Annotated in this window: 189 protein-coding genes, 7 tRNA genes, 3 rRNA genes, 1 pseudogene and 1 riboswitch (2 of these 201 cut by a window edge); of the genes and pseudogenes, 118 read left to right on the forward strand and 82 right to left on the reverse strand. The window is 71.2% G+C overall.

Features of this window, described 5'->3' with window-relative positions; all coding sequences use genetic code 11:
- A protein-coding gene (gene purQ, locus OG965_RS22205) for a phosphoribosylformylglycinamidine synthase subunit PurQ (protein WP_371653828.1) crosses the window boundary here: on the forward strand, positions 1-503 show its 3' portion. The gene continues 178 nt to the left of window position 1, outside the view; 503 of the gene's 681 nt are visible here — the last part of the coding sequence; its start codon lies off the left edge, out of view; the stop codon is at positions 501-503.
- Positions 503-2752 carry a phosphoribosylformylglycinamidine synthase subunit PurL gene (gene purL, locus OG965_RS22210; RefSeq protein ID WP_371653829.1) on the forward strand — a complete coding sequence of 750 codons (2250 nt, stop codon included), beginning with the start codon at positions 503-505 and terminating at the stop codon, positions 2750-2752. The genes purQ and purL overlap by 1 nt, the downstream gene beginning before the upstream one ends.
- Before the next feature lie 131 nt (positions 2753-2883).
- Here the strand turns inward: purL and OG965_RS22215 are convergent, their stop codons facing one another.
- The gene (locus tag OG965_RS22215; RefSeq protein WP_371657022.1) at positions 2884-4338 is read right to left on the reverse strand and encodes an MFS transporter; all 1455 of its coding nucleotides are present in this window, start codon (positions 4336-4338) and stop codon (positions 2884-2886) included.
- A 208-nt stretch (positions 4339-4546) separates the two neighbouring features.
- Between OG965_RS22215 and OG965_RS22220 the strand changes: the two genes are divergently transcribed.
- The 4 genes from OG965_RS22220 to purM all read left to right on the forward strand — a co-directional run bounded on the left by OG965_RS22220 (position 4547) and on the right by purM (position 9045).
- Positions 4547-5209 carry a TetR/AcrR family transcriptional regulator gene (locus OG965_RS22220; RefSeq protein WP_371653830.1) on the forward strand — a complete coding sequence of 221 codons (663 nt, stop codon included), beginning with the start codon at positions 4547-4549 and terminating at the stop codon, positions 5207-5209.
- A gap of 163 nt (positions 5210-5372) precedes the next feature.
- Entirely contained in the window at positions 5373-6164 is a 792-nt protein-coding gene (locus OG965_RS22225; protein ID WP_371653831.1) for a sterol carrier family protein, read from the forward strand.
- 241 nt (positions 6165-6405) lie between these two features.
- Positions 6406-7932, forward strand: coding sequence for an amidophosphoribosyltransferase (gene purF / locus OG965_RS22230; RefSeq protein ID WP_371653832.1), 1527 nt, complete (start codon positions 6406-6408; stop codon positions 7930-7932).
- A 45-nt stretch (positions 7933-7977) separates the two neighbouring features.
- A complete protein-coding gene (gene purM / locus OG965_RS22235) occupies positions 7978-9045 on the forward strand; it encodes a phosphoribosylformylglycinamidine cyclo-ligase (RefSeq protein WP_371653833.1) in 1068 nt (355 codons plus the stop codon).
- Positions 9046-9161: 116 nt separating this feature from the next.
- On the opposite strand, the gene OG965_RS22240 is transcribed toward purM, so the two are convergent.
- Together OG965_RS22240 and OG965_RS22245 are read right to left on the reverse strand one after the other, a co-directional pair.
- Positions 9162-9425, reverse strand: coding sequence for a DUF3073 domain-containing protein (locus OG965_RS22240; protein ID WP_344371164.1), 264 nt, complete (start codon positions 9423-9425; stop codon positions 9162-9164).
- Between the two features lie 281 nt (positions 9426-9706).
- Positions 9707-10810, reverse strand: a complete 1104-nt coding sequence (locus OG965_RS22245; RefSeq protein WP_371653834.1) for a Leu/Phe/Val dehydrogenase — start codon at positions 10808-10810, stop codon at positions 9707-9709.
- Between the two features lie 176 nt (positions 10811-10986).
- Between OG965_RS22245 and OG965_RS22250 the strand changes: the two genes are divergently transcribed.
- Both OG965_RS22250 and bldC read left to right on the forward strand, forming a co-directional pair.
- Positions 10987-11829, forward strand: a complete 843-nt coding sequence (locus OG965_RS22250; protein WP_371653835.1) for a hypothetical protein — start codon at positions 10987-10989, stop codon at positions 11827-11829.
- A 542-nt stretch (positions 11830-12371) separates the two neighbouring features.
- Entirely contained in the window at positions 12372-12578 is a 207-nt protein-coding gene (gene bldC / locus OG965_RS22255; RefSeq protein WP_003949541.1) for a developmental transcriptional regulator BldC, read from the forward strand.
- A 361-nt stretch (positions 12579-12939) separates the two neighbouring features.
- Here bldC and OG965_RS22260 read toward each other — a convergent pair whose 3' ends face one another.
- The 3 genes from OG965_RS22260 to hrpA all read right to left on the reverse strand — a co-directional run bounded on the left by OG965_RS22260 (position 12940) and on the right by hrpA (position 17413).
- Positions 12940-13200, reverse strand: coding sequence for a DUF6274 family protein (locus OG965_RS22260; protein ID WP_371653836.1), 261 nt, complete (start codon positions 13198-13200; stop codon positions 12940-12942).
- A gap of 124 nt (positions 13201-13324) precedes the next feature.
- Positions 13325-13399: transfer RNA gene (locus OG965_RS22265), tRNA-Asp, on the reverse strand.
- Between the two features lie 93 nt (positions 13400-13492).
- Positions 13493-17413 (reverse strand): ATP-dependent RNA helicase HrpA, encoded by a 3921-nt coding sequence (gene hrpA / locus OG965_RS22270; protein WP_371653837.1) that lies wholly within the window; start codon positions 17411-17413, stop codon positions 13493-13495.
- Between the two features lie 82 nt (positions 17414-17495).
- Between hrpA and OG965_RS22275 the strand changes: the two genes are divergently transcribed.
- Genes OG965_RS22275 through OG965_RS22285 form a run of 3 tightly spaced genes read left to right on the forward strand, consistent with a single transcriptional unit; the run spans position 17496 to position 19526 of the window.
- Positions 17496-17858, forward strand: coding sequence for a hypothetical protein (locus OG965_RS22275; protein ID WP_371653838.1), 363 nt, complete (start codon positions 17496-17498; stop codon positions 17856-17858).
- Between the two features lie 55 nt (positions 17859-17913).
- A complete protein-coding gene (locus tag OG965_RS22280) occupies positions 17914-18696 on the forward strand; it encodes a DsbA family protein (protein WP_371653839.1) in 783 nt (260 codons plus the stop codon).
- Positions 18693-19526: a cytochrome c biogenesis CcdA family protein gene (locus tag OG965_RS22285; RefSeq protein ID WP_371653840.1), complete on the forward strand. Its 834-nt coding sequence runs from the start codon at positions 18693-18695 to the stop codon at positions 19524-19526. The genes OG965_RS22280 and OG965_RS22285 overlap by 4 nt, the downstream gene beginning before the upstream one ends.
- 44 nt (positions 19527-19570) lie before the next feature.
- Here the strand turns inward: OG965_RS22285 and OG965_RS22290 are convergent.
- The 3 genes from OG965_RS22290 to OG965_RS22300 form a co-directional block, all read right to left on the reverse strand.
- Positions 19571-19644, reverse strand: a tRNA-Phe gene (locus OG965_RS22290).
- Positions 19645-19668: 24 nt separating this feature from the next.
- Positions 19669-19743, reverse strand: a tRNA-Asp gene (locus tag OG965_RS22295).
- A 39-nt stretch (positions 19744-19782) separates the two neighbouring features.
- Positions 19783-19855 (reverse strand) — tRNA-Glu (locus OG965_RS22300).
- A 179-nt stretch (positions 19856-20034) separates the two neighbouring features.
- Between OG965_RS22300 and OG965_RS22305 the strand changes: the two genes are divergently transcribed.
- The 8 genes from OG965_RS22305 to OG965_RS22340 all read left to right on the forward strand — a co-directional run bounded on the left by OG965_RS22305 (position 20035) and on the right by OG965_RS22340 (position 29527).
- Positions 20035-20385, forward strand: a complete 351-nt coding sequence (locus tag OG965_RS22305) for a metallopeptidase family protein (RefSeq protein WP_371653841.1) — start codon at positions 20035-20037, stop codon at positions 20383-20385.
- Positions 20382-20888, forward strand: coding sequence for a CrcB family protein (locus tag OG965_RS22310; RefSeq protein ID WP_371653842.1), 507 nt, complete (start codon positions 20382-20384; stop codon positions 20886-20888). The genes OG965_RS22305 and OG965_RS22310 overlap by 4 nt, the downstream gene beginning before the upstream one ends.
- Entirely contained in the window at positions 20885-21247 is a 363-nt protein-coding gene (locus OG965_RS22315; RefSeq protein ID WP_371653843.1) for a CrcB family protein, read from the forward strand. The genes OG965_RS22310 and OG965_RS22315 overlap by 4 nt, the downstream gene beginning before the upstream one ends.
- A gap of 217 nt (positions 21248-21464) precedes the next feature.
- Positions 21465-21989: a hypothetical protein gene (locus OG965_RS22320; protein WP_371653844.1), complete on the forward strand. Its 525-nt coding sequence runs from the start codon at positions 21465-21467 to the stop codon at positions 21987-21989.
- Positions 21990-22219: 230 nt separating this feature from the next.
- Positions 22220-24460 (forward strand): DEAD/DEAH box helicase, encoded by a 2241-nt coding sequence (locus tag OG965_RS22325; RefSeq protein WP_371653845.1) that lies wholly within the window; start codon positions 22220-22222, stop codon positions 24458-24460.
- A 228-nt stretch (positions 24461-24688) separates the two neighbouring features.
- Entirely contained in the window at positions 24689-27667 is a 2979-nt protein-coding gene (locus tag OG965_RS22330) for an FG-GAP-like repeat-containing protein (RefSeq protein ID WP_371653846.1), read from the forward strand.
- Between the two features lie 96 nt (positions 27668-27763).
- Positions 27764-29341 carry an amino acid permease gene (locus OG965_RS22335; RefSeq protein WP_371653847.1) on the forward strand — a complete coding sequence of 526 codons (1578 nt, stop codon included), beginning with the start codon at positions 27764-27766 and terminating at the stop codon, positions 29339-29341.
- Between the two features lie 113 nt (positions 29342-29454).
- Positions 29455-29527 (forward strand) — tRNA-Lys (locus OG965_RS22340).
- Between the two features lie 123 nt (positions 29528-29650).
- Here the strand turns inward: OG965_RS22340 and OG965_RS22345 are convergent.
- Positions 29651-29989: a hypothetical protein gene (locus OG965_RS22345; protein WP_371653848.1), complete on the reverse strand. Its 339-nt coding sequence runs from the start codon at positions 29987-29989 to the stop codon at positions 29651-29653.
- A gap of 324 nt (positions 29990-30313) precedes the next feature.
- Here OG965_RS22345 and OG965_RS22350 point away from each other — a divergent pair, with 324 nt between their 5' ends.
- The 8 genes from OG965_RS22350 (at position 30314) to OG965_RS22385 (ending at position 36240) form a co-directional block, all read left to right on the forward strand.
- The gene (locus OG965_RS22350) at positions 30314-30586 is read left to right on the forward strand and encodes a hypothetical protein (RefSeq protein WP_371653849.1); all 273 of its coding nucleotides are present in this window, start codon (positions 30314-30316) and stop codon (positions 30584-30586) included.
- 210 nt (positions 30587-30796) lie between these two features.
- Entirely contained in the window at positions 30797-32068 is a 1272-nt protein-coding gene (locus OG965_RS22355; RefSeq protein WP_371653850.1) for a Tat pathway signal protein, read from the forward strand.
- 157 nt (positions 32069-32225) lie between these two features.
- Positions 32226-32543 carry a hypothetical protein gene (locus OG965_RS22360; protein ID WP_371653851.1) on the forward strand — a complete coding sequence of 106 codons (318 nt, stop codon included), beginning with the start codon at positions 32226-32228 and terminating at the stop codon, positions 32541-32543.
- A 23-nt stretch (positions 32544-32566) separates the two neighbouring features.
- Positions 32567-32722, forward strand: a complete 156-nt coding sequence (locus OG965_RS22365) for a hypothetical protein (RefSeq protein ID WP_371653852.1) — start codon at positions 32567-32569, stop codon at positions 32720-32722.
- Positions 32723-32836: 114 nt separating this feature from the next.
- Entirely contained in the window at positions 32837-33481 is a 645-nt protein-coding gene (locus OG965_RS22370; RefSeq protein WP_371653853.1) for a LuxR C-terminal-related transcriptional regulator, read from the forward strand.
- Positions 33482-34003: 522 nt separating this feature from the next.
- Positions 34004-34876: a helix-turn-helix domain-containing protein gene (locus OG965_RS22375; RefSeq protein ID WP_371653854.1), complete on the forward strand. Its 873-nt coding sequence runs from the start codon at positions 34004-34006 to the stop codon at positions 34874-34876.
- 144 nt (positions 34877-35020) lie between these two features.
- Positions 35021-36088 carry a PhlD gene (locus OG965_RS22380; protein ID WP_371653855.1) on the forward strand — a complete coding sequence of 356 codons (1068 nt, stop codon included), beginning with the start codon at positions 35021-35023 and terminating at the stop codon, positions 36086-36088.
- 78 nt (positions 36089-36166) lie between these two features.
- Positions 36167-36240 (forward strand) — tRNA-Met (locus OG965_RS22385).
- Between the two features lie 115 nt (positions 36241-36355).
- Here OG965_RS22385 and OG965_RS22390 read toward each other — a convergent pair.
- Positions 36356-37111, reverse strand: coding sequence for a GNAT family N-acetyltransferase (locus OG965_RS22390; protein ID WP_371653856.1), 756 nt, complete (start codon positions 37109-37111; stop codon positions 36356-36358).
- Between the two features lie 117 nt (positions 37112-37228).
- Here OG965_RS22390 and OG965_RS22395 point away from each other — a divergent pair, with 117 nt between their 5' ends.
- The 4 genes from OG965_RS22395 to OG965_RS22410 all read left to right on the forward strand — a co-directional run bounded on the left by OG965_RS22395 (position 37229) and on the right by OG965_RS22410 (position 41254).
- Positions 37229-37522: a hypothetical protein gene (locus tag OG965_RS22395; protein WP_371653857.1), complete on the forward strand. Its 294-nt coding sequence runs from the start codon at positions 37229-37231 to the stop codon at positions 37520-37522.
- Between the two features lie 148 nt (positions 37523-37670).
- Positions 37671-38855: a PP2C family protein-serine/threonine phosphatase gene (locus OG965_RS22400; RefSeq protein ID WP_371653858.1), complete on the forward strand. Its 1185-nt coding sequence runs from the start codon at positions 37671-37673 to the stop codon at positions 38853-38855.
- A gap of 155 nt (positions 38856-39010) precedes the next feature.
- A riboswitch (cyclic di-AMP (ydaO/yuaA leader) is annotated at positions 39011-39159 on the forward strand.
- A 9-nt stretch (positions 39160-39168) separates the two neighbouring features.
- Positions 39169-40248 (forward strand): M23 family metallopeptidase, encoded by a 1080-nt coding sequence (locus OG965_RS22405; protein ID WP_371653859.1) that lies wholly within the window; start codon positions 39169-39171, stop codon positions 40246-40248.
- 61 nt (positions 40249-40309) lie between these two features.
- Entirely contained in the window at positions 40310-41254 is a 945-nt protein-coding gene (locus OG965_RS22410) for an aldo/keto reductase (RefSeq protein WP_371653860.1), read from the forward strand.
- Positions 41255-41302: 48 nt separating this feature from the next.
- Here OG965_RS22410 and OG965_RS22415 read toward each other — a convergent pair whose 3' ends face one another.
- The 4 genes from OG965_RS22415 to OG965_RS22430 all read right to left on the reverse strand — a co-directional run bounded on the left by OG965_RS22415 (position 41303) and on the right by OG965_RS22430 (position 46262).
- Positions 41303-42691: a PrsW family intramembrane metalloprotease gene (locus tag OG965_RS22415; protein WP_371653861.1), complete on the reverse strand. Its 1389-nt coding sequence runs from the start codon at positions 42689-42691 to the stop codon at positions 41303-41305.
- Positions 42692-42746: 55 nt separating this feature from the next.
- On the reverse strand, positions 42747-43526 hold the full coding sequence (trmB, locus tag OG965_RS22420) for a tRNA (guanosine(46)-N7)-methyltransferase TrmB (protein WP_371653862.1): 780 nt from the start codon (positions 43524-43526) through the stop codon (positions 42747-42749).
- Positions 43527-43567: 41 nt separating this feature from the next.
- Complete coding sequence (gene lhgO, locus OG965_RS22425) at positions 43568-44776, reverse strand: L-2-hydroxyglutarate oxidase (RefSeq protein WP_371653863.1); 1209 nt, start codon at positions 44774-44776, stop codon at positions 43568-43570.
- A gap of 70 nt (positions 44777-44846) precedes the next feature.
- Positions 44847-46262, reverse strand: a complete 1416-nt coding sequence (locus tag OG965_RS22430) for an MFS transporter (protein ID WP_371653864.1) — start codon at positions 46260-46262, stop codon at positions 44847-44849.
- Between the two features lie 724 nt (positions 46263-46986).
- Here OG965_RS22430 and OG965_RS22435 point away from each other — a divergent pair.
- Both OG965_RS22435 and OG965_RS22440 read left to right on the forward strand, forming a co-directional pair.
- Entirely contained in the window at positions 46987-49098 is a 2112-nt protein-coding gene (locus tag OG965_RS22435) for an asparagine synthase-related protein (RefSeq protein WP_371653865.1), read from the forward strand.
- A 323-nt stretch (positions 49099-49421) separates the two neighbouring features.
- Entirely contained in the window at positions 49422-52634 is a 3213-nt protein-coding gene (locus tag OG965_RS22440) for a BTAD domain-containing putative transcriptional regulator (protein WP_371653866.1), read from the forward strand.
- Here the strand turns inward: OG965_RS22440 and OG965_RS22445 are convergent.
- A complete protein-coding gene (locus OG965_RS22445; RefSeq protein WP_371653867.1) occupies positions 52621-54537 on the reverse strand; it encodes a sigma-70 family RNA polymerase sigma factor in 1917 nt (638 codons plus the stop codon). The two genes, OG965_RS22440 and OG965_RS22445, sit on opposite strands and share 14 nt — an antisense overlap.
- Before the next feature lie 280 nt (positions 54538-54817).
- Positions 54818-55669: a TetR/AcrR family transcriptional regulator gene (locus OG965_RS22450; protein ID WP_371653868.1), complete on the reverse strand. Its 852-nt coding sequence runs from the start codon at positions 55667-55669 to the stop codon at positions 54818-54820.
- A 323-nt stretch (positions 55670-55992) separates the two neighbouring features.
- Here OG965_RS22450 and OG965_RS22455 point away from each other — a divergent pair, with 323 nt between their 5' ends.
- Both OG965_RS22455 and OG965_RS22460 read left to right on the forward strand, forming a co-directional pair.
- On the forward strand, positions 55993-57423 hold the full coding sequence (locus OG965_RS22455) for an NAD(P)/FAD-dependent oxidoreductase (RefSeq protein ID WP_371653869.1): 1431 nt from the start codon (positions 55993-55995) through the stop codon (positions 57421-57423).
- A gap of 102 nt (positions 57424-57525) precedes the next feature.
- Positions 57526-59178: a SpoIIE family protein phosphatase gene (locus OG965_RS22460; RefSeq protein ID WP_371653870.1), complete on the forward strand. Its 1653-nt coding sequence runs from the start codon at positions 57526-57528 to the stop codon at positions 59176-59178.
- A 10-nt stretch (positions 59179-59188) separates the two neighbouring features.
- Here OG965_RS22460 and OG965_RS22465 read toward each other — a convergent pair whose 3' ends face one another.
- Positions 59189-60466: an MFS transporter gene (locus tag OG965_RS22465; RefSeq protein ID WP_371657023.1), complete on the reverse strand. Its 1278-nt coding sequence runs from the start codon at positions 60464-60466 to the stop codon at positions 59189-59191.
- Between the two features lie 152 nt (positions 60467-60618).
- On the opposite strand from OG965_RS22465, the gene OG965_RS22470 reads away from it, so the two are divergent.
- From OG965_RS22470 to OG965_RS22490, 5 genes are all read left to right on the forward strand, one after another.
- Entirely contained in the window at positions 60619-61194 is a 576-nt protein-coding gene (locus OG965_RS22470) for a MarR family winged helix-turn-helix transcriptional regulator (RefSeq protein WP_371653871.1), read from the forward strand.
- A 698-nt stretch (positions 61195-61892) separates the two neighbouring features.
- Positions 61893-63418 (forward strand): 16S ribosomal RNA (locus OG965_RS22475).
- Positions 63419-63697: 279 nt separating this feature from the next.
- Positions 63698-66821: ribosomal RNA gene (locus OG965_RS22480) — 23S ribosomal RNA — on the forward strand.
- Between the two features lie 78 nt (positions 66822-66899).
- A 5S ribosomal RNA gene (rrf, locus tag OG965_RS22485) occupies positions 66900-67016 on the forward strand.
- Together the 16S, 23S and 5S rRNA genes form the textbook arrangement of a ribosomal RNA operon.
- Positions 67017-67098: 82 nt before the next feature.
- Complete coding sequence (locus OG965_RS22490; protein WP_371653872.1) at positions 67099-67653, forward strand: GNAT family N-acetyltransferase; 555 nt, start codon at positions 67099-67101, stop codon at positions 67651-67653.
- Positions 67654-67697: 44 nt separating this feature from the next.
- Here OG965_RS22490 and OG965_RS22495 read toward each other — a convergent pair whose 3' ends face one another.
- The 6 genes from OG965_RS22495 to OG965_RS22520 all read right to left on the reverse strand — a co-directional run bounded on the left by OG965_RS22495 (position 67698) and on the right by OG965_RS22520 (position 75183).
- On the reverse strand, positions 67698-69347 hold the full coding sequence (locus OG965_RS22495) for a type IV secretory system conjugative DNA transfer family protein (RefSeq protein ID WP_371653873.1): 1650 nt from the start codon (positions 69345-69347) through the stop codon (positions 67698-67700).
- A 110-nt stretch (positions 69348-69457) separates the two neighbouring features.
- Complete coding sequence (locus OG965_RS22500) at positions 69458-70882, reverse strand: ATP-binding protein (RefSeq protein WP_371653874.1); 1425 nt, start codon at positions 70880-70882, stop codon at positions 69458-69460.
- A 24-nt stretch (positions 70883-70906) separates the two neighbouring features.
- Positions 70907-72457: an SCO6880 family protein gene (locus OG965_RS22505; RefSeq protein ID WP_371653875.1), complete on the reverse strand. Its 1551-nt coding sequence runs from the start codon at positions 72455-72457 to the stop codon at positions 70907-70909.
- Positions 72454-73833, reverse strand: a complete 1380-nt coding sequence (locus OG965_RS22510) for a hypothetical protein (RefSeq protein WP_371653876.1) — start codon at positions 73831-73833, stop codon at positions 72454-72456. The genes OG965_RS22505 and OG965_RS22510 overlap by 4 nt, the downstream gene beginning before the upstream one ends.
- A complete protein-coding gene (locus OG965_RS22515; protein ID WP_371653877.1) occupies positions 73823-74668 on the reverse strand; it encodes a hypothetical protein in 846 nt (281 codons plus the stop codon). The genes OG965_RS22510 and OG965_RS22515 overlap by 11 nt, the downstream gene beginning before the upstream one ends.
- A gap of 206 nt (positions 74669-74874) precedes the next feature.
- Positions 74875-75183 (reverse strand): hypothetical protein, encoded by a 309-nt coding sequence (locus OG965_RS22520; RefSeq protein WP_101389324.1) that lies wholly within the window; start codon positions 75181-75183, stop codon positions 74875-74877.
- A gap of 353 nt (positions 75184-75536) precedes the next feature.
- Between OG965_RS22520 and OG965_RS22525 the strand changes: the two genes are divergently transcribed.
- The gene (locus OG965_RS22525) at positions 75537-76271 is read left to right on the forward strand and encodes a serine protease (RefSeq protein ID WP_371653878.1); all 735 of its coding nucleotides are present in this window, start codon (positions 75537-75539) and stop codon (positions 76269-76271) included.
- Between the two features lie 15 nt (positions 76272-76286).
- Here OG965_RS22525 and OG965_RS22530 read toward each other — a convergent pair whose 3' ends face one another.
- From OG965_RS22530 to OG965_RS22540, 3 genes are read right to left on the reverse strand one after another with little or no spacing between them, the layout of a single operon-like run.
- The gene (locus tag OG965_RS22530; protein ID WP_371653879.1) at positions 76287-76865 is read right to left on the reverse strand and encodes a hypothetical protein; all 579 of its coding nucleotides are present in this window, start codon (positions 76863-76865) and stop codon (positions 76287-76289) included.
- A complete protein-coding gene (locus tag OG965_RS22535) occupies positions 76855-78753 on the reverse strand; it encodes an alpha/beta hydrolase (protein WP_371653880.1) in 1899 nt (632 codons plus the stop codon). The genes OG965_RS22530 and OG965_RS22535 overlap by 11 nt, the downstream gene beginning before the upstream one ends.
- 7 nt (positions 78754-78760) lie before the next feature.
- A complete protein-coding gene (locus OG965_RS22540; protein WP_371653881.1) occupies positions 78761-79213 on the reverse strand; it encodes a hypothetical protein in 453 nt (150 codons plus the stop codon).
- Positions 79214-79419: 206 nt separating this feature from the next.
- On the opposite strand from OG965_RS22540, the gene OG965_RS22545 reads away from it, so the two are divergent.
- The 3 genes from OG965_RS22545 to OG965_RS22555 all read left to right on the forward strand — a co-directional run bounded on the left by OG965_RS22545 (position 79420) and on the right by OG965_RS22555 (position 83148).
- Positions 79420-81135, forward strand: a complete 1716-nt coding sequence (locus tag OG965_RS22545; RefSeq protein ID WP_371653882.1) for a serine/threonine-protein kinase — start codon at positions 79420-79422, stop codon at positions 81133-81135.
- Between the two features lie 73 nt (positions 81136-81208).
- Positions 81209-82204: an NlpC/P60 family protein gene (locus OG965_RS22550; RefSeq protein ID WP_371657024.1), complete on the forward strand. Its 996-nt coding sequence runs from the start codon at positions 81209-81211 to the stop codon at positions 82202-82204.
- Positions 82205-82413: 209 nt separating this feature from the next.
- Complete coding sequence (locus tag OG965_RS22555) at positions 82414-83148, forward strand: phosphatase PAP2 family protein (protein WP_371653883.1); 735 nt, start codon at positions 82414-82416, stop codon at positions 83146-83148.
- 22 nt (positions 83149-83170) lie between these two features.
- Here the strand turns inward: OG965_RS22555 and OG965_RS22560 are convergent, their stop codons facing one another.
- Together OG965_RS22560 and OG965_RS22565 are read right to left on the reverse strand one after the other, a co-directional pair.
- Positions 83171-84769, reverse strand: a complete 1599-nt coding sequence (locus OG965_RS22560; protein ID WP_371653884.1) for an FAD-binding oxidoreductase — start codon at positions 84767-84769, stop codon at positions 83171-83173.
- An 84-nt stretch (positions 84770-84853) separates the two neighbouring features.
- Entirely contained in the window at positions 84854-85009 is a 156-nt protein-coding gene (locus tag OG965_RS22565; protein WP_371653885.1) for a hypothetical protein, read from the reverse strand.
- Between the two features lie 111 nt (positions 85010-85120).
- On the opposite strand from OG965_RS22565, the gene OG965_RS22570 reads away from it, so the two are divergent.
- Positions 85121-85987, forward strand: coding sequence for a hypothetical protein (locus tag OG965_RS22570; protein ID WP_371657025.1), 867 nt, complete (start codon positions 85121-85123; stop codon positions 85985-85987).
- A gap of 135 nt (positions 85988-86122) precedes the next feature.
- Positions 86123-86296 (forward strand): hypothetical protein, encoded by a 174-nt coding sequence (locus tag OG965_RS22575; RefSeq protein WP_371653886.1) that lies wholly within the window; start codon positions 86123-86125, stop codon positions 86294-86296.
- 297 nt (positions 86297-86593) lie between these two features.
- Here OG965_RS22575 and OG965_RS22580 read toward each other — a convergent pair whose 3' ends face one another.
- Positions 86594-86932 carry a metal-sensitive transcriptional regulator gene (locus OG965_RS22580; RefSeq protein ID WP_067155185.1) on the reverse strand — a complete coding sequence of 113 codons (339 nt, stop codon included), beginning with the start codon at positions 86930-86932 and terminating at the stop codon, positions 86594-86596.
- A 206-nt stretch (positions 86933-87138) separates the two neighbouring features.
- On the opposite strand from OG965_RS22580, the gene OG965_RS22585 reads away from it, so the two are divergent.
- Together OG965_RS22585 and OG965_RS22590 are read left to right on the forward strand one after the other, a co-directional pair.
- Positions 87139-87759 carry a DUF47 domain-containing protein gene (locus OG965_RS22585; RefSeq protein WP_067155188.1) on the forward strand — a complete coding sequence of 207 codons (621 nt, stop codon included), beginning with the start codon at positions 87139-87141 and terminating at the stop codon, positions 87757-87759.
- Positions 87760-87764: 5 nt separating this feature from the next.
- On the forward strand, positions 87765-88763 hold the full coding sequence (locus OG965_RS22590) for an anion permease (protein WP_371653887.1): 999 nt from the start codon (positions 87765-87767) through the stop codon (positions 88761-88763).
- A gap of 279 nt (positions 88764-89042) precedes the next feature.
- On the opposite strand, the gene pstB is transcribed toward OG965_RS22590, so the two are convergent.
- From pstB to mshD, 8 genes are all read right to left on the reverse strand, one after another.
- The gene (gene pstB / locus OG965_RS22595) at positions 89043-89819 is read right to left on the reverse strand and encodes a phosphate ABC transporter ATP-binding protein PstB (protein WP_371653888.1); all 777 of its coding nucleotides are present in this window, start codon (positions 89817-89819) and stop codon (positions 89043-89045) included.
- 55 nt (positions 89820-89874) lie between these two features.
- A complete protein-coding gene (pstA, locus tag OG965_RS22600) occupies positions 89875-90951 on the reverse strand; it encodes a phosphate ABC transporter permease PstA (protein ID WP_371653889.1) in 1077 nt (358 codons plus the stop codon).
- The gene (pstC, locus tag OG965_RS22605) at positions 90951-91946 is read right to left on the reverse strand and encodes a phosphate ABC transporter permease subunit PstC (protein ID WP_371653890.1); all 996 of its coding nucleotides are present in this window, start codon (positions 91944-91946) and stop codon (positions 90951-90953) included. The genes pstA and pstC overlap by 1 nt, the downstream gene beginning before the upstream one ends.
- A gap of 144 nt (positions 91947-92090) precedes the next feature.
- Positions 92091-93230: a phosphate ABC transporter substrate-binding protein PstS gene (gene pstS, locus OG965_RS22610; RefSeq protein WP_371653891.1), complete on the reverse strand. Its 1140-nt coding sequence runs from the start codon at positions 93228-93230 to the stop codon at positions 92091-92093.
- Between the two features lie 267 nt (positions 93231-93497).
- On the reverse strand, positions 93498-93920 hold the full coding sequence (locus tag OG965_RS22615) for an NUDIX hydrolase (protein ID WP_371653892.1): 423 nt from the start codon (positions 93918-93920) through the stop codon (positions 93498-93500).
- Positions 93917-94936 carry a CHAD domain-containing protein gene (locus OG965_RS22620; protein WP_371653893.1) on the reverse strand — a complete coding sequence of 340 codons (1020 nt, stop codon included), beginning with the start codon at positions 94934-94936 and terminating at the stop codon, positions 93917-93919. The genes OG965_RS22615 and OG965_RS22620 overlap by 4 nt, the downstream gene beginning before the upstream one ends.
- On the reverse strand, positions 94923-97172 hold the full coding sequence (locus OG965_RS22625; protein WP_371653894.1) for an RNA degradosome polyphosphate kinase: 2250 nt from the start codon (positions 97170-97172) through the stop codon (positions 94923-94925). The genes OG965_RS22620 and OG965_RS22625 overlap by 14 nt, the downstream gene beginning before the upstream one ends.
- Before the next feature lie 295 nt (positions 97173-97467).
- Positions 97468-98406 (reverse strand): mycothiol synthase, encoded by a 939-nt coding sequence (gene mshD / locus OG965_RS22630; RefSeq protein WP_371653895.1) that lies wholly within the window; start codon positions 98404-98406, stop codon positions 97468-97470.
- Between the two features lie 205 nt (positions 98407-98611).
- On the opposite strand from mshD, the gene OG965_RS22635 reads away from it, so the two are divergent.
- Positions 98612-100453: a bifunctional UDP-sugar hydrolase/5'-nucleotidase gene (locus OG965_RS22635; RefSeq protein ID WP_371653896.1), complete on the forward strand. Its 1842-nt coding sequence runs from the start codon at positions 98612-98614 to the stop codon at positions 100451-100453.
- Between the two features lie 118 nt (positions 100454-100571).
- Here the strand turns inward: OG965_RS22635 and OG965_RS22640 are convergent, their stop codons facing one another.
- The 3 genes from OG965_RS22640 to OG965_RS22650 all read right to left on the reverse strand — a co-directional run bounded on the left by OG965_RS22640 (position 100572) and on the right by OG965_RS22650 (position 103995).
- Complete coding sequence (locus OG965_RS22640; RefSeq protein WP_371653897.1) at positions 100572-102008, reverse strand: sensor histidine kinase; 1437 nt, start codon at positions 102006-102008, stop codon at positions 100572-100574.
- Positions 102005-102739 (reverse strand): response regulator transcription factor, encoded by a 735-nt coding sequence (locus tag OG965_RS22645; RefSeq protein ID WP_371653898.1) that lies wholly within the window; start codon positions 102737-102739, stop codon positions 102005-102007. Before OG965_RS22645 ends, OG965_RS22640 begins: the two co-directional genes overlap by 4 nt.
- Before the next feature lie 110 nt (positions 102740-102849).
- Positions 102850-103995 (reverse strand): S1C family serine protease, encoded by a 1146-nt coding sequence (locus OG965_RS22650; RefSeq protein WP_371653899.1) that lies wholly within the window; start codon positions 103993-103995, stop codon positions 102850-102852.
- Between the two features lie 755 nt (positions 103996-104750).
- On the opposite strand from OG965_RS22650, the gene OG965_RS22655 reads away from it, so the two are divergent.
- Both OG965_RS22655 and OG965_RS22660 read left to right on the forward strand, forming a co-directional pair.
- Complete coding sequence (locus tag OG965_RS22655) at positions 104751-105629, forward strand: NUDIX hydrolase (RefSeq protein ID WP_371653900.1); 879 nt, start codon at positions 104751-104753, stop codon at positions 105627-105629.
- Between the two features lie 76 nt (positions 105630-105705).
- Positions 105706-106536, forward strand: a complete 831-nt coding sequence (locus tag OG965_RS22660; RefSeq protein ID WP_371653901.1) for an MBL fold metallo-hydrolase — start codon at positions 105706-105708, stop codon at positions 106534-106536.
- Between the two features lie 171 nt (positions 106537-106707).
- On the opposite strand, the gene OG965_RS22665 is transcribed toward OG965_RS22660, so the two are convergent.
- On the reverse strand, positions 106708-107382 hold the full coding sequence (locus tag OG965_RS22665; protein WP_017947815.1) for a Crp/Fnr family transcriptional regulator: 675 nt from the start codon (positions 107380-107382) through the stop codon (positions 106708-106710).
- Between the two features lie 251 nt (positions 107383-107633).
- Between OG965_RS22665 and nth the strand changes: the two genes are divergently transcribed.
- The 4 genes from nth (at position 107634) to OG965_RS22685 (ending at position 112207) form a co-directional block, all read left to right on the forward strand.
- Positions 107634-108710, forward strand: a complete 1077-nt coding sequence (gene nth / locus OG965_RS22670) for an endonuclease III (RefSeq protein WP_371653902.1) — start codon at positions 107634-107636, stop codon at positions 108708-108710.
- 73 nt (positions 108711-108783) lie between these two features.
- On the forward strand, positions 108784-109581 hold the full coding sequence (locus OG965_RS22675) for a CoA pyrophosphatase (RefSeq protein ID WP_371653903.1): 798 nt from the start codon (positions 108784-108786) through the stop codon (positions 109579-109581).
- A gap of 12 nt (positions 109582-109593) precedes the next feature.
- The gene (locus tag OG965_RS22680) at positions 109594-110817 is read left to right on the forward strand and encodes a MarP family serine protease (RefSeq protein WP_371653904.1); all 1224 of its coding nucleotides are present in this window, start codon (positions 109594-109596) and stop codon (positions 110815-110817) included.
- Positions 110818-110866: 49 nt separating this feature from the next.
- Entirely contained in the window at positions 110867-112207 is a 1341-nt protein-coding gene (locus OG965_RS22685; RefSeq protein ID WP_371653905.1) for a 6-phospho-beta-glucosidase, read from the forward strand.
- A gap of 33 nt (positions 112208-112240) precedes the next feature.
- Here OG965_RS22685 and OG965_RS22690 read toward each other — a convergent pair whose 3' ends face one another.
- From OG965_RS22690 to OG965_RS22715, 6 genes are all read right to left on the reverse strand, one after another.
- Complete coding sequence (locus tag OG965_RS22690) at positions 112241-112420, reverse strand: hypothetical protein (protein WP_371653906.1); 180 nt, start codon at positions 112418-112420, stop codon at positions 112241-112243.
- 139 nt (positions 112421-112559) lie between these two features.
- Positions 112560-113516, reverse strand: coding sequence for an alpha/beta fold hydrolase (locus tag OG965_RS22695; protein WP_371653907.1), 957 nt, complete (start codon positions 113514-113516; stop codon positions 112560-112562).
- A complete protein-coding gene (locus OG965_RS22700) occupies positions 113513-113971 on the reverse strand; it encodes a phage holin family protein (RefSeq protein WP_371653908.1) in 459 nt (152 codons plus the stop codon). Before OG965_RS22700 ends, OG965_RS22695 begins: the two co-directional genes overlap by 4 nt.
- Before the next feature lie 75 nt (positions 113972-114046).
- On the reverse strand, positions 114047-115462 hold the full coding sequence (gene nhaA, locus OG965_RS22705; RefSeq protein ID WP_371653909.1) for a Na+/H+ antiporter NhaA: 1416 nt from the start codon (positions 115460-115462) through the stop codon (positions 114047-114049).
- 604 nt (positions 115463-116066) lie between these two features.
- Entirely contained in the window at positions 116067-118022 is a 1956-nt protein-coding gene (acs, locus tag OG965_RS22710) for an acetate--CoA ligase (RefSeq protein WP_371653910.1), read from the reverse strand.
- Positions 118023-118225: 203 nt separating this feature from the next.
- The gene (locus tag OG965_RS22715) at positions 118226-120544 is read right to left on the reverse strand and encodes a bifunctional SulP family inorganic anion transporter/carbonic anhydrase (protein ID WP_371653911.1); all 2319 of its coding nucleotides are present in this window, start codon (positions 120542-120544) and stop codon (positions 118226-118228) included.
- 298 nt (positions 120545-120842) lie between these two features.
- Between OG965_RS22715 and OG965_RS22720 the strand changes: the two genes are divergently transcribed.
- Positions 120843-122126, forward strand: a complete 1284-nt coding sequence (locus OG965_RS22720; RefSeq protein WP_371653912.1) for a hypothetical protein — start codon at positions 120843-120845, stop codon at positions 122124-122126.
- A 27-nt stretch (positions 122127-122153) separates the two neighbouring features.
- On the opposite strand, the gene OG965_RS22725 is transcribed toward OG965_RS22720, so the two are convergent.
- Positions 122154-123140, reverse strand: a complete 987-nt coding sequence (locus tag OG965_RS22725; protein WP_371653913.1) for an ATP-binding protein — start codon at positions 123138-123140, stop codon at positions 122154-122156.
- 102 nt (positions 123141-123242) lie between these two features.
- Between OG965_RS22725 and OG965_RS22730 the strand changes: the two genes are divergently transcribed.
- Positions 123243-124070, forward strand: coding sequence for an oxidoreductase (locus OG965_RS22730; RefSeq protein ID WP_371653914.1), 828 nt, complete (start codon positions 123243-123245; stop codon positions 124068-124070).
- Positions 124071-124474: 404 nt separating this feature from the next.
- Here the strand turns inward: OG965_RS22730 and OG965_RS22735 are convergent, their stop codons facing one another.
- Positions 124475-125311 (reverse strand): HAD family hydrolase, encoded by an 837-nt coding sequence (locus OG965_RS22735; protein ID WP_371653915.1) that lies wholly within the window; start codon positions 125309-125311, stop codon positions 124475-124477.
- A 456-nt stretch (positions 125312-125767) separates the two neighbouring features.
- On the opposite strand from OG965_RS22735, the gene ssd reads away from it, so the two are divergent.
- The 7 genes and pseudogenes from ssd to OG965_RS22770 all read left to right on the forward strand — a co-directional run.
- The gene (gene ssd / locus OG965_RS22740; protein WP_371653916.1) at positions 125768-126859 is read left to right on the forward strand and encodes a septum site-determining protein Ssd; all 1092 of its coding nucleotides are present in this window, start codon (positions 125768-125770) and stop codon (positions 126857-126859) included.
- Between the two features lie 80 nt (positions 126860-126939).
- Positions 126940-128133, forward strand: a complete 1194-nt coding sequence (locus OG965_RS22745) for a TadA family conjugal transfer-associated ATPase (protein ID WP_371657026.1) — start codon at positions 126940-126942, stop codon at positions 128131-128133.
- Positions 128130-129008 carry a type II secretion system F family protein gene (locus OG965_RS22750; RefSeq protein ID WP_371653917.1) on the forward strand — a complete coding sequence of 293 codons (879 nt, stop codon included), beginning with the start codon at positions 128130-128132 and terminating at the stop codon, positions 129006-129008. Before OG965_RS22745 ends, OG965_RS22750 begins: the two co-directional genes overlap by 4 nt.
- 68 nt (positions 129009-129076) lie before the next feature.
- Positions 129077-129940, forward strand: a complete 864-nt coding sequence (locus OG965_RS22755; protein WP_371653918.1) for a type II secretion system F family protein — start codon at positions 129077-129079, stop codon at positions 129938-129940.
- A 106-nt stretch (positions 129941-130046) separates the two neighbouring features.
- Positions 130047-130247 carry a DUF4244 domain-containing protein gene (locus OG965_RS22760; protein ID WP_371653919.1) on the forward strand — a complete coding sequence of 67 codons (201 nt, stop codon included), beginning with the start codon at positions 130047-130049 and terminating at the stop codon, positions 130245-130247.
- A 160-nt stretch (positions 130248-130407) separates the two neighbouring features.
- Positions 130408-130713 carry a TadE family type IV pilus minor pilin gene (locus tag OG965_RS22765; RefSeq protein WP_371653920.1) on the forward strand — a complete coding sequence of 102 codons (306 nt, stop codon included), beginning with the start codon at positions 130408-130410 and terminating at the stop codon, positions 130711-130713.
- A gap of 14 nt (positions 130714-130727) precedes the next feature.
- Positions 130728-131018: pseudogene (locus OG965_RS22770) on the forward strand (Rv3654c family TadE-like protein); the annotation flags it as partial.
- Between the two features lie 40 nt (positions 131019-131058).
- On the opposite strand, the gene OG965_RS22775 reads toward OG965_RS22770, so the two are convergent.
- Positions 131059-133644: a DEAD/DEAH box helicase gene (locus tag OG965_RS22775; RefSeq protein WP_371653921.1), complete on the reverse strand. Its 2586-nt coding sequence runs from the start codon at positions 133642-133644 to the stop codon at positions 131059-131061.
- A gap of 79 nt (positions 133645-133723) precedes the next feature.
- Between OG965_RS22775 and OG965_RS22780 the strand changes: the two genes are divergently transcribed.
- The 11 genes from OG965_RS22780 to OG965_RS22830 all read left to right on the forward strand — a co-directional run bounded on the left by OG965_RS22780 (position 133724) and on the right by OG965_RS22830 (position 150064).
- On the forward strand, positions 133724-134077 hold the full coding sequence (locus OG965_RS22780; protein ID WP_053728100.1) for an STAS domain-containing protein: 354 nt from the start codon (positions 133724-133726) through the stop codon (positions 134075-134077).
- Positions 134078-134162: 85 nt separating this feature from the next.
- The gene (locus OG965_RS22785) at positions 134163-134606 is read left to right on the forward strand and encodes an ATP-binding protein (protein WP_371653922.1); all 444 of its coding nucleotides are present in this window, start codon (positions 134163-134165) and stop codon (positions 134604-134606) included.
- 249 nt (positions 134607-134855) lie between these two features.
- On the forward strand, positions 134856-137249 hold the full coding sequence (locus OG965_RS22790) for a sodium-translocating pyrophosphatase (RefSeq protein WP_371653923.1): 2394 nt from the start codon (positions 134856-134858) through the stop codon (positions 137247-137249).
- 189 nt (positions 137250-137438) lie between these two features.
- Positions 137439-138173 (forward strand): small secreted protein, encoded by a 735-nt coding sequence (locus OG965_RS22795; RefSeq protein ID WP_371653924.1) that lies wholly within the window; start codon positions 137439-137441, stop codon positions 138171-138173.
- Between the two features lie 112 nt (positions 138174-138285).
- The gene (locus OG965_RS22800; protein ID WP_371653925.1) at positions 138286-139809 is read left to right on the forward strand and encodes a methyltransferase; all 1524 of its coding nucleotides are present in this window, start codon (positions 138286-138288) and stop codon (positions 139807-139809) included.
- A gap of 302 nt (positions 139810-140111) precedes the next feature.
- Positions 140112-140327 (forward strand): hypothetical protein, encoded by a 216-nt coding sequence (locus tag OG965_RS22805; protein ID WP_371653926.1) that lies wholly within the window; start codon positions 140112-140114, stop codon positions 140325-140327.
- Positions 140328-140576: 249 nt separating this feature from the next.
- Complete coding sequence (gene topA, locus OG965_RS22810) at positions 140577-143375, forward strand: type I DNA topoisomerase (RefSeq protein WP_371653927.1); 2799 nt, start codon at positions 140577-140579, stop codon at positions 143373-143375.
- A 130-nt stretch (positions 143376-143505) separates the two neighbouring features.
- A complete protein-coding gene (gene tmk / locus OG965_RS22815; RefSeq protein WP_371653928.1) occupies positions 143506-146868 on the forward strand; it encodes a dTMP kinase in 3363 nt (1120 codons plus the stop codon).
- Positions 146869-146970: 102 nt separating this feature from the next.
- Positions 146971-148176: a DNA polymerase III subunit delta' gene (locus OG965_RS22820; RefSeq protein ID WP_371653929.1), complete on the forward strand. Its 1206-nt coding sequence runs from the start codon at positions 146971-146973 to the stop codon at positions 148174-148176.
- Positions 148177-148349: 173 nt separating this feature from the next.
- A complete protein-coding gene (locus OG965_RS22825) occupies positions 148350-149894 on the forward strand; it encodes an alpha/beta hydrolase (protein WP_371653930.1) in 1545 nt (514 codons plus the stop codon).
- Between the two features lie 96 nt (positions 149895-149990).
- Positions 149991-150064, forward strand: a tRNA-Thr gene (locus OG965_RS22830).
- Between the two features lie 86 nt (positions 150065-150150).
- Here OG965_RS22830 and OG965_RS22835 read toward each other — a convergent pair.
- From OG965_RS22835 to OG965_RS22845, 3 genes are all read right to left on the reverse strand, one after another.
- Positions 150151-150513, reverse strand: a complete 363-nt coding sequence (locus OG965_RS22835) for a hypothetical protein (protein WP_371653931.1) — start codon at positions 150511-150513, stop codon at positions 150151-150153.
- Positions 150510-151025 carry a hypothetical protein gene (locus tag OG965_RS22840; protein WP_371653932.1) on the reverse strand — a complete coding sequence of 172 codons (516 nt, stop codon included), beginning with the start codon at positions 151023-151025 and terminating at the stop codon, positions 150510-150512. The genes OG965_RS22835 and OG965_RS22840 overlap by 4 nt, the downstream gene beginning before the upstream one ends.
- 64 nt (positions 151026-151089) lie before the next feature.
- Positions 151090-151329 carry a hypothetical protein gene (locus OG965_RS22845; RefSeq protein WP_371653933.1) on the reverse strand — a complete coding sequence of 80 codons (240 nt, stop codon included), beginning with the start codon at positions 151327-151329 and terminating at the stop codon, positions 151090-151092.
- A 308-nt stretch (positions 151330-151637) separates the two neighbouring features.
- Here OG965_RS22845 and OG965_RS22850 point away from each other — a divergent pair, with 308 nt between their 5' ends.
- A complete protein-coding gene (locus OG965_RS22850; protein ID WP_371657027.1) occupies positions 151638-152426 on the forward strand; it encodes a GntR family transcriptional regulator in 789 nt (262 codons plus the stop codon).
- Positions 152427-152430: 4 nt separating this feature from the next.
- Entirely contained in the window at positions 152431-153189 is a 759-nt protein-coding gene (locus OG965_RS22855; RefSeq protein WP_371653934.1) for a glycosyltransferase family 2 protein, read from the forward strand.
- A 22-nt stretch (positions 153190-153211) separates the two neighbouring features.
- Here OG965_RS22855 and OG965_RS22860 read toward each other — a convergent pair whose 3' ends face one another.
- Entirely contained in the window at positions 153212-153967 is a 756-nt protein-coding gene (locus OG965_RS22860) for a GntR family transcriptional regulator (protein WP_371653935.1), read from the reverse strand.
- 77 nt (positions 153968-154044) lie between these two features.
- Between OG965_RS22860 and OG965_RS22865 the strand changes: the two genes are divergently transcribed.
- The 5 genes from OG965_RS22865 to OG965_RS22885 all read left to right on the forward strand — a co-directional run bounded on the left by OG965_RS22865 (position 154045) and on the right by OG965_RS22885 (position 156353).
- A complete protein-coding gene (locus tag OG965_RS22865) occupies positions 154045-154326 on the forward strand; it encodes a hypothetical protein (RefSeq protein ID WP_371653936.1) in 282 nt (93 codons plus the stop codon).
- 425 nt (positions 154327-154751) lie between these two features.
- Positions 154752-154967, forward strand: coding sequence for a hypothetical protein (locus OG965_RS22870; protein WP_371653937.1), 216 nt, complete (start codon positions 154752-154754; stop codon positions 154965-154967).
- 86 nt (positions 154968-155053) lie between these two features.
- Positions 155054-155272, forward strand: a complete 219-nt coding sequence (locus tag OG965_RS22875) for a hypothetical protein (protein ID WP_371657028.1) — start codon at positions 155054-155056, stop codon at positions 155270-155272.
- A gap of 200 nt (positions 155273-155472) precedes the next feature.
- Positions 155473-155679 carry a hypothetical protein gene (locus tag OG965_RS22880; RefSeq protein WP_371653938.1) on the forward strand — a complete coding sequence of 69 codons (207 nt, stop codon included), beginning with the start codon at positions 155473-155475 and terminating at the stop codon, positions 155677-155679.
- A complete protein-coding gene (locus tag OG965_RS22885; RefSeq protein ID WP_371653939.1) occupies positions 155676-156353 on the forward strand; it encodes a hypothetical protein in 678 nt (225 codons plus the stop codon). The genes OG965_RS22880 and OG965_RS22885 overlap by 4 nt, the downstream gene beginning before the upstream one ends.
- Positions 156354-156498: 145 nt before the next feature.
- Here the strand turns inward: OG965_RS22885 and OG965_RS22890 are convergent, their stop codons facing one another.
- Together OG965_RS22890 and OG965_RS22895 are read right to left on the reverse strand one after the other, a co-directional pair.
- Positions 156499-157422 carry an FkbM family methyltransferase gene (locus OG965_RS22890; RefSeq protein ID WP_371653940.1) on the reverse strand — a complete coding sequence of 308 codons (924 nt, stop codon included), beginning with the start codon at positions 157420-157422 and terminating at the stop codon, positions 156499-156501.
- A gap of 87 nt (positions 157423-157509) precedes the next feature.
- The gene (locus OG965_RS22895; RefSeq protein ID WP_371653941.1) at positions 157510-158748 is read right to left on the reverse strand and encodes an amidohydrolase family protein; all 1239 of its coding nucleotides are present in this window, start codon (positions 158746-158748) and stop codon (positions 157510-157512) included.
- A 178-nt stretch (positions 158749-158926) separates the two neighbouring features.
- Between OG965_RS22895 and OG965_RS22900 the strand changes: the two genes are divergently transcribed.
- The 4 genes from OG965_RS22900 (at position 158927) to OG965_RS22915 (ending at position 165722) form a co-directional block, all read left to right on the forward strand.
- Positions 158927-159376 carry a DoxX family membrane protein gene (locus tag OG965_RS22900; RefSeq protein ID WP_371653942.1) on the forward strand — a complete coding sequence of 150 codons (450 nt, stop codon included), beginning with the start codon at positions 158927-158929 and terminating at the stop codon, positions 159374-159376.
- 292 nt (positions 159377-159668) lie between these two features.
- Entirely contained in the window at positions 159669-160232 is a 564-nt protein-coding gene (locus OG965_RS22905) for a hypothetical protein (protein WP_371653943.1), read from the forward strand.
- Between the two features lie 82 nt (positions 160233-160314).
- Positions 160315-160854 carry a hypothetical protein gene (locus tag OG965_RS22910; protein WP_371653944.1) on the forward strand — a complete coding sequence of 180 codons (540 nt, stop codon included), beginning with the start codon at positions 160315-160317 and terminating at the stop codon, positions 160852-160854.
- A gap of 794 nt (positions 160855-161648) precedes the next feature.
- Positions 161649-165722: an AAA family ATPase gene (locus OG965_RS22915; protein WP_371653945.1), complete on the forward strand. Its 4074-nt coding sequence runs from the start codon at positions 161649-161651 to the stop codon at positions 165720-165722.
- Positions 165723-165989: 267 nt separating this feature from the next.
- On the opposite strand, the gene OG965_RS22920 is transcribed toward OG965_RS22915, so the two are convergent.
- The 4 genes from OG965_RS22920 to OG965_RS22935 all read right to left on the reverse strand — a co-directional run bounded on the left by OG965_RS22920 (position 165990) and on the right by OG965_RS22935 (position 172676).
- Complete coding sequence (locus OG965_RS22920) at positions 165990-166238, reverse strand: hypothetical protein (protein ID WP_371653946.1); 249 nt, start codon at positions 166236-166238, stop codon at positions 165990-165992.
- 77 nt (positions 166239-166315) lie between these two features.
- Complete coding sequence (locus OG965_RS22925; RefSeq protein WP_371653947.1) at positions 166316-170626, reverse strand: polymorphic toxin type 17 domain-containing protein; 4311 nt, start codon at positions 170624-170626, stop codon at positions 166316-166318.
- A complete protein-coding gene (locus OG965_RS22930; RefSeq protein WP_371653948.1) occupies positions 170623-171015 on the reverse strand; it encodes a hypothetical protein in 393 nt (130 codons plus the stop codon). Before OG965_RS22930 ends, OG965_RS22925 begins: the two co-directional genes overlap by 4 nt.
- A gap of 149 nt (positions 171016-171164) precedes the next feature.
- On the reverse strand, positions 171165-172676 hold the full coding sequence (locus OG965_RS22935) for an FAD-binding oxidoreductase (RefSeq protein WP_371653949.1): 1512 nt from the start codon (positions 172674-172676) through the stop codon (positions 171165-171167).
- 250 nt (positions 172677-172926) lie between these two features.
- Between OG965_RS22935 and OG965_RS22940 the strand changes: the two genes are divergently transcribed.
- The 5 genes from OG965_RS22940 to OG965_RS22960 all read left to right on the forward strand — a co-directional run bounded on the left by OG965_RS22940 (position 172927) and on the right by OG965_RS22960 (position 181509).
- The gene (locus tag OG965_RS22940) at positions 172927-174357 is read left to right on the forward strand and encodes a PLP-dependent aminotransferase family protein (protein WP_371653950.1); all 1431 of its coding nucleotides are present in this window, start codon (positions 172927-172929) and stop codon (positions 174355-174357) included.
- Positions 174358-174437: 80 nt separating this feature from the next.
- On the forward strand, positions 174438-176153 hold the full coding sequence (locus tag OG965_RS22945; RefSeq protein ID WP_371653951.1) for an alpha/beta fold hydrolase: 1716 nt from the start codon (positions 174438-174440) through the stop codon (positions 176151-176153).
- Positions 176154-176508: 355 nt separating this feature from the next.
- Positions 176509-179595: a BTAD domain-containing putative transcriptional regulator gene (locus OG965_RS22950; RefSeq protein WP_371653952.1), complete on the forward strand. Its 3087-nt coding sequence runs from the start codon at positions 176509-176511 to the stop codon at positions 179593-179595.
- A gap of 63 nt (positions 179596-179658) precedes the next feature.
- On the forward strand, positions 179659-180195 hold the full coding sequence (locus OG965_RS22955) for a SigE family RNA polymerase sigma factor (RefSeq protein WP_371653953.1): 537 nt from the start codon (positions 179659-179661) through the stop codon (positions 180193-180195).
- A 72-nt stretch (positions 180196-180267) separates the two neighbouring features.
- Entirely contained in the window at positions 180268-181509 is a 1242-nt protein-coding gene (locus OG965_RS22960; protein ID WP_371653954.1) for a hypothetical protein, read from the forward strand.
- A 45-nt stretch (positions 181510-181554) separates the two neighbouring features.
- Here OG965_RS22960 and OG965_RS22965 read toward each other — a convergent pair whose 3' ends face one another.
- Entirely contained in the window at positions 181555-183252 is a 1698-nt protein-coding gene (locus tag OG965_RS22965; protein WP_371653955.1) for a bifunctional 3'-5' exonuclease/DNA polymerase, read from the reverse strand.
- A 60-nt stretch (positions 183253-183312) separates the two neighbouring features.
- A complete protein-coding gene (locus tag OG965_RS22970; RefSeq protein WP_371657029.1) occupies positions 183313-184146 on the reverse strand; it encodes an NAD(P)H-binding protein in 834 nt (277 codons plus the stop codon).
- Between the two features lie 106 nt (positions 184147-184252).
- Here OG965_RS22970 and OG965_RS22975 point away from each other — a divergent pair, with 106 nt between their 5' ends.
- The 3 genes from OG965_RS22975 to OG965_RS22985 all read left to right on the forward strand — a co-directional run bounded on the left by OG965_RS22975 (position 184253) and on the right by OG965_RS22985 (position 188296).
- Positions 184253-184672 (forward strand): winged helix-turn-helix transcriptional regulator, encoded by a 420-nt coding sequence (locus OG965_RS22975; RefSeq protein WP_371653956.1) that lies wholly within the window; start codon positions 184253-184255, stop codon positions 184670-184672.
- A 5-nt stretch (positions 184673-184677) separates the two neighbouring features.
- Entirely contained in the window at positions 184678-185808 is a 1131-nt protein-coding gene (locus tag OG965_RS22980; RefSeq protein ID WP_371657030.1) for a DUF2786 domain-containing protein, read from the forward strand.
- Positions 185809-186184: 376 nt separating this feature from the next.
- The gene (locus tag OG965_RS22985) at positions 186185-188296 is read left to right on the forward strand and encodes an FUSC family protein (protein ID WP_371653957.1); all 2112 of its coding nucleotides are present in this window, start codon (positions 186185-186187) and stop codon (positions 188294-188296) included.
- 50 nt (positions 188297-188346) lie between these two features.
- Here the strand turns inward: OG965_RS22985 and OG965_RS22990 are convergent, their stop codons facing one another.
- On the reverse strand, positions 188347-188850 hold the full coding sequence (locus OG965_RS22990) for a hypothetical protein (protein ID WP_371653958.1): 504 nt from the start codon (positions 188848-188850) through the stop codon (positions 188347-188349).
- 241 nt (positions 188851-189091) lie between these two features.
- Here OG965_RS22990 and OG965_RS22995 point away from each other — a divergent pair, with 241 nt between their 5' ends.
- The gene (locus OG965_RS22995) at positions 189092-189331 is read left to right on the forward strand and encodes a DUF397 domain-containing protein (protein ID WP_371653959.1); all 240 of its coding nucleotides are present in this window, start codon (positions 189092-189094) and stop codon (positions 189329-189331) included.
- Between the two features lie 106 nt (positions 189332-189437).
- On the opposite strand, the gene OG965_RS23000 is transcribed toward OG965_RS22995, so the two are convergent.
- The gene (locus tag OG965_RS23000) at positions 189438-189941 is read right to left on the reverse strand and encodes an ATP-binding protein (RefSeq protein WP_371653960.1); all 504 of its coding nucleotides are present in this window, start codon (positions 189939-189941) and stop codon (positions 189438-189440) included.
- 311 nt (positions 189942-190252) lie between these two features.
- Here OG965_RS23000 and OG965_RS23005 point away from each other — a divergent pair, with 311 nt between their 5' ends.
- The 3 genes from OG965_RS23005 (at position 190253) to OG965_RS23015 (ending at position 193349) form a co-directional block, all read left to right on the forward strand.
- Positions 190253-191116, forward strand: coding sequence for a helix-turn-helix domain-containing protein (locus OG965_RS23005; protein ID WP_371653961.1), 864 nt, complete (start codon positions 190253-190255; stop codon positions 191114-191116).
- Between the two features lie 122 nt (positions 191117-191238).
- Positions 191239-192696 carry an aldehyde dehydrogenase family protein gene (locus OG965_RS23010; protein WP_371653962.1) on the forward strand — a complete coding sequence of 486 codons (1458 nt, stop codon included), beginning with the start codon at positions 191239-191241 and terminating at the stop codon, positions 192694-192696.
- 50 nt (positions 192697-192746) lie between these two features.
- Positions 192747-193349, forward strand: a complete 603-nt coding sequence (locus tag OG965_RS23015) for a PadR family transcriptional regulator (protein ID WP_371653963.1) — start codon at positions 192747-192749, stop codon at positions 193347-193349.
- 183 nt (positions 193350-193532) lie between these two features.
- On the opposite strand, the gene OG965_RS23020 is transcribed toward OG965_RS23015, so the two are convergent.
- Positions 193533-194963, reverse strand: coding sequence for a glutamate decarboxylase (locus OG965_RS23020; protein ID WP_371653964.1), 1431 nt, complete (start codon positions 194961-194963; stop codon positions 193533-193535).
- 15 nt (positions 194964-194978) lie between these two features.
- Positions 194979-195344: a YbjQ family protein gene (locus OG965_RS23025; protein WP_190092586.1), complete on the reverse strand. Its 366-nt coding sequence runs from the start codon at positions 195342-195344 to the stop codon at positions 194979-194981.
- 175 nt (positions 195345-195519) lie between these two features.
- Here OG965_RS23025 and OG965_RS23030 point away from each other — a divergent pair, with 175 nt between their 5' ends.
- Complete coding sequence (locus OG965_RS23030) at positions 195520-196221, forward strand: DedA family protein (RefSeq protein ID WP_371653965.1); 702 nt, start codon at positions 195520-195522, stop codon at positions 196219-196221.
- 96 nt (positions 196222-196317) lie between these two features.
- Here OG965_RS23030 and OG965_RS23035 read toward each other — a convergent pair whose 3' ends face one another.
- Together OG965_RS23035 and OG965_RS23040 are read right to left on the reverse strand one after the other, a co-directional pair.
- A complete protein-coding gene (locus tag OG965_RS23035) occupies positions 196318-197961 on the reverse strand; it encodes a threonine/serine exporter family protein (protein ID WP_371653966.1) in 1644 nt (547 codons plus the stop codon).
- Between the two features lie 129 nt (positions 197962-198090).
- Positions 198091-198585, reverse strand: a complete 495-nt coding sequence (locus tag OG965_RS23040) for an inorganic diphosphatase (RefSeq protein WP_067160543.1) — start codon at positions 198583-198585, stop codon at positions 198091-198093.
- Positions 198586-198769: 184 nt separating this feature from the next.
- Between OG965_RS23040 and dacB the strand changes: the two genes are divergently transcribed.
- From dacB to folE, 6 genes are all read left to right on the forward strand, one after another.
- Positions 198770-200218 (forward strand): D-alanyl-D-alanine carboxypeptidase/D-alanyl-D-alanine-endopeptidase, encoded by a 1449-nt coding sequence (dacB, locus tag OG965_RS23045; RefSeq protein ID WP_371653967.1) that lies wholly within the window; start codon positions 198770-198772, stop codon positions 200216-200218.
- Between the two features lie 54 nt (positions 200219-200272).
- Entirely contained in the window at positions 200273-201403 is a 1131-nt protein-coding gene (locus OG965_RS23050) for a zinc-dependent metalloprotease (protein WP_371653968.1), read from the forward strand.
- Positions 201404-201614: 211 nt separating this feature from the next.
- The gene (gene tilS / locus OG965_RS23055; protein ID WP_371653969.1) at positions 201615-202676 is read left to right on the forward strand and encodes a tRNA lysidine(34) synthetase TilS; all 1062 of its coding nucleotides are present in this window, start codon (positions 201615-201617) and stop codon (positions 202674-202676) included.
- A 45-nt stretch (positions 202677-202721) separates the two neighbouring features.
- Complete coding sequence (gene hpt / locus OG965_RS23060; protein ID WP_371657031.1) at positions 202722-203261, forward strand: hypoxanthine phosphoribosyltransferase; 540 nt, start codon at positions 202722-202724, stop codon at positions 203259-203261.
- Positions 203262-203442: 181 nt separating this feature from the next.
- Positions 203443-205470, forward strand: coding sequence for an ATP-dependent zinc metalloprotease FtsH (ftsH, locus tag OG965_RS23065; protein ID WP_371653970.1), 2028 nt, complete (start codon positions 203443-203445; stop codon positions 205468-205470).
- 107 nt (positions 205471-205577) lie between these two features.
- Complete coding sequence (folE, locus tag OG965_RS23070) at positions 205578-206183, forward strand: GTP cyclohydrolase I FolE (RefSeq protein WP_371653971.1); 606 nt, start codon at positions 205578-205580, stop codon at positions 206181-206183.
- A gap of 95 nt (positions 206184-206278) precedes the next feature.
- On the opposite strand, the gene OG965_RS23075 is transcribed toward folE, so the two are convergent.
- From OG965_RS23075 to OG965_RS23100, 6 genes are all read right to left on the reverse strand, one after another.
- A complete protein-coding gene (locus tag OG965_RS23075) occupies positions 206279-206758 on the reverse strand; it encodes a DUF3180 domain-containing protein (protein WP_371653972.1) in 480 nt (159 codons plus the stop codon).
- A gap of 50 nt (positions 206759-206808) precedes the next feature.
- Positions 206809-207423, reverse strand: coding sequence for a 2-amino-4-hydroxy-6-hydroxymethyldihydropteridine diphosphokinase (folK, locus tag OG965_RS23080; protein WP_371653973.1), 615 nt, complete (start codon positions 207421-207423; stop codon positions 206809-206811).
- Complete coding sequence (folB, locus tag OG965_RS23085; protein ID WP_371653974.1) at positions 207420-207779, reverse strand: dihydroneopterin aldolase; 360 nt, start codon at positions 207777-207779, stop codon at positions 207420-207422. The genes folK and folB overlap by 4 nt, the downstream gene beginning before the upstream one ends.
- A gap of 207 nt (positions 207780-207986) precedes the next feature.
- Positions 207987-208448: a nuclear transport factor 2 family protein gene (locus tag OG965_RS23090; RefSeq protein ID WP_371653975.1), complete on the reverse strand. Its 462-nt coding sequence runs from the start codon at positions 208446-208448 to the stop codon at positions 207987-207989.
- Positions 208445-209338, reverse strand: a complete 894-nt coding sequence (folP, locus tag OG965_RS23095) for a dihydropteroate synthase (protein ID WP_371653976.1) — start codon at positions 209336-209338, stop codon at positions 208445-208447. Before folP ends, OG965_RS23090 begins: the two co-directional genes overlap by 4 nt.
- A 64-nt stretch (positions 209339-209402) precedes the next feature.
- Positions 209403-209885, reverse strand: coding sequence for a MarR family winged helix-turn-helix transcriptional regulator (locus OG965_RS23100; RefSeq protein ID WP_371653977.1), 483 nt, complete (start codon positions 209883-209885; stop codon positions 209403-209405).
- Positions 209886-210063: 178 nt separating this feature from the next.
- On the opposite strand from OG965_RS23100, the gene OG965_RS23105 reads away from it, so the two are divergent.
- Positions 210064-211557, forward strand: coding sequence for an MFS transporter (locus tag OG965_RS23105; RefSeq protein WP_371653978.1), 1494 nt, complete (start codon positions 210064-210066; stop codon positions 211555-211557).
- A 107-nt stretch (positions 211558-211664) separates the two neighbouring features.
- Here OG965_RS23105 and OG965_RS23110 read toward each other — a convergent pair whose 3' ends face one another.
- Entirely contained in the window at positions 211665-213512 is a 1848-nt protein-coding gene (locus OG965_RS23110; RefSeq protein WP_371653979.1) for a phosphatidylglycerol lysyltransferase domain-containing protein, read from the reverse strand.
- Between the two features lie 153 nt (positions 213513-213665).
- Between OG965_RS23110 and OG965_RS23115 the strand changes: the two genes are divergently transcribed.
- Positions 213666-214778 carry an alpha/beta hydrolase gene (locus tag OG965_RS23115; RefSeq protein WP_371653980.1) on the forward strand — a complete coding sequence of 371 codons (1113 nt, stop codon included), beginning with the start codon at positions 213666-213668 and terminating at the stop codon, positions 214776-214778.
- On the opposite strand, the gene OG965_RS23120 is transcribed toward OG965_RS23115, so the two are convergent.
- Positions 214765-215928 carry an ABC transporter ATP-binding protein gene (locus tag OG965_RS23120; protein ID WP_371653981.1) on the reverse strand — a complete coding sequence of 388 codons (1164 nt, stop codon included), beginning with the start codon at positions 215926-215928 and terminating at the stop codon, positions 214765-214767. The two genes, OG965_RS23115 and OG965_RS23120, sit on opposite strands and share 14 nt — an antisense overlap.
- Before the next feature lie 186 nt (positions 215929-216114).
- On the opposite strand from OG965_RS23120, the gene OG965_RS23125 reads away from it, so the two are divergent.
- From OG965_RS23125 to OG965_RS23140, 4 genes are all read left to right on the forward strand, one after another.
- Positions 216115-216801 (forward strand): ABC transporter permease, encoded by a 687-nt coding sequence (locus OG965_RS23125; protein ID WP_371653982.1) that lies wholly within the window; start codon positions 216115-216117, stop codon positions 216799-216801.
- Positions 216801-217487 carry an ABC transporter permease gene (locus OG965_RS23130; protein WP_371657032.1) on the forward strand — a complete coding sequence of 229 codons (687 nt, stop codon included), beginning with the start codon at positions 216801-216803 and terminating at the stop codon, positions 217485-217487. The genes OG965_RS23125 and OG965_RS23130 overlap by 1 nt, the downstream gene beginning before the upstream one ends.
- A gap of 69 nt (positions 217488-217556) precedes the next feature.
- Positions 217557-218525 (forward strand): ABC transporter substrate-binding protein, encoded by a 969-nt coding sequence (locus OG965_RS23135; RefSeq protein WP_371653983.1) that lies wholly within the window; start codon positions 217557-217559, stop codon positions 218523-218525.
- 108 nt (positions 218526-218633) lie between these two features.
- Entirely contained in the window at positions 218634-219707 is a 1074-nt protein-coding gene (locus OG965_RS23140; protein WP_371653984.1) for a hypothetical protein, read from the forward strand.
- A gap of 62 nt (positions 219708-219769) precedes the next feature.
- Here the strand turns inward: OG965_RS23140 and OG965_RS23145 are convergent, their stop codons facing one another.
- Positions 219770-220912, reverse strand: coding sequence for an NADH-quinone oxidoreductase subunit D (locus OG965_RS23145; RefSeq protein ID WP_371653985.1), 1143 nt, complete (start codon positions 220910-220912; stop codon positions 219770-219772).
- A 239-nt stretch (positions 220913-221151) separates the two neighbouring features.
- The gene (locus OG965_RS23150; protein ID WP_371653986.1) at positions 221152-222141 is read right to left on the reverse strand and encodes an SAM-dependent methyltransferase; all 990 of its coding nucleotides are present in this window, start codon (positions 222139-222141) and stop codon (positions 221152-221154) included.
- Between the two features lie 104 nt (positions 222142-222245).
- Between OG965_RS23150 and OG965_RS23155 the strand changes: the two genes are divergently transcribed.
- Both OG965_RS23155 and OG965_RS23160 read left to right on the forward strand, forming a co-directional pair.
- Complete coding sequence (locus tag OG965_RS23155) at positions 222246-223457, forward strand: sensor histidine kinase (protein ID WP_371653987.1); 1212 nt, start codon at positions 222246-222248, stop codon at positions 223455-223457.
- A 69-nt stretch (positions 223458-223526) separates the two neighbouring features.
- Positions 223527-224198, forward strand: coding sequence for a response regulator (locus tag OG965_RS23160; RefSeq protein WP_371653988.1), 672 nt, complete (start codon positions 223527-223529; stop codon positions 224196-224198).
- Positions 224199-224218: 20 nt separating this feature from the next.
- On the opposite strand, the gene OG965_RS23165 is transcribed toward OG965_RS23160, so the two are convergent.
- Positions 224219-224533: an ArsR/SmtB family transcription factor gene (locus OG965_RS23165; protein ID WP_371653989.1), complete on the reverse strand. Its 315-nt coding sequence runs from the start codon at positions 224531-224533 to the stop codon at positions 224219-224221.
- 121 nt (positions 224534-224654) lie between these two features.
- On the opposite strand from OG965_RS23165, the gene OG965_RS23170 reads away from it, so the two are divergent.
- Positions 224655-225632: a zinc-binding alcohol dehydrogenase family protein gene (locus tag OG965_RS23170; protein ID WP_371653990.1), complete on the forward strand. Its 978-nt coding sequence runs from the start codon at positions 224655-224657 to the stop codon at positions 225630-225632.
- Between the two features lie 200 nt (positions 225633-225832).
- Here the strand turns inward: OG965_RS23170 and OG965_RS23175 are convergent, their stop codons facing one another.
- Positions 225833-226921 carry a DUF5937 family protein gene (locus OG965_RS23175; protein ID WP_371653991.1) on the reverse strand — a complete coding sequence of 363 codons (1089 nt, stop codon included), beginning with the start codon at positions 226919-226921 and terminating at the stop codon, positions 225833-225835.
- Between the two features lie 98 nt (positions 226922-227019).
- Between OG965_RS23175 and OG965_RS23180 the strand changes: the two genes are divergently transcribed.
- A complete protein-coding gene (locus OG965_RS23180) occupies positions 227020-227247 on the forward strand; it encodes a hypothetical protein (RefSeq protein ID WP_371653992.1) in 228 nt (75 codons plus the stop codon).
- A gap of 16 nt (positions 227248-227263) precedes the next feature.
- Here the strand turns inward: OG965_RS23180 and OG965_RS23185 are convergent, their stop codons facing one another.
- Complete coding sequence (locus OG965_RS23185; RefSeq protein WP_371653993.1) at positions 227264-228478, reverse strand: low specificity L-threonine aldolase; 1215 nt, start codon at positions 228476-228478, stop codon at positions 227264-227266.
- Positions 228479-228594: 116 nt separating this feature from the next.
- Here OG965_RS23185 and OG965_RS23190 point away from each other — a divergent pair, with 116 nt between their 5' ends.
- The 3 genes in view from OG965_RS23190 to OG965_RS23200 are tightly spaced (each overlapping or abutting the next) and all read left to right on the forward strand, a layout consistent with a single transcriptional unit that may run on beyond the window.
- Positions 228595-229494, forward strand: coding sequence for a Rossmann-like and DUF2520 domain-containing protein (locus tag OG965_RS23190; protein ID WP_371653994.1), 900 nt, complete (start codon positions 228595-228597; stop codon positions 229492-229494).
- Entirely contained in the window at positions 229491-230477 is a 987-nt protein-coding gene (gene panC, locus OG965_RS23195) for a pantoate--beta-alanine ligase (protein WP_371653995.1), read from the forward strand. The genes OG965_RS23190 and panC overlap by 4 nt, the downstream gene beginning before the upstream one ends.
- A protein-coding gene (locus OG965_RS23200) for an L-aspartate oxidase (protein WP_371653996.1) crosses the window boundary here: on the forward strand, positions 230474-230686 show its beginning. 1521 nt of this gene lie beyond the right edge of the window; 213 of the gene's 1734 nt are visible here — the first part of the coding sequence; the start codon lies at positions 230474-230476; its stop codon lies beyond the right edge, outside the window. Before panC ends, OG965_RS23200 begins: the two co-directional genes overlap by 4 nt.

The raw sequence follows: 230686 nt of genomic DNA on the forward strand, positions 1-230686 counted from the left end.
CCGGAGCCATCTCCCGCTTCTCGCCGGTGATGGAGACGATCATCGAGCAGGCGAAGGCCGGGATGCCGGTCCTCGGCATCTGCAACGGCTTCCAGATCCTGACCGAGTCGCACCTGCTGCCGGGCGCCATGCTCCGCAACAACCACCTGCACTTCATCTGCCGCGAGCAGAAGCTGCGGGTGGAGACGAGCGAGACCGCCTGGACGGCCGACTACACGGCCGGGCAGGAGATCCAGATCCCGCTCAAGAACATGGACGGCCGGTACGTGGCCGACGAGCGCACGCTCGACGAGCTTGAGGCCGAGGGCCGCGTCGCGTTCCGCTACATGGACTTCAACCCGAACGGGTCGCTGCGCGACATCGCGGGCATCACCAACGCCGCCGGCAACGTCGTCGGCCTGATGCCGCACCCCGAGCACGCCGTGGAGCCGCTGGTCGGCACCGGCCGCACCGACGGCCTCGGTTTCTTCACCTCGATCCTCAAGAAGCTGGTCAACGCCTGATGAGCCTCGACACCGTCAAGCACGCCACCGGGACGCCCGACGTCGAGCAGCCCTGGAAGGAGCTCGGCCTCAAGGAGGACGAGTACGCCCGGATCCGCGAGATCCTGGGCCGCCGCCCCACCGGCGCCGAGCTCGCCATGTACTCCGTGATGTGGTCGGAGCACTGCTCGTACAAGAGCAGCAAGGTCCACCTGCGCCAGTTCGGCGAGAAGGTCCCCGAGAACGACGCGATGCTCGTCGGTATCGGCGAGAACGCGGGCGTCGTCGACGTCGGCCAGGGCTACGCGGTCACCTTCAAGGTGGAGTCCCACAACCACCCCTCGTACATCGAGCCCTACCAGGGCGCGGCCACCGGTGTCGGCGGCATCGTCCGCGACATCCTGGCGATGGGCGCCCGCCCGGTCGCGGTCGTCGACCCGCTGCGCTTCGGCGCGGCCGAGCACCCCGACACCAAGCGCGTCCTGCCGGGCGTGGTCGCGGGCATCGGCGGCTACGGCAACTGCCTCGGCCTGCCGAACATCGGCGGCGAGGTCGTCTTCGACGAGTGCTACCAGGGCAACCCGCTGGTCAACGCCGGCTGCATCGGCGTGATGAAGCACGAGGACATCCACCTCGCGAAGGCGTCCGGCCCCGGCAACAAGGTGATCCTGTACGGCGCCCGTACGGGCGGCGACGGCATCGGCGGTGTGTCGGTCCTGGCCTCGGAGACCTTCGAGTCGACCGGACCGGCCAAGCGGCCCGCCGTCCAGGTCGGCGACCCCTTCCAGGAGAAGCTCCTCATCGAGTGCACCCTGGAGATCTTCAAGGAGAAGCTGGTCGCGGGCATCCAGGACCTGGGCGGCGCGGGCCTGTCCTGCGCGACCTCGGAGCTGGCTTCGGCAGGCTCGGGCGGCATGCGCGTGGAGCTGGAGACGGTCCCGCTCCGCGACGCGACGCTGTCTCCCGAGGAAATCCTCATGAGCGAGTCGCAGGAGCGGATGTGCGCGGTCGTCGAGCCGCGGTACGTCGAGCGGTTCATGGAGATCTGCGAGAAGTGGGACGTCATCGCCACGGTCATCGGTGAGGTGACGGACGGCGAGCGCCTGGAGATCTTCTGGCACGGCGAGCAGATCGTGGACGTACCGCCGCGGACCGTGGCCCACGAGGGCCCCGTGTACGAGCGTCCGTACGCCCGCCCTTCCTGGCAGGACGCGCTCCAGGCCGACGACGCGGGCAAGCTGCCGCGGCCGCAGTCCGGCGAGGAGCTGCGCGCGCAGGTCCTGAAGCTGGTCGGCTCCCCCAACCAGGCGTCCAAGTCCTGGATCACGGACCAGTACGACCGGTTCGTGCAGGGCAACACGGTCCTGGCGCAGCCCGAGGACGCGGGCATGGTCCGCATCGACGAGGAGACGAACCTCGGCGTCGCGATGGCGACGGACGGCAACGGGCGGTACGCGAAGCTCGACCCGTACACGGGCGCGCAGCTGGCGCTGGCGGAGGCGTACCGCAACGTGGCGGCCTCCGGCGCGAAGCCCCTCGCCATCTCCGACTGCCTGAACTTCGGCTCGCCCGAGGACCCGGACGTGATGTGGCAGTTCGCGGAGGCCACCCGTGGCCTCGCGGACGGCTGCCTCCAGCTGGGCACCCCGGTGACCGGCGGCAACGTCTCGCTCTACAACCAGACCGGTGACACGGCGATCCACCCGACGCCGGTCGTCGCCGTCCTCGGCGTGATCGACGACGTGAACCGCCGTACGCCGATCGCGTTCGCGCAGGAGGGGCAGCTGCTGTACCTCCTGGGTGACACGCGGGAGGAGTTCGGCGGCTCGGCTTGGTCCCAGGTCGTCCACGACCACCTGGGCGGGCTGCCGCCGCGGGTGGACCTGGACCGGGAGAAGCTCCTCGGCGAGATCCTGATCTCCGCCTCGCGCGACGGCATGATCGACGCGGCGCACGACCTGTCCGACGGCGGTCTGGTCCAGGCCGTGGTCGAGTCCTGCCTGCGCGGCGGAAACGGTGCGCGCCTGGTCGTCCCGGACGGCCTGTCCGCCTTCACGTTCCTCTTCAGCGAGTCGGCCGGCCGCGCGATCGTGGCGGTCCCGCGCAGCGAGGAGCTCCGGTTCACCGACATGTGCGGGGCGCGGGGTCTGCCCGCGACCCGGATCGGCGTCGTCGACGGCGAGTCGGTGGAGGTCCAGGGCGAGTTCGGCGTGCCGCTGAGCGAGCTGCGACAGGTCCACGAGGCGACGATCCCGGCGCTGCTGGCGTAGTCGGCCCGTCCCCGCCCCTTCCCCGCGCCCCTATAGGGGCGCGGGGAACTGCGCGACCAGCCACAGACGGCCCGCAGTCGACGAACCCGGCCGCCCGCCAGAGGGCTTTCGGGAAGGGGCGGGGTGGGGGATCAAGCCCCAGGCGTGGGGCTCGGCAGGCGCGTGGCCAAGTACGCCGCTGTCGCCATCAGCACCGCCCCCACCACGAACACCACATCCATCCCGGATGTCAGCGCGTGGACGCCGTCCGCCCGCGCAGCGCCCCGCAGCGCGCCCAGCGAACCAGTCGAACCCCCCGGGCCGGACGCCTCGTACACCCGGCTCAGGATCGTGCCGAACACCGCCGCCCCCAGCGCGTTGCCCAGCGTCTGGAAGAACCGGACCCCCGTCGTCGCGACACCCAGCTGACGGGCCGGGGCCGCCGCCTGCACGATCTGGATCAGCTGGCCGATCAGCAGGCCGAACCCCATGCCCATCAGGAGCAGTTCGGCCCGGATCTGCCACAGGTTCGTGGACACCTGTGTCGTGGCCAGCAGGCCCAGCGCCGCCGTCGCCGCGACCGTACCCGTCAGCACGAACGTCTTCTGCGACCAGCGCGCCCCCAGCCGCTCCGAGCCGAGCCCGACGGCGGTCATCCCGATGGCCATCGGGATCAGATACAGGCCCGCCGACGTGGCCTCGATGCCCCGGACGACCTGGAGGTAGATCATCACGTACACCAGCGTGCCCATCATGGCCGCGCCGACCAGCCCCTGGATCGCGAAGCCGAGGCGGACGGCCGGGACCTTGAACATGGACAGCGGCAGGATCGGTTCGGCCGCGGTCGTCTGGCGGCGCAGGAACAGCGCGAGCGCCGCCACACTGGCGATCGCGAGCCCGATGATCACCGGCGACGACCAGGCGTAGTCCTTGCCGCCCCACTCCGTCATCAGCAGCAGCGAGACCGAGAAGGCCGCGGCGAGCGCCGCGCCGAGGTAGTCGATGCGGTGGCGTACGGGCGTGACCGGCAGGCGCAGGACGACGACGGCGGTGGCCAGCACGGCGAGGCCGACGGGGAGGTTCACGTAGAAGATCCAGCGCCAGCTCGCGTGGTCGGCGAGTGTGCCGCCGATCCACGGGCCGAGCGCCATCCCGGCCCCGGCGACGATTCCGCCGATGCTGCCGCCCTTGCCCCGGCCGCCCCCGCCGTCCTCGTCCCCGGGGCCCTTCAGCTGGGCGAGCACCACCATGGTGACGCTCATCAGGCCGCCCCCGCCGACGCCCTGCACGGCCCGCGCCGCGATCAGTTCACCCATGGACCGAGCGGCCCCGCACAGCGCCGAGCCGACCAGGAACGTGGCGATCGCGCCCACGAAGACCTTCTTGGCGCCGATCGTGTCGCACAGCTTCCCGTACAGCGGCAGCACTGCCGCCGAGGCGAGTGCGAACGAGCTGATCAGCCACGGGATCTTGTCGACCCCGTGGACCGGGTCGAGGTCGCGGACGATCGGGACGGTCGCGGCCGACACGATGTTCGTGTCGAGCACCGCCAGCAGGATCGTCACCAGGCAGAGGGCGAAGCCGATCTTGACCTGGCCCGCCGACATGACCGGCGCCGGACGCGCCCCCTCCTCGGCGCTCGCCGGCCGCGCCGTTTTCGGCATGGGTGTGCTCAGGGTCTTGGGCATGGTGGATTCCCCCTCCGGGGCGGCAGTCGGGCCGCTCGCCGTAGTCGTGGGCACCACCCTGACCCACATTCTGTACTGAGTCAACTTTTCATCCTGGATTAAAATTCATCCTGGTACAGTGGCGCCCATGGCGGAGTACGTGGAGAAGCCCGCACCGGCCCATATGGGCCTGCGGGAACGCAAGAAGTGGCAGACCCGGCGTCGGCTCATGGCCACCGCCCTCGACCTCTTCGCCCAGCGCGGCTACGACAAGGTCTCGGTCGCCGAGATCGCCGAGGCGGCGGACGTCTCGAAGATGACCGTCTTCAACCACTTCGAGTCGAAAGAGGACTTGGCGCTCCGGCCGATGGAGGAGCACAGCGGCGACGTGGTCCGCGCCGTCCGCGAGCGCCCGGCGGGCGAGTCCGCCGTCGTCGCCGTGCGCGCCCACTACCTGGCGGCCGTCGAGGCCCGCGACGCGTCCATCGGCCTCAGCGACGACGCGATAGTGCTCCAGCTGCTGCGGCTCATCATGGAGACCCCGGTGCTGCTGAACCGCGCCCGCACCGCCCTCGTGCGCAGCTCCGACCTGGTCGCCGAGGCGCTGGGCGAGGAGACCGGGGACCGGGTGCTCGCCCGGGTCGCGGCGGCCCAGCTGATGGGCACGCGCGCGACGCTGGTCAGCGAGAACCACCGCCGCCTGCTGCTCGGCGACCCGGCGGAGGACATCGTCCCGGACGCCGTCCGCCTGGCCACCCGCGCCTTCGACCTGGTCGAATTCGGCCTCGGCGACTTCGCGACCAAGGGGTAGCGCTTCGCTGGGATGACGGTGGGTCGGCTGCGGACCGTGCTGGGTTGCTCGCGCAGTTCCCCGCGCCCCTAACTGCCTAGGGGCGCGGGGAACTGCGCGCTCAGCCCCCACCGGGCCGCAGCCGAACCTGTAAGCCCCACGCCCACCGCATAGGCTCGCGATCATGCCTCCCGCCAAGAAGCGCACGCGCAGCTACGACCCGGTGAAGACCCGCGCCGCCGTCCTCGCCCAGTTCGCGCACGTACGGGAAGCGGTGGCGACTCTCGCGCCCGACGTGCTGGAGCGGCCGACCCGGCTGGCGGGCTGGACCGTGTACGACCTCGCCGCGCATCTGGCGCGGGCCGTGGACGTGGTCGCCCGAAACCTGGCCGAGCCCGCGCCCGCCCCCGGCCGCCCGGACGTCACCCTGCCGGACTGGCCGTTCGCCACCGCCACCGCAGCAGCCCCCGCCGGCACTCCGGCCGCCCGGCCGGACCTCGCCGCGCTCTACGCCGACGTGGCCGCCCGCACCGGGCAGCTGCTCCCGAGCGCCGAGGACACCCGGCTCGTCAGGACGGTCCTCGGCACCATGACCCTCGCCGACCACCTGGTCACGCGCACGGTCGAGCTCTGCGTCCACACCGACGACCTGAACGACGCCGTGCCCGGCCTGGACATCCCGTACGACCGCCAGGCGCTCGCCGCCTGCACCCGGCTGCTCGCCGACGCCCTCGCGGTGAAGGCGCCGGGCGGCTCGGTCGAGGTGCGCGTCCCGCCGTACGCGGTGGTCCAGTGCGTCGAGGGCCCGAAGCACACCCGGGGCACGCCCCCGAACGTCGTGGAGACCGACCCGCTCACCTGGATCCGGCTCGCCGCCGGGCGCAGGGCGTGGGCGGACGAGCTGGACGGGGGGCGGGTTGCGGCGAGCGGGGAGCGGGCGGACCTCTCCGCACTCCTGCCGGTGCTTTCCCGCTGACGAATACGGCCCGGCCGAGGTGGTCATTCGGCTACGGCAGGTGACTTCCGGCCGGGCCCCCGCCGGGGCCCGCGCGACCTCCGTCACATTTCCCGCCCGGCCCCTTCCCCGGCCTTTTCCCGCCCTGGCGGGAAAAGGCCTGCTCCACCCCGTCCGGCAGATGCCACAAACCGCCCACCACCCCCGTCTCGTCCGTATCCCCAATTCGGACCAGTGGTCGATCTCGCCTACACTCGGTGGCGTGCCACGTGGTGACGGTCGACTCAATCATGATCTGCTCCCCGGCGAGAAAGGCCCCCAGGACGCTTGCGGCGTCTTCGGTGTCTGGGCTCCGGGTGAAGAGGTCGCCAAGCTCACTTACTTCGGGCTTTACGCCCTCCAGCATCGGGGCCAGGAATCCGCGGGTATCGCGGTGAGCAACGGCTCCCAGATCCTCGTCTTCAAGGACATGGGGCTCGTTTCCCAGGTCTTCGACGAGACCTCTCTCGGTTCCCTCCAAGGTCATATCGCGGTCGGTCACGCCCGCTACTCGACCACCGGTGCCTCCGTGTGGGAGAACGCGCAGCCGACGTTCCGGGCAACCGCCCACGGCTCGATCGCGCTCGGCCACAACGGCAACCTGGTGAACACCGCCCAGCTGGCGGAGATGGTCGCCGACCTGCCGAAGGAGAACGGTCGCGCGACCCAGGTCGCCGCCACCAACGACACCGATCTCGTCACCGCCCTGCTCGCGGGGCAGACCGACGACGACGGCAAGCCGCTCACCGTCGAGGAAGCGGCCGCCAAGGTCCTTCCCCAGGTGCAGGGCGCGTTCTCGCTGGTCTTCATGGACGAGCAGACGCTGTACTGCGCCCGTGACCCGCAGGGCATCCGCCCGCTGGTCATCGGCCGGCTGGAGCGCGGCTGGGTGGTCGCCTCCGAGACCGCCGCCCTCGACATCTGCGGCGCCAGCTTCGTGCGCGAGATCGAGCCGGGCGAGCTCGTCGCCATCGACGAGAACGGACTCCGCACCTCTCGATTTGCGGAAGCGAAGCCCAAGGGCTGCGTCTTCGAGTACGTGTACCTGGCGCGCCCCGACACCGACATCGCCGGGCGGAACGTCTACCTCTCCCGCGTGGAGATGGGGCGGAAACTCGCCAAGGAAGCGCCTGCCGACGCCGACCTGGTGATAGCTACTCCCGAGTCCGGCACCCCCGCCGCCATCGGCTACGCGGAGGCCAGCGGCATTCCGTACGGCTCGGGCCTGGTCAAGAACGCCTACGTCGGGCGGACCTTCATCCAGCCCTCGCAGACCATCCGCCAGCTCGGTATCCGCCTCAAGCTGAACCCGCTGAAGGAAGTCATCCGGGGCAAGCGCCTGGTGGTCGTGGACGACTCGATCGTCCGCGGCAACACCCAGCGCGCGCTCGTGAAGATGCTCCGCGAGGCCGGGGCCGCCGAGGTCCACATCCGGATCTCGTCCCCGCCGGTCAAGTGGCCGTGCTTCTTCGGCATCGACTTCGCGACCCGCGCCGAGCTGATCGCCAACGGTATGACGATCGAGGAGATCGGCACCTCGCTGGGCGCCGACTCGCTCTCGTACATCTCGACGGACGCGATGATCGAGGCGACCACCATCCCCAAGGACAACCTCTGCCGCGCCTGCTTCGACGGGGTCTACCCGATGGAGCTCCCGGACCCCGAGCTGCTCGGCAAGCAGCTCCTGGAGACCGAGCTCGCGGCCGGTCCCGCCGCCACGGCCGCGGCCGACGCGCTGCGCCGCCCGTAGGCGCCCGCACGAACCCTGCAGTACGACACGAAAGTTCTCACTGTCATGTCTGAGACCACTGGTGCCAGCTACGCAGCCGCGGGCGTCGACATCGAGGCGGGCGATCGCGCCGTCGAGCTGATGAAGGAGTGGGTGAAGAAGACGAAGCGCCCCGAGGTGCTCGGTGGCCTCGGCGGTTTCGCCGGTCTCTTCGACGCCTCCGCCCTCAAGCGCTACGAGCGCCCGCTGCTCGCCTCCGCGACCGACGGCGTCGGCACGAAGGTCGACCTCGCCCGCCGCCTCGGCGTGTACGACACGATCGGCCACGACCTCGTCGGCATGGTCGTCGACGACCTCGTCGTGTGCGGTGCCGAGCCGCTGTTCATGACCGACTACATCTGCGTCGGCAAGGTGCACCCCGAGCGGGTCGCCGCGATCGTGAAGGGCATCGCCGAGGGCTGTGTCCTCGCGGGCTGCGCGCTGGTCGGCGGCGAGACCGCCGAGCACCCGGGCCTGCTCGGCCCGGACGACTTCGACGTCGCCGGCGCCGGTACGGGCGTGGTGGAGTACGACCGGCTGCTCGGCGCGGATCGCATCCGTACGGGTGACGTCGTCATCGCCATGGCGTCGTCCGGACTTCACTCGAACGGGTACTCACTCGTCCGGCACGTGCTCTTCGACCGGGCGAAGATGTCGCTGGAGCAGCAGGTCGAGGAGTTCGGGCGGACCCTGGGCGAGGAGCTCCTGGAGCCGACCAAGATCTACTCGCTGGACTGCCTGGCCCTGACGCGTACCACCGAGGTGCACGCTTTCAGCCATGTCACCGGCGGCGGTCTTGCCAACAACCTGGCCCGGGTCATCCCCGACCACCTGCACGCCACGGTCGACCGCTCGACCTGGGCGCCGGGCGCGGTCTTCGACCTGGTGGGCACGGTCGGCAAGGTCGAGCGGCTGGAGCTGGAGAAGACGCTGAACATGGGCGTCGGCATGATCGCGATCGTCCCCGAGGCATCGGTGGACGTGGCCCTGACGACCCTCGCGGACCGGGGTGTGGACTCCTGGGTGGCGGGTCGCATCACCGAGCGCGGCGAGCACGCCACCGGCGCCGAGCTCACCGGGGACTACTCGAAGTAGGCCGCTAAGCCGCTACAGGCAGCACGAAACCCGGTCTGGGGCGAAGGCCCCGGACCGGGTCGGTGTGCTTCAGAGCAGCAGAAACAAAAGTTGCTGCGAAAGCGGGATCAGCGTAGTCAAGCGCCGCGGCGCTGCGACGACGGGCCGGACTCTTCGTCCTCGTCCTCGTCGTCGTTCCCGTACAGATCCGCATAGCGGGCGTACGGGTCGTCATCCTCGTCGTCCTCCAGTGGCTCCGCGTTAGGCGGTTGGCTCACTGTCGGGTTCGGAGTAGATGCGCCCAGCTCGTTGGCCAGACGTGACAGGTCAGTCCCGCCGCTGCTGTACTTCAGCTGGCGGGCGACCTTGGTCTGCTTGGCCTTTGCCCGGCCGCGCCCCATGGCTCGACCCCCTCGGTGACGGGGCTCAACGGCCCCAGAGTCTTGACACCCGTTCATGAGTCGGAACGGGCTCTCCGTGGAGAGACCGTGTCCGTAGGGCTTCAACGGTACCTGCTTCCGCGGCCATACGGTACGCCGCCCGCATGACGTGCCACTTCGCAGAACCCGCAAGGTGCCCTTTCCTCGCTGGTCAACCGCGATTTTAACCCCTTCTTGGCGTCCGACCCGCCGACCGGCGTGAGTCTTCTCTCGCCGGTCGGCGGATCGGCTGCCGGGGGGCGTCAGCGCTTGCGCGCCTCCGCCATGCGCTGCTCGGCGATCCGGTCGGCCGCGGCGGCCGGCGGAATGCCGTCTTCCTTCGCACGTGCGAATATGGCCAACGTGGTGTCGAAGATCTTCGCGGCCTTCGCCTTGCAGCGGTCGAAGTCGAAGCCGTGCAGCTCGTCGGCGACCTGGATCACGCCACCGGCGTTGACCACGTAGTCGGGCGCGTAGAGGATCGCGCGGTCCGCGAGGTCCTTCTCGACGCCCGGGTGCGCCAGCTGGTTGTTGGCCGCGCCGCACACGATCCTCGCGGTGAGGACCGGGACGGTCTCGTCGTTCAGGGCGCCGCCGAGCGCGCAGGGGGCGTAGATGTCCAGGCCCTCCACGCGGATCAGCGCGTCCGTGTCGGCGACCGCGGTGACGCTGCCCGGGTGCTTGTCGAGGATCCGGCGTACCGATTCCTCACGCACATCGGTGATCACGACCTCGGCGCCGTCCGCCACCAGGTGCTCCACCAGGTAGTGGCCCACCTTGCCGACGCCCGCGACGCCGACCTTGCGGCCGCGCAGCGTGGGGTCGCCCCACAGGTGCTGGGCGCTGGCCCGCATGCCCTGGAAGACGCCGAAGGCGGTGAGCACAGAGGAGTCGCCCGCGCCGCCGTTCTCGGGGGAGCGGCCGGTCGTCCACCGGCACTCGCGCGCCACGACGTCCATGTCCGCCACATACGTGCCGACGTCGCACGCCGTCACGTAACGGCCGCCGAGCGAGGCCACCATCCGCCCGTAGGCGAGCAGCAGTTCGTCCGTCTTGACCGTCTCGGGGTCGCCGATGATCACGGCCTTGCCGCCGCCGTGGTCGAGCCCGGCCATGGCGTTCTTGTACGACATGCCGCGGGAGAGGTTGAGCGCGTCGGCGACGGCCTCGGCCTCGCTCGCGTAGGGGTAGAAGCGCGTTCCGCCGAGGGCCGGGCCCAGGGCGGTGGAGTGGATGGCGATGACGGCTTTGAGGCCCGAGGCGCGGTCCTGGCACAGCACGACTTGTTCATGGCCGCCCTGGTCCGAACGGAACAGGGTGTGCAGAACGTCTGCTGAGCTGACAGCGTCGCCGGTCACATCGGTCACGGTGGTGACTCCCAAGTACGAAGCGGCGTTTAACGGCCCGCTTGTGGGTGGGGCGGGCCGTGTCGCGGCCCGCCCGGGGCCGCGCTGGGAGCAGAGTAAGTCCTACGCGTCCGTAGATCAGGCGCAGTGCCGAGGATCACCCTCCGTCCCCGCCCGCGCGTGGGACGATTCGACGCATGGCGGTGGTGTCCTCGGTGATCGTCCCGTACGCGTCCTATCTGCGGGTGTACGAGCCGCTGGCGGCCTTCCCCGAACCGGAGCGCGCCCACTGGACCCGTTACGCGGAGCGCGGGCGCACCCCAGGTGCCCAGGACGAACTCCGGCGCGCGCTGGCGGATCTGGTGCCGACCCCGCCGGTGGCGGTGCCGGTCCACGAGAGCGCGGACGCGTTCGTGGCCGAGGTCGACGGGGTGGTGTGCGTCTGCCCGTGGCGGACCCGGCTGCGCGGCTGGCAGGCCCTGGAGGGGCTGCCCGGCCAGTTCCCGGAGCCGGTGCTCGACGCGCTGCTGCCGCCGGTGGTGCGCCGGCAGGCCGCGTCGGACTACGAGCGGTGGCGGGAGAGGAACCCGGACGCCCGGCCATGGATCCTGACAGCGGTCTGGCACATCCCTGTGAGCTGGTTCACGGTCTTTTCGGACGAGGAGAGGGAGTATGTCCGGGCGGAGAGCGGCGCGGCACCCGTGCTGCGCTACCGCACCCCGATGGTCCAGGCCCGGCGCCGCCTCGCGCGGGCGCTCAGGACGCTGCGCGACCACATCGACGAAGGACCTCTGACCGAGGAGCTCGTCGACGTGGGGCGCTGGCTGGAGGAGTTCCATCCGCGCTCGCTGGTCGAGCTGGACTACGGGGGTCTGGTGCACGCCCTGCCGCAGGCGCGCCTGGAGGAGGACCGCTCGGCGGCCGACGTGGCCGAGGGGATCGCCGCACTGCGCGCCGGAGACGGCGCGGGGGCGGCCAGGGCGTACGAGCGCTTCACGGAGCGCTGGCGGGCCGTCAGGGAGCGCCGGCTCGCGAACTGAGGGACCGTCGGACTGAGGGGGCGTCGGCACGGGCCGCGCGCTGACCCGTTCGGGTGAGCATCTTCGTACGGCTGAGTGACCTTTCCGGCCGTGTGCTCGGGACGTAGGTCCTGATCCGGGCCTTTGCCCCAAGCGTGACGGACCGCACTTTCTGGGCCCTTGCGTCGATCCCCCACCCTCGTGCCAAAATAGGACAAGGAGTCCGGTGAGGGCTCCTTCCGTCCAACTAAGGGCGGATTGCTTGGTATTGCCTGCTATGGGGGGTCTGATGACTCCTGATCGCTCTGTGACTGATCGTCACTGTGGCGTGACTGTCCGCTATGGCATGGTCCATCGGCTTCCGTCGCTGATGAACACCTGGGAGGGCAATTCCATCGGTTTGGCCGACGTGGCTGGACAGATGGTGTAGTTGTAGTGCCGAGGACAAGCCGTTCGTCCTATAACCGACTCGGCTCGCGTCCGCCATTTCGGGCAACGCGGGTCAAGGTGCAGAATTTAGAGGAAAGAACCGAGAAGGTTCGGTTCTCCCGAGGAGGCCGCTCATGACCGCTCGCACCCCTGATGCCGAGCCGCTGCTGACCCCGGCTGAGGTTGCCACGATGTTCCGCGTGGACCCGAAGACGGTCACCCGCTGGGCGAAGGCGGGCAAGCTCACGTCCATCCGCACGCTGGGTGGACACCGCCGGTACCGCGAAGCAGAGGTCCGTGCGCTGCTTGCGGGTATTCCGCAGCAGCGTAGCGAGGCCTGAACAACACCCCAATAACGGGCATTCCGGGGCCCCCACCCCGGTCGCCCACCCCATAGCTCCACTGACGACAGGCCTGCCCCAACGGGCTCACCGTCATCGGCCGCGCTGGACTCCGCCGGGTCCAGCGCGGTCTTTTTTATGCCCCGATCCGGGACGGTCCGGGCCGTCTGGGGGTGCTTCGCGGAGCTTGCCGCAGACCCCTGCGGGGGTGGGTGCAATTGCACATATTAAATTGGGAGGTTGTAGGTGCGGCGTAAGTTCCCCGGTTCCCAAAACTTGTTCGGTGACTCCCGTCACACCGCCGCGACCGCCCTCTGAAGAGAGCCTGCCACCGTCGGGGGCGCCGCCAACCCGCCATTGGTCACCGCTCGGCGGGACTTTCGTCCCCGGGCAGTGGCTCGGGCAGCGCCTCGCGCAGCGGCTCGGGGAGAGGCGCGGGCAGAGGCGCGGGGAGTGCGTCGGGGAGTACGAGGAGGGGCTCGGGCTCGGAGAGCTCCATGGCGAGCCGCAGGAGGCGCGAACAGACGGGGCAGTGCCGGGTGACGTGCCGGTAGCCGCTCGCGGCCGACAGATGGGCGCGCAGCAGCGCCCGAGTCTCGTGCCTCACGGACGACGCCGTCATGCGCCACCTCCCGGGTGGGACCCGCTGCCTCCTCCTTGGGTACCGGTGGCAGATGACCCCGTCAAGACGGCCGGAAAAGCCAAGTGGGCCCGGATCCATACGGATCCGGGCCCACTTGTTACTGCGGTCCTGACGGGATTTGAACCCGCGGCCTCCACCTTGACAGGGTGGCGAGCACTCCAAGCTGCTCCACAGGACCAGGTTTCGCAGCCAGTGCTTGCTCCTTGGCTGCGAGAGAAACTGTACAGCAGGTCAGCTGGTCAGGTCGAACTCACTCAGGGAGAGGGGCTCGTCACGGCGCCGCCGCGTCGATCGCCTTCACGATCCGCTTGTCCGAGACGGGGAACGCGGTGCCCAGCGCGTGCGCGAAGTAGCTCACCCGCAGCTCCTCGATCATCCAGCGGATGTCCAGGACCTCCCGCGGCACCGGCCGCCCCTGCGGCATCTGCTCAAGGAGCCACGCGTACTCGTCCTGCATCTCGTGGACCTTCTCCATGCGCGTGGTGTCGCGCTGCACGGACGTCGGCATCTGCTGCAGGCGCCGGTCCACCGCCACCAGATAGCGCATCAGGTCCGGCAGTCGGCGCAGCCCCGTCGCGGTCACGAACCCGGCCGGCATCAGGGCCGCCAGCTGATCCCGTACGTCCTGGAGGTTGTTGATCAGGACCAGGCTGTTCGTGGCCTTCAGCCGGCGCTCGCACGCCTGCCAGGCGGCCAGGATCTGCTGGACCTGGCCGACGGTCCGTACGGTCGCGTCGACGAGGTCGGCGCGCACCTTGTCGTACAGCTTGCGGAACGACTCCTCGTCCCACGCCGGGCCCCCGTGGTCCGCGATCAGCTTGTCGGCGGCGGCCATCGCGCAGTCGTCGAAGAGCGCCTGGATGGAGCCGTGCGGATTGCGGGACAGGGCGAGCTTGTGCTGGTTGGTCAGCTTGTCCGAGGCGAACTTCGCCGGGTTCACCGGGATGTTCAGGAGGATCAGCTTCCGGGTGCCGCGCCACATCGCCTGCTGCTGCTCGGCCTCGGTGTCGAAGAGCCGTACGGACACGGTCTCGCCGGAGTCGACCAGCGCCGGGTACGCCTTCACCGGCTGGCCCGCGCGCTTGGTCTCGAAGACCTTCGTCAGGGTGCCGATCGTCCAGTCGGTGAGGCCCGTGCGCTCGATGGACACCCCGCCCGACGGGGCGGCCGCCGCGGCGGCCTGGGAGAGCGCCTGGCGGGCCTTGGGGCGCAGCTGGAGCTTGAGCGCCTCCAGGTCCTTGTCCTCGGCCAGCTTGCGGCGCCGCTCGTCGACGATGCGGTACGTGATCTTCAGATGGTCCGGGACGCGCGTCAGGTCGAAGTCGTCGGCCGTGACCGGGACCCCGACCATCCGCTGGAGCTCGCGCGCCAGCGTCACCGGCAGCGGCTCCTGCAACGGCACCGCACGCTCCAGGAACTTCGTCGCGAAGTTCGGCGCGGGCACGTAGTGGCGGCGGATCGGCTTGGGGAGGGAGCGGATGAGCTCCGTCACGACCTCCCCGCGCAGGCCGGGGATCTGCCAGTCGAAGCCCTCGTCCGTGACCTGGTTGAGGACCTGGAGCGGGATGTGGACGGTGACGCCGTCCGCGTCCGCGCCCGGCTCGAACTGGTAGGTGACCTTGAACTTCAGCCGGTCCTGGCGCCAGTTGTCCGGATAGTCGTCCTTGGTGACGGCGAGCGCCGACTCCCGGATGAGCATCTCCCGCTCGAAGTCCAGGAACTCCGGCTCGTCGTGCCGCTTGTGCTTCCACCAGGAGTCGAAGTGGGCGCCGGAGACGACGTGTTCGGGCACCCGCTGGTCGTAGAAGTCGAAGAGCGTCTCGTCGTCGACCAGGATGTCGCGGCGCCGCGCCCGGTGCTCCAGCTCCTCGACCTCGGTCAGGAGCTTGCGGTTGTCGGCGAAGAACTTGTGGTGGGTGCGCCAGTCGCCCTCGACCAGCGCGTTGCGGATGAACAGCTCGCGTGAGGCCTCCGCGTCGATGCGGCCGTAGTTCACCTTGCGGTTGGCGACGATCGGCACGCCGTAGAGCGTGACCCTCTCGTACGCCATCACCGCGGCCTGGTCCTTCTCCCAGTGCGGCTCGCTGTAGGTGCGTTTGACCAGGTGCTGGGCGAGCGGCTCGATCCACTCGGGCTCGACCTTCGCGTTGACCCGCGCCCACAGGCGGGAGGTCTCCACGAGCTCGGCCGACATGAGGACCTTGGGCTGCTTCTTGAAGAGCGCGGACCCCGGGAAGATCGCGAACTTGGCGCTGCGGGCGCCCAGGTACTCGTTCTTGTCGGTGTCCTTGAGCCCGATGTGGGAGAGGAGACCGGCGAGGAGCGAGGTGTGGACGGACTGCTCCGGCGCGTCCTCCTCGTTGAGGTGGATGCCCATGGTCTTGGCGACCGTCCGCAGCTGGGAGTAGATGTCCTGCCACTCCCGGATGCGCAGGAAGTTCAGATACTCCTGCTTGCACATCCGGCGGAAGCTGGAGGAGCCGCGCTCCTTCTGCTGCTCGCGCACGTACCGCCACAGGTTGAGGAAGGCGAGGAAGTCGCTGGTCTCGTCCTTGAAGCGGGCGTGCTGCTGGTCGGCCTGCGTCTGCTTGTCGGACGGCCGCTCGCGCGGGTCCTGGATGGAGAGCGCGGCCGCGATGACCATGACCTCGCGGACACAGCCGTTCTTGTCGGCCTCCAGGACCATCCGGGCGAGGCGCGGGTCGACCGGCAGCTGGGCGAGCTTGCGGCCCATCGGGGTCAGCCGCTTGCGGGGGTCCTTCTCCGCCGGGTCCAGCGCGTGCAGCTCCTGGAGGAGCTGGACGCCGTCGCGGATGTTGCGGTGGTCCGGCGGGTCGATGAAGGGGAACTTCTCGATCTCGCCGAGCCCGGCGGCGGTCATCTGGAGGATGACGGAGGCCAGGTTGGTACGGAGGATCTCCGCGTCGGTGAACTCCGGGCGGGAGAGGAAGTCGTCCTCGGAGTAGAGCCGGATGCAGACGCCGTCGCTGGTACGGCCGCAGCGGCCCTTGCGCTGGTTGGCGCTGGCCTGCGAGACCGCCTCGATGGGCAGCCGCTGCACCTTGGTGCGATGGCTGTAGCGGGAGATACGGGCGGTGCCCGGGTCGATCACGTACTTGATGCCCGGGACCGTCAGGGAGGTCTCGGCGACGTTGGTCGCGAGGACGATCCGGCGGCCGGAGTGCTGCTGGAAGACGCGGTGCTGCTCGGCGTGGCTCAGGCGCGCGTACAGCGGGAGCACTTCCGTGGACCGGAGGTTCTTCTTGTTGAGCGCGTCCGCCGTGTCGCGGATCTCGCGCTCCCCGGAGAGGAAGACCAGGATGTCGCCGGGACCCTCGGACTGGAGCTCGTCGACGGCGTCGCAGATCGCGGTGATCTGGTCGCGGTCGGCGTCCTCGGAGTCCTCCTCCAGGAGCGGGCGGTAGCGCACCTCGACCGGATACGTACGGCCGCTGACCTCGACGATCGGCGCTTCCCCGAAGTGGCGCGAGAAGCGCTGGGGGTCGATGGTCGCCGAGGTGATGACGACCTTCAGGTCAGGGCGCCTGGGCAGCAGCTGGGCCAGATAGCCCAGCAGGAAGTCGATGTTGAGGGACCGCTCGTGGGCCTCGTCGATGATGATCGTGTCGTACGCGCGCAGCTCGCGGTCCGTCTGGATCTCCGCGAGCAGGATGCCGTCCGTCATCAGCTTGACGAAGGTCGCGTCCTGGTCGACCTGGTCGGTGAACCGGACCTTCCAGCCGACCGCCTCGCCGAGCGGGGTCTTCAGCTCGTCGGCGATCCGGTCCGCGACCGTACGGGCCGCGATCCGGCGGGGCTGGGTGTGCCCGATCATGCCGCGCACGCCCCGGCCCAGCTCCATACAGATCTTGGGGATCTGGGTGGTCTTGCCGGAGCCGGTCTCACCCGCGACGATCACGACCTGGTGGTCCCGTATCGCCTCCAGGATCGTGTCCTTCTTCTGGCTGACCGGGAGCTGTTCCGGGTACGTGACCTCGGGCACGCGGGAGGCCCGCCGGGCGACGCGCTCGGCGGACTTCGCGGCCTCGGCGGCGATCTCGTCGAGCACGGCCTGCCGGGCGTCGGGCTTCTTGATGCGGCGGGCGCCTTCCAGACGGCGGCCGAGCCGATGGGCGTCACGCAGCGAGATCTCGGCCAGCAGGGTCTGGAGATCGGCAAAGGAAGTAGACATACCTGGTTCAGGATCTCACCCGCCGCGCGGCAGTGGCGAACGCATTTCGGCAGCGGCCCGCCGCGCCCGTACCATTTCGGGCATGCCCCGCACCCACGCCCCGCACCGCCGCCTCGCGGCCGCGCTGCTGATGGTGCTCGGGGTGGTGACGGTGCTGCTGTGCGGTCCGTCCCCGGCGACGGCGGCCGGCCCGCACACACAGGCGGCCGTCTCCGTTCTCTCCGACAGCTCGCCCGGCTGCAAGCAGGGCGGCAAGCAGGACAGGAGCGGCGATCCGGCCGCGCCGGTGCGGGCCCGTACCGCGTACGACCAGGCCCCGGCCGTGGGGGAGCGGATCGCCCCGGCCACGCTCGCCGCGCAGGCCGCCGAGCACCGCACCCCGCCGGTGCGCGGCCCCACCCTCGCCGCCCCCACACCCGTCGAACTCTCCGTACTGAGGGTCTAGACGGCCGGTCCCACGACCGGCCGTCCCTTTCCCCTCCACATACACGGAGACCCGTATGTCCAAGTCCAAGGGCACCCCTGCGCCCAAGTCCGAGCCGTCGAAGTCCAAGAAGCCGTTCCTGATCGGTGCGGCCGTGGTCGTGGCCGCCGCCGTCCTCGGGATCGCCTCCTACCAGGCGACGTCCTCCGGCCCGAAGAAGAGCGACTCCGCCGCCTCCTCCGACGCCGTCGAGCCGCCCGCCGGCACCTTCCCCGAGCTGGAGAAGCTGGCCCGCCGCGACGGCAAGGACCCGCTCGCCCAGGGCCGCGCGGACGCGCCCGTCGTGATGATCGAGTACGCCGACTTCAAGTGCTCGTACTGCGGCAAGTTCGCCCGCGACACCGAACCCGCGCTGGTGAAGAAGTACGTCGACGCCGGCACCCTGCGCATCGAATGGCGCAACATGCCGATCTTCGGCGCCGAGTCGGAGGCCGCGGCGCGCGCGGCCTGGGCGGCCGGGCAGCAGGGCCGCTTCTGGCAGTTCCACACGGCGGCGTACGCCCAGGGCTCCAAGGAGAAGGGCTTCGGCAAGGACCGGCTGCGGGCGCTGGCCGGGCAGGCGGGCGTGGCCGACCTGGACCGCTTCGTCCGGGACGCGGACGGCGACGCGGCGAAGGCGGCGGTGAAGAAGGACCAGGACGAGGCGTACGCGCTGGGCGCGAGCTCGACGCCGTCGTTCGTGATCAACGGCCGCCCGCTGGCCGGCGCCCAGCCGCTGGACACCTTCGCGCAGGCCGTCGACGAGGCGGCGAAGTACAAGGCCGCGCAGGCCGCAGGGCCGAAGGGGACCGGAAAGTGACCCCGGACATCGGCTATCTGGCCGCGTTCCTGGGCGGTCTGCTCGCGCTGCTCAGCCCGTGCAGCGCCCTGCTGCTCCCGGCCTTCTTCGCGTACTCGATCGACTCCACCTCCCGCCTCCTGGCCCGCACCGGCATCTTCTACGCGGGCCTGGCCACCACCCTGGTCCCGCTCGGCGCGGCGGGCTCGTACGCGGGCCGCCTCTTCTACGGCCACCGCGACCAGCTGGTCCTCTTCGGCGGCTGGCTGATCATCGCGCTCGGCGCCGCCCAGATCCTCGGCATGGGCTTCGCCAGCCGCCGTATGACCGAGCTGTCGGGCCGCATCCGCCCGACCACGGCCGCCTCGGTCTACGCGCTCGGCGCGGTCTACGGGCTGGCGGGCTTCTGCGCCGGGCCCATCCTGGGCAGCGTCCTGACGGTGGCGGCGGTCAGCGGCAGCCCGGCCTACGGCGGTCTGCTGCTCGCGGTGTACGCGCTGGGGATGGCGGCCCCGCTGTTCCTGCTGGCGCTGCTCTGGGAGCGCTTCGGGCTCGGCCGCCGCCGCTGGCTGCGCGGCCGGGTAGTGCGCCTCGGCCGCTTCGAGCTGCACACCACCTCGCTGCTCTCGGGCCTGTTCTTCATCGTCCTGGGCGGCCTGTTCCTGGCGTACGACGGGGCCACGGCCCTGCCCGGGCTGCTCGACGTCGACGACTCGTACGCGGCCGAGCAGTGGGCCCGCTCGTTCGGCGACACCGTCCCGGACTGGGCGCTGCTTGTGGCCGTGGTGGCGGTGGCCGGCCTTGTCCTCGGCGTACGCGGATGGCGCGGCCGGGAGCGCGAGCCGGAGTGAGGAACGAGGAAGGGCCCCGTCCAGTGGACGGGGCCCTTCGGCTGTGGCTGGGGCCGGGGTCGAACCGGCGACCTATCGCTTTTCAGGCGATCGCTCGTACCAACTGAGCTACCCAGCCACGAAGTTCCTCGCGGAACTTCAGCGGTCCTGACGGGATTTGAACCCGCGGCCTCCACCTTGACAGGGTGGCGAGCACTCCAAGCTGCTCCACAGGACCAAGCTATGTGCGAGCACAAGTCTCGCACACGTTAAAGCGTGCCCCCAACGGGATTCGAACCCGTGCTACCGCCTTGAAAGGGCGGCGTCCTGGGCCACTAGACGATGAGGGCTAAGGGCCCACCTGGGCGCTTTGCAGCGCGTCGGGGACGTGAGAAGCATATGGGATGGGGGGAGCTATCGCCAAAACGGTTTCCCGGGGGCCGGTCGGGGGCCCGTCGGCGGCCGGTTGGGGGGCTCGCGCGCGGGGCGGGCCGGGGCGGGTCCGCGCCCCATGCGTGACAATGGCCGCGTGCTGGAGATGACGCGCGAGGAGTTCGAGGAACTGGTCGCCGAGGCGCTGGACCGCATCCCGCCGGAGCTGACGCGGCTGATGGACAACGTCGCCGTGTTCGTCGAGGACGAGCCCGCCCCCGACGACCCCGAGCTGCTCGGGCTCTACGAGGGGACTCCGCTCACCGACCGCGGCGAGTGGTACGCGGGCGTGCTCCCCGACCGGATCACCATCTACCGGGGCCCGGCCCTGCGGATGTGCGAGTCGCGCGAGGACGTGGTCGCCGAGACCGAGGTGACCGTCGTCCACGAGATCGCCCACCACTTCGGCATCGACGACGAGCGGCTGCACGCGCTGGGCTACGGGTGAGCGGGCGCGAGCGGCCGGAGGCGATCGACTCCGACGTCGACCTCCACGTTCCGGCCCAGCGCGCCGAGACGGCCGGGGGCGCGAAGTGGCCGGTGCTCGCGGTGATCTCGGCGGGCGGGGCGCTGGGCGCGAGCGCCCGGTACGGGCTCGCGCTGGCCTGGCCGGTGCGGGCCGGCGGCTTCCCGTGGTCGACGCTGCTGGTCAACGTCCTGGGCTGCGCCCTCATCGGCGTCCTGATGCCGCTGATCAGCGAGGGCGGGCGGCGTGCGCACCACCTGGTGCGACCGTTCCTCGGCGTCGGCGTGCTCGGCGGCTTCACCACCTTCTCGACGTACGCCGTGGAGGTCTCGCGCCTGCTCGCCCGCCAGCAGGCGGGGCCGGCGATGGCCTACGCGGCCGGGACGCTCCTCGGGGCGCTCGGCGCGGTGTGGGCGGCGGCGACGGTGACCCGGCGGGCGCTGGCCGCGCGGGCCGGGGCGGGGTACGAGGTGCCGACGCCGTGACCTGGCTGCTCGTGATCGTGGGCGCGGCGGTCGGCGCGCCACTGCGCTATCTGACGGACCGTGCGGTGCAGGCCCGCCACGACTCGGTGTTCCCCTGGGGAACGTTCGTCGTCAACGCGGCCGGGAGCCTGCTGCTCGGCGCGCTCACCGGCGCCGCCGCCGCCACGGACACGTACGCGCTGCTCGGCACCGGTCTGTGCGGCGCGCTCACCACGTACTCGACGTTCTCGTACGAGACGCTCCGACTGGCCGAGCGCGGCTGGAAGTTCCTCGCGGCGGCGAACGTGGCGGCCTCGGTGCTCGTCGGGCTCGGCGCGGTGTTCCTGGGGGCGGGGCTGACGGGCGGCACCCTGGCGTGACGCGGCACTCTGGCGTAACGCGACCGGGTCCCGCCCCGACCTGATCGGGCGGGACCGGATTCGCCGTCACCGGACCACCCGTCGGAATCCCGTTCGTACGGGCGGGTCCCCGGGCGTGTCCCCGGCGGGGAAATGGGAGTTGGGCAAGGAGACCCTGCCCCGCCCCGCGCCCCGGAGGCCACCCGTGCGCCAGTTGTCCGCCCCCGTTCGTTTGGCCGTGACCGCGCTGGTCGTCGCGGCGTCGGCGGGCTGCATGAGTGTGAGCGACGACGGGAAGGCCCCCAAGCCGTCGGTCTCCGCCGGGCGCGAGGGGGCGGCGGCCGAGTCGGACGGGGTCGCCGCGGTCTCCGCCGGGGCCGGCAAGGGCCGGCCCGGCAAGCACGGCGGGAAGGCGTCCCCGGGGGCCTCGGCGGCCCCGAGCCCGAGCGGGTCGGCGAGCGGTGCGGGCCCGGCCTCGCCCGGTGGGCGCCCCCGGCCGCAGAACCCGGTGCCCCCCGGCGGCGGCACCGTGGGCGGCCCCTCCGCGCCCCCGCAGCAGCCCTCCCAGCCGCCCGCCTCGCCGACCCCGCCCGCGCCCCCGACGAGCCAGCCGCCGCCGGACCCGCCGGCGAGCCCGAAGCCGAGCGACTCGCCGTCCGCCTCCCCGGCCGCCGACACCCGCACCACGGCCCTGCGCGACCTCGGCCAGGGCCCCGCCACCCGGACCGAGCCGGCGGCATCTCCGCAGGTGGGGCCGGTCTAGAGGGGGTCGGCCAGCCCTGTGTGACGTGGATCGCAGGGGGAGTGGTTTGCGCTCCTGCGGGGGGAGTGCGTATGGTAGTAGATCGTTTGATCCCATTGCCCGGCGCCGACACAGAAGAGCGCCGTGTGGCGCGTACTCTCCCTAGCCGTGGCTGACCGCATTGAGGCGGTCGAATTGCGATTCACGGAGTTTGGGCGCGTGCCGAGACTCCGGAAGGTTTCGCATTTCGCATGTCCATTTCCAGTTCTGACCACGCCGTCATGCCCGAGAACGACGAGATCACCGAGATCGTCGTCGTCGACGAGGCCGTCGAGACCATCGACGCCGTAGCGGCCGAGATCACCGAGGCCGACGAGGCCGCCGAGCCGACCGTCACCTTCGCGGACCTCGGTCTGCCCGAGGGCGTCGTGCGCAAGCTCGCCCAGAACGGCGTGACCACCCCCTTCCCGATCCAGGCCGCGACCATCCCGGACGCCCTGGCCGGCAAGGACATCCTCGGCCGCGGCCGCACCGGCTCCGGCAAGACCCTCTCCTTCGGTCTGCCGACCCTGGCGCAGCTCGCCGGCGGCCACACCGAGAAGAAGAAGCCCCGCGCGATCATCCTCACGCCGACGCGTGAGCTCGCGATGCAGGTCGCGGACGCCCTCCAGCCGTACGGCGACGTGCTCGGCCTGAAGATGAAGGTCGTCTGCGGCGGTACCTCGATGAGCAACCAGATCTACGCCCTGGAGCGCGGCGTCGACGTCCTCGTCGCCACCCCGGGCCGACTGCGCGACCTCATCAACCGCGGCGCCTGCTCGCTCGCGAACGTCCAGGTCGCCGTCCTCGACGAGGCCGACCAGATGTCCGACCTGGGCTTCCTGCCCGAGGTCACCGAGCTGCTCGACCAGATCCCCGGCGGCGGCCAGCGCATGCTCTTCTCCGCCACCATGGAGAACGAGATCAGCACGCTGGTCAAGCGCTACCTGACCAACCCGGTCACGCACGAGGTCGACAGCGCGCAGGGCAACGTCTCGACCATGACCCACCACGTCCTCGTCGTGAAGCCGAAGGACAAGGCGCCGGTCACGGCCGCGATCGCCGCCCGCAAGGGCCGCACGATCATCTTCGTCCGCACCCAGCTGGGCGCGGACCGCATCGCCGAGCAGCTGTGCGAGTCGGGCGTGAAGGCCGACGCGCTGCACGGCGGCATGACCCAGGGCGCGCGTACCCGAGTCCTTGAGGACTTCAAGAAGGGCTACGTCAACGCGCTCGTCGCCACCGACGTCGCCGCGCGCGGCATCCACGTCGACGGCATCGACCTGGTCCTCAACGTGGACCCGGCCGGCGACCACAAGGACTACCTGCACCGTTCGGGCCGTACCGCCCGGGCCGGCAAGTCCGGCGTCGTCGTGTCGCTGTCCCTGCCGCACCAGCGCCGTCAGATCTTCCGGCTGATGGAGGACGCGGGCGTCGACGCCTCGCGCCACATCATCCAGAGCGCCGGCGCCTTCGACCCCGAGGTCGCCGAGATCACCGGTGCCCGTTCGCTGACCGAGGTCCAGGCCGACTCCGCGAACAACGCCGCCAAGCAGGCCGAGCGCGAGGTCGCCGAGCTCACCAAGCAGCTGGAGCGTCTGACGCGCCGCGCCGGCGAGCTCCGCGAGGAGGCCGACCGCCTGGTCGCCCGTTCCGCCCGTGAGCGCGGCGAAGACGCCGAGGGCGTTGCGGCAGCTGTCGCCGAGGTGGCCGAGGCCGCCGAGGCCGAGGTCGCGGCCGCCGTCGTGGCCGCCGAGCCGGCCGCGCAGGAGCGCCCGGCGTACGACCGCGACCGCCGTGACGACCGGGGCAACTTCGACCGCCGCGAGCGTCGTGACGACCGCGGTGACCGTGGTGGCTTCCGCCGCGACGACCGCCCGTCCGGTGGCTTCAACCGCGACCGCAACGACCGTGGTTTCGAGCGTCGTGACGACAACCGTGGTGGCGGCTTCCGCCGCGACGACCGTCGTGACGACAACCGTGGCGGTGGCTTCCGCTCCGGTGGCGGCGACCGCCCGTCGGGCGGCTTCAACCGCGACCGTAACGACCGTGGTTTCGAGCGTCGTGACGACAACCGTGGTGGCGGCTTCAACCGTGACCGCAACGACCGCCCCTCCGGTGGCTTCCGCTCCGGCGGCAGCGGCGACCGTCCGTCCGGTGGCTTCAACCGTGACCGCAATGACCGTGGTTTCGAGCGTCGTGACGACAACCGTGGTGGCGGCTTCAACCGTGACCGCAACGACCGCCCCTCCGGTGGCTTCCGCTCCGGTGGCGGCGACCGCCCGTTCAACCGTGACCGCAACGACCGCCCCTCGGGCGGCTTCCGCTCCGGCGGCAGCGGCGACCGCCCGTACGGCCGTCGCGACGACCACCGTGGTGGCACCGGCACCGGCACGAACACCGGCTCCTTCGGGCGCCGTGACGACAAGCCGCGCTGGAAGCGCAACGACTGACGCTGAGTCCCAGTAGCGAGTGAAGGGCCCGTACGGCACCCACCGGGTGCGGTACGGGCCCTTCCGTTTCCCCGCGTAATCCCAAGTCACCGTGTCAGTGGCTGCTGTTAAGGTCGAGCTCGTATGGGGGGTTTCGAAGAGCCGGGGGGCTTTTCTGCGCATCGCTGCAGCGCGGTACATCGCGCGCCGTGCGCCCTCCCACGCCTGAACGGCTTCGGGAGTATCAACTTGAGACGTCACACACTCGTACGGAACGCGATCGCCGCAGTCACCGCGCTCGGCATCGCGGCCGCCGTCGCCCCGCTGGCCACGGCGCCGGCCTTCGCGGCGGACGCACCGGCGGAGCTCACCGTTCCCGCCGAGCACACGCCCGACTACAACGCGACCGTGATCAACGGCGCCGGCGAGACCGGCTATCTGTCCGGCTGGACCCAGGCCGGGTTCAACTGGACCTCGTACGCGGACGGCTCCACCGCGCCGGTCGTCATGCCGCAGGGCATGACCACCGCATGGGGCACCGGCACGGACACCCTCGTCCTCACCGGCAAGGACGACCGCGTGGTCGTCCAGCGGAACATGAAGGACGGCTCGGACCGGACCCTGCCGCTGCCCGAGGGCCAGCGGTTCGCGGGGACCTTCGGCGATGTCGTGGTCACCGACGGCGTCCTCGGCATGCGGCTGCTGTCCTGGGAGGACGGCAAGGTCAAGGAGACGCCGGTCGGCGGGGCCGGCCAGGTCCACTCGCTCTACCAGGGCAACAAGGACGGCATCTTCGTCCAGAAGGACCTGTCCGGCATGACCATGATCGGCTGGCTGGGCCGTGACGGCATCGCCCGCACCACCCACCTCCAGGCGGAGCAGTTCGACAACGGCAAGATCGAGGTCGGCGGCGACCGCGCGGTCCAGTGGACCAAGGACGGCAAGGCCACGGTCTGGAAGACCTCGGACTTCTGGGCGTCCACGGACCAGCTGACGATCCCCGGGTACGAGAACTCGCAGCTGCTCGGCGCGGTCGGCGACAACGTCCTGGTGGCGCGCCGGATCTCCACCGGCGATCAGCAGCGGTACTCCTCGCTCGACTACCGCGTGGTCGCCGTGCCGCTCAAGGGCGGCCCCGAGCGGGTCGTCCTGGAGAAGGCCACCGCGATGGCCCGCTTCAAGGCCGACGGGACGATGCTGATCGGCGCGGTGGTCGACGGCCACCAGGGCGTGTACGCGGTGGGCTCCTCGCTGGAGGTCACCAAGGTCCGCGAGTCGCCCGCCCTCGCGTCGGTGCCCACGGCGCTCACCCTGGCGCAGGGCCGACTGAACACGGTGGACCGGGTGCCGGGCGAGGACGGCCCGAGCACGCGGCTGCGCGGCATCGACCTGTCGGTCACCGGCCCGCTGACGGCCGGTCAGCGCACCGACCGGGGCGCGGACGCCAAGGACTTCCCGGCCGCCCCGGGGGCCGACACCCCGGACATCCAGGCCACCGGCGACGGGCGCCTGGTGTACCGGCTCGCCGACGGCACGGTGAAGGTCCTCGACGAGGGCGGCAAGCTGCCCGCGCGCACGCTGGGCGTGAAGGCGGACGCGCTGCGCGTGTCGGGGCGCTACGCGGCGACGCGCAAGCAGGGCGACTCCGTGCGCGTCACCGACCTCGACACCGGCGCGGTCGTCTACACGGGCACCGGCTCCTCCGCCTTCGCCCTCTCGGGCAGCACGCTGTGGATCGGCGGCGAGCCGGGCGACGCGCAGGCGATCGACGTGCGTACGGGGAAGGCCCTGGGCAAGCGGATCACCGTCCCCTGCCTGATGACGTCCCTCCAGGCGCAGGGCGGCGACGTCTACTGGGAGTGCGACCGGGACAAGTCCGGGGTGTACGACACGGCGGCGGGGAAGAACACCGACCTGCCCGCCCACCAGGGCGCCCTGCTCGGTGACGGCTATGTCGCCTGGCAGAAGGACGGCGAGCTGAGCGTCACGGACGTGCACGGCGGGACCGGCACGCACAAGGTCGGCAAGCCCGCCGTGGCCAAGCCCGGCCAGGGCTGGACGGCCGACCGCTTCGGCGGCGCGGTGGCGTACGTGGACGCGCAGGGCGACACGCATGTGGCGCCGTCCGGGGTCCAGAGCGCTCCCGTACGCGCGCTGGACGAGGACTTCCCGGCGACGGTCGACACCAAGTCGGCTGCGCGGACGGTCCGTTGGTGGGCCTCGAAGCCGCTGGTCTCCTGGGAGATCGACCTGGTGGACCTGGCGACGCGGAACACGGTCCGCACCGCCACGGGCACCGAGACGCGCGGCCCGGTGCGGCTGGACTGGGACGGCAAGAACTCCTCCGGCAAGGACCTGCCGGCCGGTAAGTACGCCTGGAACGTGACGGCTGTCCCCGCCGACGGCGGCCCGGACCAGACGTTCACCACCCCGTTCGAGGTGAAGGGCACCACCGCTGCGGCCCCGCGCGACTACGTGGGCGCCGACGGCCTGGGCGACCTGCTCGCCGTCACTCCCGCCGGTGTCGCGGACTTCCGCGCGGGCGCCGACGGCAAGGTCGACGCGAAGGTGTCGGGCAGCGGCTGGACGGGCGCGAACGAGGTGTCGGCGGCGGTCCCGTTCGACGACGTGGACGGCGACGGCAAGAACGACGTCCTGGTCCGCCTGACGAGCGGCGAGCTCCGCGCGTACAAGCCGGCGGGCAAGGCCCTGACGCCGTCGACCCCGTACGCGAAGATCGGCTCTGGCTGGAACGCCTTCGACGTGCTGACGTCCCCGGGCGACATGACGGGCGACGGCCGGGCGGACCTGCTCGCCCGTGAGGCGTCCACCGGCGACCTCTACCTCTACGAGGCGAACGGCACGGGCAACTTCAAGGCCCGCGTGAAGATCGGCAGCGGCTTCAAGAACTACCTGGCGGCGTCGGGCGCGGGCGACCTGAACGGCGACGGCAACGCCGACCTGCTGGCCCGCGACGCGTCGGGCGTGCTGTGGCTGTACCCGAGCACGGGCAGCGGCACCCTGGCCACCCGTGTGAAGATCGGCGGCGGCTGGCAGGTCTACAACGCGCTGGTCGGCGCGGGTGACCTGAACGGTGACGGCAAGCCGGACCTGCTGGCGCGCGGCACGGACGGCGTCCTGTGGTCGTACCCGGGCGACGGCAAGGGGAACTTCGGCGGCCGCGTGAAGGTCGGCGGGGGCTGGCAGATGTACAAGTTCCTGTTCTAGTCCTCTTCCAGCAGGCGGCCCAGGGCTCACCCCTGGGCCGGTTTTTGGCCAACAGTTGGCGCATGTCATGCCCCCGGCGAGGGAATCGCTGGGGGCATGACAAGTGACGCGAGTACGAATCCGGACGCCCACGGGGCTCCGGACGGTCTCGGTCCGGCGGGCGGCGGCGCGGTGCGCGGGAGCGGCAACGGCGCGGCGACGTCCGACGAAGAGCGGCTGGCGCAGCTCGGCTACACCCAGGTGCTGGCCCGCCGGATGTCCGGCTTCGCCAACTACGCCGTCTCGTTCACCATCATCTCGGTGCTCTCCGGCTGTCTGACGATGTACGCGTTCGGCATGAACACCGGCGGCCCGGCCCTGATCACCTGGGGTTGGGTCGGGGTGGGCCTGATGACGCTGCTCGTCGGCCTGTCGATGGCCGAGATCTGCTCGGCGTACCCGACGTCGGCGGGCCTGTACTTCTGGGCGCACCGGCTGGCGCCGGAGCGGAGCGCGGCGGCCTGGGCCTGGTTCACGGGCTGGTTCAACGTGCTCGGCCAGGTAGCGGTGACAGCCGGGATCGATTTCGGCGCGGCATCGTTCCTGGGCGCGTACCTCAACCTGCAATGGGACTTCGAGGTCACACCGGGCCGCACGATCGCCCTCTTCGCGGCGATCCTGATCCTCCACGGCCTCCTGAACACCTTCGGCGTCCGGATCGTGGCGATCCTCAACAGCGTCAGCGTGTGGTGGCACGTACTCGGCGTCGCGGTGATCGTAGGGGCCCTGGCCTTCACCCCGGACCACCACCGCTCCACCACATTCGTCTTCACCCACTACGTGAACAACACGGGCTGGGGAAGCGGCTTCTACGTAGTCCTCATCGGCCTCCTCATGGCCCAGTACACCTTCACCGGCTACGACGCCTCCGCGCACATGACGGAGGAGACCCACGACGCCTCGACGGCGGGCCCGCGCGGGATCGTGCGCTCGATCTGGACATCGTGGATAGCGGGCTTCGTGCTGCTGCTCGGCTTCACGTACGCCATCCAGTCGTACGACGACGAGCTCGGCTCGGCGACCGGCGCGCCACCGGCCCAGATCCTCCTGGACGCGCTCGGCGCGACGACCGGCAAGCTCCTCCTGCTGGTGGTGATCGGGGCGCAGCTGTTCTGCGGGATGGCGTCGGTGACGGCCAACTCCCGGATGATCTACGCCTTTTCGCGCGACGGCGCGCTCCCGTTCTCACGCGTCTGGCACACGGTGAGCCCCCGCACCCGCACCCCGGTGGCGGCGGTCTGGCTGGCGACGGCGGGGGCCCTGGCGCTCGGCCTCCCGTATCTGATCAATGTGACGGCGTACGCGGCGGTGACGTCGATCGCGGTGATCGGCCTGTACATCGCGTACGTCATCCCGACGCTGCTGCGGCTGCTGAAGGGCGACGCGTTCGAACCCGGCCCCTGGCAGCTGGGCCGCTGGTCCCGCCCGATCGGCGTGGCGGCGGTGGCCTGGGTGGCGCTGATCACGGTCCTGTTCATGCTGCCCCAGCTGTCCCCGGTGACCTGGGAGAACTTCAACTACGCCCCGGTCGCTGTCCTGGTGGTCCTCGGCTTCGCGACGGTGTGGTGGGTGGTGTCGGCCCGCCACTGGTTCCTCCGCCCGACGCCCGCGCCCCCGGTCACCCGGCCCCGATGACCTGCGCATCCGCACCGCACTGACCGCCGAATGGGCCCCACCGGGCCCGGAAGCCGATACCCGATCGGCTGCCGGGCCCCGTCGGGCTATGCTGCGGGGGTGCGGTATGCCAGGGGCCATTAGCTCAATTGGCAGAGCAGCGGACTTTTAATCCGTTGGTTGTCGGTTCGAGTCCGACATGGCCTACGCACAGCGGGGGAGGGTTTGTTCCCTCTGACCTGCGACAGAGCGCCCCAGCCGGGATTGACCGGCTGGGGCGCTCCGTCGTTCCCGGGCCCGGGCGTGAGCGGACGGGCCGTCGGGCGCGGGTTACAGATCGAACAGCACCGACCGGAACAGGCGGAGGTTTCCAGCCTCTTGGCCGGGCCCCAGGGTCGTGTGTACGCCTTCGCAGTCCCCGAGGGGGAAGAGGTTGACGGTGTTGGCGGTGAGGTTCTTGGGTGCGCGGGCGTCCAGGAGCTTGCCCTCGATCTCGGGGATGTTGATGCACTCCTGCGCGGACGGGTCTTCCAGCTGGCCGGAGCTCGGGTTGGTGAGGGAGCCGTACTTGTACTGGAAGAAGCCGTCGATCGCGTGGGCGGGGGTCGGGACGGTCGCGAGGAGGGCGAGGGCGCCGAGGGCGGCACCGATCGTGTGGCGAAGACGCACGGGACGGACTCCTGTCAGGCGGGGGGGATGGGATGGGGGACCCACGGGCTGGATCCGCTCCCGCTGATCGCAATATGTAGTCATGTGCGTGCATTCGGCAACGGGCTCGTTTTGCCTCGGCGTGTCGGCCGCTGAGCCGCCGTCGGCGGTGCTGTGGCTTGAAAGCAGCAGCTCACGCGATGGATCGGCCGCGAAATCCCTGGGCGTGCGCGGGGAATGTGGCCCTCGTTCAGTAAAGGACCAGTCAAGTCGTCCGGGTGCGCGCACGCGGAAAGCTCGGTGTTCGCCCTACTGCCGCGCGGGCGGCGGCGGTCTCCTTGGGGCATGCGATGCACAGCAGAGCAGCCGTCGGTTTCGGTCGAGGACCCCGAGTGGGTCACGGACGCAGGACAGGCCGACGGGGGACGATCCGTCTCCGATGCCCTGCGCCGTCTGATCCGGGACATCGTGCGGGCCGTACGCGCGGCGGAAGAACGGCAGATCGGCTTCCTGCTGAACCGTTTCGCGGCGGACGCGGACGCGGACATGCCCGCGCTGTTCGCGCTGCGCGACGCGTTGGCCGAGGCCGCGGACCACCGCGGCCGCCGCCACCCCTGACGGGCCGGGGCCCGCCGACATTCGAGTGCCGGTCGAGGCAGGCGAGTTCGGGCCACCCTCCCTGGGTGCTCGCGGCGGCCGGGCCCACGCGGGCCACCCGGCAGCGCACTCCGGGCGTACTCGTCCGGCATCGCGCTCCGGGCCCACCCCATCAGGCGAACCGGCCCAGGTCTGCCCGCTACAAACGGACTCTTTACCTACCGTTTCCGTATGGCCAGCCCGCGCAATCAAGCGCTCGCCGACTGGATGACCGAACACGCCCTGACGGCGGCCGAGTTCGCCACCCGGCTCAATGCCCAACTCACCGCCCTCACCGGCCGCCCCGGCACCGCCACCGACCGGACCGTGCGCCGCTGGCTCTGCGGCGAGGTGACCTGGCCGCAGACCGGCCAGCGCGAAGCCCTGACGCGGCTGACCGGCCTTCCGCTCCAGGACCTGGGGTTCACCCCCCGGGACCCCACCCCGGCAGCGACCGGGCCCACGCCCATCGGTACGCACTCCCCGACGCCCGGCGGCGCACCTCCCGTCTTCCGCGGGCCCCCGTCCCGGGTGGGCCTCGGTGACGTCGCCCGGCTCGCCGCGAAGCTGACGGAGGTCGTGGCCGGCGACCACCGGCACGGCGGAACCCAGGCCGTGGAGAACGGCGCCGCCCACCTCGTCCGCCAGGCCCTCGAACTCCAGCAGCGCGGCACCGCGAGCACCCGCGTACGGAGCAAGCTCTACGCCCTGGCCGCCGCCTTCGCGGGCAGCGCCCTGTGGGCCGCCACCGACGGCCACCGCTTCCCCGTCGCGGAAACGTACCTGCACCAGGCCGTCACCCTGGCCGGGCTGTCCGCCGACCCGGCCGCGCAGTACCACGTATGGGGACTGGCCGGAGGGCTGTACCGCCAGCTCGGCCGGCACACCGACGGCCTGGCCGCCGCCGACGTCAACCGCTCCCTCTCGATCAACCGCCGCGACCCGCTCTTCGCCTCCCTCGCACACGTCTCCACCGCCGTCCACCACGCCGACCTGAACGACCGCACCGCCGCCCTGCGCAGCATCGGCTGCGCCCAGGACGCCCTCGACCGCGCCGACCCCGCGCTGCCCCGGCCCCCCTGGATCAGCTTCTACGACCAGGCCGGACTCGACCTCTTCTCCCTGATGTCCCTGCTCACCCTCGGACAGTGGACGCAGGCCGAGGCACGCGCCCACCACGCCCTCGCCGTCCTGCGCGGCCGCCCCGACCTCGCGCGCAACCGCTACCGCGTCACGGTGCAGCTGGCCCGCGCGCAACTCGAACAGGGCGCCCTGGAAGCCGCGATCGCCTCCGTCCGCACCATCCCCCGCGACGCCTGGCACGGACGCACCGGCCGGCTCATCGCCGTCTTCACCGCGCGCACGGCCGTCCTCGCCCCCGGCGCCGCGGAAACGCGTGCGTGGCACGCGTACGTACGCCACCAGGGCATCCCCGGGACGCGCGGGGACCTGACCGGCGAGTGAGGCGTCTCCAGCCACTTGGCTGGTCTTTCCGGTAAACCGGCGGATGGTCTCCGACTCGTCACTCCTCAAGGATTCACAAGGCGCAGGAATTCGCTCACACAGGGAGACTCCCGCGCCTTGTTCTGTTTTCACCGGATGTTTTTGAGACGACGAGGCCATGAAGAAGAAGCTCACCACTGTCGTGCTCGCGGCGGCCGTTTTCGCAGGCGCCGCCCCCGCCGCCCACGCCGTGGATGTCAATCAGGAATACAACACCGCGGGGTGCTACCTCGGGAAGAAGAAGGACCAGAAGGCGTGCGAGCGGCTGCTCTCCGCCGAGCCCATGTCCGAGACGGCCAAGAACTGCCTGGTCAAGGCCGGGATCGGTGGGGCGGCCGCGCTGATCGTCGGACGGGTCAACAAGGACCTCGCCAAGAAGATCGCCACTAATGTGGTGGCCGGCGGTGTCACCGGATGCCTCAGCTCCCTCACGTGAAAGCGGCTTCGCCCATGGCACTCATGGCACTCAAAGCAGGAATCGTCCTCGTCTGGACGGCGATCCTCGCCACCGTAAACACATTCCTGATAGACGCGTACTGGGGTGAACTCGCCTTCACCGCGGTATGCGCCGGCGCGATGGCCTTCTGTCTCGGTAAGGCCGACAGAAAGCAGTAACGGTCCGGAATTCGGGTGAGCGGGGGAGCAGGCGTCCCCGCCTGCGTCGGCCGACGGGGACGCCTACGCTCGATGGAGGGGCACGCACCCGAGCCGGGAACAGGCGAGCACGCCATGATCCGAGTAGTCATCGTCGACAACGAGCCGTTGATACGCGCCGGACTCCAGCACGTCCTCGGCACGGCCGACGACATCACGGTCGCCGCCACATCGCCGGTCGCCCACGCCGTCGAAACCATCCAGGCGCAGCAGCCCGGGGTCGTCCTGCTGGACAGCTGCACCTCGGACGCGGAGGCGCTGTCCACCGGCATGTCGGCGATGACCGCGCCGCCACTCGTCTGCGTCCTGTCCGCCTCCCTCGAAGAGGAGCACGTGGCCACCGCCCTCGCCGCCGGGGCGTCCGGATACGTCCTCAAGGACACCCCGCCCGAACGCCTCGCCCCCCTGGTGCGGGGCCTGGCCCAGGGCTGGACCATGATGTCGGCCGGCATCAGCCAGAAGGTCGTCTCCCGCTTCCTGGGCGACGTCGTACGCCGCTCCACGCCCGAGGTCTCCCGCCTCTCGCCCCGCGAGCGAAAAATCCTGGTCCTGGTGGCCTGCGGCCTCTCCAACACGGACATCGGCCTGCGCCTGCACCTGAGCCGCGGCACGGTGAAGGACCACATCCAGTCGATCCTGCGCAAACTGAACGTCGAACGCCGCATCCAGGCTGCCCTCATCGCCGAACGGGCGGGGCTGGTTCCCTGGGGGGACGCGTAGGGGTCCGCCAAAAAAGACGCCCGGCGCCGTGGAGCCGCCCGAGAGGGGCGGGCTCCACGGCGCCGGTCGTTCAACTCCGGCCCGCATGCCGGAGCTGGCCGGAGACGGGGGAATGTTGCTCTCCGGCGCGCCGCGGGCGGCCGGTGTCGAGGACGCGACGTATTGGCGATTGTCGACACCGGCCGCTGATCTGGGTACGTGTACGCCGGCCGTCCCCGCGGCACAGGGACAGCCACCGCGTCCCGGGTGAGGGGGCGGGATTCGATGTCCGGCGAAGGACACCAAGCAACCGCTTTCACCTGGGCCGATACGTACGAGACCCGTGAGGGCTTCGTGCGGAACAGTCTGGAGGGGTACCCCGCCCCCTTTCCAGGGGGCTGAATTGCAGATAATGATCCAGCCATCAACATTCAGCCCCGGCCCCCTCCGGGCAGCAGCGTTCCTGAACAGGAGATCGCCCGCCGACAGACCGTCATCGCCCGTCGTGCCGCCGCGACGGCAGCCGTTCGTCCCCGTCCCCCCGTGAACGAAGGTCCCGTTTTGCCGCTCGCCGCCCGCGACCGCATGTCCCTCAAGACGCTCCTCCAGGAGCGGCGCGCCGCCATCCACCCGGAGTCCGCCGGATTTCCGCCGCGTCAGGCGGGGCCGGGCCGACGGGTCGCCGGGCTCAGTCAGGAGCAGATGGACATCCTTCTTGAGCGCACACCGGGTACGTACAACCGATTTGAGAACGGGCAGCTGAACCCCACTGCCGAATTCCTGACCAATGTGGCGCGCACCCTGCGTCTCAACGAGCAGGAGTGGACGTTCCTCTGGCGGCTCACCCGGCGCGAGTACCCGCCGTACACCCTGCACCGCGACTCCGGGATGTCGGTCCCCGGTGTCTGGCAGCGGGTCGTGGAGCAGATCGACGGGGCGATGGCCTACATCACCGACGCCGCCTGGAACCTGCTCGCCCACAACGCGGAGTTCGCCGCGCTCTTCCCGCGTGGCGAGGTTCCGGCCAACACCATGCGGTGGATGACCCTCGACCCCGAGGCGCGCGAGCACGTATTGACGGACTGGGCGGACCGGTGGGCCCCCATGGTGCTGCCGCAGCTGCGGCACGGCGTGGAAATGCGGCCCAACCACGTGGAGTTGCGACGCCTTGAGGCCGAGGTGCAGGACGACCCCGTCGCCGGGCCGCTCTACCGGGAGACCGGGGCGACCCCGATCCCGTACCCCGACGGGTCCGAACGCCCCATCCGGCACAGCGAGTTGGGGCCCGGCTGGGTCACCACGTGCGTGGCCGAGCCGGTCACCTCGCCGGGGGCCCGGGTGATGCTGCTCCTCTACACCCCGGGGGCGTCGCTCGTGAGCCGGCACCCGGTGCTGAGCGCGCCGTTGACGAGCTGAGCGCACGACCGGCGTGTCCCAGGGGTGGGGCAGCGCGCGGAACGACTCCTTCCGGCTGAGCTCTGTTCGAATTCCGAGGAACGAATTCCAGCCGTCTCAAGTAGGTTGAGGATTCGCCCGTCGGCCACCCGAGGGAGCCCACTCGTGCCCGCTCACATAGCCCTCCCCGCCATAGCTCTGCCGGACCACCTCATCTCCACGGATGAGATCTGCGCAGACATCCGGCGTGCCAACCCCGATCGGCCGCGGCTGGAGGCGCACCTGCGAATAGCCCGGGCGACCACCGTCCGCACCCGCCGTTTCACCCGCCCCCTCAACGCCCCGACCGTGGCCGGAAATGCCACCATCGAGGAGCGGAACAGGGCGGCGTACGAGGACGCGCTGCGGCTCGCGGTCCGCTCCGGGCGACAGGCCCTGGCCCACGCCGGCCTCGCCCCCGACGACATCGACTGCCTCGTCACCAGCCACACCACCTCCTGGACCGTGCCGTCCCTCGACGTCGCCCTCGTCCGGGAGTTGGGCCTGCGGCCGGACGTGCGGCGCGTCCCCATGGCGACCGTCGGCTGTGCGGGCGGCGCGCAGGGCCTGGTCCGGGCGCACCAGGACATCGCCGCGCACCCGGGCTCGCACGTCCTGGTCGTCGTCGCCGAGTGCCTGTCGACGGCCACGTACAACCACACCGACACCAGCCGGGAGTCGATGATCTACAAGGTGCTCTTCGGGGACGGCTCGGGTGCGGTCGTCGTCTCGGACAGCCCGGCCTGGAGCGGGCCCAGCTACGTCATCGAGGACACCTTCGAGTACGTCCTGCCCGACAGCATCGACCGCTACCAGGGCCGCCTCTCGGGGGCCGGGCTGCACTTCGACTCCACGGCCGCCGCCACCGCCGCCCTCAACGACAGCCTCCCGGCGGTACGCAAATGGCTCGGCGGCAGCGGCCGGGCCCTCCAGTTCGCGGTCGTCCACCCGGGCGGGCCCCGGGTCCTGGAGGACGCGGCCGCCGGGTTCGGCCTGGACGGCGACCGCGACCACGGCGATCTGCGGCACGCCTGGGCGAGCCTGGCCACCAACGGGAACCTGGGCGGCTCCGCCGTCCTCGACGTGCTGGCCCGCACCTTCGAGCAGCCCCCCGGCGACCGGCAGTCGGGCCTGATCATCGGCTTCGGCCCGGGGTTCGTGCTGGCCGCCTCGCGGGGCCACTGGTCGGCGTGAGCCGGAGGGTCCCGGATGGGGTCCCGCGTCAGCCGGTACGGAGCACCGCCCCGCATGCCGTACAGTTGTGTTTACCGACGCGGGGTGGAGCAGCTCGGTAGCTCGCTGGGCTCATAACCCAGAGGTCGCAGGTTCAAATCCTGTCCCCGCTACTGAAGTCCTTGGGCCCGGCACATGAGAATGTGCCGGGCCTTTGGCATTCCCGGGCCCCGGCCGCCCTGGGGCTTCGGCATTTCCGGGCCGGCGCCCACCGGTGCGCTCGCCCGGCTATATGTCCGGCGTCAGCTCCGCCGCCAAGAAGCGCCGGTATGCGAATCCCAGGCCCTCGTACAGCCGTATCGCCCCGTCGTTGGCGCCGTCCACCATCAGGGCCGCCGTCCCGTGCACGGCCAGCGCCTCGGCGAGCACCTTGGCGACGACCGTACGGGCCAGGCCCCGGCCCCGCGCCGACGGGTGCACGGCGACGCCCGCGAGCAGTCCGACCTCGGGGGACGACCAGGCGAGCGCGGCGACCGAGGTGAGGCGGCCCGCGTCGTCCCGGGTGCCCGCCCACCGCCCGACGCCCGGCGCGCCCGGCACCGCGTACGAGCCGGGGAAGGCCTCGGCGAGCAGCGCGGTGATCTCCTCCGCGTCGTCGTCCGCCAGCCACCGCGCCTTGCCCTCGTCCGCCGCGCCCGCCTCGGCGGACGACAGGGGGCGCGTACGGCTCATCCAGCCGAAAGTGGCCACCGGACGCAGCTCCGGCAGCGCCTCCACCAGGGCCCGCACGGTCGCCTCGTCGCCGAGCGGGCGGTAGCTCGGGCCGGTCTCGGCGAGCACCTCGGCGACCAGCGGGGCCAGTGACCCGACGGGCCCCGAGACGGCCAGCCGGTCGTGGCGGGACAGATCGGGGACGGCGACGGCGAAGGCGCGGCCGTCCCCGCTCACCCAGGCGCGGGCGCGGGAGGCCCCGGTCAGGCCCTGGGCGGCCCACAGCAGCGGCGGGTCGCAGGGCAGGGCGGCGGTCGAGCAAAGTTCGTGCATGGGCCACGAGCCTGCGGCCGGCCTTTGTGCGACGTCAAGTTCCGGCATGAGGGTCAGGAAGTGCCTGGCGGCACCTCACCGGCCGAGGGGTTCACGTCCAGTAGTCTCACGGGTGCTATGCGTGAGCATGTGGCGGGACTGATGCGAGCGGCGACGCGGCGGAAGGTGCCGGCCGTGCCGCTGTTCGTCGGCCTGTGCGCGCTGCTGATGTGTCTGTCCCTGCCGCTGTCACTGCCCCTGTCGCCCGCCGCGCCCTGGGTGACCGCGCCCTCGTACACGAAGGGCGGCGTCCCCTCCGTGCACGGCGACCCGGCGACCCGGCGGCACGCCCGGGGGACCTGCGTACGGGGCCGGGCCGGGCCCCGCAGATGCCGGGCGCGGCTGATCGCGACAGGTACGGACCGGCACTGAGCGCTTCGCTTGGAATCGAGGTCGGGTAGCTGCGGGCCGGTGGGGGCTGGTCGCGCAGTTCCCCGCGCCCCTGACGGGCCGCTGACCCGGTTGGGGGACGTGAGGTCGCCGCGTGCGGCGGAGCCGGACACCCTGGGTGGGGCGCGGGATGTCGGCGGCCCTGCGGACGGGCAGGAGACCACAGGTGCGGCAGCGATCGGACGGCGGTGGCCGGGAGGGCTCCCGGCGCCTCGGCCTGGTGCGCACCCTGCCCGCGCTGCTCCTGGTCGCCGGGGTCGTCCTCGACGTGGCGACCCCGCCCGATCTGACCGCCGCCGCCCTCTTCGCGGCCGCGCCCCTGATCGCGGCCCCCTTCTTCGGGCCGGCCGGTACCGCCGTCGCGGGCGCCTCGGCGGTCGGGGCGGTGCTGCTCACGGAGTATCTGCACGACATCCCCAGCACGGGCGAGGCGGTCAGCGAGCTGTTCACCGTCACCACCGTCGGCGCCCTCGCCCTCTTCATCAACCGCATGCTGCGGCGCAGCGGCGAGCGGCTCGCCTCGGCCCGGGTCATCGCGGAGACCGCCCAGCGCGCCGTGCTGCCGACGCCCGCCGAGCGCATCGGGGGTCTCCAGGTGGCCGCGCGGTACGAGGCGGCCCAGGCCGGTGCCTTCATCGGCGGGGACCTCTTCGCCGTTCAGGACACGCCGTACGGGGTGCGCCTGGTCGTCGGGGACGTGCGGGGCAAGGGCCTGGAGGCGGTGGAGGCGGTGGCCGTGGTCATCGGGGCGTTCCGGGAGGCGGCCGAGCAGGAGACGACTCTGGAGGCCGTGGCCGGGCGCCTGGAGCGCGCGCTGACCCGGGAGGGCACCCGGCGCGACGGCCTGGACGCCGTCGAGGGGTTCACCACGGCCGTGCTCGCCGAGATCCCGCGCGGCGCCGGGACCGTACGGCTGGTGAACCGGGGCCACCCCGAGCCGCTGCTGCTGCACGCCGACGGGGCCCTGGACGCGCTCGCCCCGTCCGACCCCGCGCTGCCGCTGGGGATGGCGGACCTGGGGGTGTGGCCGGACCGGGCGGACGCGTACCCCTTCCCGGCCGGGGCGACGCTGCTCTTCTACACCGACGGCCTCTCCGAGGCCCGCTCGGTGGAGCCGCCGGGGGTCTTCTACGACCCGCACGAGCGGCTGCGCGGCCGGATCTTCCCGGGGCCCGACCAGGTCCTGGACGCGCTGATCGACGATGTGCGCAGACATACGGGCGGGGGTGCGAACGACGACATGGCGCTGCTCGCGGTGGGGCGGCCGGGGGTGCGGCAGCCGGAGCGGCGGCGGACGATGCCCGTGGTGCCGTGACGGTGTGTAGCCGAACAGCGCCCCTGCGCATAACAACTGACACACCGTCAACAGTTGTCCCCAACGATCAGGGGGAACTGCTTGGAATCCGGTCCCCCTGTCTATTAACGTTCGATAACGCAGCGCGGTCGTCCCAGCCGTCGTAGAGGCGGCACCGTGCGCACGCGCCGAATCCCGAAAGGGAACCGGGGAACCACCAACTTGGGGTGAATCGGGCACCTTTGTACCTTTGAAGAGGTGCCCGTAGGAGACCTTCCTGCTCCGAACCCGTCAGCTAACCCGGTAGGCGAGAAGGAAGGAAAGGAGCGCCCCAGTGGCGTCCAACGAGCCTGCCCTCGGCACCCAGCCGGTTCCCCCCGTCTCTCTCTACGGGGTCGCGCCCAGTGACACCGAGGTGTGGGAGGAGTGGGACCCCACCGAGGAGTCCGTGCGCTCCGTGCGCGGCCGGCACCGCGTCGCCAAGCAGCGCGGCGGGCTCGCCCGCAGCTCCACCGTCCTCGGCGTCGGCGTCATCGCGGCCGTCGGCGCGGGCGGCATGGCCAGCGCGCAGAGCAAGCCGCCGGTCTCCATATCCCTGCCCGACTCGGTCGCGGACAACCTCCCCGACGTCAAGTCCCTGCCGGGCGTGGGCACGCTGATATCCGACATCGCGGGCGACGAGAAGCCCGACGCCTCCCCGGCCGCCGAGGCCGACAGGGCCGTCGCGAGCGCCCCCCTCACCATGGCGGGCGTCTCCCGGGCCGAGGCCGAACAGGGCGCCACCGGCGCCGGCGAGGCCCTGCGCGCCCGCATCCTCCAGCAGGCCGAGCAGCAGCAGAACGACGCCGAGGCCGAGGCGAAGGCGGTCGCCGAGAAGGCCGCGTCCCAGAAGGCGGCGGCCGAGGCGAAGGCCGCGCAGAGCGCCGCGGAGCAGAAGGCGGCGGCCGCGAAGAAGGCCGCCGAGGAGGCCGCCGCGAAGAAGGCGGAGGAGGAGCGTCTGGCCGAGCTCGCCAAGAGCTTCTCGCTGCCGGTCGCCTCGTACACGATCACCTCGACGTTCGGCGAGGCCGGCTCGATGTGGTCCTCCGGTCACCACACCGGCCTCGACTTCGCCGCCCCCACCGGCACCCCGCTCAAGGCGATCCACGGCGGCACGGTCAAGTCGGCTGGCTGGTCCGGCTCGTACGGCTACCGCACGGTCATAGAGCTGGAGGACGGCTCGGAGCTCTGGTACTGCCACCAGTCCTCGATCGCGGTCAGCGCGGGCCAGAAGGTGACGACCGGCGAGACCATCGGCCGCGTCGGCGCCACCGGCAATGTGACGGGCCCGCATCTGCACCTGGAGGTGCACACCCCGGGCGGCACGGGCATCGACCCGATGGCGTGGCTGCAGTCGAAGGGCCTGAACCCGTAGGGCGTGCTGGCTGTGGGCGGGGGCGCGGAATAGCCGTGCACCGCCCGCCCGTTCACCTCGTATGACCACTCTGCGCCCCCTAGGTGCCTCCGACCTCTCCGTCTTCCCGCTCGCCCTCGGCGGCAACGTCTTCGGCTGGACCGCCGACGAGGCCGCGTCGTTCGCGGTGCTCGACGCGTACACCAAGGCGGGCGGCAACTTCGTGGACACGGCCGACACGTACTCGTCCTGGATCCCCGGCAACGAGGGCGGCGAGTCCGAGAAGATCATCGGCAAGTGGCTGGGCGCGCGCGGCAACCGCGCGGACGTCGTCGTCGCCACGAAGGTGGGCGCGCACCCCGAGTTCAAGGGGCTCGCCGCCCCCACCATCAAGGCCGCCGCCGAGGCGTCGCTGCGCCGGCTCGGCACCGACTACATCGACCTGTACTACACGCACTTCGACGACGAGTCCGTCCCGGTCGAGGAGATCGTCACCGCCCTCGACCAGCTGGTGCGGGACGGCAAGGTGCGCGCCGTCGCCGCCTCCAACATCTCCCCGGAGCGGCTCCGGGACTCGCTGGACTTCTCCGACCGCGAGGGCCTGGCCAAGTACGTCGCCCTCCAGCCGCACTACAACCTCGTCTCGCGCGGCACCTACGAGGGCCGCCTCCAGGACACCGCCGCCCGCTCGGGCCTGGCTGCCGTCCCCTATTTCTCGCTCGCCTCCGGGTTCCTCACCGGCAAGTACCGCCCGGGCCAGCACGTCGAGAGCGCGCGGGCCGGGAGCGCCGCCAAGCACCTGGAGACCGACCGGGGCGCGAAGGTCCTGGCCGCGCTGGACCGTGTCGCGCAGGCGCACGGCGCCGAGCCCGCGAGCGTCGCGCTCGCCTGGCTCGCCGCCCAGCCGACCGTGGTCGCCCCCATCGCCTCGGCCCGTACGGTCGAGCAGCTGCCCGCGCTCCTCGCGGTCGCGGACCTGGAGCTCACGGACGCGGAGCTGAGCGAGCTGAAGACCGCCTCGGCATAGCGCGCAACGCTCCCGGCGCTGCCGCCGCTTTCGGCGCCTTGAGCGCCTTCAGCGCAGATAGGGGTTGTACGGGGAGGACTGGTCGTACCCGTACGGGGCCTGCTGTCCGTACGGGGCCTGGTGTCCGTACGGGTACGGCTGGGCCGGGATCCAGATGCGGCCCGCCGCGCCCGCCGCGTAGTGCAGCGCGGGCCCGGCCACCTCCCTGCGCTCCCACAGGTGGTGCAGCAGCTCCTGCTCGCGGGCCGTGAAGTCCGGGCCGGCCTGGGCGCGGCGGGCCCGGCGGCGCAGGAACGCGAGGGCCGTCGCGAACGCCTCGTACTCCGCGACCGTCCGGGCCGCCCGCCTGCCCCCGTAGGTGCGGTGCGCGAAGTCCCGGGCCATCGAGCGGGCCCGCATCGAGGAGAGCGCGAGCGGCTCGGCGGGGCCCAGCCAGCCCGCCGCCGCGTACGCGGGCAGCTCGGCCGCGACCGTACGCAGCTCCCGCTGGCGGCTCCAGATCGCCAGCCAGGTGAGCAGGCCGAAGACGGGGACCATGAACGCGGCGTAGACGAGGTAGAAGCCGTACGTCCCGAACGACGACGAGCCGTTCCACAGCGCGTGCATCCCCATCGCGGACAGCAGACCGAGCAGCGGCAGGCCGATGCGGCGCCGGCGGCGGCCCGGCGCCGCGAGCGCTGCCGCCCCGAAGCCGATGCCGGTGCACACCGTGAACAGCGGGTGCGCGAACGGCGACATCACGATCCGTACGAAGAACGTCGCCGCGGTCGTGGAGGAGAGGCCCGCGGTGTGGCTGACCTGGTCCTCGCCGAAGGCGTTGCCCAGATAGAGGATGTTCTCGGTGAAGGCGAAGCCGGTCGCGGTGAAGCCCGCGACGACGACGCCGTCGACTATCCCCTTGAAATCCCGTCTTCGGAACAGGAAGAGCAGCAGCACGGCGGCCGCCTTGGCGCTCTCCTCGACGACGGGCGCGATGACGGTCGCACCGAGGTGGTCGGCGGAGGACGGGTCGGCGGTCGCGGTGGCTATCCACTTGGTCGCGAACGAGTTGGCGATGATCGCCACCAGCGCGGCGGCGCACGCGCCCCAGGCGAAGGCGAACAGCAGGTTGCGCCACGGGCCCGGATCCACCCGGTCGAGCCAGCGGAACGCGGTGCCGAGCAGCGGCACGGGCAGCACGGCCAGCGCCAGCCCCACCAGGAACCCCTCGGTGCCGGTCTGTTCCCGCACGATCGCGAGGATGACCAGACCGCACAGGGCGAGCAGGGTGATCAGCGCCCCGGCCCGGACGGCCTTGGAACGCCAGAAGTCGCGCCGCGGCCGGTAGCGCCACTTGGAGCGCTCCGGCACGGCGTCGAACCGCGGCTCGGCGCCCCGCTCCGGGACCGGCTGGAGCGGGCCCGGCGGCTGGCGTTGCGGAAGCGACTCGGACGACACCAGACGACCCTAACGAGGGGTACGGACAATCCGCGACGGTGCGTGGGGTCGGCTGTCAGGCGGACGGCAGCTCGGCCACGCGCCTGAAGAGCAGGTCGTGCACCACATGGCCCTTGTCGAGGCCCTGTCCCTCGAAGCGTGTGAGTGGCCGGAACGCGGGCCTCGGCGCGTAGCCGCCGTCCGGCTGGGTGTTCTCGAACGCGGGGTGCGCGTCGAGCACCTCCAGCATCTGCTCGGCGTACGGCTCCCAGTCGGTGGCGCAGTGCAGTACGGCGCCGGGCTTGAGCCGGGGTGCGGCGAGGGTGAGGAAGTCGGGCTGGATGATGCGGCGCTTGTGGTGGCGCTTCTTGGGCCAGGGGTCCGGGAAGTAGACGCGCAGCCCGTCCAGCGAATCCGGCTCCAGCATCTCGCGCAGCAGGATGACCGCGTCGCCGTTGCCGACGCGTACGTTGCTGAGGCCGCCGCGCTCGGCGAGGCCGAGGAGGTTGCCCTGGCCGGGGGTGTGCACGTCGACGGCGAGGATGCCGGTGCCGGGGTCGGCGGCGGCCATCTCGGCGGTCGCCTCGCCCATCCCGAAGCCGATCTCCAGGACGACGGGCAGCCCGTCGAACATCTCCTTCAGGTCGAGCTTGCCGAGCCCGTCGATATCGAGCCCCCACAGGGGCCACAGCCGCTCCAGATACTCGCCCTGGCCGGTGGTCACCCGGCTGCGGCGCGGCTGGAAACTGCGGATCCGCCGCTCGTGGTGCGATCCGGCGGGATCTGCGACGGGACCCCCGGGAAACCGGGGCTCGCCCTTGGGGCGACGGGCGGAGGCGGCGGGCTGCTCAGACACAATTACCGGATTCTACGTGCCCGGCCCCCGGGGCCGCCTGCTCACACCCGCGCCGCCCCCAGCACCTCCAGTGCCCGCCGTGCCACCTCGCGGCCGATCGGCAGGGACGCCGTGGCCGCCGGGGACGGGGCGTTCAGGACGTGGATCGTGCGGGGGGCCTCGCGGATGAGGAAGTCGTCGACCAGGGTGCCGTCGCGCAGGACCGCCTGGGCGCGGACGCCCGACGAGGTCGGGTGGAGATCGGACTCCTCGACCCCGGGGAGCAGCCGGCGGACCGCCTCCGTGAAGGCGCGGCGGGACAGGGAGCGGTGGATCTCGCCCGCTCCGTACCGCCAGTGGCGGCTCGCCATCCGCCAGGAGCCGGGCCAGGTCAGGGTCGAGGCCAGCTCGGCCGGGCGGATCGTGCGCCAGTCGTAGCCCTCGCGGGCCGCCGCCGGCACCGCGTTCGGCCCGACGTGGACGCCGCCGTTCACCCCACGGGTCAGATGCACCCCGAGGAAGGGGAACGCCGGGTCCGGGACCGGGTACACCAGCCCCTTGACCAGACCGGGTCGCGCCAGGTCGTAGTACTCGCCCCGGAACGGCACGATCCGCACCCCCGGCTCGTCCCCGGCCAGCCGCGCCACCCGGTCGCAGTGCAGCCCCGCGCAGTTCACCAGCGCCCGCGCCCGCAGCACCGCCCCGGTCGAGGTGCGCACCGCCACACCCGCGTCGGGGCGGCGCGATATCCGGACCGCCTCCGTCCCGTACCGGATCTCCGCGCCCGACAGCTCGGCCAGGCGGGCCGCCACCGCCGGGAAGTCGCACACCCCGGTCGTGCCGACGTGGATCGCCGCCAGGCCCCGGACCTCCGGCTCGTACTCGGCGATCTGCGCGGGGCCCAGCTCGCGCACCGGTATCCCGTTCTCCCGGCCCCGCTGGACCAGCGCGTGCAGCCTCGGCAGCTCGTCGCGCTCGGTCGCCACGATCAGCTTGCCGGTCACCTCGTGCGGGATGCCCTGCTCGGCGCAGAACGCCACCATCTCGGCCGCGCCCCGCACCGCGTACCGCGCCTTCAGGGAGTCCGGGCGGTAGTAGATCCCGCTGTGGATCACCCCGCTGTTGCGTCCGGTCTGGTGCCGGGCCGGGCCGTCCTCCTTCTCCAGGACCGTCACCCGGGTGCCGGGCGAGGCCTGCGTCAGGGCATACGCCGTCGACAGACCGACGATCCCGCCGCCGATCACCAGCACGTCACAGTCGTACGCGGTCACCACCACACCTCCCACCCCAGATAGTGCACTGGCCCACTGACAATGCCCGTAAACCCGTGGGGGAAGTGATCTACGCCGGGGCGACGAGGAGCGGGCGCGCCCGCTCCCGCAGCTCCACGACGCGCGGCTCGTCCCCGTACGGCTCCAGGCGGTGCAGCAGGTCCCGTACGTACTCGGTGGTCCGCGCCGACGAGATCCGCCCGGCGACCTCCACCGCGCGCGTGCCCGCCGCGCACGCCGCGTCCAGGTTGCCCGACTCCAGCTCGGCCACCGCCGACACCACGAGCCGCAGGCCGTGGGAGCGCACGAACTCCTCGGTCGGCCGGGACAGCGCCTGCTCGGTGAAGCGGCGCACCTGGCGCGGGGCCTTCAGATCGCGGTAGCACTCGGCCGCGTCCGCCGCGAAGCGGTCGTACGAGTAGAAGCCCAGCCAGGACGGGTCCGAGTCGCCGTCCCGGGAGCGCTCCAGCCACGCCTCGGAGGCCTTGAGCGCGGCCCCGGCCGCGAGCGCGTCGCCCGCCTTAGCGTGCGCGCGTGCCTCGACGAGCCGGAAGAAGCTCATGGTGCGGGCGGTCGCCAGGCCCCGGTTCCGCTCGACGGCGGCCTGCGCCAGGTCCACGCCCTCGTCGGCGAAGCCCCGGTAGGTGGCCTGGAGCGACATCGAGGCCAGTACGTATCCGCCCAGTGGCACGTCGGCCGCCGCGCGCGCCAGGCGCAGCGCCTGGATGTAGTAGCGCTGGGCGGCTTCCTGCTGGCCGGTGTCGAAGGCCATCCAGCCGGCCAGTCTGGTCAGTTCGGCGGTCGCGCCGAACAGGCCCCGGCCGACCTCGTCGGTGTAGGAGCCGAGCAGCAGCGGCGCCGCGTCCACTCGTAAGCACTCGGGAACCATCGACGAACGCCAGTCCCCGCCCCCGTACTTGGAGTCCCAGCGGCGCGCGTCCTCCGCCGCCTCGCGCAGTTTGGCCACATCGCTGTGGCCGACCTTCAGCGGTGTCCCGGCCGCCCCGTCGTGGTCGCGTGCGACCGACGAGTCGGCGGGGGTTATGAGCCAGCGGGAGGCGGGGGTCGCGTACGCGGTGACCGCGAAGGATCCGGCCAGCGACTGCCAGATGCCGCCGCCCGCCCGCCGTCCGGCCAGATCGAGCCGGTAGAGCTCGGTCGCGGAGCGGACCGCCTCGCCCACGTCGCGCGGGAACGCCAGACCGACCTCGGGCGCCGGGTCGGCGTCGGCCAGCCCGATCTCGTGCAGCGGCACCGGGCGGCCCAGCTTGGCGCCGATGGCCGCCGCGATCAGATGGGGCGCGGCGCCCTGGGGCACCATGCCCTTGGAGACCCAGCGGGCCACCGACGTCTTGTCGTAGCGAAGGGTCAGGCCGCGCTGAGCTCCGAGGTCGTTGACCCGTCGTGCGAGTCCGGCATTGCTGATTCCCGCGAGGGCGAGAACGGTGCCGAGCTTCTCGTTCGGCCCGCGTTGCTCCCTGGACATGCGCCACCCCTCGACACAGACGGCGTCCCCCGGGGCCGCGCCCCGGGTCCGTCCGGCCGCACAATCGTGTGGCCGAGCCCCCAGGAATATGCCGCCCGCGGAGAACAGCAGTACACCCAGCGTAGTTCGCCGCATCCCGACCGTTAAGAGGCGGTGTTCCGGATGGCGAGATTGTTTTCCGTACGGACGAGTTCGGTCGCTGTCTGTGTGCTCCGGGTGTGTGGCCGTGCGCGGTGCGTGCGCTCTGGCCCGCGTGGAGCGGGGAGCGCTTCCATGTCAGGTGCGTGGGTCGGCCCGCTGAACTGGATCCAGTGGGCTGGGGGACACCGTCGCCTCAATCCCCGCGGGCGGCGGACCGGTCCGGGAGGCGGACAGCGCCTCCCGGACTGTGGGTCTTCTCCGCCGGCTTCACTGCCGGTTTCATGCCCGCTTCGAGGCGCCCGCCACGCGCGCCCGGGGCGAAGTTGGCCGAAAAGCGACGGTCCCGCACCACCCGGAAACGTCACTCGCGCTCGTCAGAAGAGCTGTCAATCGGCCATCCATGGGGGCGCGTTCACTTTTTGCGCGCGCTACCCCGAGGCCCCTCTCGTACGCCATTGTCATGGCAGCATGGTCCCGAGCGACCTCAGAACCGCACGGACACACCCCGCCGTACGTCCGCGTACGGCCGGTCCCGGTTCTGTCGGCGCGTACGACGGGTTGTCCACAGGCTGTGGAGGCGGCGATGCGGTGGCTGGTGGGCTGGAGCAGTGTCGCCGCGAGGTTCGGTGCCGTGGGGACGGCCGGTGCCGTGGGTGCGCCCGAGGAGGGGCGCACCGTCCACCCCGTCGGCTCCCAGCTGCTGTGGGGCGACCCCGATCCGCTCTGGGCGGTCGGCGACTGGCGGCCCGACGAGATCCGCGTGGTCAGCGTGGGGGCGGACACCCGGCTCGCGGTGCTCGGCTGCTGCGCCGCCAGTGACGAGGAGCTGCGAGTAGGGCTGTTCGCGGCACGCGGGGGCGCACTGCGGCACCTGTCCGCCTGGCCGGGCAGCTATACGGCGGTTGCCCAGGTCGGCCGCAGGGTCACTGTCGTCGGTGACCTGGCCGGCGCACGCCCCGTCTTCTACACGCCCTGGGCGACCGGCACCGCGTACGCCACGGCCGCCCTGCCGCTCGCCGACCTCATCGAAGCCCAGCTGGACATCGGCCACTTGGCGGCGCTGCTCGCCTGCCCGGACGTACCCGAGGCGCTCGGCGACTCCACCCCCTACGCGGGAGTGCGGCGCATCCCGCCCGGCCACGCGCTGGTGCTGCGGGAGGGCTCGCGGGAGGTCACCGGGTACGAGCCGGTCGCCTCGCTCGCCGTCGCCGCGGCCCAAGTGGACGAGGAGAGCGCGGTGAACGGCGTACGGGAGGCGCTGGTCGCGGCCGTACGGGCCAGGCTCACCGCGCCGCGCCACGCCCCCGAGACGCTCCCGCAGGACCCCGGCCCGGTCCCCGGCATGGGCCCCGCCGAGCGGCGCGCCGCACGCGGGGGCCCGGCGCCCGGCATCGGCGCCGACCTCTCCGGGGGCCCGGCCTCGGCCACCCTGGCCCTGCTCGCCGCCGGGCTGCCCGGCAACCCCGGCACGGTGCTCGGCCACGGCACCGGCGCGGGCGAACGGCTCCTCGCGGTCACCTTCAACGACCTTGCCGTGCCCGGCCGCAGGAGCGAGGCCGAGCTGGAGCGGGCCGGGGCGATCGCGGCCAACCCGCGGCTGCACCACGTGGTGGTGGCCGGCGACGAGGACGCCCTGCCGTACGCGGAGCTGGAGGGCCCGCTCACCGACGAGCCCGGCCCCTCGCTGGTCACTGCCGAGCGCCACCGCCGCCGACTCGCCGCGGGCAGCGCGGACCACTTCACGGGCAGCGGGGCACGCCAGGTCCTGGACGCCCATCCCGCCCGCCTGGCCGACCTGTTGATGGACCGTCAGCGCCGCCACCTCCTCCGCCCGGCGGCGGCGCTCGCCAAGGCGGGCGGCCCCTCGGCGCACTCCCTGTTCGTCCCGCTCACGGTGTACCGGGCGGCGCGGAAACTGGCGCGGACGCCGTACCGGACGGGCATCGAGACGGCGGCGGAACGCCTGCGCCGCGACGCGGACGTCGTCGACACGGATGCGGAGAACCCGCTGGACGCCTCGCTCGCGTCCCTGGCCTGGACGCGGCCGGGTCCGGCGGCGCGCTGGCTCACCGGGGAGGCGCTGGCTGAAGTATCGATCCGGCTGATGGCGTCGGCGACCCGCCCGGCGACGGTGCTGCGCCCCGGCGAGGCACGGGCCCGGGCCGCGCTCGCCCGTTACGCCGCCGACCACCGCGTCCTCGAACAAGCCGCCGAGATCCGCAGCCAGCGGCTGCACGCGCCGTTCCTGGACAACCAGGTGGTACGGGCGTGCCGCGCCCTGCCCGAGGCGCTACGGGTGCAGCCCGGCGCCCGGGCGGCGATCCTGCGGACGGTGCTGGCGGGTTCGGGGGTGCGCGACCTGCCGGCCGGCTGGGGCGCGACGTCCCACGCTTCGTCGTCGGCGGCGGTACGGGCGGGCCTGCGCCGCTCGATCGACCCCCTGATCGCGCTCTTCGAGGCGCCGCTGCTGGCGGACGCGGGCCTGATCGAGGCCCGCACGGTCCGCCGCGCGCTCCGCGCGGCGGCCTCGGGCGAACGCCTCCCCCTGGACGGCCTCGCCGACCTGATCTCCACAGAGCTGTGGCTGCGGCGCCTGCTGTCGCGCCGGGGCACGTGCTGGACGGGGGCGGCGGCGCCGAAGCAGCGGGCGGTGGCGGGAGGGATAACGCCTGCGCGCCCACCGCTGCGGGCGTAGCCCGGACCCCCCGTTTGTCTGCGGCTTCGGTGGGGGTTGCTCGCGCAGTTCCCCGCGCCCCTAAAAGCGCCCCTGCGGGGCGCCCCTATAGGGGCGCGGGGAACTGCGCGAGCAACCCAGCACGGTCCGCAGACGAACGAAGCGGGGTGCAGGGGCCGCAGGCCCCGCAACGGGGTCCGGGGGCGTAGCCCCCGGGAAACCACCTCCACCCCCCACCCACCCCCGGAGGCCACGCGGCGGAGCCGCAAATGTCACAGCGGGAAGGGGCGGGGTGGGGAAAAAAGCCCGCCGCAGGCGGAGCGAGGCCGAGACACAATGACCCCGTGCGGTACCGGATCCTGGGCGTCACCGAGGCGCAAGACGAGCACGGCCAAAACGTCCCCCTAGGGGGACCCCGGCTGCGCGCCCTGCTCACCGCCCTCGCCGCCCGAGCCGACCGCCCCACCCCCGTCCCCCTCCCCACCCTCATCGACGCGATCTGGCCCGACGACCCCCCGCACGACGCCCCCGCCGCCCTCCAGGCCCTCGTCGGCCGCCTCCGCCGAACGATCGGCCGCGAAGCCGTCGCCTCCGAGCCGGGCGGCTACCGGCTCGCCGTCGACGCCCCGCACGACATCGACCTCTTCGCGTTCGAGCGGCAGATCCGCACGGGCACGCGCCAGCTCGACGGCGGCGACCCCGACACCGCCGCCGAAACGCTCCGCACCGCCCTCGCCCTGTGGCGCGGCCCGGCCCTCGCCGACCTCCCGGACCGGGCGGCGGCAGCGGCGGGCCCCGACGCCCAGCGCCTCGCCGCCCTGCGCGCCCGCATCGAGGCGGACCTGCGCCGCGGCGCCACCGCCCACCTCCCCGCCGAGCTCGCCGCGCTGATCGAGAGCCACCCGTACGACGAACCCCTCCACGCCCAGCTGATCCGCGCCCTGCGGGCCGAGGGGCGTACGGCCGACGCGCTCCTGGCGTACGAGACCGCCCGCCGCACCCTCGCCGACGCCCTCGGCGCCGACCCCGGCCCGGAACTGGCCGCGCTGCACCAGGAGCTGCTCAACCCCGCCCCCGACGTCCGCCCCGCCCCCGAAGCCCTCGGCAACCTGCGGCCCCGCCTGACCTCCTTCGTCGGGCGCGAGCCCGAACTCGCCGCGATCAGGCGCGACTTGGCCGCTCACCGGCTCGTCACCCTCACCGGGCCCGGCGGCTCCGGCAAGACCCGGCTCGCCGAGGAGTCCGCCGCGCACACCCCCGCGTGGCTCGTGGAGCTCGCCCCGCTGGACCACCCGGACGCCGTCCCCGGCGCCGTCGTCTCCGCGCTCGGGCTGCGCGAGACCACCCTGCTGGGGCGGGACGGGCAGCCGCACCCGGACGACCCCGTCGCCCGGCTCGTCGACCACTTCGCCGGCGCCCCCCGTACCCTCCTCGTCCTCGACAACTGCGAGCACGTCGTGGACGCCGCCGCCCGGCTCGCGGAGACGCTGCTGACGCGCTGTCCGGCGCTGCGGATCCTCGCCACCAGCCGCGAACCCCTCGGCGTGCCCGGCGAGCGGGTCCGGTCGGTCGAGCCGTTGCCGCCCGACCCCGCGCACCGGCTCTTCGCCGAGCGCGCCCGTACCGTACGGCCCGACTTCGACCCGGCCGACGACCCCGAGGCCATCGCCGAGATCTGCCGGCGGCTCGACGGGCTGCCGCTGGCGATCGAGCTGGCCGCCGCCCGGCTGCGGCTGCTCGCCCCGCGCCAGATCGCGGACCGGCTCGACGACCGGTTCCGCCTGCTGACCAGCGGCAGCCGGACCGTACTGCCCCGCCAGCAGACCCTGCGCGCGGTCGTCGACTGGTCGTGGGACCTGCTCGACGAGCGCGAGCGCGCGGTGCTGCGCCGCGCCTCCGTCTTCGCCGGCGGCTGGGACCTGGCCGCCGCCCAGGCCGTCTGCGGCTCGACCGACGATCTGGCGGCCCTGGTCGACAAGTCCCTGGTCGTGGCCGCCCCCGATCCGGACACGGGCGGGATGCGCTACCGGATGCTGGAGACCATCCACGAGTACGCCACCGAGCGCGCGGCCGAGACCCCGAGCCTGCTCGACGACGCCGCCCGCGCCCACACCGCGTACTACCGCGAACTGGCCCAGGAAGCCGACCCGTTGCTGCGCTCGCACGGGCAGCTGTCCTGGATCCGGCGCGTCGAGCGCGAGCTCGACAACATCCGGGCCGCGCTGCACCGCGCCACCGTCACCGACCCCCAACCCGTCGAGGCCCGTGACATCGCCCTCGCCATGGGCTGGTTCTGGTGGCTGCGCAACTACCGCAGTGAGGGGGTCGGGTGGGTCGACCGCATCCTCGGCCGGGAGGGGAGCGGCGAGGGGAGTGGCGAGGGCGCGGACGCCTGCCCCGACGACCCCGACGCGCCCGACTACTGGCCGCGTATGCGGCTCGCGCTGCTGCGGATCTTCCTGATCGAGGAGTCCGGCGGCCCTGCCGAGCGGCTGCGTACGCCCGAGGCGCTGGCGGAGATGGCGAGGCTCCGCGAGGCGTTCGGGCGGGGCGGGCCGGAGGCGGCCCGGTTCCCCGGGCTGCTCTGGCCGTTCGCCGTGTTCCTCGCCCAGGGCCCCGGGTCGGCGCGCGAGTCCATGGACGTCGTGGTCACCAACTGCCGTGCGTACGGCGGCGAATGGGAGATCGGCGTCAGCCTCATGTTCCGTACACACATGGTCATCGACATGCCCGGCGGGGTGTGGGACATCGACGGCGACCTCGCGGAGCTACGGACGCTGAGCCGCCGCGTCGGCGACCGCTGGATGCGGGCCCAGGTGGCCAGCGCCGCCGGGGAGGCGGCGATGATGCGCGGGCTGCCCGCGCAGGCGAGGCCGGAGTACGAGGAGGCGCTCGGCCTCGCCCGCGAGGTCGGCGCCCACGCCGAGGCGCCGTTCCTGCTGGCCCGTATCGCCGAACTCACCTATCGCGCGGGCGACTTGGACGGCGCTGTCAAGATTCTCGACGAGGCCGAGGCGGAGGCCGTCCGCTACGGCGTCCGCGACAGTGCCTCCTACATCCACTATCAGCGTGCCTGCATGGCCCTGGACGCCGGTGATGCCGTCACCGCGCGCGCCGAGTGCGACGCGGCCCAGGCGGCGACCGTCCGCAGCACCCCGCCGCCCCACTTCACGGCGATCCTGGAAGCCCTCGACGCCCGGGTCGCGGCCATCGAGTCCGGCCCGGCCGTCGGTGTGCGCGGCCTGGCCTCGGCGCTGCGCATGGCCGACGCCGCGGGCTGCGCCGAGATCCTCCTCGCCCACTTCGCGGAGGGCGCCGCCCAACTCCTGCCCGACCTCGGTGAACTCGCCCTGACCGTACGGGTGTTGGCGGCCGCCGGGACCTGGCGCGCGGGGATCCCCCTGTGGCCCCGCGACCGGGCTGCCCTGGACGCGCTCCGCGACCGGCTGCGCGAAGAGCTCGGGCCTCGCCTCTATGGGGAGGAGCAGGCGGCGGGGGCCGGGCTCACGACGACGGAGGTCGCGGGGCTGCTGGAGGAAGTCGTCAACGGCAGTTGAGGACCGACTTCGCCCAGTCCGCCAGCGCCACCGAACCGAACGGTGTGTGCGGATCGACCACCAGGCGGATCGTGCGATGGCCGGTGAGGTCGGCGTGCACCGGCACCGCCGGGTCCCCGCCGTGCATCACGGGCGAGCGCCACAGCAGGGTGTGGTCGCCGTACACCGAGAACCGCACCGCGCCCAGCCCCATGGTCAGGTCGTCGACCCCGGCGAACGCGTCGTAACTGGAGCACTGCCGGTTGAGGTCGATCGTCACGGAGGAGCGGGCGTGCACGGTCACGCCGTGGCTGTACGGCCTGCCGTCGATCTCCATGCCCCAGCGCTGCCAGAGCCAGCTGGACGCGCCGAGCCGCACCTCGGGCTTGGTGTGGTCGCCGAACGCCCCGTACTGGAGCCGGTTGATCTGGTACACCGCCGCCGGGGGCGGCGGCGGAGGGGGCGGTGTCGGCTTCGGGGGCGTGGGCTTCGGCGGCGAAGGGGCCGGCTTCGGCTTCGGCGTCGGCTTCGGGCTGGGCTTCGGCGGCGCGGGCTTCGGCGGCTTCGGCGCGGGCTTCTTCGGTGGCGGCGGCGGTACGGGCGCGGGCGGCGCCGGGGGCTCCGGCGCGGGGGAGGGCGGCGGCTTCTGCGGGACCACCGGCACCACGGCCGGCGGCTTGGCCTCGGGCTTCGGCGCAGGCTTGGTGTCGTTGCCGCTCAGCGCGAAGACCACGCCCGCGGCCACCGCGACGGCGACCGCCGCCGCGATGCCCGCCTTGGCGGGCGCGCCGAGCCCCTCGGAGGCGGCGGCCCCGCCGGCCGCGCCTCCGGACGAACTCCCGCCCGTGGCCGCCGCGGCGGCACCGGCGCCCGCCGCACCGGCGGCGCCTCCCGCCACGATCCCGGCGGCCTTGAGCGAGTACCCGGCGGCGAACCAGCCGACCATCGCGACCGGCAGCAGCGCGGGGATCCCGGCGTTGACGTCCTTGAGCTCGACGACCGCGACCCGGCACTTGGCGCACTCCTCCAAGTGCTTGCTCAGGCCCCGCTCGGCCCGCACCCGCAGCCCGCCGCGCGCGTACGCCCCGAGCCGGTCCGCGTAACGGGCGCAGTCGCCGCCCTCGGTGAGCGAGGTGGAGACGTGCGCCTGCAGATACGCCTGCTTGAGGCCCTCCCGGGCCCGGCTGGCGAGGACCGCCGTGGCGTTGGCGCTCAGCCCGAACAGCGGCGCGATCTCGCTGGGCGACTCCTCCTCGACGGTGGTGTGCCAGAGCACCGCCTGCCACCGCTCCGGCAGCGACCGGAACGCCTGCATGGCCAGCGACTGCTCGGCCTCGTGCATCGCCCGTACGTCCGCGCCGAGGTCGACCGTGTCGTCGTCCCGGCCGTCCGAGGTACGGGCGGCCTGGTCGGCGAAGAGGGCGAAGTCCTCGACCAGTTGCTCCCGCTTGGCCGTCTTCGTCCAGGAGGCGGCGACGCGGCGCACGGTGGTCATCAGATAGGCGCGCACGGCCTGTTCCGGCCCGGCGCCGCCGCGCACCGCCTGGAGCGTACGGGCGAACACCTCGGCCGTGAGGTCGTCGGCCGTGTGCGCGTCCCGGCAGCAGCTGCGGGCGTACCGGCGGACCGCGTCCGAGTGACGCCGGAACAGCTCCTCGTACGCGGTGTCGTCACCGGCCCGCATCCGCTGGATCAGCTCGGCGTCGGCGGTGGTCCGCTCACGCTGCTGCGGAACACCGGGTGCGGGCGGGGCGTCGGACTCCTGGGCGGGGCCCCACGGCCCGGGCAGCACGGTCCCGCCGGGCTCGCCGCCGCCGTCGGTACGGCCACCGGGGCCGCCCTGGCTCGGCACCTGCCGCGAGGGCAGACCGTCCGGCTCGGTGCCGCTGCCGCCGCCGAGCTCGTCCCGCCCTTCAACGTTCATCGCGGAAGCCCCCGTCAGCACGCTCAGACCCAACCACGCGCCAAGCGTCCCACAGAGCCCCACACCCGAGGAGCCCCCTGCCCCCCAACCACCCGATAGTGGACCGGGGCCCAGCCGCTGCGAGCATGCGTGCCGCCGCCTGGCTACGTAGCTGTGGGCGTGCGTGCCGCTAGGGGCGGGACGGGCGGGCACAGCGGCACCCCGGCCCCGCCGGACCTCGCACCCGCCCTGACCCCAGCCCCGAAACGGCCCGCGGCCCAACCAGTCCCCGCACAACCCGTCACGCGGGCCGCGACCGCAAGCCCTCCAGCAGAATGTCCAGCAGCCGGGAAGAAGCCGCGGCCTGCTGATGCGGATCCGGCAGCGACGGCGCAGCCGTGGCTATCACGAGCAGCACGTCGGCCACGGTCACATCGCCCCGCAGCTCGCCCGCCTCCCGAGCCCGGTCCACCAGCTGCCCGACGACCGCGAGCAGCTCCGCCGCCCCAGGGTCGTCCAGCTCGTCCGCCGACGTCGTACGCGGCTCGACGACCCGCAGGCCGGGCACGCCGAGCGCACCGGGCAGGCCGGCCTGCCGCTGCTGCGGCACCCGCGCCTCAGGTGCGATGGAGCCCGGTGAGTCCAGCGACTCGACCGGCTCCAGCACGGGCACGGGCCCCGAGCCGACCACCGTCGACTCCTCCGCGTCCACGTCCACCCCGACCCGCAGCACCTGCGGCGGCAGCAGCCGCCCGGCACCCGAGGCCACCGATGTCCGCAGGAACCGGGAGAGCGCCGACCACGGCTCCTCCTCCTGGCCCAGCGCGGTCCGCGCCTGGTCGGTGAGACGCGCGGTCTCCTCCTCGGCTATCCGCCGCACCAGCACGTCCTTGCTCGGGAAGCGCCGGTACACCGTGCCCACGCCGACGCGGGCGCGGCGCGCCACGTCCTCCATCGGCGCGCCGTACCCCAGCTCGCCGAACACTTCGCGCGCGGCTCGCAGCACATGCTCCAGATTGCGCTGAGCGTCCACCCGCAGCGGTGCGGAGCGGGAAGCGGAAGCGCTCCCACCACCGCCGACCGCGCCTACACGACCATTGCCGTCCGCCGACGCGACGACGGCGGACTGCCAATGAGAGTCCTGAATATGCATAACCGTTCCCCCGGTAATGACGTCTCCCCCCGGAGACTCCCCGCCCTGACAGTCGGGTGGCCGGACCCGACACCCCGACGAGGTACGAACATAGTTGAGCCGGAGTCAATTCAGAAGGGGGTTGTTCCGCACGGTGTGCCCCCCGATCGGAGCAAGGACCGGAACCTTCCCGATTCGGACCCCCGCTTCGCCCCCATCTCCCGGCCCTGACCTGCGTATTCTCCTCGACTGGCGCGAAATCTCAGCACCTGTTCCGGCCACATCCGTCAGTCACACAATTTGCCGGGCCTGTGGACAAACGCCGGAGGTCGATGCCTCATGGGATGGTGAAGGCTGCGATCAATCGGGGGTCGAGCCCCGAACCACCGCCCGGCACGCGCATTCTCGTCGTCGGCGGCGGCTACGTCGGGATGTACACGGCGCTGCGTCTGCAGCGCGAGCTCAAGGCGCAGCTGCGCGACGGCCGGGTGGGGATCACCGTGGTCGCCCCGGACCCGTACATGACGTACCAGCCGTTCCTGCCGGAGGCGGCCGCCGGATCCATCTCGCCGCGCCACGTCGTCGTACCGCTGCGCCGTGTCCTGGACCGCTGTCACATCGTCATCGGCGAGGCGCAGCGCATCGATCACGCCGCGCGGACCGCGACCGTCACCACCCTCGCCACCGAGGAGGAGGGCACCGGCCCGGTCGAGATCGGCTACGACGAACTGGTTCTCGCGCCCGGCTCGGTCTCCCGCACCCTCCCGGTCCCGGGCCTGGCCGACTACGCCATCGGCTTCAAGACCGTCGAAGAGGCCATCGGGCTGCGCAACCACGTCATCGAGCAGATGGACATCGCCTCCTCCACCCGCGATCCCGCCGTCCGCGACGCGGCCCTCACCTTCGTCTTCGTGGGCGGCGGCTACGCGGGCGTGGAGGCGCTCGCCGAGCTGGAGGACATGGCCCGCTACACCGCGCGGTACTACCACAACATCAAGCCCGAGGACCTGAAGTGGATCCTCGTGGAGGCCAGCGACCGGATCCTGCCCGAGGTCGGCGAGGAGATGGGCCGGTACGCCATCCGCGAGCTGCGCGGCCGCAACATCGACGTACGTCTTGAGACGCGCCTCGACTCCTGCGAGAACCGGGTCGCCGTGCTCAGCGACGGCTCCCGCTTCCCCACCCGTACGGTCGTGTGGACCGCCGGGGTCAAGCCCGCGCCCGTCCTCGCCGCCACCGATCTGCCGCTCAACGAGCGCGGCCGCCTCAAGTGCACCGCGAAGCTCCAGGTGGAGGGCGTCGAGCACGCCTGGGCGGCCGGTGACGCGGCCGCCGTACCGGACGTCACCTCGGACGAGAAGGACAAGGAGTGCGCGCCCAACGCGCAGCACGCGGTGCGCCAGGCCAAGGCGCTCGCCGAGAACATCGCCGCGTCCGTCAACGGACGGCCCCTGCGCGAGTACGCGCACAAGTACGTGGGCTCGGTCGCCTCGCTCGGCCTCCACAAGGGCGTCGCCCATGTCTACGGCCGCAAGCTCAAGGGCTACCCTGCCTGGTTCATGCACCGCGCCTACCATCTGAGCCGCGTCCCCACCTTCAACCGCAAGGCGCGGGTGCTCGCCGAGTGGACGCTCGCCGGCCTGTTCAAGCGTGAGATCGTCTCGCTCGGCTCGCTGGAGCACCCGCGTGCCGAATTCGAGCTCGCGGCGGGCGGCGGCCCCGCCAAGCCGGGCCCCGAACCCGGTGCCAAGGGGCCCGGCGGCAAGGAGAACTGACGGTTGTCAGTGCGGTCCGTCACACTGGACGTGTGACCATAGGTGGGCCCACACCTGCACAGAGTGACCCAGCAGCCAGCGACACACGAGGCCAAGAGATCCGTGAACTTCACGCGTTGGAGCGCCCGGCTCCCCGGTACGCAGCGCCGCGCCGCCGCACGGACCGATCGTGGCTCCGTGCCCGCCGCACGCGGTGAGTACGGCCCGGGGCCCGACACCTGGCCGGACGACGACGGGACGGAGGGCCCGGCGGCGCCCGCCCTGGAGGAGCTGTCGGTGCGTCAGCTCCTCGGCCAGCTCCCCGCCCTCGCCGCCCTGGTGTACGGCCCGGAGCACCGAGTGGCGTACGTGAACGACGCGTACGCGACGACGTTCGGCCCCCGCCCCGTGGGCGCCCCCGCCGCCAAGGCCCTGCCCGAGCTGGACGAGCTGGGCCTGCTGCCACTGATGGACCAGGTGCTGCGCAGCGGCAAGCCCCGTACGGTCAAGTCCCGCAAGGCCCAGGGCGGCGGGTCGTACACGGTCACCTGCACCCCGGTCGAGATCCCCGCGCGCGGGGAGGCGGGCGGCGGGGTGCTCGTCTTCGCCGCCGACGTCACCGACCACGCCGAGGCCGCCGAGCGGCTGCGCGCCAGCGAGCGGCGCCACCGCGAGACCGCCGTGACGCTCCAGCGCTCCCTGCTCCCGCAGGAGCTGGAGCAGCCCGACGACCTGCGGGTCGCCGTCACGTACCAGCCGGGCGGCACGGACGCGGCGGTCGGCGGCGACTGGTACGACGTGATCACCCTGGGCGCCGGGCGCACCGCGCTGGTGATCGGGGACGTGATGGGGCGCGGGGTCCGCGCGGCCGCCGTGATGGGCCAGCTCCGCACGGCGGTGCGGGCGTACGCACGCCTGGACCTGCCCCCGCACGAGGTGCTCCAGCTCCTTGACGGCCTGGCCGCCGAGATCGACGCCAGCCAGATCGCCACCTGCGTCTACGCGGTCCACGACCCCAACGAGGGCCTGCTGGTGTACGCCTCGGCGGGCCACCTGCCCCTCCTCGTACGCCACGCGGACGGCAGTGTGCACCGCGCGGCGGACCCGACCGGGCCCCCGCTGGGCACCGGCGGCTGGCTGCACACCTCCGGCACCATCGCCCTGCCGCCCGGCGCGACCGCCGTCCTCTATACGGACGGTCTGGTCGAGCGCAGGGAAGAGGACATCGACGAGGGCGTCGCCGCCCTGGAGCGCGCGCTGTCCGGCGCGGTCGGCACCCCGCAGGTCGTCTGCGACCGGCTCATCCGCTCGCTGGGGGTGACCGCCGAGCACGACGACGACGTGGCGGTCCTGGTCCTCCAGCACCCGGCCCGCACGGGCCCGGACGCCGAGCTGTTCCACAACGCGGCGCTGGACCTGCTCGGCGGCGTGGAAGCCGCGCCACGCGCGCGTGCCTTCGCGTCCGGGGTGCTGGCCTCCTGGCGCTTCCCCGTGGAGCTGCGCGACCTGGGCGTCCTGGCGGCGAGCGAGCTGGTCGCCAACTCCCTCCAGCACGGCACCCCGCCGATGCGGCTGCGACTGCGCCGCACCGACCGCCGGCTGATCATCGAGGTGACGGACGGCGACGACCACCTGCCGCGCCGCCGCCGCGCCGAGCCCGGGGACGAGTCAGGACGAGGCATCTCGATCGTCGCGACGATCGCCTCGTCCTGGGGTTCGCGCCGCACACCGGGCGGCGGCAAAGCGGTGTGGTGCGAGTTCGCCCTGCCGGGCTAGGAACCGGGTCCTAGGCGGACACCTGCTCCTGCTCGGTCTTGTGGACCGCGACCACCCGCGACGGGGTCGCGAGCATCGGCTGGTCCTGCGCGGGCGTCAGCTTCCCGCCGAGCCGCAGCGCGAGCACGGTGATGCCGAGCGAGAACAGGATGAACGTGACGATGTACGGGCCGTGCAGCGTGGCACCCATGGGCCCGCCCACGAACGGGCCGAGCGCCAGTGCCATCTGCTTGACCAGCGCGAACGCCGAGTTGTACTGGCCGACCATCGCCTCGGGCGCCAGGTCCGCGACGAGCGGCGCCACGGTCGGCGACAGCATCGCCTCACCGAGCCCGAAGAGCGCGTACGTGGAGATGAACGCGGCGGTCGCCATGGTCTGGCTGCCGTGGCCGAGGCCCGCGTACCCGGCGAAGAGCCAGGCCACGGTCCAGATGAGCCCCACGGACGCGATGACGCGGCTGCGGCGGCGGCGCTCGACGAAGCGCAGCACCAGGAACTGGGCGACCACGATGACGGCGGTGTTGGCGGCCAGGGCGATGCCCAGGGTCGACGGCTCGATCCCGGCGGCTTCGGTGCCGTACGCCGCGAGACCCGACTCGAACTGCCCGTAGCAGGCGAAGAACAGCACGAAGCCGAGGACGCAGAGCTGGAGCATGGCGCGGTGCCCGAGCACGGCCCGGAAGCCGCTGCCGCCCTTGCCGCCCTTGGGGCGGGCGTCCGCGATGACCGCGTTGCGCGGCAGCCTCACGGACAGCGCGATCGCGGCGAGGACCAGGAACATCCCGGCCTCGATGGCGAAGAGCAGGGTGAAGGACGACGGACGGCTCTCGTCGACGATCTGGCCGCCGAAGAGCCCGCCGATGCCGAGCCCGAGGTTCTGCAGGAAGAACTGCATGGCGAAGGCACGGGTACGCGAGGTCGGCGACGAGGACCACACGATCATGGTGGCGAGCGCCGGCTGCATGACCGCGGTGCCGGCGCCGAGCAGCGCGGCGGACCCGAGGACGGTCACCAGGTTGTCGGCGAGGCCCAGCGAGAGCGCGCCCACGGCGGCCGTCACGGCGGCGCCGACCAGCACGGGCAGGGGGCCGCGCCGGTCGATGACCCGGCCGGTGAAGAGCAGCGCGACGAGCGCGGCCAGGGCGAAGACGCCGAGGACGATCCCGGCCCAGAAGGAGCCGAGCCCTCGCACCGAAGCCACGTAGATGTACAGATACGGAACGGTGAACCCGAGTCCGAACGCGCTCAGCGCGTTCCCCGCCTGGATTCGGCGCATCGCCGCGCCCATCACCTTGGTCACACTCACCACCTTGAGGTCTCGAAGTGGAAGTCCTCGAACCTGAAGGTCTCAGAGGCGAAGACTTCAACACTAAAGTTAGAACCTCAACAATACACACTCAAGGACTTAGATGCCAACGCGTACCGTGCGATACTCGCCGCATGGCTGAGACCACCGAGCGCGGCGGGCCCACCGGCCCAGCCGGCCCCGAGGAGCCGACCCTCGACGAGCAGATCGCGGCGTACCAGCGCGAGTTCCGCGACCTCGACCCCCAGGTCGAGAAGGTCGTATCGGCCCTGGGCCGGCTGAACCGCCGGATGAACGTGGCGTACGGACGCCAGGTCGCCGCACTCGGCATCAGCAACGCCGAGTGGGAGGTCCTGAAGACCCTCGTCCTCGCGGGCAAGCCGTACCGTCTGGGCCCGGGCGAGCTGGCCAAGCGCCTCGGCCTCACCCCCGCCGCCATGACCCACCGCATCGACCGCATGGCGGGCGAAGGCCTGGTCACGCGCGACCGGGACGAGAGCAACCGGGTGCGCGTCATCGTCGAGCTGACGGACGAGGGCCGTACGAAGTGGCTGGAGGCCATGCAGATGGCCACCGACTTCGAGGAGGACCTGCTCCAGGACCTCACCCCGGACGAGCGCGGGGCCCTCGGCGAGATGCTGATCCGTCTGCTGCGACGGGTGGAGCACGCCCAGCCGGACGCGGGCGGACGGCTCACGGACCTGGACTGAGGAGGTCCGGCCGGGGGTTCCATGAGGGTTCCGTCGAGAGCCCGGCCGGGGGTTGACACCCCTCTCCCAGGTGCGTAGTGTTCTCCGAGTTGTCACGGAGCCGGAACGGTTCTGCGGCAGCCGTCCGCCGCAGATTTGCGGCAACCCCATCTCAGTACGACCTCCCGATCGGGATGAATTTCGGCATGCCGAATTCCATTTCGAAGGGGGTTGGATGGATCGGCCGGCCCGATTAGGAGCCGCCCGGGAAATCCGCTAGAGTTTGGGACGTCGGAACGGCCGAACAGCCGGGAAGACAAACCGACTTGACCCGGGAGACCGGAAAGCAGGCCCGAAAGGATCTGATAGAGTCGGACTCGCCGGAAAGGGAAACGCGAAAGCGAAAACCTGGAAAGCGCCGAGGAAGTCGGACACGAAAGAGTCTGATAGAGTCGGAAACGAAGGAAGCGCCCGGAGGGCCCGGAAACGGGAACAAAGGAAGCGTCCGTACCTTGAGAACTCAACAGCGTGCCAAAAGTCAACGCCAGATTGACAACCCCGGCCCATCCACTGTGATGGGTTGGAGGTTCCTTTGAAAAGTCCTGTGCGCCCTTGTGGCGGGCAGGCAATTACACAGCGAGGACGCTGAGGACGGTCGGTCTTATTCCGACATGACTGTCCCGCTCTTTCGTGTGTGTGGACCGGATTACCGGTAAACATTCATGGAGAGTTTGATCCTGGCTCAGGACGAACGCTGGCGGCGTGCTTAACACATGCAAGTCGAACGATGAAGCCTTTCGGGGTGGATTAGTGGCGAACGGGTGAGTAACACGTGGGCAATCTGCCCTTCACTCTGGGACAAGCCCTGGAAACGGGGTCTAATACCGGATAACACTCCTGCCTGCATGGGCGGGGGTTGAAAGCTCCGGCGGTGAAGGATGAGCCCGCGGCCTATCAGCTTGTTGGTGGGGTGATGGCCTACCAAGGCGACGACGGGTAGCCGGCCTGAGAGGGCGACCGGCCACACTGGGACTGAGACACGGCCCAGACTCCTACGGGAGGCAGCAGTGGGGAATATTGCACAATGGGCGAAAGCCTGATGCAGCGACGCCGCGTGAGGGATGACGGCCTTCGGGTTGTAAACCTCTTTCAGCAGGGAAGAAGCGAAAGTGACGGTACCTGCAGAAGAAGCGCCGGCTAACTACGTGCCAGCAGCCGCGGTAATACGTAGGGCGCAAGCGTTGTCCGGAATTATTGGGCGTAAAGAGCTCGTAGGCGGCTTGTCACGTCGGATGTGAAAGCCCGGGGCTTAACCCCGGGTCTGCATTCGATACGGGCTAGCTAGAGTGTGGTAGGGGAGATCGGAATTCCTGGTGTAGCGGTGAAATGCGCAGATATCAGGAGGAACACCGGTGGCGAAGGCGGATCTCTGGGCCATTACTGACGCTGAGGAGCGAAAGCGTGGGGAGCGAACAGGATTAGATACCCTGGTAGTCCACGCCGTAAACGTTGGGAACTAGGTGTTGGCGACATTCCACGTCGTCGGTGCCGCAGCTAACGCATTAAGTTCCCCGCCTGGGGAGTACGGCCGCAAGGCTAAAACTCAAAGGAATTGACGGGGGCCCGCACAAGCAGCGGAGCATGTGGCTTAATTCGACGCAACGCGAAGAACCTTACCAAGGCTTGACATATACCGGAAACGGCCAGAGATGGTCGCCCCCTTGTGGTCGGTATACAGGTGGTGCATGGCTGTCGTCAGCTCGTGTCGTGAGATGTTGGGTTAAGTCCCGCAACGAGCGCAACCCTTGTTCTGTGTTGCCAGCATGCCCTTCGGGGTGATGGGGACTCACAGGAGACTGCCGGGGTCAACTCGGAGGAAGGTGGGGACGACGTCAAGTCATCATGCCCCTTATGTCTTGGGCTGCACACGTGCTACAATGGCCGGTACAATGAGCTGCGATGCCGTGAGGCGGAGCGAATCTCAAAAAGCCGGTCTCAGTTCGGATTGGGGTCTGCAACTCGACCCCATGAAGTCGGAGTTGCTAGTAATCGCAGATCAGCATTGCTGCGGTGAATACGTTCCCGGGCCTTGTACACACCGCCCGTCACGTCACGAAAGTCGGTAACACCCGAAGCCGGTGGCCCAACCCCTTGTGGGAGGGAGCTGTCGAAGGTGGGACTGGCGATTGGGACGAAGTCGTAACAAGGTAGCCGTACCGGAAGGTGCGGCTGGATCACCTCCTTTCTAAGGAGCACAGTACCGATTGCAGGCAAATGTTCTGCACGGTCAGCTCATGGGTGGAACGTTGACTATTCGGCACGGTTCTTCGGGATCACTAGTACTGCTTCGGCGTGGAACGTGAACTCCTGAGGGGCCGGGCCGGGCACGCTGTTGGGTGTCTGAAGGCACGGGCTTTACGCCTTGTCTTCGGTATGCCGGCCCCAGTGCACTCACCATGTAGATGGTGGGGTGATGGGTGGCTGGTCGTTGTTTGAGAACTGCACAGTGGACGCGAGCATCTGTGGCCAAGTTTTTAAGGGCGCACGGTGGATGCCTTGGCACCAGGAACCGATGAAGGACGTGGGAGGCCACGATAGTCCCCGGGGAGCCGTCAACCAGGCTTTGATCCGGGGGTTTCCGAATGGGGAAACCCGGCAGTCGTCATGGGCTGTCACCCATGCCTGAACACATAGGGCATGTGGAGGGAACGAGGGGAAGTGAAACATCTCAGTACCCTCAGGAAGAGAAAACAACCGTGATTCCGGGAGTAGTGGCGAGCGAAACCGGATGAGGCCAAACCTACGACGTGTGATACCCGGCAGGGGTTGCGTCGTGGGGGTTGTGGGATCTCTTTTTCACAGTCTGCCGGCTGTGAGACGAGTCAGAAACCGTTGATGTAGGCGAAGGACATGCGAAAGGTCCGGCGTAGAGGGTAAGACCCCCGTAGCTGAAACATCAACGGCTCGTTTAAGAGACACCCAAGTAGCACGGGGCCCGAGAAATCCCGTGTGAATCTGGCGGGACCACCCGTTAAGCCTAAATATTCCCTGGTGACCGATAGCGGATAGTACCGTGAGGGAATGGTGAAAAGTACCGCGGGAGCGGAGTGAAATAGTACCTGAAACCGTGTGCCTACAAGCCGTGGGAGCGTCGCGCATCGAGTTTACTCGGTGCGTCGTGACTGCGTGCCTTTTGAAGAATGAGCCTGCGAGTTAGCGGTGTGTAGCGAGGTTAACCCGTGTGGGGAAGCCGTAGCGAAAGCGAGTCCGAACAGGGCGTTTGAGTTGCACGCTCTAGACCCGAAGCGGAGTGATCTAGCCATGGGCAGGTTGAAGCGGAGGTAAGACTTCGTGGAGGACCGAACCCACCAGGGTTGAAAACCTGGGGGATGACCTGTGGTTAGGGGTGAAAGGCCAATCAAACTCCGTGATAGCTGGTTCTCCCCGAAATGCATTTAGGTGCAGCGTCGTGTGTTTCTTGCCGGAGGTAGAGCACTGGATAGGCGATGGGCCCTACCGGGTTACTGACCTTAGCCAAACTCCGAATGCCGGTAAGTGAGAGCGCGGCAGTGAGACTGTGGGGGATAAGCTCCATGGTCGAGAGGGAAACAGCCCAGAGCATCGACTAAGGCCCCTAAGCGTACGCTAAGTGGGAAAGGATGTGGAGTCGCAGAGACAACCAGGAGGTTGGCTTAGAAGCAGCCACCCTTGAAAGAGTGCGTAATAGCTCACTGGTCAAGTGATTCCGCGCCGACAATGTAGCGGGGCTCAAGCGTACCGCCGAAGTCGTGTCATTCATACACATAGCCCCAACGGGCGTATGGATGGGTAGGGGAGCGTCGTGTGCCGGGTGAAGCCGCAGCGGAAGCTAGTGGTGGACGGTTCACGAGTGAGAATGCAGGCATGAGTAGCGATACACACGTGAGAAACGTGTGCGCCGATTGACTAAGGGTTCCTGGGTCAAGCTGATCTGCCCAGGGTAAGTCGGGACCTAAGGCGAGGCCGACAGGCGTAGTCGATGGACAACCGGTTGATATTCCGGTACCCGCTTTGAAACGCCCAATATCGAATCCATTAATGCTAAGGCCGTGAAGCCGTTCCGGACCCTTCGGGGAAAGGAAAGTGGTGGAGCCGTCGATCCAAGGTGGTAGTAGGTAAGCGATGGGGTGACGCAGGAAGGTAGTCCAGCCCGGGCGGTGGTAGTCCCGGGGTAAGGGTGTAGGCCGTGTGATAGGCAAATCCGTCACACATTAAGGCTGAGACCTGATGCCGAGCCGATTGTGGTGAAGTGGATGATCCTATGCTGTCGAGAAAAGCCTCTAGCGAGTTTCATGGCGGCCCGTACCCTAAACCGACTCAGGTGGTCAGGTAGAGAATACCGAGGCGTTCGGGTGAACTATGGTTAAGGAACTCGGCAAAATGCCCCCGTAACTTCGGGAGAAGGGGGGCCATCACCGGTGAGGGAACTTGCTTCCTGAGCTGGGGGTGGCCGCAGAGACCAGCGAGAAGCGACTGTTTACTAAAAACACAGGTCCGTGCGAAGCCGTAAGGCGATGTATACGGACTGACGCCTGCCCGGTGCTGGAACGTTAAGGGGACCGGTTAGTCACTCTTCGGGGTGGCGAAGCTGAGAACTTAAGCGCCAGTAAACGGCGGTGGTAACTATAACCATCCTAAGGTAGCGAAATTCCTTGTCGGGTAAGTTCCGACCTGCACGAATGGCGTAACGACTTCTCGACTGTCTCAACCATAGGCCCGGTGAAATTGCACTACGAGTAAAGATGCTCGTTTCGCGCAGCAGGACGGAAAGACCCCGGGACCTTTACTACAGTTTGATATTGGTGTTCGGTTCGGCTTGTGTAGGATAGGTGGGAGACTGTGAAGCGGCCACGCCAGTGGTTGTGGAGTCGTCGTTGAAATACCACTCTGGTCGTGCTGGATGTCTAACCTGGGTCCGTGATCCGGATCAGGGACAGTGTCTGATGGGTAGTTTAACTGGGGCGGTTGCCTCCTAAAGAGTAACGGAGGCGCCCAAAGGTTCCCTCAGCCTGGTTGGCAATCAGGTGTTGAGTGTAAGTGCACAAGGGAGCTTGACTGTGAGACCGACGGGTCGAGCAGGGACGAAAGTCGGGACTAGTGATCCGGCGGTGGCTTGTGGAAGCGCCGTCGCTCAACGGATAAAAGGTACCCCGGGGATAACAGGCTGATCTTCCCCAAGAGTCCATATCGACGGGATGGTTTGGCACCTCGATGTCGGCTCGTCGCATCCTGGGGCTGGAGTCGGTCCCAAGGGTTGGGCTGTTCGCCCATTAAAGCGGTACGCGAGCTGGGTTTAGAACGTCGTGAGACAGTTCGGTCCCTATCCGCTGCGCGCGCAGGAATATTGAGAAGGGCTGTCCCTAGTACGAGAGGACCGGGACGGACGAACCTCTGGTGTGCCAGTTGTCCTGCCAAGGGCATGGCTGGTTGGCTACGTTCGGAAAGGATAACCGCTGAAAGCATCTAAGCGGGAAGCCTGCTTCGAGATGAGTATTCCCACCTCCTTGAGAGGGTAAGGCTCCCAGTAGACGACTGGGTTGATAGGCCAGATGTGGAAGCCTCGTAAGGGGTGGAGCTGACTGGTACTAATAGGCCGAGGGCTTGTCCTCAGTTGCTCGCGTCCACTGTGTTAGTTCTGAAATAACGAACAGCCGTGTTGTTGCCCGGTTTCGTTAATTTCATAGTGTTTCGGTGGTCATAGCGTTAGGGAAACGCCCGGTTACATTCCGAACCCGGAAGCTAAGCCTTTCAGCGCCGATGGTACTGCAGGGGGGACCCTGTGGGAGAGTAGGACGCCGCCGAACAATCATTGCGGGAAGCCCCGCACCATGATCCGCAAGGATTAATGGTGCGGGGCTTTTCTGCGTTTCATGGCAGGATCTGGCCATGGAACACGTGATACGCCCCGTGCGGGCCGATGAATGGCGCGAGGCCAAGGAGCTCCGGATGGCCGGGCTGGCCGATCCCGCCGCCCCTGTTGCCTTCCTTGAGACCACCGAACAGGCCAAGGGCCACCCCGACTCCTTCTGGCAGGAACGTACCGCCGGCGTCTCCAGCGGTACCGGCGGCCGCCAGTTCGTGGCCGAGGGCCCCGACGGCACCTGGGCCGGATCCGTCGTCGTCCTGGCCGAGCAGGCCGGGAACGTGGATTTCTTCGGGCTGGACATCGAAGCCGCTCAGGGGCATGTCGTCGGCGTCTTCGTACGTCCCGAGTTCCGGGGGATCGGGCTCACCGAGAGGCTCTTCGAGAGCGCGCTGGAGTGGGCCTGGTCCTTGGAGGAGCCGCGCTTCGAACGCGTACGGCTCTATGTGCACAGCCAGAACGCGCGGGCGGAGGGCTTCTACCGGAAGTTCGGGTTCGCGCGGACGGGGAAGACCGTTCCCGCGTCGGCCGGGGAACCGGACGGGCACGAGGTCGAGATGGAGTTCCTCCGCCCGTAGCCCCAAGCAGCCCCAAGTCGGGGCCGTTGTCCGATCGGGGCCCGCTACGGCGTCAGTGTCTCCGTCCAGCGGGCCCGGGCCTGTTCGGCCGAGCGGAGCAGGACCAGGGTCGGGAGGCCCAGGTCCTGGCCGGTCGACAGGAGTTCGGGCAGGCGCGGCAGCGGCGCGACCGCGGCCACGTCGTCCAGGACCAGCGTCATTGGTGGGTCGAGCCGACCGTCGGGTGACCGTTCGGCCATGCGGCGGCCGCGCTCGACCACGTCTGAGGCAAGGGCGGTCAGAAGCGGCATCGCGGCGGGGCGGGACCGCGGATCCTCGATGGCTTCACCCACCACGTAAAGCGTGCCCCCTTCCGCGGCGAATGATTCCAGTGCGAGCGAATCCGCTCGGTTCGGTGTGCAGGCCTCGCGGATGTGGATCGAGGAGAGCGCGTCGAGCGCACGGGCCGTCAGCTCCTGGGCGATCTCCCGGCGTTCGGGGTGCGCGGTCAGTGCCGACTCCAGCAGGCCCGCCGATCCGCTCATGGCCTTGGGGTGGGTGCGGAGTATGCGTACGGCCTCGTGGGCGCCGGTGCCCTGGGCCCAGCGGTGCATCTGTTTGACGGCCTTGCCGTCCCGGCTGTCCAGCGCGGCCGCGTGCAGCCAGCACCGCAGCAGGGTCTCGGCGGTGTCGGCCATGGCGGCGTCTATACGGGCCTGCGGGCGTACGGGCGCGAGCAGCGCGGTCGCGCGCGCCGCCGCCACGTCCGCGTCCTCGCAGCCGCTCGTGGGCGACCAGTGCAGCCGTGCCGGAGTGTCGCAGAGGTGCCCCGGGTCGTACACGTGCACAGGGCCGAGCTTCGCGCGCGCGTCCTTCGTCTCCGCCCAGAGGGTGGGGTCCGAGGTGATGACGAGTGCGGCGCCCTCGGCGTCCTGGATGGCCTGCACTGCTGTGGGGCGGCGGGCGTCGGGGCCGCCGTAGACGAGCCGGGGCGGGCGGGCCGCGCGCGGTGACGGGAGCCGCCCGGCTTCCGGGCCTTCGGGCTGCCAACTCGCCATGCCGGGCGCCGGGGTGAGGCCCGCGCCGCCTGCGACCCCGTCCGTACGTACCGTACGAGTCGCGCCCGTGCCCGCGGCCGGTCCCCACGCGCGCGTGCCCGCAGCATCGGCGCCCCCGTCGGCCCCGTCGGCGGGAGCGCCAGCCGCCGGGTCTCCGTACGCCGTAGTACGTGCCCCCGCGTCCACCACCGGCGGCGGTCCGGCCTGAGACTGGTGCGTCGGCGGCGCACCACCACCCGGCCCGCCGCCCCTGTTCAGGCCCAGCACCGGGTTACCCGGCATCGCGGCCGCCGCCTTGGCTCTCGCGCGTACCGCTCGCCAGCGCGACCACGTGCCCAGGGCGAAGATGAACAGCACCAGGAGCACGAGCAGTTGGCCGATGAGCAGGCCCCAGAAGAGGCCGTAGCCGGAGAGCTGGGCGGCGGGGGTGTCCGGCCAGGCGGCCGGGAGGTCGTGCGGGGCCTGGACCAGCTGGTGCATGGCCTGCGGGGTGCGGGTGAACGTCACTGCGTCCGGCCAGGCGCCGTGGCTGAACAGGCCCGACAGGCCCGTCGCCGTCCAGACCAGGACCGTGAGGCCGAGCAGGAACGCGAGCAGCCCGATCAGCAGGGAGTCGGGGATGCCGCGCTCCTCGCCGCGGGAGCGGGACTCCGGCATGTCAGGCAACCTCCGGCGTGTCGGGCCAACTTGCGCGTGTCGGGGAACTTCCGTGGTGTGGACGGCCGTTGATCCGGCAGGCCCCTTGAGGGGAGGGGCCCGCCGGACTGTCAGGCGACGGTCGACTCGGGGGAGGAGGTGCCGGACATTTGCTGTTCCATCAGGGCTGCCCTGCGCTCGCTCTCCGTCTCCAGCTGGCTCTCCAGTTCATGGGCGAGTACGTCATCGGTCGCCGCCGACTCCGTCATCGCGCGGTCGGTGAAGACCAGCGGCCGTTCCCGCTCGGTGATCAGGTGTTTGACCACCTGGACATTGCCGTTGACGTCCCAGACGGCGATGCCGGGCGTGAGCGTCGGGATGATCTCGACCGCCCAGCGCGGCAGGCCGAGCACCCCGCCCGTCGCCCTCGCCTCGTCCGTCTTCTGGGCGTAGATCGTCCTGGTCGACGCCATCTTCAGGATCGCCGCCGCCTCCCGCGCCGCCGCCCCGTCCACCACGTCCGACAGATGGTGCACCACCGCCACGAAGGACAGACCGAGGCGCCGGCCGAACTTGAGCAGCCGCTGGAAGAGCTGCGCCACGAACGGCGAGTTGATGATGTGCCAGGCCTCCTCCACCAGGAAGATGCGCTTCTTGCGGTCGGGCCGGATCCAGGTGTGCTCCAGCCAGACGCCGACGATCGCCATCAGGATCGGCATCGCGATCGAGTTGCGGTCGATGTGCGAGAGGTCGAAGACGATCAGCGGGGCGTCCAGGTCGATGCCGACCGAGGTCGGTCCGTCGAACATGCCCCGCAGGTCGCCGTCGACCAGCCGGTCCAGGACGAGCGCCACGTCCAGGCCCCAGGCCCGGACGTCGTCTATGTCGACGTTCATGGCGACCGCCGAGGCGGCCTCCGGGTGGCGCAGCTGCTCCACGATGTCCGTGAGGACGGGCTGCCGGTCGGTGATGGTCTCGTTGACGTAGGCGTGCGCGACCTTCAGGGCGAAGCCCGACCGCTCGTCCAGGCCGTGCCCCATCGCCACCTCGATGATGGTGCGCAGCAGCGCCAGCTGGCCCGTCGTGGTGATCGCCGGGTCCAGTGGGTTGAGCCGGATGCCGCCGTCGAGGGCGGTCATCGGGTCGAGCCGGATGGGAGTTATCCCCAGCTCGCGCGCGATGAGGTTCCATTCGCCGACGCCGTCCTCGCCCTGGGCGTCGAGCACGACGACCTGCCGGTCGCGGAAGCGAAGCTGGCGCAGCACATAGGTCTTCTCAAGGGCCGACTTGCCGTTGCCGGACTCGCCGAGGACCAGCCAGTGCGGTGCGGGCAGCTGCTGGCCGTACAGCTGGAAGGGGTCGTAGATGTATCCCTTGCCGCTGTAGACCTCGCGGCCGATGATCACGCCGGAGTCGCCAAGGCCGGGCGCGGCCGTCGGCAGGTAGACCGCCTGGGCCTGTCCGGTGGAGGTGCGGACGGGCAGCCGGGTCGTCTCCACCTTCCCGAAGAGGAAGGCGGTGAAGGCGTTGGTGAGTGCGGAGAGCGGATCTCGCATGAGCAGGCCCCAATCAGCTCTCGGCTAGCGGCGGATGCCGGTCGCGAACGGCAAGGTGTTGACGAAGGCCCGGTGGTGCTCGCGGTCGCACCACTCCAGCTTCAGGTACGACTTGCCGGCCGAGGCGCGGATGGTGCGCTTGTCCCTCGCCAGGGCCTCGGGGGAGCGCGCCGACACCGTGATGTACCCGACGAGGTTGACGCCTGCCGCGCCACTGGCGAGATCTTCACCCCGTTGGTCGAGGCGGCCGTGGGCGGCGATGTCGCGCGGGTCGACGGTCCGGTTCATCTTGGCCGCGCGCGAGGCCTCGGCCTCGTCGTTGGTCTTCTCGGTGAGCATGCGCTCGATGGCGACCTCGGTGGGTTCGAGGTCCATGCAGACCGCGACCGTACGGATCACGTCCGGGGTGTGGACGAGCAGGGGGGCGAGGAAGTTGACGCCCACCGGGGTCATCGGCCACTCCTTCACCCACGCCGTGGCGTGGCACCAGGGCGCGCGCGTGGAGGACTCGCGGGTCTTGGCCTGGAGATAGGTGGGCTCGACGGCGTCCAGCTCGGCGGGCCAGGCGTTGCGCTTGGTCATGGCCTGGATGTGGTCGATGGGGTGGTCCGGGTCGTACATGGAGTGCACGAGCGAGGCGAGCCGCCCCTGGCCGAGCGGCTGGCGCACCCGGATGTCGGCCTCGGCGAGCCGGGCGCAGATATCGGTGAGCTCACGGGCCATGACGACGGCGAGCCCGGCGTCCCGGTCGAGCTTGCGGCCGTGCTGGGGGCGGGCGGCGCGGGCCATGGCGTGCGCCTCGGCGGCGAGCTCGCGCGAGTACTGCATACAGGCGACGAGATACGCGCGGTGCTGCTCGCTGGAGGTGGAGACCATCGACTGGAGCTGCTCGTACGACTCCTGGAGCCAGCCGGGTGAGCCGTGGTCGCCGCGCTGGGCGACGTCCTTGGCGTGCGCGTCCGGGTCGGCGGGCAGGGTGCGGGCGAGCATCTGGAGGCGGGTGACGAACCCGTCGCCGTTGGCGACGTGCTTGAGCAGCGTGCCGAACCGGTCGACGAGGGCTTCCTGGTCCTCCGAGTCGCGCAGGCCCACACCGGGGCCCTCGATCTCGATGGCGGCGGTCACCGTCCGGCGGTCGGCGTGCAGCAGTACGGCGATCTCGTCGGGGCCGAAGGGCGCGGCGAGCCAGCTGATCCGGCCGATGCCGGGCGGCGGGCCGACCTCGACCTCGCGCCCGTCGCCGCCCACACCGGCCTCCATGGCGGAGGAGCGGTAGGTGGTGCCGCGGCGCAGTGAGCGTTTGTAGCTGCGGTTGATCTCGAACCACTTGTAGAACGTGCGGTGTTTGTACGGGAGGTACACCGCGGCGAGCGCCAGCATGGGGAAGCCCATGAGGAGCACGATCCGCAGGGACAGGACGGGGACCAGCAGTCCGGCCATCATGCCGAGGAACGCGCCGCCGATGATCAGCGCGATCTCGCCGGTCTCGCGGTTCTTGCCGACGATGGCCGACGGCCTGGCCCGGCCGATCAGATACGTGCGGCGGGGCGAGACCGGATGGGACTGGGTCGTCAACGCCCTCCACCTCCTGTGCTGTTGTTGCCTTTGTTGCCGGTGTTGCGGCTGCTGTGCGGGGTGCCGCTGGTGGGTCCGGAGCCGTTACGGGGCGGGGGTGCGGCGGAGGGGACAGATCCGCCACCGCCACCGCCACCACCGCCGCCGGAGCCCCGGCTGCTGTGGGCGGCCACGCCGCCGGACATCGGGTTGGCGGGCCGGGGCTGGGCGTTGTTGTTGCCCTGGTTGCCGCGGCTGCTGTGGGTCTTGATGCCCTGGGAGACCAGGGCGGCCGGGGAGGAGATCACGGCGGCCGCCTGGGAGCCGTCGGTGGCCTGCTTGCGGTTGGTGCGGGCGGCGGCGATCTCGTCGCCGAAGCCGGGGACGAAGCGGTAGATCATCGCGGAGGCGAAGATGGCCAGCAGGATGATGGCGAGGCCGGAGACGACCGCCTGGAAGGAGTCCGGCCCCTTGCCCGCCGAGAGCGCGCCCGCGAGGCTCAGCACGATCACGATGATGGGCTTGACCAGGATGATCGCGATCATGATCCCGGCCCAGCGGCGGACGTGGCCCCACATGTTCTTGTCGACGAGTCCCGAGTACACGACGACGCCGAGCAGCGCTCCCACGTACAGCAGGAGGGCGCGGATGTAGAGCTCCAGGAAGAGGATGCCGGCCGCGAGGATGGTGACCAGGGAGACGACGATCAGCATGATCGGGCCGCCGCCGATGTCCGTGCCCTTCTTCAGGGCGGCCGAGAACGACCCGAAGAAGACGTCGGTCTGGTCGCCGGTGCCGGCGGCGATGACGTCGGTGACGGCGTCGGTGGCGTTGACGACGGTGTAGAGGATCAGCGGGGTGAACGCGGAGGCGAGCACGGTGAGCCAGAGGAACCCGACGGCCTCGGAGATCGCGGTGGTCAGCGGCACCCCGCGGATCGCCCGCTTGGTGACGGCGAGCAGCCACAGGACGAGCGTGAGGATGGTGGCGGCGGCGAAGACGACGGCGTAGCGGCCGAGGAAGGCGGGGTTGGTGAAGTCCACCTTGGCGGCGGTCTTCACGAACTTGGAGAGCGTGTCGACGACCCAGACGGCGGCGTCGGCGCAGCCGCGGGCGAGGGAGTTGAGGGGGTCTGCGGGGTCGCCGGGGGCGACGGTGCCGCCGCCCCTCTGTGGCGCGCCCGAGGACCCGCTGTCGCAGTAGTCCCGGGCCGGCCCGGAGATCAGCGAGCAGGGGTTGCCGCTCTTGTCCGGCGCGGGTGACGGCGACGTGCCGGGCGTCGTCGGCGTCGGCGTCGGGGCCGCTGCCGCGCGGGCGGCGAACAGGAAGACGGCCGTGTGCAGAGCGGTTACCGAAGTGACGAGCGCGCGGATACGGCTGCGAGGGCTACCGGGCATACGTGAACCCTCCGAATTCCTTCACGGCGTTCGCGATCTCCTCGGAGCCGGACACGGTGTTGTCGCCGGTGACCGGTGTCGGGCCCTTCTTCTGCGCGGTCTCCAGGACCTTCCAGTCCGACCCGTTCCAGGCCAGCTTCAGCGTCATCGTGAACCAGTTGGTCGTGACCGGTTTGGTGGACTTCTCCCCGGTGAGGCCGAACAGGCCGATGCACCACACGTCGACGTTCGTGGCCTGCGGCGAGTAGCTCAGCACCTTGGTGCCCGCCGGGACCGTCCGGTTGACGAACGTCGTGCCGACGGGCGCGGCGCCGTCCGCGGTGAGGCCGATCTGCTGGTTGAGGCCGGGCGAGTAGTTGGCGTCGAACCCCGCCTGGAGCTTGTCCTTGCTGGTGGCGTCGGCCACGGCCTCGACGATGCTGTGCCGGTGCGCGGTGTTGAACATGCCGTCGGAGCCCAGCGCCACCGCGTAGTTCGCCGCCGCCGACTGCGCCCCCTGTTCCGTCTGGGGGAAGCCCGTCGCGATGCCGGCCGTCTTGCCCTGGACCGGGTTCACGCCGCTCGCCGCCGTCGGCTTCGTGTCGGACTGTTTGGGGTCGTCGGAGGAGCCGTCGCCGCCGTCGCCCCGGTTGGCGAAGGCGATCGCGCCGACGAGGAGGACCACCACGCCGACGACCGTGAGCAGGGAGCGCGAGGCCCGGACGGGGCGGCGGGCGCCGCCGTACACGTCGGCGCCCTCGCCCTCGGGCAGCCGGGTGCGCGTCTGGCGCGTACCGCCGACGGTGCTGTACGCGTCTTCCGTGCGCCTGGAGTCGTGCTCGTCGCCGAGGCTCATGCCGCGTCCGCCCCCTCAACCCTTCGCTGGTCCGTCGTGTAGTACGACGGTAGCCGTGCTGGTTCCCGCGCGGGCGCGGTGTGGTGACTCGACATCAGGGAGACGCAACCTCAGCCGGTGGGCACGACGGACGGATGGTGTGGGGAAGGGCCTGGGCGGACCCTGGGGGACGAACACGGCGGGACGGAGCCGGACCTGAGGACGGGTCAGACCGCCATCCCGTACACGATGGTGAACAGCGTGCCGAGCGAGCCGATGATGAAGACTCCGGTCAGCCCGGCCACGATCAGACCCTTGCCCTGCTCCGCGCTGAACGTGTCGCGCAGCGCGGTCGCACCGATCCTCTGCTTGGCGGCGCCCCAGACGGCGATGCCGAGGCACAGCAGGATGGCCACGGCCATCACGACTTCGACCATCACCCGGGCCTCGTTGCCCAGGCTCCCGAACGGCCCCCAGTTGGGCGCGATCCCGCCGATGATCGTGGTGATGTCGCCCTTTTCTGCTGCCAGGTACACGTAACTCACCGCCCCTGTCGGGTAGTTCGATGCCCCTGCCCCATGGCATGGGTCAGGCTCTATCTTCGCTGATGAAACCGCCCGAGTATGTCGACTTGGCGGCTCTCTTTATTCGAAACCGCACAGCTGTGCCGATCGCACCGCCCTGACCTGCGGTGGACCGGTTCTCTACGGATTACGTATGGTCACTCTGTGTATCACGGAGGGTGACTCCGGGCAATGACTGTCGTTGATGCACTCTGGGCCCGTTCGCTTGAGTGGAACTCGCGCCGGGCGCTTCCGGGGGCGCTTCACAGACTCTTCTCAGAAAAGTTCCAGGGTTGCTCTCAGGTCCGCGCGGCACGGTCGGGGCCATGAGACACGTCTCCCAGCTGCGGGCCCTGTCGGCGGTGGCCGTGCTCCTGGTGGTCCCCGGGTACGGGGACCGGGAGGCCGGATCGGCCGGTACGACCGTCACGGCGCCCGCCACGGCCGCCAACGCGCGCGTGGGCGCGCTGTTCGACGGGGGTCTGGACGGGGACCACTTCTGTACGGCGTCGGTGGTGCGCAGTGAGGGGCACGACGTGATCGTCACGGCGGCGCACTGCCTGGACGACCAGGACGACGCGGTGTTCGTACCCGGCTACCGGGACGGGCAGGCGCCGTACGGGACGTGGCCGGTCAAGGAGAAGTACGTGGACGACGCCTGGTCGGAGGACGAGAACGAGGACGACGACGTGGCCTTCGCGGTCCTGGGCCCCGGGTCCCTGACCGGGGCTCAGGTCGAGGACGCGGTGGGCGCGGCGCCGCTGGCCACCGACGTCCCGGCGGGCGGCACGGTCACGGTGACCGGCTACGCGGGCGACGCCGACACCCCGCAGACCTGCACCACGCGCGCGACGGCCTACGGCGACACCCAGCAGCGCGTCGAGTGCCCCGACTACCCCGGCGGCACCAGCGGCAGCCCCTGGGCGGCGGCGGACGGGTCCGTGGTGGGCGTCATAGGCGGCTACCAGCAGGGCGGGGACGACCCGGACGTGTCGTACAGCGTGGTGTTCGGGACGACCACGGCGGCGCTCTATCGGCTGGCCGTGGGGGACGGCTGCTGAGGCGTCAGCCCACGCCTACTGGTCGCCGGCCTTGTACTCCGGGTCGACGTAGCAAGGCGAGTCCAGCATGACGAACAAGCCGTCGCGGCCCGCCTTCTCCCACTTGGATGCCTTCGGATCGCGGGAGGCGAAGTCCTCCTCGATCGTCGCCGTGTGGTGCAGCTTCATGTCCTCGACGTCGAGCTGCATCTGCTGGGCCTTCGAGTTGGCCTTCTCGAAGCGGTACACCTTCCAGCCCTGCTTGGGCAGTTCCTCGTGCAGGCGCCGCAGCGCGGCGGAGAGGACTTCGCGGGAGGGGCCGTAGACCATCCAGCTGTGCTTTACGCGGTAGCCGTGCTCGACCTTCGGGCAGGGGTCGGCATACGGGCCGCCGTTCGTCGTGCCGTACTGCTTCAGGCCGGAGGCGTCCAGGATGAGACTGGACTGCCGCCGGGACAGGTCTTCGGCGTCCTTGACGGCCTTCGTCTCGGGTGTGTAGTCGAGTCCGTCGTTGTCCATGGCGGTGCATCCTGTCGTGGCGGTGAGTGCGGCAGCGGCCAGCGCGGCGAGCCGGACCGGCCTGCTGAGACGCGTGTTCCTGGCGTTACTGGTCAAGGAGCTTCACCCTGTCGTACTGGCCCACCGTGACCCGGGCCTGGTTGAGGAGGCTCTGGGATCCCTCGTCCCAGTAGCCGCTGTGGCCCCGGGAGCCGTCCGTGGCGACGATGTTGGCGCCGAAGTCCGGGTTGCTCGGGGTGAGGGGTTTGACGACGCTCATGCCGTCGCCGTCGAGCCAGGACGGCAGGATGTCGATGTCGAGTTTCTTCGGCGCGTGGCCCCAGCCGCCTATCTCGGGGACGGGGTCGCTGGTGATGAAGGGGATGTTGACGCCGCCGTACTTGTCGTCCCCGACGAACGGGATCGGGACGCCCTTGAGGAACGGCTCGCTGTCGGCGTTGGCCGCCCAGACATGGCCCTTGGGCACGTCCATCTCGGAGGCGTGGCCGACCTGCTCGCCAGGGCTGCCCGCGACGAAGACGTCGTCGACGGGCAGGGTGCCCTGGCGGGCGGCCGAGCCGATGACCGTACTGCCGTAGCTGTGGCCGACGGCGGTCAGATGGCCCGGGTCGCCCTCGTGGGAGGCGCGCAGGCCGCCCAGGAAGTTGTTGAGGATCGGGCCGCCCTCGTTCGCGTAACCGCTCTGGGGGGCGTCCGTGAAGATGTTCTGCGGGGCGTCGTAGCCGAACCAGGTGATCGTCGAGACGCTTGCCCCACGGGAGATGTCCGAGCTGGTTCGCCAGAGCTTCTCCATGCGGCCGATATCGCCGTTGATGCCTTCGAGGTTCGTTCCGGTACCGGGCACGTAGACGGAGGTGTGTGTCGCCGTGTCCGGGTTGCCGTTGGCGACGATCGCGCGGCCGATGCCGTCCGCGTTGAAGCCGAGGAGAAATGCCTCGGGGAGCGGGCGTTCACCGGGGCGGCTCGCTGTACCCGTACGGTCGAAGCGGGACTGGATCGCGTCCATGCCCTTGAGCTTGTTCTGGAGGCGATCCTTGTCCTTGTGCCACTGGGAGTAGGCCGGGTTGGTGATGACCTTGGGGTACTCGCCGTTGGGGTTCTGGACGTACTGGGTGGGCTCCGGGCCGAGCTTCTTTATGTCGACCGCGACCTGCGCGCGCGTCTCCGCCAGCACCATCCGGTTGGCGTCGTCGCGGACCGTGGCCGGTACGCCGTCGAGGGCGCCGACGGCCGCCGGGTAGAGGGTCGCGTACTCGTCGCGCTCCTCCTGGCTCAGGCCGTCCCACCACTTCTTGTTGTCCGCGGGCGACTTCCCCTTGGGGATGCCGGACTCCGGCAGGAACTTCGCGTTCTTCTGGACGTCCTTGGTGTCCGCCGCCGCGTCGACCAGCATCTCGTCGGTGACGTCGATGCCCGGCGGGGACTTGAGGCGGCGCAGGACGCCCGCGTACCGGCCGTCGATCTCGCCCGCGTCCCGCACCGCCCCGGCGATCCGCTCGGCGATGTCCTCGGCCTGCGCCTTGTTCGGGTCGCCCCCGCCCTCGCCCTTGCCGGCCAGGAACGGGACCGGGGCGCCCGGCCTGGCGACGCCGGGGCCCGGGGCGAGCGGGACGGTGACAGCGACGGTGGTGGGGTACTTCACCGACCCGTCCGGCTGGACCGTGAACTTCAGGTTCTCCGCGTCCTCCAGCGCCTGCTTCAGCTTCTTCTGCGGCGCGGCCAGCTCGGTGGCGAGCCCGTCGAGCGCGGTACGGACGAGACCGCACTCGGTGTGCAGGTACTGGTAGTTGCGGCTGAGCCGGCCGAGGTCGCCGACCGCGCCCTCGGCGGTCCTGCTCTGCTGCGTCTCGTGGATCTTCGCGCGCATCTCGTTGTCGACGCGGTCCTTGGCGGAGTTGGCCCGGCTGCTGACCTTGCCCCAGCCGTCGGCGGCGTCGCTGAACTCGGACAGCTTCACATCGCGCAGTTGCTGCCAGGTGGGCACGGGCGGGTCACCGCCCCTTCGGCTCGGCCGGGGCGACGGCCTTCACGTCGTTGCCGACCTTCACATCGGTCTCGCCGAACTCCTTGCCGACGCTCTTGAGTACCCCGTCGAGGCGCCCGCACTCGTCGCGCACCGTGCCGAGCCGGTCCTTCCAGGACGTGCGGATCTCCTCCAGGGCGGCCGTGGCGCCGAAGCCCTCCGTACCGGCGGTGACGCCCTCGGAGGCCGAATCGAGGTCGGCGAGCGCGCCGGCCGTGCCGGTGCGCAGCTCCCCGGCGACCTTGCCGGCGGAGCTCCAGGGGGCCTTGCTGAACTGGATGTCAGGCGCGCCGCTGTCTGTGCCGTTGGCAGATTTGCCGTTGGCAGACGCGAGCCGCATCCCGGCGGCGGGCGGTTCCTGCCCGCCCGGCCTGGTCGAAGTGCCCGCGAAGAGCTCTTCCCACTGCGCGCTGAGTGCCATGTGCGCCCGTTCCCCCGTTGCCGTGCCTTTTGGTTCCCTTTACTTGCCGACGCAACCTAGCAACGATGGGGGAGGGGAGGCGAGCCCTGAGTAGTGCGCAGCCGTGTACGTCAAGTGACCATTTTCGGATGCAGGTAATCAGCCAAGTGATCACAAGTGGGTCAACGGGCGTGAGGTGGCTGAGGGTTGCATGACAGAGTCGTGCGGTGGACGCGCTCAGGCCCCGGGATCCGGCACACATAGGTACGTACGCCCTGCTCGCCCGGCTGGGCGCGGGCGGGATGGGCATGGTCTACCTCGGCCGCTCGCCGGGCGGGCGGCTGGTCGCGCTCAAGGTGATCAAGGACGAGATCACCGACCACCCCGAGGCGCTGGCCCGCTTCCGCCGTGAGGCCGAGACGGTACGGGCGGTGCGCAGCGCGTACACCGCGAACCTGATCGACGCGTCGCTGGCGGCGCCGCCGTACTGGCTCGCCACGGAGTACGTCTCCGGGCCGACCCTCAGCCGGGCCGTCGCCGACCGGGGCCCGTTCCCGCCCGACACCTGCCGCAAGCTGTTCGCGGCGCTGGCGGAGGGGCTCGCGAGCGTGCACGCGTACGGGGTGACGCACCGGGACCTCAAGCCCCAGAACGTCATCCTGGCCCCACAGGGCCCCCAGCTCATCGACTTCGGCATCGCACGCGCCGCCGCGGACACGGCCCTGACCCAGCCGGGCGTCGCCCCCGGCACCCCCGGCTACACGGCCCCGGAAGTCCTCATCCGCAACGAGGTCGCCGACCCGGCGGACGTGTTCGCCCTGGGGGCGACGATCGCGTTCGCGGCTACGGGGAGGGCGCCGTTCGGTGTGGGCGAGGCCGCGGGTGTCTCCTACCGTGCGGTGCACGAGCAGATCGACCTGGCGGGGGTCGAGCCGAGACTGGCCGAGCTGATCCAGGCCTGCGTGGCCAAGGACCCGGCCGTCCGGCCGGACGCCGCGGAGGTGATCCGCCGGTGCGCCGTGGACTCGGCGCTGGTGGAGGACGAGTTCTACCGGCCGCTGTCGGGGCTGGCGGACGCGGTACCGGCGTACACGCCGACGCGGCTGCCAGGACCGCACGATCTGCCCACGGCCACGGCGGGCGTGGCCGGGCCTCCGCCCGACTACACACCGACCCACATGGCTGCTCCGGCGCCCACGGCCGTCGATGCCGGGGACCGCTCGCGCCGGACGTCACCATGGCTGGTGGCCGCGACGATCGGGCTGGTGCTGGGAGTGGCGGGGGCCGCGACGATCTGGCTGCTGCCCGGGGACAAGGGCGGTGACGGCACGTCAGCGCGCGGGGGCGGCCCTTCGTCGTCCTCGCCCGGGCCGACGAAGAGCGACACCGCGCCCAGTGGGGGCGGCACAAAGCAGGGCGGACCGCGGTACATCGAGGCGACCAAGCCGTCACGGGACTACTGGACGCCTGACGGTCAGGCAGGGAGCTGCAACCTGCCGCCCGAGGAGCGCCAGGAGTACCTGCTGGTCTCCGTGGTCCAGGCGGACGACCCCGACGCGCCCATGGGCTCGGCCCTCACCGGGAAGATACGCATCAAGGTCTGGCTGAAGTACGCGGAGTCCACGGCGAAGCCGTACTACGTCTCGGTGTCCGTGAAGCCCCCGCACGAGATCGACGCGAACACCGGACAGCCGATCCCGGGCTCCGGCCAGAACCTCTCGCTCGGATACGCCAGCAAGCCGGTCGACCTGTTCCGCGACAACCAGCCCACGACGCCGAAGATCCTCACGTACCCGGACGACTTCGAGGACCACGTCGAGGACAGGACGTTCAAGTCCATCCCGGTCAGCCGCGATCCGGGAAGCTGGACTGTCCAGTTCCACCATGTGAGGGGCACCAAGGAGTACGCGAGCATCATGTGTACCGGGTTCGTCGGAAAATAGCCGTGCCGCAGGCGGAGAATGAGCGCTGAATCCCGCCCGGATGGGGGAGGGTTGAGGGGTGCGCAAGGTCTGGATGGTCGGCGGAATCGCGGTCGGGGCGTGTCTGAGCTTCATCGCGCTGCTCGTCGTGGGCACGTACTCGGCGGCGGCGGGGCTCGCTTCGGGGGGCGGCGGTCAGTCCGTCGCCCTGGCCAAGGGCGCCGTTCCGGCGATCTATCAGCCGATCGTGCAGAAGTGGGGCAACCTCTGCCCCGCCATCAACCCGGCGCTGCTCGCCGCCCAGCTCTACCAGGAGAGCGGCTGGAAACCGGACGTCACCAGCCACGCCGACGCGCGCGGCATCGCCCAGTTCATCCCCGACACCTGGGCCGCGCACGGCGTCGACGGCAACGGGGACGGGAAGCGCGACATCTGGGACCCCCAGGACGCGATTCCCTCCGCCGCCTCGTACGACTGCGAACTCGCCAAGTACGTACGGAACGTGCCGGGCGACAACACGAACAACATGCTCGCGGCGTACAACGCGGGGGCGTACCGGGTCATCAAGGCAGGTGGCGTCCCGCCGATCAGCGAGACCCAGGGCTACGTCAAAACCATCCGCACCCTCGAAAAAAGCTTCGCCCGCCCCACCACCCGCGTCCAGCCCTCCCAGCAGGCCGCCGGGGCCATCTACTACGCGCAGCAGAAGCTCGGGACGCCGTATCTCTGGGGTGGGGAGGGGACCGCCGAGCAAGGGGGGCGGTTCGACTGTTCGGGGCTTACCCAGGCCGCCTACGCGAGCATCGGGATCGAGCTGCCGCGCGTCGCCAACGACCAGTACAACGCCGGCCCGCACCCCTCCCGCGGCGAGCTCCTCCCCGGTGACCTCGTCTTCTTCTCCGACGACCTCACCAACTCCCGCGCCATCCACCACGTCGGCCTCTACGTCGGCGGCGGCTACATGATCAACGCGCCCTACACCGGCGCCGTCATCCGCTTCGACAAGATCGACGCGCCGGACTACTTCGGCGCGACCCGGGTCACCAAGGACGGCGCCGCCGCGTTGCCGACGTTCAAACCGGGTACGTGACCGGCGGTACGGAGTGGCCGGATCTCGTCGGCACTCTCCGTCAGGCCATGGCCCTGAGCTGCGACGATGAGTCTCTCTTCGGTAACGTCGTGGTGATCATTCCGTGGAGAGTGGAACGCGAGGGCCGTTCAGGCCGTTCAGTGGACAGTGACCGCAGGAGTACTGACCACGGGGGTTGGTAGCTACACGCACAGGCAAGGGGCCTCGGCATGGCTGGACTCGCGCTGGACGGGTCGAACCCGGACGTCAGCCTGCTCTACGACATCAACGGACTCGCCGCTTCCGCCCCCACGTGGTTCGACCGCGTCATGGAGTTCGTCGGCGAGTACGGCATCCTGCTCGCCCTCGTCCTCGTCGTGCTCTGGTGCTGGTGGAGCCTGCGGCGCAGCGAGGACCGCGAGAGCGCCCCGGCCTCCCTCGCGGCCCTCGTCTGGGCGCCGCTCGGCGCCGGGATCGCGCTGCTCGTCAACATCCCCATCAGGGGATTCGTGGAGCGGCCCCGGCCCTTCGTCTCCCACAAGGGGCTCGACGTCCTGGTGGACGGCAAGACGGACTACTCGTTCGTGAGCGACCACGCCACGATGTCGATGGCGATCGGCGCCGGACTCTTCGTCGCGCACCGCAAGTTCGGACTCCTCGCCATCGGGCTCGCGCTCGCCGAGGGCTTCTGCCGGGTCTACATGGGCGTGCACTACCCCACGGACGTGGTCGGCGGCTTCGCCCTGGGCACCGCCGTCACGCTGCTGCTCGCGCCGCTCGCCCTGATGCTGCTGACCCCGCTGGTGTCGACGGTGGCCCGGTCGCCCCGGCTGGGCCGTCTCGTACGGTCGCGGCGCGCCGGGCAGTCCTCGCTGCGGCTCGCCGTGGACCTGCCCGAGCAGCGGTCGGGAGCGGGGAAGTCGGGTACGGGTGCGGGGCCGGGAGAGAACGACCTGGCGGCGTAAGGCGGTTCGCCCCGCTCTCTCTTCACAGCGCTTGTGGGAAGTCGAACACGCGCGTCGGGTCGTAGCGGCGCTTGAGTTCGGCGAGCCGGGGCGCGGCGGCGCCGTAGTACGCCTTGCGCCAGTCCTTCAGTTCCGGGTCGGCGTAGTTCTGGTAGGCGGCCCCGTTGGCGTACCGGCTGAGCGCGTCATGGGTGGTATTCAGCCATGCCCGCTGGGCCGTTCCCGGGGTGCCCGGGCGCCAGGCGGCGATGTACTGCGCGAGCACCCGCGAGCGGCGGTGCACGAACGCCGTCGCCGTCGGTGACACGCGGTTCAGCGCCCCGCCGAGCGCCGTGAGCGCCACGCTGCCCGCCCCGCCGCCCTGCCCCACCGGCACACGCCCGAAGGCCTCGGTCCTGGCGAGCAGGGCCCGTACCCCGTCGGCCGGGACCGCCCGGTCGAAGAACGCGGACCGGGCGGCGTACGTCTCGCGCTGGAGGGCGCCCTGCGCGGTGCGGCCGGGGGTGGCGCCCGCGAGGTGGCACTGCGCCTCGGAGAGGGCCGCGCACCCGGCGTACGCGAGCATCGCGTCGGTGTAGCCGTGGCGGTGCAGCGAGACGGATGCGGCGGGGGCGCCGACGCGGTCGGCGAGGCGGTCCACGGCGTTCTGGAGGTCGCCGTAGGAGCCCAGCGAGAACGCGGAGACGCCGACCGTGGGGGCCGCCCCCGCCCCCGCGCCGCCCGCGGCCGCCGCGAGATGGGCGGCGGACCAGATCTCGTCGGGCTGGTCGGGGCCCCACTCCTGCCAGGCCTCGATCACCGCCCGCGCCCTCGCCCAGGGCCAGGTCAGATACGCGGTGACGGCCCGCGGGGCGTCGTGCGTACGGAAGCTGAGCTCGGTGACCACGCCGAAGCTGCCGTTGCCCGCGCCGCGCAGGGCCCAGAAGAGGTCGCTCTCGCGGTCGGCGTCGGCGGTGAGCCGCTTGCCGTCGGCGGTGATCAGGGTCGCGGAGGTGAGGCTGTCGCAGGTCGCCCCGTACGCGCGCGTGGCGACTCCGTGGCCGCCGCCGAGGGTGAGCCCGGTGATGCCGACGGTGGGGCAGGAACCGCCGGGGATCGTACGGCCGGTCCTGCCCAGGGCGAGGTAGACGTCGAGCAGCCGGGCGCCCGCGCCGACCGTGGCGGTGGCGCCGTCGGCGCGGACGCGGTTCAGCTTCGACACGTCGAGGACGAGGCGGCCGGTGCCGGAGGACCACCCGGCGTACGAGTGGCCGCCGTTGCGCAGGGCGACGGGAGTGCGGTGGGCGCGGGCGAACGCCAGGCACTCCCGCACGTCGGAGTCGTTCGCCACGTACGCGACGGCCGCCGGCTCCAGGCTGTCGAAGCGGGTGTTGTAGAGCTGGCGGGCGGTCGGGTACGCGGCGTCGCCGGGCCGGACGAGGGACCCGGCGAGCGAGCGCGCGAGGGCGGTCCAGGCGGCCGGGGAGGTGCCGGCGGAGGGGCGCCCGGTGCCGCCGGTGGCCGTGGGCGGCCCGGACTTCGAGGGCTGCTCGCGGGGGGCGCCGGAGGTGCAGGCGGACGCCGTGGCGGCGGCGAGGGCGGCGCCCGCGGCCCCCGCGGCGAGGAGGGAACGCCGGTCCATGCGGGGAGGTCTTCCCGGACGGTCGGGTTCCGAACCGTCCCGTTCGAACCGTCCCCGTTCTTCGAACGGGAAGGGACTTGAGTCCTAGTCCGCCGACTCGTGCTGCTCCGCGTCCGTTCTGGCCCTGTCGCGGGAGCGGCGGGCGGGGCCGGTCCAGCCGCAGGTGCAGCGGGCGTGGGCGAAGCTGCCGCGTTCCGTCGTGGTGGTGCGGTGCTCAGGGGATGAGGCTTGGTGGGGCACCCGGCCACGGTACCCAGGGCCGGGCGCGGGCGTGACCGGGGTGGGGACGCGGTCGTTAAGCGGGGCGGGTGGTGCGGCGGGTCGTGGACGGTGGTTGGGGGTTTGACGGCGATGACGGTGCGGCGGCAGAGGCGTGGTGGCGCGGGCTTCGCCGGCGCCGTCGTGACCGGCGTGACGGCGGCCGCGGTGACCGCCGCGGGCGTGCTCGTCGCCGGGTGCGGGGCCGGCGGCTCCTCGGGCTCCGCCGGTCCTGACGGGCGGACGGCCGAGCCGGGCCAGGTGGTGGCGCGGGCCGTCGACGCCCTGGTGGCCGCCCGCAGCTCCAAGGCCAGTACCTCCATGGAGATGGCCGTGGGCGGGACGCGCGTCACGATCCGGGGCGAGGGGGTGTACGACTTCACGCGCCGCATGGGCCAGTTGAAGGTCGTGCTGCCCAAGGACGCGGCGGGCGCGGAGGAGCACCGGCCGATCACCGAACTGCTGGCGCCCGGCGCGCTGTACATGAAGAACCGGGGCGCGGGCGTCCCCGCCGGCAAATGGGTCCGGGTCGACACGGCGACGCTGCCCGACGGCAACCTGGTCACCGGCGGGGTCACCGACCCGATGGTCGCGGCCGAACTGCTGCGCGGGGCGGGCGCGGTGAGGTTCATGGGCGAGGAGGACCTGGCGGGCGTCCGGGTCCGGCACTACCGGGGTACCGCCGACATCCCCCGCGCGGCGGGCGCGGCCGGGCCGCACGCGCGCGGATCGCTGGCGGCGGCGGCGAAAGGGTTCGGCAGGTCGAAGGGCGCGGTGCCGTTCGACGCGTACTTCGACGCGCAGGGGCTGCTGCGCAAGCTGCGCCAGCAGTTCAGCTACGTCAACGGGGGGCGTACGGTCGCGGTCGCCTCGACCACGCTGCTGTACGGGTTCGGGGTGCCCGCGGCCGTACGGCTGCCGGCGGCCCGGGACATCTACGCCGGAAAGATCGAGTCATAGGGGTTCGGGGGGCGTTCGGGAATTCAGTCATGGGCGGTGGCGGAAATGGTCCGTCCGTGCCATGCGCGGTGTGTGTCCTCCTCCCTACGCTAGGAAGCCGACGACGGCAGAAAGAGGGGTAGAGGGGTGAGGTGCGTGGCCGGGCTTCGCAGCACAACCGTCCAGGACCACGTGGCCCTCGTCGAGATCGAGCTGTGCGGTGAGTTGATGATCGCCGCGTCGGCCGCGGACGGGGAGCGGCTCAGTCCGGACCTGATCGACGAGGTACTCAAGGTCGAGCCCGAGGGGCGTGCGGGGAGCGGGGGCTGAATCCGGCCAACCGGGCGGGCGCGCGTGACCGGGCTGCCGCTTTTCGGCCAGGCGGCCGGGGCGGGTTCGCTTGCGTGCGGGAACGCGCCGTGCCGCCTGCGTCCGGGGTCAAGGCAAGTTGCGCAGCACGGCGGGACGGGTGCGCCGCTGTGCCCACCCTCCCCCAAGCTCTCGACTCCGCTTGAGCAGGGGGGACCCCCATCGCCCCTAGCGGCACGCATGCCCACAGCGGGGTGTTAGGGGGTGCGGGGAACCCCCTGCCCCTACGTGCGGGGTGAGGGGGGGGACCCCCACCCCTTACGTGCGCAGCAGGCGGGCGATTGCCTTTGTTGCCTCTTCTACCTTCGCGTCGATCTCCCCGCCCCCCTTCACCGCCGCGTCCGCCACGCAGTGGCGCAGGTGTTCCTCCAGGAGCTGGAGGGCGAAGGACTGGAGGGCCTTGGTGGACGCGGAGACCTGGGTGAGTATGTCGATGCAGTAGACGTCCTCGTCCACCAGGCGCTGGAGCCCGCGGATCTGGCCCTCGATGCGGCGCAGCCGCTTGAGGTGCTCGTCCTTCTGCTTGTGGTAGCCGTGCACCGTGTGCGGCTGGTCCGTGAGGACGGTGTCCGGCTCGGCGGGCTCGGTGGTCGTCATCGCGTCCTCCCGTTGTGCGAAGAGGGGGTGGATACCCCTCATGGGTATAGGGTAACGAACCCTGCGAAAGCGGGCCCGGAAACGGGCCGGGGGCCCGTGCTGATCACTGTGCCTGATGGGCGACACTGAAGTACGCCGGTTAGCCGTGGCCGGATGATGCGCCTAGCATCAGCCTGACCGAATCCAAAGCACCCCGAGGACCCCACGTGCGCTTTCGTCTGACCCCCAGGGAGACGAGCTTCTACGACATGTTCTCCGCATCCGCGGACAACATCGTCACGGGCTCGAAGCTCCTCATGGAACTGCTCGGAGCGGACTCCGCGTCCCGGGCCGAGATCGCGGAGCGCATGCGGGCAGCGGAGCACGCGGGGGACGATGCCACCCACGCGATCTTCCACCAGCTGAACTCCTCCTTCATCACGCCGTTCGACCGCGAGGACATCTACAACCTCGCCTCGTGCCTCGACGACATCATGGACTTCATGGAGGAGGCCGTCGACCTCGTCGTCCTCTACAACGTCGAGGAACTGCCGAAGGGCGTCGAGCAGCAGATCGAGGTGCTGGCCCGGGCGGCCGAGCTGACCGCCGAGGCCATGCCGAACCTGCGGACGATGTCCAACCTCACCGAGTACTGGATCGAGGTCAACCGTCTGGAGAACCAGGCCGACCAGATCCACCGCAAGCTGCTCGCCCATCTCTTCAACGGCAAGTACGACGCCATTGAGGTGCTCAAGCTCAAGCAGATCGTGGACGTACTCGAAGAGGCCGCCGACGCCTTCGAGCACGTGGCGAACACGGTGGAGACCATCGCCGTCAAGGAGTCCTGAGCTTCGTGGACACCTTTGCACTGGTCGTGACCATCGCGGTCGCGCTCGGATTCACGTACACGAACGGGTTCCACGACTCGGCGAACGCCATCGCGACCTCCGTCTCGACGCGGGCGCTGACTCCGCGTGCGGCGCTGGCGATGGCCGCCGTCATGAACCTGGCCGGTGCCTTCCTCGGCAGTGGCGTCGCCAAGACCGTCAGTGAAGGCCTGATCGCCACCCCCGAGGGCAACAAGGGGATGGGGATCCTGTTCGCCGCGCTGGTCGGGGCGATCATCTGGAACCTGGTGACCTGGTACTTCGGGCTGCCGTCCTCGTCCTCGCACGCCCTGTTCGGCGGCATGGTCGGCGCGGCGCTCGCGGGTGGCACGACGGTCCACTGGAACGGCGTGCTCGACAAGGTCGTCATCCCGATGTTCATCTCGCCGGTGGTCGGCCTCGTCGTCGGCTATCTGGTGATGTGCGCGATCCTGTGGATGTTCCGCAAGGCCAACCCGCACAAGGCGAAGCGCGGCTTCCGTATCGCCCAGACCGTGTCGGCGGCCGGCATGGCGCTCGGCCACGGCCTCCAGGACGCGCAGAAGACGATGGGCATCGTGGTGATGGCCCTGGTCATCGCCGATGTGCAGTCCGCGGGCGACGAGATTCCGATCTGGGTGAAGATCGCGTGCGCGGCGATGCTGTCGCTCGGTACGTACGCGGGTGGGTGGCGCATCATGCGTACGCTCGGGCGCAAGATCATCGAGCTGGATCCGCCGCAGGGGTTCGCGGCGGAGACGACCGGGGCGTCGATCATGTTCGGGTCGGCGTTCCTGTTCCACGCGCCGATCTCCACGACGCATGTGATCACTTCGGCGATCATGGGTGTGGGGGCGACCAAGCGGGTCAACGCGGTGCGGTGGGGTGTCGCGAAGAACATCATCTTGGGGTGGTTCATCACGATGCCGGCGGCTGCGCTCGTCGCGGCGGGCAGCTATTTCGTGGTGCGGATCTTCTTCGGCTGAGCCGTTCTGTGGGGGTTTGGGGCTTTGGCCCCGGGCCCCCTTTTTTTGTCTGCGGGCCGGTGGGGGCTGGTCGCGCAGTTCCCCGCGCCCCTAGGCAGACCGGGCGACCCCATGTGGAAGCGCGGCCCAGGCCCTCCGCGCCCAACGGCGCCCCGGCACGTAACTCGCGCGCCCCAACGGCGTCCCCGGCACGTAAAACGGGCCCGCCCCCTGACACCAGGGGGCGGGCCCTTCGTCTTGCGGTGGCACCGCCATGCAGCACCGCAGACGGCTGGGGGTCTATCCGAAGCGGCCCGAGATGTAGTCCTCGGTCGCCTGGACGGACGGGTTGGAGAAGATCCGCGCGGTCTCGTCGATCTCGACGAGTCGGCCGGGCTGGCCGACGGCCGCCAGGTTGAAGAAGGCCGTACGGTCCGAGACGCGCGCCGCCTGCTGCATGTTGTGCGTCACGATGACGATCGTGAAGCGCTCCTTCAGCTCGCCGATCAGGTCCTCGATGGCGAGGGTGGAGATCGGGTCGAGCGCGGAGCACGGCTCGTCCATCAGGAGGACGTCCGGCTCGACCGCGATCGCGCGGGCTATGCACAGACGCTGCTGCTGGCCGCCGGACAGGCCCGAGCCGGGCTTGTTGAGGCGGTCCTTGACCTCGTTCCAAAGGTTCGCGCCCTTGAGGGACTTCTCGACGACGTCCGCCAGCTGGTTCTTCTTGTACGAGCCGTTCAGCCGCAGCCCGGCCGCCACGTTGTCGAAGATCGACATGGTGGGGAACGGGTTCGGGCGCTGGAAGACCATGCCCACCGTACGGCGCACGGCGACCGGGTCGACGTCCTTGCCGTACAGGTTCTCGTCGTCCAGGAGCACCTTGCCCTCGACGCGGCCACCGGGGGTGACCTCGTGCATCCGGTTCAGGGTGCGCAGGAACGTGGACTTGCCGCAGCCGGACGGGCCGATGAAGGCGGTCACGGAGCGGGGCTCCACGGTCATCGAGATGTCCTCGATCGCCTTGTGGGAGCCGTAGTACGCGGTCAGGCCGCTGACGTCGATTCGCTTGGCCATGGGGATCACTGCTTCTTTCGAGCGTGCGAGAGAAAGGGTCGCTGAGATGGCCGCGTCAGCGACCGGTCTTGGGGGCCTTCCAGCGGGCGATGCCGCGGGCCACCAGATTGAGGATCATGACGAAGGCGATCAGCACCAGGGCCGCGGCCCAGCCGCGGTCGTACGACGCGTCGCTGCCGACCCGGTACTGCTCCCAGATGTAGAAGGGGAGCGAGGACTGGGCGCCGTCGAAGGGGTTGGTGTTGATCAGCTGGCTGCCGAAGACGAGCAGCATGATCGGGGCGGTCTCACCGGCGATACGGGCGATGGCGAGCATGACGCCCGTGGTGATGCCGCCGATCGCGGTCGGCAGGACCACCTTCAGGATCGTGCGCCACTTCGGCACGCCGAGGGCGAGGGAGGCCTCGCGCAGCTCGTTGGGGACGAGCTTGAGCATCTCCTCGGTGGAGCGGACCACGACCGGCATCATCAGGATCGACAGCGCCAGCGAGCCCATGAAGCCGGACGGCTTGAGCTCGAACATCAGCATCAGGGTCAGGATGAACAGGCCCGCGACGATCGACGGGATGCCCGTCATGACGTCGACGAAGAAGGTCACGGCCTTGGCGAGCGCGCCCTTGCCGTACTCCACCAGGTAGACCGCGGTCAGCAGGCCGAGCGGGGCGGAGATCAGGGTGGCGATGCCGACCTGCTCCAGGGTGCCGATCAGCGCGTGGTAGACGCCGCCGCCGGGCTCGAAGCCGGTGACCCCGTTCATCGAGTGCGAGAGGAAGTCCCCGTTCAGGGCCTTGCTGCCGCGCTTGATCGTCGTCCACAGCAGGGAGATGAGCGGGACCAGGGCGAGGATGAAGCACACCCAGACGAGGCTGGTGGCGACGCGGTCCTTGGCCTGGCGCTTGTTCTCGACGACCGAGGTGGCCACGTACGAGATGAGGACGAACAGGATCGCGGACAGCAGGCCCCACTGGACCTTGCTGTGGAGGTCCGCGACGAGGCCGATGCCGCAGCCGAGCGCGAGGCCGGCGGCGCCGAAGGCGGCCCCGGCCCAGCGGGGCAGGCCCCGGCGGCTCAGGCTGCCCTTGCGCGGCGCGGACGGGGCGGGGCGGGTGTCCTGGACTGTTGCGTTCGACATCAGGCGTTCGCCCCCGAGTACTCCTTGCGGCGCGCGATGATCAGGCGGGCCGCGCCGTTGACCAGCAGGGTGAGGACGAAGAGCACCAGGCCGGAGGCGATCAGGGCGTCCCGGCCGAGCTGGTTGGCCTCGTCGAACTTCGCCGCGATGTTCTGGGCGAAGGTGCCGCCACCCGGGTTGAGGAGGTGGAGGGAGATCAGATAGCTGGGGGAGAGGACCGTGGCGACGGCCATCGTCTCGCCGAGCGCGCGCCCGAGGCCGAGCATCGAGGCGGAGATGATGCCGGAGCGGCCGAAGGGCAGCACCGACAGCCGGATGACCTCCCAGCGGGTGGCGCCCAGCGCCAGCGCGGCTTCCTCGTTCATCCGCGGGACCTGGAGGAAGACTTCGCGGCTCACGCTGGTCACGATCGGCAGGATCATGATCGCGAGCAGGATGCCGACGGTGAAGAGCGAGCGGGCGACGCCGACCTCGGTCTTCTCGAAGACGTACGTCCAGCCCAGGTACTCGTCGAGCCAGGAGTTCAGGCCTTCGAGGTAGGGCACGAGGACGAGGGCGCCCCAGATGCCGTAGATGATCGACGGGACCGCGGCGAGCAGGTCGACGACGTAGGCGAGGGGTGCGGCCAGCTTGCGCGGCGCGTAGTGCGAGATGAACAGCGCGATGCCGACAGCGATCGGAACCGCGATGACCATCGCGATGATCGAGCTGACGACCGTGCCGAAGAGCAGGACGGCGATGCCGAAGACCGGCTTCTGCGCGGCGGGGTCCCAGTCGAAGGTGGTGAGGAAGTTGCCCTCGTCCTTCGAGATGGCCATGCCGGCGCGGACGCTCAGGAAGACGGCGATCGACGCCATCAGGACGAGCAGGAGGATGCCGGATCCCCGGGAGAGGCCGAGGAAGACCTTGTCGCCCGCGCGGCCGGTGGACTTACGGCGCAGGGCGGGTTCCGGAGCCGCCGGTGGCGGCGGGGGGTTCGTGGTTATGGAAGCCATTGATCTTTCCGGTCTGTGGGCGGGGACGGCAGGTGTCCCCTGGCGGCGGTGCACCGGATGGTGGGGGCGGGGGCCGGATCGGGACCCCCGCCCCGGAGGCCTCCGGACGACCGGTTCAGCGGTCGTCCGTCGGCCCGACAGGTGTTACTGGAGACCGGCGACGGTCTCGCGGACCTTGGCGTTGATCTCGGCCGGGATCGGCGCGTAGCCGGCGTCCGACAGGATCTTCTGGCCCTCGTCACCGGCGGTGTAGGTCAGGAAGGACTTGACCGTGCCGAGGGTGTCGGCCTTGTTGCCCTTGTCGCAGGCGATCTCGTACGTGACGAGGACGAGCGGGTAGGCGCCGTCGGCCTTGGTGGTGTAGTCCAGGCCCAGGGCCAGGTCCTTGCCGGTGCCCTTGATCTTGGCGGCGGCGATCGCCTTGGAGGCGTTCTCCGGGGTGGCCTTGACCGGGGCGGCGGCGCCCGTGTTGAGGTCCACGGTCTTGATGGACTGCGCGGTGGCGTACGAGAGCTCGAAGTAGCCGATCGCGCCGTCCGTCTGCTTGACCTGCGCGGCGACGTCGGAGGAGCCGGCGGCGGCCTGGCCACCCGGGGCCGGCCACTTCTTCTCGGCCGGGTACGGCCAGTCGGCCTTGGCGGTGGCGCCGAGGTACTTGCCGAGGTTCTGGGTGGTGCCGGAGTCCTGCGAGCGGTGGAAGGCCTGGATCGCCTTGTCCGGGAGCTTGGCGGACGGGTTCAGCTTGGCGATCGCCTCGTCGTTCCAGTTCTTGATCTTGCTGTTGAAGATCTTGGCGACGGTCGGGGCGTCCAGGACCAGGCTGTCGACACCCTCAAGGTGGAAGCCGACCGCGATCGGGCCGCCGACCATCGGGAGGTTGATGCCCTGGCCGCCGGTGCAGACCTTCTTGGAGTTGGCGACCTCCTCCGGCTTCAGCGCGGAGTCGGAGCCGGCGAAGCCGACCTGGGACTGGTTGAAGGCGATGATGCCCTCGCCGGACGAGGAGCCCTTGTAGTTGATCTCCACACCCTTGCAGGCCGCCATGTAGTTCTTGACCCACAGGTCCATGGCGTTCTTCTGCGCGGAGGAGCCGGAGGCCAGCAGCTGGCCCTTGGCGCCGTCGCACTTGATGTTCGACGCGGCGCTCGTCTTGCCGGTGCCGCCGGTGGAGCCGGAACTCTTGTCGTTGTCGTCGCTGCCGCACGCCGTGAGGGCCAGGGCGCTGGACACGGCGATGACGCCGAGAGCGGTGGCGCGGAGCCGGTTCTTGCGCTGAAGCTTCACTTTCGGGTGTTCCTTCCAGAAGCCGCCGGTGTCCGTTCGTTGTACGGCGGCGTGCGAAGAGATGTCCGGTCGGGCGGGTCACCCCGCACCGTGTAAGGCCGAAATTAGGCAGAACAGGTGAAGCCGCCGACGGAGGAGAGTGAACGGAAGGTGAACCGTGTCGGACAGTGCGGTGCCGACCGTTACCGGTTCGTGTTCAGCGGGCCGCGCGGGTGAACGGCACGCCGCCGGAGGGCGTCCCCGGGGTGGCGCGGGCCCGCCTTCCCCTCAGGCCCCGTGCAGTACGTCCAGCAGGGCGTCGAGCAGCTGCCGGTCGCGGGGCTGGGTGAGCCGGTGGCGGGCGGCCGGCGGGGCCAGCCACAGCACCCGGTCGACCTCGTCGCCGGGTACGAAACGCCCCTCGGCGGCCTCGGCGGCCCAGTAGTCGACCACCTTGGGGCGGCCCTGCGCGTCGACGTAGTACGCGGTGGGCAGCCGGGCACCTGGCACACAGGCGTGTCCAGTCTCCTCCCGGACCTCCCGGACCGCCCCCGCGAGCGGCTCCTCGTCCGGCTTGAGCTTGCCCTTCGGGTGCGACCAGTCGTCGTACTTCGGCCGATGGACCAGGCAGATCTCCAGGCCGCGGTCGCCCCAGGTGGAGCGCCGCCACAGGACGCAGCCCGCCGCCGGTACCCGCCCCTCCCGGTTCACGGCGCGGTCATCGTCGGCGCGGTCACCTGCACGGTCACCGCCGCCATCGGCTGCCAGATCCGCTGGAAGGCGAACCGGGCCGCCTCCACCTCGTGGCGCTGATCGGCGTGGAGCACCCCGAGGGCGTACGCCGTCGCCGGGGCGATCCTCGGGGTGCGGGCGGCGGCCGCGGCGGCGGCGGCCGCCTCCGAGGCGTCCCGGTGCCGGTCGAGCGCCCGCCCGGCCCGCAGCAGCCGGTCGTCGTCCTCGTGCGGCAGACCGGTGCGCAGCACCTCCTGGGCGTACCGGTGCAGCCGCAGCAGCAGCCGCACCTGGTGCCAGGGGGCGTCCTGCGCCTCGCCGGGCTGGGCCAGGGCCTCCGCGTTGTACGGATGGGCCGCGCGGGCCAGCGGCAGCGCGGCCACCGCCTGGGCGAGCCGCTGCTCGGCGAGTTGGGCGGACGGCGGCAGCACCTCCACCGCGTACGCGGCCGCCGAGCTGGACAGCGGCACCTCACTGGCGAGCAGAGCCACCGCGTCGGCCACCGCGTGGAACCGGGAGGAGCCCAGCGCCTGCAGGGCCGCCGAGTGCGCCCGGGTGCGGGCCAGCGTCAGCTGGCGGTCGAGGAGCGCGCCCGCCCGTGCCGCGCCCACCGCCAGCGCCCCGGCCGCCGACTCACCGCGCGGCGCGGGCACCTGTGGGCTGCCGGAGAGCCGCTGGAGGCCGTCGAGCAGCCGGGCGAGCCGGGCCGCGCAGGAGTGCTCCCCGGCCAACGTGGCCGAGAGCCAGGCCAGTTCCGTACGCAGCGGTTCGGCCCAGGACGGGTCGAGCAGCGGGCGGAAGGTGTGCAGCGTGCCGCTGATGCGGCGGGCGGCGCGCCGCAGCGCCCGCGCGGCCTCCTCGGTGGCGTCGTTGTCGGGCCCCGCCTCGCGGTGGAGGCGGAGGCTGCGCAGGAATTCCCCCGCCTGCGCGTGGAGATACGGGGACAGGACGTCCCCCGCGGTCTCCGGTCCCGGGGTTTTCTCATGGCGTAGCACGCCGGCGCCTCCGGGCGTCTATCAGCATCTCCTGTACGTGGCGCAGCGGCTGTCCGTCGGCGTCGGAGGCGTGCCGGGTCCACTCCCCGTCCGGGCCCAGGTGCCAGGAGGAGGTGGTGTCCGACATGCCGGTCTCCAGGAGCCGGGTGATAGCCGCGCGGTGGGCCGGGTCGATGACCCGGACCAGCGCCTCGATGCGGCGGTCGAGGTTGCGGTGCATCATGTCGGCGCTGCCCAGCCAGACCTCGGGCTCGCCGCCGTTGCCGAACGAGAAGACCCGGGAGTGCTCCAGGAAGCGCCCGAGTATCGACCGCACCCGGATGTTCTCCGAGAGCCCGGTGACTCCGGGGCGCGCCGCGCAGATGCCGCGCACCCAGATGTCGACCGGCACCCCCGCCTGCGAGGCCCGGTAGCAGGCGTCGATCACGGCCTCGTCGACCATCGAGTTGACCTTGATGCGTACGTAGGCGGGGCGCCCGGCGCGGTGGTGGGCCGTCTCCTTGTTGATGCGCGAGACCAGGCCGTCCCGCAGGGACTTGGGCGCGACGAGGAGGCGGCGGTAGGTCTCGCGGCGCGAGTAGCCGGACAGCCGGTTGAAGAGGTCCGAGAGGTCGGCGCCGACCTGCGGGTCGGCGGTGAGCAGCCCCAGGTCCTCGTACAGCCGGGCCGTCTTGGGGTGGTAGTTGCCGGTGCCGACGTGCGAGTAGCGGCGCAGCGTCTCGCCCTCCTGGCGCACCACGAGCGACAGCTTGCAGTGCGTCTTCAGGCCGACCAGGCCGTACACCACGTGGCAGCCCGACTCCTCCAGCTTGCGGGCCCACTTGATGTTCGCCTGCTCGTCGAAGCGCGCCTTGATCTCGACCAGGACGAGGACCTGCTTGCCGGACTCGGCGGCGTCGATGAGCGCGTCCACGATCGGCGAGTCGCCCGACGTCCGGTACAGCGTCTGCTTGATGGCGAGCACGTCCGGGTCGCCGGCCGCCTGCTCCAGGAACGCCTGGACCGAGGTGGAGAACGAGTCGTAGGGGTGGTGCAGCAGCACGTCCCGCTCGCGCAGCGCGGCGAAGATGTCCGGCGCCGACGCCGACTCGACCTCCGCGAGGTCGCGATGGGTTCCGGCCACGAACTTGGGGAACTTCAGCTCCGGCCGGTCCAGGGCCGCGATGCCGAAGAGGCCGGTGAGGTCGAGCGGGCCGGGCAGCGGATACACCTCGGCGTCGCTGATCTTCAGCTCGCGCACCAGCAGGTCCAGGACGTACGGGTCGATCGACTCCTCGACCTCCAGGCGCACCGGCGGCCCGAAGCGGCGCCGCATGAGCTCCTTCTCCAGCGCCTGGAGGAGGTTCTCGGCGTCGTCCTCCTCCACCTCCAGGTCCTCGTTCCGGGTCACCCGGAACATGTGGTGGGCCAGCACCTCCATGCCAGGGAAGAGCTCTTCGAGGTGCGCCGCGATGACGTCCTCCAGCGGCACGTACCGCTGCGGCGAGGCCTCCAGGAACCGCGAGAGCAGCGGCGGCACCTTGACCCGGGCGAAGTGGCGATGGCCGCTGACCGGATTGCGCACGACCACGGCGAGGTTGAGCGAGAGCCCCGAGATGTACGGGAAGGGGTGCGCGGGGTCCACGGCCAGCGGGGTCAGCACCGGGAAGATCTGCTGGCGGAAGAGCGTGAAGAGCCGCGCCTGCTCCTTCTCGGTCAGATCGGGCCAGCGGATCAGATGGATCGACTCGTCGGCCAGCGCCGGGGCCACGTCCTGCTGGTAGCAGGCGGCGTGCCGGGCCATGAGCTCGCGCGAGCGGGTCCAGATCAGGTCCAGGACCTCGCGGGGCTGGAGCCCGGAGGCGGAGCGAGTGGCGACGCCGGTGGCGATGCGGCGCTTCAGGCCGGCCACCCGGACCATGAAGAACTCGTCCAGGTTGGAGGCGAAGATCGCCAGGTAGTTAGCCCGTTCGAGGAGGGGGGTGGCCGGGTCCTCGGCGAGCTCCAGGACGCGCTCGTTGAACGCGAGCCAGCTGCGCTCGCGGTCCAGGAAGCGCCCGGAGGGCAGCTCGTCCTCCCCGGGTGCGTCCTCGCGGTCGCGCTCGTACCCTTCGTACCCGTCCAGATCCGCGTCGATGTCCGGCTCCAGGTCGGAGACGGCGGCCGCGAGGGTGTGCGGCCGGTGCGCGGCTATGGAACCGACCGACGGCTGGGAGGCGGGCTGGAGGTGGACCTCGGCGCTGGGCTGCTGGCTCATGAACCCATTCTTCCGCGCCGGGCCGCTGTCAGGCGCGTCGGAGAGCCAGTCGGAGCGGGCAGGCGCGAGCGCCTTGGGGCGGGCGGCGGTCCCGTTCCGGGAGGGTGGCACCTCGGGCTGCATTGAGTGAGCGTCGCAAGCGTGTCTGAATGGCCGGTAACGAGGACATGACGTGCGGGAATCCGTGGGCGGGCCCCAAAGGGGCGCGGGGAACTGCGCGACCAGCCACACACTGCCCGCACCCGAAAGACAGCACGTCGCGCCGAGCTCCACCGCACCCCTCCCGGGAGAGGCGTCAGGACTCCGTGCGGTACATCAGATCCACCTCGTGGACGGCGAACCCCAGCCGCTCGTACACGGTCACCGCCGCCGTGTTGTCCGCGTCGACGTACAGCATCGCGGTCGGCAACCCCTCGGACGCGAGATGCCGCAGGCCAGTCGCGGTGAGCGCCTTGCCCAGCCCACCCCCCTGCGCGTCCGGGCGGATCCCCACCACGTACACCTCCCCGATCCTCTCCGCGGCGTGCACCTTCGTCCAGTGGAAGCCCACGATCCGGCCGTCGCGCTCGGCGAGGAAGAAGCCCTTGGGGTCGAACCAGGGCTCCGCCTTGCGGTCGTCGAGGTCGCGCTGGGTCAGTCCGCCCTGTTCGGGGTGGTGGGCGAAGGCCGCCGCGTTCACGGCCAGCCACTGGGCGTCGTCCTCGCCGGGCACGAAGGTCCGTACGGTCACGCCCGGCGGGTACACCGGCTCGGCGATGTCCGGCGGGCTCAACGGCCGCCGCATCTGGCGCAGTTCGCGGAACAGGGTGAGGCCCAGGACCTGGGCGAGGTGGCGGGCGGCGGAGTGCCCGCCGTGCGCCCACACCCGCAGCCGCTTGCCGGAGGCGCCGAGCAGCGCCGAACCGAGCGCCCGGCCGTGGCCGCGGCCACGGTGGGCGGGGTGGATGACGAGCTCCGCGGCCGGTGCCTCGATGGGGTCGGTGTCCTCCAGCTGGGCGTACCCGATCAGTTGGGACCCCTCGGACGTGATGACCGTGAGCAGGAAATGGCGGATTCCGGGCCGCCGGCCGCCCCGCAGCTGGAGCCGCCCCTGCTCGGACACGGCCTGCTGCCCGTCGGCCCCGGCGGCCTCGGCGAGCAGCGCGAGGACCTCCTGGGCCTGGGGGTGGGTCAGCTCGTCGAGGGTCTGGATCTCACGTCCGGAGGGGCCGGGTGCGGCGGGGTCAGTCGTCATGTGTACGAGCGTACGGCGGCCGGGGGCAAAACCTGACGTACCGCCAAACGGCAACCATCCCGTAACCCCACCCCCCTGTCGCGCTACGCGCGTTGACTCTAGGCTTCCGACGCGGCGGCCCGACCCTCGTGTTTCGGCCATGCCCACCACGCTTCACGAACGCTTCAAGAACGCTTCACGACCAGCTGAATCATTTAGGGGAGAGATGACAGCGACACCCCAGAAGCACCACGGCGGCCGCGCGGGCCGCCGGGTCCTGGCGGCCGCCGCCGGGCTCACCACGCTCGGCGCGCTCATCGCCGCGATGCCCGCGGCCGTCGCCCACGACAAGGGCCACGGGCACCCGAAGCCCTCGCGGACGGTGGACGTCCAGCTTCTCTCCTTCAACGACCTGCACGGCAATCTGGAGCCGCCGGCCGGCTCGGCCGGGGCCGTGAACGAGAAGCAGGCCGACGGGACCGTGAAGTCCATACCGGCCGGCGGCGTCGAGTACCTGGCGTCCTCGCTGCGCACCGCGCGCAAGGGCCACCCGTACTCGATCACCGCCGCCGGCGGCGACATGATCGGCGCCAGCCCGCTTCTGTCCGGCCTCTTCCACGACGAGCCGACCATCGAGGCGCTCAACAGGATCGACCTCGATGTGACGGCCGTGGGCAACCACGAGTTCGACGAGGGCGCGGTCGAGCTGGCCCGGATGCAGAACGGCGGCTGTCACCCGGTCGAGGGCTGCTACGAGAAGGGCAAGAAGTTCCGGGGAGCCGACTTCCCGTATCTGGCCGCCAATGTGACCAGCGAGAAGACCGGCAAGCCGATCCTCAAGCCGTACACGGTCTGGAAGAAGAACGGCGTCAAGATCGGCTTCATCGGCGTGACCCTGGAGGGCACCCCGAGCGTCGTGACCGCCTCCGGCGTCAAGGGCCTGAAGTTCCACGACGAGATCGAGACGATCAACAAGTACGCCAAGGAGCTCGACCGGCAGGGCGTGAAGTCCATCGTCGCCCTGATCCACGAGGGCGGGATGCCGGCGACCAACGCGTACAACTACGACTGCGACTCGGCCGGTCCCGGCAGCGGTCTGTCCGGCCCGATCGTCGACCTCGCCAAGGGCATCACGCCCAAGGTGGACGCGCTGGTCACCGGCCACACGCACCAGGCCTACGCCTGCACCGTCCCGGACCCGGCGGGCAACCCGCGCATGGTCACCTCGGCGGCCTCCTACGGCAAGCTCTTCACCGAGACCACGCTCACCTACGACAAGCGGACCAAGGACATCGTCCGGACCGCCGTGAAGTCGCCGAAGTCGGTGAACCGCGTCGTCAGCCGTGACCAGGCCAAGGCGACGGACATCACCGACCTGATCGCCCGCTGGAACAAGCTGGCCGCGCCGATCGCGAGCCGCCCGCAGGGCTACATCTCCGCCGACATCAACGGCCGCGGCTCCGAGGCGCCCGAGAAGCCGCTCGGCGACCTGATCGCGGACGCGCAGCTCGCCGGGCTCTCCCCGGCCGACAAGGGCGGCGCCCAGCTCGCCTTCATGAACCCCGGCGGCATCCGCTCCGACCTCGTCCACAAGGCGAGCGGCAGCGAGGGCGACGGGGTGGTCACCTACGGCGAGGCCTTCACCGTCCAGCCGTTCACCAACATGATGAACGTCGTCGACCTGACCGGCGCCCAGCTCATCCAGGGCCTCCAGCAGCAGGTCAGCGGCGGCAACACGGCCACGCCGAAGATCCTCCAGGTCTCCAAGGGCTTCACCTACACCCTCGACATGACCAAGACCGGCGCGGACCGCGTCCTCGTCGACACGGTCAAGCTGAACGGTGTCGCCCTCGACCCGGCGAAGACCTACCGCGTCGCCATGAACGAGTTCCTCGCGGGCGGCGGCGACGGCTTCGCGGCGCTCGGCCAGGGCAAGAACAAGCTGGTCGGCGCGTCCGACCTGGACGTCTTCGACGCCTACCTGGCCGCGAACTCCTCGGCGTCCGCGCCGCTCGCGCCGCCGGCCGGGGGTCGGATCACGGTCGTGGGGAAGGTGGCGGGCGAGTAGTCGCCTTTCGCAGTACGAAGGTGGGGCGCCGGGACATCCGGACGCCCCACTTTCGGCTGTAAAGGGGCGCGGGGAACTGCGCGACCAGCCCCCACCGGCCCGCAGTCGAAAAACAAGCTCACGCGCCCGGGGCGTCCGGCGGCGGAGTAGGGGCACCCGGCAGGCGAATCGTGGCGACCGTGCCGCCGCCGTCCGGCGCCGCGCCGAGCGCGATCGTGCCGCCCGCGTGCTGGACCGTACGGGCCACGATGGACAGGCCGAGCCCCGAGCCCGGCAGCGAGCGGGCCGAGGGCGAGCGCCAGAACCGCTCGAAGACGTGCGGCAGTTCGTCGGCGGGGATGCCGGGGCCCTGGTCGCGCACGGTCAGGGTGCCCCGGTCGAGCGCTACCTCGATGGTGCCGTGCGGCGGGCTGAACTTCACCGCGTTGTCCAGCACATTGACGATCGCCCGCTCCAGGGCCGCGGGCTCCGCCCGTACGTACCAGGGGGCCAGCTGCGCCCTGATCTCCAGCTCCGGCCCGCGCAGCCGGGCGCGGTCGAGCGCCACCCTGGCGATGTCGTGGAAGGCGACGACCTCCAGCGGGCCCTCGCGGACCGCGTCGGGCCGGGACAGCTCCTGCAGGTCCCCGATCAGCGCGGCGAGTTCGGTCATCTGGGCCTTGACGGACGCCATCAGCGCCTTGCGGTCGGCGGGCGGGATGGCCCGCCCGGTCTCCTCGCTCCTCGCCAGCAGCTCGATGTTCGTACGGAGCGAGGTGAGCGGGGTGCGCAGCTCGTGCCCCGCGTCCGCGATCAGCTGCGACTGGCGGTCGCGGGAGGAGGCGAGGGCGGCGGTCATCGCGTTGAAGGACCGCGAGAGCCGGGCGATCTCGTCCTCGCCCTCGACCGGGATGCGGACGGTGAGGTCCTCGGTGCGGGCCACGTGCTCAACCGTGCCGGTCAGCCGGTCCACGGGGCGAAGCCCCGTACGCGCGACCCAGAGCCCGGCGGCGCCCGCGCCGATGACTCCTATGCCGGAGACGACCAGCAGGACGATCGCCAGCTTGTTGAGCGGCGTCGTCACGTCGGACATCGGCACCGCGATGGAGACGGCGACCCGGCCCTGCGGGCCGAGGCCGCGGATGTGAGCCTCGTGGGTGTAGACCCGGCGCTCCACCCCGGCGCTGTCCGTCGTGGTGTGCAGCGCGTCGGCGCGCGGTCCATTCGCGACCTCGACGTCCGGGCGCTCCACCTGAAGCCGCGCGGACCTGGGGTTGACGCACACCGAGCCGTCCGAGAAGACCACCTGGGTCAGTGGGGTGTTGCCCGGCAGCCGGATCGGTTCGGGGTTGGGGCTCTGGCAGGTCTGGATCAGGACGTTGGCGTAGTCGGTGCTGGCCGAGCTCGCCGCCTGGTTGCGCAGCCGGTTGTCGAGCTGGCTCGTGAGCACCCCCTGGGTGATGAACCAGCACGCGGCGGCCACCGCGGCCACGGCCACCGTCACCGCCGTGGCGACGAGCAGTGCGAGGCGGGATCGGAGCGGCAGCTCGCGGAACCACCGCAGCGCTCTTCTCACTCCGTGCCGCCCGAGCGCAGGGCGTACCCCACCCCCCGCACCGTGTGCACCACGCGCGCCTCGCCGCCCGCCTCGGTCTTGCGGCGCAGATACATGACGTACACGTCGAGGGAATTGGACGACGGCTCGAAGTCGAAGCCCCAGACCGCCTTGAGGATCTGCTCGCGGGTCAGCACCTGCCGGGGATGGGCCAGGAACATCTCCAGGAGCGTGAACTCCGTACGGGTCAGCTCCACCACCCGCTCGCCCCGCGTCACCTCACGGGTCGCCAGGTCCATCCGCAGATCACCGAAGGTGAGGATGTTGTCGTCGTGCTGCTCGCCGTCCGCGGGACCGGCGTACGAGCTGCGGCGCAGCAGCGCGCGGATCCGGGCGAACAGCTCGTCCAGCTCGAACGGCTTGACCAGGTAGTCGTCCGCGCCCGCGTCGAGCCCGGTGACGCGGTCGCCGACCGTGTCGCGCGCGGTGAGCATCAGGACGGGGGTGGTGGACCCCCCGCCGCGCAGCCGGCGGGCGGCGGTGAGCCCGTCCATCCGGGGCATCTGGATGTCGAGGACGATCAGATCGGGCCGGTACGCCTCCGCCTTGGCCAGCGCGTCCAGACCGTCGACGGCGACCTCCGTCCCGTACCCCTCGAAGGCGAGGCTGCGCTGGAGCGCCTCCCGCACGGCGGGCTCGTCGTCGACGATCAGGATGCGCTGGGTGTCGTCCTCGGCGGGTGCGGGGCTCATCGGTCTCGGGTCTTCCTCGGGGTGTGGTCCGGCGGCACGGCGGTGGTCCGGCGTGGTCCGGGTCGGGTGCTGTCCAGCGTCGCATGCCGCGCCTGCGCCTGCCGTGAGGATCAGCTGTTGCTGCTGGTGCCGTTGTTGTCGCTGCCGCTGTTGTTGTTGCCGGAGCGGAGGGAGTCGAGGTCGGCCTTGACGGTGTTGATCGGGATGGCGAAGCCGAGCCCGACACTGCCCGCGGAGGAGGACTGGCTGGCGGAACTGGGGCTGTACATCGCGGAGTTGATGCCGATGATGTTGCCGTTCATGTCGATCAGCGCGCCGCCGGAGTTGCCCGGGTTGAGCGAGGCGTCCGTCTGGATGGCCTTGTACGTGGTCTTCGACGAGCCGGTGTCGCCGTTGAACTGCTGCCCGCCGAACTCGAACGGCCAGCCGCCGCGCCCACCGCCCTGCTGGCCCTGCCCCTGGCCTTCGCCCTGTCCCTGGCCCTGGCCCTGCTCCTTGGCGACGGTGACGTCACGCTTGAGGGCGGAGACGATGCCGCTGGTGACGGTGCCGGTCAGACCCTCGGGGGAGCCGATGGCGACGACCTGGTCGCCGACCTTGAGGTTGTCGGAGTTGCCGAGACTGGCGGGCTTGAGCCCGCTCGCGCCCTGCACCTTGATCAGCGCGAGGTCCTTGTCGGGGTCGGTGCCGACGACGCTCGCGGTGTACGTCTTGCCGTCGCTGGTCCGCACCTTGACCTGGTCGGCGCCGGCGATGACGTGGTTGTTCGTGACGATCTCACCGCCGGAGGTGATGATCACCCCGGATCCGGTGGACTCCCCGGAGGTGGAGGTCGCGCTGATCTCCACGATGCTGGGCGAGACGGCCTGGGCCACGCCCGCGACGGTGCCGGTGGTGTTCCTGGAGGCGTTCGTCCCCGCGACGCCGGGCGCGCTGGCGCTGGTGTCACCCCCGGCCCACCGCTCCACGAGCGTGGCGGTCCCGCCCCCCACGGCCGCGGCGGCGAGCGCGACGGCGGCGAGCAGGCCGACGGAGCGGCGGGCGCGGCGGTGGGTGGGGGCGGCGGCGCCGGGTGCGGCGGGGTGCCCGGGGTCACCCGGGATGCCCCCGCCCCCGTTGCCGTTCGCCGGCCAGATGGTGGTCCCGGGCCCGGCGTGCACGGGCTGGCTCGGCTCGTACGGGGGCGGCAGGGGGAAGGCCCCGGACGCCTGCGGGTACGGCTGCGGCTGCTTCGGCTGCTGCTCGGGGAAGGTCATGTGCATTACCTTCGCGGCGCTGGATGAGAGCCGTCTGAGGACGGGGTGAGAAGCCCGGCAGAAGGGTGTTTGCCCGAAATAAAGGGAGGCGCTGTGGCCGGGGCGGCCCGGGCGGTATCCCCCACCCCGCCCGTTCACCTAGACCCTCCGGGGGTGGGTGGGGGTTGAGGTGGGTCTCCCTGGGGCTACGCCCCCAGACCCCAGGCCCCGCAAGCGGGTGCAGGGGCTCCGCCCCGGGCTCCGTTCGTCTGCGGGCCATCTGTGGCTGGTCGCGCAGTTCCCCGCGCCCCTGAGGGGCGGGAGCTTCGCTCCCTGCCCCCGCTCTCGGGGCTCCGCCCCGGACCCCACTCCTCAAACGCCGGAGGGGCTGAATTTTGCCGAGCCCCGCTCCTTGCACGCCGGAGGGGCTGAATGTGCCCGGACCTGCGCCTTGCACGCCGCCGGGGCTGACTTTCGTGCCGCCGGTGCTGGAGGTGCCTTTAGGGGCGCGGGGAACGGCGCGACCAGCCCCCACCGGCCCGCAGACAAACACCGGGCCAAAAAGGGGCGCGGGGAACTGCGCGACCAGCCACACGCAGCCCGCAGACAAACACCGGGCCCCCGCGCCCCCCACCCGCAGACAAACGGGGTCCGGGGCGAAGCCCCGGGACGGGGTCGACCGGCACCGGCCAGTGCCGGGGAAGGGGGGACGGGGCAGCCCCGGCGCGGGGGCGTGCGGCCTCGAACGTGCGCGCGTCAGGGGATAGCCTCCGGCCATGCCCAATGGTCAGTGGTACCCGCCGGAATGGCCCGACCGCATCCGCGCCCTCGCCCACGGCGAACTCACCCCCGTACAGCCCCGGCGAGCCGCGACCGTCATGTTGCTGCGGGGCGGGGACGAGCACGGCGGGCTCGCCGTGCACATGCTGCGCCGCCGCACCTCCATGGCCTTCGCCGGCGGCGCCTACGCCTACCCCGGCGGCGGCGTCGACCCCCGGGACGACGCCCGCCGGATCGGATGGGCCGGGCCCAGCCGAGAGACCTGGGCGGCCCGCCTGGGCGTGGGCGCGGACGACGCCCAGGCCATCGTCTGCGCGGCCGTCCGCGAGACGTACGAGGAGGCCGGAGTCCTCCTCGCCGGACCCGACGCCGACAGCGTCGTGGGCGACACCACCGGCGACGACTGGGAGGCCGACCGTCACGCTCTCGTCGCCCGCGACCTCTCCTTCGCCGAGTTCCTCGACCGCCGGGGCCTGGTCCTGCGCTCGGACCTGCTCGGGGCGTGGGCCCGCTGGATCACCCCCGAGTTCGAGCCGAAGCGGTACGACACCTGGTTCTTCGTCGCCGCGCTCCCCGAGGGCCAGCGCACCCGCAACGCCTCCACAGAGGCCGACCGGACGGTGTGGATCCGGCCCGCCGAGGCCACGGCCGGGTACGACGGGGGCGAGCTGCTCATGATGCCCCCGACCGTCTCGACCCTGCGCGCCCTTCTCCCGTACGCCACTCCCGCCGACGCCCTCGCCGCCTCGGCGGCCCGCGACCTCACCCCCGTACTGGCGCGGGCGAGCCTCGGCGACGACGGTGAGATCGTGCTGAGCTGGCCCGGGCACGACGAGTTCACCAAGCGCGTGCGTACCGGCGGCGGGACGCCGTGACCGCAGCAGCGCCCAGCCCGATGCCGATGCCTATGCCGACGCTCCCGTCCCCGTCCCTCACGGAAGGTGCCCCCGCGTGACCGAAGCCGCGGCCCTCCCCGGCCAGCCCCGCGGCGGGGTGCTCTCCGGCCCCGCCACGACCCGTACCGTCAACGTCCTCGCGCCCAACGCCTCCGCGATGACCCTCGACGGCACCAACACCTGGATCGTCGCCGAGCCCGACTCCGACCTCGCCGTCGTCATCGACCCCGGACCGCTCGACGACGCCCACCTGCGGAACGTGGTCGCCACCGCCGAGCGGATGGGCAAGCGGGTCGCCCTCACCCTGCTCACCCACGGCCACCCCGACCACGCCGAGGGCGCGGCGCGCTTCGCGGAGCTGACGCGCACGCACGTACGCGCGCTGGACCCGGCGTTGCGCCTCGGGGACGAGGGGCTCGGCGCCGGTGACGTGATCACCACGGGCGGGCTCGAAATGTGGGTGGTGCCGACCCCCGGCCACACCGCCGACTCCCTCTGCTTCCATCTCCCCGCCGACCGGGCCGTGTTGACGGGGGACACGGTCCTCGGGCGCGGCACCACCGTCGTGGCGCACCCCGACGGCCGCCTCGGCGACTACCTCGACTCACTGCGGCGGCTGCGCTCGCTCACGGTCGACGACGGCGTCCACACCGTGCTGCCCGGGCACGGGCCGGTCCTCGACGACGCGCAGGGCGCCATCGAGTTCTACCTCGCCCACCGCGCCCACCGGCTGGCCCAGGTGGAGACGGCGGTGGAGAACGGCTTCACCAAGGCGGCGGACGTGGTGGGCCGCGTCTACGCGGACGTCGACCGCTCGCTGTGGCCCGCGGCCGAGCTCTCCGTACGCGCGCAGCTGGAGTATCTGAGCGAGCACGGGTTGATCTGACCGCGAAGGCACCCGCCTCGCTCGTAACTGCCTTTTTCCACGGTGCACTTGTCAAGGAGCGGCGGCGTGTCTGCCACGTATCCACAGACTAGGACCGACCACTGACAACGGGGCCCGCCTCCCGAGGGAGGCGGGCCCCGTCACGTACGAACGCGCAGGTGAACGGCCGTATCAGCGCGAGCGCTTGGCGAGCCGCTCGACGTCGAGCAGGATCACCGCGCGGGCCTCCAGACGCAGCCAGCCGCGCTGTGCGAAGTCGGCCAGAGCCTTGTTCACCGTCTCGCGGGAGGCGCCGACCAGCTGGGCCAGCTCTTCCTGCGTCAGGTCGTGCACGACGTGGATGCCCTCCTCCGACTGCACGCCGAAGCGGCGCGACAGGTCGAGGAGCGCGCGGGCGACGCGGCCCGGGACGTCGGAGAAGACCAGGTCGGACATCTGGTCGTTGGTCTTGCGCAGTCGGCGGGCGACGGCGCGCAGCAGGGCCGTGGCCACCTCGGGCCGGGCGTTCAGCCAGGGCTGGAGGTCGCCGTGGCCGAGGCCGAGCAGCTTGACCTCGGTGAGCGCGGTCGCGGTGGCGGTGCGCGGGCCCGGGTCGAAGAGGGACAGCTCGCCGATGAGCTCGCCGGGGCCGAGGACCGCCAGCATGTTCTCGCGGCCGTCGGGGGAAGTGCGGTGGAGCTTGACCTTGCCCTCGGTGACCACGTAGAGGCGGTCGCCGGGGTCGCCCTCGTGGAAGAGGGCGTCGCCGCGGGCGAGCGTCACCTCACTCATCGAGGCGCGGAGCTCCGCGGCCTGCTCATCATCGAGCGCCGCGAAGAGCGGGGCGCGCCGCAGAACGTCGTCCACGAGTTCTCTCCTTGTCGACCGGTTCAGGGGACCGTGTTCCCCTTTTTACCGGACGGGGTAAACAGTGCGATCAATCACAAGGATGACGCACCGGAGCGCCGGACTGTGCGGCAGGGGGCCGATTGGGGTGGTGATTCGCTGTGGCCGGGGCGGATGTCAGTGCGTGGCTTTAGGCTGGCCGGGTGTCCAATTCGCCGGTGAGAGCGCAGGCCAGGGGGGCCACAAGAGTGTCGGCAGGCAGTGATTCCGCTGTGGGCGAACAGCCCGCGAGTAAACCGAAAAAAGCCGCGAAAGAATCAAAATCGGCCAATCGGGCCGCGTCGGCGCCGGAGCCCACCCCGGGCGCGTCGGCCGCCCCGAGCGCGCCCGCGAAGGGGCCGGCCGGGGGAACCCCGACCAAGGAAGCCCCGGAGAAGAGGGCCGTGCTCAAGAAGGCGGTCAAGAAGACCGTGGCCAAGAAGGCGGTCAAGAAGGCCGCGCCTGCGAAGACCGCCGCCACGAAAGCCACGGCGAAGCCTGCGAAGGCCGCTGCGACGAAGGCCCCGGCCAGGCCCGTCGCCAAGCCCGAGTCCCACCTCTCCATGGTCCGGCGCGCGCGGCGGATCAACCGGGAGCTGGCGGATGTGTATCCGTACGCCCACCCGGAGCTCGACTTCCGCAACCCCTTCGAGCTGCTGGTCGCGACCGTCCTGTCCGCCCAGACGACCGACCTGCGGGTCAACCAGACGACGCCCGCGCTGTTCGCCGCGTATCCGACCCCCGAGGACCTGGCCGCGGCCGACCCGGAGGCGGTCGAGCAGCTGATCCGGCCGACCGGGTTCTTCCGCGCCAAGACCAGGTCGATCATGGGGCTCGCCGCCGCCCTCCGCGACGACTTCGGGGGCAATGTCCCGGGCCGCCTCGAAGACCTGGTGAAGCTCCCCGGTGTCGGCCGCAAGACGGCGAACGTGGTGCTCGGCAACGCCTTCGGCGTTCCCGGCATCACCGTCGACACGCACTTCGGCCGTCTGGTCCGCCGCTGGAAGTGGACGGACGAGGAGGACCCGGTCAAGGTCGAGGCCGTCGTCGCCGAGATCTTCCCGAAGAGCGAGTGGACGATGCTCTCGCACCGCGTCGTCTTCCACGGCCGCCGCATCTGCCACGCCCGCAAGCCCGCCTGCGGCGCCTGCCCCATCGCCCCGCTCTGCCCGGCGTACGGGGAGGGAGAGACGGACCCGGAGAAGGCGAAGAAGCTCCTGAAGTACGAGAAGGGCGGCCTCCCGGGCCAGCGGCTCTCCCCGCCCCCGGACTACCCGGGGCGGCCCGCCCCGCCGCTGGGGGCCGGATGACGGATCGCGGATGACCGGACGGAACGAACGCGACCGGCCCGGACGTTGTGACCGGTGGACGACGGGGGTGCCTATGACGCACGCGAGTGACACCAGTAAGACGAGTGACACCAGTAGGACGTACGAGAGGTATGAGGGCGGCACGGGCGGCGCGGCCGCGCCTGACGGACACCAGGGCCACGACGGCGGCCCCCAGGGCCTCCACGGCCCCGCCGTGAGCCGTGACGGGCTGCCCGAGTGGCTCGCCCCCGTCGCGCGCGCGGCCGACGACATCGAGCCGCTCCAGCTCAGCCGGTTCCTGCCGCCCGAGAGCGGCGCCGGGCGCCAGTCCGCCGTGCTGATCCTCTTCGGTGACGGCCCGGCCGGGCCCGAGCTGCTGCTCATGGAGCGCGCCAGCCAGCTGCGCTCGCACGGCGGCCAGCCCTCCTTCCCGGGCGGCGCCCTCGACCCCGAGGACGGCGACCCCCAGACCACCGGCCCGCTGCGCGCCGCCCTGCGCGAGGCCGAGGAGGAGACCGGCCTGGACCCCGAAGGGGTACAGATCTTCGGCGTGCTGCCCCGGCTCTACATCCCGGTGAGCGGTTTCGTGGTCACTCCCGTCCTTGGCTGGTGGCGCGAGCCGACCGCGGTGCGGGCGGTGGACGCGGCCGAGACCGCCCGGGTCTTCACCGTCCCCGTGGCGGATCTCACGGACCCGGCCAACCGGGCCACCGCGGTCCACCCGCGGGGCCACGCAGGCCCGGCCTTTCTGGTCGAATCCGCCCTCGTCTGGGGCTTCACGGCCGGTGTGATCGACCGGTTGCTGCACTTCGCGGGCTGGGAGCGCCCCTGGGATCGCACCAGGCGGGTCCCGCTCGACTGGCACGCGTGACAGGGTGGGCCCGTGAACGTGCTGGACATCCTGTTGCTGGTCGCCGCCGTGTGGTTCGCGATCGTCGGCTACCGCCAGGGCTTCGTCGTCGGCATCCTGTCGGTGATCGGCTTCCTCGGCGGTGGTCTCATCGCCGTGTATCTGCTGCCGGTCATCTGGGACCAACTGACCGACAAGCGGGACGTGTCGACCACCGCCGCGATCATCGCGGTCGTCGTCGTGATCGTCTGCGCCTCCGTGGGCCAGGCCTTCACCACGCACCTGGGCAACAAACTGCGCCAGCACATCACCTGGTCGCCCGCGCGCGCCCTGGACGCCACGGGCGGCGCGCTGGTCAACGTCGTGGCGATGCTCCTTGTCGCCTGGCTGATCGGCACCGCGCTCTCCCCACTGGCCGACCCCCAGGACTCGTCTAGCCGGGGGAACGCGCTGGGACGGGCGGTCAACGACTCCCAGATCCTGCGCGGCGTCGACAAGGCGATGCCCAAGCAGGCGTACACCTGGTTCTCGGACTTCTCCTCCATGCTGGCGCAGAACGGGCTGCCGCAGGTCTTCGCCCCGTTCACCAACGAGTCGATCACCAAGGTCCCGCCCCCCGATCAGGCGCTGGCGACCAGCCCCGTCGCGGCGCAGGCCAAGCGCTCGATCGTCAAGGTCACCGGCACCGCGCCGAGCTGCGGCAAGCGCCTTGAGGGCACCGGCTTCGTCTTCGCCGAGCGCCGTGTAATGACCAACGCCCACGTAGTGGGCGGTGTGGAGGACCCGAAGATCCAGATCGGCGGCCAGGGGCGGACGTACGACGCGACGGTGGTGCTCTACGACTGGCGCCGCGACATCGCGGTCCTGGACGTGCCCGACCTGAAGGCCCCGGTGCTGCGCTTCTCCTCCCAGGCGGCGCACAGCGGCAGCGGCGCGATCGTCGCGGGCTTCCCCGAGGACCAGCCGTACGACGTGCGCGCCGCGCGCGTCCGCGGCCGGATCACCCCGCCGGGCCCGGACATCTACCACCGCGGCACGGTCACCCGCGAGGTCTACTCGCTGTTCACCACGGTCCGCCCGGGCAACTCCGGCGGCCCCCTCCTCACCCCCGACGGCAAGGTCTACGGAGTGGTCTTCGCCAAGTCCCTCGACGACCCGAACACCGGATACGCGCTGACGGCCGGCGAGATCCGCGAGGACATCCAGCTGGGCCGCACCGCCAACCAGCAGGTCGACAGCCAGCAGTGCGCCCTCTGACCGCCACGTTGCCGCCCCCGCTGAATCCCGACTCCCCGAAGAGGCCGGAATGCGACTGACGATCCTCGGCGGCGGCGGCTTCCGCGTGCCGCTCGTGTACGGCGCCCTGCTGCGCGACCACGCACCCGGCCGGGTCACCGAGGTCGCGCTGTACGACGTGGACGCGGCCAGGCTCGCCGCCATCGCCAAGGTCCTCGCCGACCAGGCCCGCGGCATCGCGGACGCGCCGGCCGTACGGGCCACCACCGACCTCTACGAGGCCCTGCGCGGCGCCGACTTCGTCTTCTCCGCGATCCGCGTCGGGGGCCTGGCGGGCCGGGCGGCCGACGAGCGGATCGCGCTCGCCGAGGGCGTTCTGGGCCAGGAGACGGTCGGCGCGGGCGGCGTCGCGTACGGACTGCGGACCGTGCCCGTGGTGAACGCGATCGCCCGCCGGATCAAGGCGGTCGCCCCCGGCGCCTGGGTCATCAACTTCACCAACCCGGCCGGTCTCGTCACCGAGGCCATGGCCCGCCACCTGGGCAAACGCGTGATCGGCATCTGCGATTCACCGGTAGGCCTGGCCCGCCGCGTGGCCCGCACGATCGGCGCCGACCCCGTCGCCCTACGGCTGGACTACGCGGGCCTGAACCACCTCGGCTGGCTGCACGGCCTCTACGAGGGCGAGGAGGACGTGCTGCCGCGCCTGTTCGCGGACGACGCGCTGCTGACCTCGTTCGAGGAGGGCAAGCTCTTCGGCGCCGACTGGCTGCGCTCACTGGGCTCGGTGCCCAACGAGTATCTGTACTACTACTACTTCAACCGCGAGGCCGTCACCGCGTACGGGCATGCCGAGCTCACCCGCGGCGCCTTCCTCCTGGACCAGCAGGCGCGCTTCTACGCGACCGTGGCGGACGGCGAGCAGGCGTGGGACGCCTGGGACCGCACCCGCGCCGAGCGCGAGGCCACGTACATGTCCGAGAACCGGGAGGTCTCGGGCGCGGGCGAGCGCGCCGCCGACGACATGGAGTCGGGCGGGTACGAGAACGTCGCCCTGGCGCTGATGCGGGCCATCGCGCGCGACGAACCGGCGACGCTCATCCTCAACGTGCGCAACGGCGCCTCGCTGCACGCCCTCGACGCCGAGGCGGTCGTCGAGGTCCCGTGCCACGTCGACGCGTCAGGCCCGCGCCCGCTGTCCGTGACCCAGCTGACCGGCCATGAGGCGGGCCTGGTCAACGCGGTGAAGGCGGTCGAGCGGTGTGTCCTGGAGGCCGCCGATGCCGGCTCGGTGCGGGCGGCGGTGAAGGCCTTCGCCCTGCACCCGCTGGTCGACTCGGTCCAGGTCGCCCGACGGCTCCTGGACGGCTACCGGGGCGCCCACCCGGGCCTCGCGTATCTGCGCCCGTAATCGCGTACGTACGTCGTCCACGCGCGGCCCGTACTACGTACGCGAATGGCGCAGCCGAGCCGAGACCCAGCGGGCCCGGCGGCGGAGGATATGTGGAATACCGAGTTGGGGATCATGGCCCTGACCTTGCGGGCCGCCCCTCTCGTGCGAAATCGGCGCGGTGGCCGAGCGGCGGTTGCGTGCTGCGTCACCGTAGTCGTGCGTCCAGCCCATACCCCGACGTCTGCCCGGGGCCCAAGGTCGGTAACCGCGTCTCGGGCGGCCAATTGGCCTATGCGCCGGGCATTTGGCTGTTCGTCAGACAAGCGTTCCCGTCCGCTTGCGGGACGGGGCGGGCGGGCCACCGGCCGGACTACCGGTCGGGCTCGGGATCCTTCAGCCAGTTCACCAGCTCCGCCGAGAACGCGGCCGGGTCCTCCTCGTGGGGGAAGTGCCCCAGGCCGTCGAACAGCCGCCAGCGGTACGGGGCTTCGACGTACTCGCCGGAGCCCGCCGCGCTGCGGGTGCGCATCACCGGGTCGAGCGACCCGTGCAGATGCAGCGTCGGTACCCGTACCGGCCGCTTCATACGGCGGTTGAACTGGATGCCGTCGGGCCTGGCCATCGACCGCACCATCCAGCGGTACGGCTCGATCGAGCAGTGCGCGGTCGACGGGATGGTCATCGCCCGCCGGTAGACCTCCACGGCCTCGTCCTCCGGCGCCACCGGACCCGACCACTCCCGCACCAGCCGCCCCACCAGCGCCGCGTCGTCCGCGACGAGCTGACGCTCCGGGACCCACGGCCGCTGGAAGCCCCAGATGTACGAACCGGCCCGCGACTGCGAGGGGTCGGAGAGCATCGCGGAGCGCCAGCGCCGGGGGTGCGGCATCGAGGACACGACCAGCCGGCGCACCAGCTTGGGCCGCATCACGGCCGCCGTCCACGCCAGATAGCCGCCCAGGTCATGGCCGACCAGCGCCGCGTCGGGCTCGCCGAGCGACCGTACGACCCCGGTGATGTCCAGCGCGAGGTTGGCCGGGTCGTAGCCCCGGGGCGTGCGGTCGCTGCCGCCGACGCCCCGCAGGTCCATCGCGACCGCCCGGAAACCGGCGTCGGCGAGCGCGGTCAGCTGGTGCCGCCACGTCCACCAGAACTGCGGAAAGCCGTGGAGCAGCAACACCAGCGGACCGTCACCCAGCTCCGCGATGTGGAAGCGCGCACCATTGGCCGCTACGTCCCTGTGTGTCCAGGGACCATCGATGCGGACAGGGCTGCCATTGCCGCCAGGGCTGCCCGTGGCGCCGGTACCGGTATCAGGTGCGGTCATGCAGACGAGCGTGCCACAGCCGGGGCCTGGTCGGTCACCGGGCGGGGATGCGGCTTGACGCCCCCGAGCACGGCGGCGGTCTGCTTGGCCGAGGCGATGGACCTCTCCGGCGGCTTGACCTTCTTGAACTTGGCCACGGCCAGCACCCCGAGCAGGGCCGCGAGCAGCAGGAACGCTCCGCCGACGATCAGGAACGACCAGGCGAGGCCCAGTCCCAGGTTGTGGATCCCGTACGCCGCCGCGAAGCTCAGCACCGGCAGCGAGAACAGGACGAGCACTCCCGCGGTACTGATGGCGATGCCACCGATCGCGCCGCGCTTGACGTCCTGGCGCAGCTCCGCCTTGGCGAGTGCGATCTCGTCGTGCACCAGCGCGGACATCTCGGCTGTCGCCGAGGCGACCAGCTGGCCGAGGCTGCGGTCGGCTCCGGCGGCGGTGTTGCTGGGGTCGCTCATTCGCTGACTCCCTCTTCTCTTCTCCGGTCCCGTCATCTCCCGGCCCAGATGTCCTTCTCCGGCCCAGATGTCAGATCATGCCGGACGGCCGCCCTCGTCGCTCCCCGCCCCCGCCAGTTCCGCGAGGCGGCGGTGCTCGGCGGCCTTCGTCTCGTAGATGGCGGCCATCCGCAGGTGGTAGGCCGGATTGTGCTGTTCGTACACATCCGGGATGCCGTCGTGGTCCTCGTCGCGCTCCTCTTCCTCGACGAGCACCTGGTACCGGCGTACGCGCAGCTTCAGCAGGATGGTGGCGCACACGGCCGCGATCAGCGAGCCCACCAGCACGGCGGCCTTGATCTCGTCCGCCAGCGCGCCCTCGCCGTCGAAGGCCAGCTCGCCGATGAGCAGGGAGACCGTGAAGCCGATCCCGGCGAGCGTGGCGACGGCGAAGACGTCCGGCCAGGCCAGGTCGTCGTTGAGCTCCGCCCTGGTGAACCGGGCGGCGCACCAGGTGCCGCCGAAGATCCCGACCGCCTTGCCGACCACCAGACCGAGCACCACGCCGAGCGTCTCGGGCCGCGTGAAGACGTCCGCGAGCGCCCCGCCGCTGATGCCGACCCCGGCCGACATCAGTGCGAAGAGCGGCACGGCGAGCCCGGCGGAGAGCGGCCGCACCAGGTGCTCGATGTGCTCGCCGGGGGAGTGCTCCTCGCCCTCCTGGCGGGTGCAGCGCAGCATCAGGCCCATGGCGACGCCCGCGATGGTCGAGTGGACGCCGCTGTTGTACATCAGCCCCCAGATGACCAGCGCGAGCGGTACGTACACGTACCAGCCGCGCACGCCCTTGCGCAGCAGCAGCCAGAAGACCGCGAGGCCGACGACGGAGCCGCCGAGGGCGGCGAAGTCGATCTCCTTGGTGAAGAACACGGCGATGATGAGAATGGCGAACAGATCGTCGACGACGGCGAGCGTCAACAAGAACGCGCGCAGGGCGGACGGCAGCGAGGTCCCGATCACCGCGAGCACGGCCAGCGCGAAGGCGATGTCGGTGGCCGTCGGCACGGCCCACCCGTCCATCGCGCCGCCGCCGACGGCGTTGACCAGCGCGTATACGAGCGCGGGCACGGCCATTCCGCAGAGCGCGGCGATCACTGGCAGCGCGGCGGCCTTGGGATCGCGCAGCTCACCGGCCACGAGCTCGCGCTTGAGCTCGATCCCGGCTACGAAGAAGAAGATCGCGAGGAGGCCGTCGGCGGCCCAGTGCTGAAGCGAGAGGTTGAGCCCGAGCGCCTCGATGCCGACGTGGAACCCGCGTACGTCGGCGTAACTGTCACCAAGGGTGTTGGCCCAGATCAACGCCACGATCGCGGCCACGAGCAGCAGCACACCGCCGACGGTCTCGGCACGCAGCGCGTCCGCGACGAAGTTCCGCTCGGGCAACGAGAGCCGCCCGAGGAACTTCCGGCTGCTGCTCTTGCTGCTGTCCTTACGGGATACGGGCGCGGACACGGACGACCTCCGGTCGGTTCGGCGGGCATGACAAAGCACGTTGCCGACCAGACTTCCCGGCGCACCTGGGTCCCTCTTGTTGCGCCGCCGACGGGAGTGCCGCGACTGGACGCGATCTTTACTTTACCTAACTCTTTACCCGGGTGCGGGGGGACGATTCCGGTGATCGTTACCTTATGCGCAAGTGGGGTGGGGGGCGCGGGGTGCGGTGCCCGGTGTTTGTCTGCGGGTCGTCTGTGGCTGGTCGCGCAGTTCCCCGCGCCCCTAAAGGCAGAACGGGGTCCGGGCACATTCAGCCCCTCCAGCGTTGAGGAGCGGGGTCCGGGGCGGAGCCCCGAAAGCGGGGGCAGGGAGCGAAGCTCCCGCCCCTCAGGGGCGCGGGGAACTGCGCGACCAGCCACAGATGGCCCGCAGACGAACGGAGCCCCGAAGCGGGGTGCAGGGGCGCAGCCCCCGGGAAACGAGCCTCCACCCCCAGCCACCCCCGGAGGCCACGCGGCGGAGCCGCAAATGTCACAGCGGGGACGGGCGGGGTGGGGGAACAACGGCCGGAGGCCCAGCCACGCACACCGCGCAGCCGGGCCCCCAGCCCCCCCACCCCCGCTCAGTCCTCGCTGGAAGCGCCCGGCAGCTTGGTCTGGATCAGATCCATCACCGACGAGTCCGTCAGCGTCGTGACATCCCCCAGCTCCCGGTTCTCGGCAACGTCCCGCAGCAACCGCCGCATGATCTTCCCCGACCGGGTCTTCGGCAGCTCCGCCACCGGCAGTACCCGCTTCGGCTTGGCGATCGGCCCCAGCGTGGTGCCGACGTGCGCCCGCAGCTCCTCCACCAGCCCGTCCGACTCGGCCGCCGAACCCCGCAGGATCACGAACGCGACGATCGCCTGCCCGGTCGTCTCGTCGGCCGCGCCGACCACCGCCGCCTCGGCCACCGACGGGTGCGACACCAGCGCCGACTCGACCTCGGTCGTCGAGATGTTGTGCCCGGACACGAGCATCACGTCATCGACGCGGCCGAGCAGCCAGATGTCCCCGTCCTCGTCCTTCTTCGCCCCGTCACCGGCGAAGTACTTGCCCTCGAACCGCGACCAGTACGTGTCGATGAACCGCTGGTCGTCGCCCCAGATGGTGCGCAGCATCGACGGCCACGGCTCGGTGAGGACGAGGTACCCGCCGCCCCCGTTCGGCACCTCGTGCGCCTCGTCGTCGACGACGGTCGCCGCGATGCCCGGCAGCGCCCGCTGCGCGGAGCCCGGCTTGGTCTCGGTCACTCCCGGCAGCGGCGAGATCATCATCGCGCCGGTCTCCGTCTGCCACCACGTGTCCACGATCGGGCACTTGTCCGCCCCGATGTGCTTGCGGTACCAGATCCACGCCTCGGGGTTGATGGGCTCGCCCACCGACCCGAGCACCCGCAGCGACGACAGGTCGAACTTCGCGGGGATGTCGTCGCCCCACTTCATGAACGTACGGATCGCCGTCGGCGCCGTGTAGAGGATCGTCACCCCGTACTTCTGGACGATCTCCCAGAACCGCCCCTGGTGCGGGGTGTCCGGCGTGCCCTCGTACATGACCTGCGTCGCACCGTTGGCCAGCGGCCCGTACACGATGTACGAGTGACCGGTCACCCAGCCGATGTCGGCGGTGCACCAGTACACATCGGTCTCGGGCTTGAGGTCGAAGACCGCGTGGTGCGTGTACGCGGCCTGCGTCAGATAGCCGCCGGAGGTGTGCAGGATGCCCTTCGGCTTACCCGTCGTCCCCGAGGTGTAGAGGATGAACAGCGGGTGCTCGGCGTCGAACGCCTGCGGGGTGTGCTCGGCGGACTGACGGCCGACGATGTCGTCCCACCAGACGTCCCGGCCCTCGGTGAAGGCGGTCTCCTGGCCCGTACGCCGCACCACCAGTACGTGCTCGACCTGCGGGCACTTCGTCACGGCCTCGTCGATCGCGGGCTTGAGCGCGGACGGCTTGCCGCGCCGGTACCCGCCGTCCGCCGTGATGACCAGCTTCGCGTCGGCGTCCTGGATACGGGACGCGACGGCGTCGGCCGAGAACCCGCCGAAGACCACCGAGTGCGCCGCGCCGATACGGGCGCAGGCGAGCATCGCGACGGCCGCCTCGGGGATCATCGGCATGTACACCGCGACCCGGTCGCCGGCCCGGACGCCGAGCTCGGTAAGGGCGTTGGCGGCCCGTGAGACCTCGTCCTTCAGCTCCGCGTAGGTGATCGCGCGGCTGTCACCGGGTTCGCCCTCGAAGTGAATGGCGACCCGGTCACCGTTCCCGGCCTCGACGTGGCGGTCCACGCAGTTGTACGCGACGTTGAGCTGCCCGTCGGCGAACCACTTCGCGAACGGCGGGTTCGACCAGTCGAGCGTCTCGGTCGGTTCGGTGGCCCAGGTGAGGCGCCGGGCCTGCTCGGCCCAGAAGCCCAGCCTGTCCGCCTCGGCCTGCTCGTACGCCTCCGCCGTCACGTTGGCGTCGGCAGCCAGCGCGGCAGGAGGAGCGAACCGGCGCTCCTCCTTCAAGAGGTTGGCCAGGCTTTCGTTGCTCACGACATCTCCCTTTCCCAGGGCGTCCTATGTGCCTATGTGTCCCGGGCCATAGCTCATCAGGCCAATCGCCGGGTGACAAGAGCCTCCCGGAAATTGGTTTAGACCTATAGGGGATCCGGGGCATCGGCGTGTCATCAGACGGTCTCACGGACACGGTCCGCCCTGGGTTCAGGCATGCGCGGAAGGCGCGGCATCGCACCACGTCAGATGGGGGATGCCTCAAGGGCCGTCGGCCCCACCCCCTCGAACACCTCCGCGCAGTCGTCGGACGCCAGCAAGTACGCCTGGGCCTCGCCCACATGGAAGTACATCCCGTGCAGCGCCAGCGTGCCCTCGGCCAGTCGCCGCGCCACCGACTCATGGCGCCGCAGATGGTCCAGCTGCTGCACCACATTGGTGAGGCAGAGCTGCTCGACGGCGTCGGCGGGCAGCCGCCCGGCGATCCGCGCCCAGGAGTACTTGCGGCTCGCCATCCGCTCCAGGCTGGGCGCCCCGTGCCGCAGCCACCGCCGCAGGGGCGTCTGCGGGGCGTCCGGCTTACCGTTCAGCAGCGCCTGCATCGCCCCGCAGCCGGAGTGTCCGCAGACCGTGATGGACTCGACCCGCAGCACCTCGACCGCGTACTCGATCGCCGCGGCCACCGAGTCGTCACCGCACTCCGCGCCGGGCGGGGGCACCAGATTGCCGACGTTGCGCACGGTGAACAGATCGCCCGGTCCACTGGACGTGATCATGCTGGTGACCAGCCGGGAGTCCGCGCAGGTGAGGAAGAGCTGGGACGGCTGCTGCCCCTCGCGCGCCAGCCGCGCCAGCTCGTCCCGCACCAGCGGCGCGGTGTTGCGCTGGAACGAGCTGAGCCCGCTGGCCAGTTGGTGCCCGTGCCGCCTGGGCGCCGGCGCCTTGTCGTGGCAGTGGTGGTTGCGCCAGGGGGTCCAGGGCCGGCAGCAGCTCTGCGAGCTGGAGGCGGGCTCGGTGATCCGTCCGCCGGACCGGCCGGTGATCCGCACCTCGCCACCGCGCGCGGTGTGCGTGTCCTGCCAGCTCTGCAGTGCCTCGTACGCCGCGTGGTCCATGAACGAGCCGTCCAACTCCACGACGGCGCTCGCCCCTTGGGGCACCTGGTTCAGCGACCGGGTCAGCCGGGGCACGGCGAGGAACGTCAACTGCCCGCGCGCCCGCACCAGATACGACAGGTCGTCCCGGCGCTGCACCGTGATCCGGGTGCGTGCCACCCGGCGCAGCGCGACCGCGACGGCCACGGCGACCCCCATGACCACGCCCTGGAGCACCCCGAAGAGGAGCACCCCGGCCACCGTCGCCACGTACACCAGGAACTCGCGGTGCTTGTGGACGTTGCGGATGTGGGCGAAGGACACCATCTGGATGCCGACCATCATCACCAGCGCGGCCAGCGCCGCCAGTGGGATCCACTCCAGGACGACCACGAGGAGCCCGGCGGCGAGCAGCACCCACACCCCGTGCAGCACGGTGGAGGCACGGCCGGTCGCCCCGGCCCGTACGTTGGCGCTGCCGCGCACCGCGCCACCGGAGACCGGCATTCCGCCGAGCAGCCCGGAGACGGCGTTGGCGATGCCCTGGCCGCGCAACTCCCGGTCGAGGTCGGCCCGGGCGGGTGCGGTGCCCCCCGGCCGTTCGGCGGCCAGCTTGTCCACGGCCACGGCGGAGAGCAGTGACTCCAGGCTGGCCACCAGCGTCACCGTGAGCACGGCGGCGGCCAGCCCGGCCACCGGCCCGTGCGGCAGTTCCGGCAGCACATGGGCGTCCCAGGAGGGCAGGTCGACCCGGGCGATGTGGGGCGCGGCCAGGGCGGCCACACCGGTGGCGATCACCACACAGGCGAGTGCGGCCGGGATGCGGCGCAGCGTCTTTCCGACGCGTCCCGGGAGGCGGGGCCACGTCATGAGCACGGCGATGGTGAGCGCCCCGATGAGGGGTGCGGCAGGGCCGACCTTGGCCAACTGGCCTGGGAGAGCTTGGGCGTTGTCCACGGCCGAGCTCTGTGGGGAGCCGCCCAGGACGATGTGGAGCTGGGCGAGCGCGATGGCGGCGCCGATGCCGGCGAGGGTGCCGTGCACGATGGCGGGGCTCACGGCGAGCGCGGAGCGCGCGGTCTTCAGTGAGCCGAGTGTGATCTGGAGCAGACCCGCGAGAACCGTGATGGCGCAGGTGGTGCGCCAGCCGTAACTCTGGATCAACTCGGCCGATACCACCGTGAGTCCGGCGGATGGGCCACTGACAAGGAGCGGTGAGCCGCCGAGCAGCCCGGCGACGATGCCGCCGACACCGGCGGCGATGAGGCTGGCTTCCAGCGGGGCGTCGATGGCGACGGCGAGGCCGAGCGACATCGGGACGGCGAGCAGGAAGACGGTGACGGATGCGGACAGATCGGCTCCGGCGATCCGGAAGCGGCGGCCTCCTTTCCTGGGGGGCGGGGCGTGCGGGTGCTGGGGGCTGTCGGTGTGAGTGAGGGGCTGGGTGCGGGTGGGGACGCAGGCAGACATGTTTCCCGTCTCCTCCGGGGCAGCGCGGTCGCGGATGTGGGGTCGCGGCCGTGGGTCACGGCGTGCAGCGGCGGGATTCTCAACTCTCGGTAAACGAATCGTAATGCAGAGTAAAGGTCAGCGCTTCGCATTTAGGGCAAATAGGTCAACGATTCACTCTCCACGGTGAATAAGCAGCTTTTCGTGCGGCCTGTCGCGCCCCCTTCCCTCATGCTGCGTGTCACTTTTGCGGCGATTTGATGACATTCAGTGCAAGAGATCTTCGGATCTGCTGATCTGCGAGGAAGAGGGTGGGCGGATGATGGCCGCCACGAAGAGGATCGCCACCGGGGCCGTCGTCGTCGCGCTGGTCGCGGGCGTCGCCGGATGTTCGGTGGGCAACGGGACCAAGGCGGCCGCGCCCGGACCCGGAGCGGTCGGCGCCGCCGCCCCCAAGAAGGCCGTGCGCCTGATCGGCGACGGCTCCACCGCGTTCACCGGACTCCAGCCCCATCTGCTGAAGCCGAGCAAGCTGGCGCCCGGTCAGCAGCCGCCGCAGTTCGTGGTGTTCTCCTGGGACGGTGCGGGCGAGGACAGCCAGCAGCTGTTCTCCCACTTCCGCGAGGTGGGCAAGAAGTACAACGCGACGATGACGTACTTCCTCAGCGGTGTGTACATGCTCCCGGAGGAGAAGCGCGAGCGGTACACCGCGCCCAAGCACTCTCCGGGCAGCAGTGACATCGGGTTCAACGATCTCAAGGGCATCAAGGACACGGTCACCCAGCTGCGCGGTGCGTGGCAGGAGGGCAACGAGGTCGGCACCCACTTCAACGGCCACTTCTGCGGGAACGACGGTGGCGTCGGGACCTGGTCGGTGGACGAGTGGAAGAGCGAGATCGCGCAGGCCAAGTCGTTCGTGAAGAACTGGAAGTCGAACTCCGGGCTCACGGCGGAGGCGCCGCTTCCGTTCGACTACGACAAGGAGCTCATCGGCGGCCGCACACCCTGCCTGGAGGGCCGCAAGAACTTCGTGCAGGCGGCCGGTCAGCTCGGCTGGCGCTATGACACCAGCGGCGTCAACGACCAGGTGTGGCCGAAGAAGAACGACAACGGCATCTGGGACCTGTCCATGCAGCTGGTCCCGGTCCCGGGCCGCGCCTTCCAGACGCTGTCCATGGACTACAACTTCTACATGAACCAGTCGGGCGCGGTGACGGGCGAGGCCGACCAGCACGAGTACTGGGGCAACCAGATGCGCGACGGCCTGCTCCAGGCCTTCGACCGCTCGTACAACGGCAACCGCGCGCCGCTGATCATCGGCAACCACTTCGAGCCCTGGAACGGCGGCACGTACATGCGGGCCGTCGAGGACACGATCAAGACGGTCTGCGTCAAGCGCGAGGTGCACTGCGTGTCGTTCCGTCAGCTCGCCGACTGGCTGGACGCGCAGGACCCGTCGGCACTCGACAAGTTCCGTCAGCTGAAGGTCGGAGAGGCCCCGAAGGGTGGCTGGACGGCCTTCCTGGCCGCCCAGCCCGCCGTGCCGGTCCAGCCGGCCAAGCCGCTCCCGCAGCCCGGCCTCAAGCAGGCCGCCGCAGGCTGACGCCTTCCGCCGGCCGCGCTCGCGAGGTCAGCTCGGCTGCGGAACGGCGAGTTCCTCCTGGAGTACGAAGGCGGGGTCGACCTGGGCCGCCAGGTCGGCGCCCGTCTTCGCGTTCCCCCAACTCTGCGCGTTCTTCAGATGGAAGTGGACCATCTGGCGGGTGTACCGCTCCCAGTCGCGCCCCTCGTACGAGTCGTCCGCCGCGTCCTGCAGGGCCTGGAGGGCGAGCCGGTTGTCGGCCTCCAGGAGCTCGAAGCGCGGCGGGCGCCCCTTCTCCATCGCGCGCACCCAGTCGGAGTGGCCGACCGTGACCAGCAGGTCCTCGCCGACCTCGGCCCGCAGGAAGTCCAGGTCGTCCTGGCCCTGCACCTTGTTGCCGACGACCTTGAGGGAGACCCCGAAGTCCCGTGCGTACTCCTTGTACTGGCGGTAGACCGACACGCCCTTGCGGGTCGGCTCGGCCACCAGGAACGTCATGTCGAAGCGCGTGAACATGCCGGAGGCGAACGAGTCCGACCCGGCCGTCATGTCGACGACGACGTACTCGTCCGGCCCGTCCACCAGGTGGTTCAGGCACAGCTCCACCGCCCCGACCTTCGAGTGGTAGCAGGCCACGCCCAGGTCGGACTCGTTGAACGGGCCGGTCGCCATCAGCCGGATGTCCCCGTCGTCGAGCACCACCCGCCGCGCGCACGCCTCGTACACCGGATTCGACTCGCGGATCCGCAGCAGCCGTGAGCCCCGGCCCGGCGGAGTCGTCTTGATCATCGTCTCGGCGGAGGCGATCCGGGGGTTGGTGCCGCGCAGATACTCCTTGATCAGCGGCAGCTGCGCGCCCAGCGCGGGCAGGGCGGCGGCCTCCGCCTCGTCGAGCCCGAGCGCGGCCCCCAGATGCTGGTTGATGTCGGCGTCGACCGCGAGCACGGCGGCCTCGTTGGCGGTGAGGTGGCGGATGAAGAGCGAGGACAACGTGGTCTTGCCGCTGCCGCCCTTGCCTACGAAAGCGATCTTCATGTTCACCAACGGTAATCGTGCGGCAGCGCAATGTAGGGGTGGCGAGTGAAGAAGACCACTCGAAGGTGGGGTGTGGGCCACGGACGCGTAGCCTCGCTACTTATGAGTACGAACGCCTCGTCGGCCGCCGATCCGCTTGTCGCCCTGGGCTCGCTGCCGGGTGTCCCGGACGCCGTGGACTCCGTACGCAAAGCCGTCGACCGGGTCTACGGGCACCGTGTGATGCGGCGGCGCAGCAACGAGATCACCTCGGAGGCGGCGCTGCGCGGGGCGCGCGGCAGCGCTGCGCTCTCCGGCGCCGACTGGGCGCTGGAGGAGGTGCGGCGGCGCAGTGACTTCGGCTCGGAGGCCGAGGCGCGCACGGTCGGCGCGGCCCTGCGGCTGACCGCCGAGGCCGGTCAGTTGCTCTCCATCTGGCGGCAGTCGCCGCTGCGGGTGCTCGCCCGGCTGCACCTGGTCGCGGCCGCCGACTCCGCCGACACGGTGGGCCGGCCCCGTCAGCACGGCGAGACGGTGGACGAGCCGCTGATCGAGCTGCCGCTGCCGGACGCGGACGAGGTGGCGGGCCGCCTGGAGGGGCTCTCCCAGCTGATCATCGCGGGCTCATCGGCCCCGGCGCTCGTCACGGCCGCGGTGGTGCACGGCGAACTGCTCGCCCTGCGTCCGTTCGGCTCCTACAACGGGCTTGTGGCGCGGGCCGCCGAGCGCATCGTGCTGATCGGCAGCGGTCTCGACCCGAAGTCGATCTGCCCGGCCGAGGTCGGCCACGCGGAGCAGGGGCGCGCGGCGTACGCGGCGGCGCTGGACGGCTATGCCTCGGGGACGCCGGAGGGCGTGGCGGCCTGGATCGCGCACTGCGGGCGCTCGATCGAGCTCGGTGTACGGGAGTCGACGGCCGTCTGCGAGGCGCTTCAGCGCGGAGCGGCGTAGGCGGCACGGCGCTGGATGCTCGACGGCAGGGGCCGGAAGGCGGGGCGCCGGAAAAGGGTTGCGGCGGTACCGGATCGGTACCGCCGCTGGCATGTTCACCGTGTTACCAAGCGTCCTCGAATGTTGCCCATCAGGTCGGGAACTTCTGCCCGTCACCTGGTGCGGCTGGCCCGTAATCGACGGGTCGACGTCGCGTGGGTGCTCGATGTTCATGCTCGGTCCGTGGGGCCGTGTTGCGTAGAAGGTGATCCTCTCGGATGTCCCAGGTCTCGCGGGCCGTTGCCTTATTTGTACTCCAGGCTGGGGTGAAGCGGAACCCCTGACTGCACTTCTTTACTTTTAGGTTCAAACAGGGCAGAACGGTCAGCGCTGCTCGGAGGGCCCTCGGACCCGGTGTCTCTCGGTCAGCTCGCGGCCGCGGCGCGCCGCCGGCTCGCGTACCAGACGAGCCCGGCTGTGGCCGCCGCGGCGCCCACAGCCGCCGCCGCGACCAGTGCCGGACGGGGCGGCATGGAGAGCGCGGGCAGCCGCTGCTTGAGCCGGACAGGCCGGTTGAAGACGAGAACCGGCCAATCTCTGATGGCCGCTTCGCGCCGGAGTGCCCGATCCGGGTTGACGGCGAAGGGGTGACCCACCGCCTCCAGCATCGGGACGTCGGTCGCCGAGTCGCTGTACGCGTAGCAGCGGGCCAGGTCGTAGCCCTCGGAGGCGGCGAGCTCCTTGACGGCCTCCGCCTTGGTGGGGCCGTAGGCGTAGTACTCGACGTCGCCCGTGAAGCAGCCGTCGGGGCCCACGACCATCCGGGTGGCCACCACGCGGTCCGCCCCGAGCAACTCGCCGATCGGCTCGACCACCTCGGCGCCCGAGGTCGAGACGATCACGACGTCGCGGCCCGCGGTGTGGTGCTCCTCGATGAGGGAGGCGGCCTCGTCGTAGATGATCGGGTCGATCAGATCGTGGAGCGTCTCGGCGACGATCTCCTTCACCTGCTGGACGTTCCAGCCCTTGCAGAGCGCCGACAGATACTGGCGCATCCGCTCCATCTGATCATGGTCAGCGCCGCCCGCGAGGAACACGAACTGTGCGTAGGCCGTACGCAGCACGGCCCGGCGGTTGATGAGTCCCCCTTGATAGAAGGACTTGCTGAACGTGAGAGTCGACGACTTGGCAATGACTGTCTTGTCCAAGTCGAAGAAGGCGGCGGTCCGCGGCAAGGAGTGGTTTTCCACGAGGGCGAGCATAGGCGCCCACCATTCGGCGTACGCTGGGGCGTGTGGGTTTGCCTGAGAAGGCTCTCGGGTACACCATGGAAGTCACGGATCGTTCGCGACCGTGCTAACCCGGTCCGGCTCCTCCCCCCCCGAGTCGGCCGGAGAGACGACCCCCGCTCTCCCCCCCGGCGGGGGTCGTCGCATGTCCGGATGCATTTTCGGGCCTCGCACACGATCCTTCCCCCTCCCTCGGGCCGCATCGGCTCCTCCCTCTGCCTGTCCAGACTCGTCACGGAGCGTAATGGTTCCGGTGCGCTCTGGAAGTCACCGGTATAGGTGAGCGGAATATTCACAACGGGCGAGTTGTCCACAGCTTTTGACCAAGATCCACTTAATTTCCGGAACCGCTCCACCGTGATTCCAGTTCGCGAGATCCGCGGACGCCAGGAATCGCAGTGAGAGGGGGCGGAGATCGTGGACGGACCCATGGCTTCCGATCGTTCGGCGGGTGCTCAGGGGCGGCGCGCGGGCCCGCTGATCGTCACCGAGGACGAGGCGTTGCTCGACGATCTGCTGCGGCTGTGCGCCGCCGCCGGAGCCGAGCCCGAGGTGCACCACTCGGTGCCCGAGCGCCGGTCCGGCTGGGAGAGCGCACCGCTGATCCTCGTCGGGGACGACGCGGCCGCCCGGGTGCGCGGCGCCGCGCGAAGGCGCGGAGTGCTGCTCGTCGGGCGGGACCAGGACGACCCCGGGGTGTGGCAGCGCGCGGTGGAGATCGGCGCCGACCACGTGCTGCGGCTGCCCGACGCGGAGCAGTGGCTGGTCGACCGGATCGCGGACGCGGCGGAGGGCGTGGGCCGCCAGGCGCTCACCGTCGGAGTCGTCGGCGGGCGCGGCGGAGCCGGTGCGTCGACGCTGGCCTGCGCCCTGGCGGTCACCGCGGCGAGAGCCGGTCGGCGCACCATGCTCATCGACGGCGACCCCCTGGGAGGCGGCCTCGACGTGCTGCTCGGGGGTGAACAGGCCGAGGGCAGACGGTGGCCGGATTTCGCCGCTTCTCGTGGCCGGGTCGCTGGAGGTGCGCTGGAGGAGTCGCTTCCGCATCTGCACGCGCTGCGCGTGCTCAGCTGGGACCGGGGCGACTCGGTGGCGATCCCGGCGGAGGCGATGCGAGCGGTCCTCGCGGCCGCGCGCAGACGCGGCGGCGTCGTGGTCGTCGACCTGCCGAGGCGTGTGGACGACGCGGTGGCGGAGGCGCTGGCCCAGCTCGACCTGGGTCTGCTGGTCGTCCCCGCCGAACTGCGGGCGGTCGCGGCGGCCAACCGGGTCGCCTCCTCGGTCGGCATGGTGCTGCGGGACCTGCGCGCGGTGGTGCGCGGTCCGTACGCGGCGGGGCTCGACGAGCAGTGGGTGGCGGCCGCCCTGGGGCTCCCCCTGGCCGGTGAACTCCCGGTGGAGTACGGCCTCCTGGAGGCCCAGGAGAAGGGAGCTCCACCGGGCAGCGAAGTGCGCGGCCCGCTCTCCCGCTTCTGCACGGCCTTCTGGGATCAGGCGCTGATGGGGGGTGCGGTCGCATGAGCACGGGTCACGTGCGTACGGGTCGCATGAGTGCGGGGCGTGTGGATACGGGGCGCATGGGCGCGGGGACGGGTGCGGGAATGCCTCCGGGCGGTGCGCCGGGTGGGCCGGGTGCGGTCGGGGCGTCGCCGAGGCCGCTGCTCGACGCGGTGCGCCAACAGCTAGCGGAGAGCGGGGCCGAGCCGACGCCGGCCCGGGTCGCGGCGGCGCTGCGGGCCCAAGGGCGGCTCCTGGGCGACGCGGAAGTCCTGGGTGGCGCGGAGGAGTTGCGCTCCGAACTGGTCGGCACGGGTCCGTTGGAGCCGCTGCTCGCCGATCCCGCGGTGACGGACGTCCTGGTGTCGGCCCCGGACCGGGTCTGGGTGGACCGGGGCTCCGGGCTCGAACTCACCGGGGTCCGCTTCAGCGACACGGCCGCGGTGCGCCGACTGGCCCAGCGGCTGGCGGCGGTCGCCGGGCGGCGCCTCGACGACGCCCGGCCCTGGGTGGACGCCCGGTTGCCGGACGGGACCCGGATGCACGCGGTGCTGGCACCGATCGCGGTCGGGGCGGACTGTCTGTCGCTGCGGGTGGTGCGGCCGAGGGCGTTCTCGCTGGACGAACTGGTCGCGGCCGGGACGGTTCCGCCGGGCGGGGACGGGGTGCTGCGGGCGCTCATCGGCGCCCGGGTCTCGTTCCTGGTGAGCGGCGGCACGGGCACCGGCAAGACGACCCTGCTGTCGACACTCCTCGGCCTCGTCCCGGAGTGCGAGCGGATCGTCCTGGCCGAGGACTCGGCCGAGTTGAGGCCCGACCATCCCCATGTGGTGCGGCTGGAGTCACGGCCCGCCAACCAGGAGGGCGCGGGCCTGGTGACCCTGCGGGACCTGGTGCGCCAGGCCTTGCGTATGCGCCCGGACCGGCTGGTCGTGGGCGAGGTGCGCGGCGCCGAGGTCACCGACCTGCTGGCCGCGCTCAACACCGGCCACGAGGGCGGTTGCGGCACGGTGCACGCCAATACGGCCGCGGACGTCCCCGCCCGCCTGGAGGCCCTGGGCACGGCGGCCGGGCTCGACCGGGCGGCCCTGCACAGCCAGGTGGCGGCAGCGCTTTCGGTGGTGCTCCATCTCGTACGGGACAGGGCTGGGCGGCGCCGGGTCGCCGAAGTCCGGGTCCTTGAACGGGACGCGGCGGGGCTGGTGGTGGCCGTCCCGGCGCTGCGCTGGGGCATGGGCGGCTTCGTCCAGGAGCGCGGCTGGGAACGGCTGCGGGTGCTGCTCGGGGGTGCGTGGTGACGGCCTGGACGGCGCCGGGCTCGCCCGGGCTGCTCACCCCGGCCTCGGCGGCGGCCGTGTGCGCGTTCGCGGCGGCCTGGCTCTCGGTGGGGCGGGAGCAGGGGCTGCGCAGGGCACGGCTGATCGTCGTGGGAGGAGCGGTGGAGCCGGAGGAGCCGCTGTGGGGGCGGCTCCGGCAGCGGCTGCGTGCCAAGGCGCGGCCGGAGTGGCTGTGTCTGCCGGTCGCGGTGGTCGTGGCGGTGCTGGCGGGCTCGGTGCTGCCGCTGGCTGCCGGGGTGGTGGCGGTGCCGCTGGTGGGGCGGCGGCTGCGGGCCCGTGAGCGGGAGCGGGCGAAGTGGCGACGGGGCGACGAGGTCGTCACGTGGTGCGGGGCGGTCGCCGGGGAGCTGCGGGCGGGACGCCAGCCCGGCCAGGCTCTGACGCTGGCCACACGGGACACGGAGGCGCTGGGCAGCGCCGAGCCACGGGTGCTGGCGGCGGCACGGTTCGGCGGCGATGTGCCCGGGGCCCTTCGGGAGGCGGCCCGTGAGCCGGGCGCGGAGGGGCTCGCGGGAGTGGCCGCGTGCTGGCAGGTGGCGGTCGACGGCGGCGCGGGCCTCGCGGCCGGCCTGGAGCGCCTGGAGGCGGCGCTGCGGGCCGAGCGGGACCAACGGGAGGAGCTGAGAGCCCAGTTGACCGGGCCACGCACAACAGCCGCCCTGCTGGCCCTGCTGCCGGTCCTCGGCCTGCTGCTCGGCACGGCGATGGGTGCGAGCCCCCTGCGCGTGCTGTTGCACACCCCGGCTGGGTTCGGCTGCCTGGCGTTGGCCGGGGCGCTGGAGGCGGCGGGGCTGTACTGGACGGCGCGGATCACCCGGGCGGGGGAGCGGCGGTGAGCGGGCAGCTCGGACTTGGGGGTGTGGGCGGGGAAGCGCTCCGGGATGTTTTCCACAGGCTGGGGGTGATGGCGGCGATCGCGGCCCTCGTCCTGTGGACAGGGCTGGAGTTCGCGCGTCGCCGACGGGAGCGGGCGGTGCGGCGGCGGGTCGCGGAACTGCTCGCGGCGATGGATGCGGGGGCGGGGGCGTGGGTGGTGCCCGCGCGACGTGACGGGGCGCGGGCCCGGAGGCCGGGCACCCGGTCGACAGGCACTTGGCCGCCGGGCACCCGGTCGTTGGGCCCCTGGTCGCTGGTCGCCCGGCTGCTGAGCGGTGGCGCGGCGCGCGGGACGCTCGTACGGGCCTGGGCCGGGCCGCTGGGGGTGCTGGCCGCCGCATACGTACTGATCGGCGGGGTGCCCGGAGTCGTGGTGGGGCTGGCTGCGGCGTACGGGGCCAGGCGCTGGGCCCGCCGCCGGAAGCCGCAGCGGGCGAGTCCCGGGACCGATGCGGTGGACCCGGAACTGCCGCTCGCGGCCGATCTGCTGGCTGCCTGTCTGTCGGCCGGAGCGGGGCCGCGCGAGGCGGCCGGGGCCGTGGGGGAGTCGCTGGACGGCCCGGTCGGGCGGCGGCTGGCCCAGATCGCCGCCGAGCTGCGGCTGGGCGGCGAACCGGCCCAGGCGTGGGGGAGGTTGGGGGCGATACCGGGCGCGGCGGGGCTGGCCCGGTGCCTGGAGCGGGCCGCCTCATCGGGGGCGCCCGCGGCGGGCCCGGTCGGACGGGTGGCCGAACGCTGCCGGGCCGAGCGGGCACGGACGACGGCCGCCCGGGCCCGGCGGGCGGGCGTACTGATCACCGGGCCGCTGGGGCTCTGCTTCTTGCCCGCGTTCCTGGCCGCCGGGGTGGCGCCGGTGGTGATCGGACTGGCGGGCGGGCTGCTCAAGCACTGATGTGCGGGCCGGCGACGCGGGCCTTCAACAGCTCGTTCGAACAGCGCGATAGCTCAACAGCGCAATGGCGCAACAGCTCAACAGAAGGACTCACAGCAGGACTCACATGGGGGTTGGGATGAAGGCATGGATGCGGTGCGTCGCACGTCGGGTGCGCGGGGACGCCGGGATGACGACCAGTGAGTACGCGGTCGGAACGATCGCCGCGTGCGGCTTCGCGGCGGTGCTCTACAAGGTGGTGACGAGCGAGGCCGTTTCGTCGGCGCTTCAGTCGCTGGTGGAGAGGGCGCTCAATGTGCAGTTCTGAGGGCGGCGGTTCTGGGCCGGGCGGCCGGCCCGGGCGGGGCCGTCGGCCCGGGAGAGGCAGGCGGCTGCGCGGCCGGTGGCGTCGGTCCATGGGGCGGGCTCCCGGGGCTGACAGGGGCTTTGTGACGGCCGAGGCGGCTGTGGTGATACCAACCCTGGCTGTGTTCGCTTTGGCCCTGCTGTGGGGCCTGATGGCGGCCGCCGCGAAGATCGAGTGCCTGGACGCGGCTCGGGCGGGGGCTCGGGCGGCCGCGCGGTCCGAGGCCGAGCAGTCGGTGCTGGCCGCCGCCCGCTCGGCGGCCCCGGCCGGGGCGCGGGTCGAGCTCCGGCGGGACGGCGACCTGTGGCGCGTACGCGTGGAGGCCCCGACCCCGGGGCCCCGCGCCCTGGCGCTGACGCTGAGCGGGGACGCGGCCGCGCTGGCGGAGGACACGGTGGGGGAGCCCACGGTGGGGGAGGAGCGATGAGGCCGGGGCCGAGGATGCGCGGTGGCGGCCTCGCAGCAGGCCTTCGCGCCCGGGACCGGGGCTCGGCGTCCGTCTGGGTGGCGGTGGCCGCCTCCGCCCTCTGCGTGGTGTTCGCGGCCGTCCTCGTCCTCGGGCAGGTCGTGGCGGCCCGGCATCGGGCGGGCGGTGCGGCGGACATGGCCGCGCTGGCGGCGGCCGACCGGGCGTTGTGGGGGACGGCCGAGGCCTGCGCCGGGGCGGCCCGGGTCGCCGGGGCGCAGGGCGGCGAGGTGGTGCGGTGCACGGTGACCGGGGAGATCGCCGACGTGACCGTACGGGCGAGGTTCGGCCCGTACGCCCCGGAGGTCAGGTCCCGGGCGGGCCCGGCGGCTCCTCCTCCGTACCGCTTCCTGCCGCAGCGCCCGGGGCGGGAGCAGCCCCACGGTCCCGGGTCGCCGGGGTCTCCGGCGCCGCCGGGGCTTCCTGGCCCGGCGCCTGAGGCGCCCCTCGCAGCAGTTCCGTGAGGAGGCGGACCGCGCCCCGTTTGTGGAGCGGGTCGTTGCCGTTGCCGCACTTGGGGGATTGGACGCAGGACGGGCAGCCCGCCTCGCACTCGCAGGAGGCGATGGCTTCGCGGGTCGCGGTCAGCCACTCCCGCGCGGTGTGGAAGGCGCGTTCCGCGAACCCGGCGCCGCCCGGGTGGCCGTCGTACACGAAGACCGTGGGCAGCAGGGTGTCCGGGTGCAGCGGGACCGAGACGCCGCCGATGTCCCAGCGGTCGCACGTGGCGAAGAGCGGCAGCATGCCGATGGAGGCGTGCTCGGCGGCGTGCAGGGCGCCCCCGAGGATCTCCGGGTTGACCCGGGCGGCGTCGAGCTGGTCCTCGGTGACCGTCCACCACACGGCCCGGGTGCGCAGCGTGCGGGGCGGCAGGTCCAGCTTGGACTCGCCGAGCACCTCGCCGGTGATGAGTTTGCGGCGCAGGAAGGAGACGACCTGGTTGGTGACCTCGACGGAGCCGTAGCAGAGGCGGCCGGCTCCCCAGGCGATCTCGGTGTCGGTTTCGAGTACGGAGATGGAGGTGGTGTCACGGGCGACGGTCGAATAGGGCGGGCTGGCCTCCTCGACGAGGGCGACAGGGCCGTCGGGGTCGTCCAGGTCCAGGTGCTTCACCAGGTACGTACGGCCCTGGTGGAGGTGGACGGCGCCGTCGTGGACGGCGGTGTGGGCGGCGGACGCGTCGACCGTGCCGAGCAGCCGTCCCGTCGACGCCTCGACGATCTGGACCGGGCGGCCCCCCTCGCCCCGGATGTCGGCGAGGTCGGCGGCCCGCTCGCGGCGGGTCCAGTGCCAGCCCGAGGCCCGGCGCCGGAGCAGCTTCGCGGCCTCCAGCTGCGGCATCAGCCCCGGGCTCGCCGGACCGAAGAGCTCCAGGTCGGCCTCGGTGAGCGGCAGCTCGGCGGCGGCGGCGCACAGGTGCGGGGCGAGGACGTAGGGGTTGTCCGGGTCGAGCACGGTCGACTCGACGGGCTGCTGGAACAGCGCCTCGGGGTGGTGGACGAGGTAGGTGTCCAGCGGGTCGTCCCGGGCGACCAGGATTGCCAGCGCGCCCTCGCCCGACCGCCCGGCCCGCCCCGCCTGCTGCCACAACGAGGCCCGGGTCCCGGGGTAGCCGGAGATGATCACGGCGTCCAGGCCCGACACATCGATGCCGAGCTCCAGGGCGGAGGTGGCGGCGAGGCCGAGCAACTCGCCGGAGTGCAGGGCCTGCTCCAGGGCCCGGCGTTCCTCGGGGAGGTAGCCGCCCCGGTAGGCGGCGACGCGGCGGGCGAGGATGCGGTCCACCTCGGCCAGCCTTTCCTGGGCGATCACGGCGACCAGCTCGGCGCCGCGCCGGGAGCGGACGAAGGCGACCGTGCGGACGCCCTGGACAGCGAGGTCGGTGAGGAGGTCGGCGGTCTCGGCGGTGGCGGTGCGGCGGACGGGGGCGCCCTTCTCGCCGAGGAAGTCGGTGAGCGGCGGCTCCCACAGGGCGAAGACCAGTTCGCCGCGCGGGGAGGCGTCGTCGGCGACCTCGACGACGGGCAGGCCGGTCAGCCGGTGGGCGGCCACGGACGGCTGCGCCGACGTGGCGGAGGCGAGGAGGAAGACGGGGTTCGCGCCGTAGCGGGCGCACAGACGGCGCAGGCGCCGCAGGACCTGGGCGACGTGGGAGCCGAAAACGCCCCGGTAGGTGTGGCACTCGTCGATGACGACGTAGCGCAGCGCGCGCAGGAAGGAGGACCACCTGGGGTGGGCGGGGAGTATGCCCCGGTGCAGCATGTCCGGGTTGGTGAGGACGTAGTTGGCGTACTGGCGCACCCATTCGCGTTCCTCGACCGGTGTGTCGCCGTCGTAGACGGCGGGCCGGATCGCGTTGCCCAGGGGCTGGGCGAGGGCCTTCACCGAGCGGCGCTGGTCGGCCGCCAGGGCCTTGGTGGGGGCCAGGTAGAGGGCGGTGGCGCCGCGTCCGTTCGGGGCCTCGGAGCCGTCCAGGAGCGTGCTGAGGACCGGGGCGAGGTAGGCGAGGGACTTGCCGGAGGCGGTTCCGGTGGCGATCACGACGGACTCGCCGTCCAGGGCGTGCTCGGCGGCGGCCGCCTGGTGCGCCCAGGGGTGCTCGACACCGGCCCGCTGAATGGCGTTGATCACTTCCGGGCGGATGCGGTGCGGCCAGACTGCATGGCGGCCCTCACGTGGGGGCAAGTGCTCCGTATGAGTGATGCGCGCAGCCCGGTCCGCTCCCGAGGCGAGCCGGTGCAGGACCATGCCGGGGTCGGGTCGTTCACCCGTGCCCTTGGCGGGTGTTCTGGGGCGGAGATTCCTGGCCATCGGCACCGAGTGTGTCACTGGCGTGACGGACAATGGTCCCAAGGCGTCGTGCATGGCTGCTGGTAAGTGATTGAATGCCATCGCGGCTGGCGATCCGTTCTCTGGCTCCGCCGGGGAGACTCAGGGGGCGGCCGCTCGATAGCAAGGTGCTGGAGGATCCGTGGACCTGTCCCTGTCGACTCGCAATGTGTCCGGCCCTGGTGGCGACCGTACGGTCGTCGAGGTCGGTGGCGAGATTGATGTGTATACCGCGCCCAAGCTGCGCGAGCAGTTGGTCGAGTTGGTGAACGACGGCAGCTACCACCTGGTTGTCGACATGGAGGGCGTGGACTTCCTCGACTCCACCGGCCTCGGCGTGCTCGTGGGCGGACTCAAGCGTGTCCGTGCCCACGAGGGCTCCCTGCGGCTGGTCTGCAACCAGGAGCGCATTCTGAAGATCTTCCGGATCACCGGGCTCACCAAGGTGTTCCCGATCCACGGCTCGGTCGACGAAGCCGTCAACGCCACTGACTGACGGCTCCGGAGGAAGGACAGGGGCACCGGGCTCTTCACGGCCCGGGGCCCCTGAGAAGCACGCCCGTACGTCCGAGGGGGATCGCATGGCCACCGTTGAACTCCGCTTCAGCGCCCAGCCCGAACACGTCAGGACGGCCCGCCTGGTGGCGGCCGCCGTGGCGCGCCGAGCCGGGGTGGACGAGGCGGTCCTCGACGAGGTCAGGCTCGCCGTCGGCGAGGCGTGCAGCCGCGCTGTGGGGCTGCACCGTACGTACGGGGTGACGGCGCCGGTGCGCGTCGCGCTGACCGAGGAGGAGAAGTCGTTCTCCATCGAGGTCGGGGACGAGGTGCCCGGTCCGGGTTCCGGGGGTGCCGCGCCGGGTGTGCGCGGTGCCACGGCCGAGGACGAGCCGGACGACGGCGGAGAGGACGGGATGGGCCTCGCGGTCATCAGCGGCCTCGTCGACGACGTGGAGGTCACTTCGGACGAGTCCGGCGGTGTCATCCGGATGACCTGGCCGATCACCGGGGCGACAGCCGAGCCCTGACCGACCCTTCGACCCCCGCTGTACAGGCCCTGCTGAGCAGGGCCTTTTTCATTTTTGGCGATTATTCTCTAGATCGTTGATCAGCCGTCAATGCTTTTGCCCCATTACCGCTTTCGGGGGCCTTTTCGTGGCGCGATCATTCGCTGAGTAGCAAATCAAGGTCAATTCCGCTAACCGCGCCCTGTTTTGATCGTGTTCCGCTCCCTACAATCCGTCCACATCTTGGGCTCGGAACGTCAAGGAGGACGAATGGCGGGGCTCTTCAACCCACAAGAACTCGATCACCCCACTTCACTCGCGGCCGCGGTACTGACCGACGGCAACCGGTTGATCGTGATCGTCATCGCGGCGGTGGCCCTCGCGGCCCTGCTCGTCGCCCAGCTGCTGGTCCGCCAAGTACTGGCGGCCGGCGAGGGCACCGACTCGATGAAGGAGATCGCGGCGGCCGTCCAAGAAGGAGCTAATGCCTATCTGGCCCGGCAGTTGCGCACCCTCGGCGGCTTCGCCGTCGTGGTGTTCTTCCTGCTCTTCCTGCTGCCGGCCGACAACTGGTCGCAGCGCGCGGGCCGGTCGGCCTTCTTCCTGATCGGCGCGCTCTTCTCGGCGACGACCGGATACGTCGGCATGCGACTGGCCGTACGCGCGAATGTGCGCGTGGCGGCCGCTGCCCGCGAGGCGACCCCCGCGGAAGGCGAACCTGAAAAAGATCTCACGGCCGTCTCGCACAAAGCCATGAAGATCGCTTTCCGTACGGGCGGCGTGGTCGGCATGTTCACGGTGGGCCTCGGCCTGCTGGGTGCCTCCTGCGTCGTTCTGGTCTACGCCGCGGACGCCCCCAAGGTGCTGGAGGGCTTCGGCCTCGGCGCCGCGCTGATCGCCATGTTCATGCGTGTCGGCGGCGGCATCTTCACCAAGGCGGCGGACGTCGGTGCCGACCTCGTCGGCAAGGTGGAACAGGGCATTCCGGAGGACGACCCGAGGAACGCCGCCACCATCGCCGACAACGTGGGCGACAACGTCGGCGACTGCGCGGGCATGGCGGCGGACCTCTTCGAGTCCTACGCCGTGACCCTGGTCGCCGCACTGATCCTCGGCAAGGCGGCCTTCGGCGACGCGGGCCTCGCCTTCCCGCTGATCGTCCCGGCGATCGGCGTGGTCACCGCGATGATCGGCATCTTCGCGGTCGCCCCGCGGCGCGCCGACCGCAGCGGGATGTCCGCCATCAACCGCGGCTTCTTCATCTCCGCGGTGATCTCCCTCACCCTGGTGGCGGCGGCGGTCTTCATCTACCTGCCGTCCACGTACGCCGAGTTGGACGGGGTCACCGACGCCTCCATCAAGGCGCACGACGGCGACCCGCGGATCCTGGCGCTGCTCGCGGTGGCCATCGGCATCGTGCTCGCCGCCCTCATCCAGCAGCTGACCGGGTACTTCACCGAGACCACCCGGCGTCCCGTCCGCGACATCGGCAAGTCGTCGCTGACGGGCCCCGCGACGGTCGTCCTGGCCGGTATCTCCATCGGTCTGGAGTCCGCCGTCTACACGGCCCTGCTGATCGGTCTGAGCGTCTACGGGGCCTTCCTGCTCGGCGGTACGTCGATCATGCTCGCCCTGTTCGCGGTGGCGCTGGCCGGCACCGGTCTGCTCACCACGGTCGGCGTGATCGTCGCCATGGACACCTTCGGCCCGGTCTCCGACAACGCGCAGGGCATCGCCGAGATGTCCGGCGACGTCGAGGGCGCCGGTGCCCAGGTCCTCACCGACCTGGACGCCGTCGGCAACACCACCAAGGCGATCACCAAGGGCATCGCCATCGCCACCGCGGTCCTCGCGGCGTCGGCGCTCTACGGCTCGTACCGCGACGCCATCGCCACCGCGGTGAACGACGTGGGCGCCAAGTCCAGCGAGATGACCCTCAGCATGGACATCTCACAGCCCAACAACCTGGTGGGCCTGATGCTGGGCGCGGCGGTCGTCTTCCTGTTCTCGGGGCTCGCGATCAACGCGGTGTCCCGGTCGGCGGGCGCGGTGGTCTTCGAGGTGCGGCGGCAGTTCCGCGAGCACCCCGGGATCATGGACTACAGCGAGAAGCCGGAGTACGGCCGAGTCGTCGACATCTGTACGAAGGACGCCCTTCGGGAGCTGGCAACCCCCGGCTTGCTCGCGGTGCTGGCGCCCATCGCGGTCGGCTTCACGTTCGGCGTCGGCGCGCTCGGCTCGTATCTGGCGGGCGCGATCGGCACCGGCACGCTGATGGCCGTCTTCCTCGCCAACTCCGGTGGCGCGTGGGACAACGCCAAGAAGCTGGTCGAGGACGGCAACTTCGGCGGCAAGGGCAGTGAGGCCCATGCCGCCACCGTCATCGGCGACACGGTGGGCGACCCGTTCAAGGACACCGCGGGCCCGGCCATCAACCCGCTTCTGAAGGTGATGAACCTGGTGGCGCTGCTCATCGCGCCCGCGGTGGTCAAGTTCAGTTACGGGGCGGATGCCAGCCCCGGGGTGCGCGCTGTCGTGGCGGTGCTGTCCACGGCCGTCATCGTCGGCGCGGTGTACGTCTCCAAGCGGCGCGGAGTGGCGGTGGGCGACGAGGGAAACCACGAGATGACCGCCAAGTCACCTGACCCTGCGGTCGTTTCCTAGCAGCAGTACGACAAAGACGGGCGGGCGGTGCGGATTGACGCACCGTCCGCCTGTCGCTTTGTGGTCGTGAGCCTTCTCTCCCTTGGTGCAAATGGCTCCAAAAGCGAGCAGATCCGGCGTAGGACACGCGGTTGTCGCCCACTTGGCGTGTATGTTCCGGGGCCGAGAGCCTTGGAAGGGACCGATCCGGTGAACAAGAAGCTTGCGGCCGCACTGTCCGGCGGCGCGGTACTGGTGCTCGCACTGTCGGGTTGCAGCAGCGACGACTCGGACAAGAAGGTGAAGGACTGGGCCAAGACCTTCTGCGACCAGGCCCAGCCGCAGATCAAGAAGATCACTGACGCCAACGCCGCCATCGAGAAGCAGACGGCCGACGAGAGCAAGCCGGTTGACGTCCAGAAGACGGACTCGGCTGCCTTCCAGCAGATCTCGGACGCGTACAAGTCGCTTGCCGACAGCCTCAACAAGGCCGGTGTCCCGCCCGTCAAGGACGGCGACAAGACCCAGGAGGAGGCTGCCAAGGAGCTGACGGCGTCCTCCACCTCGTACGGCAACCTCAAGAAGAAGGTCGACGCGCTCGACACCGGCGACCAGGCGAAGTTCGCCGACGGCCTCAAGGGCGTCGCCGACCAGCTGAACACCATCAGCAAGAGCAGCGACGACGCCCTCAAGAAGCTGGAGTCCGGCGACCTCGGCAAGGCGATGCAGAAGCAGCCCGGCTGCCAGAAGCAGACCGCCTCCGCGCCCTCCTCGGCGTCGCCCGCCGCCGGCGGCGACGCCTCCAAGCAGGCGTCCCCCTCGGGCTCCGCCTCGCAGGGGGCGAAGCCCTCGGAGTCGGCGAAGCCTTCGGAGTCCGGCAAGCCCTCGGAGTCGGCGAAGCCGTCCGACTCGGCCAAGCCCTCGTCCTCGGCGAGCGCGGAGTAGCCCCTACTCCGTAGGGGCCCCGCCGTCGCGCGCGGCCGCCTTTCGCACGGCCCGGACCCATGTGGGTGCCGGGCCGTGGGTGTTTGTCAGTGCCAGCCGCCACAATGGCCGGGTGAGTACGACCAGTGTTTCCGCCAGTCCGCCCGCCGGCCTGCCCGTGCCCGACCGCGCCGCCCGGCTCCGCGACGCCCTGCTCGCGGCCGACTTCACCGCCGACGGCCTGCTCGACCTGCTCGGCGCGCCCGCCTACGCCGCGCTGGCCCGCAGCGAGACCGTGCCCGCCCTGCGGGCCACCCGCGGCGGCTCCCCGCTCGACACGCTCGTACGGCTGTTCCTGCTCCAGCAGCCCGTCGCGTACGAGCGCGCCAGAGCGGCACTGCCGGGCGACGAGGCCCTGGAGGACGGCTGGCTCACCCGGACGGGCGACGAGGTGCGCGCCGCGGTTGACGTGCGTCCGTACGGCGGCCCGGAGGGCCAGGACTGGTTCATCGTCTCCGACCTCGGCTGCGCGGTCGGCGGCGCCGGCGGCGCGAGCGGCCGCGACGAGGGAATGGTCCTCGGGGTAGGGGGCGCGTCCACCACGCTCACCGGGCTCACCGTCCGCACCCCGGTGGCCTCCGCCCTGGACCTCGGCACCGGCTCCGGCATCCAGGCGCTGCACGCGGCGCAGCACGCGACCCGGGTCACCGCCACCGACCTCAACCCCCGCGCCCTCGCCTGCACCCGCCTCACCCTCGCCCTGTCCGGCGCGCCCGAGGTGGAGCTGCGCGAGGGCTCGCTCTACGAGCCGGTGGACTCCGAGACGTACGACCTGATCGTGTCCAACCCGCCGTTCGTCATCTCGCCGGGCGCCCGGCTGACGTACCGGGACGGCGGCATGGGCGGGGACGATCTGTGCCGCACGCTCGTTCAGCAGGCGGGAGCCCGGCTGAACGAGGGGGGATACGCGCAGTTCCTCGCCAACTGGCAGCACGTGGAGGGCGAGGAGTGGCAGGAGCGGCTGCGCTCGTGGGTGCCGCGCGGCTGCGACGCCTGGATCGTGCAGCGCGAGGTCCAGGACGTCACCCAGTACGCGGAGCTGTGGCTGCGGGACGCCGGGGACCACCGCACCGGCCCCGAGGCCTACGCGGAGCGGTACGAGGCGTGGCTCGACGAGTTCGAGGCACGCAAGACCAGGACGATCGGCTTCGGCTGGATCACGCTGCACAAGTCGGGATCCGAGCAGCCGTCGATCACCGTCGAGGAGTGGCCGCACCCGGTCGAGCAGCCGCTCGGCGAGACCATCCGGGCCCACTTCGCCCGGCAGGAGTATCTGCGTACGCACGACGACGCGGCCCTGCTCAGCGACCGGTTCCGCCTCGCCGACGAGGTGGTGCAGGAACAGGTCGGGCTGCCGGGCGCCGAGGACCCGGAGCACGTGGTGCTGCGGCAGAACCGGGGCATGCGCCGGGCCACCACGGTGGACACGGTCGGCGCGGGCTTCGCGGGCGTCTGCGACGGCCAGTTGGACGCGGGCCGGATCCTGGACGCCATCGCGCAGCTGATCGGCGAGGACCCGGTCCAGCTGCGCGACCGCACCCCGGAGTCGATCCGGATGCTGGTCGGCCAGGGCTTCCTGGAGCCGGTCGGCGAGTGACCCGTGCGCCCCGGAGCCGCCGCCGGGACGGCTGTGCGTGAAGGGGCCGCGTACGACAGGTGAGGTAGGACCGCTCCCGCATGCGGCGGGGGCGGTCCGGCGGCGGGCGTCGGGGCAGGGGAGAGAAAACAAGGGTGTGAATTCGGCCAACCCCACCGCACACCCCGCCCCGCTCACCTCACCCGCCCCACCCGGCGCTCTCGCCTCAACACGCCCGTCCGCCCGCCGCTGGGCCGGATGGGGGTGCGGCCGTTCACCTGGAGTTCGCCGGGACTCCTCCCGCGAGTGCCAGGATCCGCGCCATGAACGGGATGGGTGGGGCGGAGGCCGGTCCGGCCGTGTTCGCGGGGACGGTTTTCGTACTGTTCGGGGGCGCGCTGCTGCTGTGGACGGGGGTGCGCATGCGGCACCGGGCGCCGGTGGCGGACGGGGCGGGGCTCGCGGTCTCGGCGGCGCTGGCCACTTTCTTCGGCGCGGTCTTCCTGCTCGCCGGGGTGTGGTGCTTCACACGCATGTGAGCCCCGCCGGCCCCGTGGCGCCGCGCCGCGCCGGTCGGGCTCGTGCCCAGGTCTCCGCTGGGACGAAACGCTTTTCAGAACGTTCTGGGACGGTCCAGGCGGCAGACTCGCCTTAAGTCGGGTTACCGTTCGAGTGGCCGCTGCGGGCTTTTGCTGTTTGACACGGGGGCGGGTTGTACCGTCACACTCCGCAGCGACCGTACAGCTCGTACGTGCCACCCGAGTGCCGACCCGGAGAGAAGAGCGAAGTTGTCCCCGACCAGCGAGACCGCAAAGGGCGGCCGCCGACTCGTCATCGTCGAGTCTCCTGCCAAGGCGAAGACGATCAAGGGCTACCTCGGCCCCGGTTATGTCGTCGAGGCGAGCGTCGGGCACATCCGCGACCTGCCGAACGGCGCCGCCGAGGTGCCCGACAAGTACACCGGCGAGGTGCGCCGCCTCGGCGTGGACGTCGAACACGACTTCCAGCCCATCTATGTCGTCAACGCCGATAAGAAGGCCCAGGTCAGGAAGCTCAAGGAGCTTCTGGCCGAGTCCGACGAACTCTTCCTCGCCACCGATGAGGACCGCGAGGGCGAGGCCATCGCGTGGCACCTTCAGGAAGTCCTGAAGCCCAAGGTCCCCGTCCACCGGATGGTCTTCCACGAGATCACCAAGGACGCCATCCGGGACGCCGTCGCCAACCCGCGCGAGCTCAACCAGCGCATGGTCGACGCCCAGGAGACCCGCCGCATCCTCGACCGCCTCTACGGCTACGAGGTCTCGCCGGTCCTGTGGAAGAAGGTCATGCCGAGGCTCTCGGCGGGCCGCGTCCAGTCGGTGGCGACCCGGCTCGTGGTCGAGCGGGAACGCGAGCGCATCGCTTTTCGTTCTGCTGAGTACTGGGACCTGACCGGGACGTTCTCCACCGGCCGGGCGGGCGACGCCTCCGACCCGTCCTCGCTGGTGGCACGGCTCGCGGCGGTCGACGGCCGCCGGGTGGCACAGGGCCGCGACTTCGGTCCCGACGGAAAACTGAAGAGCGACGTCCTCCACCTCGACGAGGCGAACGCCCGAGCGCTGGCGGCCGCCCTCGCCGACTCGGCCTTCGCCGTCCGCTCGGTGGAGTCCAAGCCGTACCGCCGCTCGCCGTACGCCCCGTTCCGTACGACGACGCTCCAGCAGGAGGCCTCCCGCAAGCTCGGCTTCGGGGCCAAGGCCACCATGCAGGTCGCCCAGAAGCTGTACGAGAACGGCTTCATCACCTATATGCGTACGGACTCCACCACGCTGTCCGAGACGGCGATCTCGGCGGCCCGTGCGCAGGTCACGCAGTTGTACGGCGCCGACTACCTCCCGGAGAAGCCGCGTACGTACGCCGGGAAGGTCAAGAACGCGCAGGAGGCGCACGAGGCGATCCGCCCGTCGGGTGATCGTTTCCGCACTCCGGCGGAGACCGGTCTGACCGGCGACCAGTTCCGGCTCTACGAGCTGATCTGGAAGCGGACGGTCGCGTCCCAGATGAAGGACGCGGTCGGCAACTCCGTCACCGTGAAGATCGCGGGCCGGGCGAGCGACGGGCGGGACGCGGAGTTCACCGCGTCCGGCAAGACGATCACGTTCCACGGCTTCATGAAGGCCTACGTCGAGGGCGCGGACGACCCGAACGCGGAGCTGGACGACCGCGAGCGGCGGCTGCCCCAGGTCGCCGAGGGCGACGCGCTGTCGGCCGAGGAGATCACCGCGGACGGCCACGCGACCAAGCCGCCGGCCCGGTACACCGAGGCCTCGCTGGTCAAGGAGCTGGAAGAGCGCGAGATCGGCCGTCCGTCGACGTACGCGTCGATCATCGGCACGATCCTCGACCGCGGCTACGTCTTCAAGAAGGGCACGGCGCTGGTCCCGTCGTTCCTGAGCTTCGCCGTGGTCAACCTGCTGGAGAAGCACTTCGGCCGGCTCGTCGACTACGACTTCACCGCCCGCATGGAGGACGACCTCGACCGCATCGCGCGGGGCGAGGCCAAGTCCGTGCCGTGGCTGAAGCGCTTCTACTTCGGCGAGGGCGAGGCCGGTGCGGCCTCCGACGCCGGGAACGGCGACGGGGACCACCTCGGCGGTCTGAAGGAGCTGGTCACGGACCTCGGCGCGATCGACGCGCGCGAGATCTCCTCGTTCCCCGTGGGCAACGGGATCGTGCTCCGCGTCGGCCGCTACGGGCCGTACATCGAGCGCGGTGAGAAGGACTCCGAGGGTCACCAGCGCGCCGACGTGCAGGAGGAGCTGGCGCCCGACGAGCTGACGGTGGAGTACGCGGAGGAGCTGCTGGCCAAGCCGAGCGGCGACTTCGAGCTGGGCATGGACCCGGTGAGCGGCAACCAGATCGTGGCGAAGGACGGCCGGTACGGGCCGTATGTCACCGAGATCCTGCCGGAGGGCACGCCGAAGACGGGCAAGAACGCGGTGAAGCCGCGGACGGCCTCGCTCTTCAAGTCGATGGCCCTGGACACGGTGACGCTCGACGACGCGCTGAAGCTGATGTCGCTGCCGCGCGTGGTGGGCGCCGACGCCGAGGGTGTCGAGATCACCGCGCAGAACGGGCGCTACGGGCCGTACCTGAAGAAGGGCACGGACTCGCGTTCGCTGGAGTCGGAGGACCAGCTCTTCTCCATCACCCTGGAGGAGGCGCTGGCGATCTACGCGCAGCCCAAGGCGCGTGGCCGTGCGGCCGCCAAGCCGCCGCTCAAGGAGCTCGGCACCGACCCGGTCAGCGAGAAGCCGGTTGTCGTGAAGGACGGTCGCTTCGGCCCGTACGTCACGGACGGCGAGACCAACGCGACCCTGCGGACCGACGACAGCGTGGAGACGATCACGCCGGAGCGCGGCTACGAGCTGCTCGCCGAGAAGCGGGCCAAGGGCCCCGCCAAGAAGACGGCGAAGAAGGCTCCGGCCAAGAAGGCGCCCGCCAAGAAGACCGCGGCGAAGAAGACCGCCGCCAAGAAGACGGCGGCCACCGCGAAGAAGGCTCCGGCCAAGAAGACGGCCGCGAAGAAGACGGCCGCGGCTGAATAGACGCCGCATGGACGCCGCATGGGCCCGGTCGGGGCGATGACCCCGGCCGGGCCCTTGGCGCGTGGATCCCGCCCGTATGTATGTTCGGGCGGGCCCTCGGGGATCTGGGCGCTCCGGATAGGCTGGGCGGATGACGCGAGCCGAGCATCCCCAGAGCTCCGAAGGCGCAGGGGCGACCCCCACGGTCGTGAGCCCCGTCTCCGACGCCCTAGCCGCAGACTCACGCGAGCGTGCCGTACGGGCCCTGTTGCGCATCCCGCCGCTGAGGCGGCTGTGGAGCGCGCAGTTCGTCGGCGGGATCGGCGACGCCCTGGCCGTACTCGTCCTGCTGCTGCTCGCCCTGCAGGCGGCGGTCTCCGAGGACGCCCTCGGCGGGGGCTACCGGGGCGCGGCCTTCGCCGTGGCCGCTGTGCTCGGCGCCCGGGTCCTCGCGACGTTCCTGTTCGGGGCGGTGCTGCTCGGACCCGTGTCCGCGCTGACCGCGCCCAGCGGTCCGCTCGACCGGCGCTGGACCATGATCGGGGCGGACGGCGTACGCGCCGCGCTGCTGATCGTCGCGCCGCTGTGGATCGACTGGACCCCCGACAACGCGCTGGTCTTCCTGCTGGCCACCGCCTTCGCGGCCGGTGTCGCCGAGCGGTTCTGGACGGTGTGCAAGGAGAGCGCGGCGCCCGCACTGCTGCCCGCGCCCCCGCTGGAGGGCGCCGCCGTGCGCCCGCTGCCGGACCATCTGGACGCGCTGCGGCGCCTGTCGCTGCGTACGACGTTCGCGTCCGTGCCGACGGCCGCCGCCGCCCTGCTCGTGGCCGCGCTCGTCAGCAAGGGCCTCGGTAAGGGCATCGACTGGTTCTCGCTGCACCAGGCGGCGCTCGGCTCGTACGTGGCGGCGGGTCTGTTCGCCGCGTCCGTCTCCGTCCTGGCGATGCTCGAACTTCCGGACTCCCAGACTCCGCGTGCCCGCTCGCCGCTGGAGGGGCTGCGCAGGCCCTCGACCGGCGCCGGTCCCGACAAGGGGCGTACGGGCGCGATTCCGCTGCTCGTGCCGGCCTGCGGGGCGGTCGCGGGCGCCCTCGCGTCGGCGGTGGCCGTGGCCGTGCTGCACGCGGCGGACCTCGGAGGCGGGCCCGCCTCGTACGCGCTGCTGGTGCTCGCTCTGATCGGCGGCGCGGGCGTCGGTATCCGTACCGCGCCGAAGGTGCTCCCCGTCCTCTCGCGGCGGCGGCTGCTCTCGCTGGCCATCGCGGTCACCGGGGTCGCGCTGCTCGCGATGGGGCTGGTCTCGGACACGGCGACGGTCCTGTTCATCGCGCTGCTCGCGGGCGTCGCCGCAGGTGTGGCGGCCAACAGCGGGCACACGCTGATCGACCAGGAGACCGAGGAGTACCGCCGGGCCCGCACCACCGACCACCTCCAGGCGGTCGTACGGGTCGCGATCGGCCTCGGCGCGATCCTCGCCCCGCTGGTCGCCGCCGCCATCGGCCCGCACCGCCTGGCCGGCGACGGACTCGTCTTCGCGCACGGCGGCGCCGGCTTCACGCTGATGCTCGTCGGCGCGCTGCTGCTGCCGGTCGCCGCGGTCGTCCTGGCCAAGACCGACGACCGGCAGGGCGTGCCGCTGCGGCGCGATCTGCGGGACGCGGTGCGCGGCGCCGACCCGGTGCAGGCCCCGGCCCCGACCGGCTTCTTCATCGCCCTTGAGGGCGGCGACGGCGCGGGCAAGTCCACGCAGGCGCAGGCGCTGGCCGAGTGGATCAGGGCCAAGGGCCACGAGGTCGTGGTGACCCGTGAGCCGGGCGCCACCCCGATGGGCAAGCGGCTGCGCTCGATCCTGCTCGACGTCTCCAGCGCCGGGCTCTCCAACCGCGCGGAGGCCCTGCTGTACGCGGCGGACCGCGCCGAGCACATCGACTCGCTGGTGCGCCCCGCCCTGGAGCGCGGCGCGATCGTCATCTCGGACCGCTACATCGACTCGTCGGTCGCCTATCAGGGCGCCGGGCGCGATCTGTCGCCGACCGAGATCGCCAGGATCAACCGCTGGGCGACCGGTGGTCTCGTACCGCATCTGACCGTGCTGCTCGATGTGTCGCCCGAGACCGCTCGCGAGCGGTTCACGGAGGCGCCGGACCGGCTCGAATCGGAGCCGCCCGAGTTCCACGCGCGCGTGAGGGCCGGGTTCCTCACCCTGGCGGCCGCCGACCCGTCCCGCTACCTGGTGGTGGACGCGGGCCAGGAGCCCGAGGCGGTCACCACCGTCGTACGCCACCGGCTCGACCAGGTGCTGCCGCTCTCCGAGGCCGAGGTGAAGGCCCAGGAGGAGGCGCGCAGGGCGGCCGAGGAGGAGGCCCGGCGCAAGGCGGAGGAAGAGGCCGCGCGCAAGGCCGAGGAGGAGCGCCTGGAGCGCGAGCGCCAGGCGCAGCTCGCCAAGCTGCGTGTCGAGGAGGAGGAGCGCAAGCGGCGCGAGCTGGAGGAGGCGCGCCGCCGCGAGGAGGAGCGCCAGGCTGAGGAGGCCCGGCTGCGGGCCGAGGAGGCCAGGCGTCTCGCCGAGGAGGAGCGCGTCCGGCGCGAGGCGGAGGCCAAGGCCGCCGCGGCCGAGCAGGAACGGCTGCGCAAGCAGGCGGAGGAGCAGGCCCGGCTGCGCGCCGAGGCCGAGGAGCGCCGTCTGGAGAAGCAGCGCAAGGCCGAGGAGGCGCTGCGGCGGGCGGAGGAGGCCCGGCGTCTCGCCGAGGCGGCGAGCGCGGCTGCTTCGGCTGCGGCGACCGCGGCGGCCTCCGCTCCGACCGCCACGCCTTCTCCCTCGGTCCCCGCGACGGCTTCTCCCTCCGCTCCCGCCAAGAGCGCGGACGATGCTTCGGCCACGCGCGCGAGGCGGAAGCCCCAGGCGGAGTCGGCCTCCGAGGTGACGGTGCCCACGCCCGTCGTGAACCCGGACGCGCACCCCGAGGTGAGCCCCAACGAGATCACCCAGGAAGTCCCGGCGCCGGGCAAGGACGCCCCCGGCCGGGCCGGGTCGGGTCGGGCCGCTCGGGACGCCGCCGAGACCACGGTCCTGCCGCAGGTCCCGGCCGAGGCCGCCGAGACGACGGTGCTGCCGCCCGTAAGGGACGCGGACGAGACGACCGTGCTGCCTTCCGTACGGGAGGGGGCGCGGGACGCCGACGAGACGACGGTCCTGCCGCCCGTGCGCGACGGGGCCGGGGAGAGCGCGGCGCATCTGCCGGTGCGGGACGCGGAGCGGTTCCCGCCGGGGATCTTCCGGGACGAGCAGGAGCAGCCCGAGCGGGCGAACGAGCGGACGCGGGAGCTGCCGCAGGTCGACCCCGAACAGCTGGGCGCGGAGCCCGGGGCCGGAGCGGAGACGAAGCGGGGCCGTCGGCCCAGGCGGCGTTCCGACTGGGCCGAGGAGACCCCGCTGGACGATCTGCCCTCGCTCGCCGACGAGCTGCTCGGGCCGCACGCCGACGACGATGACGACCGCCGGGGCCGCCGCCGCTGACCTGCGGGAAAGCCGCGCCGGACGGGATTGTCCGACCCCTCCCTCACAATGGGGTCGTAGCGGGGACGTACGGGGCGGAACAGAGCGCGGAGGCGGTGACCCATGACGGTGTGGGACGACCTGGTCGGCCAGGACCGGGTGCAGGAGCAGTTGGCCGCTGCCGCGCGCGACGCCGACACGCAGGTGACCGCGGTATCGGCCGGTGAGCCCGTCCCGGACGCGTCGAAGATGACGCACGCGTGGCTGTTCACCGGGCCGCCCGGCTCGGGCCGGTCCACGGCCGCGCGCGCGTTCGCCGCCGCGCTCCAGTGCGTCAGCCCGGACCGGGCCCTGGGCGGTCAGCCCGGCTGCGGGTTCTGCGACGGCTGCCACACCGCGCTCGTCGGCACGCACGCGGACGTGCAGATCGTCCGCACCGACCTGCTCTCCATCGGCGTCAAGGAGACCCGCGACCTCGTCCGGCGCGCCCAGCTGTCGCCCGCCGTCGGCCGCTGGCAGGTGATCGTCCTGGAGGACGCCGACCGGCTCACCGAGGGCGCGGGCAATGTGCTCCTGAAGGCCGTGGAGGAGCCCGCCCCGCGCACGGTGTGGCTGCTGTGCGCGCCGTCGCTGGAGGACGTGCTGCCGACCATCCGTTCGCGCTGCCGCCATCTGACGCTGCGGACGCCGCCGGTCGAGGCCGTCGCCGATGTGCTGACCCGCCGTGACGGCATCCCGCCGGAGACCGCTCTCGCCGCCGCCCGCGCCACCCAGGGCCACATCGGCCGGGCCCGCCGCCTCGCCACCGACGACCGCGCGCGCGCCCGCCGCGCCGCCGTGCTGAAGGTGCCGCTTCGGGTCGAGGACGTGGGCGGCTGCCTCAAGGCCGCCCAGGAGCTGGTCGACACGGCCGCCGAGGACGCCAAGCAGCTCGCGGAAGAGGTCGACGTCAAGGAGACCGAGGACCTGAAGGCGGCTCTCGGCGGCCAGGCCGGCGGCCGTATGCCGCGCGGCACCGCCGGGGCGATGAAGGACCTGGAGGACCGCCAGAAGCGCCGCAAGACGCGTACGCAGCGGGACAGCCTGGACCTCGCCCTCACCGACCTCACCGGCTTCTACCGCGACGTCCTGGCGCTCCAGCTCGGCTCCCGCATCGCGCTGGCGAACGAGGAGGTACGGGACGCGGTGGACCGCATCGCGCGCGGCTCCGCGCCCGAGGGCACCCTGCGCCGCATAGAGGCGGTCCTTGCCTGCCGCGAGGCACTGGACCGCAATGTGGCGCCGCTGCTGGCGGTGGAGGCGATGACGCTGGCGCTGCGGGCGGGATAGCGGACAAGGCGCCCGGGACGATCTCGCACCCGCTCGTCCCCCGACCGTCCCCCCGCTCGTCCCCCCGACCGTCCCTCGATCCCCCGGTCGCCCGGTTGACCGGCTCACTCGTACGAGCCGTCGTCCGGCAACCAACAGGGCACATGCCGTCACTCCCCGGTTACGCTCCGGGGATGGACTCCAGGCGCCTGCTCCGTTCCTCCGCCCTCGCCGTCGCGACCGCCGGGCTGCTCGCCTCCGGATGCTCGTCGGGCAGCTCGTCCACCACCGCGACGGCGTCCACCACATCGGCGGCGGGCGCCCAGACGTCGGCCGCCCTGCGCACGTACTACCAGCAGAAGCTGACCTGGCGGGCGTGCGGCGTACCGGGCTTCGAGTGCTCCACCATGAAGGCGCCGCTGGACTACGCCGAGCCGGCCGGCACCTCCGTCAAGCTGGCGGTCGCCCGCAAGAAGGCCACCGGCCCGGGCAAGCGGATCGGGTCGCTCCTGGTCAACCCGGGCGGCCCGGGCGGCACGGCGGTCGGCTACCTCCAGCAGTACGCGGGCCTCGGCTACCCCGCCCCGGTCCGGGCGCGGTACGACATGGTGGCCGTCGACCCGCGCGGGGTGGCCCGCAGCGAGCCCGTCGAATGCCTGACGAGCCAGGAGATGGACGCGTACACCCAGGTCGACCAGACCCCCGACGACGACGCCGAGAAGGGGGCGCTCGCGACCTCGTTCAAGAACTTCGCGAAGGGCTGCGAGACGCGCTCCGGGAAGGTGCTGCCGCATGTCTCCACGGTCGAGGCGGCCCGTGACATGGACATCCTGCGGCAGCTGCTCGGCGACGAGAAGCTGCACTACGTGGGCGCCTCCTACGGCACGTTCCTGGGCGCGACCTACGCCGAGCTGTTCCCGGACCGCACCGGGCGCCTGGTCCTCGACGGCGCGCTGGACCCGTCCCTGCCGGCCCTGGAGATGAACCGCGACCAGACGGCGGGCTTCGAGACGGCGTTCCAGTCGTTCGCGGCGGACTGCGTACGGAACAAGGACTGCCCGCTGGGTACGACGTCGGTGGCGGACGCGTCGACGCGGCTCAAGAAGTTCTTCGCCGACCTCGACGCGAAGCCGGTCGAGACCGGCGAGTCCCGCAAGCTCGGCGAGGCGCTCGCCACGACGGGCGTGATCGCCGCGATGTACGACGAGACGACCTGGCCCGAGCTGCGCACCGGCCTCACGCGCGCGATGCACGGCGACGGCGCGGGCCTGCTGACCCTCGCCGACTCGTACTACGAGCGGGACTCGGAGGGGAAGTACGCCAACCTGATGTACGCGAACACGGCCGTGAACTGCCTCGACCTGCCCCCCTCCTTCTCCGGCCCCGACGCGGTCGACGCCGCGCTCCCCTCCTTCGAGAAGGCCTCCCCGGTCTTCGGCCAGGGCTTCGCCTGGGCGGCCCTGAACTGCGCGTACTGGCCGATCAGGGCCACCGGCACCCCGCACCGCATCGAGGCGAAGGGCGCGGCCCCGATCGTCGTGGTCGGCACCACCCGCGACCCGGCCACCCCCTACAAGTGGGCGAAGTCCCTGGCCTCCCAGCTGACCTCCGGCAGGCTCCTCACATACGAGGGCGACGGCCACACGGCGTACGGCCGGGGCAGCGACTGCATCGACACCGCGATCAACACGTACCTCCTGGAGGGCACGGCCCCGCCCGAGGACAAGAAGTGCACCTGAGCTGCGGAAGTCCCTCGAACAGGGGTGGTCGGGAGCACCCCTGGAAACTGTGTAGACTTGGCCGCGTTGCTGATCGCACCATGGTGCGGACGGCGTGCCGCCTTAGCTCAGTTGGCCAGAGCAACGCACTCGTAATGCGTAGGTCTCGGGTTCGAATCCCGAAGGCGGCTCTGTAGAAGCCCCAGGACTCACTCGCCGTGACCTGGGGCTTTTGCTTTTTCTGGTACCACCCGTCGACCACTGCCCCGGGCCAAGCTCAGGAGGCCTGTGCGTGGCGCCAGGCGAGGTACTCCTCGCGGACGTACGCGCGGAAGTCGTCGTCACCGGCCAGCTCCGCTCCCCTGAAGGTGAGCGAACCGTGCTCGGCGTCGTATGTGGCCAGGTTCTCGGCCGCCTGGACCGCCGTGGTGATGGCCTCGGTGGCGACTAAGGGCGTTGTGGTGGCGGTGTCGTGGAGCGCGATGCGGTCCAGGGCGGCGGCCTTGCGGAGCCGGAACTCGCGGTCCGCCTCCGGGCTGATCGGCCGGCTGGTGGCCCGCTGGGCGATCCACGCGACCTCGGCCCCCACTTCGGGAGCGTTCGCGTACGCGGTGTCGGGGCCGTTCGGGTCGTTGGTCATGGGGTGTCCTCCTCGGGGAAGTGGTTCGCTCGGGCGGCGAGGAGCAAGTAGTTGAGGGCGCTCTCCGCGACCTCGCCGTATGCGTACGCGCTGTCCGCCAGGCTGGCGGTGAACTCGGAGGCGGGGAACACCTCGGAGGCTTCGTGGTCCGTTGGATCGTCTGGATCGTCGTCCGACGGCTCCGCGGTGGCCATGGAAGCGGCGAACTCGTGCCTCATGACCTCTGCGCGGAGCTGGGACAGCCGCTTGCTGCCCGGCCACCCCGCCAGTGCTCGACCGAGGTCCGGCAGCAGGCTCGTGGGCGGCAGGACGTACAGGCCATCGTGGCGGCGGAGCTCGATGTGGCGGGGGCGTTCGCCCTGCGATACGAGACGTACGCTCTCGGCCGCGCCGTACGCGTAGGCGAGGCAGGTGTTCTCGTGCAGGTGGGCCCGATGTTGGCGGGCTGCGGCACCGAGGGCGAACACGCTGTCCGACAGGCTGTGGAACCACGCGTACGTGGTGTCGGGCATCGGGTGCCCTCCGTTCTCCATGGGGCTGGCCCGTGGGGCTCGCAGAGTCGGCGGAGCAGGGGCGCTAGCGGGTCGTCAGTAACGTGGCGTTCGCGCCGCCCGCCGCCACGAGCAGGCCCCGGAGGTCGCCGCCGACCGCGGCGACCCGGCGCTCCATCGCGTCCCAGGAGTCGCTGTCGATGGCCATCAGGGCGGCGACGGCGATCGACACCTCACCGCGCTCCAGCGCGGAGACGGCGTCGCGGAGGTCACCGACCGCCATCAGGGTGGGGCGCTCGGACTTGGCCGAATTCAGCTCGTACATGTGATGTCTCCCTCGTTCACGGTCAGTTGATGAAACCGGCTGCGCCCGTGCGGTCTCTCCTGCTTGCTGACTGGGATGGGAGAGCCGGATCGGTGGGCTTCCTTGCCCCGTCGACCACCGCCCTGGCCGAGGTGGCCGCTTCCTTTGGGCCCGTTTCACAGGGTCCTCCGGCGGTTACTCCTCAAGAGGTCTTGTCCTCAAGTCCTCTTTATGAGTTTCCAGGAGTGTGGCGGACGGCTCTCGACTCGTCAAGACCTCTTGATGACTCGTATGCTGATCGAGGTCGTACGACGGGAACGGTGAGCAAGGTGGCAAAGGTCTACGAGCGGATCGCGGATGAGCTCAGAGAGTCCATCCGGGCGGGTCGGCTGGCTCCGGGGGACCAACTGCCCACGGAGGCAAAGCTCGCCGAGCGATTCGGGAAGAGCGTGCCGACGATCCGGGAGGCGCTGCGTCTCCTGCGGGATGAAGGGCTGATCGAGAAGCAGCACGGCCGAGGCAACTTCGTACGTCGCCCGCGCACGACGGTGCTGCGCTCGAACGTCCGCCACCAGTGGGAGAAGGACCGGGCGCGCGAACCGGAGCCCAAGCGGTTGCAGACGGGCGCCACGGAACACGACACGGGTCTGACGGTCAACGACCTTGTCTTCTACGCGTCGTACCGCGAGGCGAAGGCGGACGGGGAGTTGGCGGAAGCCTTCGGAATCCCAGAGGGAACGCTTCTCCTCCAGCGCACCTACCGGACCCGGTACAGCGCCGAAACCGCTCCGTTCAACCTCGTGACGTCGTATCTCGTTCACGATCTCGTCGCGGGTAACCCGGCCTTGCTGGACGAGACCAAGGAGCCGTGGCCCGGCGGCACCATGAACCAGCTCTTCACCATCGGTATCGAGCTGGGACGCATAGAGGAGCGTGTCACCGCGCGCCCGCCGACGCCGGAAGAGGCGGAGGAGCTTGAGCTCCCGCCCGGGACGGCGGTCGTGCTGCTGCGGAAGACCTCGTACGACGTCAACGACCGGCCTGTGGAGATCTCGTACGTCACGGTGCCCGGCGATCGCACGGAAATGATCTTCAATACTCCACTGGAAAGGTGGTGACGCCGTGCCCCGGCGCATCATCGTCGTGACTGCTGTGCACCCGCCGTCCGCCAAGTTCCTGTCCGAGGCGTACAAGTCGCTGTGCGACCAGGAGCTTCCGGACGGCTGGGAGTGGCACTGGGTCATTCGCGAGGACGGGCGCAGCGAGGAAGTCGCTCCGCACGTCCCGGACGATCCGCGGGTGACCTTCCGGCAGGGACGCGCGGGCGGTCCCGGTGTGGCACGGACGATGGCGCTGTCGGACGCGGACGGCGACTACGTCAAGATCCTCGACGCCGACGACCAGCTCGCTCCTGGCGCGCTGGCCCGCGACTTGGCGGTTCTCGAATCCGACCGCAGTATCGGTTGGACGACGTCCCGGGTCCTCGATCTCCTGCCCGACGGTTCGACCCTCGGCTTCGACCAGGACCCTGAGGGCGGGCCGATCGAGCGCGGTGATGTGCTGCGCCACTGGCAGGAGCACAGCTACCGCGCGCAGGTGCACCCGGCGACCCTCTTCGTACGCCGCGATCTTCTCGTCGCGCTCGGCGGCTGGATGGCGCTTCCGGCCTCGGAGGACACGGGGTTGCTGCTGGCGCTGGACGCCGTGAGCCGCGGGTACTTCACGCGCGAGGTCGGCCTCATCTACCGCAAGTGGGAAGGGCAGTCGACCAGCCAGGCGGCCCACACGGACACCACCGAGCGCGATGCGCGCATGGCGGTGGTGGAGGCCAGGGCCACGGCCCTGTCGTACTTCCAGTGGCACTTCCCGGCGACGGACTGACCGGGGTACGGACTGATCCGCGTTACGGATTGACCGGCACTTCGTAAACGATCTCGCAGAGGGCGGCGGGCACGATGATGTCCGCCGTCTCTACGGGCCGGTTGTCATCGCTGTAGTACGTGCGCTGGATGTGCGTAACCAGCGCACCCTTCTGCACGCCCAGGAGCTGGGCCTCTTCGGCCGTCGCGAGCTGCGGCTCCGGCTGCTCCACTGAGTGGCTGACGGTGATGCCGATCTCCGCCATGCGGTCGACGACGCCTTTGCCCGCGTGCGGACCACCCTCGGGCAGCACCACCAACGTGCCGGCCGTCAGCTCGTACGGCTCCCAACTGGTCGACAGCTGTACGGGCTTGGCGTCGGCCAGGAACTCGTAGGTCGTCCGCACGCACAGCGCGCCTTCGGTGATACCGAGGCGTTCGGCGATCTCCGCCGGGGCTGGGACCTTCGCGTCGCTCCGGCTCTCCCAGGCGCCACGCTTGCCGAGTGCGGACATGTCCGCGTCGAAGGGTGAGCCGCCTCGCTGCTCGCGGTACTGGGAGCGAACCATGCGCACGCGCTGGCGCGGCTCAGCCACGTAAGTCCCTGACCCCGCGCGTCCTTCGAGTACTCCTTGGGAGATCAGAAGCTCCTGAGCACGCCGGATGACGTTCTCGCCCACGTGGCACTCCTCAGCGAGCTGGCCACGCGAAGGCAGCTTGTCTCCCGGGGTCCACTCCTGGTCCGCGATGCGCTGCCGGAGGATTTCGGCGACGCGGAGGTACGGCGGCTGCTCACGCATATGGAAAATCTAGTCCACTAGCTCTAAGCTAGTTAACTAGCTTCACTCACCGTCATTTCGTCGACGGAGGACGCCTTGTGCCCTCTTCGGAAGAACGTGCCGCCGAGACCGCCGCTCGTCTCTCCGCCGCTGGACTGACACCCCATGTGGAAGAGCTTGCCGACCACTTATCCATCGAAGCGGGGGTACCGGACTCGCTCCCCAAGGAGTCCTGGCGAGAGCTTTTGGCCGCACTGGAGGCGGGGGACTGGTTCGGGTTCGTCGACAGCAGCGAGAGGGGCCGCGCGGTATGGGCCTGCTTCCGCCGGGACGAGCCCGCGACGGTCGACGCCGTCCAGCGACAAGAACATCAGCCATAGGGAGCTGATCAACGTGTTCAACCGTATCCGCCGCGCCGCTGCACGGGTCGTTCCGGCCCTGGGACGCCGTCGACGACCGGAGCCGGCTCACTGCGCGGACGCCAACTCGTGGCGTCCGGACACGGGGACGTTGTCCCCGCTCAGCAGGCCCCTGGCGCGCGAAGGAGTGGTCTGGGTGGACGACGAGCCCATCCTGCGTCCGTACGTCCTCGCGTATGAGCCGTTCAGTGCAGCGGAGGGCGAGTGATGAGCGCAAAGCAGGTCGTTCCCTATCTCTCGGTGGCCTGCAGGATCGGCACCCACAACGAGTGCACCGAGGGGCACCGTGTGGCGTCGACACAGGGAGTTCCCGTCTTGTACGAGAGGTGCCGGTGCACCTGCCACAAGGCCTCGCCCGATGGGCAGCGCGGCGGGAGGGCGCTCCGATGATGCGGTCGCCGACGCCCGAGTCGCCCGTCGTGGTCACGTCCGCCACCGTCATGCGTGGCGATGTGATCCAGATCGGAGGCCAGTCCTTCGAGTTGATGGATCTGATCAACCTCTCCAGCAGGGCACGGCGGCTGCGCTTCCGTACGGGAGAGACGCTGACTATGAGCTCCGCTACCGGGCTGTCGGCTATGCGGCCAGCCCTGAGGAAGTGACGACGCTGATGGCTTTCCGGTACCAGCAGATCGTAATGACCTGCGGGGGCGCATTGAGCTTGGCAAGTTGACGGCGGGGGGAACGCCTGCCCTCGGAGGCTGAGCTGGCCGGGCAGTACAAGACGAGCATGCCCACAGTTCGCAACGCCCTGGAGGTGCTTCAGCTCGCTCCACCGCTAGGCGCCCCTGGGCGAGCCCCGAGGGCGCCTGGGGATGTCATGGGCTGCGGCTGGGTGATCGAAGTGCGCCAGCCAGAAGCTATGGATCGCACGAATGTTCACTTCTTATTGAGGCGTGGTAGGTGATTCCACATTTGGATCGCTCATCTGGCTGACGGTTCTTCGAAATCTTCATAGTTTTCTCCGAAACTGGAACCTATCTGATCGCATTTGCCAACCCAGGCGCCTTCGATGATTTTGTGCTGCAAGGAGAATGCAGAGAACAAGACAAGGGATTGTGATCCGTGTCACGATGAACCTGTCGCTGCGGGAGCGAGGGGGCGCCCATGTCTGAAACTGGAATGAGCGGCAAGGATCGCCGAAAGATCTGGATAAAGCTAATTGTCGTTGTCGGCGCTGTGGCGCTCGCCGTCATCGCCATCTTCAAGGTGACGCCCAATCATGTCGGGCGGGATAATAATAACTGCCACAGCTCGGTCTGTGGTGACCACAATAAAGATAATAAGATTCAGGGCCCGGAGACCGCGAAATGAGCGTGCCCAGTAGAGTTCGCTTTTTCGGCATAACGTGGCTCACCTGCTGCGTGGTCGCGCTATCCCTAGTTGGTGGCTGTACCAACAACTCGCATAACAAGAAATATGATTGCGTGGGGTCGGCGTGCGGTGACGGCAATATGGGCAATACGAGCGGGATGTCCGGTTCAATTGGTGGTGAATCGTCCAGCGGTGGGTCGGTAAAAGCCAGCCCTCGCGGCGTGCCGACTGGCGGTAGCGGCAGCGCTGGCGGGGCATCTGTGGGTGGCAGTGCTGGCGGGGTGTCCCACGGCGGCGGAGTTGGAGGAATGGGTGCTAAGGAAAACCCTGCCTACCAAATTAAGATTTCCCACAACCATTATGTGGACGTGGATGAGGGGGCGCAGGCTAGTGAAGTCGATCGCGATACCGACTTCTATTTCTTCTCTGGTATCTTTAGATTCTCGAAGCCGGTCGAAATGGGGGTTATTGATGGATCCGATGTTCCCAGGTGCTCAACTCGATCGGAACGCAAGGGCGAGACTCTCGATCTCCGGTACGTCGAAAAGAGTCAAAGCCTATGCATCCTGACCGGCGAAGGTAGATGGACACTGGCAACGATTAAAGCCGTCGAAGAGCCTCCCGTGGGGTTCGTTGATGGTGGTTCAGTTACGCTTCGCATCGACTTCCTGTAGAACTGCTTGAGATTGGGCTTTTGGGGTAATATGTCGAGGCCGCTGACCTCTGAGTGTCGTGTCTCTCATTTCACTCAACAGGCAGGACTCTCCGGACAAGTCATTCTCACCCCAGAGCGTAGTTGATTTGGGACCTGGCGTCTGATCAGGGAAGAGTCTCTGCGTCGACCCTGGAGAACACCAAGTCACTCTCCGAGGCGACTGCTTCGCGCCAGCGAATCGGCGCTAAGGCGGGACCACTGAGCGCGGCCGGGTAGGACTCCGGGGCGTAGTCATTGGCGAGACGGTATGTGTGAAACCCGTGCTCCTGCATGGTCGCAAGCAGCTCGGTGACGTCGTCGCCGAGCTGCTGCATGCGTTGGGGGGTCACCTCGACGGTGATCTCCGCATCCGGCCGCAGCTTGCCGAGCATGGGGGCCAGGCCCCGGACGACGGATCCCTCCGCACCCTCAACGTCGATCTTGATCACGCGAGCGTTGGCGATCTCCGTCGGGGCGAGGATCTCGGGCAGAGGATGCGCCTCGACCTCGAATGTGGACTCCGCCGGCCCCTCGTACGGGACGCTGCTCGTAGCGCCCATGTTCCGCGAGCTGGCCAGGATGAACTTCAGCATCTGGCTGCGGTCGGAGACCGCGGAGTTGACCGCACGGATGTTGCCGCAGCCGTTGAGCTTGGCATGTCGGAGCACTCGGCGGTGGAAGGTGGGCGATGCCTCTATGGCCACCACGCGACCCGTCTCACCGACAAGACGCGAGGCCAGCACGCCGTAGTAACCGATGTTGGAGCCGACGTCTATGAAGGTGTCCCCGGGGCGTAGCCGTCGCTGCAACCACCGCGTCATGTGCGGTTCCCAGATGCCGTACATGTACAAGTACCGCTGGATGAGGTCCGTCGTGTCGACGGCGAAACTCGCACCGAAGCGGGTGCGGACCACGCGCTGACGGGGGTGATCCCGTAGGCGTGGGTTCAGGTAGTGCGCAGAGAGCGGAGCCTTGCCGAGTGCCGTGGGGGCGTGGCGCACGTAGCCGCGCCCCATGGTGACCAAAGCCTCTGACACGGGATTGCTCATGCGTCCACCTCTCCGCAGGTCTCACCTGAACCGTAACGCTGGGAGCGTGCATGCCCCCAGCGTCCGACTGCGGCGATACCCGAGGCATCAGGCGGGCGACCCGACCCTCCGCTCCCGATCAAACGGAAGATCCAGCATGCGGATGGCGTTCCCGCGCAGGAGCTTGTACGCCACCTCCTCCGGGAGTCCTGCGACGTGGTCCTCTGCCACCAACTTCGTGTGCGGCCATGTCGAGTCGACGTGGGGGTAGTCGGTCTCGAAGGTGGCGTTGTCGACTCCGACTGTCTTGATCGAGGCGATGCCGTGTTTGTCGCGGAAGAAGCAGCAGAAGATCTGGCGGTAGTAGTACGTGGAGGGAGGTTCGGGGATGAGGTCGCGGACCCCGCCCCAGGCGCGGTGCTCCTCCCACACGTCGTCGGCGCGCTCCAGGGCGTACGGGATCCAGCCCATCTGGCCCTCGGAGTACGCGAGTTTCAGGCGCGGGAACTTCACGAGAACGCCGCTGAAGAGGAAGTCCATCATCGACGCCATGGCGTTGTTGAAGCTGAGCGAGGCCTGCACGGCGGGCGGGGCGTCGGGGGAGGCGGCGGGCATCTGGCTGCTGCTGCCGATGTGCATGTTGACGACTGTGCCCGTCTCTTCGCAGACCGCGAAGAACGGGTCCCAGTAGCCGGAGTGAATCGAGGGAAGCCCCAGATAGGTGGGGATCTCGGAGAATGTCACCGCCCGCACCCCGCGTGCCGCGTTACGCCGGATCTCCGCGACGGCGAGGTCGATGTCCCACAGCGGGATGAGACAGAGCGGGATCAGGCGCCCCCCACTGTCCCCGCACCACTCCTCGACCATCCAGTCGTTGTACGCCCGCACACAAGCCAGCGCGACCTCCTTGTCCTTGGCCTCAGCGAACGTCTGCCCACAGAACCGCGGGAAGGTCGGGAAGCAGAGGCTCGCCTCGACATGGTTCATGTCCATGTCGGCGAGCCGCGCCTTCGGATCCCAACATCCCCGCCGCATCTCCTCCCGCGTGATGCCGTCGAGCGTCATCTCGTCCCGGGAGAACCCGACGGCAGCGATGATCCGCTTGTACGGGAAGAGCAGCCCCTCGTACTCCCACCAGTCGGTGATCTGGCCCGCAGGGTCCGTGGTGAACCGGTACTTCCCGCCGACGTACGCCAGGTCCCCGATGCCGGCGGTGAAGGGCTTCGGGCCCTTGTCGCGGTACTTGCTGGGGAGCCAGGTCTCGAAGAGGTGGGCCGGTTCGATCACGTGATCGTCCACGCTGATGACCCTGGGGACGTCCCTGATGCCTTTGCCGCCGTTGACCACGTCGTTTACCCCCTGCTGCCTGCTGGTTCAACCGACTCGAATCTGACGATCCATCAGATTGAGGCTAGGGGGTCACTCGTGAGGCGGCAAGGAGCAGTGTGAGCCGGACCCTTGCGCGACCGACCGACTTCACGGTCAACTGACGATCCATCAGGTGGGCCCAAGGGAGGGAGATGCCGTGGAGACGATCTGGCTCAGCGGAGCGGAGTGGTTCGCGGTCCTGCGGATCGGTCTCGGCCTGTGGTGGCTGGAGAGCTGGCGTCACAAGGACAAGAAGACGTGGTTCGCCGGCGGGGGCATCACCTGGGCCGCGGGAATCGCGGAGGGGCACCGCTGGCCGTTCGTGCGGCACGGCTTCGACCTGGTGGTGAAGCCCCGCCCCAAACTGATGGCGTACGTCGTCGCCTACGCGGAACTGGCCCTCGGCCTCGGCTTGATCTTCGGCTTCCTGACGCCGATCGCGCTCGTGGGCGGGTTGCTGCTGAACCTCATCTACTTCGTGCTCATGATCCACGACTGGGCGGAGCAGGGTCAGAACCTGATGATGGCGCTCATATCGGTGGGCGCGCTGTTTGCCGTGTGCTGGCAGAGCTGGTCCGTCGACGACGCCCTGGGGCTGTTTTCGTAGCGCCGCGCCAGCTGACCGATCAGCGCAACACAGAAGCACCGATGGCGCGGGCTCCCGTGAGCCCGCGCCATCGACGTGCCGCAACGCCTCCTGTGGTGTGTTCCGTTGGACTGCGATGACCTCTCGGTGCCCCGGGGTTCGCTCAGATCCGCCAGTAGCCCGCGCGAACCGCAGATCCTGCGCCACGCTGGGCACTGCCTCGGCCAACGGCCGTAGCCCGCCGAGCCCTTCACTCGTGGGCCCTCCTAAGATCCCCTAGACATCTACATGTCTGCCGCGTCTGGGGGATGCAGTGGGGGCCGTCGAGCAGCTTGTCACCGTTGCTGCCGTGATGCTGGGCGCAGGGACCACGTACCTGACGAACCACGCGATGGAGCGGAGCCGCAACCGCTACCAGCTGCTGACCAGGTGGGACGACAAGAAGATCGACGCCTACGCCAACTACGTCGACGCGGTGAAGGCGAAGATCGCCATGGCCGTTCGGCTCTACGAGTTCAGGGAGGGCTTGCGCCAGGAGGAGAGGACGGAGCGCGAGCTCCGCGACGACCTGGCGGACGCCTCGCTCACTTGGGGGCGCAGTTTTGAGCGGGTCATGTTGCTCGGCGGGGACGATGCGATCGAGGCGGCGCACGAGCTGAACGTCGTACTTGCAGAGATCGATTGGCAGGCCACGGGGAAGGTAGCCGGCAGCCTGGACGAATGGCGCCAGCGGCACCGGGGTGCGTTCCGCGTCATCAATGCCTTCCACGAAGCGGCGCGGGAAGACCTCGGTATCCAGGGGAGGGTGACGGGCGCGAACCACCCCGAGCGCGATCTCCTGCTGCCGTCTGCCCGCCGTGAGGACGACACTTCCTGACCGGATTCAAGGCTGCACTGGTTTGTTGGCGCTGGACCTGTCACCCTGCCGCACAGCCGTTGCCTGGGGCGAACAACGGTGCTTGATCACCGTGGTCCGGGAAGACAGGGAGATGGCGATGAGCGAACCCACTGGCGCTGAGCAGCTGGCCACCTCGCAGGCCGAGATCGGCTCGGCCTCAGCAGCTGTACTCAGGGAGGTGCACGCTGCACGTGGCCGAAAGGCCTTGGCCCGTGCCGCGGCTGCGTGCCGCTACGCCGGCATCGAAGAGCATGACGCCCAAGCCGTGCCCAGAAATCCTGCCGCGAAGGCAGCGAATGCCCTCCGTCTGTCCGCTCAGGTGCTTGCGGAGCTGGACCACGCGCCTCTGGACCCGGCAGCGGACGCCCGCTGCGCGAGGAACGCTGCTGCCGCCGCTGCTATCGCTGCTCAGGTAGCTCGTGACCACGGTGGCGTGACTGAGCCCTCCGCCGCCGCGTACCGAGCGGCACTGAAGGCGTCTCAGGCTGCCATGCAGGCTGCGGGTAGCGAGGGTATGGGCAGGAATGAAGACTTGAATGCCGACGCGGACGCGGCCGAAATTGCTGCGTCACTTGCTGCTCAATCGGCAGGCTGGATCTAGAGGCGGAAGGCGAACGGCCTCGACCTGAGTGCAGCGGTTTCCATCCGAGCGCAACGCACCAAGGGTTTCGAGAGTGCGGGCGCAGCGCTTGGACGCCGATCTCAGGTTCATCTCATGTTCCACTCCCCGCCTACTCCCCAGGCGACTCGGAGAAGGAATCAGGCCGGGCTTCCTGAGAAGAAAACCGGGACTGATCTGGAAATCCCACCCCCCGGGGAGCGGCGCACCAGCGAGACCGTACGAGAGCCCGGTCCGAGGGTCGGAGCACCTCGGCGCGCCCGGCGAACGCCAAAGAGGCCGCTCCCTGAGAGAACGACCTCTTCCGCATCGGCTGCCGTCAGCCCCCCTGTAGCCGACCGAAGCATTCACGGCTGACCGCATGGGTCCGGCGCCAGTCCCTCCCCTGTTGGGACCGGTGCCGGACCACACGGTCGGCGTCGATCCGCGCCGGTGTGGCGCGGATCAAGGGATGCCGGACCCGTGGTTGACGCACCAGCCGTCCGCATACGGCTGGCTCCACGGATCCCTCAAGCTCACTCGGCGAGGCCGTCGCCGTCGTCTCGTGACTCCGAATCGAAGCTGACCGAGAACATGCGGCATCATGAGCTGTCTCTTCGCGCGCCGGGCTGGTGGCCTGTCTGGGCGTCGCCCGGCTGATGCGCTACTGCGTCGAGATCCTGCCAGCTGCGGCTCCCACCGAGGAGGCCCTGGCATCGAGTCCACGGCTTAACCGCAGGTCAGCCATATAGGGTCAGTTTTCCGGTCCGGATGTTCAGGCGCGGGGGAAGTAAGGAGTGGAGACCTTGAGTTCCGACTCAGGGGCACGCACAGCCTTCGCGGAACGTCTCGCGCTGCTGTACACGGAGGCCGGCAACCCTCCCCTCAAGCGCGTGGCCGAGGCCGTCGTCCGGCTTCAGCGTGTCGACGAGCGAGGGCGGCCCGTGCGGGTGTCCGCTCAGCGGATCAGCGACTGGCGACGGGCCCGGAATGTGCCTGCCCAGTTCGCCGCCCTCGCAGTGGTCCTGCACGTCCTGATTCCCGAAGCGCGGCGCTCGCGGCCCGCGCCCGTCTCCACGGGCCTGTACGACCTGGCGCAGTGGCAGCGGCTGTGGGAGCGCGCGGTTGCCGACCCGGTCGGCGATCGCCCCGCGTCGCCCGTGGACGAGGACGAACGATCCGCGGGCGAATCCGGGGCCGTGCCCGGTGGCGTCTGCCCCTACCGAGGCCTGGCTTCGTACCGTCAGCAAGACGCCCGGTGGTTCTTCGGCCGGGAGCGGAGCAGGGACGCCCTCGTCGCTCAGCTCCGCGCGGCGGAGAAGACGGGCGGCCTGGTCATGCTCGTGGGCGCCTCGGGAGCGGGAAAGTCCTCCCTGCTGAACGCCGGGCTGGTGCCCGCGTTGCAGAACGGTTTGCAGAACGGCTCACCGGGCGACGGCGACGAGAACAGTCCGGCGCGGGAGGTCCTTCAGCTCGTACCGGGCAGCGATCCTCTCGCAGAACTGACCCAGCGGATCCCCGAGCTCGCGGCCGTCATCTCTGCCACGGAGGAGCCAGCCGCAGCGGAGCCCGGCACTCCGCAGTTCACGCACGCGGTGAGGAACGCCGTCACCGCATGGGCCCAACGCGAGACCCCTTCCCCCGCCCCACCTGTCCTCATCGTGGACCAGTTCGAGGAGACCTTCACCCTCTGCTCCGACGAGGCGAACCGGCGTACGTTCATCCAGCTCCTCCACGCCGCCTCCACGCCTTCCCCCAAGCTCTCGACTCCGGTCGAGCAGGGGGGACCCCCATCCTCGGATGACCCGGCCCCCATGCTCGTCGTCCTCGGCATACGCGCCGACTTCTACGAGCGGTGCCTCGGGTATCCCGAGCTGGCCGACGCGCTGCAGCACCGGCACATGGTGCTCGGGCCGCTGACCACCGCTGAGCTGCGCGAAGCGGTGACCGGCCCGGCCAAGGCCGTGGGTATGGAACTCGAACCGGGACTGGCGGAGCTGATCGTCCGGGAAGTGAGCGCCGACGGCCCCGGCGGGGTGCACGACGCCGGGGCGCTGCCGCTCCTCTCCCACGCCCTCCTCGCCACCTGGCAGCGACGGAAGGCGGGCAGGCTGACGCTGGCCGGCTACCGCGCGGCGGGCGGAATCCAGGGAGCGGTGGCGGCGACCGCCGAGCGCGCCTGGTCGAGCCTCGACCCGGCGGCCCGTACGGCCGCGAGACTGCTCCTGCTCAGGCTGGTCAGACTGAGCGAGGACACCCAGGCCACCCGTAGGCGGGGGACGCGGCGCCAACTGGCGGAGGAGTCGACGGACCCCGGCAGGACGGAGGAATCGCTCGAAGCGCTCGTTCGCGCCCGATTGGTGACACTCGACGCGGAGACCGTGGAGATCACCCATGAAGCGCTGCTCCACGCCTGGCCACGCCTGCGCGACTGGATCGACGAGGACAGAAGCGACAATCTGTTGCGCCAGCGGCTGGAGGAGGATGGGCGGGCCTGGGAGGGCTCGAAGCGCGATGCCTCGCTGCTCTATCGGGGTTCTCGTCTGGAACAGGCCCACACCTGGGCAAAGTCTGCCGGCGACACCTTCCTGACCCGGAGCGCCGTGGAATTCCTGGCCGCTTCGGTCAGGCTGCGCAAGCGCACGGTCTGGATCAGCCGCAGTGCGATATCGGCTCTGGTCGTCCTGGCGATACTGGCTGTCTGTGCGGCGTGGGTCGCACGGGAGCAGCGGGACGACGCCGTGTTCGAGCAGGTGGTCGCCGAAGCCGATCGCGCCCAGCACACGGACCCGTCGCTGTCCGCTCAGCTCGCCTTGGTGGCACACAATCTGCGGCCTCACGACGAGGGTACGAAGAACCGGCTGATCTCGATCGTGAACGCTCCGCTGGCCACTCCGCTCCTCGGCCACACCGGAGCCGTCTACCTCACCTCGTTCAGCCCGAACGGTCGGATCCTGGCCACCGCCAGCTACGACCGGACCGTTCGGCTGTGGGACGTGGCGGATCCGGCTCAGCCCAAGCAGCTGGGCACACCCCTCACCGGCCACACGAGCTGGGTGAGCAGCGCGGTCTTCAGCCCGGACGGCAGCACCCTCGCCAGCGCTTCGGACGACGGCACGATCCGGCTGTGGGACGTACGGAATCCGAGCCGCCCGCAGCCGCTCGGTGCTCCCTTGACCGGGCATGACGGCACGATCTACCTCCTCGCCTTCAGGCCGGACGGACACACGCTGGCCTCCGCCGGTGAAGATCACACCGTGCGTCTGTGGGACGTGGCCGACCCGCGTCGGCCGAACGTCCTCGGCGTCCTGACCGGCCACACCGCCGCCGCACGCTGCGTGGCGTTCAGCCCTGACGGGCGGACGCTGGCAGCGGGTGGCGACGACGGCTCGATCAAGCTGTGGGACACAGCGGATCCGCTCAGGCCGGTGCCGATCGACACGAGGCTGACCGGCCACACGGGCACGGTGCACTCCGTGGCCTTCAGTCCCGACGGCCGCACCCTCGCCAGCGGCGGCGCGGACGACACCATCCGGCTCTGGAACGTGGCCGACCCACGTCGCGCGGCACCGCTCGGCACACCGCTCACCGGCCACACCGGTCCCATCTGGTCGGTGGCCTTCAGCCCCGATGGAGCCAAGCTCGGCGCCGCCAGCGCGGACAGCACGGCGAGCCTGTGGAACGTCAGCGATCCCGCGTACCCGTCACAGGTCGGCGAGCCTCTCGCGGGCAGCAGCGGCGAGATGTACGCCCTGGGCTTCAGCCCCGATGGCCGGATCCTTGCCACCGGGAGCGGCGACAGCAAGGTCCGCCTGTGGTCGATACCGACGTCGGACATGATCGGCCGTATCGGGGCGTTCCGCCCGGACGGGCGGGTGCTCGCCACGGCCGCGCGCGACCGCAGGGTTCGACTGTGGAACGTGGAGACTCCCAACCGGCCCGTATCGCTGAGCGAACCGTTCACGCCCGGGGACGGTGACGTGCGCTCGCTGGCGTTCTCTCCCGACGGCCGCACACTCGCGGTACTGATGAGAAACCGCGCCGTACAGCTGTGGAACGTCACCGACCCGACCCGCCCCAGCCCCTACGGGTCGCCCGTCGCGCTGCGCACACGGTTCTCGGGCCCCGACGCGCTGGCGTTCAGCCCGGACGGGCGCACCCTGGCGACCGCGTACGACGACCGCACGATCCAGCTGTGGAACGTCGGCAACCCGTCTCGGCCCCTCCCGCTCGGCGCGCCGCTCTCCGGCCACAAGGGCTACGTCAACTCCCTCGTCTTCAGCCCGGACGGCCGCACTCTCGCCAGCGGCAGCGCGGACGGCACCATCAGGCTGTGGAACGTGGCCGACCCGCGCCGCGTCCCCCCACTCGGCACGCCCCTGACCGGACACCTCGGTCCTGTCAACGCGCTCTCCTACAGCCCGGACGGTCTCACCCTGGCGAGCGGCAGCGACGACGACACGGTCCGCCTCTGGAACATCACCGACCCGCTCAAGGCAGCCCGGTTGGGCTCACCCCTCACCGGCCACACCGAAGCGGTCGTGTCACTGACGTTCAGCCAGGACGGCCGCACCCTGGCGAGCGGCGGCAACGACAACGCGGTCCGGCTCTGGAACGTCGCCCATCCGTCCGAGGCCGCTCGCATCGGTCAATCGATGAGCCCCAACGCCAAGACCGGAAATTTCCTGTCGTTCAGCCCCAACAGTCACATGCTCGGAGTGTCGAGCGGCAGCGATACGGTCCGGCTGTGGAACTTGGACGCCGATGAGGCCATCAGCCGTATTTGCTCGACCACTCGGGGTGTCCTGACACCGGATAAATGGCGTGAGAATCTACCTCGTCTCTCGTACTCGCCTCCTTGCGACCAGTAACCACATGATGTGATCCCGATCACAAGTCGCCATTGAGGCCGAGCAGGCCATTCCCGCAGCACAAGCAGCGTTGTTAGTGTTGCCCACAGCCCGATCGCTGGTGCATCCCCCGTCGCCAGCGGTCGGGCGCTTCCGTGTCCTGCGTGAATTGTGAAGCGCTTTTCTGGACGGCGGATAACTGGCCTACACCAAGGCAATAGCCAGCTGTAGTGGTCGGCCTCGGAGGCAAACGCCCGGGCGCCGGGCGGCAGCGCTCCTACGAGTTCTCTAGTAGTAGTCCTCGTGCTTGCGGTCCTGGCCCGTCGGGGTCAGTTCGTGGCGTTCGAACTGCACCGTGTAGTCGTAGTCGTCCACCATGACCGCGTAGGCGGGGGGAACCTCGGGGTCGCGGGGTTCGGTGATGCCGAGGATCGCGCCGAGGCGGCCCGCCAGTTCCGGGCGGCGCGGGGAGTGGGTGATGCGCACTTCGGCGTAGAAGTGGAACGCGTCTTCCGGGGTCTGTTCGGTCTGTTCCATGGCGGTCATTCCGTTTCCTGCTGTCTCTGTCTCTGTCTCGGCGCCTGCGTCGTCCACTGTCTCACCGGGCCCTGGACTCACTTGTGTGTGATCTCTCCGTCCAGGGAGACGTTCAGATGGCTGCCGTCACGGCTCAGCCAGCCGAGCTGGGCCTTGCCCTTCTTGCTCAGCTGTACGTCCCACTCGAACGGCTGGCCCGCGGTGCGCGACGGCCCCTTGATCCACTCGTTACCGAACCGGTCGATGTAGCCCTTCCGCGTTCCCCGGGGCAGGCCCGAGTTCACGTTGACGTCCTGCGACGGTACGAACCGGATGCGGCCGGAAGTCGGCAGCTGGGCCTCCTTGATGAGCCCCTTCACCCCGGTCCGGGGCTTCTGCGTCGGTACCGGCTCGTCGCACGTCTTCAGCCCCAGCGGGTCGATCATCGACAGCGGGGTGTCGACGTATCCGTGGTGGTTCGGCGCCGGATCGAGCCCGAGGGGGTCCGCCGACAGATAGCGCGCCGTTTCCGGGTCGTAGTAGCGGAAGTAGTTGTAGTGGAGGCCGGTTTCGGGGTCGGCGTACTGGCCGGGGAAGCGCAGGGGGCAGTCGGCCGTGCCTTCGTCCGGGGCCGTGGAGTGGCGGGCGCCCCACAGGACGTGGTGGTGCTGCCACGCCACCTCGCCGTCGGGCGAGACCAGTTCGGTGGGGGTGCCCGCGGTGTCGGTGATGACGGCGTGGAAGCGGACGGTGCGGTCGGCGGTGGTGTCCTCGGCCAGTGACGACAGGAGGGACGTTCCTCCGGTACGGACGAGAGGGCGGTGATCGGTCTGGGTGAGGGGACGGTGGGAGTCGGAGGCGTAGTCCCAGGTGGTGACCCGGCCGTTGGGGGCCGTCTGTTCGGCGAGGCGGGTGTCGTCCCAGGTGAAGTCGGTGCGGTCGGCCGTCGAGCCGTCGTCGAGCAGCCGGTACTTGGCGATGCGGCGGCCCATCGGGTCGTACGCGTACTGCCAGTGGTCCCCGTCGGGGGTCACCGCCCCGGTGAGTCGGTCCTCGGCGCTCCAGGCGTAGGTCCAGCTCCGGCGCTGCCCGTTGAGGAGCTTGCGGGTGCGGCGGACCATGCGGCCCTGGGCGTCGTGCTCGTACGTCGTGCTCCCGGACCGGCGGATCAGGGTGCCCTCGAACTCGCGCTCGCCGGTGTGCTCGCCGGTGGCTTTGCCGCCTGCCTCGCCCGTGGCCTCGACGGCTGGGGCGGCGGCACGGGTCAGGTTGCCCGCCGTGTCGTAGGCGTACGCCTCGGTCCAGCCGTGCGCCCGGACGCCGGTGACCCTGCCGGCCGGGCTGGTAGCGAACCTCCTCGTCCCCGAGGTCAGGTCGCGGATCTCGGTCAGGTGGCCGTCGGCGCGGTAGGCGTAGGTACGGTGCTGGAGGAGGCGGTCGGCCGGGTCCGAGCGGGCGGTGAGGGACTGGGCGGCGAGGCGGCCCGCAGCGTCCCAGTCCTGGTGCAGGGTGACTCCGTCGCCGATGCGGCGCGACGTCTCCCGGCCGGCCGCGTCGTACGAGAAGGTCAGCGTGCCCGCGTCCGAGGCCAGTTCGACCGCGTGACCGGTCGAGCTGTACGACCAGCGCGAGACCAGCCCCGACGGGGTGGTGCGGCCGACGAGCCGCTCGCCGGCGTCGTACTCGTACGTCGTGGTGCGGCCGTTCACCGTCTCGGCCGTCACCCGGCCGAGCGCGTCCCGGACGAGGGTGACCTCCGCGTCGGCGTTGACCGCGCGGATCAGATGGCCGGCCGGGTCGTAGGCGTAGGCCGTGGTCTCGTCCGCGGAGGAGCGCTGTTCGGTGATCCGGCCGAGCGGGTCCCGGGTGAAGTGGAGGGATTCACCTGCCCCGTTGGTGCGCGAGACCAGTTCGCCCGCCGCGTTGTAGGTATAGCTGAGGGTGCGGCCGTTGAAGTCGGTCTCCGCGGTCGGGCGGCCCGCTTCGTCGTAGGTGTAGGTCCAGGTCAGGCCCTGTGCGTTGGTGACGCCCGTGAGTCTGCGCTCGGTGTCGTGGGTGAAGGTGTAGGTGGCGCCCTCGGCGGTGGTGTGGGTGGCCGGGACGTCGAACGGGGCGGGGGTGTGCCGGGTGGTGTGGCCGGCCTGGTCGGTGTGGGTGAGCGGGTTCCCCTCGGCGTCCCAGGTCCACGACTCGGTGGTGCCGTCGGGGTGTTCGCGCCGGGCGGGTTTGCCTTCGGTGGTCCAGGTGGTGCGGGTGGTGTGGCCGAGGGGGTCGGTGACCTCGGTCGGGCGGCCGAAGGAGTCGCGGCGGACCGTCGTGGTGTGGCCGAGTTCATCGGTGATCGCGGCGGGGAGGCCGGCCGGGTCCGGGGTGATGCGCCGGGTGCCGCCGAGGGCGTCGGTGACGGCGGTCAGCCGGCCCGACCCGTCCCAGCTGTGGGTGGTCGAGGCGCCCAGCGGGTCGGTGGTGGTGAGGAGGTTGCCGAGTTCGTCGTAGGTGTGGCGCCAGGTGGCCCCGCCGGGTTCGACCACCTCGACGGCCTGGCCGAACCGGTTGTAGGCGGCGCGGGCCACCGAGCCGTCGGGCAGGGTGAGTTCGGTGAGGTTGCCGTGGTCGTCGTAGGCGTACCGGGTGGTGCGGCCGAGGGGGTCGGTGCTGGTGAGGGGATTGTCGCCGTACTCGTCCCACTGCGTGCGGGTGGTGTGGCCCAGCTGGTCGGTCTCCTCGACGACCAGGCCCTCACTGTTGTAGCGGTGGCTGGAGGAGTGCCCCAGCGAGTCCGTGTACGTGGTGGTGCGGGCCACCTCGTCGTAGGTGAGCGTGCCGGAGAGGATGCCGTCGACGCCGTCGGTGCGCACCACCCGGCCCTGGGCGTCGTACACGTAGGAGAACCAGGTGCCGTTGCGGTCCGTCCACCGGGTCATACGGCCCTGGTCGTCGTAGGCGAACGTCAGGGGCTCGCCGCTGGAGTTGACGACCTCGCTGAGGTTCCCGGCGTCGTCGTATCCGTACCGCATCACCACGGTGCCCGCGTCCGGGGGGAGTTGGCCGGTGTAGCGGTCGGGGGCCCGGTCCAGCAGGCGCAGGGCGGTGATGCGCGGGCCGTGGGAGTCGACGGCGAGGTAGTAGCCGCCGGAGTGGCGGATGCCCTCGGGGACGCCGCCCGCGTTGCGCTCGACGTCGACGCGGGCGCCGTTGCGGTCCTGCCAGGCGTCGATGGGCAGGTGGAAGACGCCGGGGGTGGCGGAGTTCAGCGGGGTGCTGAAGGAGCGGACCACGCCGGTGGCCGGGTCGGTGATCGTCATGACGCCGTCCGGCTTGCCGTCCCACTCCAGCGGCCAGCGGGCGCCCTTGACCGGCAGCACCGGCTCGCCGGGAGCCGGCACCGGGTAGACCAGGCGCATGCCGTCCGCGCCCGCGAAGACGACGCCCTCGCCGTCGATCTGGACGCATTCGTCCAGGGTGGAGATCCAGGTCGGGCCGAAGCACACCCCGCCCCGGTAGGAGGACAGATGGGTGCGCTCGAAGACGAACGGCAGCGAGGCGGGCAGCGACAGGTCGGTCTGCGACATCAGCATCGCCCCGGTCGCCACGTCGATGGGCTCGCCCACGCACCGGGTGCGCTCGCAGTTGCGGGCGGCGGGTCCGAGCTCGACCAGGTCGGGGCGGAGCGAGGGCGGGCGCAGCATGAACGGCGTCGGGTTGGTGAACGCGCCCTCGACTCCCGCCTTGATCACACCGCTTCCGGCGCCCAGCGCCCCGCCGTAGATCATGCCGTCCTTGGCGGCCTGGTTGATCTCGTCCAGGCTGAAGCCGTCCTGCAGACCGGTGGCGATCTTCAGCGGCTGGGCCACGGCCAGGTCGACGGTGACCGACTCGACGCCGCCGAACGCGGCCGCCACCAGCGTCCCCGCCGCGATCTCCGCCACCGTGGTGGAGACCGCGACTCCCAGGGTGGCACCCATCTCGATGATCACGTCGGCGGCCGCCACCGCGGCCCCCGAGGCCAGGCCCGCGGTGAAGAAGGCCAGGGCGATCCCGCCGGCGATGATCGCCGCGTCGATGCCGATCTGCGTCCACAGCTTGGTGATCGCGTCGTCCACCGCGTCCGCGAACTTCTCCAGCCCCTCCGCCATCTTCCGCGACGACTTGGCCAGATCGCTCAGCCAGCCCGCGTCCTTGTCCTTGGCGTACCGCTCCCAGAAGGTGGTGAAGGTCGCGATCGCCTCACCCTGGTTGTTGTGGATGAGCGAACTCGCCGTGTTGTTCACCGGGGTGCGTACGTCGTCGACCGCGTCCGCGAAGGTGCGCCAGGCCTGCGCCGCGTGCCGCAGGGTGCCCGAGTTCGCGTCCGGCCACCACATGCCCAGCTTGAGCAGGACCTTCTTGGCCTCGTCCTCGATGCTCACTCGCCACCGTCCTGCGGGCCGTCCTTGGGGCCGTCCTTCGGCTTGACCTTGGCGAACATCCCGGCGATCAACTCGTCGTTGTCCACATGCCCGTCCGACATGTCGATCATCGCCTCGTGAATGCTCGTCAGCCCGAGCACCAGGATCCCGGCGCCACGCTCGATCGCCGTCTGCTGCGGCTCGTACGCGTCCCCGAACGCCTTGCCCTGCTCGTCGTCGCCCCACGGCTTGCCGAAGCCGTCCAGCGCCTTCACCAGATTCGTCAGCGCGGTGCTCAGGTTCTTCGCCTGTTCGTGGAAGACCGGCGCCGACAGCTTCAGATCCGCCGTCTTGATGTCCAGAACCTTGCCGTCGTCGCCCACCGGCACCTTCCCCCGTCGATCCCGCACGCGCCCCTGCGATCCGCGCATGCCATCCCTCGACCGTAGGAGGCCAGGGTCATGAGATCGCAAAGCGGAGGTCGTGGGTACGTAACGAAAGGCCAGGTCGGATCCGCTCCGACCTGGCCTTTACGGGGTCAAATGACGTACGGGTGACGTCAGTCGACGCCCTGTGCGAACGAGAACACGCCGTACGGGTCGTACTTCGACTTGACGTAGGACAGGCGGTCGTAGTTCTCGCCGTAGTACGCCGTGCGCCAGTCGGTGAGGGCCGGGTCGATGAAGTTCTGGTAGGACTCGCCCTTCGAGATCGGGTTCACCGCGGTGAAGCCGTTGTCGACGAAGCGCTGGCCGGAGGCGAGCTGGTCGCCGGAGAGGATGCCGAAGGCGAACGTGTAGTACGACATCAGCAGGGTGCTGTCGCGGTGGACGTACGCCGTCGAGGTGCGCGGGACCTTGTTCGCGGCGCCGCCGAGCGCCATGATCTCGAACTTGTGGAAGTGGCCGGCCGTGCGCTCGGTGTCGAAGACGCCGACCAGACGGGCCCACTCGGTCTCCGAGGGCGACCGGCTCAGCAGCCGGCCGCGGCCCAGGACGTGGCCGAACGGGGCGAGCTTGCCGTTCGCCGGGTCCCAGGTGTTGTTGTGGCACTGCTGCTGCGAGTAGGTGCCGCAGCCGAAGATCTTCATCATCGCGGACTTGTAGGTGTCCGTGTAGACGTTCTGCTGGATCGGGGCCGCGCCCGTCAGGGCGATCAGCCGGGCGATCTCGGTGTCGAACTCCGCGCGCGTGCCGATCGAGGTGACGAGCAGCGTCACCAGCGGGGCGTTGCCCGCCGCCGAGTCGAACAGGTCGATGTTGGAGCGGCTGCCGAAGGTGGTCGGCGCGTTCTCCAGCCACTGGGTGAGGCCGTGCATCGCGCCGACCGCGTGGTCGTAGGTGAACAGCAGCTCGGCCACGTTCAGGTTCGGGACGGCGGTCGGGGTGACCGTGTACTGGGTCACGATGCCGAAGTTGCCGCCGCCGCCACCGCGGATCGCCCAGTACAGGTCCGGGTTGGAGGTCGGGGACGCGGTGACCTGGCGGCCGTTGGCGAGGACGACCTTCGCGGAGGTCACCTTGTCCTGGCCGAGCCCGTGCTGGCGGGTGAGCAGGCCGACGCCGCCGCCCTGGAGGAAGCCGCCGAGCGCGACGGTCGGGAACATGCCGCCCGGGATGGCCAGCCCGCTCGCGCCGAGGCCGTTGACGACGTCGACCAGCTGCGTACCGCCGCCGACGGTCGCCGTGCCGGAGCCCGCCGTCACCGCGTTCAGCTTCGAGACGTCGATGACCAGGCCGTCGGTGGTGGAGTAGCCGCCGCCGCTGTGGCCGCCGCTGCGGGCCGTCACCGGGATGTCGTGGTACTCGGCGAAGATCAGGCTGGTCGTCACGTCGTTGGCGTTCGCCGCGTACACGACGGCCTGCGGATTGGTGAGGCTGTACTGGCCGTACTCGACGGTCTTGGCCGCCGCGTACGAGGAGTCGGACGGCAGCACCAGCGTGCCCGTCAGATTCGCGCGCAGCCGGTCCCATTGGCTCGTCGTCGTGGCGGTGGCGGTGGTGAACCCCGACAGGGACAGGGCCGCGGCTCCGGCGCCCGCCATCCCGATGAACGACCTGCGATTGATCATGCCTTGCTCTCCCCTGTAGGCCTCGTTGAGCGCCGAGCGGTCGGAATCCTGCCACGGATTCCGGCCGGCGGGTGGGGCAGTTGGCCAGTACGGCGTGACCTCGACTGTCACTCAAGTACCGCTGGAGCTGGGGTTGTTCGTGATGCGGAGGGTTCGCCGCCGCGTTCAAGTGTGGAGCTTGACGTGGCCCGCGGCCTTGTCCGCGCCCCCTAGGCTGAACGCGTAGCGACCACGTACAAGGCGGGTGTTCATGGCGGACTCATGGGTCAATTCCGCGGAGCGGATCGGTGCCGACCTCCATGTGGAACTGGCCGGATCCGGCAGTCGGCGGGCCGCGCTCATCCGCGCGCTGCGGTCCGCCGTCCAGGACGGGCGGCTCGCACCCGGGACCCGGCTGCCCCCGTACCGCTCGCTCGCCGCCGACCTCGGCCTCGCCCGCAACACCGTCGCCGACGCGTACGCCGAGCTCGTCGCCGAGGGATGGCTGACCGCGCGCCAGGGCTCGGGCACCCGGGTCGCCCCGCGCGCCGAGCCCGTACGGGCCGCCCGGGTGCCCAAGAAGGTGCCGCGCCGGACCGCCGTCCCGGCGCACAACCTGATGCAGGGCCAGCCGGACGCCGGATCGTTCCCGCGCGGCGCCTGGCTGACGGCCGCCCGCCGCGCGCTCAACGCGGCCCCCAACGAGGCGTTCGGGCCGGGAGATCCACAGGGCCGCATCGAGCTGCGCCGGGCCCTCGCCGGGTATCTGGCGCGGGTGCGGGGCGTACGGACCACGCCCGACCGCATCGTGATCTGCTCCGGCTTCGCCCACGCCCTGCGGCTGCTCTTCGACGGCGAGGTGCTGCGCGGCCCGCTCGCCGTGGAGTCGTACGGACTCGCCTTCCACCGCTCCCTGCTCGCGGCGGCGGGTGTACGGACCGTGCCGGTCGGGCTCGACGAGCAGGGTGCGACGGTGGCGGAGCTGGCGCAGCGGCCGGCGCTCAAGGGCGTACGGGCCGCGCTGCTCACCCCCGCCCACCAGTTCCCGACCGGCGGACCGCTGCACCCCGAGCGCCGCGCGGCCGTCGTCGACTGGGCGCGCGCCCGGGGCCGGGTGATCCTGGAGGACGACTACGACGGCGAGTTCCGCTACGACCGCGAGCCGGTCGGCGCGCTGCAGGGGCTCGATCCCGAGCGGGTCCTCTACATCGGCTCGGTCAGCAAGAGCCTGTCCCCGGCGGTGCGGCTCGGCTGGATGGTGCTGCCCGAGCAGCTCGTCGACCCGGTGCTCGCGGCCAAGGGCCAGCGCGAGGCGTGGGCGAGCGTCCTGGACCAGCTGACCCTCGCGGACCTGATCGAGAGCGGCGGCTACGACCGGCACGTGCGGCGGATGCGGCAGCGCTACCGGGGCCGCCGCGACCAGCTCGTCGCCGCCCTCGACGAACACGCCCCGCACATCACGGCGGCCGGGATCGCGGCCGGGCTGCACGCCGTGCTGAGGCTGCCGCCGGGGACCGAGCGAGCGGTCCTGAAGGCCGCGGCCTGGCAGGGGATCGCGCTCGACGGGCTCGCCGGCTACCGCCACCCGGACGCGACGATGCCGGGTGAGGACGGTCTGGTCGTCGGCTATGCGACCCCGCCCGACCATGCCTACCAGGCCGCCCTCGACGCCCTGTGCCGCGCGCTGCCTCCGGCGCCGTGACTTCGGGGACCTCAGGGACTTCGGGGACTTGAGGGACTTTAGGGTGGACGGTACGGCGATCACGAGGGGGAGTGGCTGAAGTGGCCGAAGTGACGGAACTGGTCGGGGAGTTCGACGGGGAGCGGATCAGCTGCGCGGTGGCGGAGCCCGACGGGGTCCCCTCCGTCACGGTCGTCCTCCTGCACGGCGCCGGAATCGGCGACAAGGCGCGGCTGGCGGAGCTGGCGGAGGACTTCCGCTCCCGTGGCCACCGCGTCCTCGCCCTCGACTTCTCCGGGCACGGCGCCTCCAGCGGTGACCTCGCGGAGCTGAGCCTGGAGCGCCGGTTCCGGCAGGCGCGAGAGGCGATCGACGCGTACGTTCCGCCCGGCCAGAGCCTGGTCCTGACCGGCTTCAGCATGAGCGGCCAGACCGTCGCCGATCTGGCCGCGCACTACGGTTCCCGGGTCGCGGGCATCGGGCTGTGCGCGCCCGCCGTGTACGCGGACGCGGCCTGGTCCGAGCCGTTCGGGGCCGAGCCGGGAGCGCCGGGGACACCGCCGGGGGCGCCCGTCTCGCGCTTCACCGAGATCCTCCGTACGCCCGACAGCTGGCGCGGCTCGCGCGCCCTGGACGTCTTCCGGGCGCTGCGCACCCGGGTGGTCCTGGCCGTACCAGAAGTGGACGAGATCATTCCGTACGCCGTCACGGAAGCTGTGGCGCAGGCGCTGGCCGCCGGGAACGAGCCCCGCTTCACCCGCCTCGCCTTCAAGGGCGCGCACCACCGGCTCGGGGTGTGGTTCAGGGAGCACCCGGTCGAGCGCGGCCGGTTCGTGGACGCGGTCCTGGACGATCTCGGCGCGGACGGCTGGGAGCTGACCCGCCGCTGGGCCGACAAGTCACTGCCGGAGGGCGAGCGGGTACGGGACGCGGTGGCGCTGCGGGGCGGGTGGACGTCGCAGATGCGGCTCGTCCGTACGGAAGACGCCGACGATGTAGGTACAAAACAAGCCACTCCCGTACGCGAGTTGGTGCTGCGCTCCTTCGCCAAGCCCTTCTACCGGCGGCACGCGGGCGGTCTCCTCGCGCGCGAGGCCGCAGTGCTCGGGCTGCTGGCGGGGACGGACGTGCCCGCGCCCGTACTCGTGGCGGCCGACCCGCAGGGCGAGCACTGCGACCATCCCTCGCTGCTGATGACCCGCCTGGACGGCGCGGTCCGGCTCGACGAGGACGGTCTGGAGCGGCGGATCGGGCTCCTCGCACGGCAGTTGCTGGACATCCACGGCGTCCGGGTGGCGGAGGCCGACCGGCCCCGGGAGTACGAGCCGTGGACCTCCGCCGACCGGGTGCGCGTCCCGGCGGACACCCGGCGGCCCGACCTCTGGCGCCGGGCGGTCGACGTCATCCGGCAGCCGCCGCCCCCGTACGAGGGGTGCTTCCTGCACCGGGACTTCCACCCGGGGAACGTGCTGTTCAGCGGCGCGGGCGACGGGCTGCGGATCAGCGGGGTCGTCGACTGGGTGGAGACGTCGTGGGGTCCGGCCGCGCTCGACGTGGCGCACTGCTCGACGGCGCTCGCGCTGCTGCACGGGGCCGGGGCCGCACGGGAGTTCGTGGCGCGGTACACCGCCGGGGGCGGACGGCTCGGCGGCGGGCTGCTCCACTGGCAGCTCCTGGACGCGCTGGCGTACGCGCCGGACGCCGAGAAGGTCGCGGGCCCGTGGCGGGAGCTCGGGCGCACGGACCTGACGCCCGAGCTGCTGACCGGGCGGCTGGAGGAGTACATCGCGTCGCTGCTCGACGGAGAGGCCGACTAGGACGCTCGGGCGGCCCAAAGGTAGTACGCGCTCGTAAAATTGGCGCAAAATCGCTGGCGCCGGTCAGTGGTCGTCCGACGTCGCGGAGCAGGCGCGGACCGAGCGGTGAAGAGGCGTCCGGGGACGCGGACAGGACGAGGTCCCCGGGCACTCACCTGGGATGCCCGAGGACCTCTCTGTCCTTCAGATCCGTTCCGACGGCGACACTCCCCCGAGTGTGGTTGTCCACCGAGCGCCGGCGGACCGGATCCGATGGAAAGATCTAATCAGCGCCCACCAACAGATCGCTAACATGTGGCCAACGGTCAACGGGGCAGCCGGTGGACGGGCATGGGGGAAACCGGTGGAGGTCGGGGTGTGTGTGCGATTCGGCCTGCTCGGCCCGCTGACCGTGGAGGGCGAGCCCGTCGGCAGCGGCAAGGTCCGGTCACTGCTCGCCGCTCTTCTGATGCGGCCCGGCCGGGTCGTCCCCAGTGACGATCTGAAGCTGGCCCTGTGGGGCGGCGAGCCGCCCGCCTCCGCCACCGCGTCGCTGCACAACCACGTCGCCCGGCTGCGGCGGCTGCTCGACTCCGAGGACCGGGTACGCGCCGTGCCGCCGGGATACGTGCTGCGGGTCGATCCGGGCGAGCTCGACACCCAGGTCTTCGAGGCCCACGCGCGCGTGGCGCTCGCCGCGCACAACCGGGGCGACTGGCCGGCGGTGGCCGAGGAGACCGCCGCCGCCCTCGCGCTGTGGCGCGGCGCGCCGCTCGGCGGGCTCTACGACCCGGCCGACGGCGAGCCCGCCCTCGTCCAGCGGCTCGGCGCGACCCGGCTGCTCGTCCTGGAGTGGAAGTACGAGGCGGAGCTGCGCCTCGGCCGCCATGAGGGGATCGGGCCGGAACTGGCGGCGCTGACCGTCGCGTTCCCGCTGCGCGAGGCCTTCCACCGGCAGCTGATGCTGGTGCTGCACCGCTCCGGGCGGCAGGCGGAGGCGCTCGCCGTGCACCAGCGGCTGCGCCGCACCCTGGTCGAGGAGCTGGGCGTCGACCCGGGGCCCGCCGTCCAGGAGGCACACCGGGAGATCCTGCGGGAGCCCACCCCGCGCGCGGAGCTGCCCGCCCCGGCCCAACTGCCGCCCCGGCCGGCCCATTTCACCGGCCGCGACGACCTGGTGGCGCAGCTCTGGACCGCCCTGACCCAGCGGCGGCGGCAGCCGGAGGCGCCCGCCGGGGCAACCGCGCCCCCGAGCACTCCCGTAGGCACCCCATACGCCGTGGCCCCCGCCTACCCGGCCGCCCTCGCAGCCCTCACCGCGCTCGCCGGCCCGGTCGCCCCGGCGCGGCCGGGCCGCGTCCCCGCGCCGCCCGAATCCGCCGCCCGGCACGAGAGCGCGCCCGCCGCCCCCCTCGCCGTGATCACCGGCATGGCCGGGGTCGGCAAGAGCGCGCTCGCCGTCCATGTGGCGCACGCCCTGCGCGAGGAGTTCCCCGACGGACAGCTGTATCTGAACCTGCGCGGCGCGACCCCCGGGCTCCCCCCGCTCCCGCCGATCCAGGCGCTCGCCGCGCTGCTCAACGCGCTGGGCGTCGACTCCCGCAACGTTCCCGACACCCCCGACGCGGCCGCCGCGCTGCTGCGGTCCCGGCTCGCCCCGACCCGTACGCTCCTCGTCCTCGACGACGCGGCCTCCGCCGCCCAGGTGCGGCCGCTGCTGCCCGCCGGGGACGGCTGTGCGGTGGTCGTGACCAGCCGGTCGCCGCTGGCCGCGCTCGACGGCGCGACGCGCTTCCCGCTCGCCCCGATGACGGCCGCCGAGAGCCTCGGCCTGCTCCGGGCGATCTCCGGGCGCCAACTGGCCGACGGCGCCGCCAGGCTGGTCGAGCTCTGCGGACGGCTGCCGCTGGCGCTGCGGGTCGCGGCCGCCCGGCTCGCCGCCCGCCGCGCGCTCAGCCCCGACGCGCTCGCCGGACTCCTCGACGCCGAGGACGGGCGCCTCGACCACCTGGAGTACGACGACCTGAGCGTGCGCCGCTCGCTCGCCGTCGCGCTCGGCGCACTCGACCCGGACGCGGCGCTCGCGCTGCGCCGCCTGGGAGCGCTGGACCTGCCCGCGTACGAAGTACCCGTCGTCGCCCGGCTGATGGGCCTGCCCGAGCAGCGGGCGGGCGCTGCCCTCGACCGCCTCGTCGAGGTGGCGCTCCTGGAGGAGATCTCGTACGGGCGGTACGCGCCGCACGACCTGGTCCGCGACTTCGCCCGTGAGCTGGCCGCCCGGGACGACGGCCGGGAGGCGGCCGTCGAGCGCGGGCTGCGCTGGTACGCCGAGGCCGCCCGGCAGAGCAGCCTGACCCTGGCCCCGCCCGAACGCGAGGGCCCCGCGCGCGTACCCGAGCCCATCGGGGACGCCGCCCCCTTCCCGGACACCGCCGCCGCGCTGGCCTGGGGGGACCGCGAACTGCCCGCCGTAGTGACGCTCACCGAGCGGTACGCGCGCTGCTCACCGACCGTGTTCCTGCTGGTCCGGGCCTACTTCAGCCATCTCCAGTACCGGGGCAAATACGCCGCGCTGCGCCACCTCAACCGGTTCGTCCTGAGCGCCGCCCGGACGAGCGGCGACCGGATCGCGCAGGCGCACGCACTCGGGGACCTGGCCGGGGCGCACTTCCTGGCCAGCCGCATCGAGGAGGCGCTGGCCCTCAACGACGAGGCGATCGCGCTCTGGCAGGAGCTCGGGGAGCGGGGCCGCACCCAGCGCACCCTCGCCAACCGCGGCATGCTCCTGGAGCGGCTCGGCCGGCACGCCGAGGCGGCCGAGCCGCTGGAGCGGAGCCTGGCCCTGACCCGCGAGCTCGACGACGCCTACGGCGAGGCCATCATCCTCAGCCACCTCGGCAACCTGCACGAGCACACCGACGCGCGCGTGGCCATCGCCTACCACGAGCGCAGCCTCGCGGCAGGCTGCCGCATCGGCAGCGAGCTCCTGGTGCACACCGCGCACTGCAACATCGGGTACGCCCACCTCACCCTGGGCGAATGGGCCGCCGCCGTCGGCCACTTCGAGCGGGCGCTGCGGATCCTCGGCGAGCAAGGCGACTGGCACGGGCGCTCCCAGTCCGGGGTCGGCCTGGTCCGGGTCCTGGGCGAACTGGGCCGTACCGACGAGGCGTACGCCGCCTGCGCGGACCTGCTGGACCAGGCCGTCGAGCGGTGCGACGCGTACACCGAGGGGCTGGGCAGGCGTGAATACGGCCGCCTGGAGCGGTCGCGCGGCCGTCTCGCGCAGGCGCGGGTCCAGTGGGAGCTGGCCCTGACGGCCCTGGAGGGCGGCGACCCGAAGGCGTACGCGGAGGTGGCGGAGCTGCTGGCGGAGCTGGACGCGGGGCCGGACGCGGGTCAGGGCGCCGGGGTGGGCGCGCGGGAGGACGGGGAGGGGCGGGTCGCGGCGGAAGCCGGGTGAAACATTCCCGGGCCCCCGTCGCGTCAATGAGGTGTAGGGGAGGTCAACGGGTCGGGGGAGAGCATGAGAAAGCTGGGGCAGCCGAGGCAGCCGAAACAAGCGCGTACGGATGAGTTCCTGGAGTTCGCGTCAGGCAGAGCGAACCACCTCTTCCGCGCCGCGTGCCTGCTGACCAGCGGAGACACTCATCTCGCCGAGGACCTGGTGCAGGAGACGCTGGGCCGGATGTATGCGCTGTGGGGCCGGATCTCCCGGATCGACAACCCCGCGGGATACGCGCAGACGATCCTCGTGCGCACGTTTCTCACCCACCGTCGACGGCGCTCGGCCGACGAACGGCCCATAGGGGAACTGCCGGACCGGCCCGCGACCACGGACGGGGACCCGGCACTGCGGCTCGCGTTGCTTGACGCGCTCGCCCGGCTCGCACCCAAGGACCGCGCGGTGGTGGTCCTGCGGTACTGGGAGGACCGCAGCGTCGAGGAGACGGCCGAGGCGATGCGGGTCAGCTCGGCCGCGGTCCGCACCCGCTCGGTGCGCGCGCTGGCGAAGCTGCGCGAACACCTGGGCGGCAGCCTGGCGGAGCTCGCGGCGCTCTGACGACCACGCACCACGCACCACGCACGACTGACCACCGACCACTGACCACGAAGCGAGGAGTGGGGTTCCACCATGCCTTTTGAAGACCAGCTCGGTGACGCGATGCGCAGCACCGGCGACGGCTTCGTCCCGCAGGACAGCCACGCGCTGCTCGACGGCGCCCTGATCAGGGGCCGCCGCCGGTTGGCCCGGCGCCGGGCCGCCACGGTGACCGGCAGTGTGGTGGCGCTGGCCGCGGTGGGCCTCGGCGGCGCCTGGGCGGTCGGGCTGGTCGGCGGCTCGTCCGGCGGCTCGAACGGCTCCGGCGGTGCGGCCGCGTCCGTGGCGGCGCCGCCCAAGTCGACCCTCCCGCAAGGGGTGTCGGTCGGCGCCGAACAGATGATCAAGAATCTCATCGCGCTCCTCCCGCACGGGAAGACCAGTGCCGAGCAGGGCAGTGGCACGGGTGGCCCGGATGACAAGCCCAAGATGCCGACCGCTTCGGTCGTCTTCGACGACGGCAAGGGCAAGGGGTCGATCGGGATCTCGCTCAGCACGATCGATCCGGCGGGCCAGGGTGCCACCGGGTATGTGACCTGCCCGTCGAAGGCGATCACGGACTACGACCACTGCACGGCCGAAGTGCTGCCCGACGGCTCGCGGTTCATGTTCTTCCAGGGGTACGAGTACCCGGACCGCCGTGAGGAGACGAAGAGCTGGCGGGCCACGCTGATCACCCCGAAGGGCGTACTGGTCGACGCGAGCGAGTACAACGCCGCCGCCGAGAAGGGCGCGAAGACAAGCCGCGTCGACCCGCCGCTGACCGGCGCGCAGATGAAGGCGCTGGTCACGGCCGAGGTGTGGAAGACGACCATGGCGGGTGCGAAGGTGCCGCGCCCGGAGGCGGTGCACCCGGCCGAGCCGAGCGGGGCCTCGATGCAGCGCGAGCTGGTCGCCTCCCTGCCGAAGGGACTCAAGGTCGTCGATCAGGGCAACCAGGGCGGCTATGCGTTCGCGGTCGTGGACGACGGCAAGGGCAAGAGCCTGGTCGGCATCAACGTCCAGCCCGGGATGGGAGACGTGCCGCTGCAGGGCGAGGTGTCGACGCTCCCCGACGGCACCCGGGTCGGCGAGGAGCAGCGCCCGGGTGAGAAGGGCGGCGCGGGCGTGGTGTGGTGGACGGTCGACACGATCCGCAAGAACGATCTCCGCGTGGTCATCAGCGCGTTCAACACGGGCAACCAGCACGCCCCGGCGACCCGCGCCACTCCCGCACTGACGATGTCCCAGCTGAAGGCGATAGCGCTGGATCCGAAGTGGGAGAAGCTGACCTAGGCGGGGGCGTGATGCCTGGGCCGGGCCGGGCCCGGGCGGGGCGCCTCACTTCGCCTCCGAATACCGCTCCACCACCGCCGTCGTGAACGGGAACCTCACCGGGGTCTCGCCGAAGGCGATCCGGCCGGCCAGCTCGCCCGCCGCGCGGATCGCCTTCACCACCTGGGGAGCCTCGGCCTCGGGGCAGTGCACGATGACCTCGTCGTGCTGGAAGAAGACCAGCTCGGCCCGCATCCCGGCGGCGGCGAGCTCCTGGCGCAGCGCGGCGAGCAGCAGCAGTGCCCAGTCGGCGGCGCTGCCCTGGACGACGAAGTTGCGGGTGAAGCGGCCCCGGGCGCGGGCGTTGGTGGACGCGTATCCGGGGGTGAACTCGCCGTCCGGGGAGGGAAGTTCGCCGCCGCCCTCCTGGGGGAGGCCCGCCTCGCCGTCGTCGCCCGCTCCGGCCGCCGGCGGGCTGGTCCGGCCGAGCCAGGTCCGTACGAGACGGCCCTCCTCGCCCGCCTTCGCGGCGTCGTCCACATACGCCACGGCCCGGGGGAAGCGGCGGCGCAGGGCGGCGAGGTTCTTGAGGCCGTCGCCGGACGTCTGCCCGTAGATCGCGCCAAGGAGGGCGATCTTCGCGTGGTCGCGGTCGCCGGAGAAGGCGCGGTCGGACAGGGAGGTGTAGAGGTCGCCGTCGTGCCCGGCCACCTCCATCAGCCCCGGGTCGCGGGAGATCGCGGCGAGCACGCGCGGCTCCATCTGGTCGGCGTCGGCCACCACCAGGCGCCAGCCCTCGTCGGCCACGACCGCCTGTCGGATGACCTTGGGGATCTGGAGCGCACCCCCGCCGTTGGTCGTCCAGCGGCCGCTGACCGTGCCTCCCGGGGTGTACTCGGGGCGGAAGCGGCCGTCGCGCACCCAGTCGTGCAGCCAGCTCCAGCCGTGCGCGGTCCAGATCCGGTACAGCTTCTTGTACTCGACCAGCGGCGCCACGGCCGGATGGTCGATCTCCTCCAGGGCCCAGCGGCGCGTGGAGGTGATCCGGAAGCCCGCCTCGGCGAACGCCTTGATGACGTCCGCGGGCAGATCGGGCCGGACCCGGCGGCCGAACGCGGTCGACACCTCGTCCGCGAGCTCGGCCAGTCGGCGGGGCTCACCGCCGCCCGCGTACCGCTCACCGAGCAGTTCGTGCAGCAGCGCGCGGTGGACGTCCGCGCGCCAGGGCAGGCCCGCCAGGTTCATCTCGGCGGCCACCAGCATCCCGGCGGACTCGGAGGCGGTGAGCAGCCGCATCCGGCCGGGGTGCTCGGCCTTCTCGTGCCGCCGCTGCTGCTCCGCGTACACCTCGACCAGGGCTTCGAGGGGCAGGGTGGTGCTGCTCGGCGGCTCGAAGAGGGGGGACTGGCGGCCGGGCTCGGCGGCGCGGGCGGGCGGGTCCGCCGGTACGGGCAGGTGGTGCAGCCGGGCCCAGGCGGCCGCGGCCGAGCGGGGCTCCCCGAGGCGGCCCTCGTGGCCGAGGAGAAGCAGTTCGGCGGCCTCGATGTCGTAGCACCGCTCGACGCGGACGCCTGCGGCGAGCAGGCGCGGGTGGAGGTCAGCGGTGGAGCGCCATACCCAGCGCCCCACGTCAGGCCGAGACCGGACCGCCCCGGCCAGATCGGGCTCGTGGACCACGGGCCCCTCGGGCAGCCCGTCCCGCCCGAGGGCGACGAGCCGCGCGCCGCCGTCCTCGGTGGGGTCCAGTGCCCATTTCTCGTCCACGAGTGCGAGTGTGGCACCGGCCACTGACAACGGCGTTCCGCGGCGCGGCGCCGGGCGGGGCTACCGGTCGGCTGCGGCCCCCACCACGGCGTTCACGGCCTCCGCGTACACGTCCAGCGGGTCGAGCGGCGCACGGCCCAGGAGGTCGTGCAGCTCGCCCGTGTCCGTGGTGGCGAGGAAGCCGCCGGCGATCGCCGAGTACGTGCCGACCAGCATCGGCACCTGGAAGTCCAGCGCCCCGGACGCGGAGATCCGCTCGCGTGCCGCGGCCAGGGTCTCGGGCTCGTACGCCGTCCCGGTCGCGGCGGCCAGCTCGGCGCCGCCGATGGCGCGGGGGCCGACCAGTTCGTAGACCCGGCCCGCGTGCGGGGCGGGGTCGAGGGCGACGCGGGCCGCGATCTCGGCCAGGTCGGCCCGGGCCACCGCCGCGAGGCGGCCGTCGGCCAGGGGTGCGGTGAGGCGGCCGTCGGCGCCGGGGGCGGCGAGGAAGGCGAGGAGCTCGGAGTAGAGCCCGTTGCGCAGGACCGTCCACTTCAAAGAAGTGGACGCGCTCAGCCGGCGCTCGGTCCAGCGGTGGGCGAGGGCGTACGGCAGGTGGTCGCCCGCGCCGGTGAGGCTGGTGTAGACGACGTGGCGCACCCCCGCCCGTTCGGCCGCCGAGATCGCGCCGTCGTGGCGGGCGATCACGTCGTCGTCCTCTCCGTAACCGGCGGAGATCAGCAGCAGGGTGTCGACCCCGGCGAACGCCCGGGGCAGGGACTCGGGGTCGTCGAAGTCGACGCGCCGGGCGCCGGGCAGCGGTGCGCGCGTGCCGAGTACGACGTCGTCGCGGTCCGCGAGGCGCTCGGCGACGAGTTGGCCGAGTCCGCCGGATACACCGGTGACGAGCAGCATGGAGGACCCCCAAGGGATGAACGCGCACAGGGTTCTGTTCGCGGTGGTGTTCGACAACTGCGACCATCGTGTCCGGTCCGGCACGCGCGCGTAAGGAGGCACTTCGATGTCAGTGGGGCACACGGAGGTAACCACCCCCGAGAGCCGACGGGTGATCACCGACCCCGTGATCAGCTGCGAGACCCCGCAGGACGAGTGCGGGGTGCGCGATGTGCTCGACCGGCTCGGGGACAAGTGGTCGGTGTACGTCGTGGTCGAACTCGCCGCGGGCGTCAAGCGGTTCCGCCAGCTCCAGCGCGCCGTGCCCGGCATCTCGCAGCGGATGCTGACGCTGACCCTGCGACGCCTTGAGCGCGACGGTCTGGTGGACCGGACGGTGTACCCGACCGTCCCGGCGCAGGTCGAGTACGAGCTGACCGAGATGGGCCACAGCCTCACCCACCTGGTCAAGGCGCTCGCGGACTGGTCGATCGGCCACCGGGACGCGATCACCCGGGCCCGGCAGGACTGGGACGCGGCGCAGTGACGACAGTGGAGCGAGCGCTGGCCGCCGCGCTGTACGCCGAGTCCGACGCGGACCTGGACACGGGCGCTTCGCTGCTCGCCGCCGATCCGTCCGCCGACGCCGAGCTCGCCCTGCGCGGGCAGGAGCTGATCGGGCGGACGTGGGAGCGGGGATGGCAGCCGGCCGATGTCGTACGGATGGTCCGGCGCGAGCTGGCGGAGCCGCACGTACGGCTGGCCGTGGAACTCGTCCTCGTACAGCTGAAGCGGTACGAGCGGCTGCCGGCGCGGTGGGCGGAGCAGGCCGGGGCTCTCGCGGACGCCGACCGGGGTGCGGGCGACCGGGCCGAGGACCGCTTCACGCGCGCGACGGCGGTGCTTGAGCTGTACCAACTGCTGCTGCGGCTGCCCGCGATCGAGCCGGTGGGGCCGGTGCCGGGGACGCCCGTGCACCTGCCGCCGGCGCACGGCGAGCCGAAGGCACTGACGCGGATCCGGGCTCTGCTCGCCAAGGCGGAGGCGACGGAGTTCCCGGAGGAGGCGGAGGCGCTGAGCGCCAAGGCGCAGGAGCTGATGGCGCTGCACAGCATCGACGAGGCGGTGCTGGCGGCGGGCGGCCACCGGGGCGACGCGCCGGGGGCGTGCCGGATCGGGGTGGACGCGCCGTACGAGACGTCCAAGGCGATCCTGCTCGACGCGGTCGCCTCGGCCAACCACTGCCGGGCGGTGTGGAACGGGGAGTTCGGCTTCTCCACGGTCGTGGGCTTCGAGGCCGACCTGGAGGCGGTCGAACTGCTCTACACGTCGCTGCTGGTGCAGGGGACCGCGGCGATGACGCGGGCGGAGGCGGCGCAGCGGGCGGGCGGGCGGCGGCGGACGAAGACGTTCCGTCAGTCGTTCCTGCTGGCGTACGCCAACCGCCTGGGCGACCTCCTGTCGGCGACGGCCCGCCAGGTGGAGTCGACGGCGTCCGCCACGCTGCTGCCGGTGCTCGCCACGCGCGCGGTGGCGGTCGCGGGGCGGGCGGAGGAGATGTTCCCGCGGACGGTACGGACGCGGGTGCGGGGGGCGACGGACGAGGCGGGCTGGCAGGACGGCACGACGGCGGCGAACCGTGCCCACCACGCACCGGCCCGCCGGGGCTTGCCCCCGGGCTGACCCCATTCGCCGGGGGCTTCGCCCCGGACCCCCCGTGTTTGTCTGCGGGTCCGGTGGGGGCTGGTCGCGCAGTTCCCCGCGCCCCTTTTTGGCCCGGTGTTTGTCTGCGGGTCGGTTGTGGTTGCTCGCGCAGTTCCCCGCGCCCCTAAAGGCAGAACGGGGTCCGGGCAAAATCAGCCCCTCCGGCGTTTGAGGAGCGGGGTCCGGGGCGGAGCCCCGAAAGCGGGGTGCAGGGGCCGCAGGCCCCGCAAGCGGGTGCAGGGGCGCAGCCCCGCCCGGGGGTCCGGGGGCGAAGCCCCCGGGAAACCACCCTCACCCCCACCCACCCCCGGAGGGTTAAGGGAACGGGCGGGGTGGGGGAGTTACCCTCGGCCCCATGAGCTGGCTCCGCGCGCTGAAGGAGACCGCGCGTTCGGGGCTGAGCGTCGAGCGGCGACGGCTGGAGCCCGCCGTCGCGCTGCGCGGCGCCGCCGGACTCGCCCTCGTCGTCGGCGTCAGCCTCGTCGCCCTCGGCCCCACCGCCGCCGTGAGCTCCGCGTTCGGCGCGTTCCAGGCCGCCATCGCCACCTTCCAGCGCAGCTGGCGCCCGCGCCCGGTGCTCGCGCTCGCCTCCGGCGCCAGCCTCGCCCTCTCCACCTTCCTCGGCTACCTCGTCGGCGCCCACTCCCCGTTCTTCCTGCTGCTGCTCGCCGCCTGGACGTTCGCCTCCGGTCTCGCCTGGGCCGTGGGCCCCACCGCCGGGATCATCGCCTCCTCCAACGTGGCGATCATGCTGGTCACCGTCACCCTGCCCACCTCGATCGCGGCCGCAGCCGGGCACGCCGCGATGATCGCCGTGGGCGGCGTCGTCCAGGCGGCCCTCGTCGTGCTCGTCCCGATCCGCCGCTGGGGCGCCCAGCGCGACGCGCTCGCCGACGCCCTCGCCGCCGTGGCCGACTACGCCCGACGGCTCCGGCACGACCCGCGCGCCCCGTTCGACCCGCAGCCCCTGATGACCGCGCGGCTCGCCGCCGCCGTCACCCCCCGCGAGGCCCGTCGCCGCCCGGCGGAGCTGCACGGATCCCGGGGCGTGGCCGAGCGCATCCGGCCGGTTCTCGCCTCGCTCGCGGACCCCGCGCTCGGCGTGCCGGAGGAGGGTCCCGAGCGCGACCGGGTGCGCGAACTGCTCGGCGCCGCCGCCTCCGTGCTCGACGCGGCCGCCCGCGCGATCCGGCACGGCGAGGCCGTCCGCATCCCCCCGCCCGCCGAGGCCGCCCTCAGGACGCCCGACACCGGCGCGATCCTCAACGGCCCCGCCTTCCGCGCCGCCACCCGGCTGACCGCGCTCCTCGGCGATGTCGTGGAGACGGCCGAGGGCACCGGCGGCGACGGGTCCGAGCCGCTGCTGCGGCCCACCCTGCCCCGGCTCGTCCCGCTCGCCCTGCGGACCATGCGCGCCGAGCTGGGCCGCCGCGACTCCCCGGTCTTCCGGCACGCCACCCGGGTCTGCGCGGTCGCCGCCGCCGGGTACCTCCTCGGCAAGGCCCTGCCGCTCGGCCACGGCTACTGGGCGCCGATGGCCTCCGTCATGGTGATGCGCCCGGACTTCTCCCAGACGTACTCCCGGGCGGTCGCCCGCTTCGGCGGCACCCTCGTCGGCGTCGCCCTCGCCACCGGCCTCGTCCAGTTGACCCATCCCGGCCCCGGCCTGTCGGCCACGCTGGCGGTGCTCTGCGCGTTCCTGATGTACCTGCTGATGCGTACGGGATACGCGGCGGCCAGCGCGTGCACCTCCGCGTACGTGGTCTTCCTGCTCGGCACCGGCGGCCTCCAGTGGACCCAGACCGTCCCCGACCGGGTGCTGCTCACCCTGCTCGGCGGGGTGCTGGCGATGGCCGCGTACGCCCTCTACCCGGCCTGGGAGACGCCCCGGCTGCGGACCCGGCTGGCGGACTGGCTGGCCGCCTGCGGGCGGTACGCGGCGGCCGTCGCCGACAGATACGCCGACCCCGCCGCGCCCGCCGACGAGGTGCGCCGCGCGCTGCTCGACACCCGCGCGGCCCGGGTCGCCTGGCAGGAGGCGCTGGAGCGGGCCACCCATGAACCGGTGCGCCACCGGGGGCTGTCCAGGGCCGCCGCCGAGGGGGCCGGGCACGCGGTGGGGCAGCTCGGCCGGATCGCGATGCTGATGGAGGCGCACGTCCCCGAGCGCGGCGCGGCCCCGGTCCCGGCCGCCGCCGCGTTCGCCGGGGCGCTGCGCGGGGACACCGAGCGGGGTGCGAAGGCGGTGCGGGAGCGGCGGGTGCCGCGGTGGGGCGAGGCGGAGAAGGCGCTGGCCGCGTGGGACGGCGAGGGTCCGCCCGCCGGGTCCGCCCGTGTCGTACGCAAGGGCGCGGGGCTGCTCCTCCACTGTCTGGAGGAGCTTTCGGACGCGCTCGCCCCGCCCGCCCCGCCGATGGCCCTCAAGGACGCCGGGCCGCCGCCGCCCTCACGGCAGGCAAAGTCCTGACGGCAAGGTCCTGACAGCAACGTCCTGGCGGCAACGTCCTGACCGTCGGGTCAGGGGGTCGGCAGTCCCGCCGTCGGGATGCCCGTCGGCAGCTTCCCGTCCAGCTCCGACTTGGTGAAGGTGTCGGTCTTGCCGCCCTCCCACTTCACCGTGAGGGTCTTGCCGTCCGCGCTCAACGAGGGCATGCCCGCCGCGCGGTCGGTGTTGCCGTCGGCGCACTTCAGCTCGATCATCGCCATGCCGTTGTCGCTGACCGTGCCGCTGCACGTGTGTTCGCCGCCGAGCGCCACGGTCGTCCCGCTGATCACCAGGGCGGTGGGCTTGCCCTGGAGGACGGCCGCCCAGGCTCCGGCGATGTCCTTGGCGGCCACCTTGCCGCCATTGCCACTGCCGTTGCCGCTGCCGCCGCTCGTGCTCGGGCTGGCGCTCTGCCCGGTGCCGCCGGTGCTCTTGTCCTTCGGCTTGTCGCCGCCGTCCGAGCTGGAGCACCCGGCCAGGGCGAGACAGGCGGCGAGAGCCACGGCGCCCGCCCCGGTACGTACATGCCTGTGCACTGCGAAATCCCCTTGCCTCAACGGTTCCCGGACGCGACAAGCTACCAGCGCGTGAACCAGGTGGGCGCGGGACGCGTCTATACCCAGTGGACGAGGAGTCCAACCCGGTGGAATGCCTGTAACGGCCCGAGTACCGCGCGTGCACGTGCATATGCTCATGCAGGCGCACATGAACACGGCTATGATCCGGGGCAGTTGACCTTTCACAGATGCACGCCTGCACATCCCCCCGGGAGCGACCTTGCACCACGCGTACAACGGCATGGCGGCAACGGAGCTTCAGGGTGTCGTCTGGCAGAAGAGTCGGCACAGCAACTCCCAGGGGACCTGCGTGGAGTTCGCCAGGCTGGCGGGCGGGAGGGTCGCCGTCCGCAACTCGACGTTCCCGGACGGGCCCGCGCTGGTCTACACGCGCGCGGAGATCGAGGCGATGCTGCTCGGCGTCAAGGACGGCGAGTTCGACCACCTGATCACCGACTGAGCCCACTGGCCCAATGGCCCACTGAGCCCACTGGCGCACTGAACTCCGAAACGCGAATGGGCCCCCGTCCGGGGGCCCTCATGTCGTACGGGTGAGAAGTGCCGGGTCAGTCGGCCGGCTGGAGGCGGAACAAGGCCCAGACCACCTTGCCGCTCAGCGTGCCCGTGAGCGGGTGCCAGCCCCAGGAGTCGCTGAACGAGTCCACCAGGAACAGGCCGCGCCCCGACTCCGCGTCGCAGTCGTCAGATCCGGGCGAGGACGGGCTGTCCATGCTGGGGTCGCGTACCGCGCACACCAACCGGCTGGTCCAGCGCATCAGATGCAGCCGCACGGGCGGCGCGTCGGACTCGCGGGCGGTGTCGGCGGGCAGCGCGTGGCGCAGGGCGTTGGTGACGAGCTCCGAGACGACCAGGGCCACCTCGTCGAAGCGCTCCGACAACTCCCACTGGCCGAGGGTCTTCTTGGTGAACTGCCTGGCACCGCCGACGGCTTCATAGCGGGCGGGCAGCGCACAGGAGGCGGAACTGGCCACGGCGGATGGGTCGATGGGCGGGAGGGCCTGCCTTAAAGGCTCCAACGGCTCCAGCATGGTCGATCCATTCGTCCCCATGCGAGGCACTCCCGGGATTCGCGGCCGTGGCGGTACAGGCGAACGTGGCGTACAGCAGAACAGAACGCAGGACACAGCAGGACACAAGACGAGCACGCAGGTGCGCGGGGACCATGGTTCCGAATGCCCGCTCCTGATGCAAGGGCAGATGCACGTGCACGTGCCAGACCTGTCCAACCCCGTGGTGATTGTTGCTCATTTCTTCCCAAGGCCGATTTCGGAGCTTGACCATTTCCGTAATCGATTGAGTACGGGGTGAAGCGTTTTGGTGGCAGACTGCCGTGCACCGTCGGTTGGGGAGGGACAGCGAAGTGACCGCAGGAGAGTCGAGCGGGTCGGTGGTCCGGCGCATTCTGCTGGGCTCACAGCTCAGGCGCCTGCGCGAGTCCCGGGGCATCACCCGTGAGGCCGCCGGGTATTCGATCAGGGCGTCCGAGTCGAAGATCAGTCGTATGGAGTTGGGGCGGGTGAGCTTCAAGGCAAGGGATGTCGAAGACCTGCTGACGCTCTACGGGGTCACCGACGACGCCGAGCGCGCGTCGCTCCTGGGGCTGGCGAAAGAGGCCAACATCGCGGGCTGGTGGCACAGTTACGGCGATGTGCTGCCCGGCTGGTTCCAGACGTACATCGGCCTGGAGGGCGCGGCCTCGCTCATCCGGATCTATGAAGTGCAGTTCGTCCACGGCCTGTTGCAGACCGAGGCGTACGCCCACGCCGTCGTCAGGCGCGGCATGCCCAACGGCTCCAACGCGGAGGTCGACCGCCGCGTGGCGCTGCGCCTGGAGCGCCAGAAGGCCCTCGTCTCCGAGCGCGCGCCGAGGTTCCACGCCGTCCTGGACGAGGCGGCGCTGCGCCGCCCGTACGGCGAACGGGACGTGATGCGCGGCCAGTTGAAGCACCTCATCGAGGTGTCCGAGCAGCCGAACGTGACCCTCCAGGTGATGCCGTTCAGCTTCGGCGGGCACGCGGGCGAGAGCGGGGCCTTCACCCTGCTGCGCTTCCCGGAGTCCGACCTCTCCGACATCGTCTATCTGGAGCAGCTCACCAGCTCCCTCTATCTGGACAAGCCGGAGGAGGTCGCCCAGTACGAAAGGGCGATGGAACGGCTCCAGAAGGACAGCCCGGGGCCGGAGGAGAGCTGCGATCTTCTCCGCGGACTACTCCAACTCATCTGATACGTCAGTACGATGACGTCACATCAGGGTTGTGTACCAGAAGCGGGGGACACAGTGGACGCGACGACGAACACGTTCGCGACGGACACGGTGGCGGCGCAGTGGCAGCAGTAAGGGATGGCATGTCCTTCTTCACCGACCTGGCCCACCAGTACATCGACGGCGAGTGGCGCACCGGCAGTGGGTCGTGGGACATCATCGACTTCGATCCGTACAACGGGGAGAAGCTCGCCGCCATCACGGTCGCCACGGTGGACGAGGTCGACGAGGCCTATCGCGCGGCCGAGCGCGCCCAGATCGGCTGGGGTGAGACCAACCCGTACAGCCGAAGACTGGTTTTCGAGCGCGCGCTGCGGATCACCGAGGAGCGCGAGCCGGAGATCATCGAGGCGATCGTCACCGAGCTGGGTGGCACCCGCCTCAAGGCCGGGTACGAGGTGCACCTCGCCAAGGAGTTCCTGCGCGAGGCGATACAGCTGGCGATACGGCCGGAGGGCCGGATCCTGCCCTCGCCCGTCGACGGCAAGGAGAACCGCGTCTACCGGCTGCCGGTCGGCGTGGTCGGGGTGATCAGCCCCTTCAACTTCCCCTTCCTGGTGACGCTGAAGTCGGTCGCACCGGCCCTGGCGCTCGGCAACGCCGTCGTCATCAAGCCGAACCAGAACGCGCCGGTGGTCGGCGGCGGCCTCATCGCCAAGATCTTCGAGGACGCGGGCCTGCCGGCCGGGCTGCTGAACGTGCTGGTCACGGACATCGCCGAGATAGGCGACGCGCTGATAGAGCACCCGGTGCCCAAGGTGATCTCGTTCGCCGGCTCCGACCGCACCGGCCGCCATGTGGCCGCCGTCGCGGGCAGCCACTTCAAGCGGGCCATCCTGGAGCTGAGCGGCAACAGCGCGCTGGTGGTCCTGGACGACGCGGACATCGACTACGCGGTCGAGGCGGCGGTTTTCAGCCGATTCGTCTACCAGGGCCAGGTCTGTATGGCCGCCAACCGCGTCCTGGTGGACCGGAGCATCGAGCAGAAGTTCACCGAGAAGTTCTGCGCGCGCGTCGCGGCCCTCAAGACCGGCGACCCGGCCGACCCGGCCACCGACATCGGCCCGGTCATCAACAACTTCCAGGCGGACGCGCTCACTTCGCTGGTCGACCAGGCCCTGGCCGAGGGCGCCACCGCGCTCGTACGGGGCCGCACGCGCGGCAGCCTCGTCGAGCCGACCGTCCTGACCGGACTGCCCGAGGACTCCCCGCTGCTGCGGCAGGAGATCTTCGGCCCGGTGGTGCTGCTGCTCTCCTTCGACGGCGAGGAGGAGGCGGTACGGATGGCCAACGACAGCCCGTACGGACTGAGTGGCGCCGTGCACACCGCCAACGTGGAGCGGGGCGTGCGGTTCGCCAAGCGGATCGTCACCGGGATGATCCACGTCAACGACTCGACCATCCAGGACGAGCCGCTGGTGTCGTTCGGCGGCGAGAAGTACTCCGGGCTCGGGCGGCTGAACGGCGACTCCACGATCGAGGCGTTCACCACCCAGAAGTGGATCTCCGTGCAGCACGGGAGGAGCCAGTTCCCGTTCTGAGCGACGAGCTGGTTGCTCTCGCGAACGGCCGAGGTCATAGGCTGACGCGCATGTCAGCGATCCGACTCCTCGTCCTCGGCGCGATCCGCCAGCACGGCCGGGCGCACGGCTACCAGGTCCGCAACGACCTGGAGTACTGGGGCGCCCACGAGTGGTCCAACGCCAAGCCCGGCTCGATCTACCACGCCCTCAAACAGATGGCGAAGGAGGGCGTGCTGCACGCCCACGAGATCGCGCCGAGCACGGCGGGCGGTCCGCCGCGCACCGAGTACGAGCTGACGGACGCGGGCCGCGAGGAGTACCTGAAGCTGTTGCGCGCGGCGCTGACCTCGTACGACCAGAAGATGGACATGCTCTCGGCGGCGATCGGCTTCATGGTCGACCTGCCGCGCACGGAGGTGGTGGCGCTGCTGCGCGACCGCCTGGAGCGGCTGGCGGCGTGGCGCACCAGGGTGACGGAGCACTACACCCCCGAGGAAGGCCCCGAGTCCCTCGGCCACATCGGCGAGATCATGAACATGTGGGTCCACTCGGCGGACGGGGAAGCGGAGTGGACGGGGGGCCTGATCGGCCGGATCGAGGGGGGCGCGTACACGTTCGCGGGCGAGGGCGACCCGTTCGTGGCGGTCCTGGCGGACGGGGGCGCCCCATAGGGGGCGGGGAACGGCGCGAGCAACCACGCACGATCCGCAGTCGACCAGGGGTTTTAAGGGGCGCGGGGAACTGCGCGACCAGCCCCCACCGGCCCGCAGCCGAACACGCACCCCGCGACAGCGGCACCGCACCCCGCGACAGCGGCACCGCACCCCGCGACAGCGCCCCGCACCCCGCGAGGGTCAGTGGTGGAAGGCCGTGGCCACCGACGAATCACGGCCCAAGGGGGCCGGCTGCCGACGCAGCTCGGGAAGAAGCCGCCCCAGATCCTCCACCAGCATCGCCGCCAGGTCCGACGAGAACCCGTTGCGGCACACCACCCGCAGCACGGACAGATCCTCCCGGTGCGGCGGGAACGTATAGGCGGGCACCAGCCACCCCCGCTCCCGCAGCCGCCGCGACACATCGAACACGTCGTACCGCTTCACCTCCGGCGTCGTGGTGAACGCGAACACCGGCAACTCGTTCCCGCGCGTGAGCAGCCGGAAGTCGCCGAACGCCTCGACGTGCTCGGCGAGAGTCCGCGCCACGTCCCGGGTGGTCTGCTGCACCGCCCGGAAACCCTCCCGCCCCAGCCGCAGGAACGTGTAGTACTGGGCGACCACCTGCGCCCCCGGCCGGGAGAAGTTCAGCGCGAACGTGGGCATGTCGCCGCCCAGGTAGTTCACCCGGAAGACCAGCTCCTCCGGGAGCTCCTGCGCCGAGCGCCACAGCGCCCACCCCACGCCCGGGTACACCAGGCCGTACTTGTGCCCGGACGTGTTGATCGACGAGACCCTGGGCAGCCGGAAGTCCCACACCAGGTCCTCGTCCAGGAAGGGCGCCACCATCGCCCCCGACGCGCCGTCCACATGGACCGGCACGTCAAGACCCGTACGCTCCTGCAACGCGTCGAGGGCCGCGCAGAGTTCCGCGATCGGCTCGTACGATCCGTCGAAGGTCGAGCCGAGGATCCCGACCACGCCGATCGTGTTCTCGTCGCACAGCTCGGCCGCCGCCCGCGGGTCGAGGTGGAAGCGGTCGCCCTCCATCGGGACCTGGCGCGCCTCGACCTCCCAGAAGGCGCAGAACTTCTCCCAGCAGACCTGGACGTTCACGCCCATCACCAGGTTCGGCACCGCGTCCCGCCCCGGATAGCGGTCCGCGTTCCGCTTCGCCCAGCGCCGCTTGAGCGCCATCCCGGCGAGCATGCACGCCTCGCTCGACCCCGTCGTGGAGCAGCCCACCGCCCCGGCCGGGTCGGGCGCGTGCCACAGGTCCGCGAGCATCGCCACACAGCGCCGCTCCAGCTCGGCGGTGCGCGGGTACTCGTCCTTGTCGATCATGTTCTTGTCCCGGCACTCCGCCATCAGCACCCCGGCCTGCGGCTCCATCCAGGTGGTGACGAAGGTGGCCAGGTTGAGCCGGGAGTTGCCGTCCAGCATCAGTTCGTCGTGGACGAGCTGGTACGCCGTGGAGGGGGCCAGCGGCCGGTCCGGCAGCCGGTGCCGGGGCGGCGCCGACGTCATGGAGCCGACCGGGTCGGCCTCCCCGAAGAACGGGTTGAGGGCGAGCCGCCCGTACTCCTTCTCGTGCTCCTGCGCCTTCTTGTGGCCGCCCGGGTGCAGTGCCATGGCTGTTCCCCCGCCTCAGAGCTTCGTGATCACAACCGCCGTTCCGTACGCGCAGACCTCCGTCCCGACGTCGGCCGCCTCGGTGACGTCGAAGCGCATCATGAGGACGGCGTTCGCCCCACGCGCGCGTGCCTGCTCGACCAGCCGCTCCATCGCCTGGTTCCGGGTCTGCACGAGCGTCTTGGTCAGCCCCTTCAGCTCGCCGCCGATCATGGACTTCAGTCCGGCGCCGATCTGGCTGCCGAGGTGGCGGGAGCGGACGGTCAGGCCGAAGACCTCTCCGATGACCTGCTGGACCTGATAGCCGGGTACGTCGTTCGTCGTCACGACCAGTACGTCGGACTGCGCGCCCTGCCCGCCGCCGTATTCCTCGATGCCCATCGCGCCCGCCTTCCGGAGATCCTGGGACTCAGCTTTGTACCCGCCCGGGCACAGCGCATCCCCAGGAACCCGGTGGAACCTGGATTGGGCCGAACGCGTTGATAGTTTTGGCCCCGTCAACGCGCGCTTACGCGCGTCCCCTCGCCCAGACCCCTGACCCAGGAGCCCGGAACCCGTGACCAACCTCGCACTCGGTCCGAGCTGGCTGGACCCCGACCAGCTGCTGTCGTCCTTCGGCCTGGCCGGTCTGCTGGTGATCGTCTTCGCCGAGTCCGGCCTGCTCATCGGCTTCTTCCTGCCGGGCGACTCGCTCCTGTTCACCACCGGTCTGCTGGTCACCAGCGGCAAGATCGACACCCCGCTGTGGCTGGTCTGCCTGGCGGTCGTGGCCGCCGCCGTCCTCGGCGACCAGGTGGGCTACCTCTTCGGCCGCAAGGTCGGACCGTCGCTCTTCAACCGGCCGGACTCCAAGCTCTTCAAGCAGGAGAACGTGGAGAAGGCCCACGAGTTCTTCGAGAAGTACGGTCCGAAGTCGCTGGTCCTTGCCCGCTTCGTGCCGATCGTGCGGACGTTCACGCCGATCATCGCGGGCGTGAGCCGGATGAACTACCGCTCGTTCATCACGTACAACGTGATCGGCGGCGCGCTGTGGGGCGCGGGCGTGACGCTGCTCGGCGCGGCGCTCGGCAACGTCGAGTTCGTGCACAAGCACATCGAGCTGATGCTGGTCGCGATCGTGCTCGTCTCGGTGGTCCCGATCGCGATCGAGTTCCTGCGGGCCCGCTCCAAGGCGAAGAAGGCGGGCCCGGGCGGCCCCGGTGCGGCAGGCCCGTCCGGCCCGCCCGCACCCCAGCGCCGACGCCACGCCAAGCGGTAACGCTTCGCTGGAGGCGTTGTCGGTCGGCTGCGGGCCGGTGGGGGCTGGTCGCGCAGTTCCCCGCGCCCCTGAGGTGGACCCCCGCAGCCGGGAAGGCTAGAACCCCCGCGTCCGCTTCGCGGCCTTGCGCGCCTCCGCGCCCGGCGCCTTGAGGAACATCCGGGACATCTCGCTTCCGAGGTTCACCCCGATCGCGATGGCCATCGCCAGCGCCGCCGCCTTGGCGATGTTGGCGAGGCCCTGGTCCCGGTGGTTCTGGGCGATCGCGAGCACACCGAAGTAGGTGGCGCTGCCGGGCAGCAGCGGGCCGATCGCGGCCGTCACGTACGGCAGCGCGGAGGTGTTGCGGTAGCGCGCGAGCAGCTGGCCGAAGAGGCCGACCAGGCCGGCGGCCACCGCCGTCGCCATGATCGGTGAGCCCTTCGCGGTGACCGCGATCGACGCGTAGATCACCCAGGCGATCCCGCCGTTGACCGTCGCGATCCACACGGTGGACCGTTCCTGCTGGAGCAGGACGGCGAAGGTCAGGCACAGCGCCATCGACGCGAGCGTCTGCACGACGGGCCGCTCGATGGGGCTCAGCGCCCCCTCCGGGTTCAGCTTGGCGTCGACCTGGAGCCCCCCGTACAGCACGGTGAGCACGCCGATCACGATCGCCACGAAGAAGTAGGTGACCTCAAGGAGGCGGGCCGAGGCGGTGATGTAGAAGCCGGTCAGACCGTCCTGCACGGCGGCCACCAGCGCCCGCCCCGGGATCAGGGCGAAGAGCCCACCGGTGATCACCGCCGAGGGCCGCAGGTCCCAGCCGAGGAGGCTGAGCGCCACCCCCATCGCCGCGGGAGGCATCGCCGCCACCACGAACTGGTAGAACTCGGGCAGTCCGCGCGCCGCGCAGAGCCAGGCGAGCCGGTCGCCGAGGATCGCACCGGCCGCGGCCAGCAGGAACACCGTGACACCGCCGCCCACCAGCACGGAGGCCGCCCCGGCGAGCCCGCCCGCGGCCATGGTGAGGACCCAGCCGGGGTACGGGTGCCGGTTGCGGCGGATCTCCGCCAGCCGGCGGTAGGCCTCTTCGAGGGTGACGTCGTGGTCGGGGCTGGTCATGTCGGTGACGAGCCGGTGCACGGCCGCCAGGCGCGTGTAGTCGGTGCCCCGGCGGCGTACCGTCCGGTTCGCCGTGACCGGGTCGTCCACCAGGGACGGCTGGTGGGTGATGGACAGCAGGGTGAAGGTCACCGTCGGCTCGCAGCGGTCCAGGCCGTACGAGCGGCAGATCGCGAACATCGCCGCCTCGACGTCCTCCGCGCCCTCGCCGCCCGCGAGCAGCAGCTCGCCGATACGCATCGTCAGGTCGAGCACGCGCGGCACGGCGGGCCCGGACTCGTCGGTCTTCAGGGCCGTCTCCGGCACCGGCCGATCGCCCACCGGCATCCGCAGCATGGTGCGCATCCGGTCCTGCCAGGGCGCGTCCTTGGAGAGCCGCACCAGCGGCAGCCCGGCGGTGGTGACCATCGGGGACGGGGCCTCGCGGGCCGAGTAGGTGCTGGGCAGCGCGAAGGCGGAGGCGGGCTGTTCGACGGCGGGCTCGGGCTCCGGCACCCCGGCCGGCAGGGCGAACTCGGAGGTCGGTGAGTCCTCCTCGGGGGGGCCGGGCTGATCCACCCCGTCGGGAGCCGCGAAGGCGCTGCGCGCCTCGTCCGAGGGCGGCTTGCGCTCCTCGGACTCCTGCTGCTCAGCCACCCCTTACCTCCCTCCGGGCCCTTCCGTACGCATGCGTGTGCCCAGTATGTGGGCGATCATCAAGTCGTACGACAACGGGCGGCGCACCCCGGAAGGTGCACCGCCCGTCGTCGTACAGGTGAGAACGCGTCAGTGCGCGCCGCCCTGCGCCTCCAGGCGCTTGTAGGAGGCCTTGATCTCTTCCTCGGCCTCGGCGCGGCCGACCCAGTCGGCGCCCTCGACGGACTTGCCGGGCTCCAGGTCCTTGTAGACCTCGAAGAAGTGCTGGATCTCCAGGCGGTCGAACTCCGACACGTGGTGGATGTCGCGCAGGTGCTCGACGCGCGGGTCGGACGCCGGCACGCAGAGCAGCTTGTCGTCGCCGCCCGCCTCGTCGGTCATACGGAACATGCCGATGGCGCGGCAGCGGATCAGGCAGCCCGGGAAGGTCGGCTCGTCCAGGATGACCAGCGCGTCCAGCGGGTCGCCGTCCTCGCCGAGGGTGTTCTCGACGAAGCCGTAGTCGGCCGGGTAGCTGGTCGAGGTGAAGAGCCGACGGTCCAGGCGGATCCGGCCGGTCTCGTGGTCCACCTCGTACTTGTTCCGCGAACCCTTCGGGATCTCGATGGTGACGTCGAACTCCACGGGTGGCTCTCCTCAGTGATCAGCACATGCATGGGACGGTTCTGCGCCCCCGGGTCGGGCCCGGGGCATTCAGCCGGATGGGCCGCCGGTGCTGACCCGGAGTGCCATGTTCGCGGCAAGACGCAGTTCTGGTGATTAAGTGTCCCTCACGCAGGTGTGTGATCGCGAAAGGGGCTGGTCCTCGGTGCCGGGACCCAAGACATGGCAGCTCATGGCGGGTGCGGCTGCGGTAGGCATGGCGGTGGCGGCCGGAGCGGTGGCCACGGCCGGTCCCTGGGACTCCGGTCAGCGTACGGCCGAGCGCGACCGTGCGGCGGCCCGGCAGCGGACAGGTGGCGCACATCACCTGGGCGCGCCCCCCGCACCGGCGCCCGCGCCCAGCGCGAGGGGCGTGCTCACCGCGCTGAGCGCCCCCGCGGACGCTCCGGCGGACACCGCGCTCGACCAGGTCCTCGGCCCCCTGCTCGCCTCGCCCGGCCTCGGCCCGCGGCCCGCCGCCGCCGTGTACGACACGGCCACCGGAAAACAGCTCTACGGGCAGCGCGCGGACACCGCCATGACACCCGCCTCCACCGTCAAGATCGCCACCGCTGTCGCCGCCCTGTCGGCGCTCGGCCCCGACCACCGCATCCCCACCACCGTCGTCGCCCCCGCCACGGGAGGCGCGCTCACCCTCGTCGGCGGCGGCGACCCCACCCTCGGCAGGGACGGCCTGCGCGCCCTCGCCGACGCCACCGCCCGCGCCCTGCGCACCCGGGGCGTCACCGACGCGGCCCTCACCTACGACCTCTCCCGCTACAGCGGCCCCGAGCTGCACCCCATCGGCCCGAACGAGAACATCGCGCCCGTCGTCGCCCTGATGACCGACGAAGGCCGCACTGGGGGCACCTCCCAGGCTTTCGGCTCTGGGGGAGGCAGCGACAGCGGGCCCGCCCCGCGCACCGGGGACCCGGCGGGCGACACTGCCCGTACGTTCGCCTCGCTGCTGCGCGAGCGCGGCGTCACCGCCGCCGCGCCCCGGCCCGGAAAGGCCCCGCAGGGCGCCACCGAGCTCGCCCGCACCCTCTCCGCGCCGCTCTCGGACCTGGTCGAGCGGATGCTGACCAACAGCGACAACGACCTCGCCGAGGCGCTCGCCCGCCAGACCGCCATCGCCACCGGGCGGCCCGCCGACTTCGACGGGGCCGCCAAGGCCGTCGCCGACCGGCTCGCCGCACTCGACCTGCCGCAGGCCGCCGCCGCCCGGTTCGCCGACGGCAGCGGCCTCAACCGCGACGACCGGGTCAGCGCCCAGCTCCTGACCCTGCTGCTCGCCCGCGCCGCCGACCCCGCCCACCCGGAGCTGCGCCCGGTCCTCACCGGCCTGCCCGTCGCCGGATTCACCGGCACCCTGCGCGGCCGCTACGGCGCCGCCTCCTCGGGCACCGGCCTCGTCCGCGCCAAGACCGGCACCCTCTCCGGCGTCAACGCGCTCGCGGGCACGGTCGTGGACGCCGACGGCCATCTGCTCACCTTCGCCTTCCTCGCCGCGGACACCCCCGGCCCCGACCCGGCCCAACGCGCCCTCGACCGGCTCGCCGAGCGACTGGCCGACTGCGGCTGCCGGGCCGGCGCCGCGCAACCCGCCCCGTAAGCGCCCGGCTTCAACCCTCCTCCCCTGGAGGAGGGGACAACGTACGGTTGACGCATGACGCGCATCGGTGGTGCCGAGATGGTCGACTGGAACCTCGCGGTGGCGACCGCGACCCGACTGGTGAGGCCGGGCCCCGACGTGAGCCGGGACGAGGCGCGAGCCATCGTCGCCGAGCTGCGCCGGCACGCCAAGGCCTCGGAAGAACACGTACGGGCGTTCACCCGGATGATCCCGGAGAGCGTGCGGCCCGCCGACACCCCCGTCCTCGTGGTCGACCGCGGGGGCTGGGTCAAGGCCAACGTGGCCGGATTCCGGGAACTCCTGAAGCCGCTGCTCGACAAGATGCAGGACCGCCGGGGCGGCAGCCCGGGCGGCGCCGTGCTCGGCGCGGTCGGCGGCAAGGTCACCGGCGTGGAGCTGGGGATGCTGCTCAGCTTCCTGTCCTCGCGGGTCCTCGGCCAGTACGAGACGTTCGCGCCCCCCACCCGCGAGCTCCCGGCCGGGGAGAACGGCGGCGGCCGCCTCCTCCTGGTCGCCCCCAACATCGTCCACGTGGAGCGCGAGCTCGACGTCGACCCGCACGACTTCCGGCTCTGGGTGTGCCTGCACGAGGAGACCCACCGCACCCAGTTCACCGGCGTGCCCTGGCTGCGCGACCACCTTGAGGGCGAAATCCAGTCATTCCTCGGCGAGACCGACGTCGACCCGATGACCGTCCTGGAGCGGCTGCGCGAGGCCGCCCAGTCGCTCACCGGAAGCCGCCCCGAGGGCGAGGAGGGCGACAGCGGCCGTTCCCTGGTCGAGCTGGTGCAGACCCCCGCCCAGCGCGAGATCCTCAGCCGGCTCACCGCCGTGATGTCGCTCCTGGAGGGCCACGCGGACTTCGTGATGGACGGCGTCGGACCGCAGGTCGTGCCCTCGGTGGCCGAGATCCGCGAGAAGTTCCAGCAGCGCCGCGCCAAGGGCGCCTCCCGCCTCGACCAGGCCCTGCGCAAGCTGCTCGGCCTGGACGCGAAGCTGCGCCAGTACCGCGACGGCGAGCGGTTCGTCCGGGCGGTCGTCGACCAGGTCGGCATGGACGGCTTCAACCGGGTCTGGACCTCGCCCAACACGCTCCCCACCAAGGCGGAGATCGCCAAACCGGCGGACTGGGTCGCGCGGGTGCACAGCAGGACAGAGGGCTGACCGGGCGAGCGCCGACCGCACCCACGTACCCGGGGCCCACAGGTGTCCCCCGGAAATGCGCAGGATCACCCATCCGAGGGACCGTAGGGCATGGGTAGGCGTGCAATGCTCGGGTATCGGCTCGGTTCTGTCACCATCTACGCACTCTGTGTGACCGATCTTTCCCCTCGTCCCGAGGCACCCCCCCCAACTTCACCGAAGGGCACCGGACATGGGTCCCCATCCTGCGGTCGCGGCGATACGCCTGGCGGTCCGCCGCGTACTCCACGACGTACTGCACGACGCGCTCGTCCTCCCCGACGGCCGCACCCCGCCCCCCGACCTCACCCCCCGTGACATCGCGCGCGAGGGCGACGCCAGCGGCCCCCTGGTCCTCGTCGCCTGCTCGGGCGGCGCCGACTCCATGGCGCTCGCCTCCGCCCTCGTCTTCGAATCCCGCAAACTCTCCGTCCGCGCCGGCGCGGTCACCGTCGACCACGGCCTCCAGCCCGGCTCCGACCAGCGCGCCGCCGAGGTCGTCGCCCGGCTCACCGCGATGGGGCTCGACCCGGTCGAGGCCGTCGCCGTGAAGGTGGGCCGCGAAGGCGGCCCCGAAGCCGCCGCCCGGGACGCCCGCTACGCCGCCCTGGACGCCGCCGCCGAGCGCCACGGAGCCGCCGCGATCCTGCTCGGCCACACCCGCGACGACCAGGCCGAGACGGTGCTGCTCGGCCTCGCCCGCGGCTCCGGCACCCGCTCGCTGTCCGGCATGGCCGCCATCTCCGGCGCCCACGGCCGCTACCGCCGCCCCTTCCTCCAGATCGACCGGCACACCGCCCGCAAGGCCTGTCTGGTCCAGTCGCTGCCCGTCTGGGACGACCCGCACAACGCCGACCCCGCCTACACCCGCTCCCGGCTGCGCCACGAAGGCCTGCCCGCCCTGGAGAAGGCGCTCGGCAAGGGCGTCGTGGAGGCCCTGGCGCGCACCGCCGAGCTCTCCCGCGACGACGCCGACGCCCTGGACGCCTGGGCCGCCGAGGCCGACCCCGTCGTACGGGACGAGGCGGGCGAGCTGCTGTGCGGAAAGCTCTACGGGCTGCCCGCCGCGGTCCGCCGCCGGGTGCTGCGCAAGGCCCTCATCCACGCCGGTTCCCCCGCCGGCTCGCTCTTCGCCCGCCACGTCGAGGAGGTCGACCGCCTGATCACGGGCTGGCGCGGCCAGCGGGCCATCAACCTCCCCGGGCGCGTCGAGGCACGGCGGCAGGGTGGCAGACTGGTCATCCGGCAGAGCTGAGCTCACGTACGTACAACGAAAGTGGCCCGGGTGAACGAGAAGGACATGGGCACCGACCTCCAGTCGGTGCTCATCACCAAGGAAGAGATCGACGCCAAGCTGGCCGACCTGGCCGCGAAGATCGACGCGGAGTACGCGGGCAAGGACCTCCTGATCGTCGGCGTCCTCAAGGGTGCCGTGATGGTCATGGCGGACCTGGCACGCGCGCTGTCCACCCCGGTCACCATGGACTGGATGGCCGTCTCCTCCTACGGCGCGGGCACTCAGTCCTCCGGCGTCGTCCGCATCCTCAAGGACCTCGACACCGACATCAAGGGCAAGCACGTCCTGATCGTCGAGGACATCATCGACTCGGGCCTCACGCTGTCCTGGCTGCTCTCCAACCTCGGATCCCGCGAGCCCGCCTCTCTTGAGGTCTGCACGCTGCTCCGTAAGCCGGATGCCGCAAAGGTCGCGATCGACGTGAAGTGGATCGGATTCGACATTCCGAATGAATTCGTCGTCGGATACGGCCTCGACTACGCCGAGAAGTACCGCAATCTCCCCTTTGTCGGGACGCTCGCGCCGCACGTCTACGGCGGCTGAGCCGGGAACCCGGACGGGAACCCTGAGCCCCCTTCCCGCGTTGGAGCTTGGGAAGGCGGGTTTGCCAGCCGTCCCTTGCGGCCGCGGGTGACAATGCTGGGGTACCGTCCGAAGAACAGTCTTTTCTCACAGCAGCATTTACCTACGGGCAGGAGGGACGGGGCGTTCTCGCTCCGTATGGATGGACGTGAAGCGATACTTCCGTGGGCCGGTCATGTGGATCGTGCTGGCCGTCCTCGCCGTGGTCGTGTTGATGCAGGTCGTCGGCTCGTCGGGCGGCTACAAGACGGTGGACACCTCTGAGGTCGTCCAGGCGATCGACAAGAACCAGGTAGAGCAAGCCAAGATCACCACCGGCGACGAGTCGGTCATCAAGGTCGAACTCAAGGACGGCCAGAAGGTCAAGGGCGCCGGCAAGATCCAGGCGAGCTACATCGGCGACGCCCAGGGCACCAGCCTGGCCAACAAGCTGCAGGGCAAGTTCGACAGCGGAGACCTGACCAAGGGCTACACGGTCTCCCCCTCGAAGCAGAACCCGATCGTGGGGATCCTGCTCTCGCTGCTCCCCTTCGTCCTCATCGTCGTCGTCTTCCTGTTCCTGATGAACCAGATGCAGGGCGGCGGCTCCCGGGTCATGAACTTCGGGAAGTCCAAGGCCAAGCTCATCACCAAGGACACCCCGAAGACGACGTTCTCCGACGTGGCCGGGGCCGACGAGGCCGTCGAGGAGCTCCACGAGATCAAGGAGTTCCTCCAGGAGCCGGCGAAGTTCCAGGCCGTCGGCGCCAAGATCCCCAAGGGCGTGCTCCTCTACGGCCCGCCCGGCACCGGCAAGACCCTCCTCGCGCGCGCCGTCGCGGGCGAGGCCGGCGTCCCCTTCTACTCGATCTCCGGCTCCGACTTCGTCGAGATGTTCGTCGGCGTCGGCGCCTCGCGTGTCCGCGACCTCTTCGAGCAGGCCAAGGCGAACGCCCCGGCGATCGTCTTCGTCGACGAGATCGACGCCGTCGGCCGGCACCGCGGCGCGGGCCTCGGCGGCGGCCACGACGAGCGCGAGCAGACGCTCAACCAGCTGCTCGTCGAGATGGACGGCTTCGACGTGAAGGGTGGCGTCATCCTGATCGCCGCCACCAACCGGCCCGACATCCTCGACCCGGCCCTCCTGCGCCCCGGCCGCTTCGACCGCCAGATCGCGGTCGACCGCCCGGACATGCAGGGCCGTCTGGAGATCCTCAAGGTCCACCAGAAGGGCAAGCCGGTCGCCCCGGACGTCGACCTCGCGGCTGTCGCCCGGCGCACCCCCGGCTTCACCGGCGCCGACCTGTCGAACGTGCTGAACGAAGCGGCGCTCCTCACGGCGCGCAGCAACCAGAAGCTGATCGACAACAACATGCTGGACGAGGCGATCGACCGCGTCGTGGCGGGCCCGCAGAAGCGGACCCGGATCATGTCCGACAAGGAGAAGAAGATCACCGCGTACCACGAGGGCGGACACGCCCTGGTCGCGGCGGCTTCCCCGAACGCGGACCCGGTCCACAAGATCACGATCCTGTCGCGCGGCCGGGCCCTCGGCTACACGATGGTCCTGCCGGACGAGGACAAGTACTCGACCACGCGCAACGAGATGCTCGACCAGCTCGCCTACATGCTGGGCGGGCGCGCGGCCGAGGAGCTCGTCTTCCACGACCCGACCACGGGCGCGGCGAACGACATCGAGAAGGCCACGACCACCGCCCGCGCGATGGTCACGCAGTACGGCATGACCGAGCGGCTCGGCGCGATCAAGTTCGGTGGCGACAACACGGAGCCGTTCCTGGGCCGTGAGATGGCGCACCAGCGCGACTACTCGGAAGAGGTCGCGGCGCTCGTCGACGAAGAGGTCAAGAAGCTCATCGAGACGGCGCACAACGAGGCGTGGGAGATCCTCGTCGAGAACCGAGACGTCCTCGACAACCTCGTCCTGGAGCTGCTGGAGAAGGAGACGCTCGGCAAGGAGCAACTCGCCGAGATCTTCGCCCCCATCGTCCGGCGCCCCGCGCGCCCGGCCTGGACGGGCTCGTCGCGGCGCACGCCGTCGACCCGCCCCCCGGTCCTGTCGCCCAGGGAGCTGGCCCTGACCAACGGCGCGTCCACCGCCAATGGCACGGCCCCGACCGACTCGGTCCCGACCGAGCAGGTCCCGGCCGCGGACGACCGCCCCGAGAGCTGACACCCGGCTCCTCGGACCCGGAATGCACGCCGCGCCCCCCAGGTTTTAGCCTGTGGGGGCGCGGCGCTTTCGTACGCCCGTGCACACGAACCAGGAACGAGGCACAGATGACCGACCCGGTGACGCTGGACGGCGAGGGCCCCATCGGCGAATTCGACGAGAAGCGCGCCGAGAACGCCGTGCGCGAACTCCTCATCGCGGTCGGCGAGGACCCGGACCGGGAAGGGCTGCGGGACACGCCGGGGCGGGTTGCGAGGGCCTATCGGGAGATATTCGCGGGCCTGTGGCAGAAGCCCGAGGACGTGCTCACCACGACGTTCGACCTCGGCCACGACGAGATGGTCCTCGTGAAGGACATCGAGGTCATGAGCAGCTGTGAACATCACCTGGTCCCCTTCGTGGGCGTGGCCCACGTCGGGTACATCCCGTCGGGGGACGGGAAGATCACCGGCCTGTCGAAGCTGGCCCGGCTGGTCGATGTGTACGCACGCCGCCCCCAGGTACAGGAGCGCCTGACCACGCAGATCGCGGACTCCCTGATGGAGATCCTGGAGCCGCGTGGTGTCATCGTCGTCGTGGAGTGCGAGCACATGTGCATGACCATGCGCGGGGTGCGCAAGCCCGGGGCCAAGACGATCACCTCGGCGGTCCGGGGCCAGCTGCGCGACCCCGCGACGCGCGCGGAGGCGATGAGCCTCATCATGGCGCGCTAGGACCTGTCGCCGGATTCCCGCCCGCCCCGCCCGCTCCGATGGAAGTGTCACGGCCCAGCGCGCCCCCTACGGGGCGCGGCCGGGCGGTGACGCCCTCACACCGCCGGAGCCTTGCCCTCGTCCTCGTCGTCGGGGAGTTTGCAGACGCGTTCCAGGAAGAACGCCGCCGCTACCACCGCGATGCCGGCCGCCACCGAGAAGGCCGCGTAGATCGCCTGGTCGCGGCGGGCCGGGATGTCCAGGGAGCCGAGGAGGAAGACGCCCGTCCCTCCGTACATCCCCGAGACCAGGGCGGCCACCAGGGCGCTGGACTGGCCGAAGACCACGGCGCGGGCGGCCATCAGGGGCTCGACGCCCTTGGCGCCGGGGCGGCGCTCGCGCTGGGCGCGCAGGCGGGAGCGGATGGACAGGGCCGTGGCGAAGAGGGTGACCGCGATCACGGCCAGCACGATCGGCGCGGCCAGCGGGACGCTCGGCAGGGTGCCCAGGGAGTCCCACAGCCGGGCGCCTGCCCAGGAGAGCACTCCGGCGACGGCGAAGAGTCCCGCCAGTACGCCCAGCCTCAGTTGTTTCACCGAAGAGTGCCCTTCGTGTCGGAACCTACTCGCCGTCAGCAGCCTAACGACTACTCGGGCAGGCGGAGTTCCAGGTCGGCGCGCGGCAGCACGCCTTCGCGGCCGATCGCGGCGAGCAGGGCGGCGACCGGGCCGCGGCCGGGCAGCTGGGCCTCCGGGTCCACGTCGTGCCAGGGGGCGAGGACGAACGCCCGCTCGTGGGCGCGCGGGTGGGGCAGGGTCAGCACCGGGTCGTCCACGATGAGATCGGCGTAGGAAACGATGTCCACGTCGATCGTGCGCGGGCCCCAGCGCTCCTCGCGGACCCGGTCGAAGGCCTCTTCGATGGCCTGGCCGCGTTCGAGGAGGGAGGTCGGGGGGAGGGTCGTCTTCACCACGACCACCGCGTTGAAGTACGACGGCTGGGAGCCGGGGGCGACTCCCCACGGCTCCGTCTCGTACACCGGGGAGACCGCCTTGACCCGCAGGCCCGGCGTGTCCTCCAGCGCGTCGATCGCGCCCTGGAGCGTCTCCAGGCGGTTGCCGAGGTTGGAGCCGAGGGAGATCACGGCGCGTTTCGGGTTGGACAGGGTGACGTCGGCCGCGTCCACCTGCTCGACCACGGAGGCGGGCACCGGCTGCACGGTCGGGTCGCTCTGCGGGCTCTCGTGGGAGAACACAGTCATACTCGGCTCCGGGTGATGGTGATGGTCACGTCGTCGAAGGGGACGGTGATCGGCGCGTCCGGCTTGTGGACGCACACCTCCACCTGCTGGACCCCCGCGTGCTTGAGGCACTGCTGGGCGATGCGCTCGGCCAGCGTCTCGATCAGGTCGACCGGCTCGCCCTGGACGACGTCCACGACTTCCTCGGCCACCACTCCGTAGTGCACGGTCTTCGCCAGGTCGTCGTCCTCCGCCGCGGGGCGGGTGTCGAGGCCGAGCACCAGGTCCACGATGAAGGTCTGGCCCTCTTCGCGCTCCCGGGGGAAGACGCCATGGTGCCCACGGGCCTTGAGGCCGCGCAGCGCGACACGATCCACGCGAATCACTCCTGCTGTCGTTGGTCGGTCGGGCACCGGCCGCGTGCGGGCGGCTCCGTACCCACCATCGAATCTACCTGCGGGCACTGACAACGCTCGCCCACGGGGGCTATGGACAGACGGCGTCGGGACTGGTACCCGCCCCTACCCCGACCTCCCTGTTTCAATCCTCGGAAGCCCCGTCTTCAACCACTCGAAGCCCCGGCTTCAGCCCTCGGAACCCTCGTCGTCGCCGGTTTCCGCCAGGACGGGTGAACCATGGTGGGACCAGAGCTTCCAGCCCTCGGATGTGCGGCGGAACACATTGGTGGCGACCACGAGCTGTCCCACCAGCGGCCCGAGCTCGCCGCTCTCCTGGGCGGGGCCGCCGCTGAGGATGTTCTCGGTGCAGGTGACCAGGGCGGTGTCGGTGAGGACGACGACCTTCACATCGGTGAGGAAGAACTGGATGTACTCCGTGTTCGCCATGATCAGCGCGTACGAGCGGAGCACCTCGCCGCGGCCGGAGAGGACCGGCCAGCCGGGGTGGACGCAGGAGATCGAGGTGTCCCCGGCGTCGGTGGCGCTCAGCCAGAGCTCGGAGAGCTCGTCGAAGTCGCCGCGCTCCAGCGTCTCGTAGAACGCGGTGTTGGCCAGCTCGACGGCCTCCACGTCGGTGCGGGCCGTCACGCGGTTCCCTCGGTGGGCCCGGCCGGGCGGCCGGCCGCTCCTTCGACCGCGCGCGCGACGCGTACGGCGTCGGCCGTGGCGCGGACCTCGTGGACCCGGACCGCCCAGGCGCCCTCGTGGGCGGCGATGGCGGAGACGGCGGCCGTGGCGGCGTCCCGTTCGCGGGCGGGGGGCGGGCCGGAGCCGTCCCCGGCGAGCACACGGCCGAGGAACCGCTTGCGGGAGGCGGCGACGAGCAGGGGGCGGCCCAGGGCGCGCAGCTCGGCCAGGTGGGCGACGAGCGCCAGGTCGTGTTCGGCCTGCTTGGCGAAGCCGAGGCCGGGGTCGAGGACGATCCGCTCGGGGGCGATGCCGCCGGCGACGACGGCCTCCACGCGCGCGTGGAGCTCGGCGACGACTTCGGCGACCACGTCCGCGTACACCGCGCGGCTGTTCATGTCCTGGCTGAAGCCGCGCCAGTGCATGACGACGAAGGGGGCCTCGGTGGCGGCCACCACGGGGATCATGTTCGGGTCGGCGAGGCCGCCGCTGACGTCGTTGACCAGCAACGCGCCTGCGGCGACGGCCTGTTCGGCGACGCGGGCGCGCATGGTGTCGACGGAGACGGTGACGCCCTCGGAGGCGAGGCCGCGCACCACGGGGACGACCCGGCGCAGCTCCTCGTCCTCGTCGACGCGGGAGGCGCCGGGGCGGGTCGACTCGCCGCCGACGTCCACCAGGTCGGCGCCCTCGGTGACGAGGTCGAGGCCGCGCTTGACGGCGGCGGCGGTGTCGAACCAGCGGCCGCCGTCGGAGAAGGAGTCGGGCGTGACGTTGACCACGCCCATGACCGCACAGCGGTCCCACTCGGGCAGCCCGGTCACCGTGCCCCGTCGGCGCAACGTACTCATACGTCCAGCGTAGGCGTCAGCCGGTGGTCCTCGGACCAGACGCCGACCAGACGCCGGCCGGACCTCAGCCGACGGTGCGCGGGCCGGTGCCGGGGCGGCCGGCGGGGCCGGTGAACAGGCGCCGCAGCAGTTCGTGGAGAGCATCGCGGTCGGCGCCCTCCAGTGCGTCCAGGGCGCTGTGGGTGCCGTGCATGCCCGCCCGGATCGACTCGACGGTGCGGAGGCCGTCGTCGGTGAGGAGGACGTTCTTGACGCGGCGGTCGGTGGGGCTGGGCTCGCGGCGGACCAGGCCCCTGGTTTCGAGGCGGTCCACGATGCCCGTGATGTTGGAGGCGTCGCAGTGCAGCGTGGTGGCGAGCGAGCGCATGGCGGCGGGGCCGCGGCGCAGGACGGTGAGGGCCTTGGCCTGGCTGGCGGTGAGGCCGGCCTCGGAGGCGGCCGCGGTGAAGTCGCCGTAGTAGTCCGCCAGGGAGTCCCAGAGGGCGTCCATGAGCGCGTCGTTCGTGACGGCGTCGGTCACGGCGGCCGGGCGGCTGGTTCCAGACATGACGCCACCTTACCGCGAGAAACTTGACGATCTCAACCTTTGAGGTTTACCGTCACTCTAGTTGCTTGGGGTAATCAAGCACTTGAGGTAGTCAAGCATTTGAAGGGCTCTGAAGAGTTCTGAAGGGCATCGACGACCTCAGGCGACCCCCTCCCTACGTACTCCTACGGAAGAAACCGTGACTCCCACACATCACGTGGCGCCCACGCGCCCCACCGGCGGCCCCGCACTCGTCCTGGTCCTCGGGCTGGCCGCCATGGTCGTCTCGATGATGCAGACCCTGGTCGTGCCGATCCTCGGCATCATCCAGAACGACCTCGGCACCTCCACCGCCAACGTCAGCTGGGTCACCACCGCGACCCTCCTCTCCGCCGCCGTCTTCACCCCGCTGCTCGGCCGCTTCGGCGACATGCACGGCAAGAAGCCCACGCTCATAGGCGTCCTGGTGCTGATGGTCGCGGGCTCGGTCCTCGCCGCCACCACCAGCTCGCTGCTCTGGCTGATCATCGGCCGGGTCATGCAGGGCGCCGCCACCGCGATCTTCCCGCTGGCCCTCTCGGTGCTGCGCGAGGAGATCCGCCCGGAGAAGCTGCACGGCGCGATGGCGCTGGTCAGCGGCACCCTGGCGTTCGGCAGCGGTCTCGCCCTGGTGGGCGCGGGCCTGCTGACCCAGGGCGACAACCCCGACTACCACCGCGTCTTCTGGCTGGCCGCCGTGCTGGCCGTCGTCGCCCTGGTCGCCGTCGTCGCGGGCGTCCCGGCCTCGCGCCACAAGCCCGGCGGGCGCACCGACTGGCTCGGCGCGGGCACGCTGGCCGCCCTCCTGGTCCTCCTGCTGCTGCCGATCTCGCAGGGCCACGAGTGGGGCTGGACCTCGGTCCGCACCCTCGGCCTGTTCGTCGCCGCCGTCGTCATGGCCGCGGTCTGGGTCCTGGTCGAGCGCAAGGTCAAGTCGCCCATGGTGGACATGAAGATGTTCGCCCACCGCCCGGTGCTCTTCACCAACCTGGCCGGTCTGCTGCTCGGCTTCGCGATGTTCTCGCAGTTCATCGGCGTCTCGTACCTGGTGCAGATGCCGGAGAAGGTCACCGGCTACGGCTTCACGGCGTCGGTGCTGCGCGCCTCCGTCGAGTACCTGCTGCCCACCACGATCATGTCGCTGCTCGCGGCCCAGATCGGCGGCATGCTGGTCCGCCGCATCGGCGCCCGCTTCACGCTGACGGCCGGTGCCGCGTTCGGTGTCATCGGCTTCGCCTGGCTGACCGGCGCGCACGACTCCGGTGCCTCGGTGATCATGGCCGGCATGGTGATCGGTGTCGCCATCAGCTTCGGTTACGCGGCGATGCCCGCCCTGATCGTGGCGAGCGTCCCGCACCACCAGACCGGTATCGCCAACGGCATCAACTCGATCTCCCGGTCGGTCGGCAGCGCCATCGCCAGTGCGGTGATCACCTCGCTGCTCGCGTCCAAGACGATCGAGCACCTGCCGGCCGGGGTGCCGCCGCTGCCGCAGGAGAGCCAGTTCACGCTGAGCTTCGCGCTTGCGGGGGCCGCGTTCCTGCTGGTCGTGGTGGTGGCTCTGGTCGGGCTGCACGCCGACCGGTCGCCGAAGGCGGCGGAGCAGCCGGAGGCTGCTGTGACCGAGAAGGCCGCGGAGACCGCCTCCGCGTAACGCGAAAGGGGCCCGGGGATTTTCCCCGGGCCCCTTTTTTTGGGCCTGACGTCGGCTGCGGACCGTGCGTGGCTGGTCGCGCAGTTCCCCGCGCCCCTTAAGGGGCGCTACGCCGCTCGTACCGCTCTCTCGCCCTCCGTCGCCGTCAGGTGTGCGCACGGGCGCTTGCGGTGGGCGCGGCTGAAGCGGGTGAACGGGCGCGGCAGGGCGAAGTTCACGAAGCCCTCGGCCTGCATCACCGCGAAGCCGATGCGCGGCAGGTCGCCGTGGGCCCGGTAGACCATGAAGCGCGGCTCCCAGCGTGGCTGGAACTTCGCGTTGAACTTGTACAGCGACTCAATCTGGAACCAGCGGGACAGGAAGACCAGCAGTCCGCGCCAGAGCCGCAGCACCGGGCCGGCGCCGATCTTCTCGCCCCGCGCCAGCGCGGAACGGAACATCGCGAAGTTCAGGGAGACGTGTTCGATGCCGATCTTGGGCGCCGCCTGCAGCGCGGCGACGATCAGCAGCTCGTTCATACCCGGGTCGGCGGAGCGGTCGCGGCGCATCAGCTCCAGCGACATTCCGTCGGCGCCCCAGGGGACGAAGTGAATCATTGCCTTGAGGTCGCCGTACGGGCCCGGCTCGCCCGAGCCGTCGTCGTCGGCCTTGTGGGCGGTGGCGATCACGCAGTCGCCGTCGCCCGGGTCGCCGATCCGCCCCAGCGCCATGGAGAAGCCGCGCTCGGTGTCGGTGCCGCGCCAGTCCTCGGCGGCCCGCCGGATCCGTTCCAGCTCACCTACGGAGAGATCACGGACGCGCCGTACGCGGGTTTCGTAGCCATTGCGCTCGATGCGCTTGACCATCTGGCGTACGTTCCGCATGGCGCGCCCGGAGAGGGAGAAATCCGCGGCGTCCACCACCGCCTCGTCGCCCAGTTCCAGGGCGTCGAGCCCGGTCTCGCGGGTCCACACCTCGCCGCCCGTCTCCGAGCAGCCGACCACGGCCGGGGTCCAGGAGTGGGCCTTGGCCTCGTCCATGAACCGCTCGATGGCGCCGGGCCAGGCCTCGACGTCGCCGATGGGGTCGCCCGAGGCGAGCATCACACCGGAGACCACGCGGTAGGTGACGGCCGCCTTGCCGCTGGGGGAGAAGACGACCGCCTTGTCGCGGCGCAGCGCGAAGTGGCCGAGCGAGTCGCGGGCGCCGTGCTTGGCGAGCAGGTCGCGCAGCTGGCGCTCGTCGTCCTCGGTGAGCCGGGCGGCCGGGTGCTCGGGGCGGAAGGCCAGGTAGATGGTGGTGATCGCGGTCAGCAGGCCGAGTGCGCCCAGCGAATAGGCGACGGTCCAGCTGGTGTCGCCCGCATACTCGACGGGGCCCTCGAAGCCGAACAGGCCGTACATCACGTGCTGGATCCGGTCGGCGATCGACGGGTTGCCGACGACCCGGCCGGGGTGGACCGAGACGATCACCAGGCCCAGCCCCAGCGAACCGGAGCCGAGCAGGATGAAGTTGGCCAGCGCCTTCCAGCGGCTGCGCGGGTCGGGCAGCGCGGTGAACTCGCTGCGGTGCCTGACCAGCAGCACCAGCAGGGCGATCGAGATCAGTACGCCGACGATCGAGTGGCGGTAGAGGAATTGGGCCACCGCGCCGATCGGCAGCAGGGCGACCGCGGCCCGCCAGGCCCGCCGCTTGCGCCGCTTCAGGCCGTGCGCCAGGAGCAGCAGCAGGACGCCGGTGCTCAGCGCCAGGGCCGCCGCGAAGGGGCCCGTCGTGCCGGGCAGGACCTCGCTGACGGCGTGCATCCGGCTGGCGCGGAAGCGCGGGAAGATGCCGGCGGCGATGTTGAGCAGGCCGACGAACGTCGCGGCCGTGCCGACCAGTGATGGCACCGTCTCGGGGCGCGGTCCGCGGAGGACTTTGCGCGCGCCGGCCGGAACCGAACCCTTTTTGTCCCCATCTATCCTGACAGACATCGCTTCCCGTGACTCCGCAAGAGATTCTGTTGTCCGCCACAGTGACAAGGTCGCCGCTGTGTTCCGGACAATTTGCGACCTCTAGGACGGCACTTCCCGGGGGCGGGTTCCCTTGGTCTCAGGAAAATCTCAGTCAGAAAGTTTCGACGACTCATGGGTCTCACGAGCAACAAGGTTCTGGCGCTCGCCGTCGTACTGGCGGTGGTGCTGTTCGCGCTCACCATCTGGCTCTGGCCGAAGCTGGCCAACCGCAGCTGGCGAGCCGTCCTGGGCCGGGTCGGCCTGCTCCTCGGCACACAGCTGATGCTCTTCGCCTCGGTGGGCCTCGCGGCCAACAACTCCTTCCTCTTCTACGGCTCGTGGGCGGACCTCTTCGGCCAGGAGAACGGCATGGGCGTGGTGGTCGACCACTCCGCCGGAAGCAAGGACATCAAGGTCACGGGGAAGCAGAAGCCCGACACCCCCGGTGCCGGCAGCCCCGCGGTGGGGGGTGAGATCCAGAAGGTGGTCGTCCAGGGCCGGCGTTCCAAAATAGCCAGCCCCGCCTACGTCTATCTGCCCCCCGAGTACTTCCAGAAGAAGTACGAGAACCAGAAGTTCCCGGCCGCCGTGGTGCTGACCGGCTATCCGGGCACCGCGGAGAACCTGATCAAAGGGCTGAAGTACCCGAAGACGGCATGGGCGCAGGTCAAGCAGAAGAAGGCGCAGCCGATGATCCTCGTGATGATGCGCCCGACGGTGGCGCCGCCGAGGGACACCGAGTGCGTGGACGTCCCGGGCGGTCCGCAGACCGAGACCTTCTTCGCCAAGGACCTTCCCAAGGCCGTCTCCCAGACCTACCGGGTCGGCACCAAGCCGCAGAACTGGGGCTTCATCGGGAACTCGACCGGCGGCTACTGCGCGCTGAAGATCGGTATCCACCACCCGGAGACCTTCGGCGCCAGCGCCGGCCTCTCGGCGTACTACAAGGCCGCCAGCGACCCGACCACCGGTGATCTCTTCCACGGCGACAAGGCCGCGAAGAATCGTTCCAACCTGCTGTGGGCGCTCGACCACGTGGCGCCGGCCAAGTCGTCGTACCTGGTCACCAGCTCCAAGTCGGGCGAGGACAACCTCAAGCCGACGCTGAGGTTCATCGAGAAGGTGAAGTCGCCCGCGCGCGTCTCGTCGATCACGCTCGACAGCGGCGGGCACAACTTCAACACCTGGCGGCGGGAGATCCCGCCGGTCCTGGAGTGGATCAGCGGCCGGCTCAGCGCGAACTGATCGACTCCACTTCCACTTCCGTACGGGGGACGGCCTGGGCGTCCGCGTCGATCGAGCGGCGCAGCGCCTCGTGCAGCCGGGCCGGGGTGAGCACGCCGAGGAAGCGGCCCGTCCCCTCGTGGTCGATGACCGCGATCCACCCCGCGTCGTGCTGGAGCATCGTCGCGAACGCCTGCTTGAGGGAGGCGCCGAGCGGCAGCCAGGCCTCCATCCGGCGGGCGTGCTCGCGCACGGTCGCCTTGCGGGTCCCTCCGCCGGCCAGTGCGGCCTTCTCGGCGGAGATCCAGCCGTGCAGGTCCCCGGAGGCGTCCAGGACCACCGCCCAGGGGGCGCCGAGGTCGCGGGGGAGCGGGTCGTCGAGCCGCACCACCGGCGGCTGCTCCAGGTCGCTCTCCTCGATGGGCGTCACCGAGAGCCGCTTCAGGCCCCGGTCGGCGCCGACGAAGTCCGCGACATACGGGGTCGCGGGCGTGCCGAGGACGGTCGCCGGGGCGTCCAGCTGCTCGATGCGCCCCTGCCCGTACACCGCGATGCGGTCGCCGAGGCGGACCGCCTCCTCGATGTCGTGGGTGACGAACAGGACGGTCTTGCGGACCTGCGACTGGAGCCTGAGGAACTCGTTCTGGAGCCGTTCGCGCACCACCGGGTCGACCGCGCCGAACGGCTCGTCCATCAGGAGCACGGGCGGGTCGGCCGCCAACGCCCGGGCCACGCCCACTCGTTGGCGCTGGCCGCCGGAGAGCTGCTCGGGGTAGCGCGCCCCGTGGACCTTGGGGTCGAGGCCGACCAGGTCGAGCAGTTCGGCCGCGCGCTCACGGGCCTTGGCGCGCTTGACGCCGAGCAGGTGCGGGACGGTCGCGGTGTTCTCCAGGACCGTCTTGTGCGGGAAGAGCCCGACCTGCTGGATGACATAGCCGATACGACGCCGAAGTTGGACCGGATCGACGGTGGATATGTCCTCCCCGTCCAGGAATATCCGGCCCTCGGTGGGCTCGATCAGCCGGTTCACCATCTTCATCGTGGTGGTCTTGCCGCAGCCGGACGGCCCGACGAGCGTGACCAGTTCCCCCTCGGCGACTTCGAAGGAGAGGTCGTCGACGGCGGTGGTGCCGTCGGCGTACCGCTTGGTGACGTGCTCGAATCGGATCATGGTTCCCCATTGTCGCCGGTGGTGACCGTGGCTGTGTGAACCCCATGTTGCCGCTCTGTGTTCGATGCGGGGATCCCCCCACCGGCCCTCGGTGATTGTCAGTGGCGGGGGTTAGGGTCGCCAGACAGACGTTCGGTCGGGGGATTCACGGGATTCACGGGATCCGGCGGGGGAGGTGGGGGACGGGTGGCTGCGCAGAACTGCCTGGTGCGCAACGACTGGATCTGCTGGGAGTACGTGCGCTCCCGCAGCCAGGAGCTGACCGACGCCACGGTCCAGCACGTCTGGATCACGGTGGCCTCGGTGCTGATCGGGCTGCTGATCGCCTTTCCGCTGGCGCTGCTCGCGCGCGGCCGCCGATCGGTCGCGGGCGCGGTCCTGACCCTGACGACCGTGCTCTACACGGTGCCGTCGCTGGCGATGTTCTCGCTGCTGCTGCCGGTGTTCGGGCTCTCCGCGTCGCTGGTGGTCACCGGCCTGGTGCTCTACTCGCTGACGATCCTCGTACGGAACATCCTGGCCGGCCTCGAAGCCGTCCCGTCCGAAGTCCGCGAGGCGGCCCGGGGGATGGGGTACGGACGGATACGGCTGCTGTTCGAGGTCGAGCTGCCGCTCGCGCTGCCCGCGCTGCTGGCCGGTGTGCGCATCGCGACGGTGTCGACGGTGGCGCTGACCACGGTCGGCTCGGTGGTCGGCAAGGGCGGTCTGGGCAACCTCATAGGCGACGGCGTGCAGTCCACGTTCAAGGCGCAGGTGCTCACCGCGTCGGTGCTGTGCGTGCTGCTCGCCCTCGTGGCGGACCTGCTGCTGCTCGGCCTCCAGCGCCTGCTCACCCCGTGGACACGGATACGGACGACGGCGGGGGCGCGCTGATGGGGGTCATGGCCGACGCCTGGACCTGGCTGACGACGGGGTCCAACTGGTCGGGCGACGACGGCGCCTGGCACCGCCTGGCCGAGCACGCGTATGTGAGCGGGGTCTCGCTCCTGGTGGCGTGCGCCATCGCGCTGCCGCTCGCGCTGTGGCTCGGGCACATAGGGCGGGGCGGGGCGCTCGCGGTCAACATCTCCAACGTGGGACGGGCGGTGCCCGTCTTCGCGGTGCTCGCCCTGCTGATGCTCACCCCGCTGCGCAAGGCCGGGTACGCGCCGACGATCATCGCCCTTGTGCTCTTCGCGGTGCCGCCGCTGCTGACCAACGCGTACGTGGGAATGCGCGAGGTGGACCGGTCGGTGGTGGAGGCCGCGCGCGGGATGGGGATGTCGGGCGGGCAGCTGTTCGCCCGGGTGGAGCTGCCGCTCGCCTACCCGCTGATCATGATCGGGGTGCGGTCGGCCGCGGTGCAGGTGGTGGCGACGGCGACGATCGCCTCCATGGTGGGGCTCGGCGGCCTCGGCCGGATCATCACGGCCGGGTTCGCCACGTACAACACACCGCAGGTGGTCGCGGGGGCGATCCTCGCCGCGCTGCTCGCGTTGCTGGTCGAGGGCGTGCTGGTGCTGGCCGACCGGCTGTTCAGCCCGCTGCGCGCGGCGCGCGGGCGGAGCACGGCCCCGTAACACCCCGGACCCCGAACACCCCGGACCCCGAACACGTCGGACTTACGAACTCTCGGATGGTGAACGTTCATGAGCAAGATCCTGCGCACGGCCGGTGCGGTGCTGGGCACGCTGGCGCTGGCCGGGTCGCTGGCCGCGTGCGGCGGCGACAGCCTGGAGAAGGACAAGGGCGGTAGTGGCGGCGGGGGCGGCAAGAAGGGCTCGCTCACCGTCGGCGCCGCCGGCTTCACCGAGTCCGCCGTCCTCGCCGAGCTCTACGCCCAGATCCTGCACGACGCCGGATACAGCACCTCGGTCACCACGGTGAAGAACCGCGAGCTGTATGAACCCGCCCTGGAGAAGGGCGAGATCGACGTCGTTCCGGAATACGCGGCTACGCTTACCGAATTCCTCAACGCCAAGGTCAACGGCGACAAGGCGAAGGACAAGCCGCTCGCTTCCAGCGACGCCGCCGCGACCGTCGCCGAGCTCACCAAGCTCGCCGCCCCGCGCGGTCTCAAGGTGCTCCCGTCGGGCGCCGCGGTCGACCAGAACGCGTTCGCGGTGACCAAGGAATTCGCCACCAAGAACAACCTCAAGACCCTTTCGGATCTGGGGAAGTCGAAGCTCAAGGTCAAGGTCGCGGCGGGCGACGAGTGCACCGTCCGCCCCTTCTGCGCCCCCGGCCTGAAGTCCAAGTACGGCATCGACGTCGGCGGGATCGACCCCAAGGGCGTCGGCACCCCGCAGGCCAAGCAGGCGGTCAAGGACGGCGTCGACCAGCTGGTGCTGACCACCACGACCGACGCCACCCTGGACCAGTACGGCCTGGTGCTCCTCGACGACGACAAGAAGCTCCAGAACGCGGACAACGTCCTTCCCGTGGTCAATGCGAAGGAAGCGGGCGCCCAGGAGATAGCCGACGCGCTCGCGAAGCTCACCAAGGCGCTGACGACCGGTGATCTCGTCGAGCTGAACCGCAAGGTGGACGCTGAGCGGGCGAAGGCGGCCGACGTCGCGAAGGACTATCTCCAGTCGAAGGGACTGATCAAGAAGTAGCGAAAGCCGGGCCCGGAGAAGAGGGCCGGAGAAGACGGTTGGGAGAAGATTCGGAAGATTGACGGGCGGGGGCTCCATTGGGCGTCTACGCACGGTAAATTTCAGGCCATGCCACGTGGACGCCACCGCCATTCCCCTCCTCTGCACAGGCTCCTCTCACCGTCGGCCGTCGCCGGCGCCGCTGTCTTCTGCGCCGGTGGCGCCTGGCTGTTCGATCAGCCCATGGCACTGCGGGGCCTGGCCGCGGCCGCCGCGGTGGCCGCCGTCACCGGCTCGGTGCTGATGCGCGGCTGGGACCGGGCGGCCGGTCGCCGGGTCGCCGAGCTGACCCGCTCGCGCGCCGCCGACCAGTGGCGCACCGAGGAGCGGATCGCCGAACTGGAGGCGGACCTGGAGGAGTCGCGCGAGCTGCGCGGCCGCCTGGACGCCAAGCTCCGTGCCAAGCGCATGGAGCTGGCCGGGCTGCGCGGCGAACACGCGGCCCTGCTGCGGCGGTACGCGACTGCGGAGACCGAGCGGGCCAGCGCCCTGGAGGGCCGCCGCAGGCTCGCCCTGGAGGCCGCCGCCCCCAAGGCGCTGCCCGCCGCGGCCAGTACGCCGACGCCCGCCGCGTACGCGTCGGCCTCCAGGGCACTGGAGAACCTGCCGTACGCGCGCCGCGCGCAGGAGGCGCGCAGCGCGGCCGCGGCGGTGGAGGAGGCCCGGGCGGCGGCGCGTAAGGCCCCGCAGTCCCCGCAGGCCGTGCGGCCGTCGGCCGTTCCGCCCGCCCTGCCCTCACCGGCGGACCGGAAGGCGGACGAGCCGCAGGGGAAGCACTCGGCGGCCGCCGGGAACGGGGAGCACGTCCGCCCGTCGTCCGCCGCCCTGCCCGCGCTGCCCGCGGCCCCGAAGCCGGTCGCGGCGGCGGTGGTTCCCTACGTCGCCCGTCCCGCCGTACGGCCCGAGGGCAGCTTCGACTTCTTCGGCACCGCGGCCGAGAAGGAGGCCGCCGAGAGGGAGGCGGTTGAGGCCGCGATAGAGGCGGCCGCGGCGGAGGACCTGGCCGACGTGGTCGGCGAGGAGGTCCTGGCCGAGCGGCCGCACACCGGCCCCGAGCGGGTCGTCGGCAAGGTCATCGACCTGACCGCGCACGACGAGACGGAGCAGCTGGACGTGGCGGTGCTGCGGACGGCGATCTCCTAGACGGTACGGAACGGGGCCCCGGCGCTTGACGCGCCGGGGCCCCGTCGTATGCCTGGGGGCGGCTACTTGTCGATGTCGCCGACGACGAAGAAGAGCGAGCCCAGGATGGCGACCATGTCGGCGACCAGCGTGCCCGGGAGGAGCTCGGTGAGGGCCTGGATGTTGTTGTACGAGGCCGAGCGGAGCTTGAGCCGGTACGGGGTCTTCTCGCCCTTGCTGACGAGGTAGTACCCGTTGATGCCCAGCGGGTTCTCGGTCCACGCGTAGGTGTGGCCCTCGGGGGCCTTCAGGACCTTCGGGAGGCGCTGGTTGATCGGGCCGGGCGGCAGCTCGGCGAGCCGGTCGAGGCAGGCGTCGGCCAGTTCCAGCGCGTTGTGGGTCTGTTCGAGCAGCACCTCGAAGCGGGCCAGGCAGTCGCCCTCGGTGCGGGTGACGACCCGCAGGGTGTCCTGGAGTTCGCCGTACGCGAGGTACGGCTCGTCGCGGCGCAGGTCGAAGTCGACGCCCGAGCCGCGCGCGATGGGCCCGCTGACGCCGTACGCGTGCACGGCCTTCTGGGACAGGACGCCGACGCCGCGGGTGCGGCCCCGGAAGATCTCGTTGCCGAGTACGAGCCGGTCGTACACGTCCATCCGCGAGTTGGCGGCGGCGACGGCCTCCCGGGCGCGGCCCAGCCAGCCCAGCGGGAGGTCCTCCTTGAGGCCGCCGACGCGGTTGAACATGTAGTGCATACGCCCGCCGGAGACCTCCTCCATCACGTGCTGGAGCTCCTCGCGCTCACGGAAGGCGTGGAAGATCGGGGTGATTCCGCCCAGTTCGAGGGGGTACGAGCCGAGGAACATCAGGTGGTTGAGCACGCGGTTCAGCTCGGCGAGGAGCGTGCGGGTCCAGACGGCGCGCTCCGGGACCTCCATGCCGAGCATGCGCTCGACGGCCATGACGACGCCGAGCTCGTTGGAGAAGGCGGAGAGCCAGTCGTGGCGGTTGGCGAGCATGACGATCTGGCGGTAGTCGCGAGCCTCGAAGAGCTTCTCGGCGCCGCGGTGCATATAGCCGATGACCGGCTCGGCGTGCTGGATGCGCTCGCCGTCGAGGACGAGGCGGAGGCGGAGCACGCCGTGGGTGGAGGGGTGCTGGGGGCCGATGTTGAGCACCATGTCGGTGCTCTCCGCCGCCCCGCCGATGCCGACCGTGGTCTCCGTCATGGGCGACAGTATCCCCCCTCCGGGGGGTGGGGTGGGGGCTGAGGTGGTCCCCGGGGGCTCCGCCCCCGGCCCCCGTCGCGGGGCCTGCGGCCCCTGCACCCCGCTCCCTGTTCATCTGCGGACCGTCTGTGGCTGGTCGCGCAGTTCCCCGCGCCCCTAAACGCACCCCTTCGGGGCGCCCCTGTAGGGGCGCGGGGAACTGCGCGACCAGCCCCCACCGAACCCGCAGACGAATCCCCTCACACCCGCTCCCGCAACCACAAAAAATCCCCCAGCCCGCCCCGGGCCGTCAGTTCCGCCGCCTCCCCCGCCCGCGCCAGCGCCCGTACGTACGCCGCCGGGTCCGTCGAGGCCAGGGACAGCGGCGGGCGGGTGCCCGTTACGCCGAGGGCGGCCAGGGCCTCGCGCTGAGGCACCAGCTCGCCGGACGGCCCCGCGCACGCGTCCAAGGCCACATGGGACGTGATGTCGCACGTGCCGTCCGGGACGGGGGCCACCTCGCGGCCGCCCCGGAAGCCCGTGAGCGTGCCGTACCGCGGGCGTGCGGACGCCACGTGGGCGTAGTCCACCGCCACGGCCAGGCCCGCCTCCAGCGACGACACCGCCCCCGCCCACGCCTCGTCCCGCGTGCGGCCGATCTCCGCCCGTTCCCCGGGCTCCCGCAGCGGCCACCACCGCTCCAGCCAGCGTGCGTCCTCGCCGGACACGGGTGCGCCGAGTTGTTCGGTGCCGTCGGGGCGGACCAGGACCTCGCGCGGGACGCCGTCCGCGTCGGCCTCGGCCACGTCCGCCGGGACGTTGTCCAGCCACTCGTTGGCGAACAGGAGGCCCCGGACGCCAGTAGGAGGCCGAGCGAGCCACGTCACCCGCTCGTCGAGCCCCGGTGGACGCGCCGCGCGCTCCACGGCGTACGCCCGTACGGGGAATCCGGCGGGCAGCGCGGCCAGTACGCCCGTAACGAGCTCCCCGCGCCCCGCGCCCATGTCGACGAACGCGACCTCGCCGCCCCCGAGCTCCTCCGCGACCTCCTCCGCGACCTCCTCCAGGAGCCGCGCCACGGCCCGGGCGAAGAGCGGCGAGGCGTGGACGGAGGTACGGAAGTGGCCTGCGGGGCCCTCGGGGCGGAGGTAGAAGCCGCCGGGGCCGTACAGGGCCCGTTCGGTCGCCGCCCGCCAGCCGGACCAGGCCCGCGAACCCCTCGCTGTGTCGTCCCTCACCTCGTGATTCACAGCAGAAGGCTAGGCTCCCTCCACCTTGGGGAGTACGCCCCGGCGGCCCGGATCGACCCTCCGGTTGACCCTTGCACCGATCCGGCTTCCCTACGCTGGGTTACGTGCAGCTCCTCTACGACTTCATCCGCAGACACCCGACCGCGGTCGACACCCTCTGGGCCGTCTTCCTCTTCGGGATCTCCGGCATGTCGCTCGTCTCCGGTGGCACCGGCCACGGCTCGACGCCGGCGGCTCTGCTGATCGCCGTCGGGCTGAGCGTCGTCGTGGCGCTGCGCCGCCGCGCACCCGAGAAGATGGTGGTGCTCGCGGCCGGGATGGGGCTGGTCCAGCTGGCCCTGAACGTCAGTCCGAACGTGTCGGACTTCGCCATGCTGGTCGCGATCTACACCGCGGCCGCCGTCGGGGAGCGCTGGGCCTCGCGGTTCGCCCTGGCGGGCTCGCTGCTCGCGGCCGTGATCGCGATGGTGCGCTGGCCCGACTACAGCGGCAGCGACAGCGGTATGAGCCCGGGCCAGATCGTCTTCTTCGTCATCGTGATGACGGTCCCGTTCATCCTCGCCTGGGTCCTCGGCGACTCGATGCGCACCCGCCGGGCGTACTTCGCCCAGCTGGAGGAGCGCGCCGCCCGTCTGGAGAAGGAGCGCGAGGCGCAGGCGAAGGTCGCCGTCGCCGCCGAGCGCGCCCGGATCGCCCGCGAGCTGCACGATGTCGTCGCCCACAACGTCTCGGTGATGGTGGTCCAGGCGGACGGCGCCGCGTATGTGATGGACAGCGCGCCCGACCAGGCGAAGATCGCCCTGGAGACCATCTCGATGACCGGGCGCCAGGCGCTCGCCGAGATGCGCCGCCTGCTCGGCGTGCTGCGCACGGGCGAGCACCGGGAGGCGGGGGAGTACGTGCCGCAGCCGGACGTCGAGCAGATCGAGGAGCTGGTCGAGCAGGTGCGCACGGCCGGGCTCACCGTGGACTTCAAGATCGAGGGCACCCCGCGCCCGCTGCCCAGCGGCGTCGAGCTCACGGCGTACCGGATCGTGCAGGAGGCGCTCACCAACACGCGCAAGCACGGCGGCCCGGAGGCGGGCGCCAGCGTCCGCCTGGTCTACTTCGACGACGGGCTCGGCCTGCTGGTCGAGGACGACGGGCGCGGGGCGGCGCACGAGATGTACGAGGACGGCGGCGCCGACGGCCGGGGCCACGGTCTGATCGGCATGCGCGAGCGCGTCGGCATGGTGGGCGGCACCCTGGACGCGGGGCCGCGGCCGGGCGGCGGCTTCCGCATCAGCGCCCTGCTGCCGCTGAAGCCCGCCCACTAGTTTCCCGGACGCGCACTAGTTTTTCCCGTACGCCCGAATTTCTCGTACGTCGTGATGGAGAGGGACCCGATGACGATCCGCGTGATGCTCGTCGACGACCAGGTGCTGCTGCGCACCGGCTTCCGGATGGTGCTCGCCGCCCAGCCGGACATGGAGGTCGTCGCGGAGGCGGGCGACGGCGCGGAGGCGATCGAGATCCTCCGCGCGACCGCCGTGGACGTGGTGCTGATGGATGTGCGTATGCCGCGGCTCGACGGGGTGGAGGCGACGCGCCGGATCTGCTCGGCCGAGACGCACCCCAAGGTGCTGATCCTGACCACCTTCGACCTGGACGAGTACGCGTTCTCCGGTCTGAAGGCGGGCGCCAGCGGCTTCATGCTGAAGGATGTGCCGCCGGGCGAACTGCTGGGCGCCATCCGTTCGGTGCACAGCGGTGACGCGGTCGTCGCGCCGTCCACCACCCGGCGCCTGCTCGACCGGTTCGCCCCGATGCTGCCGACGACCGGCAAGGAGCGGGGCCCCGGCGGCGCCATGGACAAGCTGACCGAGCGCGAGCGCGAGGTCATGCTGCTGGTCGCGCAGGGCCTCTCGAATGGCGAGATCGCGGCGCGTCTGGTCCTCTCGGAGGCCACCGTGAAGACCCATGTCGGCCGGATCCTGACGAAGCTGGGGCTGCGGGACCGCGTGCAGGTGGTCGTCCTCGCGTACGAGTCGGGGCTGGTGCGGGCCGGAGGGCTCTAGCCCGGTGGGGTGCGCGGTCCTCAGTCGCCGCGCAGGACCAGTGCGAGCAGCCCCGGGAAGCGCTCGTCGAACTCCTCGCGGCGCAGGCGGTTGACCCGCTTGGACCCGTCGTCGCGCTGCTCGACCAGCCCGGCCGCGCGCAGCACCGAGAAGTGGTGGCTCAGCGCCGCCTTGCGTACGGGCACGTCGAACGAGCCGCAGCTGCGGGTCCACTCCTGCGACTCGGCCAGCTCGCGCACGAGCTGGAGGCGGACCGGGTCGCCGAGCGCGTCCAGGGCCGTGATCAGGGGGACCTTGTCGGGGTGGGTGTGTTCGGGTGCCGCGCGATGGGTCATCGGTGTCCTTCCTCCTGGCCGGGCCCGGCGGTGCGCCCTTGCCGAGTGTTCGATACGGGTCGTACACTCTTGAGTGTTCGACATTCATTGAACACTTTACGTGTCGAGGGGGACCCACGTCATGCGTGCGATTCAGGTCAGCGAGCTGGGCGGTCCGGAAGTACTGCGGCTGGTGGAGGCGGAGGTGCCTCGGCCCGGTCCCGGTGAGGTCGCCGTCGACGTCGCCTACGCCGGGGTCAACTTCGCCGAGGTGAAGGCCCGTTCGGAGGGCTACCGGGTGCGGTCCCTGCCGTTCGTGCCGGGCCTTGAGGTCTCCGGGCGCGTACGGGAGCTCGGCGCGGGCGTCGAAGGGCTCGCGGTCGGGCAGGAGGTCGCGGCGATGGCCGAGGGCGGCGGCTACGCGGACGTCGCCGTCGTCGCGGCCGCCGCCGTCCTCCCGGTGCCACGGGGCGTCGACCTGCGCACCGCCGCCACGCTCCCCACGGTCCTGCCCACCGCGCACGCCCTCGTCCACGAGGTGGGGCGGCTGCAGCCCGGCGAGAGCGTCCTGGTCCAGGGCGCGGCGGGCGGCGTCGGCACGGTCGTGGGGCAGATCGCCCGGCTCGCGGGCGCGGGCGCCGTCTACGGCGTGGTGTCCAGCGAGGCCAAGGCCGCCTACGCACGCGAGCACGGGTACGACGACGCGTTCCTCACCGGCACCTTCGCCCAGGACGTGCGCCGGGCGACCGGCGGCCGGGGCGTGGACCTCGTCCTGGACCCGGTCGGCGGCGAGACGCTGCGTCAGGGGCTGGACGCGCTGGCCCTGTTCGGGCGGCTCGTCTCGTACGGGAACGCGGGCGGCGAGGAGCCGTGGCGCGTCGGGCAGCCCGAGCTCTACCCGGGCGCCCGCTCGGTCGCGGGCTTCTCGATCCTGGGCCTGGCGGCGACCGCGCCGGAGGCGCTGCGGGACCTGGCGGGCCGGGCGTTCGCCCTCGCGGCGGACGGCCGGGTCGAGCTGCCGGTCACCGCCGAGTTCCCCCTGGAGCAGGCGCCGGAGGCCCACCGTCTGATGGAGGGCCGCACGTCGACGGGGAAGTTGTTGTTGAGGGTGAGCGGCTGAGGGGCGGGCGGCTGTTTGGCCGGGTGCGGGTTGTCTGTGGCTGGTCGCGCCCACGCGGCGGAGCCGCAAATGTCACAGCCCCGCGCCCCTAAAAATGCCGCTGCGCGGCAATCCCCTGGGCGCCCCGCAGGGGCGCATCTTAGGGGCGCGGGGAACTGCGCGACCAGCCCACCACCGGCCCGCAGACAAACACGGCGCCGCTACCGCAGCACCCCCTCCAAGAAGTCGCTGCCCAGCCGGGCGACCACCGCCACATCCAGCTGATGCAGCACATACCGCCCACGCCGCTGCGTAGTAAGCAGACCCGCCTTCTTCAGCACAGAAAGATGGCGAGACACCTCCGGCGCGGAAATCCCGTACGCGTCGGCCAGCTCGCTCGTCGTGTACGCGCCCCGCGCGAGGCTGCGGCACAGCCGCATCCGCATCGGGTGCGCGACCGCCTCAAGGCGTGCCTTCACCACGTCGACGGGCGCGGCGCCGCCCAACTCGCCCGTCGGGACCGGGTACTGGATGACCGGCTGCCAGCCCGGCGCGTGCAGCGCGAACAGGTGCGGCCAGCCGAACGCGGTGGGGATGAACGTCAGGCCGCTGCCCGCCGCGCTCGTACGCCCGTGGGTCAGCTTGTCCACGACGATGCGGCTGCCCCGCTCGTCCTGTTCGAGGGCGACGGCGGGGGAGACCGCCGCGACCGCCTCCGCCAGGCCCTTGTGCTTCAGGAGCTCCGTCTTGTGCCGGGCGTCGGCGGCCAGTTGGACCCGGACGCGCTGCCAGGTCTCCCCGAAGAACGCGGCGTCGCAGTCCTCGAACAGCCTGCGTATCCACGCGCGCGCCCCCGGCGGGTCCAGCAGCATCCGCTTCACGAAGGCGGCCTGGCGCGGGCCGCGCGCGGCGGCGAGGTCCAGGGCGCGGTCCCGCATCCGCGCGTCGACCAGCGGGGACGGCGCCCCCGCGTTGTAGAGGCTCGCGCAGGAGATCTCCAGCGCCGCCGCCACGTACTTCTCGTCGTCCATGCGGTCGAGGTCGTCCAGCTCCTCGGCCAGCGTCGCGCGGGGCCGCGGCGGCAGCAGGATGTCCGAGCGGGTGGACCGCCACAGGAAGTCCGCCTCGTGCAGCCGGTCGGCCAGCTCCGGCTTGAGCCCGGCCGCCGTGGTGGTGGTCCAGCCGTGCAGCCGGGCGTGGTGCGCGGGCTCGGAGAGCGCGTGCAGGGCGGCGCCCAGCTCGGCCAGCGGAGAGGGTCCGAAGACGATCCGCTCCTGCGGCAAACCCGTGATGTCGACGCACACGCTCATGCGCCCATGGTGCACCGCCCCACTGACAGCGGCCCCGTCGTTTGACGTCCCTGGTCAATCGGCGCGACGGACGGCCGGGACCGGCGCAGCCTGGATGCATGGACGCCATCCAGCAGCACATGCTCGACACCTATCGCACGGCCCGGCTCCAGGAGCCGCCGCCCCCGCTGCCGGGCACGCACGACGTGCGCACCCTGCGCGAAATACGTGACTACCGGCGCTTCGAAGCGGTCCTCTCCGGCCGCCTCGCCCACGGCCGGCTGCGCGCGGCCCTGGCCCGCCTCCTGCCCTCACCCCGCCACCACCGCACTCCGGCCTGCCGCTGAGCGACCTCTCGCGGCCCTACCCCAGCCTCCGTACGAACTCCGCCACCGCCTCCCGTACGTCCCGCGCCGACCATTCGAGGCCCGGCTCCGTCACCGTCAGTTCGGTGCACGAGACCCCGGGCGGGCCCGCGGACGCGGGGAACCAGCGGCGGAAGAGCGTCACGCCCGTCTCCTCGGACTGGCCGAGCCCGGCGTCGTCCAGGGCATCCGCCCCGTACGGCAGCCACACATGGAACTGGTGGGTGTGCGGCACCTCCGGGTTGATCCGGAACCACGGCACGCCCGCCTCGGTGAAGCCGTCCGCCAGCCCCTCGGCCACCACGCGCGCGTGGGTGACGTACGAGGAGAGCTTCGGCAGCACCCGGTCGAGGCCGACCAGCGCCGAAAGGGCCGCCGGATACTGCTGGAAGAGCTGGCCCCCGTACCGGTGGCGCCAGGTGCGGGTCTCGTCGACCAGCGACTCGGGCCCCACAAGGGCGGCGCCGGACAGGCCCTCCAGGGTCTTGTAGTACGACACGTAGACGCTGTCCGCGAGCTGCGCGATCTCCTCCAGCGGGCGGTCGAAGTGCACGGCGCACTCCCACAGGCGTGCGCCGTCGAAGTGCACCACCGCGTCCCGCTCCCGGGCCGCCTCCACGACGTCGGTCAGCTCCTGCCAGGTGGGCAGGACGAACCCGGCGTCGCGCAGCGGCAGCTCCAGCATCAGCGTGCCGAACGGCTCCTCGAAGTCCCGTACCTCCTGGGCCGTGGGCAGCCGGGGCGCGGTCGTCGGGTGGACCGTGCGCAGCCCGCTCACCGCACCGAAGGCGCGCCGCTCGTGCACCTCGGGGTGGGCGAGCGGGTGCAGCGCCACCGTCGCGTTCCCGGTGCGCCCGGCCCAGGCGCGCAGCGCCGCTTGCTGTGCCATGGTGCCGGTGGGGAAGAAGGCGGCCGCCGGGAAGCCGAGCACGTCGGCGGTGCGCCGCTCCAGCTCGGCGACCGGGCCGTCGCCGTAGAAGTCCGGCATCTCGGTGGTGTCGTACACCGCGTGCGCGTCGGTGGCCAGCGCGGTCAGCCGCTCGCCCATGCTGAACTCGCCGGGCATCCGGCACAGGGTGCGCTCCGAGGCGCGCCAGGCCGCGATCCGGCGCAGACGCGCGTCCTGCCCGCCGCCGTCGCCGCCGGGGGCGGTCCCGTCCGCGTCGTCCTCGATCCGGCCGTGCCGGTCGTCCCAACCTTGCTGATCTTCCATGTGCCGATCATCGCCCACAGCCTGTGGACAACCACAGGGGTTATGGGGGCTGGGCGTAGCATGACGGGGAAATCGTCCGGTACCCCTCGCGGACTGGAACGGAAGGCCCCCGCCGCGTGAACGCACAACCAGAAACCCGCCCAGCCCGCCTCACCGTCGGCGTCGTCGGTGCCGGCCGGGTCGGCCCCGCCCTCGCCGCCGCGCTGAAGCTCGCCGGGCACCGCCCGGTGGCGGTCTCCGGCGTGTCGGACGCCTCCGTGCGCCGGGCCGCCGCCCTGCTGCCGGACGTGCCCCTGGTGCCGCCCGCCGAGGTGCTGGCCGCCGCCGACCTGGTGCTGCTGACCGTCCCCGACGACGCCCTGCCGGGCCTGGTGGAGGGCCTCGCCGAGACCGGCGCGATCCGCCCCGGCCAACTGCTCGTGCACACCTCCGGGCGGTACGGGACGGACGTGCTCGCGCCCGCCACGCGCGCGGGGGCGCTGCCGCTGGCCCTGCATCCCGCGATGACGTTCACCGGGACCGGCGTCGACGTCCAGCGCCTGGCCGGGTGCTCGTTCGGCGTCACCGCGCCCGAGGAGCTGCGGCTCGCCGCGGAGGCGCTGGTCATCGAGATGGGCGGCGAGCCCGAGTGGATCGAGGAGCAGAACCGGCCGCTCTACCACGCGGCCCTCGCCCTCGGCGCCAACCACCTCGTCACCCTGGTGGCCCAGTCCATGGAGCTGCTGCGGCTGGCCGGGGTCGCCGCCCCCGACCGGATGCTCGGCCCGCTCCTGGGAGCGGCGCTCGACAACGCGCTGCGCTCCGGCGACGCGGCCCTGACCGGCCCCGTCGCGCGCGGGGACGCGGGCACGGTCGCGGCGCACGTCGCCGAGCTGCGCAAGCACGCCCCCGGCACGGTCGCCGGATACCTCGCCATGGCCCGTACGACCGCCGACCGGGCGCTCGCCCACGGCCTGCTGAAGCCCGAGCTCGCCGAGGACCTGCTGGGCGTGCTCGGGGACGGAGAGAACCGATGACCCTTCTGGTCCGCACCGCCGCCGAGCTGGCCGCCCTGGAGCGCACCGGCCGCCGCGCCGTCGTCATGACCATGGGCGCGCTGCACGAAGGGCACGCCACCCTGGTGCGCACCGCGCGCGAGAGCGTCGGCCCCGAGGGCCAGGTCGTCGTCACGGTCTTCGTGAACCCGCTGCAGTTCGGCGCGGGCGAGGACCTCGACCGCTATCCGCGCACCCTGGACGCCGACATCGAGCTGGCCGGGCACGCGGGCGCCGACGCCGTGTTCGCGCCCTCCGTGGACGAGGTCTACCCCGGCGGAGAGCCGCAGGTCCGCATCACCGCGGGCCCGATGGGCGAGCGGCTCGAAGGCGCCTCCCGCCCCGGCCACTTCGACGGCATGCTCACCGTCGTCGCCAAGCTGCTCCACCTCACCGCCCCCGACCTCGCCCTGTTCGGACAGAAGGACGCCCAGCAGCTGGCGCTGATCCGGCGCATGGCGCGCGACCTCAACTTCCCCGTGGAGATCGTCGGCGTACCCACGGTCCGCGAGGCCGACGGGCTCGCCCTCTCCAGCCGCAACCGCTACCTCTCGCCGGCCGACCGCACCACCGCGCTTGCGCTGTCGCGCGCGCTGTTCGCGGCCCGCGACCGGCTGACGGCCGAGCACGCGCTCCACGCGCGCGCCGCGGCCACCCACGCCTCCTCCGGGCGCGCCCTGGCGCTCTCCCGGATCGGCGAGGCCCGCGCGGCCGCCGACGCGTACGCGGTGGAGGCGGCGGGCCCGTCCCCCGCGGTCGTGCGCGCCGCCGCCCAGAGCGTCCTGGACGAGGCCGTCAAGGCGGAGCCGCCGCTGGCCCTGGACTATCTGGCACTGGTCGACCCGGCGACGTTCGGCGAGGCCGGGGACGGCTTCGCCGGTGAGGCGGTCCTGGCGATCGCCGCGCGCGTCGGCACCACCCGCCTGATCGACAACATCCCGCTGAACTTCGGAGCCCCCGCATGACCAGGACGAACGACGGTCCGGCCCGGACCGGCATACGGCTGGACGCGCCCGCCCCCGGCTGGTCCATCGACGCGGACGTCGTGGTCGTCGGCTCGGGCGTGGCGGGCCTGACCGCGGCGCTGCGCTGCACCGCCGCCGGGCTCACCACCGTGGTGGTGACCAAGGCGCGGCTCGACGACGGCTCGACGCGCTGGGCGCAGGGCGGCATC

It is taken from the genome of Streptomyces sp. NBC_00224 (assembly GCF_041435195.1).
Classification (GTDB): Bacteria; Actinomycetota; Actinomycetes; order Streptomycetales; family Streptomycetaceae; genus Streptomyces.

Coding starts and splice junctions, on each gene's coding strand:
- purL (WP_371653829.1), top strand. CDS start 503: ATGAGCCTCGACACCGTCAAGCACGCCACCGGGACGCCCGACGTCGAG.
- OG965_RS22215 (WP_371657022.1), bottom strand. CDS start 4,338: ATGTCGGCGGGCCAGGTCAAGATCGGCTTCGCCCTCTGCCTGGTGACG.
- OG965_RS22220 (WP_371653830.1), top strand. CDS start 4,547: ATGGCGGAGTACGTGGAGAAGCCCGCACCGGCCCATATGGGCCTGCGG.
- OG965_RS22225 (WP_371653831.1), top strand. CDS start 5,373: ATGCCTCCCGCCAAGAAGCGCACGCGCAGCTACGACCCGGTGAAGACC.
- purM (WP_371653833.1), top strand. CDS start 7,978: ATGTCTGAGACCACTGGTGCCAGCTACGCAGCCGCGGGCGTCGACATC.
- OG965_RS22240 (WP_344371164.1), bottom strand. CDS start 9,425: ATGGGGCGCGGCCGGGCAAAGGCCAAGCAGACCAAGGTCGCCCGCCAG.
- OG965_RS22250 (WP_371653835.1), top strand. CDS start 10,987: ATGGCGGTGGTGTCCTCGGTGATCGTCCCGTACGCGTCCTATCTGCGG.
- bldC (WP_003949541.1), top strand. CDS start 12,372: ATGACCGCTCGCACCCCTGATGCCGAGCCGCTGCTGACCCCGGCTGAG.
- OG965_RS22260 (WP_371653836.1), bottom strand. CDS start 13,200: ATGACGGCGTCGTCCGTGAGGCACGAGACTCGGGCGCTGCTGCGCGCC.
- hrpA (WP_371653837.1), bottom strand. CDS start 17,413: ATGTCTACTTCCTTTGCCGATCTCCAGACCCTGCTGGCCGAGATCTCG.
- OG965_RS22275 (WP_371653838.1), top strand. CDS start 17,496: ATGCCCCGCACCCACGCCCCGCACCGCCGCCTCGCGGCCGCGCTGCTG.
- OG965_RS22280 (WP_371653839.1), top strand. CDS start 17,914: ATGTCCAAGTCCAAGGGCACCCCTGCGCCCAAGTCCGAGCCGTCGAAG.
- OG965_RS22325 (WP_371653845.1), top strand. CDS start 22,220: ATGTCCATTTCCAGTTCTGACCACGCCGTCATGCCCGAGAACGACGAG.
- OG965_RS22335 (WP_371653847.1), top strand. CDS start 27,764: ATGACAAGTGACGCGAGTACGAATCCGGACGCCCACGGGGCTCCGGAC.
- OG965_RS22350 (WP_371653849.1), top strand. CDS start 30,314: ATGCGATGCACAGCAGAGCAGCCGTCGGTTTCGGTCGAGGACCCCGAG.
- OG965_RS22355 (WP_371653850.1), top strand. CDS start 30,797: ATGGCCAGCCCGCGCAATCAAGCGCTCGCCGACTGGATGACCGAACAC.
- OG965_RS22360 (WP_371653851.1), top strand. CDS start 32,226: ATGAAGAAGAAGCTCACCACTGTCGTGCTCGCGGCGGCCGTTTTCGCA.
- OG965_RS22365 (WP_371653852.1), top strand. CDS start 32,567: ATGGCACTCAAAGCAGGAATCGTCCTCGTCTGGACGGCGATCCTCGCC.
- OG965_RS22370 (WP_371653853.1), top strand. CDS start 32,837: ATGATCCGAGTAGTCATCGTCGACAACGAGCCGTTGATACGCGCCGGA.
- OG965_RS22390 (WP_371653856.1), bottom strand. CDS start 37,111: ATGCACGAACTTTGCTCGACCGCCGCCCTGCCCTGCGACCCGCCGCTG.
- OG965_RS22395 (WP_371653857.1), top strand. CDS start 37,229: ATGCGTGAGCATGTGGCGGGACTGATGCGAGCGGCGACGCGGCGGAAG.
- OG965_RS22400 (WP_371653858.1), top strand. CDS start 37,671: ATGTCGGCGGCCCTGCGGACGGGCAGGAGACCACAGGTGCGGCAGCGA.
- OG965_RS22410 (WP_371653860.1), top strand. CDS start 40,310: ATGACCACTCTGCGCCCCCTAGGTGCCTCCGACCTCTCCGTCTTCCCG.
- OG965_RS22430 (WP_371653864.1), bottom strand. CDS start 46,262: ATGTCCAGGGAGCAACGCGGGCCGAACGAGAAGCTCGGCACCGTTCTC.
- OG965_RS22435 (WP_371653865.1), top strand. CDS start 46,987: ATGCGGTGGCTGGTGGGCTGGAGCAGTGTCGCCGCGAGGTTCGGTGCC.
- OG965_RS22445 (WP_371653867.1), bottom strand. CDS start 54,537: ATGAACGTTGAAGGGCGGGACGAGCTCGGCGGCGGCAGCGGCACCGAG.
- OG965_RS22450 (WP_371653868.1), bottom strand. CDS start 55,669: ATGCATATTCAGGACTCTCATTGGCAGTCCGCCGTCGTCGCGTCGGCG.
- OG965_RS22455 (WP_371653869.1), top strand. CDS start 55,993: ATGGTGAAGGCTGCGATCAATCGGGGGTCGAGCCCCGAACCACCGCCC.
- OG965_RS22465 (WP_371657023.1), bottom strand. CDS start 60,466: ATGGGCGCGGCGATGCGCCGAATCCAGGCGGGGAACGCGCTGAGCGCG.
- OG965_RS22470 (WP_371653871.1), top strand. CDS start 60,619: ATGGCTGAGACCACCGAGCGCGGCGGGCCCACCGGCCCAGCCGGCCCC.
- OG965_RS22490 (WP_371653872.1), top strand. CDS start 67,099: ATGGAACACGTGATACGCCCCGTGCGGGCCGATGAATGGCGCGAGGCC.
- OG965_RS22495 (WP_371653873.1), bottom strand. CDS start 69,347: ATGCCGGAGTCCCGCTCCCGCGGCGAGGAGCGCGGCATCCCCGACTCC.
- OG965_RS22500 (WP_371653874.1), bottom strand. CDS start 70,882: ATGCGAGATCCGCTCTCCGCACTCACCAACGCCTTCACCGCCTTCCTC.
- OG965_RS22510 (WP_371653876.1), bottom strand. CDS start 73,833: ATGCCCGGTAGCCCTCGCAGCCGTATCCGCGCGCTCGTCACTTCGGTA.
- OG965_RS22515 (WP_371653877.1), bottom strand. CDS start 74,668: ATGAGCCTCGGCGACGAGCACGACTCCAGGCGCACGGAAGACGCGTAC.
- OG965_RS22525 (WP_371653878.1), top strand. CDS start 75,537: ATGAGACACGTCTCCCAGCTGCGGGCCCTGTCGGCGGTGGCCGTGCTC.
- OG965_RS22540 (WP_371653881.1), bottom strand. CDS start 79,213: ATGGCACTCAGCGCGCAGTGGGAAGAGCTCTTCGCGGGCACTTCGACC.
- OG965_RS22550 (WP_371657024.1), top strand. CDS start 81,209: ATGGTCGGCGGAATCGCGGTCGGGGCGTGTCTGAGCTTCATCGCGCTG.
- OG965_RS22555 (WP_371653883.1), top strand. CDS start 82,414: ATGGCTGGACTCGCGCTGGACGGGTCGAACCCGGACGTCAGCCTGCTC.
- OG965_RS22560 (WP_371653884.1), bottom strand. CDS start 84,769: ATGGACCGGCGTTCCCTCCTCGCCGCGGGGGCCGCGGGCGCCGCCCTC.
- OG965_RS22570 (WP_371657025.1), top strand. CDS start 85,121: ATGACGGTGCGGCGGCAGAGGCGTGGTGGCGCGGGCTTCGCCGGCGCC.
- OG965_RS22580 (WP_067155185.1), bottom strand. CDS start 86,932: ATGACGACCACCGAGCCCGCCGAGCCGGACACCGTCCTCACGGACCAG.
- pstB (WP_371653888.1), bottom strand. CDS start 89,819: ATGGCCAAGCGAATCGACGTCAGCGGCCTGACCGCGTACTACGGCTCC.
- pstA (WP_371653889.1), bottom strand. CDS start 90,951: ATGTCGAACGCAACAGTCCAGGACACCCGCCCCGCCCCGTCCGCGCCG.
- pstC (WP_371653890.1), bottom strand. CDS start 91,946: ATGGCTTCCATAACCACGAACCCCCCGCCGCCACCGGCGGCTCCGGAA.
- OG965_RS22625 (WP_371653894.1), bottom strand. CDS start 97,172: ATGAGCCAGCAGCCCAGCGCCGAGGTCCACCTCCAGCCCGCCTCCCAG.
- mshD (WP_371653895.1), bottom strand. CDS start 98,406: ATGACGACTGACCCCGCCGCACCCGGCCCCTCCGGACGTGAGATCCAG.
- OG965_RS22635 (WP_371653896.1), top strand. CDS start 98,612: ATGACAGCGACACCCCAGAAGCACCACGGCGGCCGCGCGGGCCGCCGG.
- OG965_RS22645 (WP_371653898.1), bottom strand. CDS start 102,739: ATGAGCCCCGCACCCGCCGAGGACGACACCCAGCGCATCCTGATCGTC.
- OG965_RS22650 (WP_371653899.1), bottom strand. CDS start 103,995: ATGACCTTCCCCGAGCAGCAGCCGAAGCAGCCGCAGCCGTACCCGCAG.
- OG965_RS22655 (WP_371653900.1), top strand. CDS start 104,751: ATGCCCAATGGTCAGTGGTACCCGCCGGAATGGCCCGACCGCATCCGC.
- OG965_RS22675 (WP_371653903.1), top strand. CDS start 108,784: ATGACGCACGCGAGTGACACCAGTAAGACGAGTGACACCAGTAGGACG.
- OG965_RS22685 (WP_371653905.1), top strand. CDS start 110,867: ATGCGACTGACGATCCTCGGCGGCGGCGGCTTCCGCGTGCCGCTCGTG.
- OG965_RS22690 (WP_371653906.1), bottom strand. CDS start 112,420: ATGGGCTGGACGCACGACTACGGTGACGCAGCACGCAACCGCCGCTCG.
- OG965_RS22695 (WP_371653907.1), bottom strand. CDS start 113,516: ATGACCGCACCTGATACCGGTACCGGCGCCACGGGCAGCCCTGGCGGC.
- OG965_RS22700 (WP_371653908.1), bottom strand. CDS start 113,971: ATGAGCGACCCCAGCAACACCGCCGCCGGAGCCGACCGCAGCCTCGGC.
- OG965_RS22715 (WP_371653911.1), bottom strand. CDS start 120,544: ATGTCTGCCTGCGTCCCCACCCGCACCCAGCCCCTCACTCACACCGAC.
- OG965_RS22720 (WP_371653912.1), top strand. CDS start 120,843: ATGATGGCCGCCACGAAGAGGATCGCCACCGGGGCCGTCGTCGTCGCG.
- OG965_RS22725 (WP_371653913.1), bottom strand. CDS start 123,140: ATGAAGATCGCTTTCGTAGGCAAGGGCGGCAGCGGCAAGACCACGTTG.
- OG965_RS22730 (WP_371653914.1), top strand. CDS start 123,243: ATGAGTACGAACGCCTCGTCGGCCGCCGATCCGCTTGTCGCCCTGGGC.
- OG965_RS22735 (WP_371653915.1), bottom strand. CDS start 125,311: ATGCTCGCCCTCGTGGAAAACCACTCCTTGCCGCGGACCGCCGCCTTC.
- ssd (WP_371653916.1), top strand. CDS start 125,768: ATGGCTTCCGATCGTTCGGCGGGTGCTCAGGGGCGGCGCGCGGGCCCG.
- OG965_RS22745 (WP_371657026.1), top strand. CDS start 126,940: ATGCCTCCGGGCGGTGCGCCGGGTGGGCCGGGTGCGGTCGGGGCGTCG.
- OG965_RS22755 (WP_371653918.1), top strand. CDS start 129,077: ATGGCGGCGATCGCGGCCCTCGTCCTGTGGACAGGGCTGGAGTTCGCG.
- OG965_RS22760 (WP_371653919.1), top strand. CDS start 130,047: ATGGGGGTTGGGATGAAGGCATGGATGCGGTGCGTCGCACGTCGGGTG.
- OG965_RS22775 (WP_371653921.1), bottom strand. CDS start 133,644: ATGGCATTCAATCACTTACCAGCAGCCATGCACGACGCCTTGGGACCA.
- OG965_RS22785 (WP_371653922.1), top strand. CDS start 134,163: ATGGCCACCGTTGAACTCCGCTTCAGCGCCCAGCCCGAACACGTCAGG.
- OG965_RS22790 (WP_371653923.1), top strand. CDS start 134,856: ATGGCGGGGCTCTTCAACCCACAAGAACTCGATCACCCCACTTCACTC.
- OG965_RS22805 (WP_371653926.1), top strand. CDS start 140,112: ATGAACGGGATGGGTGGGGCGGAGGCCGGTCCGGCCGTGTTCGCGGGG.
- tmk (WP_371653928.1), top strand. CDS start 143,506: ATGACGCGAGCCGAGCATCCCCAGAGCTCCGAAGGCGCAGGGGCGACC.
- OG965_RS22820 (WP_371653929.1), top strand. CDS start 146,971: ATGACGGTGTGGGACGACCTGGTCGGCCAGGACCGGGTGCAGGAGCAG.
- OG965_RS22825 (WP_371653930.1), top strand. CDS start 148,350: ATGGACTCCAGGCGCCTGCTCCGTTCCTCCGCCCTCGCCGTCGCGACC.
- OG965_RS22835 (WP_371653931.1), bottom strand. CDS start 150,513: ATGACCAACGACCCGAACGGCCCCGACACCGCGTACGCGAACGCTCCC.
- OG965_RS22840 (WP_371653932.1), bottom strand. CDS start 151,025: ATGCCCGACACCACGTACGCGTGGTTCCACAGCCTGTCGGACAGCGTG.
- OG965_RS22845 (WP_371653933.1), bottom strand. CDS start 151,329: ATGTACGAGCTGAATTCGGCCAAGTCCGAGCGCCCCACCCTGATGGCG.
- OG965_RS22860 (WP_371653935.1), bottom strand. CDS start 153,967: ATGCGTGAGCAGCCGCCGTACCTCCGCGTCGCCGAAATCCTCCGGCAG.
- OG965_RS22870 (WP_371653937.1), top strand. CDS start 154,752: ATGATGCGGTCGCCGACGCCCGAGTCGCCCGTCGTGGTCACGTCCGCC.
- OG965_RS22880 (WP_371653938.1), top strand. CDS start 155,473: ATGTCTGAAACTGGAATGAGCGGCAAGGATCGCCGAAAGATCTGGATA.
- OG965_RS22885 (WP_371653939.1), top strand. CDS start 155,676: ATGAGCGTGCCCAGTAGAGTTCGCTTTTTCGGCATAACGTGGCTCACC.
- OG965_RS22890 (WP_371653940.1), bottom strand. CDS start 157,422: ATGAGCAATCCCGTGTCAGAGGCTTTGGTCACCATGGGGCGCGGCTAC.
- OG965_RS22920 (WP_371653946.1), bottom strand. CDS start 166,238: ATGGAACAGACCGAACAGACCCCGGAAGACGCGTTCCACTTCTACGCC.
- OG965_RS22935 (WP_371653949.1), bottom strand. CDS start 172,676: ATGATCAATCGCAGGTCGTTCATCGGGATGGCGGGCGCCGGAGCCGCG.
- OG965_RS22940 (WP_371653950.1), top strand. CDS start 172,927: ATGGCGGACTCATGGGTCAATTCCGCGGAGCGGATCGGTGCCGACCTC.
- OG965_RS22955 (WP_371653953.1), top strand. CDS start 179,659: ATGAGAAAGCTGGGGCAGCCGAGGCAGCCGAAACAAGCGCGTACGGAT.
- OG965_RS22960 (WP_371653954.1), top strand. CDS start 180,268: ATGCCTTTTGAAGACCAGCTCGGTGACGCGATGCGCAGCACCGGCGAC.
- OG965_RS22970 (WP_371657029.1), bottom strand. CDS start 184,146: ATGCTGCTCGTCACCGGTGTATCCGGCGGACTCGGCCAACTCGTCGCC.
- OG965_RS22975 (WP_371653956.1), top strand. CDS start 184,253: ATGTCAGTGGGGCACACGGAGGTAACCACCCCCGAGAGCCGACGGGTG.
- OG965_RS22985 (WP_371653957.1), top strand. CDS start 186,185: ATGAGCTGGCTCCGCGCGCTGAAGGAGACCGCGCGTTCGGGGCTGAGC.
- OG965_RS23000 (WP_371653960.1), bottom strand. CDS start 189,941: ATGGGGACGAATGGATCGACCATGCTGGAGCCGTTGGAGCCTTTAAGG.
- OG965_RS23010 (WP_371653962.1), top strand. CDS start 191,239: ATGTCCTTCTTCACCGACCTGGCCCACCAGTACATCGACGGCGAGTGG.
- OG965_RS23015 (WP_371653963.1), top strand. CDS start 192,747: ATGTCAGCGATCCGACTCCTCGTCCTCGGCGCGATCCGCCAGCACGGC.
- OG965_RS23020 (WP_371653964.1), bottom strand. CDS start 194,963: ATGGCACTGCACCCGGGCGGCCACAAGAAGGCGCAGGAGCACGAGAAG.
- OG965_RS23025 (WP_190092586.1), bottom strand. CDS start 195,344: ATGGGCATCGAGGAATACGGCGGCGGGCAGGGCGCGCAGTCCGACGTA.
- OG965_RS23050 (WP_371653968.1), top strand. CDS start 200,273: ATGACGCGCATCGGTGGTGCCGAGATGGTCGACTGGAACCTCGCGGTG.
- tilS (WP_371653969.1), top strand. CDS start 201,615: ATGGGTCCCCATCCTGCGGTCGCGGCGATACGCCTGGCGGTCCGCCGC.
- hpt (WP_371657031.1), top strand. CDS start 202,722: ATGGGCACCGACCTCCAGTCGGTGCTCATCACCAAGGAAGAGATCGAC.
- ftsH (WP_371653970.1), top strand. CDS start 203,443: ATGGACGTGAAGCGATACTTCCGTGGGCCGGTCATGTGGATCGTGCTG.
- folE (WP_371653971.1), top strand. CDS start 205,578: ATGACCGACCCGGTGACGCTGGACGGCGAGGGCCCCATCGGCGAATTC.
- folK (WP_371653973.1), bottom strand. CDS start 207,423: ATGACTGTGTTCTCCCACGAGAGCCCGCAGAGCGACCCGACCGTGCAG.
- folP (WP_371653976.1), bottom strand. CDS start 209,338: ATGAGTACGTTGCGCCGACGGGGCACGGTGACCGGGCTGCCCGAGTGG.
- OG965_RS23100 (WP_371653977.1), bottom strand. CDS start 209,885: ATGTCTGGAACCAGCCGCCCGGCCGCCGTGACCGACGCCGTCACGAAC.
- OG965_RS23110 (WP_371653979.1), bottom strand. CDS start 213,512: ATGTCTGTCAGGATAGATGGGGACAAAAAGGGTTCGGTTCCGGCCGGC.
- OG965_RS23115 (WP_371653980.1), top strand. CDS start 213,666: ATGGGTCTCACGAGCAACAAGGTTCTGGCGCTCGCCGTCGTACTGGCG.
- OG965_RS23120 (WP_371653981.1), bottom strand. CDS start 215,928: ATGATCCGATTCGAGCACGTCACCAAGCGGTACGCCGACGGCACCACC.
- OG965_RS23130 (WP_371657032.1), top strand. CDS start 216,801: ATGGGGGTCATGGCCGACGCCTGGACCTGGCTGACGACGGGGTCCAAC.
- OG965_RS23135 (WP_371653983.1), top strand. CDS start 217,557: ATGAGCAAGATCCTGCGCACGGCCGGTGCGGTGCTGGGCACGCTGGCG.
- OG965_RS23140 (WP_371653984.1), top strand. CDS start 218,634: ATGCCACGTGGACGCCACCGCCATTCCCCTCCTCTGCACAGGCTCCTC.
- OG965_RS23145 (WP_371653985.1), bottom strand. CDS start 220,912: ATGACGGAGACCACGGTCGGCATCGGCGGGGCGGCGGAGAGCACCGAC.
- OG965_RS23160 (WP_371653988.1), top strand. CDS start 223,527: ATGACGATCCGCGTGATGCTCGTCGACGACCAGGTGCTGCTGCGCACC.
- OG965_RS23165 (WP_371653989.1), bottom strand. CDS start 224,533: ATGACCCATCGCGCGGCACCCGAACACACCCACCCCGACAAGGTCCCC.
- OG965_RS23170 (WP_371653990.1), top strand. CDS start 224,655: ATGCGTGCGATTCAGGTCAGCGAGCTGGGCGGTCCGGAAGTACTGCGG.
- OG965_RS23175 (WP_371653991.1), bottom strand. CDS start 226,921: ATGAGCGTGTGCGTCGACATCACGGGTTTGCCGCAGGAGCGGATCGTC.
- OG965_RS23180 (WP_371653992.1), top strand. CDS start 227,020: ATGGACGCCATCCAGCAGCACATGCTCGACACCTATCGCACGGCCCGG.
- OG965_RS23185 (WP_371653993.1), bottom strand. CDS start 228,478: ATGGAAGATCAGCAAGGTTGGGACGACCGGCACGGCCGGATCGAGGAC.
- panC (WP_371653995.1), top strand. CDS start 229,491: ATGACCCTTCTGGTCCGCACCGCCGCCGAGCTGGCCGCCCTGGAGCGC.